Source organism: Borrelia tillae (genome assembly GCF_055693965.1).
In genome coordinates, this window is sequence record NZ_CM146346.1 from 1 (window position 1) to 230686 (window position 230686).

Consider the following 230686-nt stretch of genomic DNA (forward strand, 5'->3'; position numbering starts at 1 on the left):
AATTTAATTGTTAATAGTACAAAACTGAACTACAACTAAATGAACTACAAACAAAATAAACCTAAAAATTATTACTAAATTAATAATACATTTCCTAGAATTATCCTCCTAAATTAGAATTATCCTCCTAAATGCTTTATATTAATTTATATATAAATTAAAGAGGAATATAGTAATGAAAAAAACAAATTTGTTAGTACTAAATATCTGCTCTTATTTTCTTTTTAACTCTCTCTTGTGAACTTAAAACATTAGACAACAAAAACGAAAAATCAAAGGAAAAGTCAATATTACTGAAATCTAAAAAATTACCTAATAAAAAATCTAAAAAACAAGATATTTTTTAACATCCTTTTATACACACCTTGCTATTATAAATTTCAACTCCCCCCTCTACAATTTGTACAAAGATTTAAGTAAAACCTCGATAGTTGCATCAATCTTCATGAAATAATAATCGGCCACCCTACAATCTTGCTCAGCTTTTTGTTTAATTTCTCTAGCTTTTCTCCAAGTATCAAAAGCAACATCCAATTTTTTTTCAGCCTCAAAAATTCTATCATTCTTATCCTTGATATCAACAGCATTCCTAATTTGCTCAAGATCCAAAATGGCCTGATTTAACTCCTTATCAGCCTTATTATAATCTTCGATAGATTTATCCCAAATATCACAAACATTCTTAACCCTATCTTTAGCCCGAGAAGACATTTTATAAAGATTATTCAAAGTCTTTTCATTAAATCCGCTCCACCACCACGATTTTTCAACTTCATTATTAAAGTCTTCCAAAAAATCACTGTCATCCTCTTTCTTATCTTGAACTTCAAAAAGTATATCCCCTTCACCTGCAACATCAATGTGCTCTTCCTTATTTCCATCAAGCGCAAAAAAATCTTCTTCTTTTTCCAAAACCTTAACAATACCATCATTACTAATCTTATTACTAACAACACTGGAAATTTCACTATTATTACAACTCGTAATAAATAAAACTAAAACCATTATTGATAATAAATTTATTATGCGTTCCATAACATATCTTTCCTTTGATTAACTACGTATAAGTATTATTATATTGCAACTTTACAAAAGTAAAGCATAATTCCAATAAAAATTTAAATTGATAACGTTAAAAAAGACATATCCAACTTAGAAAAGAACAACAAGTGGATTTTCAGTTTAACCTTTGTTTTATGGTTAACAGTTCTTGGTGGATTTATAGCTCCGATACTAAAATTACAATAAGTCCTTCCTAGACGCTTTCAGTTTTGTGTTCCGCAAATCTAAGAAATTTCATATAATCATCATTTAAACCCGAAATACTTTTTTCTTTCAGTGATATATTGTTCATTTATTTATAGCTTTTTACTTTTTATTAAATCTAATATACAAACATTATTATTTGATTCTACATTGTAAGGAGAAAGATTACCAAGAACTACCAACATTAGTTTATTTTTTATCTCATTAACGAATTTATTCTTTTCGCTACTAATTGATAAACTTTTCAGTAGTCATCTTATATGATCAGATTCACTACTTATTGCAATCTCATCAATTAGTTTTAATAAATTTTGTATTAGTTCAACATTATTCGATATAAATGTTCTGATATTAAGAGGAATATGATGATGAAATATATGATAATATTGATGAAAATAACACAGAAAAATATGAGGCAATATTAGATAAAAAATATAAAAAAATTATGGATAAAACTAAACAAAGTATAGATAAAGTTCCTACAGTGATAGATGATTGGTCTACTGCTCTATGATTGCAAACATTAAATTAAAGCCCATTCGGAATACGCTCTAGTGAAGAAAAAAATAAAGGCTTAAATACAATTAATATGTTTAGTTATCATTTAATTATCTTCTCCGCATTTCTTCTTATTCCGTTCCATGCTTTTGATATACCCATTAAATTTTTAGCATTTCTTATAACTTCTACTGCAACTTTCCTAGTCCTATTAGTACCTTCAAATATTACTTCATCAACATAAGCTTTTTTAGCTTTAAAAAACTCTCTTCTCTCTCTAATTGGTATTAAAAATTGATTTAAAACCTTAAAAAGCCTCTCTTTTACCTCAACATCTCCAATTGTACCTTTTTTATACCTGGCCTTAAGTTCACAAAGCTCATCAATATCATTATTAAAAGAATCATGATAAATAAAAACAGGATTACCCTCAACTTCTCCTGGTATATCTGCCCTAACTCTCTTAGGATCTGTAAACATAGACATAACCTTTTTACGCAATGATTTTTCATCATCACTTAAAAATATTGCATTGCCAAGACTTTTACTCATCTTAATTTTGCCATCAATTCCTATAAGAGTCTGCGAATCTGTAAATATAGCTTCAGGAATTGGAAAGAAATCTTTTCCATAAAGATAATTAAATCTTCTAGCAAGTTCTCTTGCAAGCTCAATATGAGCCTCATTATCACGTCCAACTGGAACTAAATTAGCCTTTGCCATTAAAATATCCGCACTCATAAGAACAGGATATCCCAAAAGTCCATAAGGGACTTCAGTCAATCCAGCAGTAGCACTCATATCTTTTATACTAGGAATCCTATGAAGACGATTAACCATGACAATCATGGACAATATTAAATTTAATTCTAAAAGTTCAGGGATAGCTGATTGCAAATAAATATTAGCTTTCTCAGGATCAATTCCACAAGCCAAATAATCCAAAACCATTTCTCTAACATTAACAGATATCTCATTGATGCTTTTTAAATCTGCTCTTGTGGTAAGAGTATGCAAATCCGCTATAATAATATAAGTGTCATATTCTTCCTGATACTTTAATCTATTGACAATAGAGCCAATATAATGCCCCAAATGAAGAGTGCCTGTAGGCCTGTCCCCTGTAAGCATGACTTTTTTCTGCAAATTTAAATCTCCTTATTATCTAAATTATCATCAGTTAAAATCTTTGAACCACTTAAAAACACAGAAAAAGGTTTTAAACATTCTATATTATCTACTATCACTTTTATAATCACTGTAAAGGGGTAAGCTATTAAAAGACCCACAATACCCCAAAGCCATCCCCAAAAGAAAAGAAAACAAAGCAATAAAAAAGGCGAAAGATCAAGTCTACGTCCTTGCATCTTTGGCTCAAGAATGTTACCAATCAGCATTTGAACAAAAGTATTATATATAAATATATAAAGCACCAAATTTAAATTAGGATAGAACTGTACCAAAGCAGCTATAACAATAAAAAAAACAGCTAAAATTGAACCTATGCTTGGAATAAAATTGAATACAAATGTAAGCACGGCCCATACACGGGGGAAATCTTGTCCAAATAAATTTAAACCTACAAATACTAAAAATCCTGTAAGAAAACTAACAAACACCTTGATTCCCAAATATTTACTAATTTGAGTATTGATTGTAACCAAAGCTTCAATAAAAATATTTGAAACAGATTCTTTAAAAGCATTTTTGACCTTTATATCAAAAATATGTATTTCTGATAGTAAAAAATATAACAATAAAAACAATACTACTAAACTACTCGCAAATCCAATAATTTCATTAGATATTCGTGTTAAAAAAGGATAAATGTATTTGGAAAAATCTATATTACTAATAATAGCACTATCTAACTTATACTTTTCAAGAATATCTACCATAATAAAAATCAATTGTTTTTGATAATAAGGCAATTGATTAATCAAAATTGTAGCACTATAATAAACAAAACTAAAAACCAAATAAGAAAATGCAAAAAGAACAAAAAAAATTACAAAAACTACTAAAACTCTCGGTATCTTTAATTTACTGAGAAAAGTATAGACAGGATATACTAAAAATCCAAGTACCACTGCAATAGCTAAAGGCTTAAATATTGTTTGTGCTACTTTTAAAATAAAAATCAACATTATAATCAAAGCCACGACATAAAAAACAGACTGAAGTTTAACAAATTTCAACTTATCAGTTGGTTGTAAATCAAAAGCCATCTTAAATTCCCCCCTTAATATATTTAACCACTATAAAGAACACTTAAAACAAGTAAGCATTCATATTAATATAATACTTCAAAAGTAATTTATATATTTAAATGTATCTTTTCCATTATCCAATTATACAATTTGGTTCCCTTACTATAATTTGCTTCTGCCAAATCTCCCACTCTTTTCTCTTTAACCAGTCTTTTAGCATTCTCATCATTCCTATAATAAACCGTCAATGTGTTTTTATAATGATTTAAATTATTATTTAAAATCTCAAAGGCTGGAATATCATTGAAACCATCTGCAATATAAAACATATTTTCAAAAGGAATTTCTCTTCTATTTTTTGGAATCCTTTTATTAATTTTATCATAGATCCCTTATTTAACTCAAAAATTACACGAGTTTTTATAGTATGATCTACAAAATAACACACACTACTTAAAACATTACTTTTTGAAAATTTATTATCTAAACTCTGATAAAAAGGCATAAGATACGTATCTATAAATTCACAAGCCCAAACCTTAGCCACATAAGGAGCAATACTACTTCCCAAAATCATTTGTCTAAAACCACTTGAAACGATATAAATATTTATTACAGAACCTGACTGTTTTAATTTCTTATTAATTTCATTTATTTCTTGAAATAAATGAACAACGCCTTCAAAAAACTTTACTTTTGAACCTAGTTTAAATAACATTTTGTTATTTAAACCTTTAAAAACGCCTTCTTTAACATATGTCAAAAAATGGGATAAATATATCATTTCATTAGCAATTAGATCACAATGATTTTTGTTATAAGTAATACACAAATTTTCAACTTCATCCCAAAATAAGCCAGCATCAACATTATACTCATTAAAAAGTACTTGTTGCATATTGCCATAAATTAAAGTATCATCAAAATCAAATATCAAAGCTATAATTTTTTCTTTTCTATTCATAAACAAAAAATAAATTTAATTTAACATCAACTTGTATTAAAATATATATATAACTATGAATATATTCAATATATTATATATAGTAAGATAATGTTACACGAAACAAATTAAATAGTAATATTTATGATAGATATAAGTAGTATAAATCAAATAAAAGATATTTTTTCTAGAATATTAGATATAAGTTTAATCAGCGTTTTAGTTTATTATATTTACAAAAATGTGGTTAATTCCTATTCCGTAAACTTACTAAAAGGCATGATAATTATTACATCAGTCGGAATCATCTCCTATTATTGCAATTTATACACGACAAATTGGTTATTAAATTACATAGCAAACATCTTACCAATTGCAATGCTAATACTATTTCATCAAGAAATAAAAAAACTAATAATGCAAATTGGTAATTTTAACTTGTCCTTTAAACTTGCAAACAATAAAGAAGAAACTACTAGAACTATTGCCGAAATCATAAAAGCAATCGAACATTTATCAGAAAACAAATCTGGTAGTTTAATTTGTATAGAAAAAAAAATACAATTAGAGCAAATAATAAATAAAGGTATAAAATTAGATTCCATTGTATCAAATGAAATTTTGATATCCATTTTTGATTACGAAACACCTCTACATGATGGAGCAGTTATTATTAGTAATAATAAAATAGTTTATGCTGCTTCTTTTTTGCCACTATCTAATGTTGAATCTATCAGTAAAACCTTTGGCACAAGACACAGGGCAGGTCTTGGGATTTCTGAGAATTCAGATGCAATAACAATAATCACATCTGAAGAAACTGGTTCTATTTCACTCACACAAAATGGAAAATTAGAATATAATTTAAACCTAAATGAAATCAAGAAAAAACTAAATCTTGCATTAATAGAATAAAAAATGATTATAACTAAAAAGCTTATAAACATAGTAAAACTCTTATTTGAAGACTGGCAAAACAAAGCCATTTCTATTTTAATAGCTATTATTATGTTCACAATATTTTACTTTAATAGTATAGAATCAATTATAATAGAAAAAAAATTCAATATTTTATTAGAAGATGAAGTTACATTAGGCAAAATGCCTGATTTTAACAAAGTATTACTTACCGTCAAAATTAACAAACAGGACCTAAAGTATTTAGATCTTGACAGAATAGCTCTATTTATTGACGCTAATAATATAAAAGAAGCCGGAGAATATGAATTGCCAATAAAGATTCAAAAATTTTAATCCCGTAAATATTGCTGAATATAAACTTTCAAAAAATAGAGTTACATTAAACCTTGATAAAAAAATTTCAAAATTAGTCAAAGTCGAAGCCGACCTTACACTACTACTTACAAAAGAAGGCAAAGGGGAATCCTTTTACGTTAAATACAGTGTCGTGCCTGAAAAAATAATAATACATGGCCCTGAAAGAGCATTAAAAACCATAAACTCAGTTAAAACTAAGACAAAAGAATTTGGAATAAACACAGTATTTATGTCAGAACATCTTGAAGTAATCTCTCCAGATCCACTGATAACACTTGATAAAAACCATGTAATAGTCAACATGACACTAATCAAAAAATATATCCAGGCAACAATAAAAAATCCTAATTTAATTTTCAATAATTTAAAAAATGGGCTGGAAATCAAAAACAAAGAACAAATTTTAAATCAAAAAAATGAAATGTCTATTCAAATAAGAAGTGGGCTCTCAGAGAAGATAACTAAAATGTATATAGCCAACAAAAACATTAATCTTAATCTCGATTTAAGTCATATTGAAGCCCCAGGTATTTATGAAATTAACACAGATATTATACTTAAAAACAATACTTATGGTATAGAAGTATATGAATATGAACCCAAAACAATAAAGATTGAAGTAATATCAACCGAGCAATAAGATGATGAAATCGATAGGATGTGATATAATAAAAGTTACAAGACTTAATAGTTTTTTACAAAATAAGAAAAAATTAGAAAGATTTTTTACACAAAGAGAAATTGAACACTTAAAAATGAAAGGCAAGGGAATTTTAGAAAGTTTAGCTGGTAAATTTTCGGCAAAAGAAGCGTTTATTAAAGCGATAAGTCCTTTAATAAATACTAAAATAAAATATTCACTTAAAGATATCGAAATCGTAAGTTTAACAAAAGGCAACATGGGATTCCAATTACACAATGATATTAAAACTCTAATTGAACAAATGAATCTGACATTATATTTGACAATCTCACATGAAAGGGAGTATGCTATTGCATTTGTAGTAGTAGAAAATTAATTCATGAAAAAGATATCATACTTTACAAAATATAAAATTGAGTGCCCTTTATGTAAACATAGATTTAGAAAAGAAGAATTATTAACAGGAAGTAGCAGATTAATAGCTGGTTCTTTAAAAGTCGATTTAAAAAGAGAGTATATAAAAAATGAAAAATATGGAAATATTTATCCCAGAATATACTCAATAATAGTATGTCCAAATTGTTATCTGGCTGCCTTTCCAAGCGAGTTTAATGCAATATCGCTTGTTAATAATACCACGAAACAAATTTTAATTAACCATATTAATGCACGCAAAGATATAAAGTCAATTTTTGAAGATGACTTAAACTTCAATGAAACAAGAAGGCTTCAAGAGGGAGCTGCTAGTTATATCCTTGCAATAATGTGCTATGAACATTTAGATAAAAATTATAATCCAACGCTTAATCAAGCAAAATCTGCAATAAGATCAGCCTGGATATTTGAAGATCTAAACAAGGAATATCCAAATCAAAACTATAACTATTTACAAAAAATATTTTACCATAAAGCAGCATATCTGTATAAATTAACAATTGAAAAAGAACAGAATAATTCAGAACCAATTAATGCTGAGATAATGTTCGGACCTGACACAGATAAAAATTATGGTTATGACAGTGTTTTATACCTATCAGGTCTTCTAGAATACTTTTATGGCAACAAAGAAGATGCGCAATATAGATACAATCAATTAGTAGCAATAAAAACTCTACTTTCTAAAATAGCTGGAATGGGCAAATCATCAAAAGAAAAACCTTCAATACTGATAGATAAAATAAAAGAAGTTTATTTTAAAATCTCAAATGAAATAAAAACTTTTAAATAAATGAAAAAAATACTTGCAGAAGTAGCATATGATGGATCACTATACTATGGATTTCAAATACAACCCGATAAACCAACAATTCAAGGAGAAATTGAAAAAGCATTAGAGAAAATAACTAAAACAAAGACTAAGATTTATTCAGCAGGAAGGACAGACAGGGGAGTTCACGCAAAAGGACAAATAATATCTTTTGATATAGGAATAAATATTAAACTTGAAAATCTAAAAACAGCTATTAATTCCCTTTTAAGGGGTAATATTAAAATAATAAAATTAAAGTATGTAATAGATACATTTCAGCCTAGATTTAATGCCAAAAGAAAAAAATATAGCTATTATATACTAAATAATAAAAATTATTACCCTTGGGAAGAGTATCAAGCTTATTATGTAAAGAAACAATTAAACATTAATAGATTAAATGAGATGGCAAAAATGTTAATTGGAGTACATGATTTTACTACCTTTTCATGTATAAAGGATCGAACTAATTCAAAAGTAAAAAAAATCTACTTTGCTAGATTCAAGAAAAAAAATAAGTTTATAATTTTTGAGATAATAGGCTCTTCATTTTTATGGAAAATGATAAGATTAATAGTAGGCACTATATTAGACATAGAGATAAAAAATGAACCTGTTAATACTTTTAATAAAATTTTAAACTCAAAAAATAGAAAATTTACAAGAACAACAGCACCTGCGAAGGCTTTATTTTTAGACAAGGTTTTTTATGAATAAAAGCAAAATATTTAAAAAACTGTTACTAATCAGAATACTTAAAAATAATATATCAGGAAACATTTATAGCAAACAAGACGAAGAGGTTAGAAAATTTAAAAATAAAATAATAAAAACTAAAAACACAAAAATTCCTAAATACACAAAACAAAAAGACATCAAAGAAAACAATAGACCAATAAAGTTCACAGAATACCAATGCAATAAAACTGACAAAAAAAATTTATTAATAGTATATATAGATAAAAAATACTTAAATCAAAATGCAAATACAATAGTAAAAAAATGGTGTCAAAGCATTAACATATCAAATTATAAAATAATAGATAATCCTAATAATCTAAATTTAGAGCTTAATAATCAACAAACTAAAGCAATTCTTGCCTGTGAGGAAGTAGAGTTGTTTTTAAACCAAAACTTAAGAATTCAAATTGTAAGGGGTTTTGAATTAAACTTTCAAGGAATTCCAATAGTATTTACATATCTTCCTACAAGTCAAGTCACAAATCCAAAACTTAAGCAAGAAATATGGCAAGACTTAAAAATCATAAAAGGTATAATAAAGTATGGATAACAACCATTTGGGGGATAGTTTTTACTATGAAATTGCTTTCAAAATCCCAATTGACAGGCTTTTTTTTTACAAACACAACCTAAAACTAGAAACGGGTATAAGAGTAATAACAAATTTTAATGGAAAAAATATAACTGGAATTATAATAAAAAGATATGCAAAGACAGAACTTAAAGGAGACTTTACGTTTAAAATAAAAAATATACTAAAAGTCATAGACAAAAATGCAATAATAATAGAACACAATATTAATTTGGCACATTGGATTAGTCAAAAAACATTTTCAGGATTTGGAGAAGCACTATTTTGTGGGCTACCTAAAATCTCAACCACAAATAACAATAAGAATAGCAACAATACAAATTCAAGTCCTAAACTGCCCATCCAATTAAATAAAGAACAAGAGAATATTTACAAAGAAATCATTACATCAAATACACAAAATACATTTTACTTATTCGGAATTCCCGGTTCTGGAAAAACAGAAATATTTATCAAGCTATGTGAACACTATTTAGAACAAAAAAAACAAATAATTTTTCTAATTCCTGAAATTTCTTTAGGATATCAAATAATTAAAAGGATTAAATCAAATTTAAGCACAAATCAAGTTTATGAATACCACTCAAAAATATCAAATTCAGAAAAAAGCTTAACATGGAATAAAGTCAAAAATGGGGAAAGTTTAATCATAATTGGAATTAAAAGCGCACTAATGTTGCCATTTAAAAATTTAGGATTAATAATAATGGACGAAGAACATGAATTCACTTACAAATCCGAAAACACCCCGAGATTTCATTCAAGACACATAGGATTTTTTCTACAAAATAGCTTTAATGCCAAATTTATAATGGGAAGCGCAACACCATCACTGGAAGCATATCTTGCTATGGAAAATAATCATATCAAAAAAATGACCTTAAAAAACAAATTTTTTGAAAAAACATTTAAAGAACTTAAAATAATCGACATGAACAAAGAACGCCAAATAATATCATCAGAATTGCTTTATAGCATACAAAAAAGTTTTATTGATAAAAGACAATCTCTAATATTTATCAATAAAAGAGGATATTCAAAAACGCTTGAATGCAATATATGCGGATATATAATTTGCTGTCCAAATTGCTCTTTTAATTTAGCTTATCACAAAGTTAAAAATCAACTCATTTGTCATTATTGTAATTATCAAATAAAAACAATCATCAATTGTCCTGATTGCAACTCACAAGACATAATATACAAAACACATGGCATTCAATTCATTGAAAAAGAATTGAAAAAATTTCTGCCCAATGCAAAAATAGCCAGAATAGATTCTGATCTCAATAAAAAAGCAATTGCTCAATCAATAAGTGAATTTGAAAAGGGACAATTGGACATTTTAATTGGAACCCAAATTATTGCAAAAGGTTTCAATTTTAAACAAATCAAGACACTAGGCATAATTAATGCAGATATTGGAATGGCTCTTCCTGATTTTAGAAGCAGCGAAAGAGTTTTTGCAATAATTTCACAAGTACTAGGAAGATTTGCAAGATTCCAAAACGATAACACAATTATTATCCAAACAAAAAATCCAAATTATTATGCCATAAAATACGCATATGAGGGAAAATATGAAGAATTTTATAAAGAAGAAATAAAAATTAGAAAAGAATTAAATTACCCCCCTTTCACAAAAATCATTAGAATAGTAGTGCGGAGCTATAAAGAAGAAATTGCTCAAAATAAATGTTTAGAATTTTTTGAAATATCTAAAGAGTTTTTAAATTCTGAAATCGACTATTTTGGCCCATCAAAGGCTCCTATGGCAAAGATATCTAACTATTACAGGTATAACATCATATATTTATCAAAATCTTTCAATTTACTTGAAAAACTGATACGCAATACAAAAGAAAAAGTTAAATTAATAACAAGAGATGCCTACATTGAAATAGACTATTACCCACTATCATTACTTTAAAAAAACTTAAAAAAAGTCTGAATTTTCTTCCTTACTAAGGGTTTTTAAAAAAGAGGAGAGAACATAAAGTGCCTTATCGTTATGCCCCCCTTCAGGAATAATAAGATCAGCGTATTCCTTAGTAGGTTCAATAAACCTATAATATCCTGCTCTAGTAGTACTAAAGTATTGATCAATAACAGATTCAACTGTACGCCCCCTCTTAGATAGATCTCGTTCAAGTCTTCTAATAAATCTAATATCATTAGGCGTATCAATATATATCTTTAAATCTATCAAATTACGTACCCGTTCTTCAACAAAAATCATAATACCTTCCACAATAACAACAGGGGTTGGAACTATCTTAACGGTTTCAGTTTTTCTTTTATGATTAATAAAATCATAAAGAGGCATATGAATTACTTTATTTTCTTTGATTTTCTTTAACTGTTTGTAAAACAAATTATTATCAAAAGCATCCGGATGATCAAAATTAACATCTAAAAATTCATATTCATAATCACCAACACTTTTATAATAATTATCTTGCGATATAAGAACAAACTCAGGAATAACTTCACTAATTTTATTAACAATAGTAGTTTTCCCGCTTCCAGATCCACCAGTTATTCCAATAATCTTAACCATCAACCTCTTCTTTATTCTTATCAGGCACCTTCTTAGGCATATTCTTTAATGTCCCGGCAACAAATACATTTTTAAATCCTAATCCTTTTAGGACCTTTTCAGCTTCAAAAGACTTGTTAAAACTTTTACCATAAATTATTATTTGGGTTTCAAAATTACCCAACTTATCTTTCTTGGCAAATAAATTTTTAAAAGGAATATTAATTGCTTTTGTATAATGTGACTTATTATATTCCCTAGTAGATCTAATATCTAATATTACTGCACCACTTTTAATTTTTTCCAACAAAGCCATATTAGTTCTTTTCATTTTTAAAATAATAAAGAACCAAATATATAAAAATAAAAAAACTATTAGTCCTATAAGCTTTATATAATTAACAATCATATCTTTTCCAAAACAATAATATCAAAAAAAAAGAAATAATTGCAATAAAATTGAATTGTTTTTTAGTAAAATTAATATAAAATTCAAATGAATTAATAATTTTATGTTAAAGAAGAATACGACAACTAAAAAATGAAAAAGAAAAAAAATAAATGGGTCAGAATAAAGCAAAAAATTAAATTTATTATATTAAAAATACTGCGTAAACAACTTAAAAGCATCCTTAAAGACCCAAAATTAATACTGATTAGTACATTACAAATAACATTAGGTTCATTCTTGATGGCAGTGTCTACAAACATTTTATACATACCACACGGACTCTTAAGCGGAGGTATTTCAGGAATTGCACTCATGCTGCATTACCTCTTAAGGTTTAACCTAGGGCTTACAATATTCATGTTAAACATTCCATTATTCATTATTGGAATCAGGTTTTTAAATCTAACCTTTGTAATCCAAAGTTGGATTGCAATGGCTTTATATTCTCTAATGGTCAACTATTCACAATTTTTACAATATAAAATACAAATAAACGACATGATACTTGTATCAATCCTAGCGGGTCTAATATCAGGTCTTGGGCTTGGTCTAATATTTAAAGCAAAAGGATCTTCAGGTGGTACAGATATAATCTCCATGCTAATTAAAGAAAAATATTCAATTAGTATTGGAACTACCAACTTTCTCTTTAACCTTGCAATATTACTAATCGCTGCAGCTTTTTTTAATATTGAAATTGCTCTTTATACCTTGATTGCTTCATTTGTAACATCCATAATGACAGATAAAACAAGCACAGGATTTGGCAATCAAAAAGCCATCCTTATCATCTCGGATAAAGGAAAAGAAATATCTTATTTGATTACTAATAAATTAAAAGTAGCAGCTACATTACTTGATGGGAAAGGTGCTTGGGCTGGAAATGATAAAACCATAGTTTTCATAGTAGTTCCCACAATGCGCATGTCCAGAATTAAATATATTTCTCAAAAAGTCGATCCTAACTGCTTTATCACGGTGCTAAATACAAACGAAATAACTGGAGGTAAGAAAATTATCGATTCCGTAACAAATCCAACCATTTAAAGCTTAAAACTTATCTAAAAAAACAATAAAATCATTAATAAGTCGAGTTAATGTCTCATTATCATAAAACAACGACAAAAAATCAATAAATCTTTGTGGAAATGCTGAAACAAATTTTTTTGAAAAATCTGAAGTTTTATCAACCTCTTTATTAATATTAATTTCAAGTTTGAAAGCATGAAGCATCAAAGATATTTCTTTAAATTCTCGATTCAGTCTAGCATAAATACTATCTCCTAAGATCGGATGATTTAAATGCTTCATATGAACTCTTAATTGATGAGTACGTCCTGTTTTAGGCTTTAAAGCAACTAAAGAATAATTTCCTATATTTGCCAATACCTTATATTCGGTTAATGCCTTCTTTCCCTTAACTTTACTTACGTTAAACTTTTTTCTATCATGTCTATCTCTAGCTATAAAAGTCTCAATAATACCAAAATCAACTTTAAAATTGCCCTTAACAACTGCAATATAAACTTTATTAACAAGCCTGTTCTTAAACTGTTCAGACAAAAAATTTAAAGTTGTCAAATTTTTAGCACAAATCATTACACCAGATGTTTCTTTATCTAATCTATGCACAATCCCGGGTCTAATTTTGTCTTCCTGAAAACTATTATCCAAGTCTACAATACGATGCAAAAGAAAATTTACGACAGTATTATCTAAGTTGGATATACCAGGATGACTCAAAATACCCTGGGGTTTATCTAAAACAACAACATTTACATCTTCATAAAGAACATCAATGGATAAACTTAAGGGCCTTATATATCCACTTAAATCAATTTCCTCATTAAATTCTATTAATATTTTATCATCTACAGAAACAGGCTTTGATAACTTGATTGAAATAAAAACCCCATTATTATCTTTAAAAGCTTTAACTTCTCTTTTTTTAATTTGACTTCTAGTAAAAAGACACAAATTTTCAGACAAATAAACATCTAATCTTTTAGAATCTTCCTGTACAATAAACTCTTTGCAAAGCTTCTTCATCTAATCAATAATAAATTAATAATAAACAGTCAATTAAAGCAATGATTAAAGACATTGCAAATCCAGCTGATGTCGAAATCATAAACCTATTAAAAGCCTCATCCTTTGAAAGAACAAGATTATTTGAAAAAGGATATGGCACTCCTCCCCCTTTATCACTCACATCATTATTAAAATAATAAGATAAATCAAAACAAAATAAACTCAAAAATAAAGCTATGGGAAACGTGCCAACACTTATTACCGAAAATCTAAATAACCTTTTACCCCAATTAGAATTGATAGTCTTTTCTACATGCAAATCCTCATTTTCCTGAATATCTTTATAAAAAAAGTTATCATCAGATTCAAATTTAAATAGTGAAATTTCATTATTAAGATTAATATTATTTCCGCCGGAAGAAATTGTATCTTGCAGCGGAAATTTCTGTCTTAAATTCAAATATTCAAAATCAAGTTTAGAATATCCTAAAAAATTTGCATAAAGAATAAAAACATTAAAAAATAAGAATAAAAACTTAATCATTATTGATAATTTAATTTCCTGATTCTAATTTCAAGGTTAAAGTTATCTCATCAACAAGTTCAGAAATGCCAAAATATTGAATAGGTCCTGGATAAATATATAGATTATTTATTGCCCATTCTTCACAATTCCTTGCAAATTTCTTAAAAGGCGCCCCATCCAAGTCAACAAGGGCTTTCTTAATCACAGGTTTTGCAATACCATATCTCTCTTCCATATTCATCATCATTGTTAAAGGAATCCCACCTGCAAGCCATTCAGTAGCATTTTTATCTAAATTTTTAATACTAGACATATAACCCGTTAAGCCATTTAAAATAAGCACGGCAGCATTATAGCCTAAGCTATAACAATAATCACTATCAAAATTTGAAGGGGCAACACTCCTACCTTCATAACCAAAAAAATGATTGATAGGAAGGAATTTTCCACTATATTTGCCAATTTTTTTCAATTTTTCCAATCGCACACTAACCATTTCCATAAATAACTTTTCAGTAGGAACTCTTGACACATTAAAATTACCATGGGGATCTCTTCTAGCACAGAATTTACAAGCTCAACCTGAATAAATGAAGGCAAGGATACATAAACTTCTCTCATATAATCACTAAGCTTAGAAATAAAAATTTTTCTTATAGATTCTACATCTAATCCTTTAAATTCACCTTCATTACTATCAAATATATCACACAATTCAATCATCAAAGATTTAACTTCGGGTATAAACTCAATAACACCTTCAGGAATGATAATAACTCCAAAATCATACCCCTTTAAGGAACGCTTCACTACAATAGAAGTGATATCTTCAACTAGTCCTGATAAAGTTTTATTTTTTGCAAAAACCTCTTCAGATATAATGCAAATATTAGGCTGTGTCTTTAATGCGCACTCAAGAGCAACATGAGATGCACTTCTTCCCATAATCTTAACGAAATGCCAATATTTTCTAGCTGACATAGCATCGCGACACAAATTGCCTATCATTTCTGCATAAAGTTTAGTAGCAGAATCAAACCCAAATGAAATCTGAATATGTTCATTCCTTAAGTCAGCATCAATTGTCTTTGGAACACCAATAACTTGAATATCATGTTGTTTTTTCTTAAAAAACTCTGCTAATAATGCTGCATTAGTATTTGAATCATCGCCTCCAATAACAATAAGAGCATTAAGATTATTTTGTAGCATAACTGATAACGCTTGCTCATACTGAACATCGGTTTCTATTTTGGTGCGACCAGAAGATACAATATCAAAACCTCCGGTATTTCTGTAAGAATCTATTAAATCTTGAGTAATTTCAATTTTTTTGTCTTCCAATAAACCTGACGGTCCACCTTTAAATCCAAAAATTTTTGAATTTGGATTTGCTTTTTTTATCGCATCAAAGATACCAGCAACAACATTATGCCCCCCAGGTGCAGGCCCACCTGAAAGAATTATAGCTACATTTAAAAGTCTTGTGAGATCTACATTTGAAGAACTTTGAGTCAAATTTACAATTGGAAGTCCATAAGTATTTTTAAAAATTTCTCTTAAAGAATCTCTATCCCCAAGAGATTCTGTTTTTTCACCATAAACTACGCAAATATTTTGAAAATCTTCCTTCAAAATTCTTGGCAATTTTGGAACATATTTATACCTTTCTTTTTGAAGAACTGACATCATACGCCCCCTCCTTTCACTATGTATTTAAATTATCTTATTAAATCAATAGTAAAATAATTAATTATTAATATCTATATGTGATTCAAAAATAAAGTGGCATCACCATAAGAAAAAAATTTATAATCCATTTTTACAGCTTCCCTGTAAGCATTAAATACAAAATCTTTACCTCCAAACGAAGACACCAACATTAGAAGAGTTGATTCCGGTGTATGAAAATTTGTAAAAAGCATATCAACAAACTTAAATTGATAACCTTTACCTGGATAAATAAAAAGATTGGTTTTTTGTTCACCGCGCACAAATAACCCTGTATGCTTATCATAAGCGGACTCTAATGTTCTAAGGGTAGTAGTTCCAACAGCCAAGATTTTTTTACCCAAACCCTTTGCTTTTTCAAGCCTAAGAGCCACAGAATCTTTTATTGAAAATTTTTCAAAATGCATTTTGTGTTCTTCGACTGTCTTAGTTCTCACAGGAAGAAAAGTACCGAGTCCAACATGCAATGTAATAAAAGCATATTCAATGTTATTTTCATCTAATTTAAAAAACAACTCTTTACTAAAATGCAACCCTGCTGTAGCCGATGCTGCTGAACCAATATACTTAGAGTAAATTGTTCGATAGCGTTCTTCATCTTTTTTATCATAATTTCTCTTAATATAAGGTGGCAAAGGAATAAGTCCATACTTCTCAAAATAAGATTCATCCACACACTCATAAAATTTAAGTATAATTTCATTATCTGTTTTTGAAATTATTTGGGCCAATAAATTTTGAGGAAATCTATATATATTGCCAACATTCTGTTTTTTAGTCTTGGAAACCAAAGATGTGAATGTATCATCTGAAAGTCTATCTAAAATCAAAAACTCAACATTACCTCCAAATTCTGTTTTGGCATATATGCGCGATTTTCTCACTCTTGAATCATTGAATACAAAAAAAACATTGCTATCAATGTATTTCAAAATATCATTTACTGAACTATTATGATAAATTTTTTGGTTCTCGGGATCCAACACCATTAACCTTGATAAACCACGTTTTTCACTTGGATACTGTGCTATCAAATTATATGGCAAATCAAAATCAAAGTCCTTGGTATACATCACCCTGTCCACTATTAATATCTTTACTATTTTGATCTTTAGTCAACCTCATATGTGAATACGCAAAATCAGTAGCCTTACGGCCTCTATTAGTTCTCTGTATTAACCCCTTCGAAATGAGATAAGGCTCATAGAAATCCTCAAGAGAATCTACCGTCTCACCAACAGAAATTGCTAATGTCTCAGCACCCACAGGGCCACCTTTAAATTTTAATATCAAATTCCGTAAAATATTCCTATCTTGTTCATCAAGCCCCTCATGATCAATTTTTAACATTTCAAGTCCAAAACTTATAATACTTTCTGTAATTAAATTATTACCGCCAACTTGCGCAAAATCTCTCATTCTTCTTAAAAGTCTATTTGCTACACGAGGAGTTCCTCTGGAACTTTTTGCAAGACGCATGGCTGCCTGCTTGTCTAATCTCATACCAAAAATAACAGAATTTCTTTGTATTATATTCATAAGTTCATCTTCACTATAAAGTTCAAATCGCAATGGAATGCCAAATCTATCATAAAGCGGTGATGCCACCTTCCCTGGCTTTGTAGTAGCGCCAATTAAAGTAAAGCTAGGGATTGGAATTCTTATAGTCCTTGCAGAAGAACCTTTCCCCACTACCCAATCTATCTTATAATCCTCCATAGCAATGTAAAGCATCTCTTCTATTACAGGTTTCAGTCTATGTATCTCGTCAATAAATAGAATGCTTTTATCCTCTAATGTTGTCAAAATACCAACAATGTCCTTTGGCTTTTCAAGCGCTGGAGCTGAAGTTACCTTAATTGCAGTATTCATTTCAAAAGCAATAATACTAGCAAGAGTAGTTTTGCCAAGTCCTGGTGGACCACTTAAAAAAACATGGTCTAGAGATTCATTTCTGTCTTTAGACGCCTTTATAAAAACTTCTAAATTTCCTTTAATATGGGACTGCCCTGCAAAATCTTTGAAAGATTTTGGTCTAAGTTCATTCTCACTCTGATCATATACAAAATCCTTATCAGAACTTACAGCGTTAGTCTTGCTATCAAATTTCATCTAAGCTCCCATATTAACCTGTAATTCTTCTTAATACCTCTTTTATCAAAAATTATTCTTGTTCAACTTCTCTTAACATTAAAAATTCATCGGTCAGTAAGATTTCCTTGATTGTATATACAACCAATTTTCTGTCAAATCCCATACTAACAATTGACTGCTCAATCTCCTTAAATTTAACACATCTTCTGGACTATCCTAAAATCAGTTCATAATCTTTAAAATATCAATATCTCAACGTCTTCTAACAAATTCAATTTCTGCCTACAAAAATAACTAACTAAAATTTCAAATTCAAAGAACCCTGCTAAAATAATAATACTAGTCTCTCTCTTCTCTACAACCTTACCACAAATCTTATTAATTATAAAACATACCTTATCTCTACTCTTTTAGTTTTATCAAATCCAGAAATTAAATTTTTAAATGTACCAAAAGTACTTCCATAAAATCCAACTTTTTCAAGCAAGGGCCTGAAATAATAAAACTTCTCTGTTTTAATCACCCTTATATCTCATCAATAATTTCTAAATTATGCACAACTTCTTGAACATCATCAAAATCTTCTAATTTTTCAACAAGAACAAAGATCTTGTCCATTTGTTCTTTGTTTAAAGAAATTTTGTTTTCAGACATAAGAACAATCTCCGCCATCTCTTCCTCAAATTTAGTTCTCAATCTAGATAAAACAAATTCAAAATTCTCAACACTTGTTATCACTTTTACCTGGACACCTTCACTATAAATATCATCTGCACCCGCCTCTAATGCAGATCCATTATTTCATCTTCAAGATACTTATCTAAACTATAAGAAATTAAACCCTTTTTGCCAAACATATAAGATACGGAACCTGGAGATCGAAGTGAACCCCCACTCTTTGTCAGAACACTTCGCACTTCACTTGCCGTTCTATTTTTATTATCAGTTAAACACTTAATTATTAAAGCTACACCATAAGGCGCATAAGCCTCATAAGTAAGCTCAAAATACTCAGTACCTGTATTATCACCAATGCCCTTTTTTATTGCCTTCTCAATATTATCTTTAGGCATATTAGAAACTCTAGCTTTATTAACAGCAAAACGCAACCTTGGATTAGTATCAATATCACCACCTCCCATCTTAGCAGCAATACTTATTTCACGAATTAGTTTAGTAAAAATTTTATTCCTCTTAGCATCAAGAGCACCTTTTTTCCTCTTTATAGTTGACCATTTACTATGACCAGACATTCAAACCTCCACCAACTTTACTAATTTTGCTAAAATATCAAACTTATTATGCCTAATGAGATGCGCCTTAATTGTATTAAACATCAACATAAGAACCGTAACGGGTCCAATCCCACCTATTACAGGGGTAATAAACTTAACATTATCCTTAATTGATTCAAAATCAACATCCCCCACAAGAATATCATTACCATCAACCCCCACTCTAGAAATACCAATATCAATAACATAAGGTTGCCCAGAAATCATTCTAGCATCTATAAATTTAGGCTTCCCAACCGCAGAAATAATAATATCTGCTTGTCGTACATAAGCATCTAAATTAACACTTTTGCTATGACAAGTAATTACAGTTGCATCATAGGGTTTACAAGAAAGTAAGATAGAAATAGGTCTGCCAACAAGAGAACTTCTTCCAATTACAACAACAGTTTTACCAGCAATTTCTATCCTCTTATCAAATAAAACCTTCAAAACAGCAAGGGCCGTACAAGGAATAAATCCTTCACTATCACCTAAAATCAATTTGCCCAAATTAATAGCAGAAAGTCCATCTACATCTTTTGTATTTACAATACTGTTTAAAACAATATTGACATCCATTTCTCCAGTAAGAGGCAACTGCACAACAATGCCATCAGTATCTTCATTTGCATTTTCGGATTCAATTACTTGCAGAATATTAGTTTGTCTTGAAGCTTTATATAAATTGATAACATGAAAATTAATACCAATATTTTTAGATACTCTTTCCTTGACAGCAACATAAAGTTTACTTGCAGGATTATCATTTGCCAAGATCACTTTTAAAGAAATCTTATTGACTAAATCATGACAAATTAAAAATTCTTTCAATAATAAATAATATTGATTTGCAAAAAGTCTGCCATCAAAAACATTGCTCAAAATCAATCCCCCCACAAATTTAACTCACGACAATTATATATTATAATACCTTTGTGTATAAGCATCAATAAAGATAGATTCACATAAAATTTCATTGTAATAAAGTACATTTTTCAATATAATAACTACAATAACTCTTAAATAAAGAATTTTTTAATATGGAAAATGATGCAAAAAAAATGTTTTAGTTGGATTTATATATTTATATTATTATGTTTGTTATATGGCAATATTAAAAGAATCGAAGCATACTCAATTGACAGGAAAGGAAATTCTGTTCTAGAAGTAGATTTAAGTTTAGGAGTCCCGCTCTTTTACAATGATTTATCAGGGATTTTTTCTTCAAACCTATACCCGGGAGGTATTGGCTCACTTAAATATAAATATCATATTCTAAGCAATCTAAATATGGGTCTTGAGCTCAGATATCTATTTAATTTTGATATCAATCATACATTCAACTTATTAAATCCTGATTCTGGCATAGGTAAAACATTAAGCACAGTCCCTATCACATTATTAACATCCTATATCTTTGACATAGGTGAACTTTTTCAGATACCCATATTTTCAAATATAGGATTTGCGTTTAGCTTTTATGGAGATAAAAGTGACAACATTTCAAATTTAAGAACCTTTGATGTAATGCCTGTACTATCCATTGGTTCTGGTCTCTTATGGAATTTCAGCTATCAATGGGCTTTAGGAATTACAACTGCATGGTGGACAATGTTTGAATTTGGAAATTCAGCTAAAACTGGGCATTTCATACTAATATCACTCTCAGTAACAGTGAATATAAACAAATTGTAGATAAATGGTAATATATGAATAAAAAAGATTTTCAAAAATTAAAAAAATTGATGATAACAATATTAACAATATTCCTAACACTACTCAGCTTATCATGCTCAAGTGAATCTATCTTTTCTCAGCTTAGTAAGTTGCAAAAAATAAACAGTAATAATAATATTTTAGACAGTTCAAGTCCAAATGGAATCTCACTAGTCAATAACACTCTTTATATTGCAGCTATGCACCTATTTAAAAAGGAAAATGGCAATATTGAAAGAATAAATTTTAGTAATTCTTATGAATTTGTCATTGACATCGTCAATATAATATCAGGAAAAACATATTTATTAGTTCAAAATAAAAATGAACAATTAGAACTCTATACCCTCGAAAATAATCACAAATGGCAAGTTCAATTTACACGCAATCTAATTCCAATCAAATTTTTAAAATCTATAAGTACAAATGGTGTTACCTCGGCCTTCATTTTAGCATTAGGAAAAAATGGAAAACAAATCATTTTAGATATAAATGGCACTGATAAAACTCCTGCTAGTGCAAATAATAGTGACAAATTTTATCAAATTTCAAATGAAAATAAACTCATTACAGGTCAATCTGCAAAAATTTGGCAAATAGACAATAATAGCGCTATAAATGTCAATTCAACAAGTGAAATAATGGCAATAATAGAAACAAGCATACGTGGAAATAAAGAAACTCTGGTATTTACTGGAAGAGAACATGACACATCAGATAATAAATTAAAAATATACTCAAGCAAAGATAATTACAGGAGTCCAATATTCAATCGTGATGGAATAGGAGAATTTATCGCATACTTTGCAAGAGAAATTAATGGAATAATGCTTATAGGAAGTAATAATGGATTTATAGAACTGGTAAAAGACGATAAAGATACATTTGCTCTACAACCACCTTCACTATCTGTCTTGCCAGGATCATATAATGGCTCACAACTACGTAAAACAAGACTTAATGATATCATACCCACATCAAATCAAACAATCTACATATTAACCCAAGGAAAAGGATTATGGAAAATTGAAAACAAAAAACTAACTAAAGAATAACCTATGAAAATTCCTTGTAAAATTTGAATATTTAATCTTATTACTTTCCCTATGAAAATATTTCTTTACTTTAATACTTAAGTTAACATTAAGCTTAATCTAAAATATAAGTAATTTATATTATTTGTATCAAAAATTTGACCTTCATCATTCATAGCTTTAATTTGCAATTCCAACAAGCTTTTCACAAATAATATATCCCTAGTAATTACCATACTATTTTTATCAACTAATTCTAAAATAAAAAAATCAACATTGCTCACAATTTTAATAAAAGTATTCTTTGACGTCTTTAAAGTTAACTCTCTATTTGCAACTAAAATAAGCCCTACATTTCTATTTAATACAAAATTTTGTAAAAATTTTATTATCTGTAAATTACAAGAGTCTGCATCAACAAAAATCTTATTTAACAATTTTATAATCCATTATTCTTAATACTAAGCAAGACAAAATATAAGCTTGTTTAATCAATCCGAACACTCTAGAGTCATTTAAAATTTTTAAATTCTCATTCAAAAGAAAAAATTCATTTTTCTTTAAACTAAAACATTTAATTGTTTCATTAAAGTTAAAAAAATCATTTAATATATAGTCAATCATAAGATTACCATTCAAGTAATAAGAATTATTAGCTTTTCTATATACTAAAACATCAAAACCCTTAACATAAACTAAGTCTCCTTGAGAAGCAACTATTTTTGCAATCTTATAATTCGTTATTTTGATATTAAAAATTTTATTTAAAAAAAATAACTCACTAATGAAATCTAAAACAAAATTTCTCTTTAAACTTGTGTCTCTATAAAGCACAATATCATTTACTCTTAAAGGAACAAAAAAAGATCGTATATATTTTGAAATAAAAATTAGATTGGTGTTTTTGGTTATTAAAGGCAACATCTCATCACCTTTAAAAGTATAAATCTGAAAAATAAATTTTGTAAAAAAATAATTTAATATTAAAAATAACAAAACAACCTTAAAAAATTTTTGCCTTCTCTGTTTTCTTAAAAGCTTTTGTTCAAAGGTTAAATATATTGCCATATTTAAATCAAACCTATTCTAGAAAAAGGAAAATACATGAAAAAAGCCCTACCAAGAATCTTATTCTTATCTATAACACCAAAAAATCTACCATCATAAGAATTATCTCTATTATCCCCAATAGGCAATACATATCCATAAGGAACATATATCCCATAATCCCTCATTATTGCTTTTTCCAAATAATAATCAACATATGGCATGAAAGCTGCTAAATGTCGATACTCCAATCTTTCAATTTCAAACCTATCAACTTCTCTAACATTAAAAAATGAAAAATCAGATGTACTTGCTATATCAATATTTAACTGATTTAATGCAATAAACATAGCAAGATTATCATAAACTTTATAATCCACATCTTCGATAACCTTCTTGACATTAAAATCATATCCCAATGAAGTCTTATAAGAATTCTCTTCCATAAAAATCTCTTCACCTTCTCTTTTAACAAACACTATGCCATTACGAAATCTTACAAGCTTACCATCTGCAAATAAAGCTCTCTTGACAAGAAATCTAACACTGGGATTCCCATTTTCATCTCTATCAGAATCAACAAAACTGAAAGTCAACATATAAAGTAATCTATGCAAAATATCAAAAAAAAGTCCTTTTGATTCATATTCTACATTTTCAAAAATTACAATCTCTGTCTCATCCGGGTTTTTTATTCCTTTTATTTTAAATACGCCCGGCAAAAGTTCAGGTCCATAAAAAAATTTATCTACAAATAACAAATCTCCAACTTGAAGAGTATTTTCCATTGATCCTGATGGAATCCTATATGCTTGCAAAAAATATTGATTTATCGCCAAAACAAAAATTGAAGCGCCTAAAAGCTCAAATAAAAAATTAAGAATAAAACCTCTCCTTTTAGTTTTCAATTTATACAAATACTTCCGTCTCTTTCTATAAGTTAAATATTTCTCAATAATTGCCACTAGAAAGTTAGCAAACCTATCTAATTTTTCCAAATACATAAAAATTTATCCTCAAAACTAAATTATACATAAAATCAACAATTATCAATATCTTGATAACACACAAGTTTTATTAAAAATAACAAATCTGTCAAAGATACATTATACATATATTACTATTTATATTTTCCCTCATTAAGTACAAAGCAAGCAGAAGAACATTCAAGAAGAACATTCAATATTGATTTTCTTTTAATACTTTTTTATAATCACCATATATGCCCAAAGAAAATGACAGTCTTGATATTAATGAAGAATTATTCATAGTAAAATTAAAACCAGTACTAGGAATAAACCCAAAGGTCTATGTCTTATTTACAATAGTTATTTTACCATTAATACTGGTATTTAGTTTAATCATAAATACAAAATTAAATAATCCTGGAGCATATTTAAAGATAAAAACTAATATCGACAATGCTCATGTTTATCTAGATGAGAAGTATATTGGAAGAACACCTCTTAAAAGATACATTAATGCTGCCAAAGGAACATTAAAAATTCAAAGACTTGGATTTGAAACTTACGAAAAAAAAATTGAAATACAGAATAGATTTTTCACAAGTTACAAATTAAACGTCAATTTAAAATTGACAGATCCTAATAAAATTATTGCTCAAAGACAAAAAGAACTCTCAGTTATGACAAAAATTAAAAACACCAATGACAATATACAATTAATTCCCGTCTTTTCATTAATTGTAAAAGATTTACAAAACAACCCGGAATATATAAAAAAATTCTTTAAAACCTCAATTCCATATATACAGTCAGCTACAATGTTTAAAGACTTTATTGCAGCATATAAAAACATCTACTCAATAAAAAATAATACTAACAAACAAATATGGGAATCCTTGCAACAAAACTTCAATCTAGAAGACAGATCAATAATTTGGTTTTTTGAAAATTTAGACACAGAACAACAAAAACAAATATCTAATGAAGAATGGTTTCAAATACTAATAAAAAAACTAAAGAGTGAAAATCAAATATTAGAATTTAAAAATATAAATATAGATCTTCATCTAAAAAATTTTAAAAAAATACCATCACGAAATATTGAAAATATCAAAAATCATAAATTATATTCAAACGAAATTAAACTTAAAACTACATATAAATTAAAAGAATTTTTAATGCAGAACAGAAATGTTACTAAAGCTGAATATCAAAATTTTTTAAATGAAAATCCAAAATGGTCATCAAATAATAAAAGCAATCTAATAAAAGAAGAACTTGTAGATGAAAGTTATCTTAAAACTTTTAATCAAATATCATCAAATGACGACATCACTCATATATCTTACTATGCAGCAAGAGCATATGCTAAATGGTATTCTTTGAATCTACCTAAAGGATTTAAAGCAAGACTTCCAATATCTCAAGAATGGGAATTATATCAAAGAGAAGTGCCACAAGCCATAAAATACATCAATATAAATGAAATATCCAAAAAAGTTGGATTTTGGAATCTAATGCAAAGCCCAAGCTTTAACGATTCCATATTATTCCAAAATAAAAATGATATATACTCTGATAATGTAGACTCAGATAATCTAGATTTTCATTCACTAATCACTGAAATTAGAACTTATAACTATAATAACAACTCAATACTAAAACCTTCAACAAAAGCTTCATGCTTAAAATATTGGAGTTCTCCAAACATCGGATTTAGACTAGTTATTGAAAAGGAACAAATATGAACTTATTACTGCTTGAAAACAAAAAAGCTAAATTCAACTATTTCATAGAAGAAAAAATAAGTTGCGGAATTGTTCTTAAAGGAACTGAAGTAAAATCTATTAAACTCAAAAATTTTTCATTTAATGATAGCTTCGCCAGTATTAAAAAAGATGAAATATGGCTTGAAAAGCTATATATAGCAAAATATAAAGAGGGTAATATCTTCAATCATGAAGAAATAAGACTCATAAAACTACTTATAACAAAAAAAGAAATACAAAAGTTAAAAAAATTTAGAGAAAAAGAAGGTTACACATTAATCCCCATCTCAATTTATCTAAAAAATGCATTAATCAAAGTAGAACTTGGAATATGCAGGGGAAAAAAACTATTTGACAAACGGGAGATTTTGAAACAAAAAAGCATAAAAAAAGATCTAAATCGTGAAATCAAACAATATAAATAAGAAACACAGCATAAATTGTTTCCAATAAACAAATTATTACGCTTGAAAGTAATCATAAAAAGAGTAGTAGTCATAAAATACATAATAACTAACCACTCCTTCCTCTTTCAAATCTCGTTTTCACTTGTTTTAAATTTTATAATCAATATCTCTTAACAAAAGAAAGCTCAAATGCCAAACTATAATCTTTATTAAAATTCATATCAAATTCGGGTTGAAACCCTGCCAACGTAATTCCCAAGTTACGTTTAATGCTTTGATTGTAACTAGATGCATATGTAAAGGGCAATATAACCTCAGTAATGCGTGTTATCAACATAGTCATCCCACCTATTGTTATTAAAGACAAAGCAACCGTTGGCCATTTAGAATTATCGCCAATTACTGGTTGAGTTTGAATCGCAGAATATGCACCACCTACTATTAAACCTATTCCCAAAGCATCAAATCCCAAGATCAATGCTCCACCAATAATATCACCTTGCACAAAAGAGCCTAACCCAAAACCCACCAAAAGATTCAATAAAAAGGGAACTAGAGGATCTTTTTATAAGTTTCATAAAGTAACAGTTTTTCTACATTGCCACCACCCATCATCCTACTACCCCCATAAGAATCTTTAGCAAACCCAACAACAGAACAAAGTAAAACTAAAACTAAGACAACTACTTTTTTCATAAAATACCCCCAAAATAAATCACTTAATGATTGCATTATATAAATAATAGCACAATTGTTCAATCTTAAAGATTGATACAAGTCATTTAAACTTAACTTTCTTAATAGTGCTACTTGAAATTCTCTTACCCACAGAAATTCGTGATTTAATCATAAAATCATCAATGCTAATCATTTTGACACCACCTCTACTAGTAGAAAATTCCACAGATTTTGCATCCAAAGAGAAATCTATAAATTCATCACCATCATTTAAAAATTTATAAACCTTATCCGTAATAAATTTATCCACCTTAAATCTCTTAACGTAATAAAAATTATCAGATTTATTAAGATAAATTATAGAAAAGACTTGGTCTTTAGAATTATTTATATCATAGACTAAAGCACTCACATTATTTTTATCAATAAAGGTTTTATCCTCAATATTTTTTAAGATATAAGAATTTTTTTTAAAAATTAATATTTTATCATAATAGCTAGCATTACCAATAAATTCACCCTCAATAAGACTGGTTCCAACAAAACCTGCCTTTAAATTCAAATAAACCTTCATGTTTTTAGTAGCTATCTCTTTAACATTTTTTGACTTAATGAGAGATATTTCTGTTTTCCTGTGATATACTTTAGAATATTTTGCAAGAAGTTGATCAATAAAATTGATTGAATAGCCTCTAATGGACTGAATATTACTCTCTACACTTTTTAATTCCTTCTTTAAAGTTCGAATGTCTTTATTGTTCTTATCAATATCAAACATACTTATCTTTCTAATGGGGATTTTAAGTAAAGTTTCAATATCATCTAAAACAATTTCTCTAGAAAAACTATCCTTATACTTTAAAATCTCGATCAGCACAATATTATTAACATCAGATTCTTTAGAAACAGTCTCAAGAATTTTATAAATCTTGTGTTCAATAAATATTTGTTCCAAAGTCCTAGAAAATATTTTTTCAAGTATTTTATTTCTCTCAAGTTCAAGTTCCATCTTTAAAACCTTTTGCAAATGCTCGGCATGAAACTTAATAATATCTGTGACAGTATATATAACAGGATATCGCTCACTAAGTAAAAGCAAATTAACAGAAATAGAGACTTGACAATTTGTATAATGGTACAATTTTTCAATAACTTCGCTAGCATAAACTCCCCGTGGAAGAGTTAATTCAATCTCTACATTCTCAGTAGTAAAATCGTTAATACTTGAAACCTTAATATAATTTTTGCGAATAGCCCTCTCAATTGAAGCTATCAAACTCTCAGTGGTTTCTCCGAATGGCAATTCTCTTATTAAAATAGCCTTATTATCATCTGTAGGTTCAATTTTTGCACGAACCAAAACTTTTCCATTCCCATCCAAATATTCATTAACATCAACTATACCACCTGTAGGAAAATCAGGATAAAGCTCATAAGCTTCTCCAAGTAATTCACTCTTAACAGCATTTAAAATCTCATTAAAATTATGCGGAAGAATTTTGGCAGCCATTCCAACAGCAATGCCTTCACTTCCCTGAATAAGTATTACAGGTATCTTGGCAGGAAAAATTAAAGGTTCGTCATTTCGGCCATCATAAGAAGGCTCATAAGATGTTATTTCCTTGCTATAAAGTACTTCAAATGCCAAAGGAGTTAACCGACATTCAATATAACGTGATGCAGATGCTGGATCACCTGTTAAAAGATTACCAAAATTTCCTTGTTTTTCAATGAACAAATCCTTATTTGCCATATTAACAAGTGCTTCATAAATTGAAGTATCCCCATGAGGATGATATTTCATAGTATTTCCGACAACATTTGCAACTTTATGAAAATTGCCATCATTCATCTCAAAAAGAGAATGTATGATACGTCGCTGTACAGGCTTAAATCCATCAATAACACTCGCAATTGCACGATTTTTAATGACATAAGATGAATATTGTAAAAAATGGTCCTTAAGTAACGTTTTAATATCCATTAGATTAAATTCTCCATAATAAAGTTTCGCCTCTCAGGAGTATTTGGTCCCATATAAAATCTCAAATACTCCCTTATATCCTTAATATTGACAAGATCTACTTTTGTAAGCTTAATATTAGTAATATCAATAAAGCCTTTAAATTCATTTGGGGAAATCTCTCCAAGACCTTTAAATCTTGTAACTTCAGGATTCTTAAGTTCACGAACAGCTTTTTGCTTCTCTTCATCAGAATAACAGTAAATAGTAACACTTTTATTTCTCACTCTAAAGAGAGGCGTTTCTAAAATATACATATGTCCATTTAGGACTAAATCTTCAAAATACGTTAAAAAAAATGTTAGAAGCAAATTTCTTATATGAAAACCATCAAAATCTGCATCGGTAGCAATTACTATCTTATTATACCTTAAATTTTCAATTGATTCTTCAATACCAAGCGCAACCATCATATTATAAAGTTCTTCATTTTTATATATTTCAGACTTACTTTTTTCAAACATGTTTTGTGGTTTACCACGAAGAGAAAATATAGCCTGTGTATATACATCCCTGCAAGATACCATTGAACCTGTTGCAGAATCTCCTTCTGTTAAGAGATTATAGTTGCATCAGATTGAATACTTTTTTCATTAAAATGAAACTTACAATCTTTAAGCTTAGGAATTTTAAAGGATATTTTCTTTGCTCTTTCTTTTGCCTCTTTACGCACACTACTCAATTCTTTTCGCAAACGCTCATTGTCAACAACTTTATTTTCAATAATCTTTGCAAGCGCCTTATCCTTATAAAGGATTTCTAAAATTATCTTTTGTATTTCCTTAGCGACATTACTTCGTGTCTCAATATTACCAAGCTTATTCTTAGTCTGACTTTCAAACATTGGGTCTTTTATCTTAACTGAAAGAGTAGCTACAAGTCCTTCTCGAATATCAGTAGATGAATATGTTTTCTTTAAAAAATCATTAATCGCTCTAGCAAAACCTTCCCTAAACCCTGTTTGATGAGTACCTCCATCACTAGTATACTGTCCATTTACAAATGAAAAATATGTCTCACCATAATTATTTGTATGAGAAAAGGCAAATTCCAAAGTTTTGCTAGAATAATAAACAAAATCATAAAGCAAATCCTCATTTTTAATCTCAGCGTTTATAAAATCCAAAAGCCCATGATCAGATTGAAAAATCTGATCATTGTAATTAATTTTTAAACCTTTATTTAAACAGGCATAATGAAAAAATCTTCTGCGCAAAAAATCTTCACTATATTTATATTTGCCAAATATCTCAGTATCAGCCAAAAATTCAATATAAGTGCCTTCAGACTCATCAGATTTTCCTTCAGCAGTACTAATCAAATTGCCCTTTGAAAAAATGGCCTCAAAAAAATTACCTTCTCTCATTGATTTACTAAAAATTTTGAACTCAAAGCATTAACCGCTTTAGTACCAACCCCATTAAGTCCAACAGAAAATTGAAACACGTCATCATTATACTTGGCCCCAGTATTAATCACAGAAACACTCTCTACAACTTTTCCAAGGGGAATACCACGGCCATAATCTCTTACACTAATGAGATTATTTTCTTTTCTTATCACAATTTCTTTGCCATGACCCATAATAAATTCATCAATTGAATTATCAATGATTTCCTTAACCAAAATATAAATACCATCATCAATATTAGAACCATCTCCCAATCTCCCGATATACATTCCAGATTGCAATCTAATATGCTCAAGAGAAGACAGGGTAACAATTTTACTTTCATCATAATTACTTGTCTTCATTCAAATTCCTATCAACATTATATTGAATTTTCATTTTTTCTAATTTTTTAACTATCTTATCTCTAACAATAACATGAAGTTTCTTCTTATCATCATCTATTAAATTAGAGACATCTATTAAAGAATGAACATGTACATATACGAATAATCCTGAGTTCAATATCCAATTGTTAATAAAAATCTTATTTGTATTAAGCAAAGTGACAGGCATAATAGGACAATTTGTTTTTAAAGCCAAATTAATAGAACCCCTTTTAAAATCTTTAGTTGTACCACCTCGGTTTCTAGTCCCTTCAGGAAAGATTCCAATAGTCCCTCCTTCCTCAATAATCTCAGCCGCTTTTCGTTGAGTAACAGCAGAAGATCTGATACTATTCCTATTGATAAAAATAATCCCCATAGAAATTAACAAAAAATTAATTAATGGAATAAATAAAAGGGATTTCTTAGCAACTATAAAAAAAGGTTTTACAAAAACATAAATCAAGAAAAGTGGATCCATAGAAGCAATATGATTTGCCATAATGACTATACCACCATCATTAGAGGAATAATCACTATCTTTTGTAACAATAACCTTAACTCCAGCAAGCCATAAACTACTTTTAAGAGCATATCTAATCAATAAAAAACTAAACTTTATATAATGGCTTTCTAATTTTAAAACCTTAAAAATTAAAAATAATGGAAATAAAACAGTAAAAATCAAAACAAAGATAAAAAAATTAATATAAGTAATAATACTCCTCAATATTTTCATACAATCATCCTACTTTTTCCACCCTCTCAAGCTTCAATTTATGCCCCTTCACCAAACTTACTTCATCTTTTAAAATTTTAACAGGATAAAGGGTAATTGTAGAAAATTTTTGATTTTGTACTACCCTCTCATTAAATTCAACAATAAAAGCTTCCTTTATTCTATTTTCGCTCATTATAATTTCATACTCAAGTACTAAACTATTATTCAAATTGAAAACATTAAAAATTCCATGATAAATACTATCTCCAACAATATAAGTAAGCTTAGGATAAGAAAAATCATAAATGATATCTTTATATACATAATTACCATTTGGAATAAATAAAGAGTCTTTGTCATTTTCAACTAAAATAGAATCACTAAATCGTTTAAAAACACCCGAAAATCCATATTTATCATAAGCATCCGTTCCAGTATCAACTTTTATCTCAATATTATCAATATCAACGATTTTAATCCAAAAATTGTATACTATCAAATCTGAAAAAACAGATTTGGTACTGATGTTAAGGGTATTATAGGTGGGTTTGGAAATATACTCAATATGTGCAATCTCTTGAGAATTATTCTTAAAAATACTAATTTCATTAAGATGTCTATTAAATGACAAAAATAAAACATTATTAAAATTTGATTTTCTTGCATGTTGCTGTGCACTGCTGTCGTACCAAACACCATACAAAAATTTATAAACTTCATCTTTAGGTAAATTTTTCAAAGTCCTATAAATATCCTTATCTATACGCCTTACTTTCTCACTAGTAGATAAAGAATAATACTTGCCTTGAGCTTGAGAATATTCATACTTTTCTATTTTACTTACTACCATATCTTCACCCTGTTTTTCGTACCTCTCCAAAGAAATAGAATAACTTTCATTTGATTTCTTATCATCATAAGCTGATGATCTCTCATACTTATTTATAATAATGCTTCCATTTACTGTGTCAAAAAAAATAGGCCTATATGACGAAACATCATTAATAGCCGATTCTTTAAAGACATATAAAACAGAATCTTCATTTAAAAACCCTTGAACTACTATATCAAAATCATAATCACCTGTAATATCTTCAAGATACATATTATAAGAATTTTTAGGATCAATATCTACTTGCCTTTTAAAAAGAATAACTGCTCCATGACTTTTCGGATCAAAACCAATTATAAACAAATAAGTTTTAGATTTGCAAAACTTTGAGCTAAAACTACTTGTTCAAAATAAACATCCAAGTTCAAATTTTCTTGATGAACCGATAAAATCTTATAACCCTTAAGATCAATAAGAGAACCGAAAACATCTTCTCCAGAATCTTCACTTACATTTATATCAGAATAATTTATCTCACTATTGTTTTTAATCTCTTTATTAAAAACAACAAAATCCCTATTTCCTTTGACACAAGAAAATACAATAAAAAAAAGAAACATAATCCATTTTTTAAAAAACATATCACACGATATTTATTCTACTATTTTTATGGCAAAATAACAGAACAAATGCACAAACATATTAATTATTAGTCTTTTTTAAACCAAAATCCTGCAAAGAAGAGAAGGCTTCATTGAAACTTTCCTTAAAATTGTTTTTACTTAAAAGAAAATCTAATATCAACTGATTATTTGCCTGATAGAGACTATCAAGTATACGTTCTTCTTTAATGAAATTGTCATGCTTAACAGAAGAATTAACATCTGAACGCAAAGAAAATAGATACACTTTCTTATCTGCCAAAAAAGGTTTAGACCACTGACCTTCTTTTAAACCAAAAACAATATCATAGAAATCTTTACTATTATTGAAACCTGCCAGTTCTTTTAAAAGACTAGGATAAACATTCATATTATATGCAAGATTAACAACATCTTTTTTTAATTCTAACTTATATTTTTTTAAAACTTGTTGTACCTCACCACCTGAATCCATTTCAGCTAAAATATTATTAAACTTATTCTCAAGCCAAGTTTCAATAACATTTGGTTCATAAGTCTCAATATAATTTCTAACAGAACTAATATCATGTTCTGAATTTTTATCAAAATCATAAATATTACTTAATAATTTATATATATGATATTCACTTCCATTCTTAGATTTAATAGGACTTGTAAATCCACTCATTTTAAGAGAAAAAATTGTAGCGAGATCCTCTTTTTTTTCAAAAACAAGATCTAAATCAAAATAATATCTCTTAGAAGAAACAACTCCTTTAAAATTAGCAACGTCATCAGAATAAAATTTAGCAACTTCTTCAAAAGGCGTACCTTTAGATAATTTTTTGTAAGCATCATCAGCATCCTTCAAATTCTTAAAACGAATAGACGCAATATCTAAATTTTTAAATAATTTTTGATTCTGCTCTGCATAAGAAACAACTTCATCTCTTGAAAAATCTTGGTATGACAGTGAAACATACGAAATATTCTTTCTAACTTCACTCATACCTTTAACAGCACTCAAAATAGAATCTGGTAAAGTTAAACCGTTATTTAACAAAACTTGTATATTTGAAGAGAGTAAATTTTCTACTGTTTCATTATGAATTTTAAATTTCTTATAATCAGAAACTTTATTATATCTCTTGGGACTAAAATTGCCATTAGAATCTAAATACACAGGAGAATTCATTAAATTTCTATTCAAAATATCCTGTGAAACATAAAAACTACTAGCCTTTGCTAAATCAAGCAATGCAATATCTTCAACATATTTCTTAAAAGCTAACTGCCAAATAAAATATTCTACATCAAGACTACTATCTTTTTTAAATCGGGAATAAAAATTTGAGTAAAAAGTAATATATTGAGCAAATTTATTATCCTTTTCATAATAAATTGGTTGTCCTTTATAAGATCCAAACTTTAAATCAGATGGACTAATAGTATCAAATAAACCTGGCATTAAGGGCGCAATAATAAATCCAAACACAATTAAGATAAGTGCTACAAGTCCCCATGTTCCAACTTTTTTTTTGTCATTAAAATCAACTTTATTGGATACAATTTTTTTTGTTTGATTTACTCTCTTACTCATAAAAACAACCCTTATAGTTTAAATAAAATAAACATATTAAGTATTAAAATAGCATAATTAAAATATTATTTCAATGAAAACATTTATATCAAAAAGCATTTTTGATATCATAAATGTATATTAAATGTTTTGGGGAACCCAAAGGCTAGATTTAAACTTTAAGCATGAAGAGTACAATACATATGAATACAAACAATGAATTTACTATAAAAATAAATCAAGAAGAGCTCAATAGACTAATAGGAATAATTTATAATAATTTTGGTATTAACCTTAACGAGAAAAAAAAATTATTAATTGAAAGTAGATTATCATCTATAATCAAAGAAAAAAATTTTACCAATTTTACAGAATACATTAATTACTTAGAATCACAAACAAACCAAATACCCTTAATAGAACTAGTAGATAAAATATCAACGAATCATACTTATTTTTTTAGAGAGCCTAATCATTTTGAATTTCTTGAAAATACAATTTTACCCAAAATAATTAAACAAATATCACAATCAGGTGAAAAGGAAATTAGAATATGGTCAGCTGGATGTTCAAGTGGCGAAGAAGCATATACAATAGCAATGATAGTAAATCAATATCTAAATAACAATCAAATCCACTACAAAGCAAAAATCTTAGCAACAGACATTTCAATTACTGTTCTTAATGAAGCTAAACAAGGAATTTATTCAGAGATTGGATAAAAACACTTCCAAAATATCTAAAAACTAAATATTTAAACAAACTTACAAATGATAAATTTGAAGTCAAAAACATACTTAAAGAAATAATTCAATTCAAGAAATTAAATCTCATGAAAGAAGTTTTTCCATTTAGTAAAAAATTTGATGTGATCTTTTGCAGAAATGTAATGATTTATTTCGATGAAAAAACTAGAAATAAACTTGCTGAAAAATTTAATCAGCATTTAAAAAATGATTCTTATTTGCTTATTGGTCATTCAGAAACGATTAGGGGTAATTCAAACTTAGAATACGTCATGCCAGCAACTTACAAAAAATCAAATAAATAAAATGCATAAGCACATTCTTTCTATATCTTCTAAAAGTCCTCTAGGTCAGATTTACCTTTTCTCCCACTTTAACAAAATAAAGTAACTCACCTATTGTTGCAACATGGTCTCCAACTCTTTCTAGAAAACTATTTAAAAATAATATATTTAAAAGATAATCCAGATTTTCAGGATTATTTTTCATAGCATCAATAACTACTGTTTTTTGTTTCGAAAACAACTTATCTATAATATTATCATATTTTACTATTTTAAGTATTTTAACAAAATCTCCATCAAAATAAGCATCGAAAATATTTGCAAGCATGTCTTTTGCAGTATCTGCCATTTCTCGTAAAGGTTTTTGATAAACATCAACTGAAGAAAAATCTTCTACATTAGATTCCAAAAGAAGTACAACCTTCACAATTTTAGTGGAATGATCCGCTATACGTTCAAGAGAGCTAATTATCTTAATAATAGCCAAAATTTCTCTAAGTTCAGTAGCAACTGGATGCTCAGTAGCAATGATACGTCCACATAAATCTTCAATATCATATTGATAGTCATCTATCATTTTTTCGTCTTCATTAATAATCTTCTTAGCCAAATTTTTATCTCTAGATTCTAAAGCTATTAACGAATTTTCTATTATCTTAAGAACACACTCCTTCATATCCCAAAGATAATCCTTAATCACTTCAAGTTGTTTAGTAAGTCTACGTCTAATCATACCAAATGCTCCTCTAAAAAAACCGCTTTAAAAATAAATACCTCAATCTAGAGATATCATAATAATTGCTAAAAGGATAGTCATCAATAACTCTCTTATAGTAACTAAGGGACTTTACAAAATCTTTATACTTGCTTTTTGTCTCATACAGTTTACCCATCAAATAATTATATCTATCTGGAAATCTTGAACTCATATATTTAGGATAATACAACACACTTAAATTCAAAAAGAACTCATATTCGGCATTGTTTAATAAAAATTCAAGAATATCAAGATAAATTTCTTCACCAAAATCAATATTATGTTCAATTAAAAATCGAACATCTCTTAGTACATTTTCTACCTTATTTAAAGTGATCCCAAGACTAATCAAATTTAAAAAAATCTTATCAAAATACTTATCCCGCAGACCCAAGTAATTCAAATAAGAACTCGAATAATCTCCATTTTTATAATAAAGTTCAGCTTTCAATAAAGTATATTCATAATCATCAGAATCATACCTATTAAGTAACTCAATTGCTCCTTTATAATCATTAATATAAGATAAATTTAAAGCTCTTCCCATAAATCTCTTAAGTCTAAACTATTACCATTTTTAGTAGCCAACTTAGCTCTTTTAGACTTAGACCTCTCATCAATTTTCATATCTTTATCTAAATTTAAATTATCCTCAGGATTTATTTTATCTGGCTTTGAAACTTCTTTTCCTCTCAAAATCTTCAAAATTACATTTTTAGTAAATTCCCTGGTATCCTTCACATTTTGATATTTAAAAGTTAACATAATGGTTCCAACATTTTTTGAAGTTTGAAAAGTAAACATAGCACCATCCTGATAAGATTCTGCTAAAAGTCTAATAAAAGCATTATTTTTAGAATTTTTAACATAAATCCAAGTTTCATCTTTAAAAAAAAAATTCAACTTCGAATTGATATTTACCGAAAATTCTTGCCTTTCACTACTAAAATCAAGTTTATAGGTACTGTATCCATTCTCAAAAGCTAAAGAAGGAACTACATTAAGTATTACATTAACAATAAAAAATAAAACATTACAACAAAACAAATAAAACATTTTTTAATCACTTATAATTTTCCAAAATCTTATCAACTAATAAATTATTTTCCTTTTCTAAATCAACATTAAATAAATTATCTGACTTTATCCATAGACCCTTAAGAAGTTCTTCATTAATTGACTGATACTGCATTACACTATCCCCTAATTTGCCATCAGAAAAATTAGGCTTAGGAAAGAAAAAATCATCCATATTAAGACTAGTGTTTAAATCAAAATAAAAATCTTCTATATCAAGTAACTTTAATTTTTGATTTAAATCTTCCTCTGTCTTGCTACGAGTTTCTTCAATTATTCTATATGAATAAAAATAAGTAAAACAAGAAACAATTATTGATAAAAATATCAAAATTAAAAAATATGTTTGAAAATCAATTTTTCTTTCTCTCATAATGACTTCCCTAATACACTTAAGTAAATTATATATTAAATATTAAACTTTCTCCATTATCACTAGTAATACCAATTAAGTCTTTACTATCCTGAGCAACATACATATTATGCGTTATTATCAATAATTGCACTCGCTGACCAAGCTCCTTTAAAAACACAGCAAGCTTATTACTATTCTCAAAATCAAGAGAAGCATCTACCTCATCAAGCACACAAAATGAAGCTGGTGCATAATAATACAAAGAAAATAAAAATGCTATGCTAATTAAAGAATGCTCACCTCCAGAAAGCATTTTATTTCCCTTAGTCAACTTATCCTTAAAATCTATCTTAATTTCTATCTCACCTGAATCCTTACTATAAAGGAGACTTCCATTTCCCTTAAACACTCGATTAAAGAAATAAATAAAATGATTATTAATTTCACAAAAAGCGTCATTAAATCTCTTATCAATTTCCCTTTTGATTCTTCTCCTTAACTTATTTAAAGATTCCTTTGTTGAATTTAAATCAACTATCTGTAAATCTATTTTTTCAACTTTTTCTTTTATCTCATGATATTCTCTCTCAATATTAAAAAAAATATAATTATTATGTTCAATCATATTGATTTCTTTTTGCAAAACATCCACTTTAGTCATATCTTCTGTAAGCTCAAACTTTTCTAAATTTTTATTATTAACAAAATTAAAATCTTTTATCTCATTATGAATATCTAAATTAGAATTAAATAAAATATCATACTCTGCCTGTTTTTTGATATATTCATAATAAGATGAATTCTTAAAAGCATCTAGTAAACTTAAAGACTTTACTTCATTACTAGAAACCAATTCACTACCTTTGGCATCACTTAAAAACTTATCTAAATTGATATTAATATCACTCTTTTCTAAACTCAATTCGTCTAATTTCAAGTTTAAATTATTAAGCCTTTCTCTAAACTCATCTCTACTTTCAAATAAAAATTTCAAATTACTATCTATCAATTTAATCTCGTCTTCATTTTTAAGCCTAGAGAGTTCTGTATACTCAATTTCACCTAATATCTCATTTAGTTTCACCGTCTTATCCGATACCAAATCCTCAATAGTAGTTATTTCCTTTGCAAGACTAGTTTTAGAATTATTCTTTGAAATCAAAAATTTCCTTAAATCAACATTTTGTTCAAAAATAGGTTCTATTTTTTCTCTTAATAAAGTCAAAAGCCTATCTTCTTTGACTACGTATTTAAGTAAATTCTCCCTAATCTCTTTAATATACCTTATACTTAAAGTATCTTCAAAAAGTTTAAGGGAATTCAAAATATTTTTCTTTAATATCTCAAATTCTTCTATATTACTCTCTTTAGAAATTGATAAAATTAAATCAATAAGTTCAAAAAAACTTCTGGTATACTTATTGATTTCATCAGTAAGCTCAAAGAAGGCTTTTTTCTTGGCTTGAAGTGAGTTATTTAAATTGACAAGCTCTTCTTTTACGTTTATCTTTACTGACTCAATTTGTGCCTTATTGCTTAACAGAATATTGATTAAATTCAATTTCTCTTTCTTGTCATGTTCTAGCTTTTGAATCTTGAGCTCCATCTCAAACAACTTAGATTTTAAAGTATCAATATCCTTTTTAATTATCTCAATATTCTTAATAACATTTTTTTCCCTAAAAGAATAAAATTCCAATTTTTCCTTAACACTCTCAATAGAAAAGCTATTGAGAGGTAAAATTTTATCTATATCCTTAATGTTCAATTTACTCTTAAGTTCATTTAATTCAAAATTAATATTAAAGAGCTTTTTTAATCTTAGCTTCTTATCCAACGTCTCTAAATCTTTTTTTAATTTTTGATATTTGTCCTTTAACAAAAAGTCATTCCTAATCTTTTCATATTTTTCATTCAATTCATCTCTTAAAATCCAAAGAGAATTTAAATTCTCTTTGGATTTTTCCAATTTCTTATATGCCTGTTCCTCTTCAACTCTAAGCATATCAATTCCACTGGCCTCTTCTATCAAAGCTTTCAAACTAACATTTTCACTTGAAGACACTCTTTCAATCTTACCCTGATTAACAAACATATAAGGCGAATTCTTTAATCTCAACTTATTTACAAGACTAGTATAACTTTTAAGATTTAAAGTATCATTGTTCAAAAAATACTCACTCGTACCATCCTTATAAAGCCTCCTCCTAATGTAAAACCGATCTCTAAAATCATTGATAGATAAATCTTCATTGTTAAAAAAAAGCGTTACCTCGGCAAAATTCGACTCTCCAGACTTTGCTGCAGAAATCAAATCTGTCATATGCCTAACTCTTAAAATACTCAAATTATCTTCTCCTATGCAAAAACGAATTGCATCTAACAAATTACTCTTGCCGCAACCATTGGGACCAACAATAAAATTTAAACTCCTACTTAACTTAAGTTCCTGCATTTTAACAAAAGATTTAAAACCCAAAAGTCCTATTTTCTCTAAAAACAAAATTACTCCTAAATAAATTCTAAATAACATTAACTTACTAAAGATAATTTCATATTATAATCAATAGTGATGATTTGTGGAATTGATGAAGTCGGACGGGGCTGTATCTTTGGACCTGTTTTAAGTGCAGCTGTGATTTTTAAAAGAAACCCTCATTTTGCAAGTAAACTAGATGATTCAAAAAAGCTTAATAAAACACAAAGAGAATACCTATCATCATTAATACTTGAAAATTCATATTACGCATTTGCAGAAGTATCTAACGAAATCATTGATAAAATCAATATCCACCATGCTTCACTGCTTGCTATGCAACTTGCATATGAAAAATTAAACATGGAATGTGATTTGGTACTTGTAGACGGAAAGTTTATTCCAAAAATCAAAGCTAAAAAAATACAAGCAATCATTAAAGGGGATTCTATAATTAATGAAATAAAAGCAGCAGCAATCATTGCAAAAGTACAAAGAGATAAATTGATGGACGAATACGATAAAATCTATCCTTTATATGCACTTAAAAAAAATAAAGGATATCCAACAAAAGAACACAAAGACGCAATAACAAAATACGGTATTTTAAATCTTCACAGAAAAAGTTTTAAACTTCTTTAAATATAATTTAATTATTTTTATCCCCCCTAGACTCTTTTAGGCAAATGATATTCCTAACCAAAATGGTAATTCCAATTCTTTAATTGTTTCGTTCAAGATCATTATGATATTGTCTCCTTACAATTGAATTCCCAGAGATCTTTTTCTTAACTACAGAAATTGCTTTTAATAAATTTGACTCAAATTCTTCAATATTTTCTTCATAAACAAAAACTGAATGTCTTTCAAAATCTCCATTAAGATTCCTTTTGCTTTCTACAATATTCAAAAAATAATCACCCTTTCTATTTTCCTTAACATTAAAAAAGTAAGTTCTATCAGAATTTGTAAATAACTTGTCAGAATATACTTCCCCTCTCTCTCCCATTAAATCCTCCACACAAAAAGTATTTATATTATAACTTGTGTTAGCTTAAACACAAGTTAACATAATTGTACTTACTAAATAAAAAAAATACTAGACAAAATCGACAATAAAATTCATTGACATAAATTGTTTTTTTTTATAAAATTATTTTTATTCTTTGCGTCCTTAGTATAATGGTTAATACCTTAGCCTTCCAAGCTAATGATATCGGTTCGATTCCGATAGGACGCTTTTTAACATATTCAATAATTAGCTATATCATACAGTCTAAATGGAGATGGCGGGAATTGAACCCGCGTCCTAAAAATAATACCATAAACCTCTACAAGCTTATCTAGTATTTTATTTAAGTAATAAGATTTGGAAAAACTAGCAAACCACCAAATTACTCTCAAGTTTAAAAGTCCCTAAAAATCAACTTGAAACATTTTTAAGCAAGCTTTGATGTCTTAAAAGAGTATAAGCTGAATCTCAAAGCAAAATCCAACAAAACCCTCTGCTAACTTAAGCAGCCATTACAAGATTTGCACTTGTAAAGTTATTATTTTTTGCATTTATTAAAGAAGTTTTAAGAGATTCACTCTGCCTGCAATCTATGTTATTAAAGTTTTTAGTCAAATCCAAAACATCCCCCATAGATTATTCTTTAGAAAAAAGTATAACATACATATGTACCAAAAGCAAAACAAAATAATTCAATTTGCAAAACAGCATCTTAAAAGCTTATAATGATCCTAATATAAATAAACAACATAAAGGAGAGTTTTTTGAACAACGAGATTTTATGGTTCATTATGTTGGTTTGCACCTATTCAATTTTAATTATTATATATAAGCTTTTTGGAAAAAAGGGATTATTCGCATGGATAACTTCATCTGTAATTATTGCAAACATTCAAGTTTTAAAACAAATCACAATATTTGGATTTAGTGCAACCCTTGGAAATATTATCTACACATCATCATATATTTCAACAGACATTCTATCAGAATTTTATGGTCGAGAAACTTCCAAAAAAGCTGTTTATATTGGATTTATAAGTTTTTTAAGTTTTGCATTCATTACAAATATTCAACTTTATTTTTCAACAAATAACTCTGATATATATTTAAAAAGTTTAACAAATGTCTTTTCCTCAATTCCAATTTTATTAGCTGCATCGATTATTGCATACGTAATATCTCAACTAAATGACATATACTTATACCAATTCATTAAAAATAAATTCCCAAAATTTCTATTTATAAGAAGCAATGGATCAACATTAATAAGCGAGTTAATAGATACAATCATTTTTGTAAGCATTGCAACATACTTTAATATATTCTCAAAAGAAGCTTATTTAGATATAGTAATCTCTACATACTTAATTAAAGGATTCGCTGGAATCCTAGGAACACCTTTCATTTATATTGCACAATATATACATCGAAATAAAAAAAATGAATGTAATAGCAATGTCCATTAACTATTGTTCATTATTCTGTTATAATTAACAACATGAAGGACATAAGTTTATGGGCGGCTTTAGTGGCATTTATATATCTAAAATTAATATTGTCGTATTATCTATTTGGCAAATCAGGTCTTTTTTGTTTTAATGTCCTCATGACAGTACTCTCAAGTCTTGTTATATTGAAAAAAGTGTCCATATTCGAGCAACAAATAAGTCTGGCAGGAATACCCTTTATCTCAATTCTCTGTTCATTAAATCTGATTACAGAAAAATATAACGATAAATCAGCAATTAGGTCTATAACATTAAACATGCTTATACACATAACCTTTGTAATCATGATTCATTTTACATTATTTTTTCAACAAAATGAATTTGATACTTCTAACATAGATTTAAAAATATTATTTTACAATGCATCTTATATTTCAATCATTTTCACTGGAACATACATTATATTTCTATGTAATTACATTAATATAAAAATATATTCTATGCTAAAAAAGAATAACATGAGTAAATGGATAAATCATAATGTATCAAGATTGTGTTCATCATGTATAGCCTATATGCTAGTTAATATTTCAACACATATAATATCACAATTATATCCTGGAAATAATATCAATATGGTAGAAAGTTCATGGGCTCTTACTCTCACAATTATGACAATTGATACTTTCATTTATTATTTCTTAAACACTATGAAAATTAGGAAAGATTCTGTTCTTCAATAATTTGATATTGTTTTACCATTTTCCGATAATAATCAAGTTTTAAAATTAATTTTTCATCCTCATTTAATAAATATTCAATAGGACTTTTTCTTAAACGAGTAATCAATGAATAAAACACTATCGAAACAGCCACAGAAAGATTATAGCTTTGTGTAAACCCATACATCGGTATTTTTAAATGCAAATCAGCACTTTCTAAAACTGTATGACTAAGCCCTGTTAATTCCGTTCCAAAAAATATTGCCATCTTAGCATCAATAGGCAAATACTCAAGTGATATGGCATTACTAAAAGAAGTGGCCACTATTCTATATCCATCATTTCTAAGATTTTCAATAGCACTCTTGACGCATTTATATTTAGTCATACCTATCCATTTTGCAGCCCCAAGGACAACACCGGGATCTAAAGTATATCTATTATTAACCTCAATAATATGAATATTACTAAGTCCCAAAATTTCAATTGTACGCATTGTAGCGCTTGCATTTTGAGATTGGAAAATGTCTTCAAGCACAAGTGTTAAATGATTTGTACGATTACTTAGTACCTCATCGATTCTCTCTCGCCTGTTTTGAGTAATAAATTCCGATAAAATTTCTATTCTCTTAAAAACATCATTAATCATAAAGTATGATACTATAAAAAAAACAATAAAAACAAATTAAAATATAAAAAATAAATTATTTTTTATATAATATTAAAAATGGAAGTAAAAATAGAAGAATCTTGGAAAGAAATACTAAAAAGTGAATTTTGCAAAGGATATTTCAAAAAACTTGTAAATTTTATAAAAAACGAATATAAAACAAAAAAAGGCAAAATATTTCCACCTCCAAAGTTAATTTTCAATGCATTTGATTCCTTGCCATTCAAAAATGTAAAAGTAGTCATACTTGGACAAGATCCATATCATGGAAAAAGACAAGCCAATGGTTTAGCATTTTCTGTTAATTCCGATGTCAAAATACCCCCATCACTACAAAACATTTTTAAAGAAATAGAGAGAAGTTTAAAAATTAAGACTATTCCAGATGGAAACCTAAAACGGTGGGCAATGCAAGGTGTATTTTTATTAAACTCAATACTGACAGTAGAAGAAGGTCGCCCATCATCTCATAAGGACATTGGATGGGAAATTTTCACAAACGAAACAATAAAGCTTATTTCAAAAAACTTAGATAATATCGTGTTTATGTTATGGGGCAATTTTGCAAGAGGGAAAAAAGAATTAATAGACGTATCAAAGCACTTAATTCTTGAAACAAGCCACCCATCGCCTTATTCCGCAAACAATGGATTTTTAGGTTCAAATCATTTTAATCAAACTTTAAAATATCTGAAAGAGCACAATAAAACCATCATAAATTTTCAATAAAATAAACTTCAAAATCTTAAATAGACCAACTTCCCTAACACCACTAAACATGTCGGATAGATTATCAAATAAACTAGAACCTAATCATTGTTAAATTATTTTTCTTCTTTATTGCCTGATTTGTTGTTATCTACAGTTTTTTCATCAACAGTCGTCTTATTATCCTCATTTTGATTTATACTATCATTTTTTGTATCATCATTCCAAAATGTTGAACTTTTTTCATTTACCTTAACATTTTTCAACAAGCTATCGTCAACTCGTTTGGTATTAATAAAAGATAACGCAATTACAAAAATGAAAAAAAGCGTAATAAAAAATGATGTGATTCTTATTGCAACATTTGAAGATTTTGCTCCAAAAATAGAAGAACTACCACCTCCAAATACTCCCCCAATACCATCACCCTGTTCATCTTGAAATAAGACCAACAAAATAATCATAAATGAAGTAATAATAAAAAAGATAAATACTAAAAATCTAATTAACTCCAAAATTAACCCCTCTAATTGACTATCACCTTATTAACTATTTTCAAAAATGAATCTGCTTTTAAAGACGCACCGCCAATCAACGCCCCATCAATATCATTTTCTCCCATAAGACTCTCTATATTATCAATGTTAACAGAACCACCATACTGAATAATAATGTTATCTGCTGCTGATTTTGAATACAATGACTCAATTTCAAGCCGAATTGCTCTGTGAACCTCTTGTGCTTCTTCTTTTGTTGCTGTTTTTCCTGTTCCAATTGCCCATACAGGTTCATAAGCTAAAATTATTCGTTTAAGATCAGCTTCAGGCACAGAAGACAACCCTTTTTTAACCTGGTTTAAAACAACATCTAAAGTCTTATTATTCTCTCTCTCTTCAAGAGTCTCTCCAATACAAAGAATCAAATATTTAAATGAATGTTTAAGTCCTATAAGTATTTTTTTATTTACTATCTCATCAGTATCCCCAAGATAGGCTCTACATTCCGAATGACCAAGTATTACATAATCAACACCAAATTCCAAAAGCATAGAGGGCGAAATCTCACTTGTTCGTGCTCCGCTTTCTTCATAAGACATATTTTGAGCACCAAGAAGAATATTACTTCCCTTAATAACTTCAGAAACTTTATAAAGAGATGTAAACGCAGGTGTTATCATAACTACAACATCATTTTTAATATTCACCACTCCATCTACAATCTGCTTGGCAATATTTGCAGCCTCCGCACTTGTATAGTGCATCTTCCAATTTCCAGCTAAAAAAATTGGTCTCATTTTACTCATTATTTTATCCATTTGACTTCTCCAATACTTTTATACCTGGCAAAATTTTCCCCTCAAGATATTCAAGAGAAGCACCGCCACCTGTCGAAACATGGGTTATTCTTTCAGATAAACTAAATTTATTCACAGCTGCCACTGAATCTCCTCCGCCAACAACTGTAATTCCAGAGCAATTAGCCACATATTCTGCAACCTTTGCCGTACCTTTAGAAAAAGCATTAAATTCAAAAACCCCAAGAGGGCCATTCCAAATTACAGTCTTTGCACTAATAAGAGCCAATTCAATTTCTCTTAAAGTCTTATCACCAATATCCATTCCAATCTTATCACCAGGAATATCAGCAAAATTAACATATTCTGGAATAGAATCTTCGCTAAATTTACTTGCAACAACATGATCCAATGGCAAAATAATTTTTACATCTAATTCATTTGCCTTCTTTAAAAAAGATTCTGCTACATCAATATATTCATTCTCTAAAAGAGATTTTCCAATAGCATGTCCTTGTACTTTCAAAAAAGTATATGCCATTCCACCACCTATTACCATTACATTTGATTTTGGCAAAAGAGATTCCAATACTGCAATTTTTGAAGAAACTTTTGAACCACCGATTATTGAAACAAATGGGCTTTCAGGATTCTTTAAAATCTTACCCAAAAATTCATCCTCTCGTTCCATTAAGAACCCGCCAACAGCTGGTAAATAAGTTGCAAGTCCTGCTGTGGAAGCATGCGCTCTATGAGCAGTTCCAAAAGCATCATTTACAAAAACATCACCATTTTGTGACAATTTCTCTGCAAAAAGAGCACAATTTGCTTCTTCTTCCTTATAAAATCTTATATTTTCAAGCAAAACAATATCTCCATTTTGCATACAAGAAACAACATTTGTCACTTCAGGACCTATGCAATCAGTGAGCATCTTAACATCTTGTCCCAACAATTCTGATAATCTTTTAGCAACAGGCATAAGAGAATACTTAAATCTCTCTCCCCCTTTGGCCTGCCCAAATGGCTCATAAGAATAACTCTAGCCCCTTGAGACCTAAGATATTCTATTGTAGGCAAAGCAGCCCGAATTCTAGTATCATCAGTAATGTTCCCCTCTTTCAAGGGAACATTAAAATCACATCTTACTAAGGCACGCTTAGCCAAAAAATCAAAATCCTTTACTGTTCTTATTGACATATGTAATTACCTCAAAATCATTTAATCTTTTAATTTCTTCTTTTTCCTTATTTAAAAATTAATTAATTTTTATTTTATTTTTTTATTTAATTAATTTTTGTGCAGAATCAACTACTCTTGTAGAATATCCAAATTCATTGTCATACCATGATAGTACTTTGACAAAACCATTTAATAATACCATTGTCTCAAGACCATCAACTATTGAAGAATGAGAATTTCCTTTAATATCTGAAGACACTATTGGATCCTCTGTGTAACCCAAAATGCCACTAAGCTCTCTGGATTCTGATGCTTTTTTAAGCGCAGAATTGATTTCTTCTTTTGTAACATCCTTTTTCTTAAGTTGCACTGTAGAATCAACAATAGAACCTGTTGGTACAGGAACCCTCATAGAAGTACCATTAAGTTTACCCTTAAGATCAGGCAAAACAAGCCCAACAGCTTTAGCAGCACCTGTTGAAGTAGGAATAATTGAAAGAGCTCCAGCTCGTGCTCGTCTAAGATCAGAATGCGGCAAGTCAAGAATTCTTTGATCATTTGTATAAGCATGAACAGTAGTCATAAGACCTTGTTCAATACCAAAAGTCTCATGTAAAACTTTTGCAAGCGGTGCAAGACAGTTTGTTGTGCATGAAGCATTAGAAACAGCTTTCAAATCAGAAGTAATTTCATGATTATTTACACCAAGAACTATTGTCTTAATTTCATCCTTAGCGGGTACAGTTAAAATCACCTTCTTAGCACCAGCATAATCAACATGATCAAGATATCCACCTCTATCACTTGTTGCTGATGAAAAAACACCTGTTGATTCAATCGCAACATCAACTCCAAGTTTACCCCACGGAAGTTTTTTTGGATCACGCTCAGCGATAATCTTTATTTCCTTTCCATCTACTACAATCGCACCATCCCTTACCTCGACCTTTTTGTTATATATTCCAAAAGTTGAATCATACTTTAGAAGATGGGCAAGTGTCTTAGGATCTGTTAAGTCATTTATTGCAACAACTTCAATCCCTCTTTCAAAAGCAATTTTAAAAACATTCCTACCTATACGCCCAAAACCATTAATAGCTAACTTCATACAACTCCTCCAGCTATTTTTTATTATCTTTAGAATAATTAAATCATAAATTAATTAATCATAAGTGTCAAACTATTCCCTTATAAAAACTGTATATCCTTCCTGAATATAATCTCTTAAAAGCACAGATGATTTTAAACTTCCTCTGGAAATATAATCGCCAATCTCTTCAATCAAAATTTCACCAAGGATATCTGATTTATTATAGCCAATAAAACTAGAACTATCACTGTTACGTTTTAAAGCCCCCTCTTTGAGAACTAAAAAAACATCCCCTTTTTTTACATCATTCACATATCCGAGATTAATGAGAACATCATCTTTCTTAATCTGAAGTATTTTACCCTTTTTGGGTAAATAGTCATTAAAATCTCTAGCAAAAGCACTTAAAGCATCACTTAAATATAACATTCCTCCTGAATTATAATTAAAAGTCTTAACCTTAATACCTGTTTTACCTGAAAAAACATCTATTCTCAAATTAGCCGAATTCTTAAAAACATCTACATCAAGCTCAAACATTAAAAATAAATCAAGATTATTATTTCTTGCATAAGAAAATTCTTCAGAAAAACTACTTACCAAATAATCCTTATTTTTGTTATAATCAAATCTATAGTTAACTACTTCTAAATTTAGATTGCGATCAAGTATCCTTTCGGCATATTTTAAAATCAAATCATTTGCACCAAAAACTTTATTCTCATTTTGAGTAAAAATACCCACTTTATAAACTGTTTGATCATTATAAAGTTTATTTAGCTCACCAATAGTTTTATAACCATATTTAAAGAATAAGGATCTTCTAATGTCAAATGCAATCACATCATAAAAATCTAAAATTTTAGCATCCGTCACTTTCCTATGTTCGATTAAATAATAAAGTTCCTCATAAGCCATTACATCTAACTTCATAAATTTATAGATTTTCGCAAGTAAAAATCTAGCTCCATCATTATCGGGATAAATATCAATAGCATTTTTTACATTAAAAATAGCTTTTTCTAAGTTTAAATTTTTAAAAGCCTTTAATCCTTCACTTTCATACCTTTTAGAAATTTCTATATTAGTACGATTTTGTGGCAATGAACTCCTAAAATTAGACATAAAAAAACTTTCTTCAAGAGCTATATCATAAAATTCCAAGTCCTTTTTCATGCCTTTAGCTCTCTCCAAATTTAAAACAGCCTTATCTACTTTCCCAAGTTTTAAATAAGAATAGCCAAGCAAATAATAAAGTTCATCGGAATTCTGATCAACTAGTATTGCTTGTTGAAGAATATCAGTAGCATCCTCATACTTAGACTGATACAAATAAACAATCGCAAGTAAATGGTAAGCATCTGCAAGCCCGAAATCTCTGTAAGTAGTTCTTACTAACATTAAATAATTTTGAGCATATTTCTCAGCAACTCCCAAACTATTAGTCTTAATAGAAAATTCTGCCACCCTTTTATGAAAATCTGGCAAAGAAGTAAAATTACCTCTTACTTTATTTATTAAATGCTGCGCCTTATCATTCATATTCAATTTTTCATAAATATCCATAAGATGCTCAAATGAATTATAATTTGCTTGATTATACTCAAGAATAGCTAAATAATAATTAGCGGCTGCTATAAGCAAACCTTCTTCCTCAAAGATTGAAGCAAGACCTACTAAGGCATCAATATTATTTTTTTGCTCAGTTAAAACTTCCGAATAAAATTTCTTAGCCTGTGCCACCCCATTGTTTTTAAGCAATATATTTGCATAAAGAATCTTGTATGCAACATCACCATTAGACATTTTATAGGCCTTCTCTATAAAAAATTGAGCTTGATTATATATTTTTAACAGATAATAAATTTCTGCAATAAATTTATATGCCTCATAATAATTAGGATTAATCTTCACAGCTTCAAGAAGTTCGTCAATAGCATCATAATAGTTTTGCATTAAATAGTATTTTTGCGCTTTTTGATAATACTCGATTGCAGTTGTAGTAGCACCTATTAAACTCCCAAAATTTAAATTTAAAACTAAAAGTGTCATAAAAAATTTCTTTAAATTCATAAATCTTCCTTTTGAGAAATCTTTATTACCTTAATATTTCTTTGATGCATATTTTTAATAGTAAATATTAAATTATTATATTCTACTTTCTCATTTTTTAAAGGAATTCTTCCAAACAGATTGTAAACAAATCCCCCAAGAGTATCAAAATCTCCATCTGGAAGACTCAGTCCAAGTTTTTCATTTAAATCCTCAATTAAAACTCTAGCAGTACAAAGATAGCTTCCATCATCAAGAGGAACTATTTCATCAAGTTCATTATCAAACTCATCTTGAATATCTCCCACAATCTCCTCAAGGATATCTTCAAGTGTCACAAGACCTGAAACTCCACCATATTCATCAACTACAATAGCAATATGAATATGATTTTCTTGAAACTCTTTTAAAAGTGAATCGATTTTTTTACTTTCAGGAACGAACATAACTTTTCGCATAATATCTCTTAGATCAATCTCATAGAAATCCTTTTTCCACATATGTAAAAGTATGTCCTTAGTATGAATTATCCCAATAATATCATCTATTGTATCCCTATAAACAGGAAATCTTGAGTGATTACTAGATGTTACGACCCTTAAAATTTCATCTTTACTCCCAGAATAATCAACAAAAACTACACTTATTCTTGGAATCATAATTTCTTTCACAATTGTCTCTTTAAGAGAATGAAAATTTTTCAGCAAAGACGTTTCAAATTTCGATTTTTCCTCAATGTCTTTAGAGTCAATATTTTTTATTCTTTTATTTTTAAAATTCAAAAAATTGAACATCAAAACACCCTTTTGGTCTCTCTTAAAATCTTCTCTTGAATAATTAACATCTCTTCATTTTGAAAATCATTTGTCTCGTGAGTATATCCCATTAAATGTAAAATGCCATGTATGGTATTCCTTTGAAGTTCATCATAAATTTTAACACCAAATTCTAACGAACTAAATTTCAAGTATTCAAGAGATATAATAAGATCTCCTTGTATTTTATGTTTTATTTGTTTATTTTCTTCAAAATAATTAAAAGAAAGAACGTCAGTAGGTTCAGGTCTTTGTCGAAATTCACTATTTAACTTTTGGATATACTCATTGTTGCACAAAACAACAGAAAGTTCATATTCTCTGATACAAAGAAAATTGAGAACAGATAAAATAAAATTACGATAAGCATCCCAATGTTTAAAATTAACACCTTCCGCCCATAAATTTAACTCTTCTTCTATCAATTCATTATATCCTAAGAACAATTATAACTTAAAAAGAATATTATACAAACAAGACCTCAATTCTCTGGTAGAACTTTTTCAGCCATACTAAACTTTAAATAAATCTTTGATTGCACTTTTAAAAGAATCTTTTTGCATAAACCCAACAGAAACCTTTGGCTTTCCTCCAACAGGAACAAAAATAATAGTAGGAAGACTTTGTATGCCAAGTGCAACAGAAACTTCCTGCTCCTTATCAGTATTAACTTTATAAAAATCGATTCTATCTCCATATTCTTTTGAAAGTTCATCATAAACCGGAGCCAACATCTTACATGGACCACACCAATCAGCATAAAAATCAATTATTGCAGGCTTATTACCTTTAAAATTCCATTCTTTGTTATTTTCATAATCAAAAACTTTATCAATAAATTCCTGCTTAGTTAAACTAATTGCCATATTTTCTCCTAACTCAAATGCTAAATCAATTGAATTTTCATTATAGCATAAGTACAATATAATTAATAAGGGATTGATATAGAAATGAATTTGGTATTAATAAACCCAGATGAATTTAAAAATGGACTTACTCTTGACGACTTTAGAGTAAAACACATTACTGAAGTATTAAAACTTAAAAACAATGAAACATTTAAATTTGGTATCATTGGAGAATCAAACATTTATTCATGTGTATACCAAAAAAATAGTAAGCTTTTTTTTAGAGAAAATTATAAGATAGCAAAATCAAACATACTAAAAAAATTAAAAGTAATAATTGGTTTCGTAAGACCAATTGCAGCAAAAAGACTAATTACACATCTTGGAAGTATAGGGATATCTGAAATTACTTTTTTCAATGCCAAACTTAGCGAAAAATCATACTCATTCTCTAAGTTCTTTAAAGAAAAAGAATATGAAAAATATTTGATAGAAGGTGCTATGCAAGGTGGAATCACATACATACCAAAAGTCAACACTCTAAGCAACCTAACAGCAACTCTAAATAATATAAAATACGAAAACTTAAATACTACAAAAATATTACTTGACAGAGAGAGTAAAAGCAAATTGATTGATCTCAACATACAAACAGACAATGCTATTGTTATTATCGGACCAGAGAGAGGATTTACATCAAAAGAAATAAACTTAATCAAGGAATATGATTTTAATGCCTACAATATCTCATCAAATATTTTAAAAACAGAAACAGCGACAATCGCAGCATCCACGATTATCACATCAAAAATTCCTATCTAAGAATTATCTAACAATACCTTTAACAAAATAGTATGTTAAATCAAGAAAAAATTTAAATTTCTTAATTTATTGCTGTTTGATTTATAAGCTTATCATAAATATAAAGCTCAATTATTGATCCTTTCGATGCCTCATAAGGCAATTTTATAATCCCGCCTCTAGATTTAAAAGAATAAAGCAAAGAACTATTACCGTTAGTATTTCTTAGCTTAACCATTATATCTACACTAGATGGATACGTATCTAATTTATATGTCAAAATTCCAAAAACACCTGTATCAGTACCCCTTGGCTCATTAATAGCAAGTATCAATTTATCTATATTTTCAATTTTACTACCAGGAGATAAAGACTGAGAAACAACACTTCCAAAATCATTACCACTTGACAAGGTTATATCAAAATTAATTCCATCATTCAAAAGAGAAATAACCGCATCTTTATAATAAAGTCCAATATAATTTTTTGCATGTTTAACAAAATTTTCTACTTGTCCCTTACTTACCAAAAACTGAAGATCAACTAAATTTGTAATTTTAGTTCCCGGTGATGGTTCTTGCTGGATTATTGTCCCTTTTGGAAGAATACTCTCAACTTCAATAGGTTTTAACAAGTGATAAAGTACTCTATTATTGTTAACTGAATTGGCTTCTAAATTAATCATTACATCATCAACATTTTTCCCAACAAAATTATCAACTTTATTGATCACAGCTCCTTTACTAATAAAAATCTTAACTTTACTATCAAGTCTTAAAACAGTGCCTGCTTTGGGATTTTGATCTATTACTTTTCCTTTATCAAGAGAAGTGGATGAAAATTTAAGTTCGACATAAGGAATAAGTTCTTTATGTTGAAGCTCCGTAATTGCATCCTCAAGATAAAATCCACTTAAATTCGGAACAACAACTTTATTACCACCCTCTAAAAATAAAAAAAATATCGCACACGAAATAATTAAAGAGCCAAAAATGGTAAGAAATAAACCTCTGATTATCTGTTTTGGAAGAGTGTACACTTTGCTATAAAAATTTTCATTATATTCATTTGAATTATTAACACCCGGTTTTCTATTGCCTAGTAATAAATTACTATTACCACCATATGAAGATTTATTATCATTCAATGCCATATCTCCTTATGTTTAAAATTTTCAAGAAAAAATTTTACCTACTAAATCTTTATTGCCATTATAAAAAGTCTTATAATTCATAACCTTTTTCCCAACCCTTTGAAGTTCTAATAACAATAAAATGCCATCTCCCGTCTTTACCAGAAAGCCCTTATCGGGATCAAATGAAACAATTTTTCCTATCACTTGCTCACTATAATAATCATTAGTCTTTATAAAATCAGCCCTATGAAAAATGATTTCAACATCATCAATCTTAGCTCTTGCAAGTGGCCAAGGATTGCATGCATTAATTTTATTCTTAATCTCAAAAGCGCTCAAACTAAAATCAATAATTCTATGTTGTTTAGTGAAAAAAGAACAATATGTGGCCTGATTTGAATCTTGAGCAATTCCGATATCTCCTTTACCTAATTTATCCAAAGCTTTTAAAACAAGATCAAAACTATTTAAAGAAACATATTTAATGACATCAGAACTTGTATTAAAACTCTCTATTTTAAACTGATTTTGTGCTAAAATATTGCCACTATCCATTTCCAGAGACATTTTTTGAATGGTGATCCCACCAACAGCATCACCATTTAAAATGCTTGTTTGAATGGGAGAAGGGCCTCTATATTTCGGCAAAAGAGAAGGGTGCAAATTAAGGCATCCCATTGGAAAAATATCTAAAAATTCTTGTTTAAATATTTTTCCATAAGAAAAAACCAACATAAGATCAGGATTTAAGCTCTTAACCTTTTCTATCACATCAGAATCAAGTACAACAGGATCTAATATAGTAAGATTTCTATTGATAGCTTCACTCTTAATGCCATTGGCTCTTAAAAAAAGACCTCGACCGCTAGGTTTATCAGGAGCAGTAAGCACGCCAACTACGTTATACCGATCTCCTAATTTCTTTAAAAGATCTAAAGCAATAATATCAGAACTGGCAAAAAAAATTCTCAAGCCTTAACAATCCCCCTTTTTTTGGCATAAGATTTTAACAATTTATTTCTAAGTTTATCGTCATAATAATCAATAAAAAGCACACCTTTTAAATGATCCATCTCATGCTGAACAATTCTGCCTAAAATACCAGAATTCTCAATCTTAAAAAATTTACCATTCTCATCATAAGCCTCAACAACAATAGATTTTGGTCTTGAGAGATCATAATAAACCCCAGGGATACTCAAACAACCCTCCTTATAAACAGACAGTTCAACTGAAGTTTCCGTTATTAAAGGATTAATAAAAACTAAAGGCTTTGAGATTACATTTTCTCTAATCACAAAAATAGACAAATCAAGCCCCACTTGGGGGGCTGCTAACCCAACACCACGATTAACATCCATCATATTTATCATCTTAAAAATGATTTCCCTAAGTTCATCATTAATATTTAAAACTGACTTTGTTGTGATTCTCAATAAATCATCGGGATAAAAAACCATTTCCATAAAAATCCTCATAAAACTTAAAATAATTTAAACTATGATTTTATTTGTCCAAAAAACTTCCATTCTTCGTTCTCGGTTTCTGAAAAATAAATACTACCCTTTCTAGACTTAGGAAGAGCATAAATCTTACCTTCCCCTTCATCCTTAAATACAAAAAACTCCTTAAGTTCAACTTTTGAAGGGAGAAGTTTTTTGTCTTGACCATTCATTCTCAGTCTCCAATTGCCATTCAATGTTTTATAAAAAAAAACCTTGTCATTAAGAGTATTAATCTCATAATTATTCTTTCTATATACACGATCATCCAATTTAGAAATCCCTAACGCGTAATTTAAAAATTCTTGATTGCATTTCACAGTATATTTAATAGGCTCAACATACACAGCCTTAACCTGCTCGCTCTTTGAATCAACAAAAAATAAGGCAGGACTCCTCTTTAAATTAATTTCGTTAAAAATTTTATTATTTACATCAATGATTAAAAAAACATTGTTTTTGGCAACATCTTCAATTAACTTATCACCTTCAAAAGATCTTATAAAATCTTTTATTAAATTATCTTTGGTGTCTCTTCCCACCAAAATTAAAACATTTTTATGGAGTTTCCTGGCTTCATCCATGGCATCCTTATAAGAATTGTGAAAAGTAATATCAACTGAAACCGAAAATAAATACACAAAACCAAAAGCAACAAATATTACAACTAAGACTATAGACCTCATATCTTACTAGTTAACATCTCTAAAAATTTTAATTCATCACCACTAAGATGCTTTTTTAAATTAAAATATACAAATTCGTGATAATTATTAATATACTCTAATTCATCCTTTGAAAGCATTTCAGTTACTATTAATTCTTTTTCAAAAGGCACCAAGGTTAGATTTTCAAACTCTAAAAAAGTCCCAAATTCATTGGAATAGCTTTGTTTGACAAAAACTAAATTTTCAGTCCTAATTCCATATTTAGAACTTCTATAAATTCCAGGTTCAATTGAAGCAATCTCAGAACCTTTAAAGAAATAATTAGACAAAGGGCTAATAGAAACTGGAAGTTCATGCACATTAAGAAAAAATCCTACCCCATGACCTGTTCCATGAGAAAAATTCAACCCATGTCTTAGCAAAGGCAATCTAGCAATGCCATCAAGAGACGCACCCGAAATACCAAATGGAAATTTTAAAGATACAAGAGCAATAAAAGATTTAAGGACTAAAGTATAATCTTCCCTCTCTTCATAAGATGCCTCACCAATTAAAATAGTTCTTGTAACATCCGTTGTACCAAGTCCAAGATAAGAACCCCCAGAATCTATTAAAAGCAATCCATTACTATCAAGATTCTTAGCTCCCTTTTTAGGCCTATAATGCGGCAATGCTGCATTTTCTCTAAAACCAACTATTGAATCAAAACTAGAGCTAAAAAACTTATCTCTTGTTTTCCTAAAATCTAAGAGCATATTTGCAACATCAACTTCATCCAACACAGAAAGTTCATCTTTACTTAAATTTTTAAACTTATATAAAAACTTAATCAAACCTACGGCATCAATAATATGAGCTTCTTTCATCTTGCTAATCTCATAATCAGATTTTATTGCCTTAAATTCCTTAACAATACTTTGTCCAAGTACCGCATTTGATTGGCCAATAGACTCTAACACTTTAACATTACTTTCAACTGGTATAAAAAATTTACCTTCATGATTAATCTCTGCTAAAAATGAATAAAAGTTATTATAATCCTCAATCTCAAAACCCTCTGTATCAAGTTTGTCCTTTAAATCAGAATCAAGTTTATCAATATCAATAAAGAGAACATTTTTATATCTCTCACTTCTATCAATGAATAAAAACGCATAAAACAAAGCTGAAGGCTTAATATCTAAACCTCTTAAATTTAAAAGCCAAGCTATTTCATCCAAAGCACTTATAACACAAAAATCAACTGCATTTTCTTCTAATACTTCATTTACTCTGCCAATTTTAACTGTTCTTTTATCATTTTGTTCAATCTCAATCAATTCAAATACTTTATTGCTTTCTAAACTAGGTCTATCATGCCAAATTTTCGAAATCAAATCCTCATGCAAGATTTCAATCTCTGTATGTCTACAATTTTTAACTAGGTCATTATAAAAATTTATACTAACATCTTCAGCATAAATACCAAGCCTTAAACCCTTAAGATTTGCATTGATATATCCAAAAATATCTGGATATCCTTTAACTCCAAGCTTAATTAATTTAAATTCGGTCTCCTCAAGTTCACTTGAAGCCTGTAAAAAATACCTTCCATCTGTAAAAAGCACTGCTTCTGTTTCTGTAACAATTACTGTCCCAGCACTTCCTGTAAATCCTGTAACAAATTCACGAACATTAAACCTAGCATGAGAATATTCGCTCATATGTGGATCATAACTTGCTATCAAATAGGCATCAATTTTGCTCTTCATCATCAAATTTCTCAAAGAGAACATCTTTTTACTAGTTTCCACCATATAAGCAAGCTCCTTAGATTTAAAAAGTAATTTTTATTTTAATTATAACAAATAAGGCAATTTTTTAAAATTGAATTATTTGTTATAATCTAATTTAATAGTAAACCTAAAGGATACAAATATGAAAAATATTAAAGCTGTTATCTCTGATTCTGATGGCACACTTTTACTGTCAAATAGTCAGATAGGAGCTTTTAGTGAACTCGTAATAAAACAATTAACCAAAGAAAATAAAAAGTTTATTATTGCAACGGGAAGAAGTAAAAATGAAATAATACCTCTTATAAAAAACTTAAACTCACACGTTTCATTTTTTATAACATTAAATGGGGCAAGAGTTTATAATGCTCAATGGAAATTGATAAGCAGCTATGATTTATCAGTTGAAATTGTAAATGAAATTCTAACTCTCAGGGCAAATAACTACAAAACCATACCCCATTTTTTACAAAAATCTGACAATATGGATGAAAAACTTTATGCTGATAACATCACTAAAAATGCTATTAATGAAATGTTTAAAAAACATGTATTATTAAGACAACACAAGAATATAGAACATCAACTACACGATATGAACATAAAATATCACGAGGTCAATCATTTTAGAGAAATCAAAAATTTTCACAATATAGCAAAAATCTTATTGTTGCATGATGAAGAATCGAAACTCATTAAATACGAAGCAATGATTTTGGAAAAATATAAAAAAGACATAAATGCTTATCTGTCAACACCACACTCGCTTGAACTCGTTAACAATAAAGTTTCTAAGGGAACTGCATTAAAAGATGTACTTCAAAGAGTCAATATTGATTTAAATGAAACAATTGCATTTGGAGACGGTTTTAACGATGTAGATATGCTAGAAAATGTAAAGAAAGGATTATTAATGGGAAATGCAAATTATAGATTAAAACAAATGTTATCATATTTAGAAATAATAGGTACCAATGATAACGAAGCTGTTGCATACTATATCAATGACAACATTTTAGAAGAAACCCCTACGCAGGATGGGATATAATATGAAACAAGACTTAATCAAATATGCAGAACTTATTATCTTGAAAGGAATTAACCTACAAAAAAATCAGTGCGTACTAATTACAGGACCAATTGAAAATTATGAATTTTTAAGAATCTTAACACAAAAAGCCTACGAACATGGGGCTAAATATGTAGAATTAAATATTGAAGACACTGAAATTTTAAATACAAGATTAAAATCATCGTCAGAAGAATCCTTGAAATTTATTCCTAATTTTAAGCAAAAATTTTTTGAAGAAATGGTAAATGAAAAATGGGCCAAAATACATATTGAGAATACAGAAAATTTAGATACATTAAAGTGTAATGATAGCAAAAAAGTATCAACGTATTCTAAAGCGCTAAGACTTGCCGCAACAAAAATTTCAAATGCGGCAATGAACAATGAATTACCTTGGTGTACAATTTGTGCTCCCGGTCCAAGATGGGCCGCAAAAGTTTTAAATAAACCTGAGAATCAACAAACACTAGAAGAATTTTTTAAAATTCAAAAAAAGATTATGTTACTTGACTCAAAAAATCCAGTAGAAGCCTGGGAAACTCATAATAAAAAACTGCATCAAAGATGTGATACCCTGAATAAGCTCAAATTAGTAAAAGTAATCTTCAAAAATCAGAAAACAAATCTAGAAATATATCTTTTAGAACATTCTATTTGGACGGGCGGAAGTGAAAAGTTAATAGGTACAGATATCGAATTTAACGCAAATATGCCTACTCAAGAAGTTTTTACAACGCCAAACTATAAAAAAACAAATGGAATTATGCATGTCACCCGCCCAGTAACAATACTTGGAAAATTAATAACAGAAATATGGTTAGAATTTAAAGACGGAAAAATAGTTGATTTTGAATGTGATAATGAACAATCAAGAAATGTATTGAAAAAACATATAGAAATAGACATGCAAGCACAATATATAGGAGAAATTGCACTGGTAGATAATAGTTCTCCAATATACCAAAGTAAGCTTACATTTTACAATACTCTATACGATGAAAATGCAAGTTGCCACATTGCATTAGGCAAAGCCTATCCTTCTTGTTTAAGTAATGGGCAAGCACTAAAGACTGATGTTGAAAAATTAGATTATGGTTGTAATGTTTCTTTAATTCACACAGACTTAATGATCGGAAGTAATGACATAAAAGTTACTGGCATTGACAAATCAGGCAAAGAACATACAATAATACGAAATGGGCAATTCGTAATATAAAAAACGGAGTAATCTAACCATGATAAAAGAGTTATTAACAAATGAACTTTTCTTATCTTGTTTTGTTTCAGGCATTGCCGCACAAATGATCAAATACTTTATTCAAGCAAAGAAGGCAAAAAAAATCAAACTCAACCCAAGATATCTTTTAAAAAGCATCTTTTTGGAAACTGGGGGAATGCCCAGCAGTCATTCTTCAACAGTAACAGCCCTTGCAACATCAATACTAATAAAAGAAGGAATAAATACCAACTTTATTATTGCTTTGGCTTTTGCATTAATAACAATACGAGATTCATTTGGGGTTAGATATATGGCAGGCGTACAAGCAGAATACCTAAATACATTGTCAGAACAATTAAAAATGAAAATCAAAATTGAACCTTTAAAAATCAAAGTAGTCAAAGGGCACAAAAAAAAGGAAGTATTCACAGGAATACTCATTGGAATAATTGCTGCATGGGCAGTATGTAGTAACTAAGTAATATAATCAATAAATTATAAAGGGAAAAATGAATTTACTAAAGTTTTCACATATATCAGTATTATTGTTAATTTCATGCAACATGGCAAAATTTGGAGACTATAAACCAATATACTTCAAAGAAGAAAAAGATTTAAAATCTGCAAATGATTACATAAATTCATTAGGATATAAAACAATATCTGAATATACAACAAAAGTAAACATATTAGATTTCCCCAACTTCAAAGAAATCACAATAGATAAATTAGTTGACCTTAATGATCATGATCTTAGAAAAATCTTTTTTTAAAAAAACTGCCTAACCTCTTTAACTTAGAAAACAAAAAAATACTCTATGTAGAATCGTCATTTAGCAGTAGCGATCTTAGAAAATTAAAGCAAGATCAAAATATTGAAGCAGAAATGCATTCCTTGAGTTATAAACTTAAAATTCAATATTTTTCGATCATAACATTCATAATAATCATAACGCTTTTATTGATACTAAACATCAAATATGCCCCTTTTATAATACTCTTTCTAATAAGTTCATGTATAATATTCATATTTAGCGATGAGATATTATATTTTTATCCCCTAACCATACTCTCTTATCTATTATTCACATTAATTGATAATTTCAATAAAAATTACAATAAAATATACCTAAAAGATATCAGTTTTGAAGTATTAATTAAGAAAATCAAAATTCCAGTATTTTTATTTATATTTATAATATTGTATTTTACTCTAATCTTTAATTTTTTAACCACTAATCTTGAAGCAATTCTAATTATTTTTGTAGCAATATCAACACTCTGTATTTTTTTGATATTCACTTGGATAAAAACTGAAAGTAAATTTAAATACACATTTTTATCCTTAATTGAAATAAAAGAAAAAAAACAAGAAACAAAAATCATAAAATCTAAACTACTCATACATATAGTGCTATTTATAGCCTCATTAATGCCATTTTTTTATGCACAGAATATATTAAATTCTTATAAAAATTTTAATTATCTTTATAGCAAAAAACTGAACTATTTTGATTACTTAAATCCCAATAACATTTACTTAATAGTGGGACACAATGAAGAGCTTCCAAACATCGTAGGTTACATGTATCACATACATTACCAGAACGAACTCAAATATAAAATTACGTCTGAATATGGAAAGATCAACACAAATATCAAAGAAGATTATTTTGAAATAAAAAACAATAAAATCACTATCAATCCAAAAACTATATACAAAGTAGACAAAGAATTTATATCCAAAAATCTTAATAAAGAAATTGCAGGACTATTCTTAGACAATGGAAATCCAATCTTAATATATAAAGAAACATCAAAAAATATTACAGTCAATAAAAATAATTTTAAAATTTTATTTATGCTATCATTGCCATTTTTCTTATTGCTATTCCTATTTAAAGCGATAAGGTTTACAATTCTCTTAAATATGAATGAAAAAAGTTACAAAAAATATATTAGAGGAAATATCTAATGCTCAACTCAGAAGTGTCAAAAATAAAAAAACACCATAAAGTCAATATAGATGAAATTCAAATACCTGAATGCGTTTTAATTCCACTAGAAACAGAAAATTCAAAATCAACAATATATATTATTGAAAACCAAAGAATTGGAGAAGGACAAATACTATCAAAAAATAAAAGTGCAGAACTATACATATATGCTCCGATATCTGGAACAATAGAAAAAGTATACACAGCCAATCTGCCAAATGGGCATCAGTTGAAATCAGCATTAATAGATTCCATGGAAGAATCAATAATGAACAAGAACTCGTAATTGAAGAAGAATCAAGAGAAAAAACACTGGAAAAGTTAATTCGACTAGGAATTCCCTGGTTTAATGAACATTCCTTATTTCAATATGTTAGTAAATGTAAAAAAATAGATAAAATGCTGTTGTTGCTAAACGGAAAAGATGCATTCACAAATATCTCAGAAATATTAATAAAAGAAAAATTAGATAAAATTATCTATGGATTCAAAACAATCGATAAGATATTTAAATTTAAAGAAATATTAATAATAGTGAATAATTATAACTTAAAAAAGGAACTTGGGCATATAAATATCTTTAAAGACAAAAGATTAAAAATTAAATTAATTCCCAATATTTCATATCCATATTCAAATCACGAAATAATAATGCATTTTTTATACAATGAGGAACATACAAAAAACAACATAAATCCAAATAAAAACATACTCTTGACAAATGTTGAAGATCTCTATAACGTGGGTAGCACACTAAAGACAAATTCCCCTTACAAAGAAAAATTTATCACTATAAACGGCAATAAAAAAATACAAAGCAAAATAATTAAAGTCAAAATTGGAACATCGATACAACAAATCATAAATGAAAATATTGATATGAAAAAATACAATATATTTTTAAATAATCCAATAAACAAAATGAAAATAGATAACTTGAATTTACCCATAACAAGAGATATATACAGCATAACAATCTTAAAAAAAGAATCGTTATTTAGTAAGATTAAATCTTTAAAACTCCTAGCTTTTCACCATTATGCATGGAAGAGCTTATTCTGTCAAAAATTAAGGGCAAAGGCAATCTTGCAAATAAACAATTTAAACATCTACAATACACTGAATCTGAAATAGAAGATGAAATAAATAAAGTCAAAAAAGAAATAAAAGAAAAAATCTTAAATTTGGGTTTTCATAATGAACCAATATACACTGAAAATAACTTAAAAGATATATATTTAACTATTATCTTAGCTTTAATGCCTAGTCTAATATTTTCCTTTACAAACAATACAAAATTTTTAACTGACACCTTAATACTAACACTTGTAAGTCTATGCCTATATATTCCAATAATGATAAAACCCAAACAGAAATATCTCCCTTTCTTTATATATAATGCATTAATGATCAATATCATTTTACCTTTAAGTTTATCCATCATATTAAAAATAATGGCACTAATCTTTACTTTTTTAGTATTTTTTTATTTCTCAAAACTTGATAAAATCCTTGTAAATCCCATATTAATTTCGTTTGTGTTTTTATTACTCAATTTCCCATCAAGCTTCAAACAAGCATACCCTAAAGAACTCTCAAAACAAGAAGGCATAATTCCTACCTGGAATAAAACAATTAATCAAAATTCAACTATTCAAAATTTAGGAAGCTTAAAAAAACTCAAAAGACATGAAAATAAATATGTTGATACAATTGAAAAATTCATAAATGATAAAATATTGTTTCATCTAAACATAATGACATCAAGATTTCATATTGAAAAACTGTTTGGGCTGCAAAATGAAAAATATCTATCACCTATTCTCATTTACATTGGTTTTTCATTTATTCTAGGCAAATTCATATTGTATAAGTTAATACCATTATCCTTTTATATAAGTCTACTGCTAATTGCCTATACACTAAAAAGTCTTGGTCTTTACAGCTATATTAGCTTTGATATGTTAACTCTCATAATGTCACCAATTCCAATGATCTTAGTATTCACAATGGGTACAGAATTACAAATAGCGCCTCACTTTAAATTTGAACAAATACTTTATGGACTTACATTATCTTCAGCATATTTTATAATATTAAGTCATATTCCACTGGAAACTTTATCAATTGTAATAGCTATTTTCATATTACAGATAAGTTCAGCATTAATTAAAAAATACAGTTTAACATTTCACATCAAGAAAATAATGTATCACTTAAGTATGAACAGGGCAAAAGTAATAGAACATAAAAACGAAAATGGAGAAGAAATCATAAAATTATGAAAAATAATTTAATAATGTATTTGTTAATAAATAACTTGTTATTAATAAACTTTATCGGAATTGAAGATATCAGAATCAAAGATAATAAAACATTAGCAAAAAAATATTTAATTATCATAATAACGGCCTTTGTAATTTATTCATGTATTTTTAATATCTACAAAATACTATCAGAATATAACCTCTTATTTATAATACCAATTATATATATAATATTAATCTATATACTAACTTTAATATTAAAAATATTAAACAATATCTCAATTGCTTACAACAATAAATCAAAATATTCAAACGATTTTTTACTATCCAATAGTAGTTTAATTGGAGTCACATTTTTTGCTCTAGACAAGAGTCATAGTTTTTTAGAAGGAATCACAATACTCATCCTATCTGCACTTGGTATCTTAATAGCTCTCACATTGACAATACTAATAAAAAGAAACTTTGAAAAAAGAACAACATCAAAATTGCTGGTTAATGAAACAGTATATTTTTTTATAATGTTCATTTTATCTTTAATTCCAAATATAATTATATTAATAAATAACAGCGAGAGTATATCATGAAAGAAAAAATAAACGAACTTTTAAAACAAATTAAAAATGATTGGAGGAAGCTTTGACAGCGATAAAATCAAAATACAGATTGAAGAATATGAAAAACAAATAAATAACAAAAATTTTTGGAATGATAATAAAAAAGCGCAAGAAGTTCTTAAAAAGCAAAATATTTTAAAAGCTAAAATTACACCTTGGGAAAATTTAATATGCAAACTCCAAGACTTAATCGAACTTTGTGAAATCGTAGAAAGCGAAAAAGACATATTACTATTAAACGAAGACATTAATAAACTAAGCGAGGAATATAAGAATCTTCTTGTATTATCTTATTTCAAAGAAGATATTGATATAAATGATGCATTTCTGACAATCCATTCAGGAGCAGGTGGCACAGAAGCTTGTGATTGGGTTAGTATGCTATATAGAATATACTTAAGATATTCTGAGAAACGTGGATACAAAACAGAACTCATAGACTTACTTGAAGCTGAAGGTGGCATTAAATCTGTTACAATTGAAATAAAAGGAAAATATGCTTACGGATTTTTACAAAGTGAAGTGGGAATACATCGTCTCGTAAGAATTTCTCCTTTTGATGCTGCAAAAAAAAGACACACATCTTTTGCATCTGTTTTTGTTGATCCTGTAATCGATGATAAAATTGAAATAATAATTAAACCAGAAGATATTAGGGTTGACACATACAGAGCTTCAGGAGCAGGAGGCCAACATGTCAATAAAACATCATCAGCCGTTAGAATTACTCACCTTCAAACAGGCCTAGTAACTCAATCTCAAACTGATAGAAGCCAACACAGAAATAAAGAACTAGCAATGAAAGTATTAAAATCAAGACTTTATGAACACTACAAAGCATTAGAACAACAAAAAAATAAATCTAAACAAGAAGCAAAAAGAGATATATCTTGGGGGAATCAAATAAGATCTTACATTTTTCAGCCTTATACCCTAGTAAAAGATCACAGAACTAAATTTGAAAATCCAAATATTATCTCTGTTATGGATGGAAACATTGATAACTTTATAGAAGAATATCTAAAATGGAAAAATTTAAGTTAATCATAACAACATTATTTTTAATCTTAACAATAGAACTAATATATCCTCAAAGTAATATTGAGTATGGCTTTTCTTATATCATTAATACGCAAGATGAAAATAAAAATATTAAAGAAGGTATCGAACAAATATTAGATAAAATTTACAAAACAATAAATGAACATATCATCAATAACAATGACAAAGATTTTATAAGGCGAATTTACATACACCAAAATATACTAGATAAAGAACAAGAGCTAAGCAGACTAAAAGAAAATATGGATAAAAAAAAACTTGAAAATAAAATAAGTTCAAGAGAAGAAGTTAAAACCGAAATTAAAATTAATGATCTAAAAAAGAAATTGAAACAATTAAAATTAAACAAAAAAAACTTGAGGAATATCTTATGAATTTAAAAAAGATAAAAGCACAATATAAAAATAAAATGAACATAGAAAAAACACATTTATCAAATTTGAATACGGAATTTCTCCTAAGTCAAAAATTATTTTTTATCAACTACATAAATTTAAAAAAAGTAGAAAAACATTATGTAGTTGAAATTAATAATATCACTCCCCAAGGGATTAAAACTAAAAAAGAAATTTTTAGATTATCATCATCCGTTGATGATATTGCAAATAAAATAGCAGAACTTAGCTTTGAAGAAATACTAGGAAGAGAATTTATTAAAATTAGAATTAATATCATTAATAACTTAGATGCTAAAATATATATCAATGAAGAACTCGTATCAAAAGGGATATATAACAATGATACATGGGATATTTCTGAACTTTCAAACAAGGAAATTGACATTAATATCACAAGCGCAACTTATAAACCCTACAGAGTAAAAATAAAGGTTAAAAATGGGGATACAATTAACTTAGATGTCAAATTACAAAAAACAAATGCAAAAAAAATATTAATTACAAGTAACGTAACATCCAAAGTATTCAAAAAGGGAATATTCATAGGAGAAACACCAATTGAAATTGAAGAGCCTGAAGTTACAGAATCTGTTTTATTGCAAGCTAAAGGATATAAAAACATGTTTAAAATCATAAATAAAGACGATAAAGAAATTAATGTAGAAATGCTCAAAGACAATAAAAACGAGCTCATTCTCAAAAGAGACCTATTCTACACTAACCTAGGGGTCTTTTCACTAAGTTTAATAGGCACTGCCTTTACCATAATAAAATACAATGAAGCGGCAGAACTTTATAACATAGCTTTAAGGAATATAGCTAAACATAGGATAACACCCAAAGATTTATACAATGCAAAATCAGAACACATGATTACAACATTCTTACTTGGTACAGGTATAACATTTTCTATTGGGAGTTTTATACCATTAATAATTCATTTGGTAAAATATATTCAAGAAGCAAGCAAAGGTGAATAGATTATTATAAAATTCATTTAGTAAAAAATAAAAAGTAGGAGAATAAAGTTTGTGAGTATTTTCGATAAAATAAAAAAATTATTCAAGAACAAAGAAAAGGTACAAATATTTCAAAATATAGAAGATATTCTCTTAGAAGCAGATATTAAAAATAATATAGTAATTGAAATAACAGAACGCATAAAAAAAATTAAAGATAAAGATGAAGAAGCAATCCTTTTAAAACTCAAAGAGTTTTTGAAAAGTTATATAAATCAACAACATCTTAATTTAAACAATAAAAATTTAAATATTTTATTAATAGTTGGGGTAAATGGAGTTGGAAAAACCTCAAGCATCATAAAGCTTGCAAATAAATTTAAAAATGAAGGTAAAAAAGTATTAATATCTGCAGCAGATACATTCAGAGCAGCAGCAATTGAGCAAATCAAGACACAGAGTGAAAAAATTGGCATTAAAGTCATATCTCAAAACCAAGGAAGCGATGCAGCAGCAGTAATATTTGATAGTATTGCAAGTGCAAAGACAAAAAAATACGATATACTAATAATTGACACAGCAGGAAGACTCCAAAATAAAGAAAACTTAATTAAAGAACTTCAAAAAATGGATGGTGTAATTAAAAAACAAATCATGGAAACAGATATTAACTACAAAAAGATACTAGTAATAGATTCTATTTCTGGAAAAAATGTAAATAATCAAACAGAAATATTTAATCAAGCAATAGAAATCGACGGAATAATAGCCACAAAATTTGACTCGTCATCTAGAGCAGGTGGCATAATAAACATCTCAAAATTATTTAAAAAACCAATATATTTTTTTACATTTGGAGAACAAGTAGAACACATCAAAGAATTTAACACTGATGATTACTTAAATAAACTACTATGACCATGACAAAAAAGATAGTAATCTTGTTTCTAATATTAATAATACCAAACGCCTATGGGCAAAGATATTTTATATCTGATGTATTTTTCAATAAATACCAAGAAATAAATGAGATTCCACAAACAGGTTTTTATATTGAGTATACAGAAATTAACAAAATTGAAAAGTTTAGTCTTTTTAAAGATTTACAACTGCTAAAATACAAAACACAGGAAGTAATGGAAGACAATAAAAAAAAATTAACATTTTATAATGCAGAAGGCATTAAAACAAGAGAAGAAATTTATGACAATCTGAACAATAAAATACAAGAAATACAATATAGTCCTAAAGGAACCATACTTGAATCTGTAGATTATTTTTATAAAAATAATAATCTAAGTTACAAAGAAATCAAAATTTTAGATCAAAAACCAAAAACACTACACTACATAAAAGACACTAATGGTAAGCTTTTGAAAATAACGGGCTCAGAATTTCAAGTTTGGAACTATGACATCAATGGGGACATAAGTTCAACATATTTTGACATGAAAAAATCCAGAACAAAAGTAATACAGTATGACGATCAAAAAAGATATTTAAAAAGCATAACATTAGACAATGACAAAATAAAAGCTAAAGAAAAAAATAAATATCTAGAAAATGACGAAGTAATTAATACCGCAGAAGAAGGTGAGATTAAAACTATATCAAAATATCAAGGGCATAACCTAATCAAAAAGCAAGTATATAAAAATAATGAAATAATAAAGACCAGCGATTTTGAATACAATGAATTTGGAAACGTTATATTTGAAAATATAACTATAAAAAGAAATAAAAAAGAACATAATACTAAAATAACATATGATTACTATTCTGACAATAAATTAAAATCAAAAATAATTTATGAAAATGACTTAATTTTATTAAAAACTGATTACTTCAATGACAATGAATATACACAAGAAATATATTATAATGGGAATCCTATATTTAAAGTAAAATATAAAAATGATGAAATCATTGCAGAAATAAAGAAAAATATTAAAGATATTACAAAAGATGAAAATGGGATTAAATAAACTCTTATTGAAAAGACTAATATTAGATGAAAGAAATAGCTTATCGCTTACAATTGTGATCATTTTAAGTATAGCACTTGGACAAATCATTATCATTATCACAATATCAATAATGAATGGATTTCAACATGACTTTTTCTTAAGTATTTCCACTCTGGCGAGTGGAAATTTAAAAATTGAAAGCAAATTAAACAATCAAGAACTTAATGCTCTTAATAAAATTAAAGAAATAATTCAAATAAATAAAATTTATGAAACACAAGGAATTGGAATCGAAGACTATTACTATCCAAAAGTCTTAAATATCATTGCGCTTGACACAAAAGATATTATAAAAGATCAAAACTTTATCTCACTAACAAGTCTTAAACAACATGAATTGGACCTTAGAGATGATGAAATTATAATAGGAGATGTACTCTCATATAATTTAGGTCTATCTGAAGGTGATGCAATAGGATTAATATTAAGTGATGAAATACAAAATTTACAAAAATTAACAAATAAAGTCAAATCATTTAAAATAAAGGCCATCTTTAAGAGCAATTATGCGAAAATCAATGAATCCACAATATTTATGAATATTAGCTACTTTTTAAAAAAACAAATCATCAAAGATTCAGATATCAATTATCAAATAAAAACTCAAAACTTATATCCCAGTACAAAATTAATAAATGAAATAAAAAACATTAATCCAAACATTCAATTCAAATTCTGGAATGAATATAATAAGGAATTATATAAAGCACTAAAAATAGAAAGAAATACAATGTTAATTGTTTTAACAAGTATCTTTCTTATCATTGCTGTCAACACATACTATTTCCAAAAAAGAATCTTAATAAATAAAAGTAAATCAATTTCAATAATTTTAGCCTTAGGTCTCCAATCTAGAAAAATTAGAAAAATTTTCTTAATACACTCAGGAATAATCTGCATTCTTGGTAGTATTATTGGGCTAATTGCAGGGATCGCAATATCTTCAAATATAAATGAAATTCTAAATACAATTGATATTCTAATAAACAGTATAATTAATATTATTAATTATATATTAAAATCAAAACTGACAAACATAGAAATCAAAATAGTCAAAAATACAATTACACCTAAAATATTTTTAAGTGATTTAATATTAACACTATTCTTTGCTTGCCTGTTTACAATACACTCAAGCTTAAAGGTAACAAAAAAGATCAAATACTTAAATAAAATCAACGGGGCATCATAAATGAAAAACATACTGTGCATAAAAGGAATACATAAAACATACACTAAAAACAAAACAAAAATAAAAGTCCTAGAAAACTTAAGTCTAAACGTAAAAGAAGGAGATTTTATATCAATTCAAGGTAAAAGTGGATGTGGAAAATCAACACTTTTTAATATTATATCAGGAATTGATAAAATGGATTTGGGTGATATAATCTCATGCGGAATATCTTTAAAAAATGCAAATGAGAAAACCTTAAGTCTATATAAAAACAAAAAAATAGGACTTGTATTTCAAAATCACAATTTAATTGATGAATTTAGTGTATTGGAAAATATTATTTTACCTAAAATCATTGAAGGAAAAGATAACTTAGAAACAATATATAACAAAGCTTTACGTTTAATGAGAATACTAGAAATAGATACAAGAGCAGAACATTATCCTTCAGAACTCTCAGGTGGAGAATCACAACGAACCGCAATAGCAAGAGCCTTAATAAACGAACCAAACATAATCTTATGCGATGAACCTACTGGTAATTTAGATATTAACACTGCTAGAACAGTAGAATCCCTATTAATAGAAACAACAAAAACATTTCACAAAACCTTAATTTTAGTTAGTCATAATCCCGCCTTCTCAAGCAAAGCAGATGTTAAATATGAACTTAAAGAAAAGACGTTAAAGAGGATATGAGACTATAATGCGACCAAACATCAAAGAACTCATCAAAATAGCATACGTAATATTTATAAATTCAAAAAATAAAAAAGCACTCATTGGTTCTGGAATATCCTTAAGTCTAGTTATGACACCTTTAATTATTGTTTACTATATGGCAAACAACATAATGAATTCCACAATAGATAAATACATTGAAAACGAAGGGTTTTCTGTACAAATTGAGTATAATGAGATTCAACAAGATATCAATCTTAAATCTAGATTAGAAAAATTTAAACAAAAATCTCAATATAATCAACTCAAATACTTTTTTGAAAGAAGAACCTATGGAATTATTGGCAATAACAAAAAACAGGGTGCGTTAATCAGAGCCGTAGAGAATAAGTTTATTAATGATCATAAACACATAAAATTAATAGACGGCAAAAAAAACATTAACAAAAATGAAATCCTAATATCAAAACAAATCAAAGATAAACTTAACTTAAACATCAATGAATCAATTTACATAATTGTACCAAATAACAAATATCAAGAGGTATTTCCCAGAGCAAAAAAATTTAATGTAGCTGGAATCATTGAAACAGGCTTAATGGAAGTTGATAAAAATTTAGTTCTCATCTCACTACAAGACTCAAATATAATGTCAGAAAAATTTTCTAAAAGCATAATTGGACTTTCAATTAAACCTAATACCAAAGAAGAAATTAACAAACTAAAGCTAAACATTGAAAATGAATTTCAAGAATATAAAATAAAAACATTTTATGAACTTTATATAAACAAATATATGAATCTAGATATCAGCAAAAAATTTTTAATTTTTATTATGGCCTTCATTGTAATATTTGCAAGTATTAATATATCTTCATCTCTTTGTATGTTAATACTTGAAAACAAAAAGAAAATTGCAATATTGAAATCAATCGGAATGAATAACTTAAGCTTGAAACTAATATTTATATTAATAGCACTTGCGCTAAGTGTGATATCTTGCATAGTAGGCATAATAATTGGTAATTACATAACCATGAATATAGAACACTTAATCAATATAATAGATATTATTATTAATATGACTTTAAAAATATTTGGAAGTAATAGTACAGCTATCCTAAATTCTGATTATTATATCTCTGAATTTAACATTAAAATAAGTACTAAATTTAGCTTAATGATTCTCTTATCTTATACATCTATAAGTATTGCAACAACGCTTATTCCTCTCAACATTATTTCAAAGTTTAAAGAAAAAGAAATATTATAAATATAATAATATAGACAAATATTAATCTTCCTATAATTCTTATAAATAAAAATACTATCTTAAAGATACATTCACAATCTTAATAGAAGACAACTCTTCTCTAATGTTTGGATAAATCTCTTTTGGGAAAATAGTTTTTAATGAAAAACTATGCCTAGAATGAGGTTTAAGAAAAGAATTAACCTCAGATATTAATTGTCGTTTTAAAGATTTAATAATCTGACTATTCTTAGCAACATATGCCACTTCAATCTCTAAATATTTAATATCATCCTTTGAATTATTGTAAACCTCTATTAAAGAATGAGCTTCATAAATGCCAAAAGTTTCATTAAAATAACTTCCAAGATATTTAAAATCCAACATTGAAAAATTTGTCTCTAAATTAACACTAGAAAAATTATCAACTCCTTTAAAAAATTCAATTAAACGAATATCAAGAACCATTTTCTTCGGATGTCCATCAAGCTCTTCAGAAACAATATGTACAAAATCAATTGGAACATATACACCTTTATGCCACTTACTAGCAAAATCACTCTTTTTTTCAAAAACTTTATTGAAAATTGGTTTTCCTAAATCATCATAAACAGTAATGCCATAAGAAATTTTTTTGATGGGCTCTTTAGATGCAATAACACCTGCCCTTAACTGATAAGCATATGAATCCTCAAAAACTAATACTTTTGCATCTTCAATTTCAACATGATATAAACTATAAGGACTTGCAACAAGATTAGCAGACTCAACTATCAAATCAGATGCCCTTGTAATTGAAGGCAAACCTTGAATCTTAGCACTTTGACTATTTCCTACCAAACCTCCAAACTCTTGATACCCACCGATAAAAGAGTTCATAATGACCTTATATGTAATAAATGTAATAATAGCTATGAATATAAAACCTAACAATAATATTAATGTTTTGTGTTTTAACCTATTATCAGTTTTATTATAATAATCTCCTATATTAATCCCACTTGCAATTCCAAATTCTCGAGCCTGTAAACTTACATGCATAAATTTTTTATTTATTTCTTTACTATCTATCCTCTTTACAATTCTTTTATAAAGATTAAAAAATGAATTAAAAATAAATTTATTATGCAAAGAATATAAATATACAGCCTCAAGTTCGCTTAAAGAATCTTGCAATTCTCCCATTCGCTCTAATTGTAACACTCTATCATATATTTTAGAGAAGCGCTTTTCCATACTTTCAATATCAGCATCAGAAATATCTGATAGCTCAATAATCTCTTTTATATTTTTTTCTCTTAAAGTCTTATTTTTATACTTAGCAAGTTTAGATAAATAAAGTTTAATTCTATCATCAGAAGTCTTACTCATTATCTTCTAATTCATCAACCTTCTTTAAAAGCCAATAAGCAATATTTTTAGCAGTGTCTTTTGTAATAGAAATGCCAACAAAAGAGTTTATTAAAATTATCTTCTCTTTAGAGCCTTTAAGTTCTCCAGAAATCTCTTCTAAAACACCCTCTTTGGTCTTAGTATAAACAATCTCTTCAGGAATCTCTGTAGATTCAAAAACAAGATCGCAAAAAATCTCTCCAGTATTAGTGACACTACCATAAACATTATTAATAGGCACTAATTTATAATCTTCTGCTTTTTCAAACCTATAAATTATCTCTTTCATAAAACGAATTATAACATAAACATACCTTCAAAATATCAAAGCCTCTTAGAACACAAATTGATTTCATCAAAGCACAAGAATAAAAATTCTACATGAAAATAAAATCAAAAATGATGGTATAATTTTTACAATTAAAATTGTTACATAAAAATAAAGAGCAATAAATATATGAATTTCATAAAAGACATCGATGAAAAGACAAAACTCTTAAGAAAAGACTTTCCTATTTTAAATCAAACTATTAATGACAAAAAAATTATTTATTTTGATAATGCTGCAACTTCCCAAAAACCACAAATTGTAATTTCATCTGTAGTTGAATATTACTCAAAATACAATGCAAATATTCACAGAAGTGGACATAAACTTGCCTTAGAATCCAGTCTAAAAATAGAAGAAATAAGAAAAATTATTAAAAAATTTATTAATGCAGAGTCTTATAGAAATATAATATTTAATTCTGGAACTACAGATGGAACAAACACAGTAGCAAATTCATTACTCTTTTCAAAGCTTTTAAAAGAAAATGATGAAATCATCACAACAACACTTGAACATAATAGCAATTTACTTCCTTGGATCAATATTGCCAAATATTTAAACTTAAAAATTAAACTTGCAAAATTTAATGAAATGGGAATCATTCAACCAGAACAAATACAAAAGTTAATCACAGAAAAAACAAAAATTATTGCCATATCTGGTATAAACAATATATTAGGAACTCTACAAGACTTAGAAACAATTGGCAAGATTGCTAGAGATAATAAAATTATACTATTTATAGACGCGGCTCAAATGGCACCACATATGAACATAGATATAAAGAAAATAAACTGTGATTTTCTAGTATTCTCAGGACACAAAATGCTTGCTCCAACAGGAATAGGGGTTTTATACATATCAGATAAAATCATACATAAACTTAACAGTTCTAAATTAGGCGGTAATGCCATAGACAATATTTCAATAACAAATGGCAATCTTAACTTTAAAACCCTTGATTCGCCAAATAAATTTGAACCAGGTACACCAAATATTGCAGGAATTATTGGTCTTGGAAAAGCAATAGAATATATTAACAATCTTTCAATGGAATTTATTCAAGAACATGACAAAGAACTGATTGAATATTGTGTTGCAAAACTAAAAGAAATTGATGAAGTTGAATTCATTCTAAACCAAAATATCAAACGAAAATCAATAATCTCATTTACAATAAAAGATATCCACTCACATGATATTGAAACATATCTTGATACAATGGGCATTGCAACCAGAGCTGGAAAAACTTGCGCTTATCTTGCATTCCTATCAGAAAGAATAAAAAAAGATCATTTATTACGGATAAGCTTTTACCTATATAATACAAAAGATGAAATTGATACTTTTATATCCTGTCTAAAGAAAACAATAAAAGAATTTCAGTAAATCTATTTTTTAAATTTTTAATATCTAATATCAATTAAAAATCTTAAATAAAGATTATATTTGATCAATAATATTAAAAATTATGTGCTAGATTTACTAATTAATGGCATACAGAACTTTAATTTACTTTAATTAAATTAATAAACATTGTTATTGATTTAATTAAGCAAACCTCTTAAAATTGAAACATGCTTTCAGAAGAAATAAAAAAAGAATTAATCAGACTTAGTAAAATAAGAAAGTATTATTTTAAAACAGATAAAAATCAAAATTTAAAATATTGTCAATCAAAATGTGGAGACACAATAATCTTTCACATCAATGCAATCGACGAACAAATTAGACTAAAATACAATGCAAATGGATGCATTGTGCTTCTAGCAAGTGCTTACACCTTAACTAAAATATGCGATAATAAATCTAAAAAAGCAATACTAGAACTCACAACAAAAATAATCAATAAAAATTTTGAAAACTTAAAAGAAATTGATAACAATCTTAAAACCTTTGAAAGCTTTTTATACACAAATAGAAAAGATTGCTTCATGCTACCATACAAAGCTCTAAAAGAAATCTTAAATACTATCAAATAACTTTTAATTTAGGAGAATTATATGAAAATATACTCTCACTCATCAATAGGATATGAAGGTGAACTAATTGAAATCGAAGTAGATATTAAAAAAGGAATATCAGGAATTGATATTGTTGGTCTAGCTGGAAGTGAAATTAAAGAATCAAGAGAAAGAGTAAAAGCAGCCATTAAAAATTCAAAATTTATTTTTCCAAAAGACAGAGTTTTAATAAATCTCGCACCAGCTGGTATCAAAAAAATTGGAACAGCACTTGATCTTTCAATTGCAACAAGCATTATATCCACAAAAGAAAATCAAAATAATAACTTAGACTTAGATGTTCTAATGCTAGGAGAATTACAATTAGACGGCAAAATAAGAGCAATCAAAGGAGTATTACCTGCCATTTCACTTGCAAAAGAAAGAGGCATTAAATGTATAATAATACCTTTTGATAATTTAGAAGAAGCTCTCTTAGTGGATAATCTCAATATCTGGGGGGTCAAAACTTTAAAAGAAGCCTTAGAAATTATAGGACATCTTAATAACAACATGTTTCCAACACAATCCAGAATGATTAATCTCAAAATAGACGATAATGAAGAAAAATTTGAATACGATTTCAAAAATATCAAAGGCCAACACAAAATTAAAAGAGCACTGGAAATAGCAGTTGCTGGAGGACATAACATTATGATATTTGGTCCTCCTGGAAGTGGAAAAACTCTCAGCATCAAATGTGTACAATCAATACTACCTCCGCTCACAAATAAAGAAATTATTGAAACAAATAGAATTTGGTCAGTTGCTGGAAAATTAATAGATACAAAAATAATAAGACAAAGACCATTTAGACAACCTCATCAAACTGCAAGCAAAGAAGGAATCATTGGAGGTGGACCCAATGCACTTCCTGGTGAAGTATCACTTGCTCATAATGGTATTTTATTCCTAGATGAAGCTTTAGAATTTCAAAAATCAATATTACAATCACTCAGAGAACCAATAGAAGATAAGATGATCTCAATCGTAAGAGCAAGTTCAAAATCATTTAAATATCCAGCCAATTTTCAGTTAATGCTTTCTACAAATCCCTGTCCCTGTGGCAATCTTGGAAAGGCCGACACAGAATGTTTTTGTTCTCAACAAGAAGTTTCAAATTATTGGAAAAAACTTGGAGCAGCAATGCTTGATAGAATTGATATCAGAGTACCAGTAAAGCCTGTAAACAATGAAAAATTATTCCAAAATAATAATGAAGACTCAAGTAAGATAAAAGCAAGAATAATACAAGCACGAAATACACAAAATCAAAGATATGCGAATATTGACAATATTCATAAAAATTCTGATCTTAAACCAGAACACATCGCAATATTTTGCGAGCTAGACAAAATACTACAAGATGAAATGATTTATATACTAAATAAACTTAACATATCATCACGAGCTACTCATTCAATCTTAAAACTATCAAGAACAATTGCGGACTTAAAAAAGAAGACCATATTTCAAGAGAAGCATTACTAGAAGCAATTGAACATAGAAAGCATGGGGAAAACCTGTTAGAAGACTAAAAAAAGCCCCATTCGGGGCATAGAATTAAAACTCTATTTTATTAATATAACTTTTCAATTGTTCAGCAGAAGCCTTGAATTTTGCAAGTTCTCTATCGCTTATCTTAAAATCAAGGACCTCTTTTACACCATCTTTGCAGACTACAGATGGTGCACCGATATAAATATCCCTGACAGAATCACCATATTGGCCACTAATATATGAAGATATCGGTAAAATAAGATTTTGGTCACTAATTATCGCATTAACAATCCTTTTAATTCCAAGGCCAATAGCATAATAAGTCGCACCCTTTAATTTAATTACCTCATAAGCAGCATTAACAACATTCCTATGAAGTCCATCAAGTTCAGCTTCACTGATTTTACCTTCATCAATATATTCTGACAAAGATTTCATAGCTATTTTAGTTTCATCCCAAGTAGCAAAAGAACTATCCCCATGTTCACCCATAATATATGAGTGTATATTTTGAGTATTAACATTAAGACGCTCTGCCAAAAAATATCTAAGTCTTGAGGTATCAAGTGTCGTTCCTGTCCCAATAACCTTATAAGTTGGAAACTTAGAATACTTCATTGTTACATAAGTCATAATATCAACAGGATTACTTGCAATCACAAAAATGCCATTAAATCCACTTGAAACAACACTAGTTATAATTGCTTTAAATATTTTAGTATTTTTGTCAACCAAATCAAGTCTTGTCTCACCTGGCTTTTGGTTAAGTCCGGCAGTAATTACAACAATATCTGCATCAGAACAATCATCATAATTACCAAATACTATTCTAATATTTTTCTCTAAGAACATCTGGCCATGATTTAAATCCATGACTTCACCCTTAGCTTTATCTTGAGCCACATCAATAATTACAAGCTCATGAACAAGCGAGTTATCTATTGTTAAAGCATAAGCAAAACTTGAACCAACACCGCCAGCCCCAACAAGAACAACCTTATTACGTTTAAGCATATTATTTTCTCCACATAAAATTATTTAATTACTATGCAATCATTTTATAACAGTTTATACTACTTTAAAACCATTCGATCATCATTTTAATAAGAATAAATATTTGACAAGCTGTTTAACAGACTCCATTAATAAAACACTATATATAGATCAATCGACATGATTCAACAAGTAACGTATTTGTTGAATCATAAATTAATTATCATCCGATTTAAGAATAGCAAGAAATGCACTTTGTGGTATTTCAATATTTCCTATCATCTTAAGTCGTTTTTTTCCTTCTTTTTGCTTTTCTAAAAGCTTTCTTTTCCGAGTAATATCACCTCCATAACATTTAGCAGTAACATCTTTTCTAACAGGCGAAATTGTCTCACGAGCAATAATATTTGAACCAATAGCTCCTTGAATAGCTACTTTAAATTGTTGTCTTGAGATCTCATCTTTTAATTTTTTGCAAATATTTAAAGCCTTTGATCTTGCAATATTCTTAAAAACTAACTGGGATAAAGCATCAACTCTATCTCCATTAACTAGAATGTCTAACTTAACTAAATCTGTCTCTTCATATCCTAACAAAGTATAATCAAAGGAAGCATATCCACGGCTTACAGATTTAATCTTATCGTAAAAATCAAAAAGTATTTCAGCAAGTGGCATTTTATAGATAACTTCAACACGCTTTGTATCAAGATAAATCAAGTTTTCTTGCACTCCTCTTTTCAGTAGGCAAACACTCATTACATTTCCCAAAAATTCAGTAGGCACAATAATATTAGCCCTAATGTAAGGTTCAAGTGCAGCTTCAATATTTTCATTACCAGAAAATTGTTCAGGACTTTCAATAAAATAAGGATTTCCATTTTTGGGAATAATTTTATAACGAACTGATGGTGACGTTAATATCACATTAAGATCAAATTCACGCTCAATCCTTTCCTGAATCACCTCTAAATGCAAAAGACCCAAAAATCCACACTTAAATCCATGACCAAGAGCAGCAGAGGCATCTTTTTCAAAGGTAAGTGACGCATCATTCAATTTAAGTCTATCCATTGCTTTTAAAAGATCGTCGTATTGATTAGCATCAACTGGATAAATGGAAGAAAACACTACAGGCTTAACTTCCTTAAATCCCTCAAGAGGTTCACTTGCTGGATCATCAACAAGAGTTACAGTATCTCCGATCTTAACATCTGATATATTTTTTATTCCCGCAATAAAATAACCGACATCACCTGCTTCTAAAATATCTTTTCTTTCAAGAATAATTTTAAAAATTCCAATCTCTTCTACCAAATATTCCCTATCCGCATGCATCAATTTAATCTTGTCTCCAGTTTTGATATGCCCTTCAAAAATTCTAAAATGCACAATTACACCACGATAAGAATCATAATGCGAATCAAAAATTAAAGCTTTTAATGGATCTTTAATGCTTCCCTTAGGAGAAGGAACATATTTACAAATAGCCTCAAGCAACTCATCAATCCCTATGCCATTTTTAGCAGATATTGGAACGGCAATATTTGAATCTAATCCTAAATCATTTTCTATTTGCTTTCTTACAAAATCAATATTTGCATTTGGTAGATCTATTTTATTAATAACAGGAATGATTTCAAGATTATGTTCAAATGCCATATAAAAATTTGAAACAGTCTGGGCTTCTATGCCTTGGCTTGCGTCAATGAGTAAAAGTGCTCCTTCACAAGATGAAATCGCTCTTGAAACCTCATAAGAGAAATCAACATGCCCTGGAGTATCTACAAAATTAAGTTCATAAGTATTGCCATCACTACACTTATAATCAATAGTAACTGCTTGACTCTTAATTGTAATTCCCCTCTCTCGTTCAATATCCATACTATCAAGAATCTGACTTTTAAATTCACTATCAGAGATTATTTTAGCTTTTTGAATAAATCTATCTGCTAAAGTTGATTTACCATGATCAATATGTGCAATAATACAAAAATTTTTTTTATAAGAACTAATTTTCAAACCTCCATAAATTCAGGTTATTAAAAATAATAATAATACTAATTTACGTTTTTATTCAATAAAAAACTTTTGATTGGATCTTTGATTTTAAAATATAAGGAGAAGCCTTCGGAGCAAGATCAACTATTAACTTCAAAGTATCTATAGCTCTTAATTTGTGTTTATGAGAATCATAAATATAAGTAGCAAAAGCAATGTTGTACATTATTTCCCAAAAATCTGTAGACTCAAAACTAACTTTAATATCTTTATATCCATTTATTTTTTGAACAAAAGATCTTAAATTTTTAAACTCATAAAAAGGTTCATAATAACCAACATAGTCATAAATTCTGGTCAAAATACCAACTGCAGCTACAAGTCCATGAGTAATTGCAAGCCCATAAGCACCTGTCTTTAAATATACTTTTGATAATAATTGATGGGTGTCGATAATATTATAATTTTTAAATCTATAAAGATTAAAAGTAAAATCTAAACCAGAAGTTCCTCGTACCTGTTTTAAATAAGAATGTAAATAAAACGACATATTAAATTTATTATCTAAATTATCCCCATATTTTTGAACTATATAATGATCATTATAATAATCATCATCACTTGAGAATTTACTTAAAATTTCATTTAAATAATCAATCATATCAACATAATTATCTTCAACCTCAGCTATTTTTGCCAAGGAAAAAAGTATATTCTTTTCAAACGACTTATCTAATAAATAATCTCTATCTTCTAAAGCCTTCTGAAGATACAATTTCTCAAGCAAAAAATTACCAATCATTCCATAAGCAATTGACAAATAATAATTAGCCTCTGGACATATCCCTTTGCGAAGCAAAGCTTCCTGTAAATAACTTATTGCATCAGTAAGATTAGATTTAACAAACCCTTCCTTAGAATAAATAAGTTGTCGTCCTTTTTCAAGTAAAATCCAATATGGAAATTCCTTCATGTTTATGAAATTCGATGAATTTAAATTGGAAATAAAACTAAAAATCAAAAGGAGTAAAAAAGATCTTAACATATCCATAAATATATTAAATTTTCTCACAAATTGCGAGAAAATTTAATATCTGAATTCTTACAATTATTATAAATTTAAACAAATTTAAATATCATCAAGAACACCATAACAAAAAGAGCAACAGATTCTATTAAACCTAAAATCAATAGATTGGTCGCAAACCCCTTTCCAGTCTCAGCAAAAGAATCACAAGCCCCTGCTGCAGCTACACCTTGTGAAAAAGCAGAAATACATATCGCAAGACCACCACCAAGACCAGCACCTAGCAATAACCAAGGATTAGCCTGTGTCATTACCTCTGCTAAAGTATTCATCAAAATATAGCCATATATTATTTGTGTTAATGGCGCCGACACAAAAACAATCAATAAGAAAGGAGCTGGTTTACCCTGCATATAACATCTCTTCCATGCTCCAATAGCAGCACTCCCTGCAGCGCCCATACCCAATGCTGAACCTATTGCAGATATTGCTAAAGCTAAATTAACTCCTATTAAACCTATATCCATAATTCTCTCCTTATCTAATCTTTAATTTTTCTAAAAGGCCTATAAGAATAGCCATTCCACTCTTGACCCAAATGGTTTGAAAATTCAAGCATATTAAGTCTTACTCCATGAACAATAACAGATAATAAAGATAACGTTATATTCAAAATATGTCCAAATAATATCACAATAATACCACTTATTATAAGTCCAATATTAGATGATTTTAATAAAGATGCTGACATATTATTAAAACTATCTGAAATTGCAAGTCCTGCAAGTCCAACAGCAAAAAGCCTAATGTAAGATATTATGTCTGCAAATCCTGAAACAGTAGCTAAAAATTGCTCTATTATTCCCCCAAGACTCTTTAATATACATATAAAGAAATTCGAACCATCCTGCCTCTCAAAAATAAATACAAAAACAATCCCAACATATATCATATTAAGAATGATATTGTTCATAGGAAATTTTTCTTTTCCAAGTATTAAATTGAGTACAAGATAATAAAGCCCAAGAATTACAATAAGCCAACCAATTTGAGCAATTGAATGTATATGGGGTTTTTCCTTCACTTTCTTAATAAAATTCCACATATGGGCTAATGATACTTGCAAAACACCTATCGTAAAACATATAAACATAATATTTTGCATACCACTCTTTCCCGTCAAATATTCAAGTTTCAAAGACTTTAAAATAGGAAATAAATTAAGAACAAAAGAACTACTACCAAACCAAGTACCAGTCATCGACCCGTATATTATTGCTGACACACTTAAATAAAGTACTAAAGCATGCATAGACGTTAAAGACTTACCTTTAATTAAACTATTTAAACTGAGAATAATACCTATTATTAAAAATAATACTCCATAAGCTGCATCACCAATTATCATGCCAAAAAATACAAAGAAAAATAACATAAAAATTCCACTAACATCCCTTTCTTTATACCCAGGTATCACATCTAAGGTATCAAAAATAGGCTTAGCAAGTTTAGCAATTCCCCTTCTCTTTATATAAGTTGGCACCATAACATCACTTTCTGGTTCTGAAAATTGTACTACAAAATTACCCGTAAGAGTCGCATTTTTAAGATCTTGTTGTTTATCTTCTGGAACAAATCCTGTAATATACACAAAATTATCACACTCTACATTCATGTCAACCATAACTTGCTCAAATTCAATAATTTGATCATACTCTTTTATTTTGTCTCTTAAAAAATCCCTATATTTACTCAAAACCGATAATTTTGTTAATTTTTGATCTAAAATTTCACTAATAACTCTTAACTTATTCTCAATAAAATCAAGGTCAAATTCAAATTCACATTCCTCTGCTGTATCTAGTGTCTGCTTAGACTCATTAACAGCTACGAAATAAGCCTTACCCCTATAATTATTAATAAGAGCAACTTTAATTTCAGGCAATGTCAATAATTTTTTATATTCACTAATCCCAGACCTAAAAAATTGAACATAAATATTACTTTCTTTCAATTGATTAACCAAGTCAAGAGAAAAATATCCCCAACAAGATATAATATCTCTCTTATGAATCAATGACTGTTGCATATCTTTTAAATCTTTAATTTCAGAACCTAAATTAATTATATTCTCTGCAATATTTAAAAAATGTTCATTTGAAGAGCTTAAAATTTTTACTTCAGAGTCATCTCCAAGTAAAGACAAAGCCTGAGATAAAATTCTTCTCTCCTCTATAACTTTTTCTAAAGATTCTGAAATCTTATTGCAAAAATTAATATGAACAACTCCTAATTCTCTTAAAACCTCAAGCGATTCCCTTTGATACTTGAGAACAGTTAAAATTAAAACCTTATTCATTTTGACAATCATGACACAATCCTTATCTACTTTATCTACTTTTAACCAAACTAGCTTTAGCTATTTTACCTCTTACAACAGCTGCTGTTTGCTGATCGCCAAGACAAATATTAATTTTCTTTATATTAGCTTTAGCGACAGGTATCATAACTTTTTCAAATAAATTTACTCTTTGAGAAGTAATATTAAGCTCTCTCTCAAGTAATAGAGCCTGTTCATTTAAAATTTCAAGTTCTGCATTTATCTGCACTATACTTTTAATAGCTTCTATCCCCCTATCTACCCAGTAAGGGGTGGTTAAAAGATCATGTTTAATATCTTCATATTCAATGAAATCAAATATAGGAATAGTAATACCTGCAATATTTGCAACACCTTTTACTATTTGTTTAATTTGAATCCAATCTTGAAAGGGAAATTCTTCGCCAAATAGAGCAATCCAAGGTTTAATATTTTTCTTAAATTTATCCTGCTCAAGCCTTTTAGCTCTTTTTAGAGCTTCAACCTTTCTAATCTCCAAATGAAGTTGCTGTTTCTTGAGTTGTAGTGTGGGTAAGTATCTACTAAACATTTTAAGGCTATCTTTTTGTTTTTTAAGTTCATTCTTAGTTAGCTTGATTTTAGGCATTCTTATCCCTTACTTTGAGTACTTTGAGGCCAATATTTTTCTATAAGCTCCGTCTTAATTCCAGTCTCCTTAGGCTCAAAACAACTAGAAAGAATTTCCCAACCCAAATCCAAGGCCTCCTCTAAAGGAATATTAACAGATAAATCCATCAACTTACTCTCAAACATACCACTATACTTAAGAAGCTTTTCATCCCATTCTGTCATGTTAAATCCCATAGCTTTTTTTTCTACAGATTCCTTTGAAGATGCATAAAGTCTAATCATTGAATCCATAATCGTTCGATGATCATCCCTTGTCTTCCCATTAACCATCTGCTTAAGCCTTGAAAGAGAACCAAAAGGCTCAATCCTGCCCCCTTTTAAATAGTATTGTCCCTCAGTAATATAACCTGTATTATCAGGAACTGGATGTGTAATGTCATCTCCAGGCATTGTAGTAACTGCAAGAACAGTAATGGATCCTGCCCCTTCAAAATCAACAGCCTTCTCATATCTAGATGCAAGTTGAGAATATAAATCACCAGGATATCCCCTATTAGATGGAACCTGTTCCATAGTAATAGCAATTTCTTTCATGGCATCTGCGAAATTAGTCATATCAGTTAAAAGTACCAAAACCTTTTTACCTTGCAAAGCAAATTTTTCAGCAACAGCAAGAGAAATATCAGGCACTGTCAAAGACTCGACAACAGGATCATTGGCTGTATTTACAAAAAAGACTGTCCTACTCATAGCCCCACCTTTCTCAAGAGAATCCTTGAATGTTAAATAATCATCATTCTTAAGTCCCATCCCGCCAAGAATAATCAAATCAACTTCAGCTTGAAGAGCTATTCTTACAAGAAGTGCATTGTAAGGCTCTCCAGATACAGAAAATATTGGTAACTTTTGAGATTCGACAAGAGTATTAAATACATCTATCATCGGAATCCCCGTTCTTATCATATTTCTTGGAACAATACGCTTTGCGGGATTAACTGATGGGCCTCCAATTTCAATTAGATGCTCCTCAAGACACGGTCCTCCATCTTTTGGATTTCCAGCCCCGTCAAAGACCCTACCAAGTAAATTTTCTGAAAATGCAACTTGCATTGAACGACCTAAAAACTTAACTTCGTCTGAAGTTGAAACACCTATAGTTCCATTATAAACTTGCAGAGAAACTTTATCTCTATCTAACTTAATAACTTCAGCTAAAGAAGTCATATCTTTTGATTTCACAATGGCCAGTTCTCCATATTTGACATTCTGTGCCATAACAGTTATTACATTACCAACAATAGATTCTATCTTACTATACACTCTCTTCATTCATGCACCTCAAAAATCCAACTTTTTAGAACGAACTAAATTTCTTAAAGTAACTTCTAATTTATTAAACTTTTCTTCCTTAAATGGAGTAAGATTCATATCCAAAATAGTCTGTCTAAGTTCATTTATAAAACCTCTTGCTTCCAATTTATTCTCAAATTTTAAGCTTGCTTGTAAAATATCATAAAGTATATCAAACATATAATTTTGACGCTCAGGATTTACAGCAGCATCAACACTATCAAATGAATTTTGTTGCAAATAACATGAATCTAAAGATTAGCTTTTAAATAAACTAAAAAATCATCATTACTTATACCTTCTTCACCAACAACCTTCATCATTTGATTTATTTCATTTCCTTTTACTAAAAAAGTCCTTGCATATTCCGTCTTCTCACATTCAATAACCCCTTTATACTTACTCCAAGATTCAAGGGGATTAATGGCTGGAAATTTTCTAGCATCTGATCTTTCCCTTGTAAGACCATGAAATGCTCCTACAACCTTTAAAGTTGCCTGAGTTACTGGCTCCTCAAAATTACCTCCAGCAGGACTCACAGAACCACCCACAGTTACAGAACCAACTTTACCATTATTTAAAATAACAATACCTGCCCTTTCATAAAATGATGCAATAACAGATTCAAGATAAGCAGGAAATGCTTCTTCACCTGGTATTTCCTCAAGACGACCTGACATCTCTCTCATAGCCTGAGCCCATCTTGAAGTTGAATCTGCCAATAAAAGTATATCAAGACCCATTTGCCTATAGTATTCACTAATAGTAATAGCTGTATAAACTGATGCTTCACGGGCAGCAACTGGCATAGAAGATGTATTGCAAATAATACATGTTCTCTCCATTAATGACTTTCCTGTTTTTGGATTTGTAAGCTCAGGAAATTCCTTAAGGGTCTCTACCACTTCACCTGCCCGTTCACCACAAGCAGCAATAACTACAATATCAACATCAGCATTACGACTCGTAACCTGCTGAAGAACTGTCTTCCCAGCACCAAAAGGCCCAGGAATACAAAATGTACCACCCTTTGCAACAGGGAAAAATGTATCTATTATTCTTGTTTGAGTTACCATAGGCTCACTAGGAATAAGTCTCTCTTTATAACTGGTAATTGGAACTTTAATAGGCCAATGAAATGACATAGTAATAACATGTCGGCCTCCAGCATCATCCTCAATCACAGCCACGGTATCGTCGACAGTATAATTACCGTCACTAACAAGCTCTACAATTGTATAAGTATCTCTTCTATCAAACGGAATCATAATCTGATGTTTAATCGTACCTTCAACAACAAATCCAAGATAATCTCCTGCAACAACAATATCTCCAATCTTTGCAGTTGCATTAAATGTCCATTTCTTACTCCTATTAAGCGCACTTAAATATAATCCCCTCTCCAAAAAAAACCCACATTGCTCAGCAAGTTCTGGTAATGGATTTTGCAAACCATCATATACTTGACTTAAAATACCAGGACCAAGTTCAACTGTTAAAAGCTTATCTGTAAACTCAATATCATCTCCAACAGCAATTCCTTTAGTCATTTCAAACACTTGAGCATCAACTTCCCCATCTCTAACACGAATTATTTCAGCTTTTAAATTACGCCCGTTAGTCTTAATAAAAATAATTTCATTCATGGAAACTGTACCCACTATTTCAATAGTAACCAAATTTCCAATAACTCCCACTACTTTCCCTTTAGATTCCATTAATATTCCCTTCAAAATTTTTATTTATTTGCATACTTAATCTTTGACAAATATCATCAAAATTATTCTCGCCTATCTCTTCTATAAAGAGCTTCCTTCTTGAAACTAAGATTAATTTTAAAAAATAAATTATTAATTTTTCAAAGTTAAACGTACTTCCAACTTCAAGATCTGTTAAAAACACCCACTTTAACATATCAAGACCTAATTCTATCTCAAAAGGATTTTCTTTAAGACAAAGAGATTTTAAAATTCCTAAATAATAATGAGAAAAATAAGATGCCTCTAAATACACATCTCTTGGAAATCCTAATTTCTCCGCCCTAATAGCTGCCAAAGTATATCTTATTACCTTTTCAAATTCAAGAAATTTATCAACTACCTTCGAATTTCCCCTAGTCACTCTAAATTCCGATAAATCCTTTAAAAAAAGAAAATCTTTCTTACTTAAAATGATTCAACATTATCAAAAAAATCTGATATACTCCATACATTGCCAACTTTTAAATCAAGATAAGGTAATGATGATATAACATAATAATATGAATTTAACACAACTACATCTTCCTAACTCAACTTAAGCACTTCTTTAAATCTCGGATTTAAATACTCAAAAAGAATATCAGCAATAGTTTCAGATGTAAAATCATAATACAAGTTACCATTTCTTTGTTGAATCTTAAAACCTTTGCTTATTCCTTTAAAAGGTTTAATCTCAATTACATTACCAAATCTATCTCCTATCTTTGTTCTTAAAACAGACAATAAATTAGAAAACTCAGACTCACTAAGCATGATATCTATCATATCATCTTTATTCCAAACATCTATAACCTTAATAATAAGTTCTATCAAAAAATTATCATCATAAATCTTAGAAATAGAATCCTCTAAAGCAGTTCTAAAAAGGGATTTAATATTTTTCTCAACGCCAATAATCAAATCTCGCACTGCTTGACGAGATGCATCAAGTGAATGTCTCTTATATTTATCAGCTTCTGCTAAAGCTTGTTTCTTTAATTCTTTAGCATCATTCTCAGATTTCAAAATAATAGCTTCAGCATCTCTTTTTGCATTAAAAATGATTTCATTTGCTAATTTTTCAGCTTCATCAAGTCCATCTTTCTTAATTTTATTTATCAAATCTTTAACTTCAAACTGCACTCAAACTCCTTAATATACAAAAAAATAATTCAAAATACTTAATATACAAATCTTTAAATAAAGTATACCAATAAATTTTTAATTATTAAAAGTCAAAATGTTTAAATTAGCTATCATCAAAGAAATTACCAACAATTTTATAGACATTAATATCATGAACTATAGAAAGATTTCTTTCGGGAAACTTTTCTTTTAATTTTTCACCAAAAATTTTAATACCTCTTGCTATAAGCTTATTACTAAATTCTACATCAATCGGATCAAGAGTTACAATTTCAATAATGATTAAATATCCTCTACCAAACTTAGAACCATATCCAAGAGTAAAAGAAGTGGTAACACGAAAAAGGCCATCTAAAAGTCCATTAGCTGCAGTACCTCTAGAAAGCCTGTTCGGATGCATTTTATAAGAATTACCAAACTCATCTTCAAGAAGATTATCAACATCAAGACAAATATTAAATAAAGCATTTTCAAATTCTTCAAATCTTGATATACCCATACATTTAAAATTCTACTATTGTTTTGCCAACTCCTCCATCATTGGGATGCGCAAAATAATATTTTTTAACAAATTTTAAATCTCTTAAAAAAGCATGCACCCCTTCCATCAAAAAACCTTCTCCTTTACCATGAATGATTTCAAATCTACAAACATTTTTCAGTAACATATTGTCTATCTTCTTATTTAAAAAATCTATAGCCTCAACCACTCTCATTCCTCTAATATCAATAGTTAAGTCTACCAAATCATCCTGCAATTCAAAAGCGAAACTAAATCCTTTATTATAAACATTTCTAGACTGTTTATTACCCGATATTTTCTCTAAATTGGAAGATAAAACTGTAATATTAAAAACACCAGTATTCACAATAAATCCTTTTTTAGTAACCCCTATGATCTCTCCTGAAGATTCTGAGCCAGATATTCTAACCTTATCACCAACTTTCAATTCAACATTATCAACAATTTTATGATTAAGTTGTTTAATTTTAATAGCCTTGGTATTTATATTACCTGCAATATTAGATATAAACTCCTTATTCTTAATAGTGCAAATATTGCCTTCTTTGATCTCTCTAACCAAATTTTCTAAAGTTTTCCTTGATTTTCTTAAAAACTCTTTTTGTTCAGTCATAAGCACTTCTTCTAAATTTCTTTCCCTTAAAATAATATTATTTTGAATATTATTAATCTCAATTTCCTTAAGTTCAACAAGCCTAAGTCTATCTCTCAATTCTTCTTGACGCAAATGTATTTCTTTTTCCTTATCTGCAAGCCTTCCCAATATTTCATTAACTTCTGTCTTATTAGAGGCATAAATTTCTTTTGCTCTTAGTACTATACTAGAATTAATAGAAGACTTACTTGCAACACTAAAAGCAAAACTTTCACCTGGAACAGAAAATATTAAATTATAATTAGGTTCCATCTTATCCAAATTCATTTGCATAGAGGCATTAATCACAAATTCATGCGTATATGCGAAATATTTAAGAGCATTGTAATGAGTTGAAATAATAACAAAAGAATCAATATTTATCAAATATTCAAGAATAGCCACAGCTAAAGCTTGTCCTTGCTCAATGTCAGTACCTGAACAAAATTCATCAAATATCAAAAGACTGTTTTTTGTTGCGAACTTCAAAATATAAGCAATATTATTCATATGACTGGAAAAAGTTGAGAGTGAACTTGCAATTGATTGCTCATCTCCAATATCAACTAAAATATTATCAAAAATCTTAAAAGTACTAGACTCATCAACTGGAACAGGAATCCCAAATTGAAACATGGCACTTAAAAGAGCAACGGTCTTTAAAGTTGCCGTCTTACCACCAGCATTAGGTCCTGTAATAACTACAACCCTATTATTTGAAGGACAAAAATTTATAGATTTTGCATTTTGGATCAACGGATGGCGTGCATTTATAATACTAAGATTATCATCAATTTTAGGAAATAAGCCTTGAATTTTAATCCATAAATTGCCCTGGCCTTCAAAGAATCATAATATAAAAAATTATCATAAAGAGATTTTAAAAGAGTAATATGTTGATGAATTTTGCCCGAAAGTTCTTTCAGAATCCTTAATATTATACGTGTTTTTTCAAAACTGAAAAACCCTAATCTATTATTGTCAACTATTATCTCATCCGGCTCAACATAAAATGTTTCTCCGGATGATGATATAGACACAATATTGCCCTTAATTTTATTTTTAAAGCTAGATTTAAGTGCAATGGTATATCTACTTGATTTATAATAAACAATCGTAGAAGTTAAATACTGTGAATTCACACTTATCACACACTTAATTTTTTTTTCTATTTTTTTTTCTAAATTCTTAATTTCAAAATCAAGCTCATCATAATCCTTGGCAACACCTCTGTTTACCTTAAGTTCATCAATATCAATATATTTACATAAAGTCTCTAATAAACGTTTTAAGTCAGGCTCTACAAATAACAATTTTCTTAAATCTTCTGCCTCATTTTGACCTTTAAACTCATTTTTATCTAAAAAAAGTATTATTCTTAAAACTTCTCTCAAAAAACAAATAATATTTCTCATCTCTTCAATAGAAATCCTTGAGTTTTCCTTAGAAAGTGAAATGATAGAATCACCTATACTTTCAAGACAAGAATTTGGATATTCATCATAAACTTCAATAAGACTCTTAATTGACCTAACAAGAAGACATACCCTATGAATTTCTTCTTCGGTATTTAATATCTGCTGCTTGCCTAGAAGACTAATTGTATCTTCAATAGATGTATAAGATGCAACCGAAGACAATATTTGATAAAAATCAATTTTTTCTAAAAATTTCTCTTGAATAACTTTTATATCTCTTAAGTTCATTTACAATCTTTAGATAATTATTATATCTAACTTCTTTAATTTTAATTCCAATTTGGCTTATTATAAAACAACCTGGTTCATTCGTATGTAAACAGGAATTAAATCTACATAAATTATTTAAATCTCTAAACTCCCTAAAGTAGTATTTCAGTTTAAGATATTCCAAACTTTCAAGTCCAAATTCTTTTATGCCAGGAGTATCAATTATTACCCCATCAGCAAAATGAAAAGCTATAGCATAAACCGTAGTATGTCTACCTCTTGAATATCTATAAGATATTTCTTTTATACTCTGAGATGCATTTACATCTATAACATTTATAAGAGAAGATTTTCCAACACCAGACTGCCCAACAAAAGAAGTTTTTGAATTTTTAAGTATTTCTTTTATCTCCTCAATGCCTTGTAAAGTAACAGCAGAAGTTTTAATAACCTTGTAACCCAAATCTTGATAATTTTTAATCAAAGTATCAACCTCAGAGCTCATACCATTATCAATCTTATTTATCAAAATAATAGGAATAATGTCTTGCTCTTCTGCAATTATTAATGCTCTATCAATAAATGAATTTTTAGTCTCAGGCAAGTTAGCAGAACTCACAATGAAAACATTATCAATATTTGAAGCAATGACTTGTCTAAGAGCGGCCTTCTTATTATAACGCCAAAGCATATTTTTACGTTCCAGCCTCTTTTTAATATATACCTTATACCCATCATAAATATCCCCAAAAACAAAATCACCCGGAACCAAAGGACTATACTCTCTATCTTGAGTATTCAAAATCTTACCTTTAATTACTCCTTCATAAATTGAATTGGTCTTAACTTCAACAATAGAATAAATATTATTAACACCCCAGAGAACCTCAAATTTAATATCGTTCAATCGATTATCCCTTTAAAATGTAAACCATATCTTTGACAAAAAGTTTTATAAAAACATAAATTCTTATCTTGTGTTAAATAAAAATAACGTGCAAAAACACTATCATTAGTCTTAACGCTTTTTAGTACCTTAGCAAGCTCATTGATAACAAGAACACGGCTATCATAAATTGGAATCTCTAAAAAGTCTTCTATTATATCTTTAATATGAAAATAATGCGTACATCCTAGAAAAGCCATATTGCGTTTACTAGCTTTAACCTCTAATTTCAAACATCGTAAATAATTAAATGCATCTTCTTTAAATCTATCCCCAAATTCTACAAAATTTACAAGCTCGCTCGCGGCTTTTAAAATTAAATTTGAATGATAACTTTTTTCCATCTTAACAAATTCACTATTAATGGTAAAATTCGTTGCAATTAAGAGAATTCTCTTATCTACAAGTTCTCCCACCAAACAAACTGAAGGTAGGGTATATATTATAGGAAAACTAAAATTTAACTTATCATACACACTAATAGAAGCTGTATTACAAGCAATAACAATTGAAACAATATTGTTGTAGATTAGTTGCAATTTTGAAATTAATTTTAAAATCTCTTTTAAAAGAAATCCAGAACTCTTTTCTCCATAAGGAAAATTCTTATTATCCGCAATATAAATATAATTTCTATTAGGAAATTTTCTTCTTATATGCTCAAAATAAGAAAGCCCACCAATACCTGAATCAAAAATAACTATAACATCATCTAGTTTATTCATAAATCTTACTTACATTGAAATATAAAAACTAATTTACCCTCTTTCAATTAAAATGACAATACTAATGACAATTAATGATAATACTTATGGATTAACAAATTTTAAAAATATAATTTTTTAAACTATAATTATATTAGTAGTAAATCATAAAAGAGGCAAACATGCATAAAAGTATCAAAGAAATCTTAAACAACCCTACTCTAAATAGCATAGTCACAATAAAGGGATGGATTAGAACAAAACGCAGTAATGGCAAAATATCATTTGTAAAAATTAATGATGGCTCAAATATGAAAGGCATTCAAGCAGTTATTAATGAAGATGATCCTCAATTTGAAAGCAAAGAATTTAAAAAACTTACAACAGGTGCTAGTATCTCTTTAACAGGAATTTTGATCTTAAGTCCAGCAAAAGAACAAACCTATGAAATTAAAACAACGAATTTTAATATAATTGGAGAAGCAGATCAAGAAACATATCTTTTACAAAAGAAAAGACATACCTTTGAATTTTTAAGAGAAATTCCTCACTTAAGAATTCGCACTAACACATTTGGAGCCGTAGCCAGAATTAGAAACCATCTGTCTTATAAAATTCATGAATATTTCCAAAAAAATGGTTTCTTATATGTTCATACTCCAATTATTACATCAAATGACGGAGAGGGGGCTGGTGAAATATTTCGTGTCTCTACCTTAGATTTTAATAATATTAATAAGGAAAAAAAAATTGATTTTAAAGATGATTTTTTTGGTAAACAAGCATTTCTTACAGTAACTGGACAACTACACGGAGAAGCTTATGCAATGGCTTTATCCAAGATATATACATTTGGACCGACATTTAGAGCAGAAAACTCTAATACAACACGTCATGCCTCTGAATTTTGGATGATTGAACCTGAAATGGCATTTTTTACACTTGAAGACAATATCATTCTAGCAGAAGACTTCCTTAAATATATCTTAAGAGAAACTTTAAATAATTGTAGTCAAGATATGGAATTTTTTGATGACTTTATTGAAAAAGGGCTAATTAAAAAACTTGAAAATGTTATAAATTCTAATTTTGAAGTTATTACCTATACCCAAGCCATTAAAAAACTAGAAAATGCAACAAAAAAATTTGAAATCAATCCTTACTGGGGAATGGATTTACAAACAGAACATGAAAGATATCTAACAGAAGAAATTGTGAAAAAGCCCACCACAGTTATTGATTATCCAAAAGAATTCAAAGCATTTTATATGAAAATGAATGAAGATAATAAAACTGTTAAAGGAATGGATATCTTAGTCCCACGTATTGGTGAAATCATAGGGGGCAGTGAGAGAGAAGATAATCTAGATAAGTTGAATAAAAGAATAAAAGAGCTAAACTTAGAAACAGAGGCTCTTAATTGGTACCTAGACTTAAGGAGGTTTGGATCAGCTCCTCATTCTGGATTTGGACTTGGACTTGAAAGATTAATACAATATATGACAGGAATGGCTAATATTAGAGATATTATTCCATTCCCAAGAACTCCTAAAACTCTTTATTTCTAGTTTTCTAGTTAAATTAAATCGCTTTAGAGGTTCAAGGGGGGAAAAGAAATTTGCGAATCAAAATCTTATGTAAAATAATATTAATGTTACCGACTTTAATATTATTTTCAAATGAACAATTTGAAAATGATCTCAGATTATTTTCAAGTATAGAAGAAGAAATCACAGAAAAAAAATTAAAACATAAATATAACAAAGAAAAACTTAAAATCAATAAATCTAATAAAATAAAATATCCAAACGATCACGTAAATTATCATCATAGTATGTACAAGAAAAAAACAAAATTTTGCAAATTATTGATCAAAATAACAAAAAAGATATAGAGAGGCCTAAAAACAAATCTATCAAAATAAAAAAATCAAACAAAATATATTATCCTCAAGACAAAATTAATATAAAAACATCAAATTCAGAGCAAAAAATATGGTATAAAATCAAAATCTATCCAAATCATATAAAAGATAGGTTCAAAAAAATAAAAGAACTAAATAACATAAATACAAAAATAAAAAGAGATTTTGCTTTGATTGGGCCTATAATAGAAGATAACTTGGGAGAAATAACAAAAGCATTACACATAAGAGGATATAATGAACTCGACTATATAAAGATTGATCAAAATTAAAATTTTCAATTAAGGTTGTAATTAAGATTTTTTGACAAAAATTTTAAAATATCATTCAATTCTTCATCTAAATTCACAAAATTTAATTTATACTCATTTTCTGATAAACCTATAAGCTCATGATTGCTATAATGTATCCAAGTATTGAGATCTGCTTCACTAGAATATTTATTAACATAATAATCAGGCTTGTAATCCAACGATTCACGCTCTTTATAATCATAAACAGCTATCTTAACATTTTGACTATCTATTCCTCTTTTTAAAACTTCTTCCCGCAAATAAATGATTGTACGTCCAGTATCAAAAATATCATCAACAAATAAGACATTATCCCCTGCTCGTAAATATTTGGGATCATAAGTCCATCCATCTATCATTATCTTCTTTTCCTGTTGTTTATTCGAAATATCATATGATCTTGCAACAACAGCAGCATAAAGCAGAGGTTTCTCTATTTTAATAAATTTAAAGAATTCACTTATAATATTACCAAGATAAGCTCCCCCTCTTAAAGAAACGTACATAATGTCAGGAATAAATCCATCTTTATAAATTTTATAAGCAAGCTTAAGACCATTTATTCGCATATCTTCATAAGAAATAAATTTTTTCATTAAAAATAACATACCTCTCAACAAATAAAATTAACATTTGTGAAAATCTTATGATCTTCAAAATTTAACTAATAATTAATATTAACTTCACTTAAATTAAGTCTAAATATATTGATTTTCAATATCTAAAATTTGCCTTATTAAAATTAAAAAATATAAGACAAAATTTAGATTTAAAAAAACCAAAGACTTTAAAAATATTCATTCTTTAAGTCTCTTAAATGCCAAAAATAATTAATAATCTATTAATTTATTAATCTACATTAAAAAGATATTTTTAAAGTCTTACCACCCCTTAAAACACTATAAGAATTCTTACCAAATTCAATAGCATCATAAAAATCTCTTAAATCTTTAACACTTTTTGAATTAACAGTCATAATAACATCTCCTGCCAAAACCCCAGAATTCACGCCTGGAGTTGGCTCAACGCTGTCTACAACAACTCCATTAATCCAATTCCTAAGGCCAAGTTGAACCCTAACTTCATGAGTTAAAGGATAAACAGTAAAACCTGGCATCAATCTTAAAGATGACGCATATTCCTTGTTGTTATTTACCTCGGGTCTAGCGTCAAGTTCTATTTCAAAATTCTTTTTCTCTTTTCCCCTTAGAATTTCAATTTTAACCTTTTCTCGTGCATAAAAATCATTAATATATTGCTTAACATCATAGTGAAAATTCATTGGAACGCCATTGATCTTACTGATTATATCGCCAGCCTTAAGTCCTGCTCTAAAGGCAGCCGTATTATTAAAAACACCTGCAATAATTGCTAATGAAGTAAAATCGCTCTCATTCTCGTAACCTAAACTTTTAATAATTTCTGGATCCTTGCTTCGTAACGGATGAAAGGAAACTCCTATCCAACCCGATTCACCTTTCTTACCACTCATTAAAACATCAAGAATACTCTTAGCATTATTAATAGGGACAGCAAATGCAAGTCCAAGACTACCTCCCCCCGTAGAATATATCCAAGTATTGATTCCAATAACTTCTCCCTTAATATTTACAAGAGGTCCTCCAGAATTGCCACGATTAACAGCTGCATCTGTTTGTATATATAAATTGCGTGCTTTCAAATTAGGATTAGCAGAACGATGAAGACCACTTATAATACCTGCCGTAACTGAAAAACTAAAGTTGTGAGGACTTCCAACAGCCACAACCCAATCCCCTATTTCAAGCTTATCACTATCACCAAGCTCAGCTATTTCAATATCTGCGCCATCAGCTTCAAAGCTAACGAGTGCAATATCTTTCTTATCATCCTTACCTACTAGTTTCGCTTTATAAGTCTTACTATCATAAGTTACAACTTCAAACTCAATAGCATTATCAACAACATGACTGTTCGTAAGAACATAAAATAAATTTGGTTTCTTAGAATCTTTCCCAATAATTACGCCAGAACCATTCCATTGTGCTTTTTTATCAAGATTAAGCCCTGGGATATCCAAAAAGAAAAAGAAACTAAAAGGATCTCGTGTCTTAACTATTCCCGTAGCAGAAATTTCAACAGTTGATGGTAAAATTTTCTTAGATACTTCCCTAAAAGAATCTTGAAGCGATTTTACAGCATCAACTTTCTCCTGTGCAAAAACAATAGTATTTTTATCAACCCCTAAATAGTATACCCCAACAAAGAAACCAATGGTTAAAGCAAAAAAACTAGCAAAAAATACGGAAATAAAACTCTTATTCATTTTATACACCTCCTATATAACCCCAAATCCTTTAAATAAAACTACTTAATAGTACAATCTATTAAATCTCACTTAAAATCAAAGGTAAACCATCAACAACAGCAACAGTATGTTCAAAATGAGCAGAACAACTAAAATCAGATGCAAATACTGTCCAACCATCATTCTTAACAGAAACCTTATACCCCCCCAAATTGACCATAGGTTCAATCGCTAAGACCATACCTTCTTGAATCCTAATATTGTTAAAATAAGGTCTATAATAATTCGGGATATTTGGTTCTTCATGCAAAGCAAAACCAACACCATGCCCTGTATAATCTCTAACGATCCCAAAACCAAATGGTTTAATATAATTTTCTATAGCTTTTGAGATATCTAAAATTCGATTGCCAATCTTCATCTCAGCAATTCCCCTATAAAGAGCAGTCTCTGTAACTTCTAATAATTTATTAATCTTAGAACTTACCCTACCCACTCTAAAAGTCTTAGCCATGTCACTATAAAATCCATCTAAAATAACCCCACAATCAATACTAATAACATCGCCATCTTTAAGTTTTCTCTCTCCAGGAATTCCATGAATAACTTCCTCATTTATAGAAGCACAAATACATCCTCTAAATCCATTATAACCCTTAAAAGCAGATTTAGCACCTTTTTTCATAATAAAATCATTGGCAATTAAATCAAGCGTCTTAGTATCAATCCCAGGAATAATATTACGTTCAATTTCCACAAAAGTCTGAGCCAAAAGTCTTGCGGACGCCTTAATTTTTTCAATTTCTTCTCTAGATTTCAATCTTAGTATCAAATATTCAATTCCTCTCTTTAAGCATCTCTATCATATTCATATAAAGTTTACCTTCATTAGTTTCAAAAAAAGAATGAGACTTTGAAATAGCTTCTCGCCCCCTGTCAAACTCACCCAAATAAAGATAATTAATTCCTCGCTTTAAATAGATTTTTGCCATATCCTCACGCTCTATTAAAGTAATTTTACTTTTGTCATCAAGAGTAAAAGGCAAAAAAGAAACGGCTTTACTTAAATACTCCTCAGACTTCTTATAATCTTTTTTATAAAATTCCAAAACTCCCAAATTATAATATACCCCATATAAATACTTACCTGATTGATTTTCAAAAATCACATTTTCTGCAACATTTAAAGCATTTTTAAGAAAAAAATAATAAAATTTATAAAAATAATACCATTCTGGAAACTCATTAATAGTATAAATCTTAAAAAACAAATCTAAATCTTGTAGATCAGAGTAAAGAAGTAAATTCCAAGCTAAAAGCTGCGCAATTTCAGTATTATAATTTGATCTATAAAATAAACGCCATAAAAAAGATTTTTTAGCTTCATACTTTAAATTTGAATAATTCAACATAAAATAAAGTTTAAAAAACAAAGGACTATCTTTATATTTCACTGCAATCTCATTTGCATGAAAATAATCAGCAGCTTCAAAATAAGTACTGGCCAAATAATAATTTATCATTTCATTTTCTTTAAAATTTTCATTAGCCTTACTTAAATAAGTAATAGCGCGCTGTAAATCATTCTCTCTCTTGGCAATAAATGCCAGACCAATATAAACCATCATGCTATAATCAGGAAAATTAGTATAAAGTTTTAAATATTCATTTTTAGCATTATTAATATCACCTTTCTTAAGGTATGCATCTGCCAACAAAAACATCAAGCTTGGCTCGTTATTATTATGAATAAGTTTAAGATTGGAAATAACAAAATCTAAATTATTAAGGCCATAAGAAATATAAGCAAGCTCTTTGGCGAAGTCTTTATCTTCTTTTATTTTTAAAAGTATCCTTTTAGCAGAATCTAAATCCTTTTTTTCTATATATAAAAGCATTGCATTAATTAAAAATGCATTATTCTTAAGATGTAAGCCGATAGTTTCACAAGCAAGAGCATCTCTATCTTGTTCTATTTTGGCCAAAAAATTTTCAACATTTTTGATATCATAACTTAAAATTAAATTTTTAATAAAAGCTTCATCATATAAGTTCTTATATTCCTCATACCCTAAAAGATACTGCTTTGCAATATCATAAGCCTCTAAAATATCTCCTACTTTTAATTTTGAATAAACCTCTAGTGCTCTGAGTTTTAAATTTCCAGGTAAACTCTTAACACTTAGCTCTACAATGTCTCTCATTAATAAATAATGTCCACTCTTAGCAGAATAAAGTTTGGCCCTTTTAGCAAGAGAAAGCCACTTAAGCTCAGTATCAGCATAATAAGAATAAAATCTTATGGCCTGTTCAGCACCCTCTAAATTTCCATTTAAAAGATAATTATCAACTTCTCCAATGAGTCCATTAAAATCCCTATCACCTTTTAATACATATAAAACATATGGATTTGCTCTTAAATAAACAAAAATCGATATAAAAAACATCAAAAACAAAACAAGCAACAACACTATATTATTTACTTTCAAGTGCACTCTCCATATCCCTTAACAACGCATCAAGTATTCCATTAATAAATTTATAAGAATTTTTACTACCATACTTTTTGGCAATTAAAATAGCTTCATCTATTATAACTCTTTTAGGTACATCTAAATTTTGGAATTTAAGTGAAAATACACTCATCCTTAATATAGCAAGGTCAACCTTGTCCATGCGGTTTAAGCGCCAATTAAGCGAAATATCATTAATCAATTTGTCAATAGATTCTAAATTATCATAAGTACCATTAACTAGAACAGAATAAAATAATTTTAACTCTTCTTCTAATTCCACGCCATGATCTTCAATACTAAAAATATCATAAATATTTTCTTTTGCATCACAATTAACATCAATGCTGTAAATTTTTTGAAAAGCTAAAACTCTAGCCTTATGTCTCAAATTCATAACCAATATTGCAAATGTTTTCTTTTTATTTTAGACTAGAATCCAAAATTTGTATACTAGCAGATTTATTGAGTTTATCATACATCTCTTGTTGTATTCTAGCAACAATTTGTTGCTGATGCATATTAACCATATTATTTTTTATAGCATCCTTTACAGTCATATTTACATTAGGGGATATTTTATCTTGAAGACCTAAAAATTTCTGAGAGTACATTTCAGTAACTTTAACTATATGAAAACCTTCCTTTGATGATATTGGCTGAGAAATATCCCCTTTATTAAGCAAAAAAACTTCTTTAATAAAATCAGTTCCAAGAACATTTTGAGCATTTTGATCACCTCTTGCCAAAAATCCAAGATCGCCATTTTTAGACTTAGAAGCCTCATCATCTGAATACTTTCTTACAGCCTCCTCAAAAGTAATCTTCTTGGATTTTATCTGATTTGCAATATCTTTTGCCTTTGAAAGAATTTCTAATCTCTTTTTATTTTTTGAAGAAAAGAAAACATGACTAATTCTTGCTATATCAGGATTAACAAATTTAGTTTTATTAGCCTCATAATATTCAACGACTTCCTTTTCAGTTGGGGTTTTAATTTCTGAAAATTTAGGCTGAGCTATCTTTAAAATCAACTTTTGAGCAGAAAGAGATCGCTTCATTGAAGATAAAAGTTCCTTCCAATTTGTACCTTGACTTTCTACCATTTGCTTAATTTGCTCGTCTGTAAGACTTGCAAGTCCAAACTGAGCTCTAATTGTTTGCATAACTTCCTCATCTCCAACTTTAACCCCCTGCTTCAAAGCCTCCTGGCTAAAAAGAACATCTGCTATTAAAATTTGCAAAACCTGTTTTTTCTCAGCATCACTTAAATCCCTACCACCTTGCGTTTTCTTTAATGTATCTACCTTAGAATCAAATTCTGTTTTAGTAATGATTTCATTACTATGCAAATTGATAATTACAACAGGAGTATTTTGAGCAACAGAAGTCATTCCCACAATAAAAAATAATAGAAAACACAAAAAATTACCCATAAAAATCACCTTCATAAACCATGCGCTAAATTACTGCATAAAATTTTAACAAAACATTAAATTTAAATCTAGTATAAGATGAAAACACCATTTTCACCTATATAAAAACGCCCCTATACCCTGTCCGCCTCCAATACAAAGAGAAGCAATCCCTTTTGATTTGTCATTTATTTTCATAAGACGTGCAAGAGTTAAACAGATTCTTGAACCACTAACTGAAAATGGATGTCCTAAGGCAATAGCTCCTCCATTAACATTTACAATACTACTCTCTACATTATATTTTTGACGTAAAGCTTTCAATACACTCAAAGTTTGTGCCGCAAAAGCTTCATTTGTCTCAATAAAATCAATCTCACTTGAAGTCAAGTTAAATTTCTTTATAATCTCCTCAATAGCAAGAAAAGCACCAAATCCCATATAAAGAGGATCTAATCCCACACTTTTAAAACCACCAACATAAGCTAAAGGCTGTATTCCCATCTTACAAATAAAATTTTCACTTGCTAATATTAAAAAACAAGCCCCATCATCTAAACTAGACGAATTGCCAGCAGTGATAGTGCCGCCTTCCTTTTTAAAAACAGGTTTTAGAGATGCAAGTTTTTCCATACTTAAATTATCACGTATCTCTTCGTCGCTACATATAACACTTTTAAGCTTTGTCTTCTTATTAAAGATTGATAAAGGATATATCTCATCATTAAAATATCCACTATCTCTTGCTGCTGCTGCTTTCATATGAGAATTGTACGCAAATTGATCCTGCATATCTCTTGTCACTTCATATCTTTCTGCTAAATTTTCCGCTGTAAGTCCCATCACAGTACTACTTGGAGTATCAACTAAGGCATCCTTATATATTGAATCTTCTAGCTTAAAATCACCAAATTTTAAACCATCAAATCTAACACTTCGTGGCAAAAGATAAGGAGCATTGCTCAAATCTTCTACACCACCTGCTAAAACAACTTCATTATTACCAAGGGCTATAGAGTTAAACGCAAGCTCTATCGACTTCAGCCCTGAACCACAAACTTTATTTACAGTAAAAGCAGGAATAGTTTCACCCAAACCAGCTTTTAGAATAATTTGTCTGGCAATATTTTGACCAAGTCCTGCTGAAATTACATTTCCAATAATAACTTCATCTATTCTATCAATATTATTCCTTCCAAGCAAAGCCTTGATAATCTCTGAGGACACATCAACAATATTCATCCCCTTTAATGCTCCTCCAAACTTAGTAATAGGAGATCTAAGTCCATCAATAATTGCTACTTTCTTCATACAAAACCCCAAACACAAAAACTAATATTCAATTATATAATAACAGAATCTAACTGAGAAAAAACAAAATATAACAATATTATAAATTATTTCATAAAAATTATCATCAATAATATAAATTATTGAATCATCTAAATAATACAATTTATGATACTCTGTAATAAAAATGCTATAATATTAGTAATTAGCATGCACTTAGTAAAAGTTAATTTTAATACGATTCTTATAATATTAGTAATCAATTCTTACGCTTATAATCATTCAATAAAATATCAAAATGATGGGATTAACAAATATCATTTCGACAATCTAAATGACTGCTTTGGATTTGCATTCAATGATTTTTTTGATGATCTAGAAGTGGTTCTATAATATTTATCTATGAGTCAAAGTATAATTTTATAGTCAATGCGGAAGCACATATGTTAACTTTCAGGGGGAACAAGGAAGATCCTGAAGAATTAAGAAAAAGAATTGATCTTTTAGAAATTGGACTTATATACTTCTTTCCACTTTCAATAAAAACAAAATCACAATATTTTGGCAACATTGATATTGGTATTGGTATTAAAAACTTGCTTTATGGAAATTGGGGTGGAACTTTCATACAAAAAGCAGTACACTTTACCCTAAGACAATTGAGACCAATTCCTAAAAATTATGAAAATTACAATTATAGAGGATTTTTAAGTGCCATTATCAGTTATTCTTACAGAAGACTTTTAAGTTTTGAAAATTACATGGATTTATCTTACTTTGCGGATTATTTTTTTAAAACAAGCATTGCAATAAATCTTAGAAATGAATCTATAGGCATAGAAACTCAACTTTTCTATCAAGCTCAAAATAAAATAAATAGCATAGAAACATATTCAAAAATACAAGAAGCAGAAACTGGAATTGGAATGCAATATAAACTTTATTCTAAAAACTTTTTTACAATAAATAACCTTAATTTAAATAATTTTTCAAATAAAGATAGATTTTTTAGTGTAGGGGGGTTTGGGATAATCTTTACTCAAGAATATGAAAATATTCCTGAAGATTATTTATACACTCTAAACCAAAATTTTTCTTTTAGATATGACATAATGATCCCATTTCAAACTAGAAATTCAATATATTATCAAATAATACCTAAATTAAAATATTACTTTGCCATTGCAACAAATTATGACATCAATTTAACTGAAATCAATAGCCGTACAAATAGATTTTCATCTGGAATAACTTATGACTTATTTACAAAAAACCGATTCACATTATATGCATCTTCTGGGCTATTTTTATCTTACAATAAAGATAAAAAAGATGTAAAAGCAATTTACAGACCATCAAGTGTAAGGAATACAATACAATCAGGATTAGAGTTTGAACCTGGAATATCCATAAAAACATTTATATACAACAAAACAACATATAATATAAAAATATTTACAAAAATGAATTATTCGCCTATTATTTATAACACAAATTGTAACACTCTAGAATCACCTAAATTCATTTTCAACTATCTTGGAATTGGCGTAGAACTTAATCTGTAAACACTGTCACTGCCTAAATATTTTTCAAATATACAAGATTTTAATTTACAAAACATAATAATCAATAGCCACTATTAATAATTGCTCTCATATTCCTTATTAACAAATTTAACAACATGTGGCAAAAACAATATATCAGCTCTCCCTGTAGGACCATTTCTATGTTTGGCAATAATAACTTTAGTATCGATAGCATTTATTAGTCCCTCATCTTCAAAATTATTCTTTGGATCCTTATCTCTATGAAGCAGTATAACAATATCTGCATCCTGTTCTAATGCACCTGATTCTCTTAAACTAGCAAGATTAGGTTCTCTACCTTCAGTATCCCTTGTAAGCTGAGAAAGTGCAACAACTGGAATCTTAAGTTCTCTTGCAAGTTCCTTAAGGGATTTACTAATGGAAGCTACCTGTTCATGTCTTGGAATATTCCTAGATTCAAGAGAAATAAGACTAATATAATCCACAAATAGTATATCTATATCAGAAAATCTCTTAAGCTTCCTAGCCTGGGTTGCAAGTGTCAATAAATTAATATTAGCAGTATCTTCAATATAAAATTCAGAATTACTAATATCATTTACAACATCATTGATCACCTTAATTTCATGGCCTGAGAGAATACTATTTTGAATTTTAAAACTATCAATATTAGCTTGAGCTGCTATTATTCTTTTAATTAAGGCATCAGAAGTCATTTCCAAAGAAAAAAACCCTACTTTTCTCTTTTGATTATTACCCCTTAATGCAATACTCGATGCAATATTTAACGCAAACGCAGTCTTACCAACACTAGGACGTGCACCAATAATAATAAAATCACTTTCTCGAAAACCTCCAATAAGACTATCAACCTTTCTAAAACCACTCGGAATCCCAAAATTAACTTCCCGTTTTTTAACACTTCTCTCATATATTTCAGCATGCACTCTTTCAGCAATAACTTTTGCATGGTTAAGATTCTTACTAGAATAATCAAGCTCAATTGCAAGAATTTGTCTTTGTGCTTCCTCTACAAATTGACTAACTTTTTTTGTAGAATCATTAGCCAAATCATTAAGTTCTCTAGAGATTTTGGAAATATCTCTTCTAATACGATGCTCTTTTACAATTTTTGAATAAACATTTATAGTTTTATCAGTTGGAAGATATCCTGAAAGTAAATTCAAGTACTCCTGCAAACCCGTTAGAGCTTTAAAATTATTTAAAAGCTGTGCTTTAGGCATCAAAGAAGATATCTCTTCAAATACAGTTATTGGATCAATATTCTCTCTTTTCTCATAAAGAGAAAGCATAGCCTTAAAAATCATTTCATGATTTTGATTATAAAAATCATCTGGTCTTAGATATAATAATGCCTCTTCTACTTTACCTGGATTATAAAATATGCTTGAAAGAACTGCCTTTTCCGCACCATCGTTAAAAAGAAGTGTAGAGGCCGTATCTACTGAAATAAAAGCCACAAGTCGTACCTTTTAATTAAACTTCTTTTTCTGCACTCTTAGATTTCTTAAGGGCTTTTTTCTTCTCTTCCATTTTGATCTCAACCTTAATAACAGCATTAATTCCTTCATAAAGTTTAATAGTTACATCATAAATTCCAAAAGCCTTTAATGTACCATGATGTATATCTATTTTTCGTCTTTCAATCTCAAACCCAAGTTTCAAAAGCTCCTCTGAAATATTTGCGCTATTAATACTATGAAACAACTTGCCACTATCACTAGACTGCATCACAAACTCTAAACTAACCTTGCCAAGCTTTTCTTTAAGCTCAAGGGCCATTTTCTTTCTCATTTCCTGTCTTTTAAGTATTGCTCTCTTTTTCTGATTAAAAATATCAATATTATGCTTATTTGAAAAAACAGCAAAACCTTTTGGTAATAAATAATTTCTTGCAAAGCCATCCTTCACATCAACAGTATCACCTTCTTTGCCAAGATTAATGAAATCTCCTTTTAAAATTACTCTCATAAACCCTCCAGTTAATTACTGCTTCACAAAAGGAAGTAAAGCCATATATCTAGCCTTTTTAATCTCTAATGCAAGACGCCTCTGATGCTTAGCAGAAGTGCCTGTAATTCTCCTAGGCAAGATTTTACCTTGTTCTGTTATAAACTTTTTAAGAAAATCAAACTCTTTATAGTCAGGCACCCTATCCATATCGCAAAATTTGCATGTTTTTTTCTTAAAAAATCTAAAATTAGGATTTTTCTTAAACCCATCTTGATGCCCATCGCTTCTTGAATCCCTTTGATGTGACTCTACATCTTTATACATAAACTTCAACTCCTAAAAAGGTATATCTTCACTAAAACCACCACCAAAACCAACATCCGTAAGAGAATCAGGCTTCTTATAACTCTCAAAACCAATATTATTGGTACCTTGAGCAGTAGGTGATATACTTCCAAACATTTGAATTTCATCTACTAAAATACTACATTTGCTTTTTTTGTCTCCCGTGCTTTTATCCTGCCAACTTTCATATTTTAAAGAACCGCTAACCACAACTTGCTTACCCTTCTTAAGAAATGCACTAAGACTCTCAGCTTTCTTGGCAAAGATTACACAATCAAAAAACTGTGCATAATCTATCCACTCATCATTTTTCCTAATCCTCCTGTTATTAGCTATGCCGAATTTAAGAATAGCAATACCCGCTTCAGTATAAGTCAATTCAGAATCTCTGGTAAGTCTACCAGATAAGACTAAAGAATTAATATCGGCCATTTATAACCCCCAATAATTACTTAATTTTTATCGGAAAGAGCAGAATCAGTATTAACAACACTAGTAGATTCTGAGAATTCTTTTTCTTTAATGTCCTTGAACTCTCTAAAACTTCTTCTCTTAACTTTTTTGACATTAATCTTCTTATTAATCTTAACTAAAATCATATATCTTAATAAATTTTTAATAAGCTTCAATTGTACTTCAAGTTCTTTTAAATTATTACTATCCATTTTAAATTCTATTACTTCATATCTACCTCGAGATTGTTTTTTAATAAGATATTCTAATGCTCTTTCTCCAAGAGAATTTTCAACAAGCTCACTAGCATTAAAGGCTGTCAACTGTTTTTTAACTTCTTCTAACGCAGACTTATACTCAAACTCTTCACTCTTAAATAAAAAACAAGCCTCATACTTCTTGATCATTTTAGCTCCTTATGGTCTATAGCACCATAAAACTTAATTTATGGTAAAGGTTATTTGTTACATTAATATTATAATAGAATCATTTAAATAGTAAATAAAAATAGTTCATTTTTTTCAATATTAAGCAAAAACTTCTTCAAGAGAACCCCACCTGAACAATTATAAGACCCCATCTTAATATTCTTAGAAATGATTCTATGACAAGGTACCATTAAAGGGTATCTATTAAATGCCATACAACGCCCAACAAATCTAGCATATGTATTACTAAATCCAGCACTAACTGCAAGCTCAGCATAAGTCATTATATCACCAAAATTAGTCTTGGCCAAAGCTGAATAGACCTTTAACTGATTATCAGTATAATTCTTAATTAAAAAGTGATCAATGCCCTTAAGGATAAAATTTACTCCTTTATTGATAAAGTCATAATAAGCTGTTTTAAAAGAAGCAACAATAACTTTTATCCAATCAAAATCAAATAAATTTTTATAACCTAAATATTTCTCTTTAAAATCTATATCCCAGCTTAAAATCTTCATTCCTTCAGAAGTCTCTTTAAAATAAATAATAAAAAATAATCTATCTAATACAAATCCATAATTTCTAATATAAAGCTCCAATTAAACCAATCTCAATTATTCCTCATCATCTTTATTAAGTTTATAAAGTTTGCCTGTTGCGCCCTGTTTCTCAAGTTTATCATCTTCTTTCATTTCAATATATGCTTTAATACCTTGTTTAACATTATCAGACGCAACAATAACACTAGCCTTAAGCAACTTCTCAGGGGAATAATTTTCAATCGCCTGTTTGATATAATGAACGTTTTTTCCATAATCAACTTTAATTATATTATCAATTGTAACGATATTCAAAGCACCTGTTTTTTTAAGAATATCCTCAGATATAAGCTCAGGACTAAAAACAATAAAACTTAAATTTGAAGTAGCAACACTATATTCCTGAACATTATCAAGACCCCCAAGACCTTGTAATATCAAATGTGCAATGCCAATTCCTTCAACTTCTCCTTCATTACCTGCAAAAAATGGCTCACCAATATCAAAAATCTGAAAATCGAAATAATTATAAAGCCACTTAAAAGTGAAATAATACAAAGCAAAAAATGCAAATCCTAATGGTAATAAATAGAGCCAATTTGTTTTGTCATGTCCTTGTAATATTCCAAACATAAAGAAATCAAAAAAACCAGTAGAAAAAGTAGTTCCCACTGTAATATCAAATACATTAGCAAGCAACAATGCAAATCCAGTATAAATAGCATGTATAAAATAAAGCAAAGGTGCTGTAAAAACAAATAAAAATTCTAAAGGTTCTGTTATTCCAGTTAAAAAAGCTGCAAAAGTTCCCGTTAAAAGCAAAGGAAAAATCTTGCTTTTATCACCATGAATGATTCCTTTATAAACTCCAAACGCTGCTCCAGGAAGCCCAAACATAATAGACAGATAAAATCCACTATGAAATCTGGCAATGCTTGAAGAAAATTTAACGAGATATGGATTTGCTAATTGCGCATAAAATATATTATTAATACCACCAAAAACTTGACCATTAATAACTTCAGTCCCCCCCAGTGACGTAAAATTAAAAGGAAAGGAAAGAATAGAATGAAGACCTAAGGGAATGAGCAATCTATTTAAAAATCCATAAAGAAAACTATCAAAATAATTAAATTTAGAGATAAAGAGCCCAAAAGAAGTAATTAATTCATTAAGATATGGCCAAATGAAAACAAATACTATTCCCAATAAAATACAAAAAGGAATAATTACTATGGGAACAAATCGTACTCCTGAAATAACCTTAAAAGGTTCAGGAAAACTAACAAAATGAAACTTATTATGTAAATATCCAATTAAAAGTCCAACTGCTAAAGCACCGAAAATACCCGTATTTAAGGTCTGAATTCCTAAAATATTTATTTGACCAGCAGAAGACATTAAATTAGATTCAACAAGTGTTGAAGATAACTCAAGAAAATAATTTTCAGTAACATTAAAAATCAAATACCCAATAATGCCAGAGAATGCAGCAGGACCTTTTTGAGCTCTAGCAATTCCAATAGTGACCCCTATAACAAAAAGCAATGGAATATTCATAATAATCACATTACCTATATTTTTGATAAGTCCTAAAACAATCTTAAAAACAATATTGTCAAGATAAAACAAACTAGAAGGATTTGACAGTACCGAGCCAACTCCTAACATTAAACCAAAAACTGCAAAAACAGAAATTGGAAATCTTATTGCACCAGAAAATTTTTGTAAATTCGCAAACTTAAGAACTTTAAAAATATTTATATTTATCACCCTGAGCCTCTCCACCAAAAATTTAAGACACTATTATTATATAGCTTTTTTTATAAAAAGTTATCTGTTTAAAAGAAAAATTTAAGAAAAAAAATTATTTAACTCATTGATTTAACTATTAATTCTATACTAAACTATCTTTGATCATCTGATTTATATTTTTTTTGTGCTAATATGCCTAAAATAAGAATAAGTACATATTCTAACAATAAGGAAATATATCACAATGAGTGAATTTATGTATAAAAAAAATAAAAAATATAAATTACATAATAATACAATACCTAAAAATGAATTATTTAGTTCAATGTCACATCTAGCTGGTATCATTTTATCAATAATAGGAACAACAGTCCTCATTACTTTATCAATTACTTCTAAAAAGTACTTCTACGCAGTATTATTTCTTATCTATGGCTTATCAATGATATTACTATATACAATGAGCACTTTGTATCATATCTTTGAAAAGGGAAGCTCAATAAAACAATTATTTAGGAAATTTGATCATATTTCAATATTTATCTTGATAGCAGGAACGTATACCCCTCCATGTCTAATTCTTCTCACAAATATCTATGGAAAAATAATCCTTATGACGGTCTGGGGGTTTGCTATCTTCGGCATTATTTTTAAATCAATACACGTCAATAGTCCTGGATGGATCAATGGGTGTATATTCATAGTTATGGGGTGGATTGCTATATTTGGAATAAAACTCATTTATAATATTCTTCCTACACTAGGATTTATGTGGTTAACCATTGGGGGTATTCTTTACACACTAGGGGGAATAGTATACTCATTAAGCAAAAAACTTAATCCAATTGCAGATATGAGAATGCATGATTGTTTTCATATCTTAATATTACTTGCATCATTTGCGCACTTTTGGTTCATGTTAAAATACATACTTCCCTATCCCTATTGATCAACATTGAAAATCTTTATCATTCTAATCATTAAAAATGATTAGAATGATAAAGATAAATTAAGGAAAAAATAAATAAAAAACAAAATTTTTTAACCTAGCCCTAAACTGCGCAAATCATTTAAAAATCCTAATATAAAAAGAATTAACATCAATATAATGCCAACAACATAAAAGTAATAAATAAATTTTGCCCTAAATCGTTTTCTACGCACGATTTCAATCAAAGTAATAAAAATTTGACCCCCATCAAGCATTGGAATGAAAATAAAAAACAGATTCATGCCGGCAAGAATTGAATTAAAAATACCAATTGTATCAAGCCAATACAAAACTCCAAAAGAGAAGGAACCAACAAGAGCATTAAGTGCACCAACAGGTCCTGAAAAATTTTGAGCACTATTCCTAAAATTAGTAAACAATTTAAAAATGAAGTAGAAAACATGGTTCAAAACATCTAAAATTCTATTAAAAGAATTTTTAATAGCAATTCCTAAATTATCCGCTTTAACTAACCGTTGTTCCAAACCCGGTAATAAATAAATTCCCAAACTCTTATTAATATCCTGAAATACTAATTTTGAAGTTAAAATCTCACCATTTCTTTCATACTTAATATCAACCACATTAACATCAAGCTGAGCAATAAAATTATTTAACTCCTCATAATTATTTAACATCACACCATTCATGCCTATTATCTTATCATTAGGTTTAAGACCTGCAACCTCAGCTGAAGAATTTGTTTTAACCTTAGCAACAATAAGATCTAGCCAAGGGCTAATTTCTTTTAAAAGCTTAGCTAAATTAGTATATTCTTCAAAACTAACACTCTCACCATCTCTTAAAACCGTAAACGTCACTTTTGAATCTTTTTCTAAGGGAATAATTCTTTTTAAATCAGAAAAATATCTGATATCATGATTATTAACATTTAAAATAACGTCCCCATTCTTAAATTTACTCGAAGAATCATTGCCAGGAATAACTATTTTACCAGAATAATCAGGATAAACAATACCTATCATTTCTATTACACTAAAAAGTGTCAACGCAAAAAGTAAATTAAAAAGGGGACCCGCAAAATATATTAATATTTTCTTAAAATTAGAAACACCAAAAATAGAATCCTTATCTGCTTCAAGTTGTCTATTTAATTTAAGTTCATTTTCTAAATGCTCAGTTCCTTTAAGCTTACAATATCCCCCTAATAAAATAGGAGAAAATCTATACTCAGTTTCTTTTATTTTAATCTTAAAAAGACTAGGCCCTATTCCTACAGAAAAAACTTCAACTTTAACTTTAAAAAGCTTGGCAAATAAAAAATGACCTAATTCATGAATGAATATTATCAAAGAAAAAGCCAAAATGCTGAAAAAAATATACATTCAATTACTCCCAAAAATTATGATAAATATAAATAAAATATAGGACCTGTTAAAAGGTATGAATCAATTGAATCAAGCGCACCACCCCTACCAGGAATAATATTTCCAGAATCCTTAACTCCTGCACTACGTTTAAGTCCAGATTCAAATAAATCACCTATAATAGTAAAAAATCCTATTAAAACACCAAAAATCATAGCTTCTCCATAAGTTAAATTTATTAACCTTGAGAATACTGCCCCTAATGCAAAAACTACAGAAAATAGTATACCACCTAAAAATCCCATTATCGTTTTATTAGGACTTATAATTGTAGGCCTATAACTATTTTTCCCAAAGAAATATCCAACAAGATAGGCAAAAGTATCATTGCCACTAACCATAGAAAAAAGCATTAACAAAAGAATAGGTGCTCTTGGCAAAGTAGTAATAGCAACAATAAATGACATTAAAACACCCGGATATATAAGTATGAAAATTATTGAAGTTGCCTGTGATAAAAAGTTAACAATTTCATTTTCTTTAATAAAAACCAAGTTAACAATCCAATTGCTAAAAACTAAAGTTATGACCAAATAGAATACTACATTTATACCCAAATCAAAAATATTGAAATGCACATATGTAAATATTGGAGGGAATACTCCTAGAAAAAAAGACAGAATACTAGAAATAGAAGAAGACTTGGCTTTAAGCAAATCATTAAGTTCCTTTGCAGAAACTCCACTAAACATAAAAATTAAAATATTAATTAATAAATAATTCTTAAACTCTAAAAATATCAAAGATAAAACCAAAGGAACAAAAAATAGAAATGTCCCAAGTCTCGCAATAAATGTTAATTTCTTAGACTTAAGATCAAATAAACGCTTATTGCCCAAAATTCCTCTTCCTATTCTTAAAAGATTCTAAATCTCTCTCATAATGAAGAATGGAATACTCTGGCCATAAGACACTTGAAAAAACAAATTCACAATAAGCAATTCTCCATAAAAGAAAATTACTTATCCTCACGTTTCCACCAGTACGAATTACAAGATCAAATCACAAAGTTCCGGATTATCCAAAAACTTGGCAAAGTTAAATTCATCTAAAGTATCAAAGCATAAACCATTTTTCAAAATTTTATTAAAAGCTCTAACTATTTCATTTCGACCGCCATAATTAATGGCTAAATTAAGCACAAGACCATCAAAATTTTTTGTAAAATTAATAGCATCAATAATAGACTCTCTTACTTCTTTACCTAAAGTATCAATATCTCCTGATACTAATAGCCTTATATTATTTGCACTATAAAACTCAAATTCAGATCTTAAATAATCAGCAATCAAAGCCATTAAATATTCAACTTCAGTTTTTGTTCTATTCCAATTTTCTGTAGAAAAAACATACAAAGATAAATATTTTATGCCTAATTTAATAGAATGCTTAACTATATCTCTGGCTCTTTTCAATCCTTCTTTATGTCCTTCAAAAAAGGATAGACCTTTGTCTAAAGACCATCTTCTATTTCCATCCATGATGATTCCAACATGCATTGGAAGGGAATTAGTACTCATAAACTTAAACTTCCATTATCTCCTTTGCCTTTAAATCAAAAATTTCATCTATTTTCTTGATATAGGCATTAATATCTTTTTGAATATAATCTAAAATCCGTCGTAAATCATCCTCTGTAATTTGAGAACCCTTTTCTTGCTTTTTAGCCCTACTATTTAATTCCTGTCTTATATTTCTAGCCGCAACTTTATATTCTTCGGCAATCTTTTTTGCCTGTTTAGCTATTTCTGTACGTCTCTCAATAGTCAATACAGGAACTTTAATCCTAATAACTGAACCATCACTTGAAGGATTCATAGAAAGATCTGAATTAAGTATAGCTTGCTCTATTTTAGGCAGTAAGCCTTTATCCCAAGGTTGAATTATAATAAGTCTTGCCTCAGGAATACTAATATTGGCAATTCTAGTTAAGGGGGTCTTTTCTCCATAATAATCAACTAGTACTTTATCAAAAAGAGCACTACTTGCCCTACACGTCCTTAAAGATTTATATTCATTCTCAAGAGACAAAAGCACCTTACTCATCTTTTCATCCAATAAAGCCTTATATTCTTCCATTCAAACCTCCTAAACATTAGGAATCATAAATTTATCCAACGCTTAAATACTTAAAATCTATTACTTCAATCTTAGTTAAAATTGCATCAGAAACTTCTTTAATCTTCTCTTTAACAGTAAATTTATCATCTTTTACAAATCCCTGTTCCAAAAGAGTAATCTCAGATAAATGCTTTTTCAGTTTTCCAGATACTATGCCTTTAATTACATTTTCAGGCTTTTCACTACCTTCCATCTGCTTCATAAATACTTCTTCTTGTTCTTTAATATAATTGGAACAAATATCACCAATGCTTAAATAAAGAGGAGCAAAAGCTGCTATATGTAAAGCTAAGTCCATAGCAAGGCTATTTAAACTATCATTTTCTATCTTAGAAACATCATCTACCCTTAATTTCACAAATACCCCTATCTTACATTGCTCTCCATGAAGATAACTTTTTACAAGTTCATTAGACTTGATATCCGAAACATAAAATTTGCTCACATGAATATTCTCTTTGATTGTAGCTGCTAAATTTTTAATCTCAAGCTCTTGCTTCTCATCTAAAGAATCTTTGCCACTCTCAACTAATTGTCTTATCAAAGAATTCCCAAAAGCTGCAAAATCATTATTCATGGCAACAAAATCTGTCTCACATGAAATAAGCAAAAGGCCAACTCTCTCTTTATTTATATAAGAGAATACCCGCCCTTCCTTAGCATCCCTACCACTCCTTTTATCAGCAGACGCAATACCCATCTCTCTAAGTTTCTTCTTAGCCAATTCAAAATCACCACCAACAGCATCCAGTGCCTTCTTGCAATCGCCAAACCCAGCCCCAGTTGCATCCCTTAACCTTTTCACTTCTTGAGGACTAATATTCATATCTTCTCCTTACATATCTCTTGATTCTTTTTTCTAATTCTTAACTTCAATTTCACTCATTAAGTCTTCTTCATTCAAATTCTCAACTATCTGAATTCCAACTTCCTTATCACTCTCCAAGATAGCATCAGATATTATCTTAGTGAATAAAGCAACAGAACGAATTGCATCATCATTTCCAGGAATTGGACAATCAATTACATCCGGATTGCAATTTGTATCAACAACTGAGATTATAGGAATACTTAGTTTTCTAGCCTCATTAATTACTAATTGCTCTCTTTTAGGATCAATAATAAAAACAACTCCAGGAAGCTCTTCCATATCCTTAATTCCCGTTAAATTCTTAGCTAATTTTAGCTTTTCACGATTAAGTTGAGAAACTTCCTTTTTGCTGAGCATATCAAATGTTCCATCAACTTCCATTTTTTCTAATTTTTTTAACTTCTGAACTGACTTCTTAATAGTGTTAAAATTTGAAAGCATTCCACCAAGCCATCTATTATTAACATAAGGCATATCACTTCTTTTAGCTTCTTGCTCAATGATCTCACTCGCCTGTTTTTTAGTACCAACAAATAAGACTTTTTTACCGCTCTTTATAACATTTTGAACAAGTTCATATGAATCTTTAATACCTTGCAAAGTTTTCTGTAAATCTAAAATATGTATTTCATTTCTCTCTGAAAAGATAAACCTCTTCATCCTTGGATCCAGCCTTTTTACTTGATGCCCGAAATGAACTCCAGCCTCTAAAAGACTCTTCATAGTAATAATTGCCAAAACGACCTCCTAAATCCCTCGCTTTTACTCAACTACTCTTACATAGCGGAAATTATATTTTCTCTAATAAGAATATCATAAAACAAACCAATTGGTAAGCCTATTATATTAGAATAACTACCATTAATATATTCAATCAAAATATCTGCAACACCATTCTTTAAACTTATGCCTCCGGATTTATATCTCCAATGACCAAGTGCAATATAATGATAAACGACATCTGGGGATAATTCTCGAAATTTAATAAATGAAACTTCACGGGCTTTAATTATTTTTTCTCTAATTGGAATAAAGATGCAAAAACTAGTCTCCACTTCAACAAGTTTATTACTATATCCCATTATCTTACTAAAAGCTTCATTTTCATCTTTTATTTTACCAATATAAACTGAACCAGTTTTTACCAGAGTATCAGCGGTAATTAAACATTTATCTTTACCATATTTATCAATAGCGCTTGTGAGTTTAAAAACGGATATCCTTTCTGTAGATCACTCTCTCCCGATTTCATAATTAAATCTTCATCAACATTAACACTGAGTGATAAAAAATTAATTTTTAAAACTTCTAACAACTCAGCTCTAATGATAGAGTTTGATACAAGTGCAATTTCAAAATTCTCTTTATAAATCATTTTTACTCCTCTCAGCAAACTTTAATAAAGATATCAACACTATTGAACCAACAATTGGGAACAAATAAAACAAAATATCTATTCGCCTATCATGATAATCGGAATAAAAAAAGGTATAAAAAATAAAAATAAAACACTTCCTAAAAAACTTATCAAATAAACTAATAAAAACTTAAATCTCAATATATTAAAAAAAACAACAATAAAACTTACTATAAAAGAAACAATAATATTAGTTAAGATCAAATGAAAAAAAAATGTGATCATAGCTGCCTTTAACTAACTGGCCAACTCAAAACTATGTAAACTGCCTATATTCACAATAACACTATAAATATCATCCTCAATAGCATTACCCACTGCCATTACAAAAATCACCAAATTATACTTAGATGAAACATCACTTGTAAAAAAGTTATTGCTAATATGTGCAAGATCAAATGGCCGATTATTATTATCTGAAACTTTATTCTTTTTTAAAGCTTCGGAAAATTTAACATATAAACCATCAATAACATAAGATCTATATATGGGTTTAATATTTCTAAGAAGAGGTGCTGAAGAATCACTACCCCTTCTTATATTAATAGAAACTGAACCAGGGGTATTTTTTCTCAAATTTTCAAAATTAAGTTCAAAATATAAAGGAAATTGTCCTACAATCCACTGTTTATCCAGTTTTACAGTTGGCTTTCCTGAAAAGCAATCTTTGTCTAAATTAATTTTATAAAATCCTCTTCTGTTGAATTCATTAACATTATTAAAAACGCTCTTTAGAGCATCAAAATCTCTTTCAACAGTCTTTGTAAAACCACCCAAATTGTACCTATCACTCTCTGGATAAAATTTATAGTAAATATCAATACCCTTAACTTTAAAGTTATTCGATTGACTAAAATATCCAGAAGGTAATTTGAAAGCAAGAATATCTCTAGAAATTTCAGTATCAACTTTTACAGGAGAATCAACTATAATAACACTTTCAATCCCACAACCAAATATCAATAAAAAAATAACTAAAAATATGCCATAACAAAACTTTATCATCCTAAACCTAAAAAACAAAAACTACCACAGACTATCTAAGCTGTAAAAGTTTATTCTTGGCGATATTGATATACAAATTATTTTCATAAGGAAAATTGATAATCTGTCCATATATATCAATAGCCGATTCTTTATCTTCACTTTCAATTAATATTGCCTTACTAAGCAAGGCTCTAATCTTAATAAAATCTAATTTAGTTTGCCCAATTATATCATTATACACCGACAAAGCTTCTTCCACTTGACCCATTTTTTCATAAACCATAGCTTTATTAATATAAGCAAGCTCCCTTTCAATATGTTTCGAACCAATCACAATCTCTAAATCTTCAAGAGCTTCTTTATATAAACCTTTGCTTTGAAAATAAATAGCCCTCGCAAGATAAAACCGTGGAAGGAATTCGCGAGCAACATCGTCTCGTTTTTTTGCAGATTCTTCTATTTCAATCTCCAATTTACCTTTCTCTTCATCATTATTTTCTTTTAAATAAAGCTTTAAATCATTTTCAAGCTTTTCTACTATTTCTCCACCTGCTTTGACATAATTCACATCCATAAATTCATAAAAAAAAATAATACTTCCCACAAAAACAATAGCTGCAAGAATACCTACCAAAAACTTATTCTTAAACATCAGCATTCCTTTTTAATAAATTTGCAAATGGTTTATAAGATTCTTCATCATCTTCTTTAAATAAATAAGAAGAGATTTCTTCACTTGATTTCTGCTCTTTATATGCCCTATAAGACAATAAGACTAACCTGTTTTTAAAATCAATATTGGTAATTATAACCTTAAGCTTGTCGCCAACATTTAACTTTTCAAAAGTTTCCAAACTGGATTCTTTTGTATCTCCAAGTTGGATCTTGCTAATGAATCCCATTATTTTACCATAAACTTTTACTTGAACCCCTTTGGATTTTTTCTCTACAACTTCAACTTCAAGAACATCACCTTTTTTATAGCTCTTAGAAAAATCATCCCAAGGATTTTCTTCTAGCTGTTTGATTCCCAACCTAATGTTTTGCCTCTTAACATCAAATTCAATCACCTTCCCACTAATTGAACTTCCCAATTCAAAATATTCCTCAGGATTAACTTCATCAATCCAAGAAATATCAAATTTACTAACATATGCATCTATGCCTTCTTCAATACTTACAAAAGCACCTGCCTTTGTAATATTTTTCACAACACCTTGAATAACCTTACCAACTTCACATCTCTTAGCCAAACTGTTCCATGGATTTTCATTAACTTGCTTAATACCTAAAGATATTTTTTGATTCTCTTTATCTATATCTAAAATTTTAACTTCTACTATTTGTCCGACTTTAACTAATTCTTGAGGACTCTTTATTACCCTCACCCAAGAAAAATTACTTATATGCAAAAATCCTGATATCTCACTATCAAGTTCAACTACAGCACCAAAGGGTAATATCCTGGCAATTTTACCCTTCACAATACTCTCAATCTTATATTTAGATTCAACAAAATCCCAAGGATTTGTCTTTAAAGCTTTAAGTGACAATTCAATCTTTCCTGTATTGGTACTCAACTTGATGATTTTTAACCTTAACTTGTCACCAACACGAATAAAATCTTCAACATTCTCAACTCGATTAAAGGCAATATTCCTTTTGTGCAGTACCCCTAAAACAAGATTTTTAATCTTTATAATAGCACCATAATCCGTAATTCGCTCAACAACACCATCAACTATATCACCTTCGTTATAAGAACTAACAATCTCTTTTCTCTTTAAAAATTCACGCTCACGCTCTAAAGTTCGTCTATCAAGAATAATCCTAAGCCCCTCGGTCTTATCTGCCTGAATAATATAAAATTCAACATTTGACCCTCGTTTTAATTTTTCATCCTTATACATAGAACTTAAATAAGCTGGCATGAATCCAGTAACATTCTCATTAATCTGAACCTTATAACCACCATTTGAAAGTTCAACTAAAATCTTGCCTTTAAGTACCTTCCTATTTGCAATATACTCGTCAACCTTATCTTGCAAATTAAGAGCATCAAGCTTTGAAACGCTAAGAACCAATCCTAATTCTCCCCCTACTTTTGTAACTATTGCGTCAAGCTTATCTCCAACATTTGGAATGGTTTCAAATTCATCAATTTTAATAAAACCTTCAGACTTATAACCAATATCTACAAGCACATAATCTTTCATGATGTTTATCACAACACCAGAAACACTACTACCTAGCTCTACTTTTTCAAGAACCTTTAGATAATTTTCTTGCAAATCTTCTTGATTTTCCATCCTCACCTCTCTATTACTTCTTTTTCAAATTAAACGTCTTTATGATAATATCACATACATCATTTAAGCACTTATAGCTCGTATCAATATAAAACACTTCTTTGGCTAATTTCAATTTACCATACTCTTTATTTTGATCAACTTCATCACGTCTCTCTAGTGCTTGCTCCAGCTCATCTAAAGATATGTCACTATCCCTCTGATTATATCGTCTCAAAGCACGCACTTTAAAAGAAGCATCAAGATATATTTTAACCTGAGCTTCCGGGAATACTACAGTAGTAATATCTCTACCCTCTATTATATAATCATCATCATTGAATTTAACTATTTCTCTTAATTTTTTATTCACAATATGCCTAACACCTATATAAGAAGAATAAAGAGACACTTGAAAATCTATTCTCTCATTTAAGATATGACTTATAATATCTACACCATTAAGTAAAAAATCAACACCATTAAATCCAATATCATTTTGTGATACAAGTTCTAAAACTTTATTTTCACTTAGTAGATCATATTTATTTAGAGTAAACCTTTGGGCAAGTAAAGTTATTATCCTATATAAATAACCTGAACTAATACACTTAAAACCCAATCTCATCCCTAGCGCTTTCGCAATAGAGCTTTTCCCAGAAGCTGAAGGACCATCAATGGCTATTATCATTAACATCCCCCCAAAAATTGAGTCTTAAATTTATTAACCTTAGCCAAAGATAAAACTCTAATTTGCCCTTCTCTTAAATTATCCAATTTAATACTACCTATCCTAATTCTATGAATTTTCCTTAAATAAATATTTTTACTCAAAAAAACTTTTCGAATCTCCCTGTTTTTACCCTCCGTTAAAATCAACCTGGCAGAATGATTGTTCAAAATTGCATAAGACTTCAGCTTAAAAAACTCTCTCTCTATTTTTATTCCACGCTTAAAACTGATGAGCAAATCCTCATCAACAGTTTTTTTTGACTCAATAACATATTCTTTTTCAATTTCATTTCTAGGATGAATCATACTATTGGCAAATTGACCATCATTAGTAAAAAGTAAAAGCCCAGAACTTTTAAAATCAAGCCTACCAACTGAAAATAAACGTTCTTTAAATAAAGGCTGAACTAAAGATATTGCCAATCTTCTTCCCTCTAAATCAAAATTGGAACACAGATAATTTTTAGGCTTATTAAGAGCTATATAAAGCTTAGCTTTGAGATTACAATCCCTAAAAACAAATACTTGCCTTTTATATTCAACCCTATCGCCTAAGGAAACTTTATCTCCAAGCTTTGCAAGAGAGCCATTTATTTTGACAAAATTTTTTCTTATAAGATCTTCACAAAATCGCCTAGAACCTATACCCTTATCTGCCAAAAAAACATGTACTCTAAGTTCTTTGCTACCTACATTCGTCAATACTTTGATCCTTTTCTTAAAGTCAATTCATTGTCTATATAAACCAAATCTATAACATTTGACATTTTATATTCAAGAGCTATTAAAAAGTAACAAAATTTTTCAAAAAAGTAAAACTTATCACTACCTTTCAATAAAAAAACAAAAATAAAATTTTCCTTTTGGTTTAAAAGCTCAATAATTTTTGATTTTTTATCCAAAATTTTAGCATCATAAGTGCCTAAAACACTAGGCCTAAATTTAGTAATATCAATATCGTCTTGACTTTTCTTACCACTTAAACTTGTCACCGTCTTTCTAACTCTACCTTTAGACTTACTAAGCTCAAACAAACAATCCTGAAGATTGTCTGCACTTTCTGAAAAAACGCTATTTTTCTTTAAGAAAGAAGATCCCAGCCTATCCTCATGTGCCTTATGCGAGTTACGAGTGGTCATTTTAGACTCTGCATATCCCTCACTGAAATTTATTAACTTTTTCACTATTTCTCTTTCAATTAGCTTTTTATCTCTTTTTAATTTCACTGGATAAAGAATTTGCGTCTTTAAATAAAGTAAACTGGTTGAAAAAGAATAAAATTTAATTAACTCTTTAATATCTATCTCAATACTCTCAGAAAATGCCATAAAATCTTCTATTATTTTACTCAAATTAAAAGTTTTTAAAACCTCTCTCCTATTTCTTACGTAATCAAAAAAAATCTCTATTCCACCTTTAAAATCATTACAAACAATTAAATAATCATCCAAACTCACCTTTTTATTCTTCATCTTGCTTCACATTTGTTCCAATCTCAAGTGAATCTTGATTCAAACCTTCAAAAATTATATTTCTAAGTTTACTCTCAAGTTCATCTGTTAGTTCCTTTTTTTGAATAAGATAACTTATAGCATTCTCTCTACCTTGCCCCAACTTATCATTTCCCATAACATACCAAGAACCTGTCTTTTCTATCAAATTATACTTAACTGCAGCGTCTAATATACTAGCTTCCCGTGAAATACCTTTCCCAAAATAGATCACAAGTTCCACTTTGCGAAAGGGGGCGCCACTTTGTTTTTTACAACCTTCACCCTTACCTTATTACCAATAACATCATCTCCAACACTTCCAGTTAACTGCTCAATTTTTCTAACCTCAAGACGAAGAGAAGAATAAAATTTTAAAGCATTTCCTCCGGTAGTAGTCTCTGGATTGCCAAACATCACACCAATTCTCATTCTTATCTGATTAATAAACATAATACAAGTATTAGACTTTGAAAGTATACCCGCAATCTTTCTTAAAGCCTTACTCATTAATCTTGCTTGAAGCCCAATCTGTACATCACCCATTTCACCATCAATTTCTGCTCGTGGTGTTAAAGCCGCAACAGAATCAATAATAATTAAATCAATTCCACCACTCCTAATTAGATATTCAGCAATCTCTAGGGCTTGTTCTCCTGTATCAGGTTGACTAAGCCAAAGTTCATCAACATTAACACCCAAAGCTTTTGCATAAACGGAATCAAGAGCATGTTCAGCATCAATGAAAGCTGCTATCCCACCTTTTCTTTGGACTTCAGCGATTGCTTGAAGAGTTAAAGTAGTCTTACCAGAAGATTCAGGACCAAAAATTTCTATTATCCTTCCCCTAGGATAACCTCCAACACCCATCGCCTCATCAAGCAAGATGGAACCACTGGATATACTCTCTATCCCCTTCACAGGAGATTCGCCCATCTTGATAAGACTTCCCTTCCCAAAATCTTTCTCTATTTGAATTCTAGCAAGCTCAATAGCTTTTTCTCTGTTTAATCTATCATCCAAAGAATTATCTACTTTACCTTTTAACCTTGACATTTTACACCTTTCTAATTAATTTTGGCAGGCTCTATTTTCTTAACATAATATTGGAAATGAGTATCATTTATAACAAAATCAAGATTATCGCCTTCTTTTGCATCCAATAAATTTTCTCCAAAAGGAGATTTATAAGATATAATACCTTCATCGGGATTTGATTCCCAAGGTCCAAATATTAAATAAGACTCCTCCCTATCTGTAACTTTATTAAGCATGGTCACTTTCGTTCCAAATCCAACAACAGCACTTTGAAGCTCTTTAGTATCAATTACTTTTGCAACATCTATCTCTGACATCAGAGAATTCAATCTCTTAGTTAAAAATTGTTGTCTTTCCTTTGCAGAATGATATTCTGCATTCTCTTTTAAATCACCAAGCTCACGCGCTTTACCGATTTCTTTTGAATTCTCTGGTATCTCTATATCTTTTAAGTACTGTAATTCTTTTTGCTTCTTACTAAGAGAACTTAAAATAGTTAAAAATCCTATTTCTACCTTATCGCCTGAATATAGCATCTTTTCATCTTCGAATTCAATATTATTAAACACACTTCTTATTGTCGTTTTAATATGCAAGAGTTCCTTTGGGGGAAAATCTCTTATATAAAAACAAGTCATATATATCCTTTTGGCAAGCTCTTCATCCATAACTTCACTTAAAACGGTACTAAGGTATTTATCCTTGATCAATAGATTGATTACCATCTTATAAATTCTCTTGTTAGCAACAGAATTGTTTTTATTATTAATCTTAACAACACTGTCTGTTAAAATCTTGATTAAATTTACTAACAACTCTGAATCGGAATAATCTAAATTAAGCGAATAAGACGTATAATGTTTTAAAATCCAAATATAAGCATCTTTATAAACTTTATAATTCTTTATTACATAATTGAAAAGCTGAGCTGTTTCTTTTATATTTTCCTTATAAAGAGAATCTATTAATTTCTTATTAACATACGAAGGAAAAAGCTGTTTATAGTAAATAACCCAATCCATTAATTCTTCCTTAATTAAGGATATCAATTCTTTTTTTATCTCTGCATTTAAAATTGAATCAAAAAGATCAACTATACTTTTGGCATACTCTTTGAAAAGAGCTCCTAAATTAATATCTTTTTCAATATTAAACTTTAAAGCAATCCCACTTTCAGAATTTTTCAAAGACTTAAGTATAACATAAGAACTTATAACATAATGATCAACTTTTGTAAAATTATTAACATAAATTAAAAAATAATTAAACATTTCCTCTTCAATATGCAAATCCTTTGCAACACCGTTAGCAGTATAATAATGCATAAAAATTTCATATCTTTTATAAAAATCTTTTTCTACCTTAAATTTATCATAAATTTTTTCATTAAAGTTCGAAGCTCTTTCGTTGTATATATAACAATCGGCTTTTCCAGACGCCATAACAAAATGAGGGTTGTCTTTTAAAATTTGCTTGGCCTTTACACTCCAAGAGTTCCATGAACTCTGAGTCATTAAACTTGGGACAAGCTCCCTTTTTATTCCCTTTAAATCAATAGATTTATAACTTTTAATAATTATTCTTAAAGCCGATTCAATATCTCTTTTTAAATATTCTACAAGCTCCTCTTTTGGCTTAATTGCTTTTAAAACCCTAATATCTTCTCTCTCAAGAGGAGCTAAAGCAGATATAGCCATATCAAAACTAATAAAATGTCCTCGCTTAGAAACAAAATCAACTACAATTCCCTGTTCATTCACATCCTTAACTATTCCCACAAACCAGGTTTGATGGTATACAAAATTACCCTTGGCAAAAAACAAATATTTCTCAAAATCAGAATAAACATCAACAAAATTCTTATCAAGATTTTCAATATCAGATTTCTCAAGATACTCCTCAATATTCTTAACATCCTTATATTTTTCTCTCAAAAAAAGAACTAAATTTTCTCTTGCTTTCTGGTTTTTATTGTCAAGTTTTAAGATTCCTTTTAAAATCTCTATTGTTTCATCAATATTTCCACTTACAGAATAATGTTCATATAAATCCTCATAAAGAACTACAACCTTTTTAAAGCCAAGTTCTTTCTCAACTTTTTGAAGTATAAGAAGAAAAGAATCAAAGTCATCTGCTACATACTTGATAAGTTTAGACCATATCTCTCTAATGCCAGACATTTGTTTCTTATCAATAAAACGATAAATGGCCTTTCTAAAAAAATATATTGATTTCTGCAGATCAACACTTTCATAATGGGCAGCAAGCTGCCTTACAAATACAGTATCATCAATATCAGCTTCAACAATACGTATCCAGATATCTGGTAGTTTATCATTCTCATTATTCTGTGCATATATCTTTGCAAGAGTATAAAGCGCATGCTTATTCTCAGAAGTTAAAAGCATCTTGTGACAAATATGCTCAACAAGAGACCATTTCAAATTTTGAGAAAATAAATCTACAACTGTAAGCAAACTCATATCATTAAGTGGTCTTCTACTATATATAAGCATACCTGAAATATAAAGACCAGCAATACTTTTTTTGATATCTTTTAAATGCTTACTACAAATATCTAAAGCTTCTTCCGTTAAATTTTCAAGAATTATATTATCTATTAACTCATCCAATTCCTTTATCTTTGCAAGAGAATAATTATTAACAACTATCCTTGTCCACTTATCCTCTTGCAAGACATTATCTAATCTTTCTATAGTAGTATTAGACATTCAACTCTCCTAATATCAATTTTATTAAAAATCAACCTAATTAACATATTGCTGATATATTCCTATATCTACTTCTTTAATATAAGATAAAATCTCATCAATTCGAACACGATCTTCTTTTATCCTGACATAATGATCAATAAGCCAAAAATACTTATTAATAAGCCTTGGAAGCAATATGCTCTCATTTATTGACCTATAAGATTTTTCCTTAAGTTCATTACGCAAACTATAAACAGATTGCTTTAAATGACCAAGCTCAATAGGCCTTAATTCTCTTTTTATATTAAAAACGCCATTTAAAGCTCCATAAACAGGTATCCATTCTTTAATAAGAGTATCGGAAATATTTCTATCACTCCTAATGGCTTCTATTAACTTAATTATCATTTCCGATTCAAGTGCATCTATATCTATTCTTTGAGGATTAATAAAAAAAGCCTCTCTAAATAACACTTTAGCTTCTTTAATTTCATCAACAAGGGCATAAGAATCAGCAAGTTCGGCAATTACATCTGAATTATCCTTTGCATCCCCTAATATCTGCAAAAAAACAGCTATAGCTTTTTCATAATTACCCATTCCCTTATAAGATTTAGCAATCTTGATTAAGATATCTAAATTTTCTGGCTGTAGTTTATATATATCCTTATATATATCTAAACACAACTGAAATATGAAATGCTTAATTGAATTACGGCCTTGTATAAAATCAAAATTCATCTTTTTCAAATATCTTCTAGCAAAATTATTCCATTCTCTTATTAAAAATTCAGCCTTTTCATAATCTTTATCTATCCGATCAAGACTTTCAATCTGGCCATTCCAATATACAGAGCTTTTTAAAGCAGTTAAAATCTCAATATTATCAAAATCAAGTGAATGTGCTTCTTCTGATTTCATTAAAGCTGTCTTAAAATCACCTTTCCTGAAGCTTAAATAAATGTCTTTAATTAATTCTGCGATTTTTTCTGACGACACATTCCTACCATTCTAAATATGTATAAATCCTAAATGAGCTTATATAATTATAACATTAATAACTTTTTAGTCAAACAGGCTTTTTTTAAACAAAGGATAATATTTTATTTATTATTTTTTTAAGATAATATTTATGTATTAAACATTAAACAATAATCATGAGGGTAAATTCAACTTTATGGAAATTGAATCTAATAAACTTATTAAAAAATCTATTCGCTATTATAACTCTCACAAATATTCAGAAGTAGTTAAGATTTTAGAAAAAGAAATTTTTTTTTACAAGAATTACTATTTTTATCACTATATTTTAGGAATGTCTTATCTTAAAATGGGAAATCTAGGCAATGCTCAGACATACCTAAAAAAAGCTTATACTTTAAATCCAACAGAACCAAATGTCAAACAATCAATCGCAATATTATTAGCAACTCAAGGTAAAGAAGATAAGGCCATACAGATATGGCTTAAAATGATAGAAGAAAATCAAGAAGTAAGGCAATCAGAGCTTTCTCTAGAAACCATCAGAAAAAATCCTATTCAAGGAACACTATTTTTAAATAAAAAAATATATGATAAGTTATTCCCAGAAGTTAAAGTAGAAACAGGTAACAATTTATCTAAACTAACAAAGATATTACTAACAATAGCAGGAATTTCACTTCTAATTATATTAATATTCTTAACTATAAATTCCAAAGAAACAATTAAAATGACACTCAATAATTCTAAATCCAAAACAGCAAAAAAAGCCATTAATAATATAGCAGCATACATTGACGATATTAAAATAAATGATAAAGAAAAACTTGAAAACTATGAGGGACAATTTGTATTTATACTAACTGAAACTGAAATCAAAAATTCATTTCAAAAAATAAAAACTCACCTCAAACAAGGAAAAGATAATTTTGCAAGAATTGAAATCAATAAGATATTGAATTCAAACGCATCGGAATCAATTAAACTTAAAGCTAAAAACCTTGCAAGTTTTATATCAAGACCAGATTTTATTACATTTGACGATTTTTTAATTTTAAAGGAAATTAAAAAAAATCCTTTGATTTACTCAAATGTATATGTCAAATGGGAAGGCATTGCCAATAACATTGAGAAAAAAGATAACATAACTTACTTTGACTTTTATGTAGGATACAATAAAAATGCCCTCGAAGGCATAATCACAACAAAAACAACTTTTGATATTGACATCAATTTTAAGGACTGTATTGAAATATTAGGACAAATAGATTATGAACATCATCAAAATACACTAACTCTTAATGCAATCACAATACGCAAAATAGAAAAACAAAAAAATTAATACTTCAAATCAGTAAGCAAAACATTAAAGATTCAATGATCTTAAATCAAATCCTCAACTAAAAAGGAGTGCATAAAAATTTATTATTACCTTTAATAAATTTTATGGCCTCATCAAAAGATAATAACAACTCTTCCTTTTTAGTTAGATCTCTTACCTTTAATTTGTCCTCTTTGTATTCCTCTTGACCCACAAAAATTAAAAACCTTATAGCTTTTTCAAGAGCATATTCTATTTGTGTCTTAATATTTTTACCATCCTTACTCTTAGGGTATACTTCACAAGCAATATTATTTACCTTAGAATAATCATGCCTTCTAAATTTGTCTGCAAGCTTATAATAATAATCCTGCAAATTATCATCTATATTAACAATTAATACCCTTGAATTGGCTTTAACAACAAATAACTTAATATAATCAAATTTCTCACTTTCAATTATATCTTGAATTCTATCAATGCCAAAAGATCCACCAACTCCTGAAACCTTTTGTAGAGAGCCAGAAAACAAGGATAATAGATTATCATATCTCCCCCCACTACAAATACTTCCCATATTAGTACCTATCATCTCGGCCTCAAACACAAGCCCTGTATAATAATCAAGCCCACGAACTATCTTAAGATTAAAATTAAAAGCATCTTGAATTCCTAACGTACTCAAGTGTTTAAAAATATCTTCAATTCTCTTAATAGTATTATTATGTTCTAAAATACCTTTTAAAGTCTCCAATTTGTCCCAGAAAGTTCCTTCCAAATTTATAAATTCTAATATTAAATTAACATGATCTTTGCTTAACTGTGTAAGCAAATTTTCCCTTACAATCTCAATCCCCATCTTATCTAATTTATCTATATTTCGCAGAATAAAGATAGATTTATCCTTTAATCCCAATTTATCAATATAAGAATTTAATATTCCAATATGAGAAAAATGAATGATAAATTTTCTATTAATACCTTCTATAAAATTCAAAAAAATCTCTTCAAGGCCACAATACACAATAGATAAAATTTCAGCATCACTACGAAAAGTATCTTCACCTATTATATCAAAATCAAATTGCATAAATTCTCTATATCTACCCTTCTGAGTATTCTCACCTCTAAACACCTTCCCTATCTGAGACCTTCTGAAAGGAAATTTAATTTTAATCTATTAGTAGCCATAAATCTTGCAAAAGGAACCGTTAAATCAAAACGCATAGAAACATCCCTATCTCCGTTATCTTTAAACCGATAAGTCTGTTTTTCTACTTCATCTCCACCTTTTCTTAAAAGAAATTCAGAATACTCAAGAATAGGAGTATCTATTAAATCAAAATTATACGAAACAAGAACACTATATATTTGCTTTATAATATGAGTACGAATTAACGCTTCCTTTGGCAAATAATCTCTAAAACCTTTTAAAGTTCTAACATCCACTGTATTTAAACCTCTATTAATCTCAAATTTAATCTTTTCATAATATAACATTATAAAATATAATATTGTAAATATGAGAAAAAAAATTAAGCAAACATTAATATTAAAATTCTTAACTGTTAAACGTTTAAAATAACATAAGGGAATATCTATAGCATTTCATGCGTAATAAAAATTTCGCTAGTACCGTAAGATTAAATATCATTCTCACAATTTTTTTCATAATAACATTATTGACCATTTATAAATATCTTATGTTAATGTCTTCAAAAGAAGCCCAATACTTTCCTCAAAATATAAATCATATTTCAAAAAGAGGCAACATTTATGACAGAAACGGTAAAATAATAGCTTTTTCTTCGAAATCACACTCAGTAGGCACAGACACAAATAAAATAAAAAATATTGTAAATATATCAGAAACCCTTGGTGCAATACTAAAAATTGAACCCCAGCTACTTAAAAAAAAATTGTCATCCAAGAAAGGTTTCACATATATAAAAAGAAAAATAACAAGAGAAGAATCTGAATTAATTAAACGAATTCAATCAGAAGGAAGACTAAAAGATATCGTACTTTATCCAGACTATACAAGAATTTATCCATTTAAAGAACTTGCAAGTAATATTACAGGATTTGTTGGAATTGATAATATCGGACTTACAGGTATTGAACTTTCCCTAAATACCATATTAAATGAAGATCTTACAAAACAAAAATCTATCAATGAAAAGCCAAGCACAAACAACATATATTTGACTATAGACATAATTCTTCAAAGACAGATAAATCAAATAGCAAAAAAATACTTTAAAGAAAATAATCCTGAAAACATGATTACCGTAGTAATGGATGCCAAGAATGGAGAAATTTTGTCAATGCTTCAATTTCCACAATACGACGCCAATTACTATGCAAAATATCCTAAAAAATTATGGAATAATTTTGCATCTTCACTCACCTATGAACCTGGAAGCATTAATAAAATTTTTACAGTAGCGATTCTATTAAATAGCGGATTATTAAAATTAAACGAAAAATTCTTAGATAATGGAATATACCAAAAGAAATTTAAATCTGGAGAAGTGGTTACAATTAAAACCTTAAATCCCCCTTATGACTACATTGATTCTAGTGGAATTTTAATATATTCATCCAATGTGGGAATAGCCCATATTACAGATAAAGTAAATAATGAATATTTTTATAATAAACTAATAGATTTCGGTTTTGGAGAAAAAGTTGGATTTCCTTTTCCCGGAGAAACAAAAGGAATCTTAACACATCATTCAAAATGGTCAGGAAGAAGTAAAGCCACAATTGGATTTGGACAAGAAATAGGAGTGTCCGCCATTCAAATACTGCAAGCTGCTAGTGTACTTAGTAATAATGGAATTATGTTAAAACCTAAAATCATAAAAAAAATAAACAATGAAATGGACAATACAATTCAAGAATTCCAAAAAGAGGAAATTAAAAGAGTAATATCTAGCTATACAGCAAAAGAAGTTTTAAAAATGATGCGGGAAGTTGTAAATAAAGGGGGAATACCAAATCTTAAGATGAAAAACTTAAGCATTTCAGCTAAAAGTGGTACTTCGCAAGTAATCAATCAAAAAACGGGCAAATATTCAGAAGAAGACTATACATCCTCAATACTAGTAATATATCCTACAGAAAATCCAAAATACATCATATACATCGTATACAGATATCCTAAAAAAACAATATATGGAACAAGAATTGCTGCTCCCATGGCAAAAGAAATAATAGAATTAATTGAATACCAAAACAATAAAAAAGAATATAATGAAATTAAAATTTCCTCAAAAATTAGCATACTAAAACCTACAATCAAAAATGAAACAACAAATCTCTTGCCAAATCTTATAGGACTTTCAAAAAGAGATTTAATGAAAATCTTAAAAAACTATAAAAAAATAAAAATAAAAATCAAAGGAAACGGTTTTGTACATGAACAATCTAAAGAACCTAATACAAAATTAGAAGATATAGATGAACTTGAAATCATCTTAAAATAATTTATGAAAATAAATTATTTATCTCATTTTTATAAAAATTTAAAATATAATTACGCTTAATATCCATCTTAATAGACATCTCTTTACCCACTTCAAATGGCTTCTCCAAAAGCACGAACCTTAATATCTGCTCAAAAGGCTTAAATCCATTAGCCCTATTTACAAGCTTTTTTATCTCATCACTAATAGCTTTAAGAACCATATTATTTGCAATAATCTGACGTTTATTCTGAACATCGGCTATTTTCTGTCCCATGCTTTCTAAATATTTATTTATCTCTTCAAAATTAGGAAGAATCAATGCCCCCAAAAATTTTGATCCTGCCCCACTACGATGGCTTTTTCAATCAATAAAGATTCTTCCAGTTTAACTTCAATTGGAGCAGGCTCAATATTTTCCCCGTTATTTAAAACAATAGTATCTTTTTCTCTACCTACAACCTCGACAACGTTATCTTCTGATAATTTAACAATGTCTCCTGTATTTAAAAATCCATCAGAACCAATAACCTGTCTTGTAGCAGCCTCATCTTGATAATATCCCATCATAATTTGAGGACCCTTAATGAATAGGATTCCCTTACCTGGTTTTTTAAGCTTATTGCCATTCTCATCCCTAATCTCAGCAATAGTTCCACTTAATATTTTACCACAAGTACCAATTATTACCTTTTTGTGCTCATTGGAAGCAACACCAGGAGACGCTTCTGTTAATCCATAAGCATTAGCAAGCTCAATCCCAATTGCATTAAAAAACCTAACAACAGACAAAGACATACTTCCCCCACCAGTAATTCCAACAACAAAATTATTACCTAAAACTTTCTTTATCTTTTTAAAAAGAATTAAATTGCCCAAAATCTTAATAGGAAAGAAAATTACTAAACCCAAAATACCTATAACTTTTTTTACAAAAGCCAATAAATTCAACCTACTATCAGGATATAATCCTAAAGTCATCCTATAACAAATATCATTAAAACATGCCGCATTAACAAAAATCTTAAATAATAATCTTAACAAGAATGGTTTTTTGGAAACTTCTTTAAAAATACTTTGCTTTATTGCAATCCAAAGCCTAGGAACAGCTGCAATATAATGAGGATTAATATTTTTAATATCATCAAGCATATTTCTTGGAACAATATTTGAAAATAAACAAGTCATACCTTTAAGAAAAATATTATAAGAAAATAATCTCTGAAATGAATGCCAAATTGGCAAAATGCACATAAATATTTGTCCTTCGCTAGTATCAATCATTCGACTAAAACTCTCTACTTGATAGAGAAAATTAGCATGAGAAAGCATTACCCCTTTGGGATTTCCTGTAGTTCCAGAAGTATATATTATTGTTGCCATATCATTAGGATTAATATCATTTAAAGTTTTAATAATCTCTCCATCTTGTCTTACCTCATCTCCCATTGCAATGCATTCTTTATAAGAATAGATTTCAAACCCATGAAACCGTAATTTATCCTTTTCATTTAAATCATCAATAATAATAACTATAGGATTAACATTAAATTTAATCTGAACAATCAAATCAAAAAGATTTAAATTTTCTACTATTACCATACTAGGATTAATATTATTAATAATGGCTTCAGTCTCAAAAAGAGTAACATCAGCTCCTTTTGGAACATCCACAGCACCTAAAGACAAAATCGCAAAATCTATAACACTCCATTCTATTCTATTCTCAGAACAAATAAACACTTTGTCCTGATATCCTAAACCCATTTTTTTTAAGCACGCTGCAAATCTTAAAACATTATTTTTCAAATCTTCATAAGTAACCTTAAAATAATCTTTCTTACTTTTATATATCTGTGCAATCAAATTGCCTCGTTTTTCAGCAATTTTAAAAAAAGTTTTTACTATTGACATATAAACCCACTATAACACTTACAATAATGATTGTACAAATAAATTATAACATTTTAAAGAACAAAATCATAATTCAATGCCAATCAATAAATTAATCTATGCCTATAACTCCACTTACACTCAATATCTCTATCCAAAAATAGACTAATCGATTCTTAATTGATTTAATCTATAAATACAGCATATAACATTAAAAATTTAAAAATAAGAACTAGCACTTATCTATAATAAAAAAAATCTAATTCCTTCCGTAGGATAAGCCTAATCTAATAATTTAACAGCATGTTTTAGTTTTTCAATAACAGCTAATTTATCAGTATAGACTATAAGAATAAAATTCTCTTCAGGCCAAACTTCATTGCCTTGCTTCTCACCTCTTTTTCCCTTTCCTTTAACATTATATATCTTAGAATAATATATACATTCTCCCAAATCTTTCTCTATATTGCTCATATGTTCATGAAGATCAAGCTCTAAAGATAGATTAGAAATTATTTCTACTCTATACATTCATATCTCCTTATCAATCCTCACCAATAAAAATATTGTCCAAATCACCATCACACTTCATATCTCTTTTGGTATCACCACCTCTAAAAATATCCGCACCACCTGTATTCCTACTTTTATTTAAATCTTTATTGCTCTCCCTTAGCCTCAATTTTACAAACAGAACCCTTTGTCCCAAACAAGTTAAAGTTTTTCAAAGTAAATTTAGCAAAAACTTCAAAAAGCATAGGAATAAAAAGCAAAGTCAAAAATGTACTAGTAATCATCCCACCAATAAAGGTAAAAGCAATGGACTTGACCAAATCAGTATCATTTGAACTTGAAAATGCAAGGGGAAAAAGTCCAATTATTGATGTTAAAGCAGACATTAAAATTGGTCTAAATCTAGAACAACTTGCTTCAAGTACGGCCTCTTTAAGACCAACTCCCCTCTTAATCAATAAATTGATATAATCTATCAACACAATACCTGTATTAACAACAACTCCAACAAGCATAAGCATACCAACAGCACTCAAAATAGTAACCTTTTCTCCTGATATAAAATAAATTAAAACAATACCTATTAAGGTCAATGGCACTGTAAAAATAATAATGAACGGTTTTAAGAAAGATTCAAATTGTGCTGCCATTACTCCAAAAACAAGCAAAACAGCCATGAAAATTATCATCCCAAATTGCCTCATACTATTTTTAAATGAATCATATTCACCCTCAAACTTAACCAATACACCATCTCTTTGGGGTACTCTATTAGTTACAAAATCCACTACATTTGCCGTCACTAAAGCCAAATTTTCACCCGGAGCAATACCTGCTGTAAGTTTAATTACTAAAGACTGATCTTCTCTGAAAATATTGCCAACTCCTTTTGTCTTTCTGAAATTAACTACCGATGAGAGAGGAATTTTAACACCAGATACATTTGTAATAAAGACTTTATCTAAGTCTTTTAAACTACTAATATGCCCTCAATCAAGTCGAAGCAAAATGTCATAACTTGTTCCATCTTCAACATATTTTCCTGCCAAAATTCCATAATTATTAGCCCTAATCTCTTTTGAGAGAGTTTCCATATTAATTTCATAGGCATAAACTTTTTCCCTATTTATCTCTAAATCTATTTGTTGCTCTTCTTGTATATTAAGACTGGGATTTATAAGACTGGGAAATTTTTTCTTTAAAAGTTCAACTAATAATTCTCCATATTCTTTTGCATATGTCAAATCTGAAGCAATAATCTTAATTTCAATAGGAGGACCACCACCAAAAATATCTGGTCTCAAGAAAACATTAGACCTTAAATCAGGATAAAGGCTATTCACACGCTTATAAACTTTATATTCAATGTCTCTGTTATTAATAAATCTCTTCTCTGTGTTATTTTTATTTAAAGGTAATATGACATCAAATCCAAATCCACTTGATTTTATGTCAGAAGAAATACTCTTATAATCCTTAATTTCACTCTTTACAATCTCTAAAATTCTATCTGCATAAGATTTTGCAACATCCAATCTAGTCTTATGGGGAAAATCAAAATTAAAAGTAATACGAGAAAAATCACGATAGGGCATAAAAGACACATTCAAAAAAGGAAACAATACCAAACTTAACATAAAACTAAAAATAACAATAAGAGAAAAAATTGCTTTTCGATTTAAAACATAAGCTAACAACTTAACATAAAACTTTTCTACAACAGAATAAATAAAATTGCAAAAATTATCTATTCTCTTAACAAATGTGTTTTTAATAGATTTTTGAAAAGTCGTATAAAGCCCAACATAGTAACTTACAAGTACAGGCACTAAAAACACTGCAACGATTAAAGACACCACTAGAGATATGACAATAGTAAAAGCAAAATCCCTAACAAAATCACCTATAATCCCTAACTCGTTCTTAAAAATAAGCATAGGCGCAAAGACACAAATCGATGTCAGGGTCGCAGCCATAATTGGAAGCATCATTTCTTGTGTCCCAAGAATGGCAGATGAAATAAGTTTAGCACCCTTCTGCCTATACCTATAGATATTCTCTATTATAACGATAGAACAATCTACAAGCATACCAACACTCAAAGCAAGACCTGATAAGCTCATAAGATTAATCGAAATACCCGCAAAATACATCAAGCAAAAAGTAATAACAATAGCTATTGGTATTGAAATACCAATAATAATTGTCGCTCTAAAACTTCTTAAAAAAAAGAAAATAATACATAATGCAAAAATTGCTCCAGAGTAAGCTGAACTCGAAACAGAAGCAATAGTTTTTTTAATTTTATCAGCATTGTCATAAAAAAGTTCTAACGATATATCTTTTGGCAATGTAAGCCTAATTTTCTCAATTTCTCTATTTACTGCCTCTGAAACAGCAACAGAATTTGCATCACCCTGTTTTTGTACAGATATCATAACAACAGGTTTACCATCATGATACGAATAACTTATTAAATCCTTTAGAGCACTCTTAACATTTGCAATATCTCTAAGCCTAACCTGAACAATAGAAGCACCACCTAAAAAATCAGTATCAGTTCTCTTGTAAGCAATCACCACATCTTCAAGATCTTTAATTGAATTAAATCTTCCTAATACTTGTGCTTGATATTCCAAATTATTATCTAATATATTACCAACTGAAAATTCAATATTCTGAGAAGAGATAAACGGCATTATTGTTGTTAAAGCTAGTCCATATGCCTCTAATCTATTTTGAGACACCTCAATTAAAATATGTTTATCCCTGCTCCCAGAAATCTCTACACTTCCAATCCCATTAAGCCTTTCCAACCTGGACTTAACCATACTCTCTGCATACTTACCAAGTTCTAAAACAGACCTATCTGCATACATAACAAATGATAATACTGTCAAGTTATCTAAATGCCCTCCCCTATAAATCTTAGGCAATGCATCTCGGGGTAAAAGACTTTTTGCACAATCAAGAGCATCTCTTATTTCATTTAAAGCCAAGTCCAAATTGGTACCATGATAAAATTGAAGATCAATACTGCTATAATTTTTAAAAGAACGACTACTAATTGTTTTTACATTCTTTACTAAAGCTAAATTACCTTCTAAAACACGGGTTACTTTCTCTTCAACTTCTTTTGCAGAACTTCCTGCATAATTTGTAGAGACATAAATATAATTCATTTCAATGCTTGGATATAAATCTATCTTTAATCTTGAAAATGTATAAAAACCAAGCATAATAAATAATGAAAATAATATTAATATCGTTATTGGCTTACTAACAATTTTTTTTACTAACACAAATAATCTCAATAATTAAACATTATCTTCAACAGCAAGCCCATCCCTAATATCCACTATATCTACATAAGCCCCATCAGAAAGAGAAGACATACCTTCAACTACAATTAAATCACCCTCCTCAAGACCATCCCGAATAGCCATAATATTATCTATTTCAAAATCTATTAAAGGAAAAATTATAGAGACTGTTTTCTTATCTAAACTTAACTTAAATATGCAAAATTTACCTTCTCTTTCAACTAAAGCATTACTTGGAATTTTAACTACATTTTCTAAATGTTTAGTAACAAGTTTAATATTAGCAAACATACCAATAATCATCTTCTTTATAAAGTCCCCACCTATAGGTTCAAGATATATTAAAGAAGCACGGCTCTTAAAATCTAAAACAGGAGACATTTCTGAAATTTTTGCTCTAAACTTCTCATTAGGATAGGACTCAAACTCAATGATTGCATTATTAGCGGCCTTAACATCTAAAATATATTTTTCAGAAACATAGGTTTTAATCTGGGCTCTATTTATTTTGCCTATTAAAACAATACTTACCTGAGGAGTAACTATTTCTCCAATTTTGCGATTAACAGACAAAATATATCCAGAAATTGGAGCTCTTACCGGACTTTTTAAATAAGGAAACCCTGGCTTTGATGGATCAAGCATGGCTATGATTTGACCCTTTTTTACATAAATTCCAAGCTTTATATTCAAAGAAATTATTTTACCTGCAACATTTGGAAATACCTCTGCTTTAACTTTGGTATCTACGTCACCATTTAAAGTAATATAATTACTTAAGGCTCCTCGTCGAACTTTCATAGCAATAACTGGAAACTTATAAGGTTCATCGTTAACTGTACCTGCACCATTATTGGATTTAACATCCCCTTGAACGTCACTATCAGTTTTCTTATTGCATGAAAACGCAAAGAATAAAAACAAAAATAATAGATAATAATTAAAGCGACCTCTCCTTATATTAATAATCAACTCCATAAAACATTCCTCTTAATCCAACTTATTGATCAAATCCTTATATTCAAGTATTGCATTCACATACTTTAATTTATCCTTGATAAACTGTAAGTCGCTCTGTTTATAAGAAAGTTCAATGGTATTTAATTTCAAAAGGTCAATAGTCCCTGCATTAAAGGCATCAAAAGCTATCTGATAATTTCTCTTAGCCATCTCTAAATTTGTCTTGGTATTACCTAAAATCGATTTATATAATCTTAAACTCTTGCGTTTCTGAAGAATGGCTGATTTAAACTCATTAATTTTATATTCAATTTTGTTTTTTAACATTTTTAATTGATAATCTTCTTCCCACACCCTTGTAAAACTTTTTGAAAATGGTAAAAGCTCAGTTAAAGTATAAGTTAAGCCTAAAGAAACCTGCAATCCATGATTGAATGAATTATTACCAAAGCCATTACTAAAAACAATACTTCCAGGATTATAAGAAAATGAAAATGAAACCCTTGGTACGAAGGTATCTAACCAAAGATTATTAAGCATAGTTTGTACTATTTTAGCGGAATTATTTAACTCTCTCACCTCTAGATATTCATTAAAGTCTACAATTTCATCCAACAACGAAAAATCTAATACTTCATCGGACAAGCTTCCTACAGTCTCAAAATCCTGCAAGATATCTAATCCTAATAATAACTTAAACTTTTCTTTTGTTTCTTCAAATCTAATAATTTCCTCATCCAAACTAGGTTGAGCTTTGTTATAACTAAGCTTAGCATCAAGATACTCTATTTCAGAAACAAGCCCATTGTTATAGGCAATGCTTACTTGTTCAAATTTAAGTTTACTATTCTCAAGCTGACTTTTTAATACTTTTAAGATACTTTTAAAAGCTAAAAGTTCATTATACATTTTAAGAACGCGCAATTTAACACTTTTCATGATCTTGAGTTTGCTTATCTTTGCATCTTCATAATTAAAATTGGCAAGATTCATATTATTAAAAATCGATGGAAATAGTGAGAGATCCGTAGAAAAGCCAAAATTCAATCCCCAATAACCTCTTCCTCCTAAGCCAGGCATAGAAGAAGTTTGTGTTGACAGACTTGAAGAAAATCCTACATTTGGAATAAATACATTCCAAGAATTATTTTTATATATTTTTTTTATCTCTTCTTTATACTCCGCATTTTTAGAATCCACATTATTTTCTAAAGCCATATTCACAGCATCGTTAGCTGATATCTCAATAATTACTGCTGCATAAAAAAAACATGGAAAGAAAAATAAAAAAAAAACCAATAGCAAACTCTTTAATCTATAGACCAACAAGTACATCGCAACATTCATTATATATACATACATTTTATTATATTATTATACTCATGTATATATTAAAAAAATTTTTTATAATATCCAAACTTATATTTATATTGCTCATTAAAACATATCAAAAAACCTTTTCAAAATTTGTTGGTTTTCACTGCATATATAAACCTACCTGCTCAAATTACGCATTAAAGTGTTTACAACACTACAATATTATAACAAGCTTCATTTTAATTATATTAAGACTAATTAGATGCAATGCGCTATTTAAAGGAGGTTTTGAGTCATTGCCAACTGAAAAGCCAATATTAAATTCATTAAAAGAATTTAAAACAAGATTAATCAAATAAATGTTTGTATTTATTTGGAACCCAATTTTTAACATACTCCTTATGAGTATCTACAAATTCAATAGCATTTTTATATTCTCGCCCAGATTCCTTATAATTTTTCTCTATTAAAGGTAATAACAAGTCATCACCCCAATAAAAATTATCAAACAAGTAATAAGCATCAGGATCATCCTTTTCAAGACCAAGCCTAACAAGTGAATGAATATTCTCAGGCCCCCCCATTGACAATAAAGGATCAGCTAAAAATTTAATATCATATTTGGCAAATGCCCAATGGGGTTTCCACAAAGGCACCAAAATCCACTCATTATTCTTAATGGCAGATTCTAGACTTGAAAGCATAACACTTTCGCTTGAAGATACAAGTTCATATTCCTGCTCTAATCCATAACGCTTCAAGGTCTCCTCTACAGAAAGCTGAGTACCCGCACCAGCATCTATTCCTACCATTTTATTTTTAAACTCAGAACCTCTCCCCTTAAGTTCAAGGATGTTTGAAATTGTAACATAACTTGGCACTACAAATCCTTGTAATGTTCCCTCATAATTAGCCCCAAGAATCAATGAACTTGCCTTTAAATTTTTCATAATAAAACTTATCTGCTGTAGGAATCCATGCCGACACCATACCATCCACACGTCCTGAAGCTAAATATTGGTACATTATAGATGCTGTAACAGGTAATATTTCTGCAACATATCCCATTTTCTCAAAAACAACTTTCATAATATTAGTAGCAACGGTCTCTCCTATCCAATTAACATATGCTATCTTAATTGATTTTGTACTTTTTAAGTTATTGTCATTCAATTTATCATCCTTATCACAAGAAAAAAAAGTTAAAATCAAACTTATAAGGACAGACCTCAATAAACCTTTCATAAATTAATTCTCCTTCTAACACGCAAAAATTAAATATTTATTTATTATACATTTCCAAAAAATCTTTTAAATCTATTTTCTTTTTTTAATAAATAATTATCAGTATTTAAATAACTAAATTTAATAAAAATAGTCTGCATAATTCTATCCAAAATAATAGCTATTACCACAACGGCCAATCCAGATATTAAACCTTCACCAAAATGTAATCTTTCAACAGAATATATCACAGTCCTACCAAGTCCTGATGAACCAACCATTGCCGCGATAACTATCATAGATATTGCCATCATAATAGACTGATTAATACCTTCTATTATACTTTGAAGAGCTAATGGTAACTGAATCTGGAAAAGAATACGGAAATTGCTACTCCCAAATGATTTTGCGGCCTCAATAACTTCACCTGGAACTTGAATAATACCTAGTCTTGTATACCTAATAACTGGCGGCATCGCAAAAATGATTGTAGCAAAAATAGCTGAAGATGTTCCCATACCAAAAAAAGGTATGGCAGGTATTAAATAAATAAATGGTGGCATTGCTTGCATCAAATCAAGAAATGGCTTTAAAAATATATAAAACTTTGAATAATACCCACCCAAAATACCTATCAAAATTCCCCAAATCACTGAAAATAGCACAGACACAAAAATAATTGATATTGTATCCATGGAAACTTCCCAAAGATCAAAATACAAAATAAAGCAAAACCCTAGCATAATAAGAAGTGCTAATCTTTTTGTTAAAAACAAAAAACTCAAGACGCAAATTACAATAATAAAAAGTACAGGATTAATCAGAAGAAAAAAACTTTTCAAATTATCGTAAAAAAAAATGACGCCTTTTACAAATCCTATACCACGTGAATTCGAAAAATTGTCAACTAAAAAATCAAAAATTTTATCTATGCTATCAACTATAAAATCTCTATTCATAAAACACTATTTTGCCAATAATCCAGCAATCTCTCCTAAATCAATATAACCTATGATATCACCTTGTTCCTTTTTTACAATTAAATAATCCAACTTATTCAAATACTTAACAATACTTTTGATCTCGTCATCTAAACCTAAATCTAGAACAATAAGATTTCTATAATTCATTCCATCAGATATATTGCACAAACTAAGATTATCATCCTCTTTTTTAATAACAACATTAAATTCATCACTAAACTCATCAGAATCAGCATTAAGAGTAAAATCCATTTTAATAATATCTTTAATTTTTAAAATATTTAAAACGGGTAAATTTTTAATAAAATTAGCTATAAAATCTGTCCTAGGCTCCCTTAATATTTCTAGTGGCCTACCCACCTGAACAATTTCTCCATCTTTCATAAAAGCGATTCTATTACCTAATTTGAAAGCTTCAATCAAATCATGCGTAATAAATACGACTGTCTTTTTTAATTTATCTACCAATTTTAAAAGCTCCCCTTGCAATTCTCCCCTAATTAAAGGATCAAGAGCAGAAAAAGCCTCATCCATTAAAAGTATATCTGGATTAACCACTAAAGCTCGCGCTATGCCCACTCTCTGTTTCATTCCTCCTGAAAGTTCATTTATATACTTATATTCATAATCCTTAAGCCCCACAAGTTTCAAGATATCAAGTGCTCTTTGTATTCTAATTTTTTTAGGAATATTCTTAACCTCAAGTCCGTAAGTTACATTCCTTAAAACATTCATGTGTGGAAAAAGCCCAAAATTCTGAAAAACCATGGCAAATTTGTCTTTCCTCAGAGCAGAAAGATCTTTTTGATTAATATCATTCATTTCAATATTATCCACCAAAATAGAGCCTGAATCTATCTTGTGTATACCATTCAAACATCTAACAAAAGTAGATTTACCACAGCCTGACATACCCATAATAACTAAAATTTCATTCTCATATACATCAAGACTAATATTTGCATTTGCAATAAAAACAGAACATTCCTTGTAAATGGCAGTTCTATCTCTACCACTCTCATAACTCTTTATGGCCTTAACAATTTGTCTTTTGTTTTCATTATAAGAAAATATTTTATACAGATTCCTAATTTTAACGCTGGCCTTATACAAATTGAACTCCTAATATGCAAACAACATAAACCCAAATAAATCAATATGAATGATACTAAAGCTAAAGTATCAGAATTTTGCCTTGACACAAACAAAAATAAGGGTCTGTTAAAAGACCCTTATTAAAAAACTAAATCTATCTAAGTAATGATAATACATACTGAGGGACTTGGTTTGCTTGTGCAATCATAGCCACTGCAGACTGTGTCAAAATACTGTTAGTTGTTGATGCTACAATTTCATCTGTCATTATAGCATCTTTAATTTGAGCATAGGATGCTTTTAAGTTCTCAATAGCATATTCTGTGCTATTTTTAATAGACTCAAGTCTATTTTGGAAAGCACCAAGATTTGCTCTTTGATCAGTCACCATTCTAATAGCATCTTCTATCTTTGCAAGTGACATATTAGCATCAATAGCAGTTGTAACATTAACTGGGGAGTTAACTCCACCTTGAGCTGGTGCAGCTGCTGGAGCTGGAGTTCCTTCTTGTTGTACTCCCTCTTGAGCTGCTGGAGCTGCTTGAGTATCCGCACCCTCACCTGCAAAAAGATTTGCAACATTAGCTGCATAAATATTAACAGCAATTGCTTCATCCTGATTTGCACCTACATGTACTCTCAATGTCCATGAGGCTTGTGATCCAGCTAGAGATGCTGGTGTGTTAATTTTTGAAGGTTGCATTCCAAGTTCTTCAGCTGCTCTTACATTTTGAGCTGATGATTGATTGGATAACATGTGCATTTGGTTATATTGCGCTTGATCAGCAATTCTGTTAATTTCGTCTGTAAGTTGTTCAATTTCAATTTGAATTGAACCTCTGTCTGCATCTGAATATGTACCATTTCCAGATTGCACTGCAAGTTCTTTCATTCTTACTAAGATTTGCTCTACTTCATTCAAATTCCCTTCTGTTGTTTGAATAAAATTTATAGCCTTTGAAGTGTTTCTAGAAGCTTGGGACAATCCTCTAATTTGAGCATTGATTTTTCCAGCAACTCCCATACCAGCAGCATCATCAGACGCACGATTAATTCTATGGCCACTAGAAAGCTTTTCTTGATTTTTGCTAAGATTAGCAGCATTAATAGCATTATTTCTTGAAGCATTAATAGCTGACGTATTATGATTTATGATCATATATCATTTCCTCCGTGATAAGTTAATATAATTTTTGATTTTTTGACAAATCCATTTGTCTTTTTAAAAGGATATCACAAAAACAAGAAAAAAATAAATACTATTAATTTAAATTAAAATTTGCTACTTGCTTTGCCTAGGCATATTTAAAGATTTAAGAATCTCTTCTTGCTCCTTCATTTTCTTTACAGTAAAATCCAAGACATTAAGCTCCCCTTCAATCTTCTTTTCCTTCTCTTCATACTTCCTTTTATAATCTTCAACTGCATTTTTTTGATTGGGAATTTTAAGGTCATAACTTCTTATCTTATTGTAAATAAAACCCCCAGAACTGACTAAGGGTGAGAGATAATCGCCTAACATCTTGGCAAGACCGTCGTCATAAATTCGGTCATCATTAAAATCAACTGCAAAAAGCTCCTTGACTGAAGCAACATTATTTTGTATTATTTCGTTAAACTTCTTTTGATCAAGTTTTAAATAACGAGAAAGTCCACCTGCTGAAGACATAGAACTCGTAAATACTCCCATCTGATTAATAATAGAAAAATTAGGATCATTAGTTCTATAAGCATTAAACATAATAGTATCTAATCTTGTTTTAAGATTTTTTAATGCAAACTCAGACCTCAAAATTCCTAAATTCTTATAAGCTTCTTCCTTCTCTTCCTCTCTTAAGTAAGTCCATTCTTCTAAAACATTTAATTTTTGATTTTCTGAATCACTTTCATTTGAACTTACAATATTAATTTCAGCAAGCACCTCATTATAAGCTGATAAAAAATCCAATAAAAGTCTCTTAATCTCCTCATAATCAGGTTCGATTTGAACAACAATAGTATCATTTGACGCTTGCTTTAAATTCAACGTAACATTAGGAATTAAGTCATTAATAGTATTTGAATCGCGTTCAATATCAATTCCATCAAATTTCAACTTTGCATTTTCTGCAAAGCTTTTCGCATTTATTGGCAAGTAACCATCTCTATTTTTTGGATCAAAGATCTCAATATTGCGAATAACAAAAACTTTATTATTAACTTTATTTTCAATATTGATCTCTTTTAAATCTGCAAGCAATCCAACCTCAACTTCAACTTTTTCAAAATCACTTGAAACATTTATTGGGGATAATTCCAAAAAATTTGTACCGCTGTGGATCTTGATCATACTCATTTGAATATACTTCTTTTCCTGCAAGGCAGACTTACGCTCAGTCTCAAGATTAATTATGCTATCTTCACCTTCAACTTTGGCACCTTCAAATGTAGCCTCACCAGGATTAAAAACAATCTCATTTAAAATGCCTTTATTATCCGTATCATGATATTTAATTTCAAATTTAATCTTACTTCCACTACTAATTTCAATATTCTCTGGAATACTTATCGCAATCTCTGAAAGAGGCTCTAACACAATATTATTATTATCATCAAGAAAAACCTTATTAATACTACTTTGCTGCCTAGTAACAATTTCTATTAAGTTTGGACTAAAATTTGTTGTAAGCTCACTTAAAATACCTATCTGTTTAGCAAGATTTAAAGCCTCATCTTTCATAATAAGTTTATTATTTAAACCTGCCTTTAAAAATCTCAAAATCAATCTACTGTTTCCAACACTATCACTCTTTACAATTTTAGCAGACAATAAGTCTTTGCCTCGATTATTAATATCCTTTACAAGAGCCTCAAGATCTCCATTATTTCTAATCTTAATTTCTTTATCACCAACTAAAAATGTATAATCCCCTGCAGGAATACTAATTTCTTTCTGTTTAAAATTCGAAGATAAAAAAATATCAGAACCTGCTATTTGATTAACATTAACTTTATAAGTTTCATCCTTAGCTCCATAACGAGCAGACAAGGACAAAACATCGTCATTACTAGACTTACCTGACATATAATTAAAAGGGCTATTAAGGGATGTAATTTGCCTTGCAAGTGAATTTAAATTAGAAATCTTTCTATTGATAACTTGCCAAGCGCGTTTTTCTTGCTCTAAAATTTCAAGCTTTTCAACAGATGAATCTATTTTGGCCTTGTCAGGACTAAGCATAGAGTCACGGATTTGCGGTGTATTATATTTATTATCCACACCCGGAACAAAAAATCCAGAAGACATCACACACCTCTTGGTTAAAAAGTTTAACATAAAAGTATATAAAAAATATACAAAAACATTAGCACACAAAAAAATCCCACTTCAAAAACTAATAAACAATATCTAATCTATATAACCTACCTAATCTAATTGAAATATATAGAAACATAATTATCTTTAAAAAAAGACTTGCTTATAGTAACATTTAAATATATAGGAGAAAATTAGTATGCCAAATTTTTGCCTGTTCAATTCAAAATCTGTGCTGACAGGAAACGATAAAATAGATAATTCTGCTGTCCTTATTAAAGACAATAAAATTTTTGATATCGTAACAGCCGATAGACTTGAAAAACTCAACCTACAAGACTATGAAATGATTGATGTTAAGAATAACTATATCACACCTGGTCTTTATGATAATCATATACACGGATTTTATGGATATGGAACTGATCAATGTTCAACAGATTCAATACTTAAAATGTCACAACATTTAGCTGAATATGGAGTGGTAGGATTTTTACCAACACTCTACCCACGCCCAACTGAAGAAATAATCGCAACAATTAAGTCATGCACTAAAGCAATAGGCAAAGAAAAAGGTGCAAAAATTCTAGGACTTCATCTTGAAGGTCCATTCTTTTCCCCTGAACAAAAAGGTGTGCATCCCACATCTTATCTTCAAGAACCAAGCATCAAAATTATAAAAAAATTTATAGAAGCTGCAGGGGGAACATTTACAGATTCTTTTGGACGCAAAAGAACACATATTGCAACAATGACAGTTGCACCTGAACTTAAAGGTATGAGAGAACTTGCAATGTTTTGCATGGAAAATAACATCACACTTCAAGCAGGACATACCAATGCAACATATGAAAATATGATTGAAGGTTTTCAAGTAGGAATACTTCACGCAACTCATTTTTTCAATGCAATGTCAAAACTTAATCACAGAAATCCAAATGCAATAGGAGCCATTTTAATTCATGGAGATGTCTCTTGTGAACTTATTGCCGATGGGTATCATATCCATCCAAAACTTGTCTTAATGCTTAGAAAACTGAAAGACATAAGTAAGTTAGTACTTGTAACTGATGGATTAACTCCAACACTACAACCATCTGGAAAGTTAATAGCTAATGGAGAAGAAGTATATCTTAAAAATGGTAAATTATTTCATTCTGTAGCAAACGACACAATAGCAGGTTCATCTCTAACGATGATACAAGGAATCAAAAATCTAGTAGAATTTGGATATAGTCTAAGCGATGCCATTCAAGCAAGTTCATATAATCCAATAAGAATCATTAACCTTGAAAAAAAAGGATTAATATGTCATGGATACGATGCAAACTTAAATGTACTTGATAAAGATTTGAACTTAAAATTAACAATGATAGAATCAAAAATAATTTTCAATAAACTCTGATTTTAATCATTTATAAAAATGACGCTAAACATAAGGAGAAACAAGTGAGGCTAATCATAAGACCTAACTATAATGAAATCTCAAAATGGGCTGCTAACCACATAGCTCTGAGAATAAGAGAATTTGAACCCACAAAAAAAAATCCATTTATATTAGGACTTCCAACAGGCAGTTCACCAATTGAGATGTATAAAAAATTAATTGAAATAAATAAACTTGGGAAAATTTCATTTGAAAATGTAGTAACGTTTAATATGGATGAATACATAGGGCTTGATAAAAATCATCCTGAAAGCTATCATTCATTTATGTGGAATAATTTCTTCTCACATATAGATATAAAAAAAGAAAATATAAATATATTAAATGGCAATGCTACTAATCTTATAGATGAATGTGAAGAATACGAAAGAAAAATCAAATCTTACGGTGGCATTACACTTTTTGTAGGGGGTATTGGACCTGACGGTCATATCGCTTTTAATGAGCCTGGATCATCACTACAATCAAGAACAAGAATTAAAACTCTAACTCAAGATACAATTAATGCAAATTCAAGATTTTTTGAAAACGATATCAATAAAGTACCCAAAAGCGCATTAACAGTAGGAGTAAGCACAATTATGGATTCAAAAGAAGTAATGATTATAGTAAATGGACATGGCAAAGCAAGAGCACTAAAACATGCCATTGAAAAAGGAATAAATCATATGTGGACAATCAGTGCTTTGCAATTACATAAAAACGCAATCATAGTATCAGACGAAGCTGCAACATATGAACTAAAAGTAGGAACAGTAAAATATTTTAATGATATTGAAAAATGCAATTTCGATAACGATATAATATAAATTATATATTGTTATCATACAAAAAGACAATCAAAATGATATAAGTGATATAAAAAAATAATCATTGATATCATCATTAATAATTAAAATAATATCACTCTATCACAAATTATAATTTACTCTATAATTTCATTATATACTCTTGAAACCTCTTCCCAATTCAAGGCCTTAAAGTATGCATCAATATATTCAGCTCTTCGATTTTGATATTTAAGATAATAAGCATGCTCCCAAACATCAATGCCCAAAATAGGCTTATAGTCTTCCATTAAAGGGCTATCCTGATTTGGTCTTGCTATTATTTGCAATTCTCTATTTGCATAAAGAACCAGCCAAGCCCAGCCACTTCCAAAAATACTCATAGCTGAATCTTTTAAAGACATCTTAAGATTGTCAAGACTTCCAAAAGTAGAGTCTACATGTTCTTTAAAATTTTCTAAAAGATTATCTCTATTGCCAGGTTTTAAATCCTAAAATACAAAACATGATTAGCATATCCACCAGCATTATTCCTAATAGCTATTTGAACTTCCTTGGGAAATCTCTGAATATTTTTTAATATATTTTCAATATCTTGAGAATAATTTATATCAGACTTCTCAAGAGCATAATTTAAATTCACTGTGTATGCATTATGATGCTTGCTATGATGAATTTCCATTGTTGTAGCATCAATATAAGGCTCTAAAGAATCATAAGCATAGCCAAGTTCTGGTAATTTAAACATAAAACCCCCTTTTAATTTTTTCCATTTAGCTTTTATTTAGTTTTTATTTAGTTTTTTCCGTGACAATTTTTATATTTTTTTTCACTACCACAATAACAAGGTTTATTCCTTCCAATCTTTGGAGTACTTCTCATTATTTGCACTCCTGCTGCATCACTATCCCTATCCTTAGAAGCAATACTTGAGAATTCTTTATGGGTGGCATGAATATTCTTAAATCTTGCATTTTTATAACCGCTAGAATCAATATCAACTTTCATTTGTAAAGTGCGCTTTAGAGTTTCAATCTTAATATCTTTAACAAGATCACTAAAAATTGCAAAACCTTCTTCTTTATACTCAGTAATTGGGTTTTTATTGGCATAAGATCTAAGATAAACCGATTCTCTTAAAGAATCAAGATTTGCAAGATGATTCTGAAACTTAGAATCAATATTTCTTAAATACTCATGTCTTAAAAATTCATTTAAAAGTTCAGACCCAATTAATTTTTCTTTTGCATCCAAATTAGATCTTGCAATTTCCATTAATTTATCTTTCAGTTCCAGAGCGCTCAGAGTTTCAATAGAGCCAACATCTTCCATCATATAAGCAAAAATTGCATTTATTTCATTTAATACAAGACTTGTAACTCCCCCTTTAAATTGCTCAAATAAGAAATCAAGATATTCTCTTAAAGAGAGAAGAATACGTTCCTTAATATTTTTATCAACAAGAATTGAATTCCTTTGCGAATAAATAAACTCCCTATGTTTTGTTATAACATCATCATACTCCAAGAGATGCTTTCTAATTTCAAAATTTCTATCCTCTACACGTTTTTGTGCACTCACTAAGGATTTTGTTAATAAAGCATGTGCAATAGGCTCACCCGTTGCCATTCCAAGCTTGCCCATCAAAGCTCTTAAGCTCTCGCCTGCAAAAAGCCTCATCAAATCATCTTCAAGAGACACATAAAATCTTGACCTACCAGGGTCTCCCTGTCTTCCCCCTCGTCCCCTGAGCTGATTGTCTATCCTTCTTGACTCATGGCGCTCGCTTCCAATAACATAAAGCCCACCAAGAGCTTTCACTTCTTCATAATCTTTAAGATATTGTTCCCGCTCACTCTGCATAGCCTTTTGTAACTCTTCAAGATTCATACCTGTTCCAAACTTTTTACGAACACGGTGCTCAAGATTACCTCCAAGCTTAATATCAGTTCCACGTCCTGCCATATTAGTTGCAATAGTAACAGAATGCTTTGCTCCTGCCTCAGCAATAATTAAAGCTTCTCGGAAATGATTTTTGGCATTCAAAACTTCATGTTTGATACCTTTGCTTTTAAACATATTCGATAAAACTTCAGATTTTTCAATAGAAACAGTCCCAACAAGAACGGGTTGTCCTCTCTTATAAGCCTCATAAACCTCATCCACAATTGCTTGGAATTTAAATTCTTCAGTATAATAAATAACATCATCCTCATCTAATCTTGCCACCAATTTATTAGTAGGAACTACTACAACATCAAGATTATATATTTTATGAAACTCTTTTGCCTCTGTATCAGCTGTGCCAGTCATGCCTGAAATCTTACTAAACATTCTAAATAAATTCTGAAATGTAATGGTTGCCATAGTCTTATTTTCACTTGCAACCCTAACACCCTCTTTAGCCTCAATAGCCTGATGCAAACCATCAGAATACCTACGCCCTTTTAAAATACGTCCCGTAAATTCGTCAACAATTTCAACACCAGAATCACCAACGATATATTCTCTATCCTTTAAAAAAAGCAAATGGGCTTTTAATGCTTGAGTCATATAATGAACATAATTAAAGTTAGAATCAACATACATAGACCCCTTAATAATGCCTTTTGAAGTCAAAATTTGCTCGAGATTATTTAAACCGCTTGCCGTAAAAGACACCCGCTTGCTCTTCTCGTCAATAGTATAATCCCCATCAAGTTCATCAATCTCTAAAGGGTAATCTCCCGTTTTAGGATTTTTAGAACATTCTTTTAAGAGTGGAACAATAGAATTAACTTCAAGATAAGCACTAGTATCTCCTTCAGTAGTACCTGAAATAATTAAAGGTGTTCTAGCCTCATCAATTAAAACAGAATCAATTTCATCGATAATACAATAATTAAAATTTCTCAAAGATTTTTGAGACCAATTAAAACACATATTATCTCTTAAATAATCAAATCCAAGTTCATTATTTGTAACATAAGTAATATCTTTATCGTATTCTATTTTCCTTTTAGAAGAATCCATATAAGACAACACAACACCAACACTAACTCCCAAAAGTTCAAAAACTGGCCTCATCCAACTTGAATCGCGCTCTGCAAGATAATCATTAACTGTAATAATAATAACACCATTACCTGTCAAACTATGAAGATAAGCAGCCTGAACTGAAGACAAAGTTTTGCCTTCTCCAGTCTTCATCTCTATTATTTTACCTTGATGAAGCGCAAGACCAGCAATAAGCTGAACATCATAAGGTCTCTCTTTAAGTCGCCTCCTAGCAGCCTCTCGCGAAAGTGCAAATGCTTTTTCTAAAATATCATCTAAAGTTTTGCCGCCCTTAAGCTCACTTCTAAAGCTTTCCGTTTCTTTAGCAAAATCTTCATCTGCTAAAGACAATGCCCAAGATTCAAGCTTATTAATATTTCTCAAAACGGGAAGATAATTTTTCAGATCTCTTTTACTCTTTGAACCAATAGTTGCTTCAAATATCGCTCTTAACATACGAGGCATCAATTCTCCTAAAATAATTGACTTTTAATCACTTAACATAATAACATCTAAAACATGAACAAGTTTTATAAAATCTATTTAAGTTTATTAATTGTAATTATATCATGCAACACCAAAATTTTAAATGAACTTGGAGAACAACAATTCAAAATACCGTTTGGAACATTACCTGGGGAAATAACACCACTTGCAAATAAATTTACCAATTCAAGTTTTGACATTAAAACATACAACGGACTTGTATACATTGTAGAGACTAAAGCAAATAAATTTATGATTTTTAATTCATACGGAAAATTAATCCAAACTTACCAAAACGGTATATTTAAAACAAATCTTAATCTTAGAATCAAAAAAGTAGCTTTTGAAAATATTCAAGCAATTTACCCATCAAAAGACTTTATTGTAGTGTCAGACAAAATAAATAATAAAAAAATCAAATTCGATGAAAAAGAAAATACAGCTTATACTACACAAATATTCATTTTAAACAAAGATTCATCTGTAGAAATACTGGGACAAGAAGGTCAAAATGGCACACCTTTTCCACAAGTATACGACATTAGTATTGACGACGGAAACAACATAGCAATAATCACTATATATCATGAGGGATATATAATATACTCTTACGATAAGAATCGCTCGCCCCTTTACAAGATTTATGTAAATACAAACATCCTGCAAATACCAGAAGACGAGCAAAAAAATATAATATATCAATAGACAAAGTATTTTTTGAAGTAAATAAAAAAATTATCTATGTAAAAACAACCCACTATGAAGATATTAGGGGCAATGAAAACATTAATGATCTTGGGGTTAAAATCAAAAATCAACATCTCTATACAATTAGCTTAAATAAATCTAAAGAATTTGAAATAAAAAATAAAATTGTATTACCTCAAAATCTATTAGATGACCAACAAGAAAGTTTTATCAATATCATTGGAATCCAAAAAGACAAAATAATAGCATCTACTAATATGAAGAATTTATCTAATACTTTAATATGGAAACTAGATAGTAATGGCAAAATAAAAGAACAAATGGTCTTAATTGAACCACCGAACCTTAAATTTCTTGCTGAGAGTTTGTCTAAGGATGGCATATTAAGCATATTATATGGAGAAAAAAGCGGTGTGAGCGTCTATTGGTGGAATTTAAATGATTTACTTAAACTCTAACATTTAAACTTATACTTAAACTATTTTATAGTGTAAGTATAAGACAATGCAAGTCAATATTTATGATAAGTAAGAATTGCAAAGACAAAATACAAAATAGACATAAACAACTACTTAAAAAAAAACTAATACTGGGAATGATTTTTGTCATCATATTAATTATTATTAAAGTTGCATTAATTCCCAAATTACAAGAATTGGAAAATAAATATACACCTAATATCACAATAGAACACAAAATAAAAAATAAAAATTTACATATTAAAATCAATATTAAAAATAACAATACAAAAGATTTAGGAAAAGCCAATATAGAAATATACTTAGATAATAAACTCATTGAAAATAGCATGATTTACATAGACAAGATGAGCTATACATTATATACTAATGTTGCATACAGGAATGAAAGTTTATTAAGTATATTTTTAATAAATAAAAAAGGCAATGGGGCATATTTTAGTAAAAGATTAGCGCTTGGAGGATAATATAGATGTTACAAATATATTTTATATCTGTTTTACTTAATATCTTGGGAGGAATAGTACTAGCATTTCCAATTTTAAGATCACAACTTAAATGTCTAATTATTTTTGAAGAATTCGTAAATCTAATCAATAATAATAAAAATGCAAGAAATATTTTCGGAACAATATTTTTAATAACCAGTATCTTTGAAATAATAGTACCTTATGATTTACCAATCATTGGAAATTTATTCCCTGCTATCAGTCTATTTTCTATAGGGTTTATCTTATTTTTAAATCAAAAGATGCCCTTAAATATTCAAAATAATAAAAATTATGGAAAATTTACATTTTTTATTGAAAATAATCAAAAATTAATAGGAATTTTAGCATTAATTATAGGAATAATCCATTTTTTTATACCTAAAGTACCTTTTCTGTAAAATCTAGTTTTGAAAGCACTTTAGGTATCTTTAAGGCATATCGTGCAATTTCGGATTTAAGAAATATGAATAAAAATGCAAATATCTAAAGTTTTACCAACAAATGGTGTGTTGTAACATATAAAATGGCTAAGCATAAAGAAATCATAATCAATCTTAAAAATTTAGAACACAATTTAATATCAATTAAAAAACATACTCCAAAAAGAGAATTGGTGGCCACGCTAAAAGCTGATGCTTATGGGCATGGGCTTATTCCAACATTCAAATTCTTAAAAGAAAAAGGAGTAAATTATTTTGGTCTTTTTTGGATAGATGATGCATTAAAACTTAAAAAAATAGACAAAAATGTCAACACATTACTTTACATTAACACAAATAAAAATGCAATAAAAAGTCTAGTTGATTTCAACATCACACCCTTTGTTGCTGATCTTGAATACTTATCACTCATAGAACAAGAATGTAAAAAACAAAATAAAAAAATCAAAATTCATTTAAAAGTCGATGTTGGAATGAATCGATATGGAATTAATATAGAAAATGCTCTTAATTTAGCAATTCAAATCCATAATTCAAAATTCATAGAATTTGAAGGAATTTGCACACACCTACCAACAGCAGAAAATACAATAATTACTCAAGCACAAATAGAAAAATTTATTAAATTAATCAATGAACTTAAAGTTCACAATATAGTTCCAAAATTCATTCATGTCTCTAATTCAGAACATATAGCAAACTACAAATTAAGTAAAAAATTTAATATGATAAGGCCAGGTCTTATTTTATATGGGTATCATCCATACTCAAATAATAATCTACAACTTAAACCGGTATTAAATTTATATTCAAAAGTCATATTTCTTAAAAATATAAGGGCAGGAGAAAAAATATCATATTCTGGTCTATTTACGGCAAATAAAGATATGCAAATTGGACTTGTTCCAGTTGGCTACTTCGACGGAATTCCACAAAATACATCTAACAATTTTTATTACCTCATAAAAGATAAAAAATGCTTCATTAGAGGAAAAATATGTATGAATATTTCAATTATAGAAATACCTCAAGATTTAAAAGTCAACATAGGAGAAAATGTAGAAATCGTATCTTCAAGATTAAATTTAAATATACTGAGCAAAGAATCTGGTATGAGTACATATGAAATACTTTGTTCTATTGGAAAACATGAAAAGAAAAAATATTTATATTGAGTTACCTAAAGAATCAAATTTTTGAAAATCAACTAAATCACCCTTACTATCATAAATCCATTTATAAACCGCAATTCCCCCAATATTATCTCTTAATCTTAAATCTGGACCATGATGTGTTTTTTTTGCAATCTTACCAAATTTATTGTACTCATATTGATACATACTAACACCATGAATATCATCTTGTAATTGCCCCAGACTACCAAAATTTTTCTGACTTATGAGTCTATTTTGCCTATCATACTCATAAATATATTCAAAAATAGCATTTTTGTCTGCAACCAACACACCATTCTTAGAATAATTACTCTTTAAAATCACATTGCCATTAGCGTCATATACAAATTTATATTTAAAAACGCCCTCAGAATCACTAATAGGATTATCAAAATCTCCGTAATGCTCTTGGGTTTCAAGAAGACCATCTTCATTATAAGTATATTTATAAATCATCACTCCATTAAAGTCACCAATTAAATTAAAATTTTTATCAAAAAAAAGATTTTCGATTAAATAAAACTGATTATCATATTTGTAACCATAAACCGCAATACCTTGAAAGTCACCCATTATTTCATATTTTTCTTCATAACTTGCAGGAATATCACTATTATAATTTTTATTCATCTTGTTGCCATAATTAACTACCCTCTTTTCATTACTTTGTATATAAAAAATAGTTTTCCTCATGGCATAACCATCCTGACTAACAGTTAGGTTATTATTAGCATCATAATTACATTCTTTATAAAAACAATCTTTTTCCTTTAAATTATACTCATATCTATATATTGCTACATTTTTTTCATCAGGAGTTAAATTATTCTTAATATCATAATTTAAAACTTCAATAAGCTTACCATCAAAATCATACCGATATGTCTTGATTGCAACAGAAAAAGGATTTGCATACAAAGAAGATGTTGAATCCAAATATTCTTCCCTTACAACATTATATTTACTGTCATAAATTAGCCTAAAACCATATATTCCATTTTTAGCTTTTATATTACGACCTTCAACATCGTAGTATAAAACCGTTTTTATCCTCTCAGAATCATCATAAATAATCTTAGTATAATAAACATCATTTAAATCTTTAATTTGAAAGCCGACCTCATTAAACCTATAAACACAAAAGCTATCATCATTGTAGATAAAATGATAATAAGCAACCCCATACTTATCCCTTATAATCTCATTAGATTTATTATAATTAAAAATATTTTTCGGTCTGCCATTTGGAAAGTATTCTATTTGCTCAACATAAACATCTTTCAAGTTCTTAGAAGCAAAACCTCCATTTAAAAACAATCTCCTCTCTACACCCTCAGAATGCTCTATTTTGATCTGATTTGCGCCAAAAACAGAAGGCATCAAAATACTCAATTTACCAATATAATAAACAAATACAAGCTTACCCTCATTATAAATAAATTTATACCCACATTCTTCCTCTGCATCTTCCTTACTGATCTCATATTTCCCAACTATCCTATAATCAATATCATAATCAGCAAACCTATAGTAAATCTCTTCTGCAAAAATAACATGGGATATAAAAAACAGAATCAAAAACATACCTATTCCTTGATAAATCAACTTTATTTTGATAAATTTATTATACAATAAACCAATATAATGAGGTGTTTAAGATGGCAAAAATTTCTAAAAATGCTCAAAGAAGTGGTTCTAAAGAATTACTTAGCAAGTGGGGTGGAAAAATTATTATGAAATCCAAATTTGAAAATGGCAAAATAAAACACTACGCCGAATGTCAGGCCTCAAAAAACACAGCAAGAAGACCTAAAGATTTATTTTAAATTTTATCTTCTTGATTTATTTTTTATTTAACTTATCTCCAAATTTCAACCAAGCTTCATCTTGCTCACTTTTAGTGTAGGTTCGATGATTTACAGATTGTTCATTAGGGGCTTTATTCTTCTTAGCATAGGAATTCCTAATTTGTTCTTTTACCTCTTCCCTATGTCTTTGTCTTCTATCTAATTGTCGCTTAACTCTCTCTCCTGGATCAAAAAGTACACTATGATTTTTACTAATAGTCATAACTTTAGAATTTAGTCTGAATAAGGCTTCCTTATAACTTTGCTGCTTCCCTGTTACAAATAATACAAACCTCTTAAACAAAGGCAAATCTCTATAAGCAGAATCTAAAAGATTAAACAAATCAACTTTATAAATCTTATAAAGTGGTAAAAACATATTGCTATTTTTAAAATATTTAGCGGCCTCGGTTTTTATTACATCCTTAAGATGAGTCTGAATATTTTGTGTTTTAGAAACCCGTCTATAATGAGCAATAATAAACTCAAGAAATGCACCCTTATTTTTTAAGCAATAGTCATTCAGATCATATTTCACTACAAATTCGTTTAGTGTTTTTTCAAGACCTTCCTCTGTAAGCACAGCAGAACTCTTTCCACTATTAAAAATCCTGATAAATTCATCTCGTAGCTTTTCTCTAATATCAACTAAAATTTGATCAAATTCTTTTAAAAATACAGAATAAGCACATGGCTTATATAAATACATACCGCGCTTAATACTAAATACTTTGGGTAACGAACCCTTTATGTTAGATTCAAAAAAATATTCACGTGCCATATGCAAAAAGTGCTCAGGATCAGACAATCTTTTAGCATGTTCTTTAAGCAGATTACCAAATTCGTCTATATTAATAAACCCTGGTTTAAATTCTATTGTCTTTTCAATTAATTTTAAAGTTTCATCAACCTTAATGTTTTCTAAATTTCTAAACTCTTCTATATTCTTCTCATTAGAAATATAGATATTTAATATTTCTAGAAAAGTAAAGTAATGCTTAGAAATATTAACTCCTTTTTTACTTAAAATCTCATCCTTATTTTCTAAAATCCCCAAAAGAAGATTATAAGCAACCCCTACACCACTCATACTTTCATCTAAAATCCGATCATACTCACTAAGTTTTAAATTTTTAGCTCTCACAAAGACATCTTTAACTATTCTGTTAGAAGCAATCCTGAATAAAATTCTTTTCATAAAATCAACAAAATATAAGGTCTGTCCTGAAGGAATTATTAAAGAATTAAGTACAAATATCTTCTTTAGTGAAAAATTTTCTTGAAAATATTTAAAATTAACATCTGAACGAGGGAGGATGATAAACTCTTTTTCAAAAGCTAATAAATTCTTATCTATATTTCTAATTGTAAGTAGATTACTAAAGAGATCTATTCCTACATAATGTTTAAAAAATAAATCTTCAATAGCATAATAATAAAAATTATAGCTATTTTCATCCGTTATTATTATCTTAGAAGGCAGCAATTCGCCACTTGACGTTGCCCGATTAACGATAATTCCCCTTTAACCTCATAAAGTTTGCGAAATAAAAAATCTAGCTCCCCCTTAAGGGCACGAACTTTAACAGAATAATCTTCAATAAACTCAGCATAATCTATAACATCATTTTTATAATCTAGAAGAAGTCTTAAAATCATTTTTTGAGCATCTGAAGAAATTCCTATCTGAGAAATCAAAATATCTATTTCTTTATCATTTAGATAAAAGATTCCTGGTAACTTTTTCATCTTATAGCTATAATCTCCTCATATGAAAAATAATCATTATATATAACATATGATAACATATTGATGATAAATTTAATAAATTTAAAAAACACCAAACAAGAATGTATTATACAAGATATACAAACATAAAAAGAAAACAGCGGGCCCTCTACCAAAAACCCCTTTAAATCTTACTATAAGCCACAAAATAAAAGATACAGCAAACATGATACTAAAATCAATAAAATAAATATCACTCATTAGCACTGGATTTATAAAACTACTACTAGATAAAATAAATCCAATATTAAATATATTACTTCCAATGATATTACCGAGAGCAATATCTGATTCCTTTTTAATTACTGCAAAAAGAGACACAACAATTTCCGGAACACTGGTTCCAAAGGCTACAAAAATAATTCCAATAACTTTTTCACTAATATTAAAAATATTGTGTGCAATATATATTGAACCATCTATTAACAACTTTGAACCCAAATATAGAAAATATACACTTAATAATAAAAGTAAGACATTTAAAAACAAAAATTTAAGACCATAATCATAATTAAGAACATCTAAGTCTTCTTCCGTAACAGATTTACAATTTCTCTCTTCTCTATAAAATAAAAATAGATAAGATAAAAATAAAATTAAAATCACCAACGAACTGGTTCTATAATAAGGTCTATGAAAAAAAGACAAAACATTAAAATCTAAAGAAAATAACAAAAGAAAAGACATTAATAAAAATAAAACTATAAAAGAAAGCCTAAGTCTTTTAAAATCAGTTTTAATATTTAAAAAAAATCCTGTTAAGGGAAGTGCAAGCAACATGTTAATAATATTACTGCCAATAACATTAGAAACAATAATTTCATTTTTTCCTTTAAAGGATGCTATTAGGCTTGTAAATAGCTCTGGAGCGCTTGTTGATAATGATACTATTATAACACCTATTAACAGATTAGGTACCTTAAAATAACTAGCAATACTAACAGAACTTTTTAAAAGACAATTCCCACCAAAATATAATAAAAATATGCCAAGCACTACATATAAAAAATAAATATGCTCCAAAGAAATCTCCTTACACAAGTAATAATATCAAGAAAAATCTAAAAACCCACTTAAATTACTCTTAACCATATAGTAAATATTAGATGCATTCCATAAACTAAACCCACTACCTAAAGACTCTTTAATGCCCTTTAATTGATGAAAAAAATACTCTAAATAAACCTTTTCACTTACACGACGTTCACTACCAAGCAAAAAAGCTTGCACATAAGGTCTAATTATGACATTACCTGAGGAAAAGACAGATGCCCTATTACTCCCCTCCTTATAAATTTTATAAGCTCTGGTAGTATAATATAACTCATTCTTTAAAAAATCATTGGTATAATGCGAAGGGTAAAACATTGGGGAGATTACATCAACATAATCTGAAATCATAGAAATATTTTGACCAATACTATTTGTAATAAACCACCCATTATTTCCATAGATGTCAACCGAAATAGGAATAGTAATATCTTCTCTGGCCATAATCAAAAAAGACTCAAGGGCATCAATTGCTCGCATGTTATATTTGTTAAACCTTGAAGTTATAAGAGACACAGGTCCATCTGTTGGAAATCTAATATAATCAAATTGAATTTCATCAACGCCAAGAGACTGAATCTCCTTTGCAATAGATAAATTATAATCCCACGTACCTTGAAAGAAAAGATTTACCCAATGTTCCTTTTGAACAAATTTAAAAGAATCACTATTCTTAACTTTTAAAACATTGGCCCAAGGTCGATTGGTCTTTTTATTCCAAAGAGCATACTCACAATTATTGTAATAATAAAACTTGGCATCTTTAAACACAACTACTCTGGCAATAACATATATCCCAAGTTCTTTTGCTTTTCTTAAAATATAAGGCACATCTATTAAATCTTTAACGGCTCTCATTCTGTTAGGCAAATCCAATTTGCTTGCATATGTTAAAATGCCACTATCATCCTTAAAATCAATAATAACAGCATTCATTCCCAATTTTTTTATAAACTCGAATCTCTCATCAATCATTGCTTTATTTCTAAGAGTATAAGCTGTCAAATAAATTGAGCCCTTGCTAGACGCAATTTTCATCCTCTTTGACTTTGCTATAGAATCTTTTCCATAAACAGAAAACTGACCATCAAAAGCCCAGTTGCCATTAACATAGGAATAAAAATGATTGTCATAAGTTCTAATCAAAAGTTTTTCTTCTCTATTATTTGATAAATCAATAATGCGTACTATCTGCTTCTTAAAAGGAAACTCTAATTCCTTAATCACCCCTAAACCTGTATTAATTAAAATAATGTTTCCATAAATTCCATAAGAGCAATACAATTCATTTGCATTATTTTTAGAAAATTCTATTGCACTGATTACATCATAATAACCAGCACCAAGATACGTTCTAGAAATTAAAGAATTTAAACTTTTAAAATCTAAATTGTCATTAATACTTAAATAAATGCCACTATTAGAAGTCCCAATAACAATAGACTTATGCTCTCCTCGAGATAATGCACTTGATGTAATATAAGAATTTTTATTAAATTTTTCATTAGTAACTAATTTTCTAAAGCTTTTAAAATAATCATGAGAAATATAAACTACATCATTAGTTGTTAAAAGAGAATTGGATGAATAAAAATCTTCATAAACAGATGTTATTCTCTTAGATACGGGCTTCTTAAATGGATATATCCATCTAGTCTCTAAATCCTTAAGATCAACCTTAAATACCTTGCTATCATGTTTTTTATATAGAAAACCTTTATGTATGAAAAATATATCACTTTTCTTAAAATACTTTGTCTCATCTAATGAATATAAATGGAAACATAAAAAAAAATAAAAAAATAACAAGCACACTAAATACAAAAACATTATAAGCGTATTAAGTCTCATATAAATAAAATCCAGCCTTTTTGAAAATAAACTTTAAAATAATATTAAATATTAAAAACCAAATACTATTTTATCAAAATATTGACAAGTTACTACTAAGTCCTTCCATAAAGTTTAGTAATATCACTTATCTTTCTACTTAAATCACCACTCAAATCGCTACTTAATATCCTAAAGTCATTACACATCACATCAGACATATTCATCCTAAAATCAGTAACCAGATCAAGATAATCCTGCATTAAAATTATTACACCATCTGCAACGCTAGACATTGCGCCCCTTATCATATCCCAAACAACAGAATCCTCATTAGTATTAAGATAATTAAAAATATATTTTTTATGTTCATTATCAAGAGAATTAATAAATCCACGACTAGTAGTACTATCATTAGTGCCTGTATAGACAACACAATTTCTTACGTAATTATGAGGAAGGTATATATTTTTAGAATCAAAATCAAATGCAAGTTGCATAACTTTAGTTCCAGGAAAGTTAAAATAGTCTCTTAATCTAAATGTATCCCCATGCTCTTTTACGAGATCTTCAACCCAAATTTCTAAATCATCTATTTCGCTTAAAACATGCCTAAAAAAATCTTTTCCGGGACATTTTACCCATCGTCCACCCACTACCGAAGCTCCCTCTGCATCAACCTCCCAAATTGATGTAAATCCTCTCAAATGATCAATTCTAATAATATCTACATATTTATGTAAAAAATTAATACGATTAATCCACCATACATAATTATCTTTCCTTAAAGCCTTCCAATTATAAGCTGCATTTCCCCAAAGATATTTTTTTTCAAATAAACACCCTGAGGGCATACCAGTTATTTTATCTTTACTTGCATCAAACTTTAACTTAAAATATTTTTGATGTGCCCAAACATCAGAAGAATCATAAGGTACAAAAATAGGAACATCCCCCACTATCTTAATTCCAGCATTATTGGCATATTTTTTTAAGTCTTTTAATTGAGAAAAAAAGAAATATTGTAAAACTTGCTGAATATTGATTTCAATCTCAAGAATTTCCCTAAGCTTAGCTAAAGTTTTAACATCTCTTTTTAAAATTTCTCTAATAAATAAAACATTAAAAGTCTGTTGAGATTGAAATTTAGAATAGTATTCTTTTAAAGCAACAAAACTAGCAAAATCCAAAAGCCAATAAGAAGCCGATTTTTTAAACTTTTCAAATGCATACATCTCATCAAGCGTTGCTCTCTTCAAAAAATTTAAAGCAGCACTTTTCAAGACAGCTTCCTTAGCTTTTACTTTGTCATAGTTAACATATCTCTCTTCCAAACATTCAAGGGTACTTAAGTCTATGTCAATAAATCTATCAATAGCCTCTAAATCAATATAATTGATATTGCCAGCAAAGGCAAAAAAACTTGCATAAGGAACTCCTACAAAGTCAGGAAGCAAATAAGACAATATTTGCCAATAACTTTGTGAAGAAGCGGCAAGAAAATCTATAAATTTATATGCCCCCTTCCCCAAATCACCAATACCATACTTAGATGACAAAGAACTAATACTTAGCAAAATTCCACTTTTTCTTTCCATTTTTTATACCTCAAAATAATCAATTGTTTAATTAACATCTTAAAACAACTGTCCGTATACAATCATTATAACTAAAATACAAAACTCACAAAGCATTATTCAAAAGATTTAATGAAATCTTTCTCAAAACTTCCCCCAAAAAAATATCAATTATGATTTATGATATAATTCCTTTTATAATGAATATTCAAATTGAATTATTACTTTCACTATTACTTTTATTGACAAATTCCCTTGTGTTTTCGTCTGAAATATTAGAGTTCAAGTACATTAAGGGGACCAAATTCAGAATAGATACAACTGACAATCAAAAAATCTATCTAAATGGAATATTTAATTCAAAAACCAAAACCAATATCCAAGTTTCAAGTGAAGTGGGAAGTGTGAAGAATGGTTTTACGGATATCAAATCTCACTTTAGGGTATTAACAAGAGACAATGAGAGTGATATTTATTTACTGAAAGAAGAATTTGAAGGAAATTTCAGCATAAATGAACAAGGTGAATATAGAATCAAAAATACACAAAAAAGACCTTCTGTTAGGGGTATTCCAAGATTTCCCAAAAAACCCATAGCAGTAAATGATACTTGGACATATCCAGCGGAGGAGTATATTCAAGCATCTGAAATCTCAAAAGAAATAAAGGATTTTATCATAAAATTTGATGTATATTATGTTTATAAAGGCAAAGAAAAAGTAGATGGCAAATTCTACGACATAATCCTTTCAAATTATGAGTCTAAATATAATGTGAAAAATATATTATTCTCTCAAAAAGTTCATCAAACGATCTATTTTGATTCAGAATTAGGCAACACACATAAATATAGCGACACATATGAATTTCAAATGAAAAATGGAAATGATAATATCAAAATGATTGGAAACTCATATGGAAAAATCATCTCTATTGAATTACCAAATGACAATACAATAGAGAATCAAGTGAAAGAATATATTAGGAAAAAACAATTAGATTCTATTAACATAGAAAAAGACGAAAATGGCATTAAACTAAGCTTAATTATTGACTTCTATCCTGATTCTTTTCAAATCACCAAAGATGCATATAATCAACTAAAACACATAGCCAATTTATTAGAAAAGTTTAAAGATAATAATATCCTAATAGAAGGGCACACGGCCAAATTTGGAACAGAACAAGAAATGCAAAACCTATCTGAAAAAAGAGCTCATGCAATTGGAAACTACTTATTAAAAATGAAAGTAAAGAACAAAAATCAAATATTTTTTAAAGGCTGGGGTGCTAAAAAACCTAAGTATACAAGCTCATCTCCTTTAGCATCAAAAAATCGACGAGTAGAAATTACAATTCTAAACAATTAAATACTAGCTTGATCTTCTGCTCTTTTTCTCCTTTTTAGTTTGGCAATTTATACATAAAAATGCATAAGGAATAGCCTCTAGTCTTTCTCTTGCAATAATTTTATCACAAGCCAAACAATTACCATAAGTATTTTGAGAAATTCGATAAAGTGCTTGATTGATTAAATGTAGCTTTTTTTCTCAACTGAACTTAAAGCTTCAAGATTATTACCATCCATATTGTCAAACGCAATATCAATTATATCCTTTAAATGCATATCATTATTAATGATTTCCCGCTTACTATCTTCAACAAATCTATAGAATTCAATATCTCTTTTTTTGATTCTAAAAGAAAATTTCGCATCTTTTCAATAAATTCATGCTCAAAATTACTTTTCTGCACGATATTACCTCCCTATAATAAATTACAATTTTTAAAAAACTCCGTGTAATTATATAAACAATCCTATATAATGTAAACTATTACATTAATTTTTAATAAAAAATAATTGCAATGATACTCCTAATTGTGTAAAATGTATTTTGTTATACAAATAACAAGGAGGTATCTTGAATACTAAAGAAGAAGCTATTGAGACTGAAGGTATTGTTAAAGAATCTCTGCCGAACACAATGTTTAGGGTAGAGCTTAAAAATGGACATTTGATTTTAGCACATCTGTCTGGCAAGATGCGGAAACATTTCATAAAAATAGTTCCTGGTGATAAAGTAAAAGTTGAACTTTCACCTTATGATCTTACAAAGGGAAGGATCATATACAGAGAAAAATAGTTTCAATAAATATTATTTAAATTAATTAAGAGATTAATTCTATTTTATATCAAATTATCTTTAACGGATGCAATAAAATTTTTATGAATCCATCCCTGAAGTCCATGGCTTGTCTGAATCAGTACAAAGTCATCTTTTCTATTAAGTATATAAACACTTATATTACCATTTAAAAATCGCCAACTTCTTGAAAAACTATCAGGAACTTTATAAAGAGAAACTAAATCGCCTCTAATAATTCCAATCTCAGATTGCTGATCAACATAAAAGTAATACGTTTGCAACAACGTAAAACATGTTACAGATAGTAGTAAGAATAAAATAATCCTCTTTAAATTCTTTGCATAACATTGATAAGACATAACCACTACTAAAATATTTATTAAAATCAAACTAACAATAAAAAAAATATTAGACAGAACGAAACTATTATTTCGAATATTTTCATTAATTCCATTTTGATATTCAATAAAATCGATCACCTTATGAAAAGTATAATTACTTGGGGACGTAAAAAACGCTTTATACGCCGAATAGATTGCATCAAAATATTTATTCATTTTAGTCAAAATAAGAGAATCGATTTAACCACAATCCTGAATAACTCGGATTTTTTTTAAGGATATTATCAATTTTATTAAGAGCAGTCTCATAATTATTTGCATTATAGTCTCCAATCAAATCATTTATGTTATTTTCTGACAAAGAGCCATCATTTATAGCATTAAGACTAATAGCAAAAGTTAATATTAAGATAACCGCCCCACAACTTGATGCAATAAAAAATTTTTTATGTTTAATAAAAATAGCTAAAGAGAACAAAATTCCTGGTATCAAAATTAAATAATAAACGGGTACAAAAAACAAAAAAGTCTTATGTTTATGACTCAAAATATCATGATATGAAAGTAAACTAAAATCTGAGAATAACTCTTTACGAGAATCACTACTATTCTTAAATTCCCCATTATACTCATATTTTAATCGCTTACCACTAAGTTTATGAATTTTGCCAGAATCAGGATCTAAATAAATAAAATCATCAACATTTAAAAATAAATTACCCTTACTACCTGGCTTAATAGTGTATATTTTGGATATACTGCCTTTATATCCATCTTTTGAAGGTTCAAAGTTATAATTTTTTTTCTTATAAATAACTTTAGAATTATAAGTTTCAATTTCTGGAAAACGAATATGCGGAAGATTTCCTTGTCCTGTAATTTTTATTAAAACAGTAAAAGTATCCTGATCAATTAAAGTTGAGTTGGGAACTTCATAACCAATCTTAAAAGTTCCAATAGCTAAAGATTTAACCTCGTCAGGTATTGGTTTCACTTTTAAAGCAATTTCAGGACTACTACGAATAATATTTTCGCCTATATTAAAAGCAACACTAGGAATAACAATGCCCTTTGAACTCCTAAGAGGAGTTAAGATAAAATTATAAAGAGGCACATCTAAGATTTCTTTGCCACTAAAAGTTCTATACCTAATATTTTCAAATATAGGTGTTCTATCTATCATTGCATCTTTAACAGCATTAAAAGAACTGGCAATAGAATTTAAATTATTATTTACAAGCCAATTAGAACGCAAAACAAATCCAATACTTTGATACTCATAAATTTCTTCTTTATCAAAATCCCAATACAATTTAATGGGCAAACCAAAAGACTTAAACTCATCTTCTTTCAAAATGACAACTTCAAACTCTGAGCTTAAATAAGATTTGTCAAGGTAAAGTACCCTTAATGCAGGGATCTTGGTAAAACCCAAATAATCAAAATTATACGTTATCTTTATTTCTACAATAACATTATCTCCCTCAGACACTTTAGATATTATCTTAGATATTGAGACAATTTCAGTGTTCTTACTTACCTCTTTACTTATTTCAAACTTTAATAAGTTTTCATCAATATCTTGAATATCTTGAGGTAGATTTAATTTAATAATATGTACAACTTTATCTCCTCTAATTACCTTAGTCGATAACAAATAATCAGTACCAGAAAAAGAGTAAACGTGAAAATTTATAAAAAATAAAAACAAAAATATTACCAATCTTCTTTTGAAGATAAAACTTGCTCGTCTGCGCTTATTACCCATAAAACCCTCTCAAGATCCTCAATATATCTTAAAAAATTTTCATTGTTATCAACAAAATTTTGATTTCTATTAACACTTAAATCATCCAAAGCATTTGGAATAGTTCTTTTTTTAATTATTGCAAGTTCAAGATTATATTTAGCATTATAACTTGAAGGGTTAATCCTTAAAGCTTCCTTAAACGCCACTTCTGCTTTCCGATAAAGTCCTTGATTATAGTATATGATCCCTTCGTTATAGTGTATATTAAAGTTTAAAAAAAAATCATTACTCCTCTTTGCATACGAAAACATCCTAAGGGAGCTCTCATATTCTCCTAAAGAATAATATACAATCCCAAGATTATAATAAGCCCATGGGGCACTTTGATTATCGTCTACAAGATTATAATAAGTGGAAATGGCACCTTGATAATCACCCCTAATATAATCATAATTACCAATAGCCATAAAAGACATAGTCTTAATATTAGAACAAGATAAAAAAAATACAAATATAAAAAACATTACCCAATAAATTAAAAAGTTTCGTCCCATTTAATGACCTTAATAAATACATATAACACTATGAATAAAAAAGAAATAGCTAAAAAAAGCTTATACCTTAGAATCCCAATAAGCAAGACGTCACTTAAACTTTTTTTAATTATATCATTCCTTATCTCATTCACAACATAGTTAGTACCTTTCAAATATAAATTATAGTAAGAACCCTTAAGAAAAGACGTTAGAAGATGTAAATTATCCTCATCAAGAACGGACTTTATCACATTGCCATCCTTATCTTTCACACTTAAATTATTATAAATCAAAGGAGTTGGATTATTACTACCAATCCCAATTATAAAAGTTGTAATATTAAATGAATCAATCAACTTAGGAAAAGTATAATAATTACTCTCACCCCATTCATCCCCATCTGTTAAAATTATCAAAAAATTATAATAAGAATTATCTCGTATTCCTTGTAAGGCACTAAAAACTCCTTCGCCTAAAAAACTACCGGGAGAACTTATTAACCTGGGTTCAATATAATTTAACAACTTTTGCAAGTTAGCTTTATCTTTAGAAAATGGCAATAATAATAATGGCTTACCTTTAAAAATAGTAAGCGAATACTCAGCATTTTCAAAATTATTCAAAATTAAGCTAATAAGGCTCTTAGCACTCTCAAGTCTATTAACTGATTTTCCCTCATCAAAGGTCAACATACTACGAGAAATATCAAAAACAAAAGATATTCTCACATTAAATCTCTCATCCTCAGTAGCTTTCTGCCCCCAAGAAATATCCAAGATAGCTATAATTAAAAACCCCAAACTTGACACAAAAAAGAATATCATAAGAATTTTCTTTATATAATAATTTTTAATGTAGGCATTATTTCCATACATATGACTTAAAGTCTTAAAAAATGGAAGGGTCTGTCTAAAATTACAGACATATATAAAAAGCACTATAAATAAAACTATAACCAAGTACAAAGCATAATAATTGCCTATACTCATAATACCTCTTTTAAAAAAATCTTAGAAAAAAGAAAATAAAGAATTAATAAACAAAATATTGCTAATAAAAATTCATTGTAAACATCATCATTATCAACCACAATTTTAACTTTTCTCTCTACATTTTCCCTTTTTGAAAAATCCTGAATTGCTAGTTTAAATGAAAAATCATCACCTACAGAATAAAAAAGTCCACCTGTTTTACTTGAAATCTCAAAAAGCATACTAGGATCATAGACTTCTCTTAGCGTACCCTGATAAAACTTACCTGATCTCAATTTAAATCCAACACTAAGTTCCTCATTACTACCAATTCCAACAGAATAGATTTTAACATTTAAACCCTGCGCAAGATTTATGACTTGATCTTTATAAACTTCATCTGAATTAACTACACCATCTGTTAAAACAATCACTGACCTTTTTGGGGCCTCAGAATGCCTTAAATGAGAAAGCGCAATAGAAATCCCAAGTCCCAAAGCAGAACCATTTCCAAGGTCCATAACATAAATATCGTCTAATTTTTGAGAAAAAAAATCCCTATCTATTGTAAGCGGAACTATTAAAGAAGCTTCCTTTGCAAAAGCTACCAAACCAATATTATCATTCTCCCTCTGATAAGCAAAATATTTAATCAATTCCTTAGCAAATTCAAGTCTATTTTTAGACGAAAACTCAATAGCACCCATACTAGGAGATATATCTAACACAATAACAATATCTGCTCCATCACTAATATAGGTCATTTTTTTTTTAGAAATAGAAGGACCTGCTAAAGTTAGATCATAACTGTTATTGCTAAATAAAAGAAAACATAAGTTATAAAATATAATAAATTCAAACCATAATCTCTTAATTTTATAGAGCCAAAGTTCCCATAAAGTGATATTGGAAATTTAACTTTCCCCCCTCTGCGTTTACAAAAATGATTAAAGTAAATTATTAATGGTAGAAGTATAAGTAAAAACAAATATAAAGGTTCATTAAATATTAACATTAACACCCCTATTAAATTCTTCAAAATTAAAAACAGCTTTCTTTAAATCATCTAAAATAACCGATAAATTCCCACCTGGTAAATTAATTCCACTAAATTTGCTAAAATCAGAGAGTCTAAGCATATTAACAAGAGTTGAACGAATCTCATAAGGAACCTTAAGATTTTGCAAAATTTCAGAAATTTCTGTCGTAGTAATTGCATTAAAATCAAAACCTGTTTTTTTAGATAAGTAAACCCTTAAAGATGAATTTAATAAATTATAAAAGATAATTGGCTCCTCATCATTTTTAATATAACCAGATAAAATAATAATTTGTTTGCGAAAAACCTTATAAGGTTTTCTCAAATTATGTTTCATTATTACAAATAATAATAACTGTTTTATAATCTTCAAAAATTTAATAAAAAAATAAGGAATTAATGCAAAAGCCAAAATAAAAATAAAAAGGTACGTACTTGTTCCTGGAAGAAAAAGCACTCCTTCTATATCCTGAATCTTAAGAGAATCATCATCTGCTATTAGCTTACTAGTATTGATTTTTATGTTACTAAGCATTAGTTTAAAAGGCTTGTCATTCCTAATGATATCCCCAACATAAATGCGTGGAAGAGAATTACTCCCGACATAAAATGAAACAAAATATATTATTATCTCCCCACTCTCAGGCCTATAAGTAAGTGAATTAACCTCAATAAATTCATTCTTAATCTCTTCAAATTTAACAGGAATAAATTTTTCATTCTTGTCAAGAATTAATAAAAGCTTAAGTTCAACAGTATCCCCTACATAATAACGAGTTGGAATAAATATTTCATTTCTTATTTCATAAGAAAATAAGTTGAAAGACAAAAAAAATGCAATAAAGATAATTATATTGCTCAAAAAATATTCTCCTTTTTTAAAAGGGCCTTTAGTTTTCTGAAGACATCATCTTTTGTACTGATTTCTACAAAATTAATACCCCTTTTTATGCACTCTTTTCTCCATTTTATCTTGTCTAATGTCCAATAATTTTTATAACTATTTGATATCATTTTACTAAATCCTGAAATCAAAAAATCTTCACGGGTTTCAATATCCTCATAAGTTAAAACTCCATATTGAGGAAGACTTTCATCAAAAAAGTCTGTAAGCCTTATTGCAATAATATTATGACGCTTGCTAAGAACAGTCAAAGATTTAAAATAATCATTGGCCTTAAAATCCGAAATAATGATAATTAAAGACCTTTTCTTATAATATTCAGCGGTATTTCTAAATACATAAGTTAAATTACTACCTCTCTTAAGCTGTCTATTGACAGTTTCATTCAAAATGCGTCCTAAATGTGAATGACCTTTTCTAGATGAAATAAATTTATCCGTATCACTTGAAAAAAAAGTTATACCTATCTTATCATTATTAAAGAATGCCATATGAGCGAAGATAGAAACTAAAAAATCTTGTATTTCTTTTTTACTAATCACACTTCCAAGACTCATTGATAAAGAATTATCAACAAGTAAATGAAGATTCATTCCTTTATCTTCCCTAAACACTTTTGAAAAAATAGTATCTGTCTTTGAACTAACATTCCAATCAATAAGCCTAGCATCATCTGTCTCTTCATAGGATCTAAATTCATGAAATTCAAGACCAAGGCCTTTAAAAATAGAACGATATCCACCAAAATTAAGCTCTAAAAGCATTTTTCGGGAAAAAAATTTTAAAGCTTTGATTTTAGTCTTAGTACTAACGTTTGCTTCACTAATACGTTGCATATTAATTCAAACCCCTTAAGGAAGAGCAACAGCTGAAAGAAGTATCTTAATAATATCATCAGTATTCATCTCTTCAACCTCTGCTTCATAAGATGGAGTAATTCTATGCCTTAATACATTATAAGCTACCGCCTTCACGTCTTCAGGAAGAACAAATAAGCGTCCCTCATAAAGCGCATTAACACGTGCACATTTGAGTAAACTAAGTGATGCTCTGGGAGATGCTCCAAATTCAATATATTTGGTAAAGGGATAAGTTTTTTTATCACTCTCGCGGGAAGCGGCTATTAAAGTTACAATATAAAGCATTATTTTATCATCAACCTTAACCTTACCGACTATACGTTTAAGATCTGCTAAAGAATAAGAATTCATTACCTTTGCAACTTTAATATTCTCAAGTCCACCATCAATGGAAAATATTTTAAGGAGTTTAATTTCATCTTGAATAGAAGGATATTTAACATCAACTTTCAACAAAAATCTATCAAGTTGGGCTTCTGGTAAATTATAAGTCCCTTCTTGCTCAATTGGATTTTGTGTTGCAAGAACAAAGAATGGCTCGGGTAACTTATGCGTCTCATCACCAAGAGTTACTTGACGCTCACTCATTGCCTCAAGAAGTGCTGATTGAACCTTTGCAGGCGCCCTATTAATTTCATCTGCTAAAACAATATTTGAAAATACAGGCCCCTTTCTAACCTTAAAAGTTCCCGTTGTACTCTTATATACCATATTACCTGTAGATCAGAAGGCAAAAGGTCTGGAGTAAACTGCACCCTTTTAAATCCAAATCAAGAACATCTGAAACTGTCTGGATTGTCAATGTTTTAGCAAGTCCTGGAACACCTTCAAGTAAGACATGTCCTTCAGTTAAAATGCCCATCAAAATAGCATCAATCATCTCTTTTTGACCCAAAATCCTACTTGAAACCTCTCTTCTAAACTTATTGATTAAACTTAAAGCATTTTCTACTTCAGAATCTATTTGAAAACTACTTTTCATACCACCCCTATATACTTTATTATGCTAAATTCTTTCATCAGAAATACAATATAAAACAATAAAACTCAAAAATAAAATCACTATACAACCATTATTTATAAAGCAAGAGAAAATTCCTTTCCTTATCATTACTTATTGGTGATGTCCTTACTTCTATTTTGCCAAACAAGCTTTCAATATGATTAATTTCAAACTTAATATTATTAAATTTTCCTTTATAGGCCATAATTAAACCTCCATCTCTTAAGATCAGTCTCAAAATGCTTGCATATTCTCTTATATCTCTAAAAGCCCTAATCGTAATAAATTCATATTCATTTTGCTCTTTCGTAACATCATGTTCTAAAATTTCTATATTATTCAAACCAAGTTCCAAACTAATCATTCTTAAAAAAGTCGCCTTTTTATTACTACGTTCAAGAAGAATATATTTCCTAAAATTATCAAAAAGAGCCAAAACAATCCCCGGAAATCCAGCTCCACTGCCCACATCGAGCACTTGATATGGATTATTGTCTTTAATAATGGGAAGTCCAGCAACAGAATCTAAAATATGTAAAAATACTGCTTCAAAATTTCTATCATTGTTTGAAACTAAATTAAACCTGGAACCAAATAACAAAATTCTCTCCGCATAAAACTTTAATTTATCAATATTTTCTGAAGTAAAAGATATTCCTAAACTTTTCAAAGAAAGTTCAAAATCACTCATCATAAAGCTAAATTAAGCACTACTTTATTTTTAGGACTTGAAAAATATATAAGTAAAACTTGAATATCAGTATTTCTAACACCAGAAATTCTACTTGCCTGAGCAAGATTAGCTGGTTGAATTTTGACAAACTTTTCTCTAGCTTCTCTTGAAAGACCATCAATTTCATAATTGAAATTAATGGGTAATTTAATAAGTTCAAGATTATTCATTTTTCTAATTAAATCTGTTTGTCTATGAATGTAACCTTCATATTTAATATCCAACTCAACCTGTTCAAGAATTACTTTTGAAGCATTTAGCTTAGGATTATATTTACAAATCACTTAAACTAACATACGGATCCTTTACAATATGATAAAAATCCTTATTAACATGTCGCTTCAATTGTAAAGTGCTAGCTTCCTTTTCCTTAAGACGCCGTTGCCGCAAAAGCTCCTTAATTTCTTCTACCTGCCTCTCCTTGAAAAAATACTTAGAATATTTCTCATCACTAACTAGACCAACTTCATATCCCCACTTAATTAATCTCTTATCACTAGTATCATGCCGCAAATTAAGTCTATGCTCAGCCCTTGATGTAAACATTCTATAAGGCTCTTTAGTCCCTTTAGTTACAAGGTCATCAATAAGCACTCCAATATAAGAACTCGTCCTTGGAAGTATCATAGGTTCTTTTCCTTGTAACTTAAGTGCCGCATTAATTCCAGCCATCAATCCTTGAGCTGCGGCTTCCTCATACCCTGATGATCCATTAGTTTGTCCTGCAATAAAAAGACCTTCGACTCTCTTAGTCTCAAGATTTGCATATAGTTCAATAGGATTGATATAATCATATTCAACAGCATACCCAGGTCTGGTAATAACTGCATTTTCAAGTCCACTTACAGTATTAATCAATTTTTTTTGAATATCCTCAGGTAAAGATGAACTTAAACCATTAAGATACATCTCCTCAGTCTGAAGTCCTTCAGGCTCAATAAATATCTGATGTTTATCTTTATCCTTAAATTTTACTATTTTATCTTCAATGGAAGGACAATACCTTGGCCCACTGCCAATAATTTCACCAGAATAAAGTGGGGAGAGATGCATATTGTCACTAATTATTTCATGGGTTTTTTTATTAGTATAAGTTATGTAACAAGAAAGTTGCACTTTATTTATCTTAGTATTTGAAAAGGAAAAAGGAATAATATCAGAATCTCCAAATTGAATCTCCATTTTTGAAAAATCCACACTCTTTCTGTGAACCCTAGCAGGAGTCCCTGTCTTAAGTCTGCCCATCTCAAATCCAAGCTCAAGTAAAATCTTCTCAAGACCATAAGCAGCAGGCTCAGAAATTCTTCCCATACAAGCTCTATACTCGCCAATAAATATTTTACCTCTAAGAAAAGTTCCTGTTGTAAGCACCACGACACGTGCTGTAAACTTATTGCCCCTTTCTGTAATAACCCCTTCAATTTTATTTTTCATAGAGTTAAGCAAAAAATCACTTACAGTATCTTGAAAAAGATCAAGATTATCTTGTCTTTCCAATGTCTCTTTTGCCTTTGTTTGATATACCAACTTATCTGCCTGAGCACGTGGGGCCTGAACAGCCGGCCCCCGACTCTTATTTAAAATTCTAAATTGAATCATACTAAAGTCAATAAGACATCCCATCTCACCCCCAAGAGCATCAATCTCACGTACCATATTTCCCTTAGCAAGCCCGCCAATAGCCGGATTACAAGAAAGTTTGCCAATGGTATCTAAATTCTGAGTAATCAAGCAAGTCCTAAAATTTAATCTTGCAAGAGCCAGAGATGCCTCAATACCAGCATGCCCACCTCCAATCACAATAGCATCAAAATCCATATCTATTTTCCTAAACAAAAATTCTTAAACATATTATTCAGTACATCTTCACTAGTAATTTCACCTGTTATTTCACCTAAAAGATTAATTACATCATAGACATCAAATGCCAACATATCATAACTTATATTTTGTTCTATCTTATTTAACAACTCTATAATTAAAATGTAAGCTTTCTTTAAAAGCTCTGCCTGACGACTTGATGAGATTATGACATCACAAACATTAAAATCAATATCATCAAAACACGTCAATGATTTTATCTTATCATAAAGAATGTCTATGCCAAATAAAGTCTTGGTACTGACCTTTACTAAATTTGCTGCGCCTATATTACTTGAATTAAAAAATTCAACCGTTTGACTATTTTGTTCTAAGTCAATCTTATTTAAAACAAAAAGCACTTTAGAATGCTCCATATAAGAGTTAATAAATTCTAAATCATCATTTGTTAAGTCTGAACTTAAGTCAATAACATAAAGAACTAAAGATGCCTCCTTAATTAAGGAATTACTCCTAACTATGCCCATCTGTTCAACAAAATCACTAGTCTCTCTAAGGCCTGCTGTATCAAATACGTTAAATAAAATACCATCAAGTTCAAAACTTGCCTGAATATAATCTCTAGTAGTTCCAGCACAAGAAGACACTATAGCTCTATCTTCCTTGAGTAACAAATTAAAAAGAGAAGATTTGCCTACATTCACAGAGCCAGCTAAAACCAATGTAATTCCATGATCCAATTTTCTTGAAGTCTCATAAGAATTAATTAAACTTTTAAGTTCATCTCTACTTTTCGAAATAACTTCAAAAGGAATATCAACCTCATGATCATCGGTTTCATAATCAAGACAAACACTAAGTGCCGAAAGGAAATTTAAAATATCCCTCTTAATCAAATCTATTTTTGCAAACAAAGAACCTGAAAGCTTATTAACAGCAAGCGCATGGGTTTTATTAGTTTTAGCGGAAATTAACTCATTTACTGCTTCTGCCTTAGTCAAATCAAGCTTCCCTGATAAGAAAGAGCGTAAAGTAAACTCACCAGGTTCAGCCATTCTAAACCCTACTTTCAAAAAGGAATCTATAATTCGTTTTATACCAACAAGGGAACCATGCGCCATAACTTCTATCGAATTTTGACCTGTAAAACTTTTTGGGGCTCTATAAAGACAAACAACAACCTCATCCAACCTTTCACAAGTTTCCTTATCTATTAGGTACCCATAATGGATAGTATGCCCAGGGGCTTCAAGAAGTTTTTTAGGATTTGAGAATATTTGAGAAAATTTCTCAATTGACAAAATCCCACTACTACGAATCACACACAAAGCACTACTTAAAAAAGGTGTAGCAAGTGCAACAATATCATCTTCACTTTGAAAAAACTTGTTCATAGATTACAAAAATTATAACATAGCATAAATGACAATAACAAAAGTTAATATTAAAAGAAAAACTCAAAAATACAATAAATAAAGCAAACAACCTAAATTTGTAAATATTACAAATTTCACTTATAATTTACCCTATAAAGATGAAGACAAAATTAGAAACTAGACTCAAAAATACTTTAGAAGAAGAAGTTATCTTGGTAGAAAAGGTATATGACATGTATCTAAATATGAAAAAATATCTTGACGATAAGAATGAAAAGATGTTTAAGGAAGTAATAGATGAAACAAACATTTACCTGAATAAATTTAAAGACATAGAACAACAACGTGATGCAATATGGCAAGAATTTACAAATAATGAAAAATTTGAATCAACTTATATGGCCATAGAAAAACTATGTTCAAAGCACAAAAAAGCAATATACAATTATTTTCATCGATTAAAAATAGGAGTACTAAACATTCAAAGCTTAAATTATCTAATATCAAGCTACGCGGAAACATCTCTTGATATTTTAGCTCTAATATTTAAAGATGCTCAAGAAAATGTAGATAATATCACTTATAAAAACCCTTATGGACCAAAACACGGAAATTTACATGAAGCATCCGTTTTAATAAACAAAAAATTTTAATTAAATCAAGTTAAATTAAGGAGTTTTAAGGAGTTTAAAATGGATTCAACATTCTCAGGAATAGAAATTGGAAAAAAAGGTTTATTGGCACACAAAGATGCTATGAACACAATTGGACATAATTTAACCAACGCAGCAAAACCTGGATATTCAAGACAAAGAGTCATAATGAAAACCGAAATGCCAATTTATGTTACTCAACTAAATAGAGCAAACAAATCTGGCCAATTAGGCCAAGGAGTGATGGTACAAAGTATAGAACGAGTAAGAGATGAATTGCTTGATATAAAAATAGCTGAAGAGTCACATCGTCTTGGATATTGGACTTCAAAAGATAAATTTATTTCTCTACTCGAAAATATATATAACGAACCAGAAGAACAGTCAATGAGAAAAAGATTGAATGATTTTTGGGATAGCTGGCAAGACTTGTCAAGACAACCCCAAGGATTAGCTGAACGAAACATTATCTTAGAACGTGGGAAGTCTTTTGTAGAAACAGTAAAAAACAGATTTCATTCTCTTGAAAGAATATACATAATGGCAAACGATGAAGTGAAAATTGTTACCGAAGAGATAAATAATTACCTTAAGAACATAAGTGATCTTAATAGGCAAATTGTAAAAGCACTTGCCATGAAAGATCAGCCAAATGATTTAATGGATGAGAGAGACTTAATAATTGACAAATTAAGCAATTTAATTAATATCTCCATTGAAAACAAAAAAGATCCAAATGAATTTTTAATTCATTCAGAAGGAAAGCATCTCATTCAAGGCACAATTGCAAATAAATTCACATTAAAAGCAGTCAATGGACCTACAAGGACTAAATGGAACGTTCTATGGCAAAATGGGGAAGTGGCTAATATTAATACGGGGAAATTAGGTGCTCTTATTAATATAAGAGACAACGAAATTAAGAATGAGATTAATGAAATGGATAATATAGCAATTAATATAGCAGAGCTTATCAATGAAATTCATGCAGCGGGACATGGTCTTGACAAAAAAAATGGACGAATCTTCTTCGAACAAGAATATAAGCTAACTGATGATCTTGGACGACATGACAGTAATGGGAATGGTGAATTTGATTCTGTTTGCTTATTTAAAATCAGCAGTACACATAGCCTTATGCCAGAAGAAAAACTAGGCTTTGCAGGAACACTCAGATTTCAAGAAACAAATAAAAATGATTTTATAGAAATACCTTATTTTACAACAGATACCGTTCAAGACATAATAAATAAAATCAATAATTCTAATGCACAAGTTACTGCAAGACTAACCGCAGAAGGAAAATTTGAAATTAAGGCTATCAGAGAAGACGAAAAAGACAATGCTATATTCAGGATTAGATACATTGAGGATTCTGGTCTATTTTTAACAACTTACACGGGTATGCTAAATGCATCGGGAGCTGGGGGTGCTTATAACTACTCAAACACTAATGCCACCAACCAATTAATGAATACAGCCAGCTATTCAATATCTCCTTTAAAAAATCCAGCAGCATGGCTTAAAGTGTCTAAAGAAATTGCAGAAATCCATCAAAGATTGCATCAATCATACGAACTCCAACAAATAATATTCCCATTGGAGATAATGAGGCAGCATTACGTATGGCATCTCTTATAAACTCACAAATCATGATTGGAAAACACGCAACACTAAATGATTACTTCGCAAATACAGCTTCTAATATTGCAATCAAAGGACAAATAGCAGAAGTCACAAAAAACAGTCAAGAACAAATACTTAAAAGTTTAACTGACTTAAGATTATCAATATCTGGTGTAAATAAAGATGAAGAACTAGCAAATATGATAGAATTTCAACAATCATTTATTGCTGCAAGTAAATTCATCACCATTTCAGCTGAATTAATAGACACAATTATAAATAAAATGGGAGTATAAGGAGGTATAATTATGATAAATAGGGTAAGTCATCCTTTAACATATGATAACTTAAAATCATCTTCAGCAGAGAAAGAAGTCAAAATCACAAAACTTCTAGGAAGTTTATATCAAGGTGGAAAAAGAATTACAAACCTGCGAGATGATCCAACAGGGATTACTCATGCAATAAGATTAGATAGTGATATATTTAAACTTAATACCTATGTTAAAAACATCAAAAATTCCAAAGAAAAATTAAGATACATAGAAGGATATTTGCAATCCATGGCTAATATCTTAACTCGTGCAAAAGAAATAACCATTCAAGGGGCAAGTGGTACATACACAGATGATAACAAAAAAATGATAGCAAAAGAAATCAATGCAATCATTGAAGATGTCTTTGCAATAGCAAATGTCAAAGGGGCAGATGGATACAGTGTATTTGCAGGAACTAAAGTCGATGCTGAGGCATTCAAAGCAACTAGAGAAAAAAGAATAAACAGACTAACCCAAGACAAAGCAGAAACTCAAATAGTAAAAATAGAATATAATGGAAATCAAAAAGAACAAACAACTGAAATATATAATGGAATTTATATCTCAACTAACTATCCTGGAAGTGAAATATTCTTTTCACAAAATCACCACATAATATCATCAAAAAACATTAATGGATTTATTGTTAAAGAAAATACCAAAATTTATATTGATAATATTGAAATACTATTAACTGAAGGAGACACTGCTGCTGACGTTATTACTAAGATCAATGAATCAACTGCTCCCGTTGAAGCTACCATTGATCGCACATTAAATTCAATAGCATTAAAAACAACCATACCTCACCAAATGTGGATAACAGAAGCAGAAGGTTCAACCGTACTGCAAGATCTTGGTATTCTTACTAAAAATAACACTACCAAAGAACCTCCCTTTAATATTGCAAGCAATGCTGAGATCAGGAATAGAACAATTTTTGATAGCTTAATTGATCTAAGAGATAATCTGGAAGAAAACAGAGAAGGAATTATTGGAAGCAGAAGTTTAGCTGAAATTGATGAAAGTTTAAGTAAAATCTTTGCAACATTAGCTGATCTTGGCACTAAAGAAAATAGACTTGACTTAAGTCATGAAAGGATTAGCAAAGAAATAATGGATATGAAAGATAGTATAGTGCAATATACTGATCTTGACGTAGCAAAAGCAATAACGGATCTTAACATGACAAGTTTAGCTTATCAGGTATCATTAGGGATTTCTGCAAGAATAATGCAAACAACATTATTAGATTTTCTCAAATAGAATGAAATAAAATGAAAAACGAGCTTAGTATAAAATTTAACTTCCCTGAAGGGATACTGGGTTTTGAAGATATCAAAGAATTTATAATTAAAGATTCTGAACATAAACCTTTTTCTATTATGCAATCAACGAATGGAGAAATAAATTTCTTAGTAACATCTCCCTTTAATTTTTTAGAAAAATATTTATCCAATATAGAAGAAAAAGATTGGTTAGACATTCAAGCAAAAAATGAAGATGAAAAAGTTATACTATGTATAATCAACATGCATGTCAAAAATTATAGGGAAATAACAGCCAACTTAAAAGCCCCAATCATATTAAATAAAAAAAAACTAATCGGAAAACAAGCCATATCTACAAATGAAGAACATTATCTCAGATATAAAATCTTTAAGGAATAAATATGCTAGTATTATCAAGAAAAGCAAATGAAAGCATCAAAATAGACTCTAACATTGAAATTTCAATATTAGCAATAAAAAAAGAAAGCGTTAAAATAGCTATCAAGGCACCTGAAAATATTAAAATACTCCGATCTGAAATATATGATATCATCAAAGAAGAAAACAAAAAATCAATCCTACAAGATAAAAATAACATACATAAGATTAAAAATCTGTTTGATTATTTGGGCAAATAAGATTTAATCTCAGCATCACTTAATTTTGCATACAAAGGCCCTGACAAAGTATCATCGCCCTTAGCATTTTTTAAGTACTTATATTTACCTAGTTTTCTTAAAATTGTACCAAAAGAATCCATATCACTGATAATCCTAAATTTATATTCCTTATCTCGAAGCTTTTTATCAATAAACTCAATACCATTCCCCACAATAACGAATTCGAAATCAAGACTACCCAAATATTCAAATAACTCCAACTCAGAGAAATAAGTAATTTTACCACATAATTTACAATCCCTATAATACCCAACAAAATACTTACCAGCCGTAAAACTTAAAGTTATAACATCTGTTTTTGAACTGAATAAGTGTGCAAAAACATCAAAAGTAGGTACATTAACAAAAGGAATCGCAAGACCTAAAGAGAGCCCCTTAATAAAACTTAAACTAATTCTCAATCCTGTAAAAGAACCGGGCCCAGAAGAATTAATCAGTAAATCAAGATTACTTAAATCAATGCCATGTGCTAATACAAAATCACTAAATAATTTAGGAAGACTAATAACAGAATTAACCTCATTCTTACCTTTCAATACATAAAAAACCTCACCTTTAATTTTAAAATGAATCAACAAAGTCTTATATGAATATTCAACTGAAAGAGTATTCATCATTAAGTTCTAAAATCCTACTAGTATCTTTTATTTTAAATTTTATAAATTCTAATCTATCTTGTGGCAAAACATCAAGAATCATCTCTGGCCACTCAATAGCTATTATAGATAACATATCTAAAAGGATTTCCATCCCACCAATAAGTTCAAACTCATCTAAACTATTCAATCGATATAAATCGATATGATAAAACTTAAAATCTATAAACTCATAAACATTGATAATATTATAAGTTGGGCTTGTAAGATAAGAAATGCCAAGGTTTAAAGCCAAACCTTTTAAAAAGGTTGTCTTTCCAGAACCCATATCACCACAAAGACCAAATATCTTACCAATAGGCAAAGAATTAAAAAAAGATTTAGAAAAATTTATCATTTCATTTTCTGTCTTAAAAGATAATTTCAAGGAAGTTCACCTTTCATATCAAGATCGATGACATATTTTTTGATTGCAATCATTAAACTAAGCACAGGATAATCCAATGGATCTAAAAAATCAATAGTGATATGTTTTTCTCCCAAGGGAGTTACCTCTATGACAAATTTTACCCGTTTATTTTCCCTAACACCTTTATAATCATAAAAAGCATCCGCAAAATATACAACTCTGTAACATATATGACTATCTTGCCTTACAATATTATCAAGAGAAATAAACTTCACAACAGTAACCCTTTAAATAAATCCCAAGAAGCCAACATAAGAACATTTTCATTTAGCGCTATTTTCAAAGATGGGATTTTCATTTTTAACTTTTAAGTTCGCTTTATGCAACCTGTTCATTAAAAAAATACTTAAACCCCCAAATTGAGTGAGATGTCGCAAAAAAATAACTCTAATTCCTATAATTAAACTTCCCAGGAAATTTTTAATTTTTTACCTCAGAAACAATTTTTTTAAAAGTTTCAATATCTTCGATTGCCAAATTAGACAAAATTTTTCTATTAAGTTTAATATTATATTTTTTTAAACTCGCTAAAAATCTTGAATAATTAATTCCCATTCCTGTTAAAACAGCGGAAATTCTTACAATCCATAAACTTCTAAAATCTCTCTTACGAACCTTCCTATCTCTTGTAGCATACATCATGCCTTTACGAAGAGTATCTTTAGCTTTTTTATAGTTACTTTTCTTAGTACCCCAAAAACCCTTAGTTTTTTTCAAGATCCTCTTTCGTCTTGCAACATGAATTACACCGTTCTTAACTCTGGACATTATAATCTCCTTAAATCAATATTTAAGCATAAGGTAATAAGGTTTTGATTCTTTTAGCTTCAACACTTGAAATCAAACCTGCCTTACCCAACTTTCTTCTTCTCTTTGCAGACTTTTTTGTTAAAATGTGTCTCAAATTTTGCTTCTTATATTTAATTTTATTTTTTGAAGTAAAAGCATATCTTTTTCTTGCACTTTTACATGTTTTCATTTTTGGCATTCATATCTCCTTACCACTTATTTCTTACCCTTAGGTGCAATAATCAAAAACATTGTCTTACCTTCCATCTTAGCTGGTGATTCTAAAACATAGTTAGCATCACCTACCCTTTCAAGAATGCTCTCCAAAATTCCATAACCTAAATGAGTATGAGCAAGTTCACGTCCCCTGAATCTTATAGTAACTTTTACCTTATTACCTTCTTCGAGGAATCCTAAAATATTTCTATACTTAAAATCAAGGTCATGAGTATCTATTTTTGGTTGCATCCTAACTTCTTTAAGCTTAACTATTTTTTGATTTTTTCTTTGCTCCTTCTGACGCTTCTCTTGATAAAATTTATATTTACCATAGTCAATTATCTTGCATACAGGGGGCAATGCATTTGGGGACACCTCAACCAAATCAAGCTCTGCATCCCTAGCACGTCTAATGGCATCTTCAATTGCCAAAACAGATTGAGTTCCATCATCAAAAACAACTCTAACCTCACGTGCCTTAATCCTATGATTAGTCCTCAACTCCTTATTACTTGATCTCGACCTATCTCTATCCTTACCGGAACTTCTATTTATCATCTAAAAATACGTACTCCTCAAACAGTATTAATCAATAACTAATTTTAATATACCTTCATTAAAAAGTAAATTCGCATACATATCTCTTAAGCACAATAATCAAAAAACACTTTCTCAAATCCTAAAAAGTAAAAATCTAATTGATTAATGCGTAATTTAAAAGTAAAATTTACTCACTTATGAATATATTTTTACTAGTAAGTTTGCCCTTAATCCTTAAAATATACATACTAATAAAACATCCTCATATCAAACAAAGCTACATTCATATAACATCAATATTATTTGCAATGACCATTTTTTCCCTTTTTTATCTTATGAAAGAATTCATATTATATAAAAGCTTACTTATAAGCTATCAATCAAAATTCGGTTTAGCATATTCAATATTCATTAAAGAACAAATATATTACTATGTTCTACCGCTATTAATATTCACATTTTTTTTTACATTCAATCCAAGATCATCGATTAAAAATAATCCAATACCTTTAATATATTTTGCATTTGGATTAACCTTCTCTAAAAATTTAGCACTCATCATAACAAACAGTAAAGTTTTTGGAACATATGAATATATTAAAATACCAATCTTACACATGCTAGAATTAATACTTACGGCAATTATATGCGAAAAAGGAATAAAGCTACATATTATACAAAAAATCAACGGGTATCAATTAATCTTTATTCCCATACTAATCTTAGAAATAATCATTACAATTTTCAAAACATTAATTTTAATTAATGCACAAATCTACGCTATAGCCATATTAATAGCTATAGCAATAGTATTACTAGGCAATATAATACTTAAATCTAATAAGAATGTTATCGGAAATAAAAGATGATGTTCAATATAATAAAAATTATTATCATTACAGTGATTTTAATCCTATTTTTCAGTTGTAGTGATAATAAAATTACAGATCAAAATTTTAGTCATATTATAATTTTTTCAGATGCAACAGAATACTTTTTCAAAATTAAAAAAACACCATTTATAAAGGACAAAATACTCTTTATCAATGAGAAAGATATCGAACTTATCAAAGATAAACTCAATAACGTAGAAAAAATACTATTAACACATAAAGCAAATAATGAAATATTAAATATTAATCAAATCAAAGATAAAATCTTTTATCTTACTGAAGTCAGATTTTCATTAAAAAAAGCAATTGATTTTATCTTTAATGATCCTTCAATAGATCTCAAAACATCATTAATTATAGCAGACAACACATTAAATCAAGAAGATGCAAAGTATTTAGAAAAAAATGCAAAAAAGCAAAATATCAGTATTACCGTAATAAATGAAAAAAATATTCAATATCTAAAAAATCTGATTATTCCTAAAATAACAAGCGTGATCCTGTTTACAATGAGAAATAGTCACATATTTTTAAAAAAATTGGCAGAATCATCCTTCTTTCAAGAAATAAATTTCATATTAGTTGGAAGTCCTAAAAAAAATCTTAAAAAAATTAATATAAAATACATAATCAGCATTGACATCCTTAATCTAATTGAAATAATAAATCAAATTGATAAAAATTTTAAATATGAATTTAACATCTACAAACCAATATAAGTCTATCATAAACCAACTCATCTACTTAGTTAGATAAATTCACAAGTTAAGTTGATAAACAAAAATATTAAAATAGTCATTAAATCAAATTTTTAAATAAATCTTTAAAGTTATCATACAATGTAACCACAACATCACTTAAATCACAATTTTTAATTTTTGCAAGCTCAATACATGTATATCCCAAAAAAAGTGGTGCATTAATCCTACCCCTTAAAGGAACCGGGGCTAAAAATGGGCTGTCAGTTTCAATTAAAATGTCTTTAATATTTAATTTCTTTAAAACTGATCTTAAAGATTCTGAATTTTTAAAAGTTAAATTGCCCGCAAAAGATATCTTAAATCCCAAATCAACAAATTTCTTAGCGTGCTCATAGGTGCCAGAATAGCAATGCAATATGCCTCTACGTATGAAATTAGAAGATTTGAGAACATTATAAACATCATCATAAGCTTCTCTTACATGCAAAATGACAGGCTTATTATATTTATTAGCCAGATCCAACTGAATACTCAAAGCCTCAATCTGTTTCATTTTATTATTTGCTTTTAAATAATCAAGTCCAATTTCACCAATAGCAACAACATTTTCCTTCAATAAAATCCTTTCAATTAATTCAAAATCATCGCTTGACGCCACATTTAAAGGGTGCATTCCAACTGTTAATAAAATATTAGAATAAGCATTTAAAAGTTGTTTTCTTTCATGAAAATCATCGGGATGTAACCCGATATCAATAAAATAAGCAAATCCATTCTTACAACATTCATTAATAAGATAATTAATATCAATATCTTGCTTTTTAAGTTCACTAAAATGAACATGCGTGTCTATTAACTTCTCTAAGAAGATAGCCTTTTTAAAATCAAGTTTCATGCATCCATCTTTTTTTTAAGTTCATTAATATAATCAATGATAGTAACATTCTTCATCCCAAGTTGCAAGAAACTAGACAAAATACCGATAGCATCTCCAATTTGCCCTAATGCTTCATAACACTCAGCAGCATTTACGTATAATATTGAATTCTTAGGATTAGTTTTAATTAAATTTTTAATAGCTGCCAATGCCTCTTTATGTTGCCCTTGTTCTTTTTGCAAAAGCGCAAGACCAAGTATAGCAAACATATCAAAATCAATATCAAGAGCTTTTTTATAATAAATCTGTGCATTATCATAATCTTTTAAGTAGCGATATGTATCCCCCACCCTGGTTAAAACCAAATTGTTCTTTGGATCTCTATCTATTATTGTAAGCCAATATGTTAAGGCTTCATTATACTCTTTATTGCCCCTATAACAATCGGCAAGTCCAAAAATAGCATAAAAATTATTTGGAGAAATTTCCAAAGCTCTCTTAAAGAAATAGATACCTTTTCCAAACTCTTTTAATTTCCTATAACAATTTCCAATTGAAGTTAAAACACGAACATCAATCTTAACTTGATTTATCTCATACATCTTAAGCCAATATTTTAACGCTTCTTTATATTCCTTAAAGTCATAATATAGATGACCAATACCAACAAGAGCATAATCATTATCAGATACAAGTTCTAGTACTCTTAAGTACGCTTGTCTAGATTTCTGAAAATTTTTTAATTTCCTATAAGAAGAAGCAACCCTTGTAAGAACCGTAATATTTTCAGAATCATATTTTAAATATTCTTCCCACACATCTGTGGCCTTTTTATAATCACCTAAACTCCTATAACAATCTCCCAACCCAAAAAGCGCATAATTATTATTTGAATGTTTAGAAAGACACCTTTGATAATAAATTATAGCTTTATCAAAATTTCTCTTTTTACGTTCAATGTCTCCAAGTCCAACAAGAGCATAATTATTATTATCATCTTTTTGCAAGATATCAGTAAATAATGTTTCCGCTTCAGAAAGTCTCTCTTCTTTTATCAATTGATATCCCCTTTTGGATTTTTCAGTAACATCAAGAAGCTCACCATCAGAAATTTGCGAGATATCTCCAAAATCATCTAAAAGTTTATTATTTAACATAAATACCCCTTCTTAACTGGTTTATTAAAGACATAACATTCACTTCATATATGTTATTTAAACATATAATCATATTTGCATATAAACATATCAAGATATTAATAAATCTTTAACTCCCAATCTCAATAAACATATTATATAAAAAATTAAAAAAATATACTTAATTTTGAACACTTAAACTTACTTATTTGAATGCGTAAACAAGTCTATTAGATAAAATAATGCTCAATTGTAACAAAAAAATTCAAAATTAAGATAAAATATTACTACTTATACTAGGAGAAAATAAGATGTTCTTAGAAAGATTAAGCCCCATTGAAAGCAAAATACAAATACTTGAAGAAAAATTACAAGACATAAACTTAATTAAAAATCAAAAAGAATATTCAAAAGTAATAAAAGAATATAATTATTTGGAAAAAATCAAAGAAAAAAAAGATGAATATGAAAATATATTAAAACAAATCAATGAAAATCAAAATTTTCTGTTAGAAGAAGAAAATTTAGAAATGAAAGAATTAATAAAACAAGAATTAACACATTTAAATCTTAAAAAAGATGAAGTTGAACTCAAAATAAAAATATTACTCTTAAACCAAAATGATAATGATAATAAAAATATCATTATTGAAATTAGAGCTGGAACGGGGGGAAGAAGCTGCTCTCTTTGCACATAATCTTTATGAAATGTACACAAAGTATTCTGAGAAAAAAAAATGGAAAACAGAACTTATTAACTTTAATGAAACAGAACTTGGTGGATTTAAAGAAGTAAGTTTCGAAATTAAAGGTCAAGATGTATTTAAAAAATTAAAACATGAAAGCGGGGTACACAGAGTTCAAAGAGTACCCATAACAGAATCTAATGGACGCCTTCAAACCTCTGCAGCAACTGTCGCTGTACTGCCTGAAGTTGAAGAAACAGACATTGAAATTAATGAAAAAGAGTTAAGAATAGACGTCTACGAATCCTCTGGTGCTGGTGGACAACATGTAAATACAACAGACTCGGCTGTCAGAATTACACACTTGCCTACAGGGATCGTGGTGCAATGTCAAAATGAAAGGAGTCAGCACAAAAATAAAGATCAAGCCATGAAAATATTAAGAGCAAGACTGTATGAATTTGAAAACCTTAAAAAACAAGAACAACGTTCGAACGATAGAAAGCAGCAAATAGGTTCAGGCGATAGATCTGAGAGGATCAGAACTTACAATTTTCCACAAAACAGATTAACGGATCATAGAGTCAATGTTAGTATTTATAAATTAGAAGAAATTATACAGGGAGAACTTGATTTTTTCCTCGACACACTGGCACTAAAACTTCAAGAACAATCACTCAAAGATAATCCAATATAATTTATCATGACAATAAAAGAAGCAATAAAAAATTCAAAACAACATAATTTAAATACTCTTGAAATCCTACTACTACTTGAAAAAATTTTAAAGAGTAGCAAAGAATTAATTCTTGCAAATATGAATCAAAATTTAACAAAACAAGAAGAACATAAATTACTCAAACAAATCAACTGCTTAAAATCAGGCATACCTATACACTACATACTTAGAAAAAAGGAATTCATGGGAATCGAGTTTCATATAAACCGACATGTACTCATTCCCAGAGCAGACACAGAATGCTTAGTTGAAGAAGCTTTAATTCAAATTAAAAAACATAACTTACACAAAATTTTGGATTTATGTTGCGGAAGTGGATGCATCGGATTAACAATTGCATACTATCTCAAACGCAAAGTAATGCTAACAGATATTTCGACTAAAGCCTTAAAAGTATCTCTTCAAAACACACAAAAACTAAAATTAGAAAATTATATAGAAATACAACATGCAAATCTGTTAAAATACATAAAGAAAGAATTTGAACTAATAATCACTAATCCTCCTTATTTAAATAAAGATGAACTAAAAATAAAGGAAAAATTAACAAAAGAACCAAAAATAGCTCTTTTAGGATTTGGAAAAGATGGGCTTGGTATTTTGAGGAGAATAATCAAAGAGGCAAGAGACAAGCTCACAAAAAACGGTATTTTAATAGCAGAAATGGCTCCATGGCAAATAGAATTTCTAAAAAAATTTGCAATCAAAGAAGGTTTTGAATATTTGAAAACCATATATGACCTTGAAAACAGAGAAAGAGCATTGGTACTAAGGATAAAGCATGATACAGGTCTATGAAATTGCATATTTACTTAAAATAAATGATATCGATAAATTAAAAATTATATTTAGGAAAACAGTCAATAATGCTTATCAAGATGAAATGCAAAGAGACATAATATTTAAAGCCCTTGAAATATCAGAACAATTACACTATGGACAATACAGAGAAAGCAAAGAACCATACGTAATCCACCCAATAATGGTGGCATTATTCCTTATCAAGTTTCAATTAGACTTTAAAACAATAATAGCTGGCCTGTTGCACGACGTTCTAGAAGATACAAGTGTTCAAAAGGAAGAAATCATTAAAGAATTTGATCAAGAAGTTTTAAGTTTAATTGACGGTGTGACCAAAATCCATGACCTACATAATAAAACAAGAGCAATCAAAGAAGCAAATACCATCTCAAAAATGTTTTTTGCAATGACTCATGATATCAGAATAATAATCATCAAACTGGCAGACAAATTGCATAACATGGCAACCCTCTCTCATTTACCTAAAAACAGACAAGAAAGAATTGCTCGGGATTGTCTTGCCACTTACGTACCAATTGCAGAAAGACTTGGTATTTCATCCCTTAAAATATATCTTGAAGATTTATCATTAAAATATCTTTATCCAAAAGAATATAAAGAAATAAAAAATTTTCTATCCGCAACAAAAATAGAGAGAGAAAAAAAATTATACAAAGGAAAATTACTCATTGAAAAAGAACTTAAAAAAATTGGAATTGATGTAACAATTACAGTACGTTCAAAACACTTTTACTCAATTTTCAGAAAAATGAAAACAAGAAATAATAATATTGCTCAAATTTTTGATACTTTAGGAATAAGGATAATTTGCAAAAAACAAAAAGAATGTTATGAAATACTAGAAATCGTACATAAAGTTTGGAAGCCAATACCTGGAAGACTAAAAGATTATATAGCAATCCCCAAGGAGAACAAATATCAATCTTTACATACTACTGTAAGAATCCCTGAAGATAATCAACTCATTGAAGTACAAATCAGAACAGAAGAAATGGATAAGATAGCCAAATATGGTGTTGCCGCCCACTGGCTTTACAAAGAACAAGCTGAATTAAAAGCTGATGACATATCATTTATCAACCGAATCAAAAAATGGCAACAAGAATCGGTTAATAAAATTCAATATTCAATGCATGACATACACAAAGAGCTCTTAAACACATTCATATATGTATATACACCTGAAGGAGAAATAGTAGAACTTCCATTTGGTTCAAACTCAATTGATTTTGCATATACAATACATACAGATATTGGTGATCAAGCACTTTATGCAAAAATTAATGGCAAAATTAGCTCATTAACTAAACCATTAAAAAATGAACAAATTGTTGAAATATTTACTTCTCCTGAAGCAAAACCCGATGTAATTTGGCTTAATAGCGTGAGAACAAAAAAAGCACGCTCAAAAATCAGAATCTTGGCTTAATAAAAATGATAATACAATATTTGTAGATAATAATATAATTGCATACCTTATTGGGGAGAATAAAGAACAAAAGAGACTGTTTAGTCTATTTAAATCCCTAACAAAATCAAAAATCAAAAGCATTACAATAGCTTCTGATTGTAATCCGCTAACAGGCGAAGATATCATAGGAATCATACAAAAAGACACAATCATAGTTCACAAAGAAAATTGCAAAGAAATCACACATCAAAAAAAAAGTCATCTTGTCGAAGTGGAATGGGAAGCAACACCAACAAGAAAAGTGTATCATATTATAATATTCTTAAAGAATCTAAAAGATCTGTTTAATTATCTCGATAATCTTTTTACAACCTTTGATGTAAGACTTATTAGTGAAAAAATAGAAGATTGTGGAAATGGACATGGAATAATCAACATTATTATATCATCAAATTCAAAAAAGGTATCAATGATTTTCACTGCGCTTAAAGATAATCCTAACGTACTTCAAATAATGCAAGTAGAAGAAGATATAAAAAATTATGAAAATTAAGACAATATTCTTAATTTTAACACACATATTTATTACACATAAGCTAATAAAAGCAGACGATAGGGCATGCAATAAACAAATACAAGAATATATTACACAAATTAATAAACTAAATAAATCATCAGAAAAAATAAACCGGATAAGTAACATTTATGATTTTTTAAAAAAAAACTTCTTAGAAAATAAAATTCAATACAAAGAACACTTACTCCAAGAAATTGGATTCATCGGGTATTTACAAAAAACAATCCACATAAAAATAAAAGGTACAGAAGATACAACTTATAATATCATTGTACCAATTGAAGTACAAAATAACTTAGAAAACAACCTAGCAATTGCCATTGCAGTCACACTAATACATAAATTAAAGAACAAAGAGATAAATAACAATTTAAACATTTACTTTATAGAAGACGATTCACACAAACAAATGTCAACGATAAGCAGTAGGTTATTACTTAATAATAATGTTATTGGAAAAAATACAAACACAATTTATTTAATGTTAAATGAAAATAAAGTTAACAATCCAATAGAATTCCAAAATCAATCAAACATAATAAATTCAAAAACAAACCTAAGCTTATTAGAAAGCTTTATAAAAACATTTGAAAACAATAAAGTAAACTTTAGTATATCAAAAATCAAGGATAAAAATATTAATGAAATATACAATTTATATTTACAAGAAGAAATTCCAATTTTAATAATAAACAATAATAAAGAATATTCATTTCTAAAACATGTAAAAAACAATAATTTTTGTGATATTTATAAATCAATTGAAGAAACAATAAAAGCTAAAAAAAATGTACAAAATGAAAATGCGCTTCACTATATTATTATAAATACACCTTTTAAAAAATGGATAATCAATGAAATCACATTGCTTACAATCATATATGTTATTTACAATATTACTATATTAATGTTAATGGCAAGATTCAAACAAGCTAGTATCATACTTAGAAAAGCTAAAGAAAATTATCATAAAATTATAAAACTATTTTTTATATTATTCCTAAGCACATACCTATCCACTCTATTTACAAATAAAATGTTAACAACATATGAAGATTTTCTAAAAAATAATATTATAAGTCCGATATCTCTAGTAAATTTTTTACTAATATTATTGAATTTTAATCTTATATCTTACTTCACATATAACTTTAAAATAAATTTAACTCTCAAAGAACTCAAATATGTAGCAATACCAATCTCAATCATTGAGCTTATTATGGTTTTATATATCAAAATAGAATTAATCTTAAATATAATCTTAAAAAACATATTGATCCTAATCATCCCTAACAGGTCTCAGATTTTAAAAAAAATAGTAATATTGCTCCTTTGGATAACAAATTTTATACTCATAACATCAATACAAGCAAATTTAATGATACTAAGCCCACCTATACTCAGTTATTTCATATCAATCTCACTTTTCCCAACAATACTTACCAGTATTACAGAATATTTAAAACATAAAATTGCACCAATAAAACAAGAATTAAAAAAAGCTGAAAAAATTACATATATCACACTCTTTTTGATACTTACTATCATCATAATATCAAACAACATAGAAAAACTTTCAACAATCAAAATAGACCAAATAATAAGTTTTCCAGAAAGAATCAATAAAATTAAAATAGAATATTTACAAGACAATAGAAACACAATTCAAATTTCTACTCAAGATTTTTGTTTAAACTTAAACAAAAATAAAAAGCATATAGAAAAAGAAATTAAAATACAAGACGACTTAATAAAGTTATCTTTAAAAAAAATAGATGTTGCCGAAAGAAGCATCTATTCAATTAAAATAATCACAAATAAAATAGCAAAACAAATTCACCTATCCTTAAAAAATGCATCTGAACTCATTGTATATCAGAGCAATACACCATATAAAATAGCGGATAACAATATAATATTTACAGTAAATAATATAAAATCAAATACAACAAACATAACTTTTACAGTTAAATCTCAAATGAAGATTCAATATGATGTTTTTGCTTACTTTGATATGAATGCAAATCACATAAAAATATACAATCAAAGCACAAAAGAAGAAATTAAAAATATTAATATAGATTATTCATATACAATAAAATACTCTGGAATACTTCCAAAATCTGCAAAATATGATCAAATCCTTTTTTTAAACTCCAAAATGATAAAGAAATTGATAACTTAAAAACCTTAAAATTAAATTAGCTTTCTAAACGCTCAAAGTCAATTCTCTCATGTCTTTTTTCATAACTCTGAAAAGCTAAAGTCACCAACTTATCAATTAAAAATTCAAAATCAAGACCATCATGTTCACACATCTTAGCAAACATAGAAATATCTGTAAATCCTGGAATTGTATTTATTTCATTAACATAAATTAAATTAGTATCCTTTTCTATCAAAAAATCAATTCTTGCCATACCCCTAAGATCTAAATACTTATAAGTTAAAAAAGCATATTCTTTAATCTCTAACAAATGTTTTGTATCAAGATGAACAGGAATATTAAAAATAATTGAGCTTCCAGGAACAGTAGAATATTTAGCGTCATAATCATAAAATATGAAATCCTTTATAACAATCTCCCCAGGACTAAATATTTTAATCTGTTCATTTCCAATAACAGAACATTCAACCTCCCGAACCTCCATAAACTTTTCTACAACAACCGTTAAATCATATTCAAAAGCGTCTTCAATGCATCTCTCAATCTGAGTATCATTATATGCAATACTGATTCCAATTGAAGAGCCAAGCATAGCTGGCTTCACAATTACAGGATATCCCAAACTCTGATTTATGTTTTCTTTAATGCTCTTTTTATCTAAAAAATAATCATATTTCTTAAATCCAATAAAAGGTACCAATGGAATATCAAAACTTTGAAGCAAAAGCTTGCAAAAATACTTATTATTAGCAAGCGCACTTCCTAAAATACCTGCACCAACACAAGGAATATCCATTATTTTTAAAAGTCCCTGAATAGAACCATCCTCACCTGTCCTTCCATGGACAATGGGAAATACAACATCAATTTTAAATCCTTATCATTTACAAATATCCCACAGCCAGGAATCAAACTAATAATGGCCGACTTATCTCTTTTAATCAATTCAGGATTATCAGGAACAAAATCCAAAAGATACCAAATCCCAGTAGTCTTCTCAATGAAGCTCAAAAATACATTATATTTATCAATTTTCATAAGAGCTACGTAAATTCCATAAGCAGATTTAAGAGAAATTTCATGCTCAAAAGAAACCCCTCCAAATATTAACATAAGATTTTTCTTCATAGATCAACTCCTATTACCCTTATTTAAAATAATGTCTTTAATGATAGCTTGCTCATTCCAAGAAATACTTTGAATCTTTATATATTATTGAACTTTCATGTCCCTTTCCAAGAGTAACAACCAAATCACCGGTATGTGCAATATTGATTGCCTTCTCAATTGCGCTTTTTCTATCAGGCACAAAAAACAAATCTTCATTCAAAGTCTTTTCTGAAATTCCTTCTGCAATATCCCTAATTATTTGCATACTATCCTCACCTCTTGGATCCTCATCACAAAGTATTATTATATCTGAGTACTTATCTGCAATTTTTCCTTGCAACTTTCTCTTAAGAATATCTCTCTCCCCAGCAGAACCAAAAACAGCAATTAATCTATGCTTTGAAAGCCTTCTAAACATAGGAAAAACCTTAAGAAAAGCCCCAGGTGTATGGGCATAATCAATGATTAAAGAAAATTTTTGTCCAAAATCAACATCTTGCATACGCCCGCAAAGACCTTTAATGTCTACAAGCTTACCAATAAGTTTGGAAATATCAATATTCATAATTTGACTAACAACAATTAAAGCCGCCATAACATTTTCAACATTGAAACAACCGGTTAAATTAATTCTAGCATCATACTTAATGCAATTATGATAAAATTCAAATTTAGTAAAACCCATTTGTTCATCAATCTTACTCACAAAAAAATCAGCTTCTTTATTTTCCAAACTATATGTATAAGCTCTATTAACAGCCTTTAAAAAAACAGAATAATTATTATCGTCCATATTGATAACACCAAATCCCCCATTAGTATTTACGGAAGAGAAAAGGTTAAGTTTAGCCGTCAAATAATTCTGCATAGTGCCATGGAATTCAAGATGTTCATGACTAACATTAGTCAAAACACCAACAGAATATGCAATATCAATAAGCCTTGATGTCTTGAAATCAAGACCATGTGACGTTGACTCAACAATAGCATATTCAACATCATTTTCAACCATTTTACTGAGAACTAAATGAATTTCTGTGGACTCTGGAGTTGACTGCCTATAAGGATTTTTAACTAAAGTGCCACTTCCATCCTCAAAAAATACAGTTGAAATAAAACCAACCTTCACACCCATTGATTTTAGAAGAGTATAAATATAAAAACAAACAGAACTCTTACCATCAGTCCCTGTAACTCCTATAATCTTAAGCTTTTTTGAAGGTTCATTATAAAAAATATGAGAAAAATTTGACATAAATCTTTTTATGTCGCAAGAATCAACTTTAATGTACGTTACATCAGGATTATAAAAATCAATATCACTAGTATGAACAATAACATTACCACCACGTCGAATTGCCATTCCAATAAATTTTTGACCATCAAAATGAAGTCCTGGAAGAGCAAAAAATACAAAATTTGAAAGCACACATCTTGAGTCATATGCAAGTCCCAATATTTCTACATCACAAGATCCTATAATTTCTTTTACCAAATTCTTATCTAACCTAGATAAAATATCATTAAGTGTTGTTTTATTCATATTTATAAATATTACAAAAATAAAACTCATTTTTATAGGACATGCAGGCCAAAGCGAATATTAAAAAATATTGCAATTCCAAATCAAAAAAGACTGAAACATATTGTTTACAATTTAAATTTTTTTTAATAAACTAACTAATGTTTAATGTGGCGCTGTACCCAAGTGGCTAAGGGAGAAGTCTGCAAAACTTTGATTCGCCGGTTCGATTCCGGTCAGCGCCTTGTAAACTTTAAATCAAAGCCAATGCAATTTTTAACACAATAAAAACAGAATTAAAGCAAATGATTTAAAGATAAATTAAAATAATAATTATGTTAGAACTAATAACCATATTAGCATTTATAATACTCTCAGCAATTTTTTCAGCATCAGAAACAGCTTACACATCATTAAGTCTAATTCAACTGCAAGATATAAAGAAAAAAGGCAAACTAGGAAAAGTTGTATATAATTTGGCTCAAAATCCATCAAAACTTGTAACAACTATCTTAATTGGAAATAATATTGCCAATATAACAGCAAGCACTCTTACAACAAAATTTGTCCTTGACAAATATGGAAATAATGTTCTTGCCCTATCAACTGGACTTATAACAATAATAGTACTTATATTCTCAGAAATATTTCCTAAACAAATCGCAATCCTAAACAACGAAAGTATAGTTTTATCAACTTCAATCTTATTAAAAATGTTAACAATTATATTTACGCCCGCAATATATATAATTAATGGTCTAGTTAAAATTTTATTGAGTTTATGCAAAATAAAAGCAAATCAAAAACTGACTAAAGATAGCATAAAAAACATGCTATTTTTAGCTGAAAAACTAGGTATTTTAGAAAATGATGACAGAATATTCATGCAAAAAATGCTCAACATAGGAGAAGTCAGGGCATCTGAAGTAATGACACATAGAACAGAAGTATTCTCACTCTCAAGCACATCAAAATTAAAAGATAAAATCAAATCAATTAAAAAAGAAGGGTATTCCAGAATTCCTGTATACAAAGGTCAAAATAGAGAACAAATAATAGGAATTTTAATAACTAAGGACTTAATTGAAATAAGTAAAAAAAAACTTGAGCAAAATGTTATGAAATTTATTAAACCTGCTGTTTTTGTTCAACAAAACAAAAGGATAAAAGAAATATTAGATATCATGAGACAAAAACAAAAAATAATGGCTATTGTTATAGATGAATATGGAGGATTTTCAGGAATACTTACAATAGAAGACATAGTAGAAAAAATCTTTGGAGCAATATTTGATGAATATGATTTAGAGGAAAAAAAACAGCTTATTACCAAAAAGGGTGATAATCATTATCTAATATTCGGCGAGACCACATTTGATGAGATTGAAGAAATAGTTGGAATTAAAATCCAACATAAAAATTACATCAACACAATTGGAGGATATATCATGGATTTACTTGATAAAATACCCACAAATGGAGAAAAAGTGCATACAGAACATGGAGAATATTTAATAGAAGAAATCCAAAACCATAAAATAAAAAAAATAACATTTAAGAAATTTGCAAAGGAGGAAAAACGAATATAAGTATTCGGAAATGCCCCTTTATTGCATAAAATCTTAATTAAAAATAAAACATATCTTAAAAAAGATTAAAATATAAAGGGGTATAAAATCAAAAATCATAGCTTTTTAGGAAAAAATAATAAAAAGGAGGAAAAATGCTAAATAAAATATCAAGATTTTTCAATCAAACATATGAATATATGATAATTTTAATAGTATTAATTATTATATTAATAATCACCATAGCAAATGTTTTTGTTGTTGGTCCATCTGATGAGGCAATTATTCTACGTTTTGGAAAGTTAAATAGAGTACTTGAGCCGGGTATACATATAAAAATTCCATTAATTGAGGAAAAAATAATTGTACCAGTCAAGATAGTACAAGAATTTAAATTTGGATTTAATATAAACGATAACATAAATGATAATTCTGTCAAAGATGAAGGGGTAATCATTACTGGTGATTTAAACATACTGAATGTCGAATGGTTAGTACAGTATAAGATCAGTGATCCATATTCCTTCATGTTTAAAGTAGAATATCCGGAAGAAACTATAAAGGATATTGCAAAATCATCAATGAACAGATTAATTGGAGATAACACTATTTTTGAGATCATCAATGATAATAGAGTTGGTATTACAGAAGGGGTACAGGCTTCTATGAATGAAATTATAAAAACATATAATTTAGGAATTGATATCGTACAAGTACAAATTAGAAATGCTATGCCACCAAGGGGAAAAGTTCATGAAGCATTTGAAGACGTTAACATTGCAATCCAAGACAAAAATAAGTTCATTAATGAAGGTCGGAAAGAATTTAATCAAGTCATTCCCAAAATTAAAGGGGAAGCTCTTAAGTTAATAGAAGAAGCTAAAGGATACAAAGAAAATAGAATTAATATCTCATTAGCCGAAACAGCTATCTTTAATGCAATTTTAAATGCATACACTAAGTCTCCAGAAATCACAAGAGAGAGGATCTATAACGAAACAATGAAAGAAATTCTTGAAAATAAAGATAATATCGAAATAATTGATAAGAATTTAAATAATTTCCTTCCATTTAAGGAGGTCAAATAAATGAAATACATACTAAGATTTTTATTATCTATTGCTAAGATTTTAGTTTGCATATTTATATTTGGATTAATACTATTAGCTATAATACAGCCTATCTATATTTTAAAAGAAAATAGAATTTCAATTGTTACAAGACTGGGTAAGATTGAGCGGACCGAAAACATTGCGGGACTTAAATATAAAATTCCATTTATTGAAAATGTACAAATATTCCCCAAAAATATACTTAGATGGGACGGAGAACCCCAAAGAATTCCAACAGGGGGAGAAGAAAAACAACTGATCTGGATAGATACAACTGCTAGATGGAAAATAGTAGATATTCATCAATTCTATACAGCAATCAAAACAATGGATAGAGCTTATAACAGAATCAATGCTGCTATTGAGCCTGCTGTCAGGGGCGTTATAGCTAAATATCCTTTACTTGAGATTATAAGAAGTTCAAATGATCCAATTCAACACCTATCTAATGGAATTTTAACACCTCAAGAAATGCAGAATAAGAAAACTTATCAAATTACAAAGGGTAGAAAAATTATTGAAAACGAAATAATTGAGGTTTCTAATAACAATACAAAAAGCATTGGCATTGAAATTGTAGATGTCCTTATTAGAAAAGTGGGTTATGATCCAAGCTTAATTGATTCCGTGTATAACAGAATGATCTCAGAAAGACAACAAGTTGCAGAAGAACAAAGAAGTAGAGGTATTGCAGAGAAAACGGAAATCTTGGGTAGCATTGAAAAGGAAAAACTCAGAATACTAAGTGAGGCAAAGGCTGAAGCAGCTAAAATTAAAGCTGAAGGAGACAGTAAGGCTGCAACGATTTATGCAAATGCTTATGACAAAAATGCTGAATTTTACAGCTTTTGGCAGTCGCTAGAAAGTTATAAAACAACACTTAAAGACAAACGAAAAATATTCTCAACAGATATGGATTTCTTTAAATATTTGCATAATAAAAAATAACATGAAAATCCATTTCAAATTAAATATTGAATGATACATTGCTATGAAAAAAACAAAATGAGCAAATACCAAAATTTAAGTATTGAGCTCATTTTGTAAATAACTGACAAGTGCTCATGGGTTTACAAAACCAGAATTCAATTCAAAATTTTAATTTGAAAGATATACAAAATAGCTTATTTATAGCTTAATGATTCTGATGACTTAAACAATTGATCACTCTAAATACTGATTGATGAGTTTAAATTTAAATTACAAATAATTTTTATTGACAAAAAAATCTGTTTATGAAACAATTATTTTTGGTAATCAAAAATACGATGTGTTAAATTTAGCCACTGTAGCTCAGTTGGTAGAGCATAGGACTGAAAATCCTTGTGTCAGGAGTTCGATTCTCCTCGGTGGCATTTAGGTGAAGATATTTGTCTATGCAATACATACCTAAATAAAAGGACAAGGTAGATTTTTAAGTTTTCAAGGTAAAAGCTATATAAAGTTGTATAAAAAATATATAATTTAAATATGGCTGCGTCTCAATTGGTAAAGTGTGGGACCAAATCCTACTTCACGAATCCATGGTCTTAGATAAGTTAAGACTTTAAGAGGGCTCCTATGATTCTCAAAGAAATAAAAAAAGTAAATAACTTAACAGAAAAAGATATAATCTTTTCAAATATTGGAAATCTAACTAAATTAAGTACAAAAGTAAATGAAAAGATAATCGAATTATTAAACAAAGGAAATGTCTCACATATACCAGTAATCAATAATTATGATAATATTCCACATGAACAATTAATAAACAAAATCAATGAAGAACTTTTAAATAATGAACTAAACTCGCTAAAAGAAGAATTCAAAGAGGCTTTAAAGGATATATATAAACCATTCTCAGAAAAAGACAAAACTTTTACAATCACAAATAGGAAAACATCAATCAGCTTGAATACACTAATGGAACGAGAACCTGATCCTGTTTACTATAAGGAAATAATTGAGGGCAGCTTCAAAATCTTGCCAAGACATAAAATAATATCGCTTCAAAAGATATTACTCAAAATATACGATTATTTTGATCTTCAAAAAACCATCAACGTAGATAATATTCATAATATAAAAGCAATCAAGAGGCTATACCTACACTCAATTAGAAGGGATTATGAATTTTTCAGAGAACAAATAAAAACAGAAGGTGATTCTATCTTAACACACGCAATTGATACTACAATCTATTTCTTAATAACCATTGCGCAATTAAACAAAGAACGCGCAGCAAAAGATTCTCCTCGTTCAACATCAAAATTTTTTATTGATAAGTCACATTACACAGAATTTACAGAATTTTTCTATGACACTGATATCATATTACAAGCTGCACTAGGAGTAGCTCTGCATCCAATTGGTTTAATGCATACCACAATATTACAAGAATTAAGAGAAAAGATTAGTCTTAAAGATAAAGACATAAAAGAAAAATATCTGCTTAAAATAGAACTCCTAGAGAAAAATATCAATGTTGCTAAAAATCTATTTAGGTTGAGAGAAGATATTTCCGCCATTACAAAGATGATAATAAACGGACAAAACAATTATCTTAACACTAAAAATCACACCGATGCGACAACAAAATTTGTTCACGAACTCGTCAGAATTTTTTGCATAATAGACGTTTATGATGAAATGGTTAATCCTATAATAATTAAAGAACCCGTTAATCCTCTAGAAGCCATTGAATTTTTAAAGAAAAACAGTGATAAATATCATTGGAGCAAAGATAAACCAGAGGAATACCTAAATAACAAAAAATTTGACATGAAAATGTTAAAAAATTTTTTAGCAATACTTGCACCATTTGATCATGGAACAATACTAGATGTGTGCATAAAAGATTGCAATGAGCCTTTATTTCAAGCTGTTGTTTATCAGTATACAACAGGTATTGTGCCTATTTTATCCATAATAAAACAAAAGGACAAATCTTACAGAATTGGAGATATACTACTAAATCTTGAATCTAAAGAAATCATCATACGTGGACATAATGGAACAACTAAGAAAAGCTCGCTTAAAAACGTGAGCAAATTTGAATTAAGGCATAACATTGAAGAACTAAAAAGTGATGAATTTCAACTTGTAAATTCCATTAAAGACTAATAACACTAATAACCTTTACGTACAAGAACTTACTTTAAAAAAATCAAGCCTTGAGCCTCCATATTTTCTACAATCATATCTAGAAAGTCTAAGAATATTACTGTCCAAATTTTCCCTTGCAGGATAATGAATAATAATGATTGCATCTCTATTTAAACTCTCATTTTTTGATACTATTTTAAGCAAATCCTCTTTAAAACCATAATCAAAAGGAGGATCAAGATAAATAAAATTATAAAAAAGATTCTTTTTTTGAAGAAATGATTCGGCTCTATTTAAAAAAAACTTATAAGGCTCCCTTACAACTTTAAAATTTCTAATCAAAATATCCCTAGAAAATTTATTATAATCAACAAGATGCACAAGATTAGCTCCCCTACTTAGAGCTTCAAGAGACATTATCCCTGTACCTGCAAAGACATCAAGAAAATTTGCACCTACAATCTGATTAAAAAAAATAGAAAAAAACGCCTCTCTAACAATAGCCATCACAGGACGTACATTGCCTGTTTTAGGCAAAACAACCTTATATCCCTTATATTTACCTGCACTCACATGCATAGAAACAAATTCTAAATCATTTTAACTAAAAATGAAATATACAATCCAAATTTTTGATATAATTTTATTTATAGGGGACTTAAAATGAAAGGCATTATCTTAGCAGCAGGGTATGGAACAAGGTTTTTACCCTTAACAAAAACTATTCCAAAAGAAATGTTACCTATTTTAAATAGACCTTCCATTGATTATATAATTGAAGAATTTACTACTTCTGGGATCAAAGAAATATTAATAATAACCTCAAGAAGAAAAAGTGTTTTAGATAATTATTTTGATAGAGAAGTTGAGCTTGAGACTATATTTGATGAAGAAGGCAAACAAGAGTTTTTAGACAAAATCAAACTTAAAGATATTCATTTTAGTTTTATAAAACAAATTAAAATGATGGGAACAGGTCATGCTCTATTACAAGCGAAACCATGGATAGGAACTGAAAGTGTAGTCGTTGCATATCCTGATGATTTACATATTGGATTCCTCCCCTAACAGCACAACTAATAGAACTGAATAAAAAAACCGGAAAAAACATATTATCTGTCATTGAAAATCCTAAAGATATCAATAGATATGGAGTAATAGAATTAAATAAAGATAATATTCATGTCAAAGACATAATAGAAAAGCCAGCAATCGGAAAAGAGCCAAGCAATAAAGCATCTATTGGAAGATTTTTATACACTTATGAATTTTTCAAATTTTTAGAAGAAGGATTCAAATTCCACAAGGGGGGAGAATATCATCACATTTATGCTTTGAAGAAACTAATGTCTGAAAACAAAGTATTATACACAAAGATAAAAGGTGAAAGGCTTGATACAGGTAATGTTGAGGGTTATTTAGAAGCAATAATAAAAATTGCAAAACGTGATGATAAATTACTGCAAATCATCAAAGACACGCTAAGGAATTAAATGAAGATAACAACGAAATATCAGGGATATTATGATATTCTCAATATTCTAAAAAGATATATAAATATCAACATAGAAGAGAAAATTTTAAGATATGGCATCTTATCGAACCTTTACAAACTTAGTAAGGAAGAAATTAAAAATCTTATCAAAGTCAGTCAAGATTATGAACTTAATAAAAATGAAATAAGCATCACACTTGAAGAATATTACTATGAAAAAATTCAAGATCAAAAGATCAAAAGCTGGATAATAGAAATAATCAGAGAAAAAAACCTGCTACAAATAAAAAGAGAAACAAATCTTATCAGTAAAAGACCTGGTATAACATATAAATTAAATTCCTCAAATTTCTTAGAAATAATTAAAATACAAAATAACAACAAGTACTCACAAGAAAAAAAAGAATTATATAAACAATTAATATTAAATTTCTCTAATAATTTAAAAACAGAAAATCTAGAACCAACAATAGATATACTCATCGCTGTAAAACATCGAAATAAAGAAAAAATCAAACTCATACTAAAAAATAATCAATTGTTTAAAAAATTATTTCAATCAAGTTTAAATAAAAAACAAAGTAGAGTGATCAAAATAAAAAAACTACTTATCCTAACCTATTGGCCTGTAGGATGTTTATCTAAGTCACTCTTTAATAAGATTTTAACAAAAAATTACAAATATATAATAGATGAAGTCTTAACCTTAAAATATGATGAAATTTTGAAATATCTTAAGACAATTAAAACTCTCAGTCTTAACGAAATTTTTTATAAAGGATCAACCAAAAACTTTAATTTTAATTACTTTTTTAGTGCATTTACGGGATATGCCCCAAAAGATTTTCAAAACACTTTGAAAAATTATTTATTTTCACTTAAAAAAACTTCAACAAAACAATACTTAAAATGGTTCTTTAAAGATAAAATACCAAATGAATGGGAAGATTTCATCTTTGCAATTGAATATATTGAAACACATAAATTGCTCAATCTAAGTGAGCATATAAAAGATATCATAATAGCAAAGTTTAAAGCAGAAGAATTTTTTTCGTCTCTTGAAAAGATGAATTTTAACCCATATGAAAGCTCAAAAATACTTCAAAATAAACACATAAGAAGAATATTTCTACACAATGTAATAGACTACATAAAAAGTAATACAACAAAAATAGATACATACGGATGGATTGCATTTTATATCTATGCGGATAATGATGACAAGTCAAAATTTTCAAAACACATAAAAGATTTTTTTAGGAATAAAAATTTTGAAACTCAAAATCAAATATTTGTATATATCCTCTCTTTTTATCCAAATATTGATAAAAAACATTTTGAATTTATATCAGAAACAATGATCTACCTTGATAAAGACAAGTTTACAATACCCCAAGAAATAATCAAGATGCAACAAAAAAATTCTTATGGATTAAATTATCGCAAATCTTATATTTTTATCAAATCATTAATTTCAAGAACAAGAGTACTTAAAAGACTATATAAAAATATTAAACCGGATTGCTCTTAAATTTAGAAGACTCTAAGCTTAAGTCTTTACTGCCCGCCATATTTTATATTATTTGGTATTCCAGCCCAGACACATTCAAGAGAGAACACATGATACTATCAAAACAAAAAGCAAAAATCATGCAATTTATTATTATTATTTCTAGCGAATGAACAAAATACACCTGAAGAATAAAATAAATTTAAGCTCAATACACTATGAAATATAGAAATATTTACTTTAAAGTAATAAAATAAATACCAATAAAAGATATGAAAAAATGCTTATTGTTGCTTAAAAATTTGATCATTTTAATCATTTTGCTACTAAACTCAAATTTGGCATACTCTCAAAGATTGATCAAGATTGGACAAGAAGAAATTAAAAACAAAAATTATCAACAAGCAATAAAAATATTGAGTGAAGCTATTATGAAATATCCAAAAATACAAAACGGGTATTATTTATTAGCAATAGCTTACAGAGAAAATAATCAACTAACAGAAGCAGAAGGGGCTCTTCTTGACGGAATTGCAATAGGAGGAGACATTGATTATAAATTATATTTTGAATTAGGCAACATAATGTTTAAACGGGGTGAGGGTTATTATAGCCTAGCAATAAAATACTATTCTAATTCAGTGAAAAATATGCCTAATTATGACAAGGCTCTTCTCAATAGAGCAAATTCCTATGTTGAACAAGGAAAAATTAATTTCAAAGAGAAAGATTACAAGAATGCTTGGGATTCATACACTATGGCAATCCATGACTATTCGCAATTTATCACATTAAGATATGATAGCCAAAAAAAAATTCTATTCTCCATATGATCGATCTATTAAGAAATAAAAAAGCTGCACTTGAAGAGCTCGATAAAAGCTTAAAGAATAGAAACGAAGAATATATTGCCAAAAACAATAAAGAACAAATGAATAACGAAAATCATAAACAATCTGATAATAAATCTGACAATAAACAATCTGATAATAAATCTGACAATAAACAATCTGATAATAAACAATCTGACAATAAATCTGACAATAAACAATCTGACAATAAACAATCTGATAATAAACAATCTGACAATAAATCTGACAATAAACAATCTGACAATAAACAATCTGACAATAAACAATCTGATAATAAATCTGACAATAAACAATCTGACAATAAACAATCTGACAATAAATCTGACAATAAACAATCTGACAATAAACAATCTGACAATAAACAATCTGATAATAAACAATCTGATAATAAACAATCTGATAATAAATCTGACAATAAACAATCTGACAATAAATCTGACAATAAATCTGACAATCAACAATCTGATAATAAACAATCTGATAATAAACAATCTGATAATAAATCTGACAATAAATCTGACAATAAACAATCTGACAATAAACAATCTGATAATAAATCTGACAATAAACAATCTGACAATAAACAATCTGACAATAAACAATCTGACAATAAACAATCTGACAATCAACAATCTGATAATAAATCTGACAATAAATCTGACAATAAATCTGACAATAAACAATCTGATAATAAACAATCTGACAATAAACAATCTGATAATAAACAATCTGACAATAAACAATCTGACAATAAACAATCTGATAATAAGAGAAACCCAGTGCTTAGAGAAAAATTTGAAGGTAATTTAAAAACGAATTCTTTAATTGAATTAGACAAAATAAATTGGAAAGAGGAGTTAAACATAGATGAATAAAATAAAAAATTTACCCATATTAATAATGTTAATAGTATTACTCTTAGCTTCATTTGGAGGCCTTGGTTATTACATATACAAAGAAAGACTCAATAAAAGCAATCAAGAAATAATGCTAAATGAAGTAAAAAATAGTGTCATGGATAGAAATTACAAAAAAGCACACTCAATAACAAAAATTCTAAAAGATAAATACCCACAAAACGCAGACATTAGGATGCTTGAAAATACTCTCTCAGAACTTGCAAATAACAGTCCTTTTGAATCAAAAAATGTGCAAAGAGATACTGCTAATCAAATACTGGATAAAATACAAGGCAAAGAACAATCAGTGCCTATGAATAATGAAAATGCTGAAATTGCTTTTAATAACAGGTATATCAAAGACACTACAAAGATAGAAAATTATGCTGATAGAAAAGAGGATAATGGAATTGAGAATGAAGATATTCTAGAATTCAATCAAACTACAATACCTGAAAATTCAAGCAATAAAATAAATAAAATAGCAAGATCGCAAAAAGCAAGCTTAAATAACAATGCAATCATTGAAAAGAAAAAAAACTTATTCAATTTAAACAAACTAAAGCAAAATCTTAATAACGAATTAAAGCAAAACAATATTTCTCAATTAAACACCCCAAAACAAATTACAAAAACACAAAAACAAAACGAAGCGCAAACTATAAAAAAGAATGAGGATGAATTTGCCAAAAATCAACCAAAGCAACTTAATAAAATACAAGAAATTCTCCCTCTTCAAAAGCCAAAAATCAAAATAGAGAATACAAATAACAACAATGTTGCTCCTAAAAATCAAATAGAACATATAAAAAAACCTTATAGCTATATAATAAAGAAAACACTCTATGAGATATTGGACAACATTAATACTGGTAATCTCTCTCTTGCAAAAGAAAGGCTTAACGAACTTATTAAAAAAGGCTTAAGTGATAAGTTCAACAAGATTAATGAACTAATTGATAAATTAAATAACGAAGAAGCGGCTAATCTCTTAATTAAATTAATAAAAAAAGATGTTGAGCCAAACTCAGCCACTACAGAAAAAGCTCCTTTTGAACAAAAGGAGCTTTTAAAAAAGAATATCCTTTAGAAAAAATTCCTCCTACCGAAGTTCAACAAACAGATGATAATCAAACAAAGGTAGACAAATCTGAAACACAAATCAACCAACAAATCCCCCCCACAGATATAAAAACCCTTAAGATGATAACATTAGCAAATGAAAATAAAGACATCAAAAAGACTGAAGAAATTTATGAACAAATTGCAAGTACCACAAACAATGCAGAAGATCACTATAAAGTTGGAATAATAAAATTTAAACTTAAAAAATATGAAGACGCAATCAAAGCATTTGATCAAACAATATCACTAAATCCAAGACATAAAAAAGCATATGTAAACAAAGGGACAAGCTTGCTATTCCTAAACAAACCAAAACAAGCAATTGAATCTTTCAAAGCTGCAATTAAAATTGATCAAAACTATGCTCATGCCTACTACAAAAAAGGAATAGCAGAAGAACAAAATAATGACCAACAAAATGCTTTTGTAAGTTTTAAAAAAGCTTATGAAATTATAAAAAATCCTTATTATGCTTTAAAAGCAGGAATTACTGCAAATCATATTGGAGATTTTAAACATAGTGAAAAATATTTAGACCAAGCAGTAACTTCTACAAACGAAAAAAATGACATTATGTTCTATAATCTAGCAATAGCAAAATTTAAAAATAATAAACTTAGTGAATCTCTAAAAAGCATCAACGAAGCAATAAATATAAATCCAAATAAACCTGAATATCTATATTTAAAAGCATCTATTCATTTAACTGAAAAAAATTATAATGCAGCAATACCACTCTACATCGCTGTAATTTCACAAAATCCAGGCAATATTACAGCCAATATAAATTTAGCAAGCGCATACGAAAAAACAGGTAATGAACTTAAAGCTATTGAAATTCTTGAAAAAATTAAAAATACAAATCATTTACTGGCATTAAACAATCTTGGCATACTTTATAAAAATCAAAAAAACTATAAAAAAGCAATATCTATTTTCAAAAAAGCAGAAGCTCTTTTGAGCCTTGATGCAAAATACAACCTTGCAACTACTCTGCTTGCCATTAAAGACAATAAAGGAGCCCGAGAAAAATTAACAGAATACATCAAACTTAATCCAAATAATCCAGAAGCTTTACACGCATTAGGCACAATAGAATATAATGAAACGGGAAACAATAAAATACTTAAAGAAATTATTAATAGATTTCCCAATTACAAAGAAAATAAAAAAATAATAGAAATACTAAATAAATGAATAAAATAAAATTCCTAAATCAAAATCTAGTGCAAAAAATAGCAGCAGGCGAAGCAATAGACAGGCCTTGTTCTATTTTAAGAGAATTACTTGACAATGCAATAGATTCTGGTGCAGACAAAATCGAAGTTTTTATTGAAGAGGGTGGTATTCGAAGAATACTCATTACAGATAATGGCAGTGGAATAAGTAAGGAAGACTTAAAGATATGTTATATGCCCCACACCACTTCAAAAATAAACGAAGAAAAAGACCTTGAAAGAATCAAAACACTAGGATTCAGAGGTGAAGCTCTCTCAAGTATTGCTATTTGTTCAAATCTCACAATAACGAGTTCGACTACAGGAGAAGACAGTTATCAAATTGAAGTTGAAAATGGTATTGAAAAATATTTTAAAAAACAATCTGCAATAAGTGGAACAATAGTAGATGTTACAAATCTATTTCACAACTTTCCAGCAAGAAAAAGATTCTTAAAAAAAGAGTCCATTGAAACAAAAATGTGTATCAAAGTTTTTGAAGAAAAGGTTATTACTCATCCTCATGTTGACTTTAAATTAAGTATAAACAATGAATTAAGAAAAGTTCACTTTAAAGAAAGTTTAACAGATAGAGTACAAAGTGTATATGGAGACATAATAGAAAATAATAAATTTGGCAAAATCGAAACTGAATATGAAAATGTAAAAATAAAGATTTTTTTGCTCCACCCAACTCTTCAAGAAAAGACAAACGTAACATAAAAATATTTGTCAACAGAAGACCTGTTGAGGAAAAAGATTCTGGCTAAAGCAATAATTGATGGACATAGAAGGATACTAACTAATAGAAATTTTCCAATATGTTTTCTATTCTTAGAAATAGACCCTAAAAATGTTGATTTTAATATACACCCTCAAAAAAAAGAAGTAAGATTTTTTAACTTACCATTTCTTCCTAAACAAATTTCAGGTAATATTAACGAATTTTTTGATAGAGAACAAAATGAAATTTTGCAAGACTATCATAACATAATAATAAAAAGGCAGCTAACAAGTGATGATCACCTATTACATGCTGAAGATGAAATTGAAAACTCAGATTTTCAGGCTTATGAAATCATACAAGATGAAACAGTAATTCTAGACAAACCCCAAAACAATAAAGTAACAAATATTATAGAAGACAAGGTAAAATTTGAAAGTCACAATCCAATTCAACAAGGCAAACACTCATTTAAAAATCAAATTCAAAATATTTTCCTAAAGACTCATAAAACACAAAATGGCTTTCAATTACCGCCAGCAGAAAAACATCAATTTAAATATATGGGACAATTATTCTCAGAATTTTTAATAGTAGAGTATGATAATGAAATTTACTTTATAAATCAACATGCCCTTCATGAAAAAGTCATATATCAAACCTTAATAAGTTCAAAAAAAACTATCCAAAAACTCTTAGTGCCAATTGAATTTACAGTGGAATGTGAAGATGCAGATACAATAATATCAAGTGAGCTTGAAGAATACGAAAAAATAGATATTGTTATTACCAAAACAAAAGAGCAAACCTATCAACTAAAATCAATTCCCAATATCTGTAACAAATATGAAAATATTATTATTGAATTCTTAAAGACAAGAAAAAGTAAAACAATTGACTCTTTAGAAGCTGATTTATACGCAAATATCGCATGCAGACAATCTATTAAACGCAACGATACAATCAGTCTTGAATTTAGTCAATTTTTAATAAATGAATTTTTTAATCTTAAATTAAAATATTGTCCACATGGAAGAAAAATTTATCACAAAATCTCCAGATTTGAGCTTGAAAAAAGTGTTAACAGAAAATAAAATAAAGGTGGAAGACTCATATGATAAAAGATATCAAATCCAAAATTCAAAAACTAATTCAAGAGAGAGATAAAAAACTAGTTGAACTTGGAAAAGTGCTTAAGAACAATAATGTGATAGAGCTTAAAAGATTAGAATCTTATACATCTTTAAAATTAATTGAGAAAGAAATATCTCAACTTAAACTAAATCTAAATAAAGTAGAAGATGATGAGAGTAAAATAAAAGAATTACATAAAAAGATCAAAGACTACAAAGAAAGCAAAAAACATATATTTAAAGCATATGAAATAAAACTTAAAAAAATTATTGAAATCATAATAGATAAATATCCAAATAACCTAACAATAATCTCAGAATATAAAATGAACTTTACTAAATCAACACTTGCAAAACATAAATACAAAATGACAGAAATAATAAATTTCAATGAAAAAATCAGTTTCCTCAAAAAGCTTATGATAAATATCAGACTAGTGTTAAAAAATATGATAAATAAAATAAATATAAGAAAAATGGCAAAAGAATTCGAAAAAAAAATACTAAAAGAACATTTATTCTCAGAAAATTTAGAAAATTTAATAGACGAATTTATAGAAAACAAAGACTTAAGCAGAGAAATCATTGAAGAATATAAGTTAATGAATGAAATTCAAACAGAAATCATAAAAATTAATAATGAAATCAAGCATAAAAGCCTAAAAGGCAATACTAATAATAAAAATAAAATAGAACGTACTATTAATAATATGCAAATAAATAAAGAACTGATTTTAAAAAAAATTGCGGAAGAATTTATTGAGATGTTAAAAACGGAAAAGCTAATAAATAAATCTAGCACAATCAATTCATTGCTAGAAACAATAAAAAACCTAAATCAACAAATATCTAAATTAAATTTAGATTTCATGAAAGCAATGAAGATGGAAGAAATTACAAAAGTACAAATAAAAATGCAACAACTCATCAAACATAAAGAATCAATTGAATCTAAATTAACCGTACTAAATTCAAAAATAGAAACTATTCAAAATGAAATCAACGAACTTGACAATCAATAAAAAAACACATATAATGCTCTAAAGGTATTTCTAAGCTTTAATAGACGTAAGGTGTGTTTAAGCACTTTGCAATCCTTTTTAGCTTATCTTGCCTGAAGGGCCTATAGCTCAGTTGGTTAGAGCACCCGACTCATAATCGGGCGGTCCCAGGTTCAAGTCCTGGTGGGCCCAAACTAATTAAGTTTAAAAAACAAATTAGAGCCTTTACCCATATAATAAAATCCCATGTAAGTATCCAAATCCATATTGTCATTTATTTGAACATCTATTAAATCTTTGATCTTAGTAACTGAATATACAACACTAATTTCATTTTTAGGGGTCTTAATTAAATATAAATTATTACCACTAATTTCATTTAGCTTAACCACATCTTTTGACTTATACACATAATCATGAATTAAAGCTAATTCTTCATCTGACAAGCTTAAATTTACAATAATATCCTTACTATATACTCTCATTCCAGAATCAATAAGATGAACTTGTGCTAAAAAATTTTCAAAAATCTTATCAATAATATTAAATCTTAAATCCTTACAATACAGAATATCATTTCCAAGAACAGAACCAATAAAATGAGAAGTGTATTTATCTTTAATTACTTCAATAAACTCTTTACTGTTAATATTTTCAATAACAAATTTAATTACATCACTAGGATTTAAAACTTTAACGGCAATATCGAAAGTCATAAAATAGTCAAATTTATCTTTTGCAAAATAATAATTAATTACATAATCAACTTCTCGTATATCAGGATAATTTAATTCGCAAGAACAAAGAACAATAAATAATAATAATGATATGTTACTCTTTAAATCTCTCAGCATATTCCTTAGTTTCAGAATTAACTAAAATTTTATCTCCAACATTAATAAAAAGAGGTGCCTTGACCATCAATCCCGTATGAAGGGTAACATTTTTCATTGCATTAGTTACAGTATCACCTTTAACAGCAATCTCAGCATCCACAACCTCAAATGCAACTTTTGAGGGTAATTTAAGGTCAATAACTTCATTATCCCATTTAATGATAGAATAAGTTTCAGCCTCTTGTAAAAACAAAACCTTATCCTCAATATTTGAAACTTCTCTTAAATTCACATTAAATTGATCATAAGTTTCTAAATCCATAAAAATAAGGTTTTCATTTTCTTTATAAAGATATTGAGAATTAACTTCTAATACCTCAATTTCTTCTACTGTATCAGCACCTTTTAAAGTTTCCTTAATAACAGATTTATTTTTAAGATTTTTAAGTTTTAATCTTATAATGGAACCTCCCCTACCCATCTTTGAAAATTCCCTCTCAAGAACAATATGTGGCATGCCTTTAAAAAGCAAAAAGGAACCTTTTTCAATATCTCCAGATTTAATTGTGCTCATTTAACACCTCAAACTTCTAATTAAAATTTTAATGTGTATAATAACTTATATCAAAAAATCAAAATATTTACTATTCATTGACTTATATAAGATTAATGATATTATATATAGTTGTAAAAGGAGTTAATTTAATGCAAGCTATCAAAATAATCTTTACTATTTCACTAGCTTTTTTATTTAGCAACTGTACAAATAAAGCAAAAGAAAATGTTGTTGCAATTGGTGGCTCTACCTCAACAACTTCCATTATGGATGAGATGATCCTACGATATCAAAAGACAAATGATCAACTTAAAGTAACTTATGATGCCCAAGGCAGTAGTGTTGGTATTAAAGGATTATTTGATGGTATTTATAAAATGGCAATATCTTCACGGGAGGCAACCGAAGAAGAAATAGCCCAAGGAGCAAAAATTACAGTTATTGCTTATGACGCTTTAATATTTATAACAAGTCATGACATCAAAATTACAAATATTGCAGAAGAAGATTTAGTCAAAATACTGAATGGAAGTATTAGAAATTGGAAACAAGTCAACGGACCTGATGCTAAGATTAACTTCATTAACCGAGATTCATCATCAGGCTCATATTCATCTATTAAAGAATTGGTTCTTGAAAAGATACTAAAAAATCCTGAAGAAGCTCAATTTAGACAGGATAGCATTATGGTAAAGTCCAATGGAGAAGTAATTGAAAAGGTCAGTCTAACACCCCATTCAATCGGATATATTAGTTTTGGATACTCAAAAGGCGCAATAGAGAAAGGTTTAAATACACTCTCAATAAACAGCATATATCCCACAAAAGAAACAATCATAAAAGACAAATATAATATAAAGAGAAGACTAATAGCAATCACAAGCAGTATTTCTGAGGACCAAAATACACTCGATTTTATTAGCTTTATGTTAAGTCCAAATGGTCAAGATATCGTTGAAGAACAAGGATTTATGAAAATTCATACAACTGAAAATAACTAAATCTTGATTAGCTTGATTTAAAGATCTAAAGTAAGACAAACTTACAAAGTTGGATTTTTATAGAGGACTCTTTTAAAGAATGAAATTAACCTTAAAGACAAAAAGAAATATTGTTAGGTTGGCTTTCAACTGTTTTATCTTAGTGTCCACAGTAACTAGTACTCTGACAATATTATTATTAATCTTATTCATCATTAAAAATGGAATATCACCTTTTATCAATAATAAAATTAAAATTTTAAATTTTTTACTTAGCGCTAACTGGGATCCTACTAGCAAATTACAAAAATCTTACGGTATTTTATCTTTCATTATAAATTCAGCTTTAACCACATTCTTCTCTATTTTAATCGCATTACCAATTGGACTTGGGTTTGCAATTTATATGTCGGAGAAAACCAAAGGTATTTATCAAAAAACATTACAAACCATAATAGAACTCTTAGCAGGAATCCCAAGCGTAGTGTATGGCTTTTTTGGAAGTACGTTTATAGCCACACTTATAAAAAACACCTTTAGACGAGAAGATAATTTGGGATATAATTTAATAACTTCAATAATAGTTCTAAGCATAATGATACTTCCAACAATAATTAGTGTTTCATACACATCCCTTAAAGCCGTTCCCAAATCATACAAATTAGCGTCTCTTGCATTAGCCGCAACAGACTGGCAAACAATATACAAAGTAATGATTCCTTCAGCAAGCAAAGGTATCTTAGCAGGAACAATACTAGCAGTTGGAAGGGCTATAGGAGAGACAATTGCAGTTTTAATGGTTGGGGGTGGATCACCTTTATTTATAAAAAATATATTTTCACCCATTAGGACACTAACAGTAAATATCGCAATAGACATGGGATATGCATCTGGAACCCATAGAGAAGCCTTATTTTCCACAGCTCTGGCTTTATTACTACTAGTAATAATAATAAATTCAATTAAACATTTTATTCTATCTTCATCTAAAAGGCTAAAAATCAAATGAACACCATTAAAATAAATAAATTACTCAATAAAATTGCATTTTGCATAATCAGATTCATGGCTTATTTTTTAATAGCAATACTATTCTTTCTAATATCTTATATTGTATATAATTCACTATTCTTTACCTATAAAAAACAAACTCTATTTTTAGATGAAACAAAACATTTTTTACCATTTACATTCAATAATCAAACAATAAAAATTGCCTTTATTATTAATAAGGACATAAAAACAGAAGAAATTACTACTCAAGACATATATAATATATATAATAATAAAATCTCACACTGGGGAAGCATATCGGATCAAAGTATGAATATAGTCCCAATTGCAAATTCACAATCAAATCCTTCCAGTATAATCATAAAACAAACTTTTACTGAAGATGATAAATTTAATAACAGATACATAAATATTGTAAAATCCAATGAAGAAATGATAGAAACTGTAAATAAAACAATAGGTGCTATTGGTTATCTACCAAAAGAAGAATTTGAACAATTAGATTTTAAAAAATACTCAAAAATTAAAGCCTTAAAAATAAAATCCATGTCTATCTTAGTAGGTAAAAAAACACTACAAAAAAGTGAGAATGTAATTATTAATATGCTAAGCCTTAAAGATATAAAGGAATTACTCATAAGAAAATCAGATTGGAATAAATTAATATCCAAAAATATCAAACTGAGCATCATTAAATACTCAGATTACAATCAAAATGCAATAGAAACAGTAGAAAAAAACGAAGGAACAATAGCAATTGTCCCTTGGCATGCTTTCTATAAAAGTGATGCGCCTTTTCTTAAATTATATTATATTAAAAAAAGTATGCCTTTAAACTTAAATTTTATATTATCTACTCCAAGAAATTCTGGAAAATATGGAGGTATTTCTTATTTAATCTTAAACACATTCTATGTGCTAATATTAACAGCAATAATTTCAATTTCAATAGGAATTGGTACGGGTATAATGCTTGCAGAATACACTTCAAACAAAGTATTGCATAAAGCAGTATCTATGAGTGTTGATATCTTATCTTCCATTCCTGCTATTATTTTTGGACTATTTGGACTTATCTTTTTTGTTCCAATTTTTGGTATGGGAATACTTGCTGGAGCATTAACAAGTTCTTTAATGATACTGCCAATGATTATTAAAACAACTGAAGAAGCTCTAAAATCGATTCCCAAATCATATAAATATGCTTCAGTTGCCTTAGGTGCTAATAAAACAGAAACTATAATGAAAATTTTATTGCCCGCTTCCAGTCCAGGTATATTGACAGGAATAGTACTTGCAATAGGTCGTGCTCTTGGGGAGACTGCTGTACTTCTTTTTACAATGGGGACAAACTTAGGTCTTGCAAGTGCCTTAAATGAACCTTCAAGAAGCTTGACCGTACATCTATTATTATTATTTCAAGAAGGATACTTAGACAAAGGTTTTGCAACAGCATCAATACTGATAATAATGATACTCGCAATAAATTTAATATCAAAATTTTTAATCAATAGAATATATAGGATTTAAGCAAATGAATCAAAACGAAGCAATTATTAAAACAGAAAATCTAAATTTATTTTATACAGACTTTAAAGCATTAAACAATATCAACATCTCAATACGAAGAAATAGTATCACAGCATTAATAGGTCCATCAGGTTGTGGAAAATCAACATTCCTTAGAACACTTAACAGAATGAATGACCTAGTAGAAGGAGTTAAGATAGAAGGAAAAGTGATGTATGATGGAAAAAGTATTTATTCCAATAATTTTGATGTGCTAGAACTTAGAAGAAAAATTGGTATGGTGTTTCAAACTCCCAATCCATTCTTGATGTCAGTTTATGATAATATAAGTTATGGACCCAAAATTCATGGGATTAAAGATAAAAAAAAACTTGATGAAATAGTTGAAAAATCACTAGTAAAAGCTGCACTATGGAATGAAGTCAAAGATAAACTTAACAGAAATGCACTAAGTCTCTCAGGTGGTCAACAACAAAGACTCTGTATTGCAAGAACTCTTGCAATTGAGCCTAATGTAATATTAATGGATGAACCTACTTCTGCTCTTGATCCAAGTTCAACAGGTAAAATTGAAGAATTAATAATAAATTTAAAAGAAAGTTATACGATCATCATCGTAACTCATAATATGCAACAAGCTGGACGAATATCTGACAGAACGGCATTCTTTCTAAACGGCTACATTGAAGAAGAAAGTCAAACAGATGATCTATTCTTCAATCCTAAAAATATTAAGACAGAAGAATATATCACTGGAAAATTTGGCTAATTAACCCAGAGAAACATCAAGAAACATCATCAAAGCAAACCCAACAACTCCAAAAACGGTTGGGACCTTATTGTCAATGTCCTTTCTTTTAGCCTCAGGTATCAACTGCTCAATTGAAACATAGATCATTGCCCCAGCAGAGAATGATAAAGCAAAGGGCAGAATCCTAGTAAAAGTATAAACCGCATAGAATCCCAAAAAACCTCCAACAATCTCTACTAAGCCTGACATCTGACCATAATTAAAGCATTTCCACAAAGGAACGTTACCTCGTCTTAAAGGTAAAGAAATTGCAGCGCCTTCTGGCATATTTTGAATACCAATTCCCAATGTAAGAATCATGGCACCAACTAAAGTATGCATATCAGGAGAAGATGCTAAAGCACCAAAAGCAACGCCAACAGCAAGTCCTTCTGGAAAATTATGCAGAGTAACAGCTGTAAAAAGCAAAAAATCTTTCTTGCCATGTCTGGTTAAATCCTCATCAATGAATGCTAATTTATCAAGATCTGGTACAAATACATCCACAATATATATAAAAAATGCCCCTAAAAGAAAACCAAAAACTGCTGGTATCCATGGAACATAATCCAACTCTTTTGCCATCTCTATTGCTGGATTAATAAGGGAAAAAAAACTAGCAGCAATCATAATTCCTGCCGAAAATCCAAGCATAGCATCCATTATTTTATTGTTTACTCTTCTAAAACAAAAAACAGCCGCAGCTCCAAAAGCTGTAGTAAACCAAGTAAAAGTAGAACCTAAAAACCCTAAAAAAATAGGGTGTAAAGTTAATAAATAATTGCCTAAATGATCAAACATAATTATCCTCCAACACTTGAATTAATCTATCAAAATTGCCCTTATTCTTCTTACACCGGAAGATGAAGCTTGTTCTTTTTGTATCTTAAAAGTACCAAGCTCATCTGTATTCTTAACATGAGGACCACCACAAACTTCAATTGAAAAACCATCTATTTCATATACACTGACAACATCTTCATATTTCTCTCCAAACAAAGCCATAGCGCCTTTTGCCAAAGCATCATTCAAATTCATTACAGTTCGACTGACAGATAATTTATTTTTTATCTGTAAATTAACCATATCTTCAACCCTTTTTATCTCATCATCTGTCATTTTATAAGGATGACTAAAATCAAATCTTAATCTTTCAGCAGTAATATTACTACCTTTTTGCCTTGCATGATCACCTAAAACTAATTGCAGTGCCTTATGAAGCAAATGAGTAGCTGTATGTAACTTAGTAGTCTCATATGTCGAATCCGCAAGGCCCCCTTTAAAAATCTTATCACTTCCTTTCCTAGACACCTCCTGATGCTTTTTAAAATGCTCTTCAAAACTTGCTTTATCCACACTGAATCCATATTCAGTTGCAAGTTCTTCAGTTATTTCATAAGGAAATCCATAAGTATCATAAAGCCTAAAAGAAACCTCTCCAGGAATTATTTTTGACGACAGTTGTTGAATCAATTTAATAAATTCTTGTTCGCCATGACGCAAAGTTTTAAAAAATTTTTCTTCTTCTGCATGTAATTCAACCTTAATAAAATCTTTCTTTTCTGTTAATTCTTTATAAAAAGATTTATAAACCTCCTCAACAGAATCAACAAGATTTGCCAAAACATGTGATTCCATTCCAAGTTTCTTTGCATACCTAATGGCTCTTCTAATAATCCTTCTCAAAACATATCCTTGCCCGATATTAGAAGGAAAAACTGCAAAATTATCCGCTAAAATAAAACAACTAGCCTTAATATGATCAGCAATGATACGAATGGCCCTATCATCTGCCAAATTTTTGCCATAAATCTTACCCGAAATTTTCTCTATCCTATCAATTATTGGCCTGAATGCATCAGTATCATAAACTGAAGATTTTCCTTGCAAAAAAGTAATGACCCTCTCAATTCCCATGCCAGTATCCACACATTTGCGTTTTAGTTCCTCATAATTACCATTCTCATTTTTTTTATATTGCATAAAAACATTATTCCAAATTTCAAAATACTTGCCGCAAGAACATGTAATATCACACGTACTAGAACATCTTTCCTTCCCTGTATCCACAAATATTTCAGTATCCGGTCCACAAGGTCCTACATTTCCAACAGGTCCCCAAAAATTATGCTCCCTTGAAAGATAAAATATTCTATCCTTAGGAATTCCAAGACTTTCCCACACTTGAGCAGTCTCTGTATCTCGCGGAATATTAGAATCACCTTCAAAAACACTAACATAAAGTTTATCTTTTGCAATACCCAAATAGTTAGATGAAGTTAAAAATTCAAAGCTATACTTCACAGAAAGTTCTTTAAAATATGCACCAAGAGACCAATTTCCAAGCATCTCAAAGAAAGTTAAATGACTTAGGTCTCCCACTGCATCAATATCTCCAGTTCTTAAACATTTTTGAACATTAACCAACATATTGCCAAATGGGTGTATTTCGCCAAGAAGATAAGGCACAAGAGGTTGCATACCAGCTGTATTGAAAAGCACCGTAGAATCATTATCAGGAATGAGAGACTTGCCTGCAATTTCACAATGTCCCTTGTCTTTAAAAAATTCTATGTATTTTTCGCGTAGTTCATCAAGTTTCACTAAACAAACTCCTCATTTTTTCTATATATTACTAACTCCCCTTTTAAAGTTAATTCCTTAATATAATTAACAAAAGATGTAGTCATTGATTTTATGTCTCTTTTTTTTACTTTCTTTAAGAAAGATTCTTCTTCTAAAATAATATCTTTGCGTCTTCTTGAAACATTAAAAAGAATTTTATTTCTAATCTCATCACTCTTATCTTTAATAATAATTGCAATATCATTATCTGCAAATTCTCTTAAAATATTATGCATATCATTATCTGTAATTCTAAGTATTACATTAATATCAAATATTTTTTCCTTGATCTCATTATCTTTAATGGGATCAAAAGTCTTCATATCAATATTACTCAAAAGATTCTTTTCATCCTCAGAATCCATATAGCTTAAAATATCAACAAGTATCTTGGAACCATCAAGTTTTTCTGTCTTCAGTTTTCCCTGCATTTCAAATCTGCTTTTCAATCTATTTGAAACAATTTCAATTATATTCATATTTAATTTTTTTGGCTTGGCCAGTTCCTTAATAAACTGCTTTTTAATATCCCTATCTAACATAGAAAAAACATATTTCTTCTGCTCTTTAGTTAAATAATTATATATTATTACATGTGTTTTGATATCTTCATTGCTAATTAATGCCCAAAGTTGCTCATTTTCAATACCAGACAAGTAATCAAAAGGCAAAAACGGATCAATTCCTGTAACTTTTTTATAAATCTCTTTTGCCTTTGTCTTACTTAATGCTCTATTCAACAATTCATAAGTAAACTTATCATCAATCTTGAAATATTTTTTCTCATTTTTAATGAGTTCTTCAAATTCTTGAATAACTCGTTTCTTATCATCAGGAGTAATATATTTGATTTTAGTAATTTCTCTAGTAATAGCAAGTATATCAGTATCATCAAGCTCAGCCATAATTGCAGCTGATTTTTCAAGGCCAATAGCTAAGAAATACTTTGCTATCTTTGATATTTTACTTTCTTTACGAATAAATCCCGATTTCTCAATTTTCCTGCTATCAGAAGTTAATTTACTGGAAGTATTTTTTTTCCCTCTTTTAATAAAATTAACCCAAGACCTTAGAAGTGAACCTTGTATCTCATTATCAGAAAAATTATTGTTAAAATTTTCTCTTCCAACACTGTTAAAAGTCCTTACTGCTAAATTCTTTACATTCTGATATTTAGAAAGTCTAGGATTTGCATGCACTCCCTCAATATTTGTAAGCACCAATAAACGAACATGATCCTTAAAAATTTTAGCTGGACATGTATTCAAAGAGACCTCCGAATTTAGAAAATTTTCTAAAGCAGGTCTTTTTTCAGGACCAATAAACAACAATACAGAAACCTTAGAAGCAAGTAAAGATTTAGGAGTCAAACTAATCCGCTTATTTGGAAACTTTGGTGACTCATACTCATATTGATACCCTTCCATTTCAGAAAATAAAAGCTTTCTTGAAGGAAAAATAGACGCCACATGACCATCCACACCAACGGATAAAATACTAAGATTTAACCTTGTGAACCTAGAATTAAATTCAACATTATAATTATGAATAGATGTTGTTTCATCAGATTCACTATAAATAAATGGATGCAAATTAGACTCACAGATTAAATTCTTTTCTATCATTTTGGAAAAAAATCCTTCATTTAAAAGTTTAAAATTACTATCATTGCTACTCAAATCAACACAACGTTCATCCACTAAAAAAAAATGTGATTTTTTAAGAGAATAATTCTGTTCATCAAATATATCAAGAAAAGAAATGATATTAAGACCACCACAAATGCCAATACTGGTAAACCCCTCTTGATTAACATTATTCAAAAAAAAATCAAAAAATTTTTGCTTCAAATCACTCATTTTATTAGAAAATAAAAACTCCATCACTATTCCTTCCAATAAGCTTAATCCAAATAATAAGAAACTGTTGTCACGACCCTTAATATCTTATTTACATAACGCTCATGATTTTCTGAACTCCTATCATCTGGAAGAAATTCAAAATACCCTTGATTTGCGGTTTTAATTTTTCCTAAAACAGCTCCAGAATTCTTTGCAAATTCCAAAGCTGCCCATTTGGCATTTTTAACAGAATCTGCTAACATTTCTGGTTTAACATCATTAATATTATCAAAATAATAACTTGGCCCAAAATCGCTACTAAAAATCACTCCCTTATTGTAAAGCTTAATAATATCTTTGCTTGCTTGCCTCATTTTATCAACATCTTTAGTATAAATACCCAACGATACTTGAGAGACATACTTATAAAGAGCCTCACGATAATTTAATGCACGAACAGTCATATTTCTAATATATATATCATCTTCATTAAATCCATAGTTGTTCACAAAAAAGTTTTTTATTGTTAAATAATTTGCATTATTTAATTTATTAAGTTCATCTACAGTATTTCCATTTAACTCATATTCCAAATGCCAATTCGCAGAAGTTGAGTAAACCTCTCTTTCACTTAACCCTTTAACAGTAACATAGCTTCCATTTCTAGTCCCAATGCTTTTTATGCCAACAAATATGATAACTGGCACCATTATACAAATTAAAACCGATAATAAAAACAATATACTTTTCTCCCTCAACATACACTGTACCTCCAATTTTGACAAACATAGTTATTGTAAAATAAAGTAATTTATTTTAGCATATTATGCTATGCTAATAAACAGAAAAATAGCAATAGCACCAATGGTAGACATTACCGATGAACATTTTAGATATCTAATACGACTACTATCAAAAAAAGTTACCCTATATACACCTATGATTTCTGCAAAATCAATTATTATGGGCAATTTAAACTCAGTTGTAAAACAAACTCCCACTGATTCTCCAATTGCAATTCAAATAGCAACGAACTGTGAAAATGATGCTGCAAGAGCCATAGAAATCCTTGAAAATAAATTTAACTTTGATGAATACAATCTTAATGTTGGCTGCCCATCATCTCGAGTACAAAATGTAAATTATGGTGCCTGTCTGATGCGAACTCCAATTAAAGTAGGCAAAATCTTGCAAGCTATGCAAAAAAATACAAATAAACCTATTTCAATTAAACACAGAATAGGAATAAGAGAAAATAAAAAAGAATACCACGAAGAAGACTATAGAGAACTTAAACAATTTGTAGAAAAGATCATAGAATTTGAAATAAAAAATTTTACTATTCATGCACGAATAGCCATACTTAATGGATACTCCCCTAAAGACAATCAAAACATTCCAGAACTCAAGCATGACTTTGTATATCACCTAAAACAAGAATATAATAATACATTTATCGAAATAAATGGAGGAATTAACAACAGTGCACAGATAGAAAAACATCTCTCTCATGTAGACTCTGTAATGATTGGAAGAGCTGCTGCACAAAATCCATATTTCATTGCAAAAATTTCAAGAGAATTTTTAAGTGAGAAAGAAAAAATTCCAACAAGAGAAGCAATATTATTAAAAATGGTACAATATATTAAAGAATACAATGCATACTTTTCAACTAATACTGTATTAAAACATATAATGGGTCTAGTATTTGCAAAAGAAGATGCTCGCAAATTTAGACAAGCTTTAAGTGCACCTTTTCCCAAAAATCTTAAGAGTCATGAAATCTTATTAAAAGCAATTGAAAAATTAAGAGAAGACACTTTAAAATCTAATTCTTAGGTGATATATAATCAAAACCTGTATATTTAACCAAATTCTTAGGAATTCTTACTCCTCCTCTTTCATCCTGAAAGTTTTCAAGTATGGCAATTATAGTTCTTGTTGATGCTACTGCTGTCCCATTTATCATATGTACAAACTTACTCCGACCACCATCCTTATATCTAATCTTAAGACGCCTTGACTGATAATCTGTACAATTTGAAGTTGAAGTTACCTCCCCATATTCACCCTGCTCCCCTCTACCCGGCATCCAAGCTTCAATATCATATTTTTTATAGGCTGGTGCTCCAAGATCAAAGGAACAAACATTTAAAACTCTATATGGAATTTCAAGATCAGTATAAATTTCTTCTTCTAATGCCAAAAATTCATCATGAATACGATCAGATTCTTCACTTTTACAAAAACAAAACATCTCAACCTTACTAAATTGATGTACCCTATAAAGCCCTTTTGAAAATTGTCCGGCTGCTCCGGCCTCTTTCCTAAAACAATGAGAAAGCCCTGCCATTCTTAGTGGAGCTCTCAAGTCTAATATAGTATTATAGTAATACCCACCAAGAGTAATCTCAGCTGTCCCAACAAGATATTTATCTGTATCTTCAATTTTATAAATATTACTCTCAACGCCACGGGGATTAAATCCAATACCATCAACTATAAATTCCCTTGCAACATCAGGTGTAGTGAATAAATCAAAACCCTTGTGTTTAAGTTTATTTAGAGCAAAATTAATCAATGCAAGCTCTAAAAAAACAGCTTCATTTTTAAGATAATAAAACTTATTGCCGCTAACTTCACGTGCTCTGTCAAAATCAAAAAGATCCAAATTAAATCCTATTTCTAGATGATTCTTTCGGTTTAAAATTAAATTTTGGAATATTGCCCGATATTTTCAAAACAGTATTCTCATTTTCACCCTCACCAATAGGAACATCAGGAGAAGAAATATTAGGAACTCGCTTATGTTCAATTAAAAGCTTAGATGTCACGCAATTCAACTTTTCTTCCAAAGTTGCAATTTCAGACTTCAAGGCCTTACCAGACTCTATTAAATGGTTTTTACGAGAATTATCTAATTTCCCCTTCATAAGATTAGCATTTTCATTCCTTGCCGCATTCAATTCGCCTATTTTAGTAATAAGTTTCCTGCGTTCATCATCAAGTGAGATTAACAGAGTAATGTCTAATATTAATCCTCTATCCTTAATATTCTTTTGAACAAGCTCCAAATTATCTCTTATAAACTTCAAATCAAGCATAATAGAACTCCAAAACAAAATTTAATCAAAAAATAATTAATTAAAAGTCAAATAAAAAATGACAAATAAAATCATATTAATTAATATAAAAAATATTATATAATAATTATAAATATAGCAGAATAAACCTGCATACGGGAGATATTATGATAAAATCGTCAATGACCCATAAAATTCTCATTTTAGTATCATTACTGATAATTTTTATAGGATGCACAAAAAAAACAAAAAAAATAAGCTTTAACGATATTGATCCCCTGAACGAACAAAACACAATGAGCATTCAATCAATTTTATCAGAAGAAAAAAACGAATTTTTTGAATATAAAATTAGAATACCTAAAATAATAGATGCCAGAACAGGAAAAAATAGCATAAAAACATTCAATGATGAAATTGTAAATTATGCAAATGAAATAGTTAAAAATTTAGAAAGCGCAGCTCAAAATATTAAGCAAAATTCGCAAAAACCAAGTTTAAACATAAACTATGAAATTTACCATGGATATGGTATCTATACAATAATAGTAAATGCCACTCAAGCAATCAATGATGTATCTATAACCAATTACAGAAGTTATTATATAAGCGACAATGGTGATTATATTTATAACACAGATGACATTCTTAATGTAGATGAAGCGTTTCCCTACTTTACTCAAAAAATTAAAGAAAGAGTTGAAAAAACACAATCAAATAAATTACTCTTTGATTTGCAGCAAGCAGTAATTTATTTTGAAAACAAAAAAGTCATAATCAAATTCCCATTATATGTATTTAATCTGGACAATACAGAAAATACTGAACACATATTCGAATTTAATGAAAGCGAAATAATGAAATACATAAAACAAGGATAAAATAAATTACAAATGAAAAAAAAAGTTTTCAATTTGATTTCAAAAACTTACTTAGAAGAATATGATGCTGAAGGATGCTACTTTAAACATGATAGTGGATTAGAAATATTTGAATTAAAAAGCAATACATTTAAAGAACATGCTTTTGGCATAGCATTTAAAACTATTCCCACCAACAGTACTGGGGTTGCTCACATTCTAGAACACACGATTTTTTGTGGCTCAAACAAATATAGGATTAAGATCCTTTCCTTTACCTAATGAAAGGAAGTTTAAATACTTTCTTAAATGCAATGACATTTCCAGATAAGACTCTCTATCCAGCAGCATCTACCATTCAAAAAGATTATTTTAACTTGTTTAAAATATATGCTGATGCTATTTTTAATCCATTACTTAAAAAAGAAGCCTTCATGCAAGAAGGTTATAATATAAACCCAACTAATTTTAAATTATCTGGTATTGTCTTAAATGAAATGAAAGGGAACTATTCCAATAAAAATTCCTTGATTAATGAAATTGCTACCAATTCCCTCTTTTGTGAGGGCACCTATCAATATGATTCTGGGGGCAACCCTATCAATATCATTGATCTTACATATGAAGAATTTATCGAATTTTATGAAAAATACTATACACTAGAAAACTGCAAAATATTTTTATTTGGGAATATTGATACTAATAAAAATCTTAATTTTATTGAAAAATATATAATTAGACCTTACAAAAGAGAAAAATTAAACATTAATTATAATATAGATAAGATCACAAAATGGACAAAAAGCAAGATATTAAGTTACGATATCCCAAAAGAAACTGAAAATACACTTGGAGTATATGCAATAAATTGGTTATGTACTGACATTACAAATATAAAGGAAAATATTGGACTTACAATCTTATCAGAAATTCTATTAGATAGCTCCTGTCAGTTTACTATCAATATGTTAAAGAGTGAAATTGGTGATGTAATAGCTAATGTTAGTGGTATCAATACAGACATAAAAGAATGTGTATTTTCATTTGGATTGCAAAACGTACTTCCAGGTAAAATAGAAAAATTTAAAAATATGGTTTTTAATGAACTTAAAAATCTTGTTAAAACAAAAATTCCAAAAGAATTAATACAAGGTATTCTCTTTGGTTATGAATTTGCATTAAAAGAAGAAAAAGGACAAGGGTGGCCCATTTCTTTAATGATCAAAAGTTTTAGGGGCTGGATACATAGTATGCATCCAGCCGAAACTTTAAAAATCAATTATCATCTAGATGAGATCAAAAGTAAACTAAAAAGAGGAGAACCTTATTTTGAAAACCTTATAGAAAAATATTTACTCAATAATAATCATTATACTTTAATTCATTTCAATCCATCAGATACAATCCTTAAAGAAATGGAAGATAAGATTGAAAAAAAATTAATGGATAGAGAAATTGAAATTAAGAAAGATCCAGAAAAACTTGCAGAGTTTAAAGAAGATTATAACCGATTTAAAGAATACCAAAAAAAGGTCGATTTAAAATCTGACATTTCTAAACTTCCTATGATAAAAACAGAAGATTTGCCAAAAGAAATTGAAAAAAGTTTAAGTCTTAATGAAACTCCTGAACTTAAGGCACACACATTTGTATTAAAGAAAAATAATCATATCTTTAACGTATATTTATTTTTTAAATTAAATCTTCTTCAAAAAGAAGATTTCATGCTTCTTTCCTTACTTAAAAGATCTATCCAAGAGTTATCTACTCAGAATTATTCATATGTAGAAATAAATAACAAAATTCAAAATACCTTGGGACAACTCAATATATACGAGAGTTATGAAGAAGATCTTCATGAAAATATGTTAAATTTATTTAACATAAACTTCAAATCATTTAACAACAAAATCCAAGAATCATTTATATTAATTAAAGAAATTCTAATCAATATCAACTTTCATGATTATAAAAAATTAAAAGAAATAATCTTAAGTCTAAAAAACGATTTTAAATCAATATTAATCCCTAAGGGGCATATCTTTGCAACAACAAGATCGGAATCAAAATTAAATCAAAGCAAATACTTATGCGAACTTCAACTTGGAATTACAGGAAGAGAGTACTGGCAAAAAATCAAAACAGACACAGACTCTTTAAAAGAAATCGCATGTAATTTAGAAAACTTAAGAAATAAAATAATTTTTAAAAGTAACATATCATCACTACTTATAGGGAACACCAATGATGTCATTAAAAAATTAGAAAGTGAATTATTTAAACTAAGAGAAAGTTTAAGTGAACAAAATTATATTGATAACTCAATTACAATACAACCAACAAACTACAATTTAAAAGAAGTAATTCTAATTCCATCAAAAATATCTTTTAACTCAATGAGTTTTGTAAGCCATAAAATAACAGATACAAATTATCCTAAAATAAATTTTCTAACACATATATTAAAAAGCGGAATCTTATGGGAAAAAGTAAGGGTAATTGGTGGGGCATATGGCGCATTTGCATCAATTACAAATGGAATTTTTTCTTTTACATCGTATAGAGATCCAAACTTTGTCAAAACATATCAGGCTTTTGAAGCATCATTAGAGGAACTAGCTAATAGTGAAATAAAAAATGAAGAGCTTTACACATATCTAGTAGGAATGATTGGTCTTAGCACAAACGTAAAAACTAAATCCGCAGAAATACTAGCAAGCTATAAGAGAAAAATGTTAAACATTAGTGATAAGTTAAGACAAGATATAAGAGATGCTTACTTTCAAACAACAAGTATCGACATTAAAGATACAGCTGAACAAGTACTACATCAAGTAAAACAAAAAAATAGCATTACAGCACTCATTAACACTGCAACTTATGAAAACGAAAAAGAAAAA

General features: G+C 28.7%; 174 protein-coding genes, 4 tRNA genes, 1 other RNA gene and 48 pseudogenes (1 of these 227 cut by a window edge). 84 read left to right on the forward strand and 143 right to left on the reverse strand.

Annotated elements, in window-relative coordinates; translation table 11 throughout:
* Positions 1-393: 393 nt before the first annotated feature.
* From ACWUD1_RS00005 to ACWUD1_RS00020, 4 genes and pseudogenes are all read right to left on the reverse strand, one after another.
* A complete protein-coding gene (locus ACWUD1_RS00005) occupies positions 394-1035 on the reverse strand; it encodes a hypothetical protein (protein WP_472756565.1) in 642 nt (213 codons plus the stop codon).
* An 831-nt stretch (positions 1036-1866) separates the two neighbouring features.
* Positions 1867-2910, reverse strand: a complete 1044-nt coding sequence (trpS, locus tag ACWUD1_RS00010; protein WP_472756566.1) for a tryptophan--tRNA ligase — start codon at positions 2908-2910, stop codon at positions 1867-1869.
* A gap of 2 nt (positions 2911-2912) precedes the next feature.
* Positions 2913-3992, reverse strand: coding sequence for an AI-2E family transporter (locus tag ACWUD1_RS00015; protein WP_472756567.1), 1080 nt, complete (start codon positions 3990-3992; stop codon positions 2913-2915).
* Positions 3993-4081: 89 nt separating this feature from the next.
* A pseudogene (locus ACWUD1_RS00020) lies at positions 4082-4938 on the reverse strand (HAD family hydrolase).
* Between the two features lie 123 nt (positions 4939-5061).
* Here ACWUD1_RS00020 and cdaA point away from each other — a divergent pair.
* From cdaA to priA, 7 genes and pseudogenes are all read left to right on the forward strand, one after another.
* Positions 5062-5832, forward strand: coding sequence for a diadenylate cyclase CdaA (gene cdaA / locus ACWUD1_RS00025; protein WP_472756568.1), 771 nt, complete (start codon positions 5062-5064; stop codon positions 5830-5832).
* Positions 5833-5835: 3 nt separating this feature from the next.
* A pseudogene (locus tag ACWUD1_RS00030) lies at positions 5836-6835 on the forward strand (YbbR-like domain-containing protein).
* A gap of 4 nt (positions 6836-6839) precedes the next feature.
* Positions 6840-7214: a holo-ACP synthase gene (gene acpS / locus ACWUD1_RS00035; RefSeq protein WP_472756938.1), complete on the forward strand. Its 375-nt coding sequence runs from the start codon at positions 6840-6842 to the stop codon at positions 7212-7214.
* Positions 7215-7217: 3 nt separating this feature from the next.
* Positions 7218-8066, forward strand: coding sequence for a DUF2225 domain-containing protein (locus ACWUD1_RS00040; RefSeq protein ID WP_472756569.1), 849 nt, complete (start codon positions 7218-7220; stop codon positions 8064-8066).
* Entirely contained in the window at positions 8067-8804 is a 738-nt protein-coding gene (truA, locus tag ACWUD1_RS00045; RefSeq protein WP_472756570.1) for a tRNA pseudouridine(38-40) synthase TruA, read from the forward strand. It begins immediately after the preceding gene.
* Positions 8797-9378 carry a uracil-DNA glycosylase family protein gene (locus ACWUD1_RS00050; protein WP_472756571.1) on the forward strand — a complete coding sequence of 194 codons (582 nt, stop codon included), beginning with the start codon at positions 8797-8799 and terminating at the stop codon, positions 9376-9378. Before truA ends, ACWUD1_RS00050 begins: the two co-directional genes overlap by 8 nt.
* A complete protein-coding gene (gene priA, locus ACWUD1_RS00055; protein WP_472756572.1) occupies positions 9371-11350 on the forward strand; it encodes a replication restart helicase PriA in 1980 nt (659 codons plus the stop codon). The genes ACWUD1_RS00050 and priA overlap by 8 nt, the downstream gene beginning before the upstream one ends.
* Positions 11351-11356: 6 nt before the next feature.
* Here the strand turns inward: priA and udk are convergent, their stop codons facing one another.
* Both udk and ACWUD1_RS00065 read right to left on the reverse strand, forming a co-directional pair.
* Positions 11357-11980 (reverse strand): uridine kinase, encoded by a 624-nt coding sequence (gene udk, locus ACWUD1_RS00060; protein ID WP_472756573.1) that lies wholly within the window; start codon positions 11978-11980, stop codon positions 11357-11359.
* Positions 11973-12368 carry a rhodanese-like domain-containing protein gene (locus ACWUD1_RS00065; RefSeq protein ID WP_472756574.1) on the reverse strand — a complete coding sequence of 132 codons (396 nt, stop codon included), beginning with the start codon at positions 12366-12368 and terminating at the stop codon, positions 11973-11975. Before ACWUD1_RS00065 ends, udk begins: the two co-directional genes overlap by 8 nt.
* 132 nt (positions 12369-12500) lie before the next feature.
* On the opposite strand from ACWUD1_RS00065, the gene ACWUD1_RS00070 reads away from it, so the two are divergent.
* The gene (locus ACWUD1_RS00070; protein ID WP_472756575.1) at positions 12501-13457 is read left to right on the forward strand and encodes a YitT family protein; all 957 of its coding nucleotides are present in this window, start codon (positions 12501-12503) and stop codon (positions 13455-13457) included.
* Between the two features lie 3 nt (positions 13458-13460).
* On the opposite strand, the gene ACWUD1_RS00075 is transcribed toward ACWUD1_RS00070, so the two are convergent.
* The 8 genes and pseudogenes from ACWUD1_RS00075 to ACWUD1_RS00110 all read right to left on the reverse strand — a co-directional run bounded on the left by ACWUD1_RS00075 (position 13461) and on the right by ACWUD1_RS00110 (position 20951).
* Complete coding sequence (locus tag ACWUD1_RS00075) at positions 13461-14459, reverse strand: RluA family pseudouridine synthase (protein ID WP_472756576.1); 999 nt, start codon at positions 14457-14459, stop codon at positions 13461-13463.
* 4 nt (positions 14460-14463) lie between these two features.
* Positions 14464-14985 (reverse strand): hypothetical protein, encoded by a 522-nt coding sequence (locus ACWUD1_RS00080; protein ID WP_472756577.1) that lies wholly within the window; start codon positions 14983-14985, stop codon positions 14464-14466.
* Between the two features lie 10 nt (positions 14986-14995).
* A pseudogene (locus ACWUD1_RS00085) lies at positions 14996-16659 on the reverse strand (diphosphate--fructose-6-phosphate 1-phosphotransferase).
* Positions 16660-16730: 71 nt separating this feature from the next.
* On the reverse strand, positions 16731-17771 hold the full coding sequence (queA, locus tag ACWUD1_RS00090) for a tRNA preQ1(34) S-adenosylmethionine ribosyltransferase-isomerase QueA (protein WP_472756578.1): 1041 nt from the start codon (positions 17769-17771) through the stop codon (positions 16731-16733).
* The gene (gene ruvB, locus ACWUD1_RS00095; protein WP_472756579.1) at positions 17752-18810 is read right to left on the reverse strand and encodes a Holliday junction branch migration DNA helicase RuvB; all 1059 of its coding nucleotides are present in this window, start codon (positions 18808-18810) and stop codon (positions 17752-17754) included. The genes queA and ruvB overlap by 20 nt, the downstream gene beginning before the upstream one ends.
* A gap of 364 nt (positions 18811-19174) precedes the next feature.
* Entirely contained in the window at positions 19175-19315 is a 141-nt protein-coding gene (locus ACWUD1_RS00100) for a hypothetical protein (protein ID WP_472756580.1), read from the reverse strand.
* Between the two features lie 2 nt (positions 19316-19317).
* Positions 19318-20045: pseudogene (locus tag ACWUD1_RS00105) on the reverse strand (YebC/PmpR family DNA-binding transcriptional regulator).
* Positions 20046-20951 carry a bifunctional 5,10-methylenetetrahydrofolate dehydrogenase/5,10-methenyltetrahydrofolate cyclohydrolase gene (locus ACWUD1_RS00110; RefSeq protein WP_472756581.1) on the reverse strand — a complete coding sequence of 302 codons (906 nt, stop codon included), beginning with the start codon at positions 20949-20951 and terminating at the stop codon, positions 20046-20048.
* 168 nt (positions 20952-21119) lie between these two features.
* Between ACWUD1_RS00110 and ACWUD1_RS00115 the strand changes: the two genes are divergently transcribed.
* Positions 21120-21764 carry a BB0027 family outer member beta-barrel protein gene (locus ACWUD1_RS00115; RefSeq protein ID WP_472756582.1) on the forward strand — a complete coding sequence of 215 codons (645 nt, stop codon included), beginning with the start codon at positions 21120-21122 and terminating at the stop codon, positions 21762-21764.
* A 14-nt stretch (positions 21765-21778) separates the two neighbouring features.
* Positions 21779-22840, forward strand: a complete 1062-nt coding sequence (gene bamB / locus ACWUD1_RS00120) for an outer membrane protein assembly factor BamB (protein WP_472756583.1) — start codon at positions 21779-21781, stop codon at positions 22838-22840.
* On the opposite strand, the pseudogene ACWUD1_RS00125 reads toward bamB, so the two are convergent.
* The 3 genes and pseudogenes from ACWUD1_RS00125 to lepB (ACWUD1_RS00135) all read right to left on the reverse strand — a co-directional run bounded on the left by ACWUD1_RS00125 (position 22826) and on the right by lepB (ACWUD1_RS00135) (position 24870).
* Positions 22826-23256, reverse strand: a pseudogene (locus ACWUD1_RS00125) (DUF188 domain-containing protein). The gene bamB and the pseudogene ACWUD1_RS00125 sit on opposite strands and share 15 nt — an antisense overlap.
* Positions 23246-23887, reverse strand: coding sequence for a signal peptidase I (gene lepB, locus ACWUD1_RS00130; protein ID WP_472756584.1), 642 nt, complete (start codon positions 23885-23887; stop codon positions 23246-23248). Before lepB (ACWUD1_RS00130) ends, ACWUD1_RS00125 begins: the two are co-directional and overlap by 11 nt.
* A 2-nt stretch (positions 23888-23889) precedes the next feature.
* Complete coding sequence (gene lepB, locus ACWUD1_RS00135) at positions 23890-24870, reverse strand: signal peptidase I (protein ID WP_472756585.1); 981 nt, start codon at positions 24868-24870, stop codon at positions 23890-23892.
* 218 nt (positions 24871-25088) lie between these two features.
* Here lepB (ACWUD1_RS00135) and ACWUD1_RS00140 point away from each other — a divergent pair, with 218 nt between their 5' ends.
* Positions 25089-26579, forward strand: a complete 1491-nt coding sequence (locus tag ACWUD1_RS00140; RefSeq protein WP_472756586.1) for an SUMF1/EgtB/PvdO family nonheme iron enzyme — start codon at positions 25089-25091, stop codon at positions 26577-26579.
* A complete protein-coding gene (smpB, locus tag ACWUD1_RS00145) occupies positions 26576-27025 on the forward strand; it encodes an SsrA-binding protein SmpB (protein WP_472756587.1) in 450 nt (149 codons plus the stop codon). The genes ACWUD1_RS00140 and smpB overlap by 4 nt, the downstream gene beginning before the upstream one ends.
* A gap of 142 nt (positions 27026-27167) precedes the next feature.
* On the opposite strand, the gene ACWUD1_RS00150 is transcribed toward smpB, so the two are convergent.
* From ACWUD1_RS00150 to ACWUD1_RS00180, 7 genes and pseudogenes are all read right to left on the reverse strand, one after another.
* Positions 27168-27536, reverse strand: coding sequence for a P13 family porin (locus ACWUD1_RS00150; protein ID WP_472756940.1), 369 nt, complete (start codon positions 27534-27536; stop codon positions 27168-27170).
* A gap of 23 nt (positions 27537-27559) precedes the next feature.
* The gene (locus ACWUD1_RS00155; RefSeq protein WP_472756588.1) at positions 27560-27703 is read right to left on the reverse strand and encodes a hypothetical protein; all 144 of its coding nucleotides are present in this window, start codon (positions 27701-27703) and stop codon (positions 27560-27562) included.
* 82 nt (positions 27704-27785) lie between these two features.
* Positions 27786-29669: a DNA topoisomerase IV subunit A gene (locus ACWUD1_RS00160; protein ID WP_472756589.1), complete on the reverse strand. Its 1884-nt coding sequence runs from the start codon at positions 29667-29669 to the stop codon at positions 27786-27788.
* A pseudogene (locus tag ACWUD1_RS00165) lies at positions 29669-31463 on the reverse strand (DNA topoisomerase IV subunit B). The gene ACWUD1_RS00160 and the pseudogene ACWUD1_RS00165 overlap by 1 nt, the downstream one beginning before the upstream one ends.
* Positions 31450-32223: a lysophospholipid acyltransferase family protein gene (locus tag ACWUD1_RS00170; RefSeq protein WP_472756590.1), complete on the reverse strand. Its 774-nt coding sequence runs from the start codon at positions 32221-32223 to the stop codon at positions 31450-31452. Before ACWUD1_RS00170 ends, ACWUD1_RS00165 begins: the two are co-directional and overlap by 14 nt.
* A 4-nt stretch (positions 32224-32227) precedes the next feature.
* Positions 32228-33678, reverse strand: a pseudogene (locus ACWUD1_RS00175) (pallilysin-related adhesin).
* A 61-nt stretch (positions 33679-33739) separates the two neighbouring features.
* Entirely contained in the window at positions 33740-35260 is a 1521-nt protein-coding gene (locus ACWUD1_RS00180; RefSeq protein ID WP_472756591.1) for a peptidylprolyl isomerase, read from the reverse strand.
* Between the two features lie 182 nt (positions 35261-35442).
* Here ACWUD1_RS00180 and ACWUD1_RS00185 point away from each other — a divergent pair.
* Positions 35443-36290, forward strand: a pseudogene (locus ACWUD1_RS00185) (protein-glutamate O-methyltransferase).
* 40 nt (positions 36291-36330) lie between these two features.
* Here ACWUD1_RS00185 and phoU read toward each other — a convergent pair.
* From phoU to ACWUD1_RS00205, 4 genes and pseudogenes are all read right to left on the reverse strand, one after another.
* Positions 36331-37002 (reverse strand): phosphate signaling complex protein PhoU, encoded by a 672-nt coding sequence (gene phoU, locus ACWUD1_RS00190; RefSeq protein WP_472756592.1) that lies wholly within the window; start codon positions 37000-37002, stop codon positions 36331-36333.
* 13 nt (positions 37003-37015) lie between these two features.
* A pseudogene (locus ACWUD1_RS00195) lies at positions 37016-38082 on the reverse strand (hypothetical protein).
* A gap of 7 nt (positions 38083-38089) precedes the next feature.
* A complete protein-coding gene (locus ACWUD1_RS00200) occupies positions 38090-38476 on the reverse strand; it encodes a hypothetical protein (RefSeq protein ID WP_472756593.1) in 387 nt (128 codons plus the stop codon).
* A 28-nt stretch (positions 38477-38504) separates the two neighbouring features.
* Complete coding sequence (locus ACWUD1_RS00205) at positions 38505-40961, reverse strand: AAA family ATPase (RefSeq protein ID WP_472756594.1); 2457 nt, start codon at positions 40959-40961, stop codon at positions 38505-38507.
* A 69-nt stretch (positions 40962-41030) separates the two neighbouring features.
* On the opposite strand from ACWUD1_RS00205, the gene ACWUD1_RS00210 reads away from it, so the two are divergent.
* Positions 41031-41576, forward strand: a complete 546-nt coding sequence (locus tag ACWUD1_RS00210) for a ribonuclease HII (protein WP_472756595.1) — start codon at positions 41031-41033, stop codon at positions 41574-41576.
* Between the two features lie 100 nt (positions 41577-41676).
* Here the strand turns inward: ACWUD1_RS00210 and ACWUD1_RS00215 are convergent.
* A pseudogene (locus ACWUD1_RS00215) lies at positions 41677-41943 on the reverse strand (DUF3276 family protein); the annotation flags it as partial.
* A gap of 159 nt (positions 41944-42102) precedes the next feature.
* Here ACWUD1_RS00215 and ACWUD1_RS00220 point away from each other — a divergent pair.
* Positions 42103-42174: transfer RNA gene (locus ACWUD1_RS00220), tRNA-Gly, on the forward strand.
* A 38-nt stretch (positions 42175-42212) separates the two neighbouring features.
* On the opposite strand, the gene ssrA is transcribed toward ACWUD1_RS00220, so the two are convergent.
* Positions 42213-42576, reverse strand: a transfer-messenger RNA (tmRNA) gene (gene ssrA / locus ACWUD1_RS00225).
* Between the two features lie 134 nt (positions 42577-42710).
* Here ssrA and ACWUD1_RS00230 point away from each other — a divergent pair.
* Positions 42711-43412: a queuosine precursor transporter gene (locus ACWUD1_RS00230; protein ID WP_472756596.1), complete on the forward strand. Its 702-nt coding sequence runs from the start codon at positions 42711-42713 to the stop codon at positions 43410-43412.
* A 32-nt stretch (positions 43413-43444) separates the two neighbouring features.
* Positions 43445-44137 carry a VUT family protein gene (locus ACWUD1_RS00235; protein WP_472756597.1) on the forward strand — a complete coding sequence of 231 codons (693 nt, stop codon included), beginning with the start codon at positions 43445-43447 and terminating at the stop codon, positions 44135-44137.
* Here the strand turns inward: ACWUD1_RS00235 and ACWUD1_RS00240 are convergent.
* The gene (locus ACWUD1_RS00240; RefSeq protein ID WP_472756598.1) at positions 44112-44765 is read right to left on the reverse strand and encodes a TrmH family RNA methyltransferase; all 654 of its coding nucleotides are present in this window, start codon (positions 44763-44765) and stop codon (positions 44112-44114) included. The two genes, ACWUD1_RS00235 and ACWUD1_RS00240, sit on opposite strands and share 26 nt — an antisense overlap.
* A gap of 78 nt (positions 44766-44843) precedes the next feature.
* Between ACWUD1_RS00240 and ung the strand changes: the two genes are divergently transcribed.
* On the forward strand, positions 44844-45515 hold the full coding sequence (ung, locus tag ACWUD1_RS00245; RefSeq protein WP_472756599.1) for a uracil-DNA glycosylase: 672 nt from the start codon (positions 44844-44846) through the stop codon (positions 45513-45515).
* Between the two features lie 95 nt (positions 45516-45610).
* On the opposite strand, the gene secG is transcribed toward ung, so the two are convergent.
* The 8 genes and pseudogenes from secG to trxA all read right to left on the reverse strand — a co-directional run bounded on the left by secG (position 45611) and on the right by trxA (position 52793).
* The gene (secG, locus tag ACWUD1_RS00250; RefSeq protein WP_472756600.1) at positions 45611-46009 is read right to left on the reverse strand and encodes a preprotein translocase subunit SecG; all 399 of its coding nucleotides are present in this window, start codon (positions 46007-46009) and stop codon (positions 45611-45613) included.
* An 11-nt stretch (positions 46010-46020) separates the two neighbouring features.
* Positions 46021-46788 (reverse strand): triose-phosphate isomerase, encoded by a 768-nt coding sequence (gene tpiA, locus ACWUD1_RS00255; RefSeq protein ID WP_472756896.1) that lies wholly within the window; start codon positions 46786-46788, stop codon positions 46021-46023.
* Between the two features lie 13 nt (positions 46789-46801).
* Positions 46802-47988: pseudogene (locus ACWUD1_RS00260) on the reverse strand (phosphoglycerate kinase).
* An 82-nt stretch (positions 47989-48070) separates the two neighbouring features.
* The gene (gene gap, locus ACWUD1_RS00265; RefSeq protein ID WP_472756601.1) at positions 48071-49078 is read right to left on the reverse strand and encodes a type I glyceraldehyde-3-phosphate dehydrogenase; all 1008 of its coding nucleotides are present in this window, start codon (positions 49076-49078) and stop codon (positions 48071-48073) included.
* A gap of 72 nt (positions 49079-49150) precedes the next feature.
* Positions 49151-51133 (reverse strand): tetratricopeptide repeat protein, encoded by a 1983-nt coding sequence (locus tag ACWUD1_RS00270; protein WP_472756602.1) that lies wholly within the window; start codon positions 51131-51133, stop codon positions 49151-49153.
* Complete coding sequence (locus ACWUD1_RS00275) at positions 51130-51906, reverse strand: hemolysin family protein (protein WP_472756603.1); 777 nt, start codon at positions 51904-51906, stop codon at positions 51130-51132. Before ACWUD1_RS00275 ends, ACWUD1_RS00270 begins: the two co-directional genes overlap by 4 nt.
* Positions 51906-52352, reverse strand: a complete 447-nt coding sequence (gene ybeY / locus ACWUD1_RS00280; RefSeq protein WP_472756604.1) for an rRNA maturation RNase YbeY — start codon at positions 52350-52352, stop codon at positions 51906-51908. Before ybeY ends, ACWUD1_RS00275 begins: the two co-directional genes overlap by 1 nt.
* Before the next feature lie 87 nt (positions 52353-52439).
* Positions 52440-52793 carry a thioredoxin gene (gene trxA / locus ACWUD1_RS00285; RefSeq protein ID WP_472756605.1) on the reverse strand — a complete coding sequence of 118 codons (354 nt, stop codon included), beginning with the start codon at positions 52791-52793 and terminating at the stop codon, positions 52440-52442.
* A gap of 84 nt (positions 52794-52877) precedes the next feature.
* Here trxA and ACWUD1_RS00290 point away from each other — a divergent pair, with 84 nt between their 5' ends.
* A complete protein-coding gene (locus tag ACWUD1_RS00290) occupies positions 52878-53597 on the forward strand; it encodes a 16S rRNA (uracil(1498)-N(3))-methyltransferase (protein ID WP_472756606.1) in 720 nt (239 codons plus the stop codon).
* A 61-nt stretch (positions 53598-53658) separates the two neighbouring features.
* Here the strand turns inward: ACWUD1_RS00290 and ACWUD1_RS00295 are convergent, their stop codons facing one another.
* The 5 genes from ACWUD1_RS00295 to ACWUD1_RS00315 all read right to left on the reverse strand — a co-directional run bounded on the left by ACWUD1_RS00295 (position 53659) and on the right by ACWUD1_RS00315 (position 58674).
* Positions 53659-54615, reverse strand: a complete 957-nt coding sequence (locus ACWUD1_RS00295) for a PASTA domain-containing protein (protein WP_472756897.1) — start codon at positions 54613-54615, stop codon at positions 53659-53661.
* A gap of 135 nt (positions 54616-54750) precedes the next feature.
* A complete protein-coding gene (fmt, locus tag ACWUD1_RS00300; RefSeq protein ID WP_472756607.1) occupies positions 54751-55683 on the reverse strand; it encodes a methionyl-tRNA formyltransferase in 933 nt (310 codons plus the stop codon).
* Positions 55680-56177, reverse strand: coding sequence for a peptide deformylase (gene def / locus ACWUD1_RS00305; RefSeq protein WP_472756608.1), 498 nt, complete (start codon positions 56175-56177; stop codon positions 55680-55682). The genes fmt and def overlap by 4 nt, the downstream gene beginning before the upstream one ends.
* Before the next feature lie 32 nt (positions 56178-56209).
* Complete coding sequence (locus tag ACWUD1_RS00310; RefSeq protein WP_472756609.1) at positions 56210-56899, reverse strand: hypothetical protein; 690 nt, start codon at positions 56897-56899, stop codon at positions 56210-56212.
* A complete protein-coding gene (locus ACWUD1_RS00315) occupies positions 56896-58674 on the reverse strand; it encodes a M24 family metallopeptidase (protein WP_472756898.1) in 1779 nt (592 codons plus the stop codon). Before ACWUD1_RS00315 ends, ACWUD1_RS00310 begins: the two co-directional genes overlap by 4 nt.
* A gap of 124 nt (positions 58675-58798) precedes the next feature.
* Here ACWUD1_RS00315 and ACWUD1_RS00320 point away from each other — a divergent pair, with 124 nt between their 5' ends.
* The 13 genes and pseudogenes from ACWUD1_RS00320 to ACWUD1_RS00380 all read left to right on the forward strand — a co-directional run bounded on the left by ACWUD1_RS00320 (position 58799) and on the right by ACWUD1_RS00380 (position 73402).
* Positions 58799-59704, forward strand: coding sequence for an HAD family hydrolase (locus ACWUD1_RS00320; RefSeq protein WP_472756610.1), 906 nt, complete (start codon positions 58799-58801; stop codon positions 59702-59704).
* A 1-nt stretch (position 59705) separates the two neighbouring features.
* The gene (locus tag ACWUD1_RS00325) at positions 59706-60944 is read left to right on the forward strand and encodes an aminopeptidase (RefSeq protein WP_472756611.1); all 1239 of its coding nucleotides are present in this window, start codon (positions 59706-59708) and stop codon (positions 60942-60944) included.
* Between the two features lie 19 nt (positions 60945-60963).
* Complete coding sequence (locus tag ACWUD1_RS00330; RefSeq protein WP_472756612.1) at positions 60964-61425, forward strand: divergent PAP2 family protein; 462 nt, start codon at positions 60964-60966, stop codon at positions 61423-61425.
* Positions 61426-61456: 31 nt separating this feature from the next.
* Positions 61457-62922, forward strand: a pseudogene (locus tag ACWUD1_RS00335) (hypothetical protein).
* Positions 62922-65229: pseudogene (locus ACWUD1_RS00340) on the forward strand (RnfABCDGE type electron transport complex subunit D). Before ACWUD1_RS00335 ends, ACWUD1_RS00340 begins: the two co-directional pseudogenes overlap by 1 nt.
* Positions 65226-65798: a hypothetical protein gene (locus tag ACWUD1_RS00345; protein ID WP_472756613.1), complete on the forward strand. Its 573-nt coding sequence runs from the start codon at positions 65226-65228 to the stop codon at positions 65796-65798. Before ACWUD1_RS00340 ends, ACWUD1_RS00345 begins: the two are co-directional and overlap by 4 nt.
* Positions 65795-66872, forward strand: a protein-coding gene (gene prfB / locus ACWUD1_RS00350; protein WP_472756614.1) for a peptide chain release factor 2 whose coding sequence is annotated in 2 segments (ribosomal slippage) — positions 65795-65850 and positions 65849-66872 — 1080 coding nt in all. Because the reading frame shifts where the segments join, the coding sequence is not laid out codon by codon here. The genes ACWUD1_RS00345 and prfB overlap by 4 nt, the downstream gene beginning before the upstream one ends.
* Positions 66854-68268, forward strand: a pseudogene (locus ACWUD1_RS00355) (hypothetical protein). The gene prfB and the pseudogene ACWUD1_RS00355 overlap by 19 nt, the downstream one beginning before the upstream one ends.
* Positions 68269-68319: 51 nt before the next feature.
* A complete protein-coding gene (ftsY, locus tag ACWUD1_RS00360; RefSeq protein ID WP_472756615.1) occupies positions 68320-69165 on the forward strand; it encodes a signal recognition particle-docking protein FtsY in 846 nt (281 codons plus the stop codon).
* Positions 69166-69167: 2 nt separating this feature from the next.
* Positions 69168-70232, forward strand: coding sequence for a hypothetical protein (locus tag ACWUD1_RS00365; protein ID WP_472756616.1), 1065 nt, complete (start codon positions 69168-69170; stop codon positions 70230-70232).
* On the forward strand, positions 70219-71466 hold the full coding sequence (locus ACWUD1_RS00370) for an ABC transporter permease (protein ID WP_472756899.1): 1248 nt from the start codon (positions 70219-70221) through the stop codon (positions 71464-71466). The genes ACWUD1_RS00365 and ACWUD1_RS00370 overlap by 14 nt, the downstream gene beginning before the upstream one ends.
* Positions 71467-72147 (forward strand): ABC transporter ATP-binding protein, encoded by a 681-nt coding sequence (locus ACWUD1_RS00375; RefSeq protein ID WP_472756617.1) that lies wholly within the window; start codon positions 71467-71469, stop codon positions 72145-72147.
* Positions 72148-72151: 4 nt separating this feature from the next.
* Positions 72152-73402, forward strand: a complete 1251-nt coding sequence (locus tag ACWUD1_RS00380; RefSeq protein WP_472756900.1) for an ABC transporter permease — start codon at positions 72152-72154, stop codon at positions 73400-73402.
* 54 nt (positions 73403-73456) lie between these two features.
* Here the strand turns inward: ACWUD1_RS00380 and ACWUD1_RS00385 are convergent, their stop codons facing one another.
* Both ACWUD1_RS00385 and ACWUD1_RS00390 read right to left on the reverse strand, forming a co-directional pair.
* Positions 73457-74752: a hypothetical protein gene (locus ACWUD1_RS00385; RefSeq protein WP_472756618.1), complete on the reverse strand. Its 1296-nt coding sequence runs from the start codon at positions 74750-74752 to the stop codon at positions 73457-73459.
* Positions 74745-75062, reverse strand: coding sequence for a hypothetical protein (locus tag ACWUD1_RS00390; protein WP_472756619.1), 318 nt, complete (start codon positions 75060-75062; stop codon positions 74745-74747). Before ACWUD1_RS00390 ends, ACWUD1_RS00385 begins: the two co-directional genes overlap by 8 nt.
* 168 nt (positions 75063-75230) lie before the next feature.
* Here ACWUD1_RS00390 and ACWUD1_RS00395 point away from each other — a divergent pair, with 168 nt between their 5' ends.
* The 3 genes and pseudogenes from ACWUD1_RS00395 (at position 75231) to ACWUD1_RS00405 (ending at position 78645) form a co-directional block, all read left to right on the forward strand.
* Positions 75231-76493: a cysteine desulfurase gene (locus ACWUD1_RS00395; RefSeq protein WP_472756620.1), complete on the forward strand. Its 1263-nt coding sequence runs from the start codon at positions 75231-75233 to the stop codon at positions 76491-76493.
* A gap of 188 nt (positions 76494-76681) precedes the next feature.
* A complete protein-coding gene (locus tag ACWUD1_RS00400; RefSeq protein ID WP_472756621.1) occupies positions 76682-77086 on the forward strand; it encodes an iron-sulfur cluster assembly scaffold protein in 405 nt (134 codons plus the stop codon).
* Between the two features lie 21 nt (positions 77087-77107).
* Positions 77108-78645 (forward strand): annotated as a pseudogene (locus ACWUD1_RS00405) (YifB family Mg chelatase-like AAA ATPase).
* A gap of 25 nt (positions 78646-78670) precedes the next feature.
* On the opposite strand, the gene ACWUD1_RS00410 reads toward ACWUD1_RS00405, so the two are convergent.
* The 14 genes and pseudogenes from ACWUD1_RS00410 to murI form a co-directional block, all read right to left on the reverse strand.
* Positions 78671-79621 (reverse strand): L-lactate dehydrogenase, encoded by a 951-nt coding sequence (locus tag ACWUD1_RS00410; RefSeq protein WP_472756622.1) that lies wholly within the window; start codon positions 79619-79621, stop codon positions 78671-78673.
* A gap of 195 nt (positions 79622-79816) precedes the next feature.
* A complete protein-coding gene (lepA, locus tag ACWUD1_RS00415) occupies positions 79817-81622 on the reverse strand; it encodes a translation elongation factor 4 (protein WP_472756623.1) in 1806 nt (601 codons plus the stop codon).
* 55 nt (positions 81623-81677) lie between these two features.
* On the reverse strand, positions 81678-82652 hold the full coding sequence (locus tag ACWUD1_RS00420; RefSeq protein ID WP_472756901.1) for a tetratricopeptide repeat protein: 975 nt from the start codon (positions 82650-82652) through the stop codon (positions 81678-81680).
* A gap of 68 nt (positions 82653-82720) precedes the next feature.
* The gene (locus ACWUD1_RS00425) at positions 82721-83155 is read right to left on the reverse strand and encodes a V-type ATP synthase subunit K (protein WP_472756624.1); all 435 of its coding nucleotides are present in this window, start codon (positions 83153-83155) and stop codon (positions 82721-82723) included.
* A gap of 14 nt (positions 83156-83169) precedes the next feature.
* Positions 83170-84999, reverse strand: coding sequence for a V-type ATP synthase subunit I (locus tag ACWUD1_RS00430; RefSeq protein ID WP_472756625.1), 1830 nt, complete (start codon positions 84997-84999; stop codon positions 83170-83172).
* A 19-nt stretch (positions 85000-85018) separates the two neighbouring features.
* Complete coding sequence (locus ACWUD1_RS00435; RefSeq protein WP_472756626.1) at positions 85019-85615, reverse strand: V-type ATP synthase subunit D; 597 nt, start codon at positions 85613-85615, stop codon at positions 85019-85021.
* A 2-nt stretch (positions 85616-85617) separates the two neighbouring features.
* The gene (locus ACWUD1_RS00440) at positions 85618-86928 is read right to left on the reverse strand and encodes a V-type ATP synthase subunit B (RefSeq protein WP_472756627.1); all 1311 of its coding nucleotides are present in this window, start codon (positions 86926-86928) and stop codon (positions 85618-85620) included.
* 9 nt (positions 86929-86937) lie between these two features.
* Positions 86938-88667, reverse strand: a pseudogene (locus ACWUD1_RS00445) (V-type ATP synthase subunit A).
* Positions 88657-89222, reverse strand: a pseudogene (locus tag ACWUD1_RS00450) (hypothetical protein). Before ACWUD1_RS00450 ends, ACWUD1_RS00445 begins: the two co-directional pseudogenes overlap by 11 nt.
* A 12-nt stretch (positions 89223-89234) precedes the next feature.
* Positions 89235-89831, reverse strand: coding sequence for a V-type ATP synthase subunit E (locus tag ACWUD1_RS00455; RefSeq protein WP_472756628.1), 597 nt, complete (start codon positions 89829-89831; stop codon positions 89235-89237).
* Positions 89832-89937: 106 nt separating this feature from the next.
* The gene (locus ACWUD1_RS00460) at positions 89938-90333 is read right to left on the reverse strand and encodes a hypothetical protein (protein ID WP_472756629.1); all 396 of its coding nucleotides are present in this window, start codon (positions 90331-90333) and stop codon (positions 89938-89940) included.
* Positions 90334-90337: 4 nt separating this feature from the next.
* A pseudogene (locus ACWUD1_RS00465) lies at positions 90338-92673 on the reverse strand (endonuclease MutS2).
* On the reverse strand, positions 92645-93586 hold the full coding sequence (gene rsgA / locus ACWUD1_RS00470) for a ribosome small subunit-dependent GTPase A (RefSeq protein ID WP_472756630.1): 942 nt from the start codon (positions 93584-93586) through the stop codon (positions 92645-92647). Before rsgA ends, ACWUD1_RS00465 begins: the two are co-directional and overlap by 29 nt.
* Positions 93583-94350, reverse strand: coding sequence for a glutamate racemase (murI, locus tag ACWUD1_RS00475; protein WP_472756631.1), 768 nt, complete (start codon positions 94348-94350; stop codon positions 93583-93585). The genes rsgA and murI overlap by 4 nt, the downstream gene beginning before the upstream one ends.
* Before the next feature lie 161 nt (positions 94351-94511).
* On the opposite strand from murI, the gene asnS reads away from it, so the two are divergent.
* The 3 genes from asnS to ACWUD1_RS00490 are packed head-to-tail and all read left to right on the forward strand — an operon-like array spanning position 94512 to position 96525.
* The gene (gene asnS / locus ACWUD1_RS00480; RefSeq protein ID WP_472756632.1) at positions 94512-95897 is read left to right on the forward strand and encodes an asparagine--tRNA ligase; all 1386 of its coding nucleotides are present in this window, start codon (positions 94512-94514) and stop codon (positions 95895-95897) included.
* 50 nt (positions 95898-95947) lie between these two features.
* A complete protein-coding gene (locus tag ACWUD1_RS00485; protein ID WP_472756633.1) occupies positions 95948-96223 on the forward strand; it encodes a hypothetical protein in 276 nt (91 codons plus the stop codon).
* A complete protein-coding gene (locus ACWUD1_RS00490; RefSeq protein WP_472756634.1) occupies positions 96187-96525 on the forward strand; it encodes a hypothetical protein in 339 nt (112 codons plus the stop codon). Before ACWUD1_RS00485 ends, ACWUD1_RS00490 begins: the two co-directional genes overlap by 37 nt.
* A gap of 5 nt (positions 96526-96530) precedes the next feature.
* On the opposite strand, the gene ACWUD1_RS00495 is transcribed toward ACWUD1_RS00490, so the two are convergent.
* From ACWUD1_RS00495 to ACWUD1_RS00525, 7 genes are all read right to left on the reverse strand, one after another.
* Positions 96531-97142: a phosphoribosyltransferase gene (locus ACWUD1_RS00495; protein ID WP_472756635.1), complete on the reverse strand. Its 612-nt coding sequence runs from the start codon at positions 97140-97142 to the stop codon at positions 96531-96533.
* 263 nt (positions 97143-97405) lie between these two features.
* Positions 97406-98851 (reverse strand): trypsin-like peptidase domain-containing protein, encoded by a 1446-nt coding sequence (locus tag ACWUD1_RS00500; protein WP_472756636.1) that lies wholly within the window; start codon positions 98849-98851, stop codon positions 97406-97408.
* A gap of 61 nt (positions 98852-98912) precedes the next feature.
* Entirely contained in the window at positions 98913-99665 is a 753-nt protein-coding gene (gene map, locus ACWUD1_RS00505; protein ID WP_472756637.1) for a type I methionyl aminopeptidase, read from the reverse strand.
* 4 nt (positions 99666-99669) lie between these two features.
* Positions 99670-101322 carry a tetratricopeptide repeat protein gene (locus ACWUD1_RS00510; RefSeq protein ID WP_472756638.1) on the reverse strand — a complete coding sequence of 551 codons (1653 nt, stop codon included), beginning with the start codon at positions 101320-101322 and terminating at the stop codon, positions 99670-99672.
* A complete protein-coding gene (gene nusB, locus ACWUD1_RS00515; protein ID WP_472756639.1) occupies positions 101309-101743 on the reverse strand; it encodes a transcription antitermination factor NusB in 435 nt (144 codons plus the stop codon). The genes ACWUD1_RS00510 and nusB overlap by 14 nt, the downstream gene beginning before the upstream one ends.
* A gap of 25 nt (positions 101744-101768) precedes the next feature.
* Entirely contained in the window at positions 101769-102797 is a 1029-nt protein-coding gene (locus ACWUD1_RS00520) for a peptidylprolyl isomerase (protein WP_472756640.1), read from the reverse strand.
* 78 nt (positions 102798-102875) lie between these two features.
* On the reverse strand, positions 102876-104072 hold the full coding sequence (locus tag ACWUD1_RS00525) for a thiolase family protein (RefSeq protein ID WP_472756641.1): 1197 nt from the start codon (positions 104070-104072) through the stop codon (positions 102876-102878).
* Positions 104073-104261: 189 nt separating this feature from the next.
* Here ACWUD1_RS00525 and ACWUD1_RS00530 point away from each other — a divergent pair.
* Positions 104262-105616 (forward strand): annotated as a pseudogene (locus ACWUD1_RS00530) (hypothetical protein).
* A gap of 74 nt (positions 105617-105690) precedes the next feature.
* Here ACWUD1_RS00530 and dnaB read toward each other — a convergent pair.
* From dnaB to ACWUD1_RS00565, 7 genes are all read right to left on the reverse strand, one after another.
* A complete protein-coding gene (gene dnaB, locus ACWUD1_RS00535) occupies positions 105691-107079 on the reverse strand; it encodes a replicative DNA helicase (protein WP_472756642.1) in 1389 nt (462 codons plus the stop codon).
* A gap of 16 nt (positions 107080-107095) precedes the next feature.
* Complete coding sequence (gene rplI, locus ACWUD1_RS00540) at positions 107096-107590, reverse strand: 50S ribosomal protein L9 (RefSeq protein ID WP_472756643.1); 495 nt, start codon at positions 107588-107590, stop codon at positions 107096-107098.
* Between the two features lie 15 nt (positions 107591-107605).
* Complete coding sequence (gene rpsR / locus ACWUD1_RS00545) at positions 107606-107896, reverse strand: 30S ribosomal protein S18 (RefSeq protein WP_472756644.1); 291 nt, start codon at positions 107894-107896, stop codon at positions 107606-107608.
* Between the two features lie 12 nt (positions 107897-107908).
* Entirely contained in the window at positions 107909-108349 is a 441-nt protein-coding gene (locus ACWUD1_RS00550; protein WP_472756645.1) for a single-stranded DNA-binding protein, read from the reverse strand.
* 20 nt (positions 108350-108369) lie between these two features.
* Positions 108370-108777, reverse strand: a complete 408-nt coding sequence (rpsF, locus tag ACWUD1_RS00555) for a 30S ribosomal protein S6 (RefSeq protein WP_472756646.1) — start codon at positions 108775-108777, stop codon at positions 108370-108372.
* A gap of 83 nt (positions 108778-108860) precedes the next feature.
* Positions 108861-109400, reverse strand: a complete 540-nt coding sequence (locus ACWUD1_RS00560) for a methylated-DNA--[protein]-cysteine S-methyltransferase (protein WP_472756647.1) — start codon at positions 109398-109400, stop codon at positions 108861-108863.
* 15 nt (positions 109401-109415) lie between these two features.
* Positions 109416-111113: a PTS transporter subunit EIIC gene (locus ACWUD1_RS00565; RefSeq protein ID WP_472756648.1), complete on the reverse strand. Its 1698-nt coding sequence runs from the start codon at positions 111111-111113 to the stop codon at positions 109416-109418.
* A 238-nt stretch (positions 111114-111351) separates the two neighbouring features.
* Here ACWUD1_RS00565 and trhA point away from each other — a divergent pair, with 238 nt between their 5' ends.
* A complete protein-coding gene (trhA, locus tag ACWUD1_RS00570; protein WP_472756902.1) occupies positions 111352-112044 on the forward strand; it encodes a PAQR family membrane homeostasis protein TrhA in 693 nt (230 codons plus the stop codon).
* Between the two features lie 92 nt (positions 112045-112136).
* On the opposite strand, the gene rseP is transcribed toward trhA, so the two are convergent.
* The 18 genes and pseudogenes from rseP to ACWUD1_RS00660 all read right to left on the reverse strand — a co-directional run bounded on the left by rseP (position 112137) and on the right by ACWUD1_RS00660 (position 128131).
* On the reverse strand, positions 112137-113432 hold the full coding sequence (gene rseP / locus ACWUD1_RS00575; protein WP_472756649.1) for an RIP metalloprotease RseP: 1296 nt from the start codon (positions 113430-113432) through the stop codon (positions 112137-112139).
* Between the two features lie 17 nt (positions 113433-113449).
* Positions 113450-114313: a phosphatidate cytidylyltransferase gene (locus ACWUD1_RS00580; protein WP_472756650.1), complete on the reverse strand. Its 864-nt coding sequence runs from the start codon at positions 114311-114313 to the stop codon at positions 113450-113452.
* A pseudogene (gene uppS / locus ACWUD1_RS00585) lies at positions 114303-114994 on the reverse strand (polyprenyl diphosphate synthase). Before uppS ends, ACWUD1_RS00580 begins: the two are co-directional and overlap by 11 nt.
* Before the next feature lie 4 nt (positions 114995-114998).
* Positions 114999-115553: a ribosome recycling factor gene (gene frr, locus ACWUD1_RS00590; RefSeq protein WP_472756651.1), complete on the reverse strand. Its 555-nt coding sequence runs from the start codon at positions 115551-115553 to the stop codon at positions 114999-115001.
* A 31-nt stretch (positions 115554-115584) separates the two neighbouring features.
* Entirely contained in the window at positions 115585-116421 is an 837-nt protein-coding gene (gene tsf / locus ACWUD1_RS00595) for a translation elongation factor Ts (protein WP_472756652.1), read from the reverse strand.
* Positions 116422-116454: 33 nt separating this feature from the next.
* Entirely contained in the window at positions 116455-117204 is a 750-nt protein-coding gene (gene rpsB / locus ACWUD1_RS00600; RefSeq protein WP_472756653.1) for a 30S ribosomal protein S2, read from the reverse strand.
* A 38-nt stretch (positions 117205-117242) separates the two neighbouring features.
* Positions 117243-117686, reverse strand: coding sequence for a Maf family protein (locus ACWUD1_RS00605; RefSeq protein WP_472756903.1), 444 nt, complete (start codon positions 117684-117686; stop codon positions 117243-117245).
* Complete coding sequence (locus ACWUD1_RS00610) at positions 117629-117841, reverse strand: hypothetical protein (RefSeq protein WP_472756654.1); 213 nt, start codon at positions 117839-117841, stop codon at positions 117629-117631. The genes ACWUD1_RS00605 and ACWUD1_RS00610 overlap by 58 nt, the downstream gene beginning before the upstream one ends.
* Positions 117831-118108: pseudogene (locus tag ACWUD1_RS00615) on the reverse strand (hypothetical protein). Before ACWUD1_RS00615 ends, ACWUD1_RS00610 begins: the two are co-directional and overlap by 11 nt.
* 12 nt (positions 118109-118120) lie before the next feature.
* A complete protein-coding gene (locus ACWUD1_RS00620) occupies positions 118121-118888 on the reverse strand; it encodes a hypothetical protein (protein WP_472756655.1) in 768 nt (255 codons plus the stop codon).
* Positions 118889-118919: 31 nt separating this feature from the next.
* Entirely contained in the window at positions 118920-119522 is a 603-nt protein-coding gene (locus ACWUD1_RS00625; RefSeq protein ID WP_472756656.1) for a tetratricopeptide repeat protein, read from the reverse strand.
* Positions 119515-121179, reverse strand: coding sequence for a 30S ribosomal protein S1 (locus ACWUD1_RS00630; protein WP_472756657.1), 1665 nt, complete (start codon positions 121177-121179; stop codon positions 119515-119517). The genes ACWUD1_RS00625 and ACWUD1_RS00630 overlap by 8 nt, the downstream gene beginning before the upstream one ends.
* A gap of 13 nt (positions 121180-121192) precedes the next feature.
* Complete coding sequence (gene cmk / locus ACWUD1_RS00635) at positions 121193-121849, reverse strand: (d)CMP kinase (protein ID WP_472756658.1); 657 nt, start codon at positions 121847-121849, stop codon at positions 121193-121195.
* Entirely contained in the window at positions 121849-122592 is a 744-nt protein-coding gene (locus ACWUD1_RS00640; RefSeq protein ID WP_472756659.1) for a pseudouridine synthase, read from the reverse strand. The genes cmk and ACWUD1_RS00640 overlap by 1 nt, the downstream gene beginning before the upstream one ends.
* Positions 122589-123362 (reverse strand): hypothetical protein, encoded by a 774-nt coding sequence (locus tag ACWUD1_RS00645; RefSeq protein ID WP_472756660.1) that lies wholly within the window; start codon positions 123360-123362, stop codon positions 122589-122591. Before ACWUD1_RS00645 ends, ACWUD1_RS00640 begins: the two co-directional genes overlap by 4 nt.
* A pseudogene (gene recA, locus ACWUD1_RS00650) lies at positions 123352-124436 on the reverse strand (recombinase RecA). Before recA ends, ACWUD1_RS00645 begins: the two are co-directional and overlap by 11 nt.
* 11 nt (positions 124437-124447) lie before the next feature.
* Complete coding sequence (gene greA / locus ACWUD1_RS00655; protein ID WP_472756661.1) at positions 124448-127150, reverse strand: transcription elongation factor GreA; 2703 nt, start codon at positions 127148-127150, stop codon at positions 124448-124450.
* Positions 127151-127186: 36 nt separating this feature from the next.
* A complete protein-coding gene (locus ACWUD1_RS00660; RefSeq protein WP_472756662.1) occupies positions 127187-128131 on the reverse strand; it encodes a tetratricopeptide repeat protein in 945 nt (314 codons plus the stop codon).
* 184 nt (positions 128132-128315) lie between these two features.
* Here ACWUD1_RS00660 and ACWUD1_RS00665 point away from each other — a divergent pair, with 184 nt between their 5' ends.
* Positions 128316-129455 (forward strand): tetratricopeptide repeat protein, encoded by a 1140-nt coding sequence (locus tag ACWUD1_RS00665; RefSeq protein ID WP_472756904.1) that lies wholly within the window; start codon positions 128316-128318, stop codon positions 129453-129455.
* Between the two features lie 58 nt (positions 129456-129513).
* Here ACWUD1_RS00665 and hisS read toward each other — a convergent pair.
* Positions 129514-130883 (reverse strand): annotated as a pseudogene (gene hisS, locus ACWUD1_RS00670) (histidine--tRNA ligase).
* A gap of 161 nt (positions 130884-131044) precedes the next feature.
* Between hisS and ACWUD1_RS00675 the strand changes: the two are divergent.
* On the forward strand, positions 131045-132925 hold the full coding sequence (locus ACWUD1_RS00675; protein WP_472756663.1) for a penicillin-binding transpeptidase domain-containing protein: 1881 nt from the start codon (positions 131045-131047) through the stop codon (positions 132923-132925).
* A 1-nt stretch (position 132926) separates the two neighbouring features.
* Here the strand turns inward: ACWUD1_RS00675 and ACWUD1_RS00680 are convergent.
* The 6 genes and pseudogenes from ACWUD1_RS00680 to ACWUD1_RS00705 all read right to left on the reverse strand — a co-directional run bounded on the left by ACWUD1_RS00680 (position 132927) and on the right by ACWUD1_RS00705 (position 140955).
* Positions 132927-134818 (reverse strand): annotated as a pseudogene (locus ACWUD1_RS00680) (AMP-binding protein).
* A 261-nt stretch (positions 134819-135079) separates the two neighbouring features.
* Positions 135080-135328: a PG0541 family transporter-associated protein gene (locus ACWUD1_RS00685; RefSeq protein ID WP_472756664.1), complete on the reverse strand. Its 249-nt coding sequence runs from the start codon at positions 135326-135328 to the stop codon at positions 135080-135082.
* Between the two features lie 13 nt (positions 135329-135341).
* Positions 135342-135479, reverse strand: coding sequence for a hypothetical protein (locus tag ACWUD1_RS00690; protein WP_472756665.1), 138 nt, complete (start codon positions 135477-135479; stop codon positions 135342-135344).
* A pseudogene (locus tag ACWUD1_RS00695) lies at positions 135457-138624 on the reverse strand (efflux RND transporter permease subunit). The gene ACWUD1_RS00690 and the pseudogene ACWUD1_RS00695 overlap by 23 nt, the downstream one beginning before the upstream one ends.
* Positions 138625-138627: 3 nt before the next feature.
* Positions 138628-139611, reverse strand: a complete 984-nt coding sequence (locus tag ACWUD1_RS00700; protein WP_472756666.1) for an efflux RND transporter periplasmic adaptor subunit — start codon at positions 139609-139611, stop codon at positions 138628-138630.
* Positions 139612-139623: 12 nt separating this feature from the next.
* Positions 139624-140955 carry a TolC family protein gene (locus ACWUD1_RS00705; protein WP_472756667.1) on the reverse strand — a complete coding sequence of 444 codons (1332 nt, stop codon included), beginning with the start codon at positions 140953-140955 and terminating at the stop codon, positions 139624-139626.
* A gap of 20 nt (positions 140956-140975) precedes the next feature.
* Here ACWUD1_RS00705 and yidD point away from each other — a divergent pair, with 20 nt between their 5' ends.
* A complete protein-coding gene (yidD, locus tag ACWUD1_RS00710) occupies positions 140976-141269 on the forward strand; it encodes a membrane protein insertion efficiency factor YidD (protein WP_472756668.1) in 294 nt (97 codons plus the stop codon).
* Here the strand turns inward: yidD and ACWUD1_RS00715 are convergent.
* From ACWUD1_RS00715 to fliD, 5 genes and pseudogenes are all read right to left on the reverse strand, one after another.
* Positions 141258-142155, reverse strand: a pseudogene (locus ACWUD1_RS00715) (glycine betaine ABC transporter substrate-binding protein). The gene yidD and the pseudogene ACWUD1_RS00715 overlap by 12 nt on opposite strands.
* A 37-nt stretch (positions 142156-142192) precedes the next feature.
* Positions 142193-143093: pseudogene (locus ACWUD1_RS00720) on the reverse strand (ABC transporter permease).
* A gap of 6 nt (positions 143094-143099) precedes the next feature.
* Positions 143100-144230, reverse strand: coding sequence for an ATP-binding cassette domain-containing protein (locus ACWUD1_RS00725; protein WP_472756669.1), 1131 nt, complete (start codon positions 144228-144230; stop codon positions 143100-143102).
* Positions 144231-144366: 136 nt separating this feature from the next.
* Positions 144367-145371, reverse strand: coding sequence for a flagellin N-terminal helical domain-containing protein (locus ACWUD1_RS00730; RefSeq protein WP_472756670.1), 1005 nt, complete (start codon positions 145369-145371; stop codon positions 144367-144369).
* 123 nt (positions 145372-145494) lie between these two features.
* Complete coding sequence (fliD, locus tag ACWUD1_RS00735) at positions 145495-147498, reverse strand: flagellar filament capping protein FliD (protein WP_472756671.1); 2004 nt, start codon at positions 147496-147498, stop codon at positions 145495-145497.
* Between the two features lie 208 nt (positions 147499-147706).
* Between fliD and nagA the strand changes: the two genes are divergently transcribed.
* Both nagA and nagB read left to right on the forward strand, forming a co-directional pair.
* The gene (nagA, locus tag ACWUD1_RS00740; protein WP_472756672.1) at positions 147707-148912 is read left to right on the forward strand and encodes an N-acetylglucosamine-6-phosphate deacetylase; all 1206 of its coding nucleotides are present in this window, start codon (positions 147707-147709) and stop codon (positions 148910-148912) included.
* A 44-nt stretch (positions 148913-148956) separates the two neighbouring features.
* Positions 148957-149763 (forward strand): glucosamine-6-phosphate deaminase, encoded by an 807-nt coding sequence (nagB, locus tag ACWUD1_RS00745; protein WP_472756673.1) that lies wholly within the window; start codon positions 148957-148959, stop codon positions 149761-149763.
* A gap of 116 nt (positions 149764-149879) precedes the next feature.
* Here nagB and ACWUD1_RS00750 read toward each other — a convergent pair.
* Positions 149880-150490, reverse strand: a pseudogene (locus tag ACWUD1_RS00750) (superoxide dismutase).
* A 47-nt stretch (positions 150491-150537) separates the two neighbouring features.
* Positions 150538-153234: a preprotein translocase subunit SecA gene (secA, locus tag ACWUD1_RS00755; protein ID WP_472756905.1), complete on the reverse strand. Its 2697-nt coding sequence runs from the start codon at positions 153232-153234 to the stop codon at positions 150538-150540.
* Between the two features lie 63 nt (positions 153235-153297).
* On the opposite strand from secA, the pseudogene ACWUD1_RS00760 reads away from it, so the two are divergent.
* From ACWUD1_RS00760 to alr, 4 genes and pseudogenes are all read left to right on the forward strand, one after another.
* Positions 153298-154430 (forward strand): annotated as a pseudogene (locus ACWUD1_RS00760) (LIC_12708 family protein).
* 62 nt (positions 154431-154492) lie between these two features.
* Complete coding sequence (locus ACWUD1_RS00765; RefSeq protein ID WP_472756674.1) at positions 154493-154918, forward strand: hypothetical protein; 426 nt, start codon at positions 154493-154495, stop codon at positions 154916-154918.
* Positions 154919-154923: 5 nt separating this feature from the next.
* The gene (locus ACWUD1_RS00770; protein WP_472756675.1) at positions 154924-155340 is read left to right on the forward strand and encodes a hypothetical protein; all 417 of its coding nucleotides are present in this window, start codon (positions 154924-154926) and stop codon (positions 155338-155340) included.
* A gap of 125 nt (positions 155341-155465) precedes the next feature.
* Positions 155466-156557, forward strand: a complete 1092-nt coding sequence (alr, locus tag ACWUD1_RS00775) for an alanine racemase (RefSeq protein WP_472756676.1) — start codon at positions 155466-155468, stop codon at positions 156555-156557.
* Here the strand turns inward: alr and ACWUD1_RS00780 are convergent.
* Entirely contained in the window at positions 156549-158141 is a 1593-nt protein-coding gene (locus ACWUD1_RS00780) for a hypothetical protein (protein ID WP_472756677.1), read from the reverse strand. The genes alr and ACWUD1_RS00780 overlap by 9 nt on opposite strands.
* Before the next feature lie 74 nt (positions 158142-158215).
* Here ACWUD1_RS00780 and ACWUD1_RS00785 point away from each other — a divergent pair, with 74 nt between their 5' ends.
* A complete protein-coding gene (locus tag ACWUD1_RS00785) occupies positions 158216-158383 on the forward strand; it encodes a hypothetical protein (protein ID WP_086936058.1) in 168 nt (55 codons plus the stop codon).
* Positions 158384-158399: 16 nt separating this feature from the next.
* On the opposite strand, the pseudogene ACWUD1_RS00790 reads toward ACWUD1_RS00785, so the two are convergent.
* From ACWUD1_RS00790 to malQ, 4 genes and pseudogenes are all read right to left on the reverse strand, one after another.
* Positions 158400-160153: pseudogene (locus ACWUD1_RS00790) on the reverse strand (hypothetical protein).
* 81 nt (positions 160154-160234) lie between these two features.
* Positions 160235-161215: a calcium/sodium antiporter gene (locus tag ACWUD1_RS00795; protein ID WP_472756678.1), complete on the reverse strand. Its 981-nt coding sequence runs from the start codon at positions 161213-161215 to the stop codon at positions 160235-160237.
* Positions 161216-161242: 27 nt separating this feature from the next.
* Positions 161243-163093, reverse strand: a complete 1851-nt coding sequence (locus ACWUD1_RS00800) for a putative glycoside hydrolase (protein ID WP_472756679.1) — start codon at positions 163091-163093, stop codon at positions 161243-161245.
* 95 nt (positions 163094-163188) lie between these two features.
* Positions 163189-164670 carry a 4-alpha-glucanotransferase gene (malQ, locus tag ACWUD1_RS00805; protein ID WP_472756680.1) on the reverse strand — a complete coding sequence of 494 codons (1482 nt, stop codon included), beginning with the start codon at positions 164668-164670 and terminating at the stop codon, positions 163189-163191.
* Positions 164671-164849: 179 nt separating this feature from the next.
* On the opposite strand from malQ, the gene ACWUD1_RS00810 reads away from it, so the two are divergent.
* Positions 164850-166019 carry an OmpA family protein gene (locus ACWUD1_RS00810; RefSeq protein ID WP_472756681.1) on the forward strand — a complete coding sequence of 390 codons (1170 nt, stop codon included), beginning with the start codon at positions 164850-164852 and terminating at the stop codon, positions 166017-166019.
* Between the two features lie 3 nt (positions 166020-166022).
* Here ACWUD1_RS00810 and ACWUD1_RS00815 read toward each other — a convergent pair.
* Positions 166023-166404, reverse strand: a pseudogene (locus tag ACWUD1_RS00815) (TraR/DksA family transcriptional regulator).
* Between the two features lie 167 nt (positions 166405-166571).
* Here ACWUD1_RS00815 and infA point away from each other — a divergent pair.
* Positions 166572-166793, forward strand: a complete 222-nt coding sequence (gene infA / locus ACWUD1_RS00820) for a translation initiation factor IF-1 (protein ID WP_472756682.1) — start codon at positions 166572-166574, stop codon at positions 166791-166793.
* A gap of 44 nt (positions 166794-166837) precedes the next feature.
* Here the strand turns inward: infA and ACWUD1_RS00825 are convergent.
* From ACWUD1_RS00825 to mnmE, 12 genes and pseudogenes are all read right to left on the reverse strand, one after another.
* Positions 166838-168905 (reverse strand): annotated as a pseudogene (locus tag ACWUD1_RS00825) (hypothetical protein).
* Complete coding sequence (locus ACWUD1_RS00830) at positions 168854-169441, reverse strand: tetratricopeptide repeat protein (protein WP_472756683.1); 588 nt, start codon at positions 169439-169441, stop codon at positions 168854-168856. Before ACWUD1_RS00830 ends, ACWUD1_RS00825 begins: the two are co-directional and overlap by 52 nt.
* Entirely contained in the window at positions 169423-170412 is a 990-nt protein-coding gene (locus ACWUD1_RS00835; protein ID WP_472756684.1) for a vWA domain-containing protein, read from the reverse strand. The genes ACWUD1_RS00830 and ACWUD1_RS00835 overlap by 19 nt, the downstream gene beginning before the upstream one ends.
* Positions 170409-171409, reverse strand: a pseudogene (locus ACWUD1_RS00840) (vWA domain-containing protein). The gene ACWUD1_RS00835 and the pseudogene ACWUD1_RS00840 overlap by 4 nt, the downstream one beginning before the upstream one ends.
* The gene (locus tag ACWUD1_RS00845; RefSeq protein WP_472756685.1) at positions 171396-172295 is read right to left on the reverse strand and encodes a hypothetical protein; all 900 of its coding nucleotides are present in this window, start codon (positions 172293-172295) and stop codon (positions 171396-171398) included. The pseudogene ACWUD1_RS00840 and the gene ACWUD1_RS00845 overlap by 14 nt, the downstream one beginning before the upstream one ends.
* A complete protein-coding gene (locus tag ACWUD1_RS00850) occupies positions 172292-173173 on the reverse strand; it encodes a DUF58 domain-containing protein (protein ID WP_472756686.1) in 882 nt (293 codons plus the stop codon). The genes ACWUD1_RS00845 and ACWUD1_RS00850 overlap by 4 nt, the downstream gene beginning before the upstream one ends.
* A gap of 15 nt (positions 173174-173188) precedes the next feature.
* Positions 173189-173548 (reverse strand): AAA family ATPase, encoded by a 360-nt coding sequence (locus ACWUD1_RS00855; RefSeq protein ID WP_472756906.1) that lies wholly within the window; start codon positions 173546-173548, stop codon positions 173189-173191.
* 159 nt (positions 173549-173707) lie between these two features.
* Positions 173708-173952: pseudogene (locus ACWUD1_RS00860) on the reverse strand (AAA family ATPase); the annotation flags it as partial.
* A complete protein-coding gene (locus tag ACWUD1_RS00865) occupies positions 173910-174179 on the reverse strand; it encodes an AAA family ATPase (RefSeq protein ID WP_472756687.1) in 270 nt (89 codons plus the stop codon). The gene ACWUD1_RS00865 and the pseudogene ACWUD1_RS00860, both read right to left, overlap by 43 nt.
* 91 nt (positions 174180-174270) lie before the next feature.
* Positions 174271-174894, reverse strand: a complete 624-nt coding sequence (gene rsmG, locus ACWUD1_RS00870; protein ID WP_472756688.1) for a 16S rRNA (guanine(527)-N(7))-methyltransferase RsmG — start codon at positions 174892-174894, stop codon at positions 174271-174273.
* Positions 174891-176751: pseudogene (mnmG, locus tag ACWUD1_RS00875) on the reverse strand (tRNA uridine-5-carboxymethylaminomethyl(34) synthesis enzyme MnmG). The gene rsmG and the pseudogene mnmG overlap by 4 nt, the downstream one beginning before the upstream one ends.
* A gap of 2 nt (positions 176752-176753) precedes the next feature.
* Positions 176754-178148, reverse strand: coding sequence for a tRNA uridine-5-carboxymethylaminomethyl(34) synthesis GTPase MnmE (gene mnmE, locus ACWUD1_RS00880; protein WP_472756689.1), 1395 nt, complete (start codon positions 178146-178148; stop codon positions 176754-176756).
* Positions 178149-178288: 140 nt separating this feature from the next.
* Here mnmE and ACWUD1_RS00885 point away from each other — a divergent pair, with 140 nt between their 5' ends.
* From ACWUD1_RS00885 to csrA, 5 genes and pseudogenes are all read left to right on the forward strand, one after another.
* Positions 178289-178783, forward strand: coding sequence for a flagellar protein FlbF (locus ACWUD1_RS00885; protein ID WP_472756690.1), 495 nt, complete (start codon positions 178289-178291; stop codon positions 178781-178783).
* Positions 178784-178822: 39 nt separating this feature from the next.
* Positions 178823-180705, forward strand: a pseudogene (flgK, locus tag ACWUD1_RS00890) (flagellar hook-associated protein FlgK).
* 12 nt (positions 180706-180717) lie between these two features.
* A complete protein-coding gene (locus tag ACWUD1_RS00895; protein ID WP_472756691.1) occupies positions 180718-181992 on the forward strand; it encodes a flagellar hook-associated protein 3 in 1275 nt (424 codons plus the stop codon).
* Positions 181993-182003: 11 nt separating this feature from the next.
* On the forward strand, positions 182004-182396 hold the full coding sequence (gene fliW, locus ACWUD1_RS00900) for a flagellar assembly protein FliW (protein WP_472756692.1): 393 nt from the start codon (positions 182004-182006) through the stop codon (positions 182394-182396).
* Between the two features lie 2 nt (positions 182397-182398).
* On the forward strand, positions 182399-182635 hold the full coding sequence (gene csrA / locus ACWUD1_RS00905; RefSeq protein ID WP_472756693.1) for a carbon storage regulator CsrA: 237 nt from the start codon (positions 182399-182401) through the stop codon (positions 182633-182635).
* Here the strand turns inward: csrA and tsaB are convergent.
* The 6 genes from tsaB to infC all read right to left on the reverse strand — a co-directional run bounded on the left by tsaB (position 182620) and on the right by infC (position 185308).
* The gene (gene tsaB, locus ACWUD1_RS00910) at positions 182620-183294 is read right to left on the reverse strand and encodes a tRNA (adenosine(37)-N6)-threonylcarbamoyltransferase complex dimerization subunit type 1 TsaB (protein ID WP_472756694.1); all 675 of its coding nucleotides are present in this window, start codon (positions 183292-183294) and stop codon (positions 182620-182622) included. The two genes, csrA and tsaB, sit on opposite strands and share 16 nt — an antisense overlap.
* The gene (tsaE, locus tag ACWUD1_RS00915) at positions 183272-183700 is read right to left on the reverse strand and encodes a tRNA (adenosine(37)-N6)-threonylcarbamoyltransferase complex ATPase subunit type 1 TsaE (RefSeq protein ID WP_472756695.1); all 429 of its coding nucleotides are present in this window, start codon (positions 183698-183700) and stop codon (positions 183272-183274) included. Before tsaE ends, tsaB begins: the two co-directional genes overlap by 23 nt.
* A complete protein-coding gene (locus ACWUD1_RS00920) occupies positions 183697-183957 on the reverse strand; it encodes a hypothetical protein (RefSeq protein WP_472756696.1) in 261 nt (86 codons plus the stop codon). Before ACWUD1_RS00920 ends, tsaE begins: the two co-directional genes overlap by 4 nt.
* A 205-nt stretch (positions 183958-184162) precedes the next feature.
* Positions 184163-184510, reverse strand: a complete 348-nt coding sequence (gene rplT / locus ACWUD1_RS00925) for a 50S ribosomal protein L20 (protein ID WP_472756697.1) — start codon at positions 184508-184510, stop codon at positions 184163-184165.
* Between the two features lie 22 nt (positions 184511-184532).
* Positions 184533-184730 (reverse strand): 50S ribosomal protein L35, encoded by a 198-nt coding sequence (gene rpmI / locus ACWUD1_RS00930; protein WP_472756698.1) that lies wholly within the window; start codon positions 184728-184730, stop codon positions 184533-184535.
* Between the two features lie 17 nt (positions 184731-184747).
* Entirely contained in the window at positions 184748-185308 is a 561-nt protein-coding gene (infC, locus tag ACWUD1_RS00935; RefSeq protein ID WP_472756699.1) for a translation initiation factor IF-3, read from the reverse strand.
* Positions 185309-185487: 179 nt separating this feature from the next.
* Here infC and ACWUD1_RS00940 point away from each other — a divergent pair, with 179 nt between their 5' ends.
* Both ACWUD1_RS00940 and ACWUD1_RS00945 read left to right on the forward strand, forming a co-directional pair.
* A complete protein-coding gene (locus tag ACWUD1_RS00940; protein WP_472756700.1) occupies positions 185488-186159 on the forward strand; it encodes a hypothetical protein in 672 nt (223 codons plus the stop codon).
* Positions 186159-186902 carry a hypothetical protein gene (locus ACWUD1_RS00945; protein WP_472756701.1) on the forward strand — a complete coding sequence of 248 codons (744 nt, stop codon included), beginning with the start codon at positions 186159-186161 and terminating at the stop codon, positions 186900-186902. Before ACWUD1_RS00940 ends, ACWUD1_RS00945 begins: the two co-directional genes overlap by 1 nt.
* 79 nt (positions 186903-186981) lie before the next feature.
* Here the strand turns inward: ACWUD1_RS00945 and ACWUD1_RS00950 are convergent, their stop codons facing one another.
* Complete coding sequence (locus ACWUD1_RS00950) at positions 186982-187779, reverse strand: TatD family hydrolase (RefSeq protein ID WP_472756702.1); 798 nt, start codon at positions 187777-187779, stop codon at positions 186982-186984.
* Positions 187776-188918 carry a tetratricopeptide repeat protein gene (locus tag ACWUD1_RS00955; protein WP_472756703.1) on the reverse strand — a complete coding sequence of 381 codons (1143 nt, stop codon included), beginning with the start codon at positions 188916-188918 and terminating at the stop codon, positions 187776-187778. The genes ACWUD1_RS00950 and ACWUD1_RS00955 overlap by 4 nt, the downstream gene beginning before the upstream one ends.
* Before the next feature lie 290 nt (positions 188919-189208).
* On the opposite strand from ACWUD1_RS00955, the pseudogene prfA reads away from it, so the two are divergent.
* The 4 genes and pseudogenes from prfA (at position 189209) to ACWUD1_RS00975 (ending at position 195337) form a co-directional block, all read left to right on the forward strand.
* Positions 189209-190280: pseudogene (prfA, locus tag ACWUD1_RS00960) on the forward strand (peptide chain release factor 1).
* A 6-nt stretch (positions 190281-190286) separates the two neighbouring features.
* Positions 190287-191120 carry a peptide chain release factor N(5)-glutamine methyltransferase gene (gene prmC / locus ACWUD1_RS00965; protein WP_472756704.1) on the forward strand — a complete coding sequence of 278 codons (834 nt, stop codon included), beginning with the start codon at positions 190287-190289 and terminating at the stop codon, positions 191118-191120.
* Positions 191104-193108 (forward strand): annotated as a pseudogene (locus tag ACWUD1_RS00970) (RelA/SpoT family protein). The gene prmC and the pseudogene ACWUD1_RS00970 overlap by 17 nt, the downstream one beginning before the upstream one ends.
* Positions 193098-195337, forward strand: a pseudogene (locus tag ACWUD1_RS00975) (hypothetical protein). Before ACWUD1_RS00970 ends, ACWUD1_RS00975 begins: the two co-directional pseudogenes overlap by 11 nt.
* Here the strand turns inward: ACWUD1_RS00975 and ACWUD1_RS00980 are convergent.
* Both ACWUD1_RS00980 and ACWUD1_RS00985 read right to left on the reverse strand, forming a co-directional pair.
* Positions 195334-196427: pseudogene (locus ACWUD1_RS00980) on the reverse strand (D-alanine--D-alanine ligase). The pseudogenes ACWUD1_RS00975 and ACWUD1_RS00980 overlap by 4 nt on opposite strands.
* 3 nt (positions 196428-196430) lie before the next feature.
* A pseudogene (locus ACWUD1_RS00985) lies at positions 196431-197952 on the reverse strand (UDP-N-acetylmuramoyl-L-alanyl-D-glutamate--2,6-diaminopimelate ligase).
* A 151-nt stretch (positions 197953-198103) separates the two neighbouring features.
* On the opposite strand from ACWUD1_RS00985, the gene ACWUD1_RS00990 reads away from it, so the two are divergent.
* From ACWUD1_RS00990 to ACWUD1_RS01015, 6 genes are all read left to right on the forward strand, one after another.
* Positions 198104-198176: transfer RNA gene (locus ACWUD1_RS00990), tRNA-Cys, on the forward strand.
* 90 nt (positions 198177-198266) lie between these two features.
* Positions 198267-199520, forward strand: a complete 1254-nt coding sequence (locus ACWUD1_RS00995; RefSeq protein WP_472756705.1) for a hemolysin family protein — start codon at positions 198267-198269, stop codon at positions 199518-199520.
* A gap of 134 nt (positions 199521-199654) precedes the next feature.
* Positions 199655-200587, forward strand: a complete 933-nt coding sequence (gene hflK / locus ACWUD1_RS01000) for an FtsH protease activity modulator HflK (RefSeq protein WP_472756706.1) — start codon at positions 199655-199657, stop codon at positions 200585-200587.
* A complete protein-coding gene (hflC, locus tag ACWUD1_RS01005) occupies positions 200588-201559 on the forward strand; it encodes a protease modulator HflC (protein WP_472756707.1) in 972 nt (323 codons plus the stop codon).
* A 334-nt stretch (positions 201560-201893) separates the two neighbouring features.
* Positions 201894-201966: transfer RNA gene (locus ACWUD1_RS01010), tRNA-Phe, on the forward strand.
* Between the two features lie 205 nt (positions 201967-202171).
* The gene (locus ACWUD1_RS01015; RefSeq protein ID WP_472756708.1) at positions 202172-203713 is read left to right on the forward strand and encodes a hypothetical protein; all 1542 of its coding nucleotides are present in this window, start codon (positions 202172-202174) and stop codon (positions 203711-203713) included.
* Positions 203714-203728: 15 nt separating this feature from the next.
* Here the strand turns inward: ACWUD1_RS01015 and rsmD are convergent, their stop codons facing one another.
* Positions 203729-204274: a 16S rRNA (guanine(966)-N(2))-methyltransferase RsmD gene (rsmD, locus tag ACWUD1_RS01020; RefSeq protein WP_472756709.1), complete on the reverse strand. Its 546-nt coding sequence runs from the start codon at positions 204272-204274 to the stop codon at positions 203729-203731.
* An 84-nt stretch (positions 204275-204358) separates the two neighbouring features.
* Here rsmD and ACWUD1_RS01025 point away from each other — a divergent pair.
* The 8 genes and pseudogenes from ACWUD1_RS01025 (at position 204359) to ACWUD1_RS01060 (ending at position 213863) form a co-directional block, all read left to right on the forward strand.
* Positions 204359-205188, forward strand: a pseudogene (locus ACWUD1_RS01025) (sugar phosphate nucleotidyltransferase).
* Positions 205189-206873: pseudogene (locus ACWUD1_RS01030) on the forward strand (BB_0208 family protein).
* A 99-nt stretch (positions 206874-206972) separates the two neighbouring features.
* Positions 206973-207533, forward strand: a complete 561-nt coding sequence (locus ACWUD1_RS01035) for a tetratricopeptide repeat protein (RefSeq protein WP_472756710.1) — start codon at positions 206973-206975, stop codon at positions 207531-207533.
* Complete coding sequence (locus ACWUD1_RS01040) at positions 207530-208447, forward strand: hypothetical protein (RefSeq protein ID WP_472756711.1); 918 nt, start codon at positions 207530-207532, stop codon at positions 208445-208447. Before ACWUD1_RS01035 ends, ACWUD1_RS01040 begins: the two co-directional genes overlap by 4 nt.
* Positions 208440-210793, forward strand: a pseudogene (locus tag ACWUD1_RS01045) (tetratricopeptide repeat protein). The gene ACWUD1_RS01040 and the pseudogene ACWUD1_RS01045 overlap by 8 nt, the downstream one beginning before the upstream one ends.
* Positions 210790-212631, forward strand: a pseudogene (gene mutL / locus ACWUD1_RS01050) (DNA mismatch repair endonuclease MutL). The pseudogenes ACWUD1_RS01045 and mutL overlap by 4 nt, the downstream one beginning before the upstream one ends.
* Positions 212632-212651: 20 nt before the next feature.
* Positions 212652-213692, forward strand: a complete 1041-nt coding sequence (locus tag ACWUD1_RS01055) for a hypothetical protein (RefSeq protein WP_472756712.1) — start codon at positions 212652-212654, stop codon at positions 213690-213692.
* Positions 213693-213789: 97 nt separating this feature from the next.
* A tRNA-Ile gene (locus tag ACWUD1_RS01060) sits at positions 213790-213863 on the forward strand.
* A gap of 2 nt (positions 213864-213865) precedes the next feature.
* Here ACWUD1_RS01060 and ACWUD1_RS01065 read toward each other — a convergent pair.
* Positions 213866-214525 carry a hypothetical protein gene (locus ACWUD1_RS01065; protein WP_472756713.1) on the reverse strand — a complete coding sequence of 220 codons (660 nt, stop codon included), beginning with the start codon at positions 214523-214525 and terminating at the stop codon, positions 213866-213868.
* The gene (gene efp, locus ACWUD1_RS01070; RefSeq protein ID WP_472756714.1) at positions 214503-215081 is read right to left on the reverse strand and encodes an elongation factor P; all 579 of its coding nucleotides are present in this window, start codon (positions 215079-215081) and stop codon (positions 214503-214505) included. Before efp ends, ACWUD1_RS01065 begins: the two co-directional genes overlap by 23 nt.
* A 131-nt stretch (positions 215082-215212) precedes the next feature.
* On the opposite strand from efp, the gene ACWUD1_RS01075 reads away from it, so the two are divergent.
* The 4 genes from ACWUD1_RS01075 to pstB all read left to right on the forward strand — a co-directional run bounded on the left by ACWUD1_RS01075 (position 215213) and on the right by pstB (position 219356).
* The gene (locus tag ACWUD1_RS01075; protein ID WP_472756715.1) at positions 215213-216064 is read left to right on the forward strand and encodes a substrate-binding domain-containing protein; all 852 of its coding nucleotides are present in this window, start codon (positions 215213-215215) and stop codon (positions 216062-216064) included.
* Positions 216065-216143: 79 nt separating this feature from the next.
* Positions 216144-217052 carry a phosphate ABC transporter permease subunit PstC gene (gene pstC, locus ACWUD1_RS01080; protein WP_472756716.1) on the forward strand — a complete coding sequence of 303 codons (909 nt, stop codon included), beginning with the start codon at positions 216144-216146 and terminating at the stop codon, positions 217050-217052.
* Entirely contained in the window at positions 217049-218587 is a 1539-nt protein-coding gene (pstA, locus tag ACWUD1_RS01085; protein WP_472756717.1) for a phosphate ABC transporter permease PstA, read from the forward strand. Before pstC ends, pstA begins: the two co-directional genes overlap by 4 nt.
* Before the next feature lie 4 nt (positions 218588-218591).
* Positions 218592-219356, forward strand: coding sequence for a phosphate ABC transporter ATP-binding protein PstB (gene pstB, locus ACWUD1_RS01090; protein ID WP_472756718.1), 765 nt, complete (start codon positions 218592-218594; stop codon positions 219354-219356).
* Here the strand turns inward: pstB and ACWUD1_RS01095 are convergent, their stop codons facing one another.
* The 5 genes and pseudogenes from ACWUD1_RS01095 to ACWUD1_RS01115 all read right to left on the reverse strand — a co-directional run bounded on the left by ACWUD1_RS01095 (position 219357) and on the right by ACWUD1_RS01115 (position 224604).
* Positions 219357-220178: a ZIP family metal transporter gene (locus ACWUD1_RS01095; RefSeq protein WP_472756719.1), complete on the reverse strand. Its 822-nt coding sequence runs from the start codon at positions 220176-220178 to the stop codon at positions 219357-219359.
* Between the two features lie 21 nt (positions 220179-220199).
* Positions 220200-221981: an alanine--tRNA ligase gene (locus ACWUD1_RS01100; protein WP_472756720.1), complete on the reverse strand. Its 1782-nt coding sequence runs from the start codon at positions 221979-221981 to the stop codon at positions 220200-220202.
* The gene (locus ACWUD1_RS01105; protein ID WP_472756907.1) at positions 221981-223210 is read right to left on the reverse strand and encodes a flagellar motor switch protein FliG; all 1230 of its coding nucleotides are present in this window, start codon (positions 223208-223210) and stop codon (positions 221981-221983) included. Before ACWUD1_RS01105 ends, ACWUD1_RS01100 begins: the two co-directional genes overlap by 1 nt.
* Positions 223205-223885: pseudogene (locus ACWUD1_RS01110) on the reverse strand (6-phosphogluconolactonase); the annotation flags it as partial. The gene ACWUD1_RS01105 and the pseudogene ACWUD1_RS01110, both read right to left, overlap by 6 nt.
* A gap of 20 nt (positions 223886-223905) precedes the next feature.
* The gene (locus ACWUD1_RS01115; protein ID WP_472756721.1) at positions 223906-224604 is read right to left on the reverse strand and encodes an SIMPL domain-containing protein; all 699 of its coding nucleotides are present in this window, start codon (positions 224602-224604) and stop codon (positions 223906-223908) included.
* Between the two features lie 70 nt (positions 224605-224674).
* Here ACWUD1_RS01115 and dusA point away from each other — a divergent pair, with 70 nt between their 5' ends.
* The gene (gene dusA / locus ACWUD1_RS01120; protein WP_472756722.1) at positions 224675-225682 is read left to right on the forward strand and encodes a tRNA dihydrouridine(20/20a) synthase DusA; all 1008 of its coding nucleotides are present in this window, start codon (positions 224675-224677) and stop codon (positions 225680-225682) included.
* Here the strand turns inward: dusA and serS are convergent.
* A pseudogene (serS, locus tag ACWUD1_RS01125) lies at positions 225672-226947 on the reverse strand (serine--tRNA ligase). The gene dusA and the pseudogene serS overlap by 11 nt on opposite strands.
* Before the next feature lie 146 nt (positions 226948-227093).
* Between serS and ACWUD1_RS01130 the strand changes: the two are divergent.
* Positions 227094-227807: a hypothetical protein gene (locus ACWUD1_RS01130; protein ID WP_472756723.1), complete on the forward strand. Its 714-nt coding sequence runs from the start codon at positions 227094-227096 to the stop codon at positions 227805-227807.
* Positions 227808-227819: 12 nt separating this feature from the next.
* Positions 227820-230686, forward strand: a pseudogene (locus ACWUD1_RS01135) (insulinase family protein); it runs 48 nt beyond the window's last position.

Bases quoted from the DNA above. Each gene is read 5' to 3' on its own strand.
- greA (WP_472756661.1), bottom strand. From the start codon at position 127,150: ATGTCTAATACTACTATAGAAAGATTAGATAATGTCTTGCAAGAGGAT.
- tpiA (WP_472756896.1), bottom strand. From the start codon at position 46,788: ATGAGACCAATTTTTTTAGCTGGAAATTGGAAGATGCACTATACAAGT.
- ung (WP_472756599.1), top strand. From the start codon at position 44,844: ATGGAAGTAAAAATAGAAGAATCTTGGAAAGAAATACTAAAAAGTGAA.
- ACWUD1_RS00525 (WP_472756641.1), bottom strand. From the start codon at position 104,072: ATGAAGAAAGTAGCAATTATTGATGGACTTAGATCTCCTATTACTAAG.
- ACWUD1_RS01095 (WP_472756719.1), bottom strand. From the start codon at position 220,178: ATGTTTGATCATTTAGGCAATTATTTATTAACTTTACACCCTATTTTT.
- ACWUD1_RS00005 (WP_472756565.1), bottom strand. From the start codon at position 1,035: ATGGAACGCATAATAAATTTATTATCAATAATGGTTTTAGTTTTATTT.
- asnS (WP_472756632.1), top strand. From the start codon at position 94,512: ATGCATAAAAGTATCAAAGAAATCTTAAACAACCCTACTCTAAATAGC.
- truA (WP_472756570.1), top strand. From the start codon at position 8,067: ATGAAAAAAATACTTGCAGAAGTAGCATATGATGGATCACTATACTAT.
- ACWUD1_RS00160 (WP_472756589.1), bottom strand. From the start codon at position 29,669: ATGGATATTAAAACGTTACTTAAGGACCATTTTTTACAATATTCATCT.
- rplI (WP_472756643.1), bottom strand. From the start codon at position 107,590: ATGAGAGTAATTTTAAAAGGAGATTTCATTAATCTTGGCAAAGAAGGT.
- ACWUD1_RS00040 (WP_472756569.1), top strand. From the start codon at position 7,218: ATGAAAAAGATATCATACTTTACAAAATATAAAATTGAGTGCCCTTTA.
- ACWUD1_RS00705 (WP_472756667.1), bottom strand. From the start codon at position 140,955: ATGTATGTATATATAATGAATGTTGCGATGTACTTGTTGGTCTATAGA.
- rpmI (WP_472756698.1), bottom strand. From the start codon at position 184,730: ATGCCAAAAATGAAAACATGTAAAAGTGCAAGAAAAAGATATGCTTTT.
- ACWUD1_RS00440 (WP_472756627.1), bottom strand. From the start codon at position 86,928: ATGAAGAGAGTGTATAGTAAGATAGAATCTATTGTTGGTAATGTAATA.
- ACWUD1_RS01015 (WP_472756708.1), top strand. From the start codon at position 202,172: ATGATTCTCAAAGAAATAAAAAAAGTAAATAACTTAACAGAAAAAGAT.
- ACWUD1_RS00800 (WP_472756679.1), bottom strand. From the start codon at position 163,093: ATGAGACTTAATACGCTTATAATGTTTTTGTATTTAGTGTGCTTGTTA.
- priA (WP_472756572.1), top strand. From the start codon at position 9,371: ATGGATAACAACCATTTGGGGGATAGTTTTTACTATGAAATTGCTTTC.
- ACWUD1_RS00270 (WP_472756602.1), bottom strand. From the start codon at position 51,133: ATGAATTTAAAGAAATTTTTTATGACACTTTTAGTTTTAAATTTAAAT.
- ACWUD1_RS00240 (WP_472756598.1), bottom strand. From the start codon at position 44,765: ATGATTAATGATGTTTTTAAGAGAATAGAAATTTTATCGGAATTTATT.
- ACWUD1_RS00765 (WP_472756674.1), top strand. From the start codon at position 154,493: ATGATAAGTAAGAATTGCAAAGACAAAATACAAAATAGACATAAACAA.
- ACWUD1_RS00420 (WP_472756901.1), bottom strand. From the start codon at position 82,652: ATGGATATGTTAAGATCTTTTTTACTCCTTTTGATTTTTAGTTTTATT.
- csrA (WP_472756693.1), top strand. From the start codon at position 182,399: ATGCTAGTATTATCAAGAAAAGCAAATGAAAGCATCAAAATAGACTCT.
- rpsF (WP_472756646.1), bottom strand. From the start codon at position 108,777: ATGATCAAGAAGTATGAGGCTTGTTTTTTATTTAAGAGTGAAGAGTTT.
- pstA (WP_472756717.1), top strand. From the start codon at position 217,049: ATGAACACCATTAAAATAAATAAATTACTCAATAAAATTGCATTTTGC.
- hflC (WP_472756707.1), top strand. From the start codon at position 200,588: ATGAAATACATACTAAGATTTTTATTATCTATTGCTAAGATTTTAGTT.
- ACWUD1_RS00770 (WP_472756675.1), top strand. From the start codon at position 154,924: ATGTTACAAATATATTTTATATCTGTTTTACTTAATATCTTGGGAGGA.
- secA (WP_472756905.1), bottom strand. From the start codon at position 153,234: ATGTTAAGAGCGATATTTGAAGCAACTATTGGTTCAAAGAGTAAAAGA.
- ACWUD1_RS00550 (WP_472756645.1), bottom strand. From the start codon at position 108,349: ATGGCCGATATTAATTCTTTAGTCTTATCTGGTAGACTTACCAGAGAT.
- ACWUD1_RS00080 (WP_472756577.1), bottom strand. From the start codon at position 14,985: ATGATTAAGTTTTTATTCTTATTTTTTAATGTTTTTATTCTTTATGCA.
- efp (WP_472756714.1), bottom strand. From the start codon at position 215,081: ATGAGCACAATTAAATCTGGAGATATTGAAAAAGGTTCCTTTTTGCTT.
- hflK (WP_472756706.1), top strand. From the start codon at position 199,655: ATGCTAAATAAAATATCAAGATTTTTCAATCAAACATATGAATATATG.
- murI (WP_472756631.1), bottom strand. From the start codon at position 94,350: ATGAATAAACTAGATGATGTTATAGTTATTTTTGATTCAGGTATTGGT.
- ACWUD1_RS00155 (WP_472756588.1), bottom strand. From the start codon at position 27,703: ATGAAAAAAGTAGTTGTCTTAGTTTTAGTTTTACTTTGTTCTGTTGTT.
- fliD (WP_472756671.1), bottom strand. From the start codon at position 147,498: ATGTCTTCTGGATTTTTTGTTCCGGGTGTGGATAATAAATATAATACA.
- nusB (WP_472756639.1), bottom strand. From the start codon at position 101,743: ATGAATTTGAGACATAAGGCTAGAGTTTTAGCTTTTCAAAAAATTTAC.
- ACWUD1_RS00015 (WP_472756567.1), bottom strand. From the start codon at position 3,992: ATGGCTTTTGATTTACAACCAACTGATAAGTTGAAATTTGTTAAACTT.
- ACWUD1_RS00180 (WP_472756591.1), bottom strand. From the start codon at position 35,260: ATGAGTAAGAGAGTAAATCAAACAAAAAAAATTGTATCCAATAAAGTT.
- yidD (WP_472756668.1), top strand. From the start codon at position 140,976: ATGTATATATTAAAAAAATTTTTTATAATATCCAAACTTATATTTATA.
- ACWUD1_RS00855 (WP_472756906.1), bottom strand. From the start codon at position 173,548: ATGAATTCTTATTCTTTAGCAGATCTTAAACGTATAGTCGGTAAGGTT.
- rsmD (WP_472756709.1), bottom strand. From the start codon at position 204,274: ATGCATGTGAGTGCAGGTAAATATAAGGGATATAAGGTTGTTTTGCCT.
- tsf (WP_472756652.1), bottom strand. From the start codon at position 116,421: ATGAATATTAGTCCTCAAGAAGTGAAAAGGTTAAGGGATGCAACTGGG.
- ACWUD1_RS00065 (WP_472756574.1), bottom strand. From the start codon at position 12,368: ATGATTGTTAATTATATAAAGCTTATAGGACTAATAGTTTTTTTATTT.
- ACWUD1_RS00835 (WP_472756684.1), bottom strand. From the start codon at position 170,412: ATGAGTATAGGCAATTATTATGCTTTGTACTTGGTTATAGTTTTATTT.
- ACWUD1_RS00115 (WP_472756582.1), top strand. From the start codon at position 21,120: ATGCAAAAAAAATGTTTTAGTTGGATTTATATATTTATATTATTATGT.
- ACWUD1_RS00395 (WP_472756620.1), top strand. From the start codon at position 75,231: ATGAATTTCATAAAAGACATCGATGAAAAGACAAAACTCTTAAGAAAA.
- ACWUD1_RS00200 (WP_472756593.1), bottom strand. From the start codon at position 38,476: ATGAGAGAAAGAAAAATTGATTTTCAAACATATTTTTTAATTTTGATA.
- ACWUD1_RS00940 (WP_472756700.1), top strand. From the start codon at position 185,488: ATGAATATATTTTTACTAGTAAGTTTGCCCTTAATCCTTAAAATATAC.
- ACWUD1_RS00730 (WP_472756670.1), bottom strand. From the start codon at position 145,371: ATGATCATAAATCATAATACGTCAGCTATTAATGCTTCAAGAAATAAT.
- ACWUD1_RS00885 (WP_472756690.1), top strand. From the start codon at position 178,289: ATGAAGACAAAATTAGAAACTAGACTCAAAAATACTTTAGAAGAAGAA.
- lepB (WP_472756584.1), bottom strand. From the start codon at position 23,887: ATGGCAATATATTTAACCTTTGAACAAAAGCTTTTAAGAAAACAGAGA.
- ACWUD1_RS00620 (WP_472756655.1), bottom strand. From the start codon at position 118,888: ATGATAAAGTTTTGTTATGGCATATTTTTAGTTATTTTTTTATTGATA.
- ACWUD1_RS00675 (WP_472756663.1), top strand. From the start codon at position 131,045: ATGCGTAATAAAAATTTCGCTAGTACCGTAAGATTAAATATCATTCTC.
- ACWUD1_RS00370 (WP_472756899.1), top strand. From the start codon at position 70,219: ATGGGATTAAATAAACTCTTATTGAAAAGACTAATATTAGATGAAAGA.
- ACWUD1_RS00435 (WP_472756626.1), bottom strand. From the start codon at position 85,615: ATGCCTAAAATCAAGCTAACTAAGAATGAACTTAAAAAACAAAAAGAT.
- trhA (WP_472756902.1), top strand. From the start codon at position 111,352: ATGTATAAAAAAAATAAAAAATATAAATTACATAATAATACAATACCT.
- ACWUD1_RS00050 (WP_472756571.1), top strand. From the start codon at position 8,797: ATGAATAAAAGCAAAATATTTAAAAAACTGTTACTAATCAGAATACTT.
- pstC (WP_472756716.1), top strand. From the start codon at position 216,144: ATGAAATTAACCTTAAAGACAAAAAGAAATATTGTTAGGTTGGCTTTC.
- ACWUD1_RS00895 (WP_472756691.1), top strand. From the start codon at position 180,718: ATGATAAATAGGGTAAGTCATCCTTTAACATATGATAACTTAAAATCA.
- lepB (WP_472756585.1), bottom strand. From the start codon at position 24,870: ATGTATTTGGAAAAATTAGATAGGTTTGCTAACTTTCTAGTGGCAATT.
- tsaB (WP_472756694.1), bottom strand. From the start codon at position 183,294: ATGATGAATACTCTTTCAGTTGAATATTCATATAAGACTTTGTTGATT.
- acpS (WP_472756938.1), top strand. From the start codon at position 6,840: ATGAAATCGATAGGATGTGATATAATAAAAGTTACAAGACTTAATAGT.
- ACWUD1_RS00330 (WP_472756612.1), top strand. From the start codon at position 60,964: ATGATAAAAGAGTTATTAACAAATGAACTTTTCTTATCTTGTTTTGTT.
- cmk (WP_472756658.1), bottom strand. From the start codon at position 121,849: ATGATAATAGCCATTGATGGTCCTTCAGCTTCTGGGAAAAGCTCTATT.
- ACWUD1_RS00500 (WP_472756636.1), bottom strand. From the start codon at position 98,851: ATGAATAAGAGTTTTATTTCCGTATTTTTTGCTAGTTTTTTTGCTTTA.
- ACWUD1_RS00410 (WP_472756622.1), bottom strand. From the start codon at position 79,621: ATGCTTAAACGTAATAAGGTTGTTCTTGTTGGGGCTGGCGGTGTTGGT.
- ACWUD1_RS01065 (WP_472756713.1), bottom strand. From the start codon at position 214,525: ATGCTGAGAGATTTAAAGAGTAACATATCATTATTATTATTTATTGTT.
- ACWUD1_RS01035 (WP_472756710.1), top strand. From the start codon at position 206,973: ATGAAAAAATGCTTATTGTTGCTTAAAAATTTGATCATTTTAATCATT.
- gap (WP_472756601.1), bottom strand. From the start codon at position 49,078: ATGAAGTTAGCTATTAATGGTTTTGGGCGTATAGGTAGGAATGTTTTT.
- phoU (WP_472756592.1), bottom strand. From the start codon at position 37,002: ATGATTAGACGTAGACTTACTAAACAACTTGAAGTGATTAAGGATTAT.
- ACWUD1_RS01055 (WP_472756712.1), top strand. From the start codon at position 212,652: ATGATAAAAGATATCAAATCCAAAATTCAAAAACTAATTCAAGAGAGA.
- ACWUD1_RS00365 (WP_472756616.1), top strand. From the start codon at position 69,168: ATGACAAAAAAGATAGTAATCTTGTTTCTAATATTAATAATACCAAAC.
- bamB (WP_472756583.1), top strand. From the start codon at position 21,779: ATGAATAAAAAAGATTTTCAAAAATTAAAAAAATTGATGATAACAATA.
- ACWUD1_RS00685 (WP_472756664.1), bottom strand. From the start codon at position 135,328: ATGTATAGAGTAGAAATAATTTCTAATCTATCTTTAGAGCTTGATCTT.
- infC (WP_472756699.1), bottom strand. From the start codon at position 185,308: ATGATAAATAGAAGTTCCGGTAAGGATAGAGATAGGTCGAGATCAAGT.
- ACWUD1_RS00290 (WP_472756606.1), top strand. From the start codon at position 52,878: ATGAATTTGGTATTAATAAACCCAGATGAATTTAAAAATGGACTTACT.
- ACWUD1_RS00830 (WP_472756683.1), bottom strand. From the start codon at position 169,441: ATGGGACGAAACTTTTTAATTTATTGGGTAATGTTTTTTATATTTGTA.
- ACWUD1_RS00325 (WP_472756611.1), top strand. From the start codon at position 59,706: ATGAAACAAGACTTAATCAAATATGCAGAACTTATTATCTTGAAAGGA.
- ACWUD1_RS00425 (WP_472756624.1), bottom strand. From the start codon at position 83,155: ATGGATATAGGTTTAATAGGAGTTAATTTAGCTTTAGCAATATCTGCA.
- ACWUD1_RS00780 (WP_472756677.1), bottom strand. From the start codon at position 158,141: ATGTTTTTGATTCTGTTTTTTATATCCCATGTTATTTTTGCAGAAGAG.
- ACWUD1_RS01040 (WP_472756711.1), top strand. From the start codon at position 207,530: ATGATCGATCTATTAAGAAATAAAAAAGCTGCACTTGAAGAGCTCGAT.
- ACWUD1_RS00400 (WP_472756621.1), top strand. From the start codon at position 76,682: ATGCTTTCAGAAGAAATAAAAAAAGAATTAATCAGACTTAGTAAAATA.
- ruvB (WP_472756579.1), bottom strand. From the start codon at position 18,810: ATGAAATTTGATAGCAAGACTAACGCTGTAAGTTCTGATAAGGATTTT.
- ACWUD1_RS00630 (WP_472756657.1), bottom strand. From the start codon at position 121,179: ATGGAAAATCAAGAAGATTTGCAAGAAAATTATCTAAAGGTTCTTGAA.
- ACWUD1_RS00520 (WP_472756640.1), bottom strand. From the start codon at position 102,797: ATGAAGGTGATTTTTATGGGTAATTTTTTGTGTTTTCTATTATTTTTT.
- ACWUD1_RS01130 (WP_472756723.1), top strand. From the start codon at position 227,094: ATGATAAAATCGTCAATGACCCATAAAATTCTCATTTTAGTATCATTA.
- ACWUD1_RS00810 (WP_472756681.1), top strand. From the start codon at position 164,850: ATGAATATTCAAATTGAATTATTACTTTCACTATTACTTTTATTGACA.
- ACWUD1_RS00955 (WP_472756703.1), bottom strand. From the start codon at position 188,918: ATGTTAAATAATAAACTTTTAGATGATTTTGGAGATATCTCGCAAATT.
- frr (WP_472756651.1), bottom strand. From the start codon at position 115,553: ATGGAAGAATATAAGGCTTTATTGGATGAAAAGATGAGTAAGGTGCTT.
- mnmE (WP_472756689.1), bottom strand. From the start codon at position 178,148: ATGAACAAGTTTTTTCAAAGTGAAGATGATATTGTTGCACTTGCTACA.
- ACWUD1_RS00950 (WP_472756702.1), bottom strand. From the start codon at position 187,779: ATGAAACTTGATTTTAAAAAGGCTATCTTCTTAGAGAAGTTAATAGAC.
- ACWUD1_RS00430 (WP_472756625.1), bottom strand. From the start codon at position 84,999: ATGATTGTCAAAATGAATAAGGTTTTAATTTTAACTGTTCTCAAGTAT.
- ACWUD1_RS00610 (WP_472756654.1), bottom strand. From the start codon at position 117,841: ATGATTTATAAAGAGAATTTTGAAATTGCACTTGTATCAAACTCTATC.
- queA (WP_472756578.1), bottom strand. From the start codon at position 17,771: ATGTATACCAAGGACTTTGATTTTGATTTGCCATATAATTTGATAGCA.
- ACWUD1_RS00070 (WP_472756575.1), top strand. From the start codon at position 12,501: ATGAAAAAGAAAAAAAATAAATGGGTCAGAATAAAGCAAAAAATTAAA.
- ACWUD1_RS00375 (WP_472756617.1), top strand. From the start codon at position 71,467: ATGAAAAACATACTGTGCATAAAAGGAATACATAAAACATACACTAAA.
- dusA (WP_472756722.1), top strand. From the start codon at position 224,675: ATGCTAATAAACAGAAAAATAGCAATAGCACCAATGGTAGACATTACC.
- smpB (WP_472756587.1), top strand. From the start codon at position 26,576: ATGAACTTATTACTGCTTGAAAACAAAAAAGCTAAATTCAACTATTTC.
- ACWUD1_RS00385 (WP_472756618.1), bottom strand. From the start codon at position 74,752: ATGAGTAAGACTTCTGATGATAGAATTAAACTTTATTTATCTAAACTT.
- nagA (WP_472756672.1), top strand. From the start codon at position 147,707: ATGCCAAATTTTTGCCTGTTCAATTCAAAATCTGTGCTGACAGGAAAC.
- ACWUD1_RS00645 (WP_472756660.1), bottom strand. From the start codon at position 123,362: ATGAAGAATAAAAAGGTGAGTTTGGATGATTATTTAATTGTTTGTAAT.
- ACWUD1_RS00210 (WP_472756595.1), top strand. From the start codon at position 41,031: ATGATTTGTGGAATTGATGAAGTCGGACGGGGCTGTATCTTTGGACCT.
- rplT (WP_472756697.1), bottom strand. From the start codon at position 184,510: ATGTCCAGAGTTAAGAACGGTGTAATTCATGTTGCAAGACGAAAGAGG.
- ACWUD1_RS00140 (WP_472756586.1), top strand. From the start codon at position 25,089: ATGCCCAAAGAAAATGACAGTCTTGATATTAATGAAGAATTATTCATA.
- rpsR (WP_472756644.1), bottom strand. From the start codon at position 107,896: ATGTATAAAGATGTAGAGTCACATCAAAGGGATTCAAGAAGCGATGGG.
- ACWUD1_RS00785 (WP_086936058.1), top strand. From the start codon at position 158,216: ATGGCAAAAATTTCTAAAAATGCTCAAAGAAGTGGTTCTAAAGAATTA.
- ACWUD1_RS00945 (WP_472756701.1), top strand. From the start codon at position 186,159: ATGTTCAATATAATAAAAATTATTATCATTACAGTGATTTTAATCCTA.
- fliW (WP_472756692.1), top strand. From the start codon at position 182,004: ATGAAAAACGAGCTTAGTATAAAATTTAACTTCCCTGAAGGGATACTG.
- ACWUD1_RS00275 (WP_472756603.1), bottom strand. From the start codon at position 51,906: ATGTTCAATTTTTTGAATTTTAAAAATAAAAGAATAAAAAATATTGAC.
- ACWUD1_RS00460 (WP_472756629.1), bottom strand. From the start codon at position 90,333: ATGGGTATATCAAGATTTGAAGAATTTGAAAATGCTTTATTTAATATT.
- ACWUD1_RS01115 (WP_472756721.1), bottom strand. From the start codon at position 224,604: ATGTTGAGGGAGAAAAGTATATTGTTTTTATTATCGGTTTTAATTTGT.
- ACWUD1_RS00345 (WP_472756613.1), top strand. From the start codon at position 65,226: ATGAAAAATAATTTAATAATGTATTTGTTAATAAATAACTTGTTATTA.
- udk (WP_472756573.1), bottom strand. From the start codon at position 11,980: ATGGTTAAGATTATTGGAATAACTGGTGGATCTGGAAGCGGGAAAACT.
- ACWUD1_RS00865 (WP_472756687.1), bottom strand. From the start codon at position 174,179: ATGAAAAGTAGTTTTCAAATAGATTCTGAAGTAGAAAATGCTTTAAGT.
- cdaA (WP_472756568.1), top strand. From the start codon at position 5,062: ATGATAGATATAAGTAGTATAAATCAAATAAAAGATATTTTTTCTAGA.
- prmC (WP_472756704.1), top strand. From the start codon at position 190,287: ATGACAATAAAAGAAGCAATAAAAAATTCAAAACAACATAATTTAAAT.
- ACWUD1_RS00850 (WP_472756686.1), bottom strand. From the start codon at position 173,173: ATGCAACGTATTAGTGAAGCAAACGTTAGTACTAAGACTAAAATCAAA.
- pstB (WP_472756718.1), top strand. From the start codon at position 218,592: ATGAATCAAAACGAAGCAATTATTAAAACAGAAAATCTAAATTTATTT.
- malQ (WP_472756680.1), bottom strand. From the start codon at position 164,670: ATGGAAAGAAAAAGTGGAATTTTGCTAAGTATTAGTTCTTTGTCATCT.
- ACWUD1_RS00625 (WP_472756656.1), bottom strand. From the start codon at position 119,522: ATGTTTAAGAATAAGTTTTTGGTAGGTATTCTTGCAGCTATTGTTTTT.
- def (WP_472756608.1), bottom strand. From the start codon at position 56,177: ATGGAAATGGTTTTTTATCCCGATGATTTATTGAGAATCACAACAAAG.
- ACWUD1_RS00310 (WP_472756609.1), bottom strand. From the start codon at position 56,899: ATGAGGTCTATAGTCTTAGTTGTAATATTTGTTGCTTTTGGTTTTGTG.
- ACWUD1_RS01075 (WP_472756715.1), top strand. From the start codon at position 215,213: ATGCAAGCTATCAAAATAATCTTTACTATTTCACTAGCTTTTTTATTT.
- ACWUD1_RS00075 (WP_472756576.1), bottom strand. From the start codon at position 14,459: ATGAAGAAGCTTTGCAAAGAGTTTATTGTACAGGAAGATTCTAAAAGA.
- ACWUD1_RS00700 (WP_472756666.1), bottom strand. From the start codon at position 139,611: ATGGAGTTGATTATTAATATAAGGAGAGGTCGCTTTAATTATTATCTA.
- ACWUD1_RS00170 (WP_472756590.1), bottom strand. From the start codon at position 32,223: ATGAAAATATTGAGGAGTATTATTACTTATATTAATTTTTTTATCTTT.
- ACWUD1_RS00995 (WP_472756705.1), top strand. From the start codon at position 198,267: ATGTTAGAACTAATAACCATATTAGCATTTATAATACTCTCAGCAATT.
- ACWUD1_RS00320 (WP_472756610.1), top strand. From the start codon at position 58,799: ATGAAAAATATTAAAGCTGTTATCTCTGATTCTGATGGCACACTTTTA.
- alr (WP_472756676.1), top strand. From the start codon at position 155,466: ATGGCTAAGCATAAAGAAATCATAATCAATCTTAAAAATTTAGAACAC.
- rsmG (WP_472756688.1), bottom strand. From the start codon at position 174,894: ATGATGAGTGATTTTGAACTTTCTTTGAAAAGTTTAGGAATATCTTTT.
- trxA (WP_472756605.1), bottom strand. From the start codon at position 52,793: ATGGCAATTAGTTTAACTAAGCAGGAATTTATTGATAAAGTTTTTGAT.
- ACWUD1_RS00390 (WP_472756619.1), bottom strand. From the start codon at position 75,062: ATGAAAGAGATAATTTATAGGTTTGAAAAAGCAGAAGATTATAAATTA.
- rseP (WP_472756649.1), bottom strand. From the start codon at position 113,432: ATGTATATTTTTTTCAGCATTTTGGCTTTTTCTTTGATAATATTCATT.
- ACWUD1_RS00495 (WP_472756635.1), bottom strand. From the start codon at position 97,142: ATGAAAAAATTTATTTCTTATGAAGATATGCGAATAAATGGTCTTAAG.
- ACWUD1_RS00235 (WP_472756597.1), top strand. From the start codon at position 43,445: ATGAAGGACATAAGTTTATGGGCGGCTTTAGTGGCATTTATATATCTA.